Here is a 230,686-nt window from a genome sequence, read left to right as displayed (position 1 = left end):
ACGTTCTATTAATTTTAACACTGGTTTTAATACTTATCTGACAACTGGAAATGAGCCTAATTTAGTAAAAAGGCTACCTATGACATACGATTGGGATTTGGTTGTTGGCAACACTTTTAGTTCTTCAGAAGGTATTCTAGCCATCAAGGCTGCTTCCAACGGCTATGTTGGCATAGGTACAGCCAATCCTACAGAAAAACTAGCCGTAAGTGGAACAATTCGGGCAAAAGAAATCAAGGTCGAAGCGAATCCCTGGCCTGACTATGTCTTCAATGACGATCATCAGCTGATGCCCTTGGATTCACTTGCAAGTTTTGTAAAAGAAAATAAGCATTTACCCAATATAGCTCCTGCAAAATCAGTCGAAGAAAATGGTGTTGCTTTAGGAGAGCTAAACCGCCAGCTACTTCAGAAAATTGAAGAGATGACTTTGTATTTAATTGATCAAAGCAGAGAAATCAAAAGTTTGAAAAATGAAGTTCAGGCTTTAAAAACACAACAACGTTAATTTACATGACAAATAAAAAAGAGCGAATAGAAGAAAATTAGTATTCGCTCTTTCTTTCGATCTAAAAAACAATAGGCATCACTGATCCATCGTAAGTATCCAATTTATAAAAATTCCAAAACCGCACATACAAAAGTATAAATCGATCTATTTATTTTCATTTAGTTTTTTCTCCAACGCTTCTATCCGCTTATCCCTATCAATCATATGAAGAGTCAGTTCCTCTATCTTTTGAAGCAAAATTCTATTCATTTCTCCTAAAGAAAGTCCATTTTCTTCAACCTCCGCTGCTTTCGGTACACCCGGCAGATGCTTATTCTTTTCAATGAATGTAGCTGTTTCTTTGAGTGTTAGCAACTGATAACCATCGGCAAATACATAATCCGGCCAATTGGCTGTTTCCACTTTAATTTCCTGAGCGCGTATCTTTCCTTTAACGGATAATTTTTCAGTAGGAGCATCGGTTCCAATGCCTACATTACCGGCCGTATTTTCCACTAAAAGTTTGCGCCAAACACCCCAACCACTTGCTTGAGTACCGGTGCGATAGTAAATACCTTTTGAATTTGAAAAAGCCATTTCATGAGCAGGACCACCGGAGTCATCCGACCAGCCTCTGAGACCAACAAGCGTGTGATAACTCGCATCAAGTCCTACTGATGTACCCAATTTAAAATCTGACTTTAAGGATCTAACATAATCGCCAGGCGCTGTAGCGAGGCTACGCGTATCTGGAATAACTAAGTAGTTTGATTGGCTCTTCGATACAAATGGGATGCAAATAAACGACAAAGCTGCCCATTTTAATAGATTTGTTCTTTTCATAATTTTCGGTTTAATAGACAAAAAAAATTTACTTTCCTTTTATAAATTGATCAATAATACCTTCCAATTTTTCCAACCGCTTATCTTGTCTTTCAATTTTCTTATCCTTTTCGATCAGATGTAAAGTCAATTCCTCCACCTTCTGCATTAAGATCTTATTCATTTCGCCTAGAGAAAGTCCATTTTCTTCAACCTCAGTAGCTTTAGGCACACCAGGAAGATGCTTGTTCTTCTCGATAAATTCCGCGGTTTCTTTCAAGGTTGGTAATTGATATTCATCGGTAAATACATAATCCGGCCAATTGGCTGTTTCCACCTTGACTTCCTGCGCGCGGATTTTGCCGTTTACAGAAAGTGCTTCTTTGGGAGCTGTCGTACCAATCCCCAATTTGTCGACGACATACATTGTTTTGGCTGTCCAATTCGAAGTCAAATTATTCGCATTAGCGCTTGTATACATGTCCTGCCAGTCTGACCATCCGGCATTATTATAGCTTCCCAAGCGTATCCTTGGTGCTAAACCTCCATAGATATTGGAATATGGTATATACAATTGAAAAGCACTCCCGTCTTGCGCATTCGTATATCCACCTCCTGCTAAAACAGTTCCGTAACTTGGGAATCCCTGTGTACCACTCACAAAACCAATCTGTAATTTACCACTAAACTCCCTGGGAAGCTGCGAAATTTGCCAGCTATAAGCAGGGACTGGCAAAATAGATGTTTGTGCTTTTGCTGCCATAATAGAAAGCAGACATGCGCCAAATAGAAAAATCTGTTTTTTCATAATTAAAATCTGTTTATGAATAATTATTTCAAATCACAATTTATTTATTTTTCCAATTTCACCTTAAACCCCACTTCTCCTTCAATTACTTTACGCTCATTGGCCGATACTCTCCTATTGTCAAACTTCAAGGTTACTGTGCTCAGATATCCCAATGTATTGATTTTTTCTAATTCGGCAACGGATGCGACTATAGATCGATAGTCTCCCTTTAAGGTTAAGCTCTTAAATTTAACAGCAGCACTATCCACCTGCATAGCATTCTTAGGGAGATTATTGAAATAGACCTGAATACGCGGCGAATTAATTGCACGGCTTGCCTCTGAAAGGAAGTTATCGTTCCAGGTTGCCGAGTCACTTTGATAAACTTTACTCAGGCTATCCAGTACTTTACTCTTCCGTGTAAAATCAAACTGTGTACTATTGCTGATATCATTGCCGATCAACCCATTCAGACGCGTGTTTTCACGATAGGCCAGATAGGTCTTTTGGAAGGCCAAAAACCAGGCAAGCACTAGGAGAATCCCGGCACCTACAAACAATAGCTTGTTGCGTTTTTTATAGTCAATTTCCTTCCACTTTATCATTGTAGTTTATCTTTATGGTAAAGGCATCCATCGTTTCATCCTGTTGCTTGTTGCCATATTCCTCGATACTGACCTTTGCGATCCAGGGATTATTCTTGAGTTCACGCAGCCATAGATTGAGCATTTCCAAAGTTGGACTATTCCCTTTGATGATAATCTGGTCAGCCTGTTGGATCACTGTATTTCCCAGTCCTTTTGATTGCGGGTTGACCTGGATCTGTGCCAGGCTGATCTGCGTAAACTGTCGGATGGAGTAACCGATCTGATCCAGCAGCCAGGCTTTGGAAACACCACCATTCCATCCCAGTTCAGCCAATAACTGCTCATTGCTTTTTATTCCCCCTTCTAACTTCCCTAAATCCTGCACCGTGCTCTGTTGACTATTTACCCGGTCTCCCAAGGCCATATTTTCCTGATAATAATGACTAAATAAGAACGTGTTCACTAGCAGTAAAAGAAAAAAAACAGCAACAATAATCAGCAGATTTACCTTGAACTTTTGCTTTTCAAGCCAGCTTTGACGCTGTTCTTCCACTTCGGGAATAAGCAGCCCATACTCCGGGATATAATCGGCCATCAAAGCTGAAAAAGCAATTGCATAAGCGGTCACATACTGCGGTTTAATCGGATGGTCGCCAATCTTTAAGGCAAATCGGCTCTCGAACTCCTGTCCATACCGATATTCTTGCCATTGTTTGTTTTCAGCACCGACTCGTATGGAATGTCCGTCAAGAGTGTAGGCATCACCGTAACTATTGATCTGACCAAGTATTGCGTCGAGCACAAAAGGACCGATAAACACTTTGATAACCTGATATCCGCAGACTGCAAATCTGTCGATCATCTCCACAATATAATCCTTTCGCACAAAAGCCACCCATTTCTTTGATTCCCCTTGCAACTGCCCATGATAAAAACGATCCGCATCATAGCTGGGGAATATAGACTTCAACCGCTCCTCATCCAGATCCACAGGCGCAGTCTCTTTGATAAGAATCTGCCTCGAATCAAGGTGCAGTGCAACAGGTGTATCTTTGTACTTGTTGTTTGTGATAAGTTCCCAGTCGTTTACCTCCCAGGTATCTTCAATTTCAAGTTGGTCTTTTTCCAACTTGACCTTGCAACAACGAATGGAAAGACCGGCAGAATCCTGTCGAAGCGAAACGCCGACGCAAGTATTTAATCGATATTTTTCCTTGATCCTGTTTAACATGGATTAATACAATATCGTTGGTTTAATAAAGACGACCGAGACGACCTTCTGTGTACTTTTCTCCCGGCTGCTAAACAACCATTTCAGGATTGGAATACGGGATAATATCGGAATCCCCCGACCACTATTGCTATTTTCGGTACGCTCAATCCCGCCCAATACAATCATATCTTCATTGCGCGCACGGATAATGGATTCAAACTTACTATTGGATGTCGGAGGTGGTTCATTTTTCGCAACAGTACCAATAAAATCAGAAATATTTACGGAAATTTTCATTGTAATCTGATCGTCACCAGAAACTACGGGTGTAACATCGATTTTGAGATCTGCACTGACATCTTGATATTGCGTCGTAAAAACATTGGTATTCGTTAATCCGGGATAAACATTTTGCGTCTCAATTTTATAATAACGTTTACTTCCTATGCTAAGCGTTGCTTTATGACCATTTAAGGTAGATAGCTTAGGTACAGAACGGAGTTCCACATTTTTATTTTCTTCCAAGGCCTGCAGACGCACATAAAAATTGGGGGTGACACGACCAAGGTTGAATGAATTATTTTTCCCGATCTGAGACAGAAAGCGATTCACTGAACCGGCGCCAAAGGTAAAACCATCCGACAGGCTTCCTCCCGTTTTTGGAATGGAATCTGCTACCCCCATCTTAATACCCGTTTTTAGCGTATTTCCCTTCTGAATATCCAGTAGTGTTACCTCAATCAATACCATCGGCACCAATTTATCCAACTGCTTTACATAAGTTTCAATTTCACGGATCTGTGGTCCCGAGCCTGAAAGCAGCAGCATATTCTGTTCCTTAAATTCTTTGATCTCAACATCTTTCCGCCATTCCATCGGAATCATCATCATGATGGTATCAATGGAACGGTGCTGCAGCTGAATAATCTTGTTATCACGTAGTCCTTCGTTGCGACGATTTCCAATTAAATAGGTATCCTTGTCCATCCGAAAGGTATACGGTGTTCCCTGAAAAATAGAGGTCAGGAACTGGTCGAAAGAAATATCTTTCACATTGGTCGTAATATTTCCGTCAATCTGACTATAGATAAAATAATTGACATTCGCTTCTTCTGAAGCACGCTTGATCAATTCAATAATTGGCGTATTGGTTGCCTGTATCGTGAAACGCTTTCCTCTACCCGCTTCCGTTTTTCCATAAAGGGCATAGTTACCTGGCTGCCCGCCACCCATACCCGGATTCATTCCATTCGCTCCATTTGCAGGATTACTCGCATTGTCCGGTCTAAAACGAACATCCGTCTGCCGGTCGTCATTGATAAACAGTTCCTCTCCGGGGATCAAGGACTCAAATACATACACATTGTCATTGGTCTTGCGGTATTTCAACCCATTTACATAGGCTAACTTTTCCAATGCCGTTTCAAATGGCGCTTCAGCCATAAATCCCGTCACCGTCTTCTGGAGCAAGGGTGTGGGCACGATTAAGTTTTTACCCGAAAGTGAACTGATCCTTTGTGCCACTTTGCCCAAGGGATCATTCTGCAGTTCATAGCCTAGTCCATCGCTTGATGTATTGTACTGTACCTTGATATCCTTCTCGATCTGAACAGGTTGAGGCTCCGGTAATTTTTTGATCGTCATAATCGAACCGATCACGTCGATATCCAGACCATACGTTTTCGCTAGAAATAGAAGTACGTTTTTAGCGGTTTCGCCTGTAAAGTTATTGAAGATGGAAAAACTCAACGTAGGATCCACATTGATATTCAAGTCATTGGACTGCGCAAGAGCCCGTAGAAATTCCTGCGCCGTAACGCCCGAAACGGAAAGTTTCACCTTCTTTTGTAATCCAGGCACTGTTCCTGCCAACGCTTCCAGCCGTTGTTCCACACGCGCATAGTTTTCTGTCGCATTTTGAGCAAAAGTGCTGATGCTAAAAGATAGTAATAGCAAAAAGGTTAAATATAATGTTCTCAAACTCATCATCAATAATTGAATAGTAATGGATAGATTTCCTCTATCGTTGTTTCCCCGGCAGCGAAAAGCTCAAATGCATTTTCACCAAGTGTTTTTATTTTTCGTTCTTTCAGTTGCTCGTCCACCCGCATATTCCCTTTTTTGATCTCGTCCACCAGCCCCTGATCCATCGGAATAATTTCATAGACCGCTTTTCGGCCTTTAAAACCCGTAAAATAACAAGATGCGCAACCCACGGCAACCGCGTGCTTATGCACCGTAAAATAAGGCTTAAATTGTCTTGGATAAAGATCAGCAGTTAGCTCCTCCTCCCGTTTGCAGTTGGGGCAAAGCGTGCGCACCAAACGCTGAGCGACGGAAGTATTTAGGGTATTGGCGATCAAAAAATTGGGAATCCCCATATCGATCAAACGCGATACCGTTCCCCATGCCGAATTCGTGTGGATGGTGGACAATACCAAGTGTCCCGTTAGAGCTGCCCGGATGGCCATATTGGCGGTATCGGGATCACGGATCTCCCCCACCATAATAATATCCGGATCCTGACGCAAGAACGTACGCAGTGCAGCACCGAAGCTCAGCCCAATATTTTCCTTGAGCTGTACCTGGTTGATACCCTCCAGTGTATACTCGATAGGGTCTTCGATGGTCAGAATATTATTTGTGGTTTTATTTAAATGTTTTAATGTAGCATATAAGGTCGTTGTCTTACCCGATCCTGTCGGTCCGCTGATCAGCAAAATACCATTGGGCTTTTTCACACCGTGAAGGTAATTTTCATAATCCTCCGGAGACATCCCCAATTTATCCAGTTGGATATTGGTGGCATTGTTGTTCAGCAGACGCAGCACGACCTTTTCCCCATGGAGTGTAGGAAGTACAGATACCCGGATATCAAATTGATCCTGATTACGTCTGTAGTGTATACGACCATCCTGCGGAAGGCGTTTTTCCGCAATATCCAGATTGGACATGATCTTGATCTTATTGATCAAAGCCGGATAATCCTCTCTTTTCAGCACATAACGCTCTACCATCATTCCATCGATACGCACCCGCACACGGCAGCGGTTTTCATACGTTTCGATATGAATATCACTGCTTTTGAGCTGTTTCGCTTCGTAGATCAAATTATCAAGAAAATCTGCATTAAAGACAAGATTTTTGACAGCTTCATTTCCTTCCGACTGTTTTTCGCCAAAGTAATGCTTATTGAGCCACTCTTCGATCTGGGCCGATGAAGTAATCTCCAGGATAATATGCTCATCAAAGAGAATAGCCAGCTCATTCTCCAGTCCGGAAAGGTCAGTGGACCGATCTGTGTAAAAATGAATTTCCTTATTATTCCGGTCAAATGGAATAATACGGTAGTGCCATGCGATATCCCGGGAGATTGCATGCAGTATTTCTGTTGAAAAATGATAACCTGTCCCCACAATGCTTCTTTGTTAATAATTCGGTATACTTTTCTATGCTATGACATAAACGATTGACCGATCAAATCCCAATCAATCCAATTCATCCGTTCGGCAATAAAATACCCTAAAAAAAGTAAAGCCTGGCAACCAGCCAGTGGAATACCTTTTTGCGGATTCCGCCAATTTTTGTTGACCATAGCAATCAACAATGCGGTGATCAAACTGACGATGTGGAAAAGAAAAAAGTTCAGAAAGGGCATATACAACAATATGCAGAGCAAAAATGCAATATCCCCCCAGCCCAGCTTTCGATCCATGATCCGTCCCCATTGCCCTTTTTTGATTCTGAAATAGACCAGAATGGCACCCATCTGAAAAGTCAAAAACAAGATATTGGCCAAGATATCCGGATAAGAGTCCTCCCAATAATTTTCTGTCAACTTAAGTCCCAAAAGCAGTATGGCTAGTAAAAGAAAGAGAACAATGCTTACGGCGCGTTGTTTAAAATCCTGATAAGCTATACCGATTAAAAGAACAGCAATAGATATGGTCCACCACATGTTAATCTGCGGTAACCTCTTTTAGGTTTTTATCTTGGTCTATTTCCCACACATTGAACTTGCCGTCGCCATTGAAATCCACTACGGCAGTTGCCCTTCCTAGAAAGGTGTTCTGATCGGCGCGCACAATTTCGATGCGGTAGTTGGCTTTTCCGTCTTTCCCGTCGGTACTTAATTTTTCCTGTACAAAACCGATCTCATCCAGATTGCCACTGTATTTGGACTTTTCGAAAAAATAATTTTTCTCCAGAGTCTGCAAATGTTGGAGCTGTACTTTGGCTTCGGTGCTTTTGGCTTTGGTAATCAATGGCATCAGATTAGGTAACGCCAATAACACCAGTATACCGATAATCACCATAACCACAAGGATTTCCGTGAGACTATAGGCCTTTAACCGCTTTTTGTAGAATCTTTTCATAACAATTTCTTTCCCAAGTTAATTTAATCAGCGCTAATATAAATATTTTCGTTTAACTCTGACAGTACTTCTTATCCACTATTGGAAATTCCTCTAAACTTTTAATATTTAAAATGGGCCAAATAGTGTAAATCCAAGAAATTTTGTACTTTATAAATTAACCCTTGTAAAAATAAACTTTCAGGTATATACAAGAAAATTCAATTTAGGTCTCTTATTTATGAATTAAAATCCGTTACCCTGCGTTTTTCACTTGTCATGGACAACTGCTCCTTTCTTACTGGTTTTCTGACTGTTGAGTGGTCCATTTGTAGATTGGACCACTGATGGACTACGGTCCACTGAAAGTGATCTTATTTCTTCTAGTACACCTTCGATCAATGTACGAGTACTGCCTTCCAGATCTTCCATATCCTGCCATTGCTGCACCTTATACTCAAAGCCCTTGTAGCGGTTGCCCTTGACGATACGGATATGGCCCATACGGTCAAGTTCGTTCAGGTAACGTTTTAGGTTGCTCGGATTGATACGCAATGAACTGCGTACATCACGGCTATGGAAGCTGTCCGTATCCAGTTCCTTGAGGTAGGCTTTCAGCTTTTCAAAGAAGCCGCGGCAGGCATCGCTCAGCTCGTCGCTCTTTTTCAGCAGCGTGGTCTCCAGTAATGTAAAGGCGGTTTCAACGTCTTCCGCCGTACCCTCGATGTACAGCTCTCCGGTCACAAGGTCCGTTTTAAGCGGTCGCTGAAACTGGTGGTAATAGGTCACCGTTTCGGTGAACAGTAGCAACAGCAGCATCGTCCTTCTCGGCTTGAACACCGATTCCGGCAGCTGCAGGTAGGTGGCATAGGGATTCCGCACACTGACCGGTCGCAACATCCGCTGTACGTTCTTTACCGTATGCTTGATTTTTTGCTGTGCCGGTTCGTCAACAAGCCCTGCACTCAGCATGCGCTGGTACTCCATGATTTTATTGTCCTGTTCGCTGCTGCCGTCCATGTAGAGCAGTATACAGCGGTTGGCATTGTCCTCGTACAATTTTTCACGGGTCGTACAGCCGCTGACGCACACAGGCCCTTCCACGTTCAGTGTCACCATTTTAAGGTTCCCCTTATTGTCCTTCAATGTCACCGTTTTGGAGATCCGCCATTTGCTCTGGAGTTCACGCAGTGGATACAGTACCGATTCAGCTCCGTCAAGGTCTTCGATCAATAACAGTTTGTGTTTGAGCTCCTCACGGCCAAAGTAATAGAACGCATTGCTGCTCAGCGTCGTGATCTCCAGTTTGTCCTCCTCGGGCATCAGTTCCGACACTTTTTCCTGCAGCCACGTCTTGCCCGTGCCGCTCGCACCAAGGCACATCAGGTGCAAGGGAACATGCCGTTTTCTACTGGTATAGGTCAGGTAGGCGATCAGGGCATTCGTCTCCTCACCGATCACACCGCTCTGTGCGATGGCTTCTTTTGTCCGCTGGATCAGGTTTGCCGATTTCAGGAACTTCAATGCTTCTTTGCGTTCGCTCTCGGTGAGTTCTTTCTTTTCTGCCTGTTTGGGTTTTTCCAGCACCGTGATCAGGTTTGCTATCAATGCCGTCACCTCTGATTCCGTCCTGTCCAATATCTCAGCCGTACGCTCCACCAGTTGCCCGCACTGGATACCGTTGTACAGGTCAAGGTTATGGCGGTAGGTTTTTTCCGTTCTGCCCGTCAGCGTGACCTTCAACGTAACACGCAGGCGGTCAAGCCCCGTAAGCTTGATACCGCCAAGTACCGTGACGTTGAAAGCACCTTCCGTGTACAGCAGCAGTTCGGGGTTGTCCGTGATCAGTTTACCCATTGCCCACAGTGATTACCAATTTGCCCCTGCTGATATCCACATCAAGTTTCTGCTCTCCGATAAAGCCCATTTCTTCCAGCCATACACCCGATAGCCGGAGTTCCGGAACGACCTTGCCGTCCCCATAGCGGTAACGCTTCTGCAACGTTGTCTTTCTCTTCTGTGATGCCATAATATTTTTTTTAAAAAAGTTTTATACGACCTATACCTCACAAATCCAATGTATATAAAGTTTATTAACAAGAAATATTTGATTTTTATCTAACCTATACGTTGCCTATATTTGAACATTATTCAATAATAACTCATAAAACAGAGGTATTTATGGCTTTTGGAGACAGATTAGCGTTTGCACGCAAGCAGAAGAAGATGACACAGGGGGAGCTCGGTAAGAAGGTCGGCACCTCCGGCGATATTATAGGTAAGTATGAAAGAGGCGAGAACATACCCTCCATTGATGTGGCCGCAAAAATGGCCGAGGCATTGGTTGTAACGCTCGACTACCTCGTCAAAGATGGCGAGTATGAACAGATAGACAACGAGATGCTTAAGCTATTAAAAGAGGTACAGGGGCTTGACGAGGAAAACAGGGCGCACATATTCGCTACTATTAACGCATTTATCAAAGCAGCAAAGCTGAAGAGCATTGCCGCTTTGTAGACACTAAAAAGACCAATCCGATGAAAGATTGGGCCTTATATTCGTTCTTTTTAAGTGGTTAATCTAATTCTCATATTCAACTCCCTGTATTTTTTCAAAGATATTTTGAATGAAACCACCATCTTTACTACAGACTAGCCAATAGGATGAATCAACCAGCTCAATTATATATTCACAATTTTCATACATCAACTCATCACTCTCATATCGTCTGATATTTTCAACATTACTATCGCCAATCATCAAAAGTTCAATTGCTTGATCAATTTTCGAGAATAAGTTCAACATCTTACCTAAAGATATTAATTTACCATGCTTTGATTTGTTGATTTCGCCTTCAAATTTAAGAATATCACAATCCTCCTCTTGGGTTATTGTCGCATATACCCATAGTAGCCCCCAAAAAACTTCATTCCCTCTTGTTTCAAAACAGTTTAATATATCTTCAAGCCGCACAGAAAGAACAGAACTATCATCTCCATGAATTATAATTTTTCTCATCTTTATTTGTTTAAGCCATTTATCCAATCTGTATACGTTAGTGGGGCCGGAGTTTTATCTCTTTGAAGCGTACCTCCTGTCTTACTAGGCTTATACACATGTTCATGAGGGTTATGCGGATGTGTACTTGGTCTGCCATGATCCGTAAAGTCAATATCTTTTACAGGATTACCATCCTTGTCAAACTCTCTTACTTGCTTGTAATCCCCATTTCTACCAGCTCGTTTTCCAATTTGAGAATGAGGTCCCGCATCTTGTGCCTCTGGATCCCTCACGGGTAGTCCACTTCTATCACGAGGCAACTCTCTATCAGTTGGATCACTTTTAGTATCTCCACTTTCATCCGTCTTATTATTCGAGTTAACCATCATAGGATTCAATGGAACATTATTTCTTGTCCCATCTCTCCTAACAAAGAAATCTTTCCCAGCGAATTTATCTCGATTAGACACAACAACTGCACCAGCAGTTACAACTACAGCTGTAGTTACTATTTGTCTTACTGTAAGGGCTTCCAATATCGGTATTATGAAACGACAAATAGGACAATTTCCATCTGGATCTGTTAGATTGGTTGGATTATTCCAACTATACGCATAAGGGCTTTTATCAATCTGGTTCATGTGGTCCGCTAATTTGTCCACCACATTCCATCTACCTATTTCTGCATCATAGAACCTGGCCCCGTAATCGTACTGGTTTCCACGACTTTTTCATAGTCCGCCCGATTCTGTGGCAGCTCCAAACCGCTTTTCTCAAAGAACTTTACCTACCCAAAGATAGTTGTTTGTTTGGTTTCTGCAAGTGGTATTTTACGGTTGGTCTGTTCATCTGTTACAGCAAATGTAGCCTCCGAAGTTTAGGCCAGTAAAGGGCTTTCGCGGCATAAATGCTCATTACATTCCGCTTTATTCCACGTTCCCTTGACAGGCCTACCTTCTCCTGCTCTTGGTGGCCTAACAGAAGATCACCCCGAACCCCTGACGACATTGGGCGCCTACAGGACGGCCTTCCGGCGATGGAATGGGCTTTGGCATGCGCGCTGGATTCTGTGCGGCCCGTTCTCTCGCCGGGAGGTTCCCCAGGGGTTTGGGGAGTGGAAGACTCCCCAATATACAATAGCCATGCTGCCGCAGGCACGCACACTGCCTGACCGGAGGGAGGTGTGCAAATGAGCGATCGCCGTGGGGCTATTTAATATAATGGCATTATAGCTGCCTTTAGGTACTATAATGACCCATTATGTTACTTAGCTTCGGGCATCTGGGGCGGTGGAACCGGGATCTAAGACGGCTCTTTGACGCATATAGCGGCAATGTGCCGGCGGGTCGGGTTGTGCAATGTTTCCGCCGCCACGCTGCAGAAGGGTAAGCCGTGCGGTGGGATTATTATTTAAAGATGGATTTACCGGTTATTTAAGGGGATGGTGTTTGTTCAGAGCTTCCCGCAGGTCTTCGAGGTTCGTCGTCAGGTAACGTTCGGTACTGCTGACATAGCGGTGGCCGGCCATATACTGCACCTGCCGCAATCCCTTTTCCTTCAGCCATTCGGTGATCACGCTCTGCCTGATCTGGGTAGCATGCTTTACTTTCGGATTGATTCTTTTAAGGGCATAGCATAGATGCAATAGCGTGTTCTTGAGTTTTTCAAGGTCGTTACGTCCTGTGAACAATCTTTCTGATTGACTTTGTATCCTTGGACGGATTACCAGGATATATTCCTGCAGGTCGAGGATCTGGAAGGGTTTTAGATCAAGGGTACGTCCGGCATTGTTGGTGGTTTCGGGTATGGTGACCTTACCTTCACGTAGTTTGAGATTTTCAGGCCTTAGCTTTTCCAGTTCTTCCAGCGTCAGGGCTTGGTAGACGAGCAGGCCGAGCATTGTTTTATTACGGTAGGTACGGTCGTCTTTTGCGGTATAACTTTCATAGAGATTATCCAGCTCGTTTCGCTCCAGTAACCCTGTAGGCACATTTCTTACCGCTCCTTTTACCTGCAACCCCGAGGCAGGATTGCTGTTTACGATATTCCTTTTGTTCAGGTAACTGAACCAGTAACGAAGTGACAGCAATATCCGGTTCAGCTGGTTGACGCTCCGGCCTTCCGTCTTTTGATGGCCGATAAAGTCCAGTACCTCCCTTTGACTAGTCTGTTGTAAGGTTAAACCCTCTTTATCAGACCATAGCTGAAAGTAGCCCACATACAGCACATGCTGGGCTATGGTGCTTTCTTTCAGCTTTTCACCCTTGAGATATGCTTCAAAGTCCATTGATGATATGCGTATAGATCTGTGTACTTTCTAGACTGCTGTGGCCTAGAAACCGCTGGATATGTTCCAATTGCATACCAGACTGCAAAAGGTGCGTAGCGATACTGTGGCGCAGGGTATGTACACCAATAACCTTGCTGATACCGGCACGGTGACACAGCACCTGCAGTCGGCCAAAGGCATTCGTATAACGGCGTCCCCCCAGTCCCAGAAGAAAGGCTTTTTCGTTTTTTTGTGGATTAAGGAACGGACGGCCATAAAGCAGGTAACCAGATAAGTATCTGATGCTCTGTTTGCTCAGTGGCACATAGCGTGATTTATAACCCTTGCCCTTTCTGACCAGCAGCAGCTCTTTTTCCAGCTGTACATCTTCAACGTTCACCGATAGGCCCTCCTGTTTGCGCAGGCCACAGCCGTAGTACAGCGCCAGCATTGCCCTGTCACGGTAGCCCAGCGGATCGTCCGTGGTATGCTCATAGAGTTCCGCAATTTCAATGGGCAGCAGGATATCCCTGACATTGCTGCTCCTGCCCGTCATCTTGATGTTTACGGCAAAGCTCTCGTGGCCGCTCTCGCCAAGGTAACGGGCGAACCGACGGATCGCCTGCAGCTGTTTGCGGATGTAGTTTTTTGATATTGAGCCGACCCTCAGCCTGTTCGGCCTTTGCTCAAGGTAACCGTAATAATTTTGAAGAAGGGTCTCGGTGATGTTAGCAGGATCGGTAATTTGGTTGTCCTGCATGTAACTCAGGAACTCCGCCACCATTTTGGGCATATCCTTCTGGCTGGTCTTCTCATAGTTCAATATCCGTTGCCATTCACTAAAGCCCGCTACAAGCCTTTTGTACAGTGGATTCAGGCTTTTATAAAAGTCCGTTACCTTGTGTTTTTCACTTGCCATGGACTACTGCTCCTTTCTTACTGGTTTTCTGACTGTTGAGTGGTCCATTTGCAGCTTGGACCACTGATGGACTACGGTCCACTGAAAGCGATCTGATTTCCGTAAGGACTCCCTCGATAAGCGAGCGCGTACTGCCCTCCAGATCTTCCATATCCTGCCATTGCTGCACTTTATATTCAAAGCCTTTATAGCGGTTGCCCTTGACGATACGGATATGACCCATACGGTCCAATTCGTTCAGGTAACGTTTTAGGTTGCTGGGATTGATCCGCAATGAACTGCGTACATCACGGCTGTGGAAGCTGTCCGTATCAAGTTCCTTCAGGTAGGCTTTCAGCTTTTCAAAGAAGCCCCGGCAGGCATCGCTAAGCTCGTCGCTCTTTTTCAGTAGCGTGGTTTCCAGTAATGTAAAAGCAGTTTCCACGTCTTCCGGCGTACTCTCGATATATTGTTCGCCCGTCGATTCATCCGTTTTCAATGGTCGCTGGTACTGGTGATAATAGGTTACCGTCTCGGTGAACAGGAGCAGTAAAAGCATTGTCCTCCTCGGTTTGAACACCGATTCCGGCAATTGCAGGTAGGTGGCGTAGGGATTGCGTACGCTGATCGGTCGCAGCATACGTTGCACGTTCTTGATCGTATGCTTTATTTTGTGTTGGGCAGATTCGTCAACAAGCCCGGCGCTCAATAGGCGCTGGTATTCCATGATTTTACCATCCTGCTCGCTGCTGCCGTCCATATAGAGCAGTATGCAGCGGTTGGCATTGTCCTCATACAATTTTTCACGCGTCGTGCAGCCACTCACGCACACAGGCCCCTCCACGTTCAGCGTCACCGTTTTTAGGTTCCCCTTATTGTCCTTCAATGTTACGGTTTTGCTGATACGCCGCTTGCTCTGTAGTTCACGCAGTGGATACAGTACCGATTCAGCACCGTCGAGGTCTTCGATCAATAGCAGTTTATGCTTGAGCTCCTCGCGCCCGAAGTAGTAGAAGGCATTGCTGCTGAGCGTCGTGATCTCCAGTTTGTCCTCCTCCGGCATCAGTTCGCTCACCTTTTCCTGCAGCCAGGTCTTGCCCGTGCCGCTTGCACCAAGGCACATCAGGTGCAAGGATACGTGGCGTTTTCTACTCGTATAGGTCAGAAAGGCGATCAGCGCGTTCGTTTCCTCGCCGATCACGCCGCTCGCCGCTATCGCTTCTTTGGTACGCTGGATCAGGTTCGCCGATTTCAGGAACTTCAAGGCTTCTTTGCGCTCGCTTTCGGTCAGCTCTTTCTTTTCGGCCTGCTTGGGCTCATTTCTTCCAGACGCTCACTACGGTAGTTTTCCAGTGCCGTGGTCAGGTTTGCTATCAATGCCGTAACCTCTGATTCCGCCCTATCCAATATCTCTGCCGTACGTTCCACCAGTTGGCCGCACTGGATACCGTTGTACAGGTCAAGGTTATGACGGTAGGTTTTCTCCGTCTTGCTGGCCAGTGTGATCTTCAACGTCACGCGCAGGCGGTCGAGCCCTGTCAGCTTGATGTCGCCCAGTACCGTGACATGAAGGCCGGATTCCGTGTACAGCAGCAGTTCGGGGTTGTCCGTGATCAGCTTACCCATTGCCCCTTGTTATGATGAGCCTGTCCCTGCTGACCGTGATATCCACCTTCTGGCCTCCGGTAAAGCCCATTTCTTCCAACCATACACCCGATAGCCGGAGCTCGGGAACGACCCTGCCGCCCCCATAACGGTAACCGCTTTTGCGGTAACGTTTCTGTAATGTCGTTTGTCTTGTCTGTGATGCCATAATATTTTTTTTAAAAAGTTTTATACGACCTATACCTCACAAATCTAACATATACAAAGTTTATTATCAAGAACTATTTGATTTTTATCTAACATATACGTTGGCTATATTTGAATATTATTCAATAATAACTCATAAAAAAGAAGTATTTATGGCTTTTGGAGACAGATTAGCGTTTGCACGCAAACAGAAAAAGATGACACAGGGGGAACTCGGCAAGAAAGTCGGTACCTCCGGAGACATTATAGGAAAGTACGAAAGAGGCGAGAACATACCATCCATTGATGTGGCTGCAAAGATGGCCGAGGCACTGGGTGTAACACTCGACTATCTTGTCAAGAACGGCGAGTATGAGCAGATCGACAACGAGATGCTTAAGCTGTTAAAAGAGGTACAGGGGCTCGATGAGGAGAACAGGGCGCATATTTTCGCAACTATTAACGCTTTTATCAAAGCAGCAAAGCTGAAGAGCATCGCCGCTTTGTAGATACTAAGAAGCCCAATCCTATCGGATTGGGCCGTATTATTTTAAGAAAAAAGATAATCCAGTTCTGTCATTTTTCTCCAAATATCCTTATCACTCTCCCCCCATAGAATAGATCTAGCATTGGCAACCCCCCCCCGCATACATTCTACGTATGGCATTTTTGAAAACCCAAATAATGCAGGCAGATGATAAGAAACTGCACTTTTGGGCCTTTTAACTATACCCCAATGTACTTTTCCATCGTACTTCCATAAAATATAGTCCGATATAAATAATGAAGCATCAGCAGCTAAGGCAAAACCTGAATTTGTCAGATCAAGTTCCCCACCTTCTGTTACCGTCGAAAACTCATTTTCAAACAATAAATCAAACATTTTATTTCCCAATATACCAACATCATGTCTATCAATAGACAAATATTTAAGAAATTCCTCTAACCTCCGTTCTTTAATTGACATAAACCAATTAAAATATTCTTTTGCTTCTTTTAAAGACCATTCAAAATTCTTCGTACCAAAGAATTTTTCTGGAGGTATAAACAAAGGATAACTCATATAACATTGTTAATATTTAAAAATTTTAATACCTGAATCTTTTAATAATTTCTCTAAATTATTAGTAGGTCCCGTTCCCGTCTTTCCTTGAAAAAAGTGCCACTCAACATTCTTCACTCCACTATTAGCATCTTTCAACAAAGCAGCATCTTTCGCGACCTGTGTTTTTATTCGAGAACTTGCGGGTGTTCTTCCAACTTTTGATTCTTGAGCTGTCGTTTTCACGAAATTATCAACAAACCTTCCTCCTTCTGTTGTCGGAAAATATTTTTGAGGCGTACCACCAAATATATCATTTAAAAAGTTCTCCCCAACTTTTCCTGCCGCTTTATTATCTTTTAAAATCTCCGTGGCCGATTTAACTACAGAAGATGCCGTTCCTGGCGTCTTAGCTAAAAGCGCACCATTGCCCCCTCCAACAGGTAAAGAGGCCGCGGCATTTACTAATGATAACGCTGTGGCAACATGCTTATTCCCAGAAACATTGGCAAGAGCACCACTCCTTCCATTCTCAGAATAAGTATATTGAATTTCTTGAACTGGCTGATCCGTAACCAAAGATTGTACGTAAGTAGTTGCAGTTACAGCGGCCGAAGTAATTGCGTCCCGAGCGCCCCAATAAAGATTTTCGACAAATGACATTCCATTGCCAAAAGGATCATTTATGTCAAATGGTGGCGGATCGTCCGGCCACATCCCATCGGGATCAATAAATCGTATCGGATTATTGAACGCATAATTATATGGAGATAACCTTCTTCCTTGTTCTGCTTTCGGATCCACCACGTTCCACCGACCTATTTCAGCGTCGTAGAACCTTGCCCCGTAATCCAGCTGTCCTTCCAATACATAAGAACCTCCCAAAGTATGCGTCCCGCCATTCAAGTCAGTCTGCATCTCCTTGCCATTATAAAGGTACTTATTATTGATACTGGTTGCAATAGATTTCGTCTTTCCGAATGGATAATAATCCTGCTTCTGCATCACTGTGGCAACAGGAGCTGTGGCGGGACCATCTTTCTTGAGTACAACACGCACATTTCCCAGGTGATCTGTCAGATTGTAATAGTAACTATAATTTCCTGAACTATTCAACAGGAAGCCATCTTCTGTTGCAATACGTTCGATCAATGGATTTGCTCCACTAGCTTTGCTGTATTCAATACCACCGATATAGTCCTGCTCAGTTGTGATACCTCCAACTGTAGATTTGCGGTTCAGCTTAGCACCCGATGCATCGTAGGTGTAGGCAATGTTCTTACCTGTGCCCGTCACTGTTTTGGGCAGGTTCAGGTAATTGTAGCTCAGGGTCATTCCTGTACGGTCCTTGGTCGCATTTCCGTTCAGGTCATAAGTGAAAGAGCCTGTTACCCCGCCTGAAAGACTTTCCAGCCTGTTGCTCTTATTGGTATTGTTATAGTTGTACGTAATCGCTGTGCCATTGTCACGGACCAGTGTTTTGATATTGCCCATATCGTCGTATGTCAATACCTCGCTCATCACCGTACCTGTACTCACTCCACTCTTCAACCTGTTGAGCGCATCGTAAGCATAGTTAAATGTGCTGTTTGTTGTAGCAGCATAGCCCCACAGCTGCTGCACGATATTGCCATTATACTGGGCGTTACCCAGCACCGTTGTACCATTCACATTATAGTTCAGCTGCGAGGTGAACTGTGCCGAGCTTGCTTTTGTCTGCCAGCCCCGCTCATTGTAGGCATAGCCGATATTGGTCATAAAGTTGCTGCCGCCGTTCTCACTGTGCAGCGACTTGGTCTTCAGTTGACCGATCTCGTTGTAGGCGAGCCTGCTCTGGATCACTTCATCCTGTCCGTTGACTTTCTTCTTGGTCTGTACCAGTCTGCCCACATGGTCATATTCATTGGTCGTGATAATAGTCACCACCGCTCCCGTGGACGGTGTATGCACATGCGTGCTCCTGACCACCTGACCTGGAAAATTGTATTCATTGGTCACACGGTCTGTTCCGTTCAAATGGTTACGACCAACACTTTGGATCACACGTCCATAGTCATCATAATAACTGATAGTCAACATCGAGTCTGAACGGTCATCCTTCCATACCATCGTACCTGTTAGAAGTCCTTTAATCTTGGTACTCTTGGTAATATTCAGTGGCTGCAGATTGGCTGTATTTCCTCCGGTAAATCCGTAATCATCGTAATAATTCACCGATTGCAGTGACTGCCCCGTCTTGGGATAGGCCTGATTGGTATAAGCTGCTGTACCGACCCGGTCTTCCCAATATTTGCTTACCGTGTTCACATCGGTCTGTGCCGCGGACTGGCTCGCAAAGGTCTTGCTATATAGCCCCGTCTGTACAACACGGCCAAATGCATCGTATTTTGTATAACTCCATTTCCCTAGTCCGCGCTGTACGGCATCCTGCGAAAGTACAACCTGATCATTGGCATTGTACGCTAGCCATTCCCAGCCCTTGCCCGGGATTTTCTTTTCAGCTAGCCTTCGCTTTTCGTCGTACCTGTAAGCATACACCAGCTCATGGAAATCACCACTGGTGGCCTCGGTCAGTGTGGTGGTCGCAGCCGGGAAGCCCGGCGGGATCACATACCGCAGGTCTCCAAAGTCATCATACACATACTGCGTTTCCAGTTTCTTGGTATCTGTTTCCCAGACCCGCTTAAGCACGACATGCCCCTCGAAATCTTTATATTCCTCCACCGTACCGCCCTTTCCGTTTGCCGATACCCAGTTCTCATCTTTGATCACCGTTTTATAGAGTTTGCCAGCAGTATAATACCCTGCTGTGGCTCCGGTGCTGTTGACTGTCCACAGCCGCACATCATTGGTCCCGTTCGTCCCATAATCGCTTACCACCGTACGGCCGGAATCGGTACTGGCGGTTACGTTGTTGCGGTTCGCAACCGGCTGCCAGGGTACACCCGGAGCACCCTGCTGCTGCACACGGTTCAGCGGACTGTTCTCAAAGACCGTGACCGCATAGGGGCTCGCTGTCTTTACCACCGCGGCATCCCAGCCTACACCATCTTTGTAAAAATCCGACTGTGTCGATTTTGCCGAAGCCCGGAAACTACCGTTGCCTGACTTCTCGCCATAGGGCAAATACTTCGTCGACTCACGACTAAACCCGTCATATTCAATATGCTGGACAATATCCTTATACGTTGGACTGGCCATCAGCTGCACCGTTTGGCTAGGCCTGCCCAGCCCGTCGAAGTACTGGATGCTCTGATTTTCCTGACCAATGGTACGCTGGTTGGCCAATTGCGCAAGCTTTACCGTATCCCGAAACGTCCGTGTCAGGACATAATTCTGGGTTGCTGTAGGATTACTGAGAATGTTCTGAAAACCAGCAATACTGATCGTAACAGTTTTACCTGCTGGCTGTACTGGAATATAAAAGCCATTGCTAAGCGTTATGCTCTTCATTGCCTGGATAGTCGTCTGGTTACTATAGGAACTCAGGGTAAGGTTGTCCACAAGGGTCTGTCCATGAATAGATCCCGCGACGAGTACTGATATCAGTGTTAAAAGATTCTTTTTCATAACTTGTAAGCTTAGTTGGGTCTATAGTGGTAATCAGTGGCCTTATTCACAAAATTCAGGTGGTCTAGAATCGCTTGAAGGCGTTGCATACCATCATAGGTGTATGTTTCTTTTATTCCACGTTGATCAGTCTTGCTTGTCATACCTACAAACGGCCGATAGGTATAACTATTGACCATGGCATGCGGTAGATTTGTGCGTAGTTTATCCGCGGCATTGTTGATCAATGTCTCCATCGCTGCTTCCGTTTGACTACTGTTATTTAAATTATCAATAACTGTTTGTGTAAGTACCGTTGCAACTTCTGCATAGGTCGCGTTCTTGATTTCCATCACAGGATATTGACCTCTATAGCCCCAAAGGTAAACAGTAGTAGGATTCTCTAATTTTTTAAGTTCTTGCAGCTTATTAAAAGAATTGTAAGAAAGTATCTTAATTTCATCTGAATATCGAGTATCAGCGCCAAATATAGCCGGGCTTCCCAATGGAGGCTGTGTTCCTAAGGAACGATTACTGAATTTAAACATATTAAGCGGCACAGGATTAATAGAGGATAGGGCCTGTCGAGACTCGATAAGGCCTCTGCCTCCTGGACGATATTTGTTAATTGTTCCCGAAACAATACTTTTTACCGTACCTAAATCTCGATACGTTATACTTTCAATCGGAAGCCCCGTGATATAGTTTGAGGCCATATTGTCAATGAAAGAAGTACCAGGGGCATAATCATTTGGATACAATGTATGGGTAACAAGTCTATTCGATTTGCCATCGAGAATAGTGTGGCGAGACAGTAATGCATTTGTTGGGTTATCATAGAAAAAAGCCTCCACAGTTTCATTAAAATCAACTCCATTAGTTGCATAATCTTTTGTCCGAATGGTATCAGGATAAATCCATCCTTGATTATGATCATAACCCATAAGGTCCAAAGGCTCCCAGTCAGTATTAGGGTTAGTAAAGCTAAGATAACGTTCGTTTACAACATATGCCCTATATGTTCTCAGTACTCTTTCGTCTTGTTTATAAGAAGTCAACACACTCTTTACTGGAATACGTTGTCCATTTAAATATTTAAATACAAGCCGACTCATTTCCAGCCCATTAAAATTAGCATTGCTAGTCCATGGTGCGTTAAATTCCTGTCCTCGAAAAAGCAATGGTCTTGCATTGGGATAATCCATGAACGAATAAATTGTACCACTATTATCCTGACTATTTTCCTCAATTACATCCGAATAATACTGAGGAGCAGAGTCATATAAAGCATACCCAAAAATCGGATTAGATTGCAAGATGTGTTTTTCGTACAGGCCAAAATAAGAAATCTGACCCACGGGGTCTGAAACTTCACAGCGATAAATACCATTCATATGCCACTCATAAATAGGTTCAAAACTTACTGATCCAGTAGATTTCTTATCAGGATCATCCACTTTATGATAACTGTACTTCTTTTCGTATGTATTTCCGTTTTCTTTCGTAATAACTTTTTGAATACGAACCCCACCGCTATTCTGATTTTTGAAGGACCTTACATCGGGTGTGATTTGATAATTAAATTGGACCGAAGCTGAGACGAAATTGCCTTTTCCAGCTTCAACCTTAACCTGATAATTATAACCCGGATCTAAATCCGCTTCAAAACTTGAATTTTGATAAGCTTGAACACTATTGGTTACCTGACCTGCTCCGTTTTTCAATAGTGTTACCCGACCTGTTCCTGGATAGGGGCCATCTGTCGCTGTAATATCGCACGAAATTTGAAATTTTATTCTTTGGCTAAATGGAACAGTAAAAATTCCGGATGTATTTGTCCCGGTACCTAAATTACCTATTCCTTGTGCATCCACTCTGACAGATGTATAATTCCCTGGAATAATATAATCTCTCCATACAGTATTAGCTTCATAAATTAAACTGTCCTGACCTCCTGTTGGATAAATTATTTTTGAAAGCATACCCGCTCCAACATATACTCCATCTGGATCTCGGTTTGCTGTAGCATAGTTAAAATATTGACCCCAAAATTTATTTTTAGGCGGAGGAATCAACGTTGTATTGGATTTTCCATTATTATAACCATAATAATCTTGACTATTGGAAAATCTACTCGGCAAATCATTAAGATTTTGATATACAAACTTATATTTTGAATCAATATTTTCACTTTCATCAATAAATTGCAATTCTGTTAAGAAACTTCTATGCCCAAGATTTGTACGATTCTGAAGATTTTGATTAACTACACTGAAGCGCGCAATCGACGTATGATCTAGATAAATAAAATTTATCTGCTTTAATGGTTTAATAGATTCATTATTATACACTTTAATACGTTGAAGTACTTTTCCATCTGCAGCATTATGATCCATATAACTCAGTGCCACCTTACCACTATTTGAATTAATCTCCGTCAATAGATAGGTCGCTGTAGACATTAAAGAAGCACAATTTGTAGTTGTATTGAGGGGCTCACCCGAATTGCACGGTACAGTTTGAGGAATATTGTCTATTCTATAAGTTTGCGTTTCGTTCACGCCGACTGCGTAAGAATAACGATCACTTTGGTAGGACATATTTATGACTGTTCCGTCAGGATGAGTGATCTTATACAAAAAAAAAGCTGTATTAGTTTGATTTGCGAAAACTTTACCACAACCATTACCCATCTTATAAGTTGTCTCAACAAAATTATTTCCAAATTCATACTTCACTCCATCTGGTGTATAAATTTCAAAAGTTCTTTGCGAGATTCTTTTTATTTTTATTCCATTGTAACTTAGTAATATGACATTTTTATTCTGATCGAATATAAAAGTACCTGAGTAGGTTCCAAAATTAAAGCTATAAATATCAGGCTCACCATCGTAGGAACTTGCATTGATACCATAGCTGATCATACCCCTCACATAATTAAGTGTTTGTTGATCCATACCATAAGGGTTGAAAGTAGCTGGTAGAGGAGTAGTATTCCGTTCATCGTCTTCACCCATAATAGTGCGACGAATCACACCTCCAATATTTGCTTTCCAAGTGGTACCTACGACTCCGCCATTTTCGTTTACGCGTAATCCATTACTGGAGTAGCTTAATTGCAGCGGAACTTGCAGTGAGCCTTGAACAAAATTGTATAGGTCGATAGTTTTATTAGCAGTGCCCGATGCTAAACCAACATTTATACCTCCATATTGTCCTAGACTGCTGGCTGTAGGAGAAGCGAACAGATTATCGAATCCATCTTTTACTCCGCTAATGTTAGGGCTTTGCCCAATCGCTATGAGATGACTTCCAATGATAAATAGGGATAATAAAATCCTATAAGCTACCCTTACACTTTGTTTTCTTCTCATATCTATCAGTTTAATCAGGTTTTAATAATTAATTATATGTCTTTATTTTTGAGCCTTTAAATCTTTAATATCTTTATCCTGTTGCTGAACAGTCTTATTCAATTGAATTACTTGTAGGGTCAACTCCTCTATTTTTTTCAAAAGGATTTTATTCATCTCGCCCAATAAGATACCGTTAGCTTCAACTTCACTTGCTTTAGGAACATCCTGAAGATGACCGTTTTTTTGGATAAATTTTTCAGTTTCTTCCAGAGATGGTAGTTTATAATCTTCTTCAAAGACATAGTCTGCCCATCCCGCAGTTTCCACTTTTATTTCCTGGCTGCGGATCTTTCCGTTGACAGCGAGGTCGTAATCTCCCGGTGTCTGAGTTTTGATACCGACTTTTCCCGAAAAATAAAAATCACCCGCGCCTACCGGATTACCCAAGAGCGCACTTATCGTTGGTTCATTGCCGTTGACTTCTTCCAGCCTTGGCCCATAGAAATACTGTCTGTCGTTGACATTTGGATCATAAAATAGAAAGCTTCTCAGACGAGTTGAAGTTGCTGTCGTCGGAAATTTAAAATCGGTTATCGAAACGACCTTCTTACCTGTAACAGCGTCATAAATTCCACCTGAGCTTACTGTAGAAGCATCTCCTGAACCATGCACGTATCCGACCAATAAATACCATCGGTTCAATTCGGGCAGATCACCATACCAAAAATAAGGATTGTTATTTGCGCTTCCGTCCAGGTTATTTACCCCAGCCTCACAACCTAGATAACTATAACCATCCGTCGAATTTGTTTTCTTGAGCCATATGGTATAACGATAGGCTTTCTGGTTATTAATGGCAGTCGTAGGTGCCACAAAGCCACCATCGCCATTTTGGTCGCCACTCGGTTTGGCAGTCCAAAGCACTACCTGAGTACCCAATGGACCTATTCCCCATTCGCGCTCATTTTCGGAGACAAGCCCATTTAACGAAAAGCCAGTAATGCTTCCGCTGCCGGTTACCCATTCGTTGAGATTTATTAAATTTTGTGCTTTGCTTCCTAAAGCACAAAAACTAAGGAGAAGGAACAGTCCTAATGGTGACTTTTTCATAATTGTTAATAATGGGTAAATAAAGATCAGTTCCCTTTGAACAAGATCTAGGTTAATTACTTTTCATCAATACAGTCTATTTGTTAGCTAAAATCAAGAAAAGGTCTGTTTTCTTAAATTTTAATGAAAATTACAACAAAAAATTATTTAAAAAAAGCGTTCTCAAAAAAAATAGCTTATAAAAAATTTCTAGAAAAACATATTAATTAACAAGTGTAATATATATTATATATTTCCATATCCTTCACTCAATGCATCTTGAAATAAGGACTAGTTGTAAAATATTTTTAAGCTGTAAGTAAGTCCCTTACTCACTAAGGGACTCAAGGGAGCGGGAGCTACAGGTTTATTAAGGAATATTTTTAATCCATTTATCGCTAAAATATTCCCAGTATTTTCGACTGAAGACAATTAAGTAGACTCCATTCACATTTGCTCCCCGCTGCGCATTCAACCAGGTTAATCCTCCATTTGAGGTTGAGACTTCAAAGCCAGCAGGTATAGTACCTTTCAACTGTCGGTCATACTGCCACCATCCCGAGCTATGCCAATAAGGATTGATCAGGTAATAGCCTTGCTCGTTACGTACGATTTCCTTAAAATTATCGAACCCTCTGCCGTTATCTTTATTAGTCCCGACCAAGACGGCAAAAAATCCCAAACTTTCCAGAAAACTCCTTGGTATATAATTACTCAGATCGATATTGGCACCGCCAACAAATGGGATATAAGTCTGAAAGATATCGTCAGCTTTCGGAAATATATTGGATACAAAATATTTCTTCGGCCGATCTTTACCGCAGGTGTACGAATCCACCTTGCTTTCACTTTTACAATCATGGAAACGTAGATATTGATTATCGGATTTAAAATACCGATTGCTATTATTCAAAAACGAGCAGTTATTAAAAAAGTAATCGGCTTCATTGGCCACCCATCCCGAGACCGAATATTGATTGGCGTCTTCACTACCAAAACCATTGAATACACAGCTATCAAAAACAACATTTTTACCATCATAAAATCGCAGGTTGTTTCCATTACTATAAAAATCGACTCCCTGAAATAGTACAATACTTCCAATCTGTGCATTTCGGTTCGGGATGGTCGTCATCTGGCTGATCCGCCCACCGATAAACTTCGTCACGGCGTCGCCTGAACTTTCAATATACGATAGAATCGAAGCTTCCAATTGTTCTAGTCCGTCTACATTCTTTTGTTCAACATCGCAGTTTAAGTAGGTAATATCCGAAATACTGGCTGCATTTGCAGCTAACATATTAAAGTTAAAAAATTTGACATTTTCAAAGGTATTCCGAAAATAACCGGTCTGCTCTGTATGAAAACATTTGGAAAAGTTTGCGATCGTTGAATCCCGGACGATCATGCTTGACTCACGGTTATCATAATTGATCATAAATTCATGAACAATACCACAGCGGGAAAAATTACCGGCAGTTTGCTTACCTACAAAATGACAGCCCTCCAACACATACCTGGCGCCGGATTTTGTCCCCATGATATGCAAAGCATCCCCATAACTATCAGGCAATGTCATTGGAAGATTCTTGTCGCGGCCTCCAAAGTTATTCACAGTGATATTTGAAAGGTTAAGTCGTCGGCTTCCCATTAAGCGAATCGCACTTCCTATGCCGTTATCGATGCGAATATTTGATAGCCTAATCCTTTCTGCAGAGATCTGAAATGCCGAAACAATGTCATTGTTATAAGGAGTAGCAGACGTAACTGCATCATATACCGAGAGATCAAATTCAAGTCCGTCAATCTCGACGCTATGCCCAACGTTGTTATCGAAAATATTGTACAAATTTGATGGATAAGGGTATATTCCATCAGCCCCTAAGCTGAAAACATTGACCTCCCGGTTTTGGGTCACGTTCCAAATGTTCTGACCTTTACTGTACGTAAGCTTTTGATTGGGCTTAATCAAGGCACCATTAGATAAAATGACAAGCCTGACTCTGCTGCCAACTTCAAACGGAACCCGGACATTTTTGCTTATGTTATAATGTGCAGCTGTTTTTGGGATATAAGCAGGAGCTTTATGATATAACGCACTTTTGATGCATCGGATTAGTGCATCCGCATCGTCAGCGATGCCATCTCCTTTGGTACCAAAGTATCTGCTATCAATTTGTTGGGTGAATTTATGTTCCAGCTTTTTACCACCGACTGCAATTACGCTACCGGCATTATCCTGCTCAGCAGTGTTACTGATATAGTAATTGATAGGGCCCGGTGTATCATTTGCCTGGTGGTAGCCTAAAAGTCGCAGTCCGTCATAGGTCCCGTCTGTTAATGCTGTAAGTTCTGCCGCTGATAGAGTCCTTATATCGTCTAGCCTGTTTTTAATAAGAAATTGATTTGCCATTATGTTGTGTTTTTAAATCTTACACAAACTTAGGCTTCATTCAGGGGCTATTGCAGTAAAAGAAGGACTATGTTATCGGTAGGATGAAACTACCGAAAAGTCAATGCTACGGAGATAAAAAATGGAGAACTCTATGAGAGAACTCCATTCACTATTAATGTATTTTAAAAACTTGAATTATCTCGATTTCTTTATTGGCGTATCCGCTGATATTGCAAAGAAATCATCAGGAAGTTCCATCGCTTCTATTTTTTGAGCTACCGACTCCATTTTAAATTGCTTATTTTCAACCACGATTTTCAATGGAACAGACTTTGCTTTTGATAAATAGTAATTCCAGTTTCCATAATTATGGTTCTGAAATTTACTGACATTAATGGGATATCTTGATGAAAAAAAGTAGGTTGTTTGCCCGCTTTTCGTCGTTAGAACTAATGCATCACAATCTTCACCTAGTATTTTCTCCTTATTTTTAATAAGCTCCGAATTAACTACCGAATCTGAATTTACATCCGCATTAAACCAATAAAGTGTGTCCGATCCGCTCGTCTTATTATAAAGTTTATTCATTTCGCCGATATATAACTGAACGGTTATACCAATACCATTTGTGTAAGATTTATAGTTGCTTGATTTAATAAAATATTCTTGTTTCTCGCCTACGAGAGCTTTCATCTGTTCACTAGAAACATTAGGCACTTTGCTCTCGAAGTTATTTTGATAAATAATTTCACCTTCAAAAGCCTCTTGACAATAACCATTAAATGTGGCTAAAAGAAATAAAAATAGTAATTTATACGTGTTCATGACTGATTAATAAGCCTTTTCCAATTCTGTAATAATTAAACTTGGGTCTTCAGTTGCGTATTTCAGCCAAATAGAATCCCCTTCATTAATTCCCTTCGGATTATAATCCCATCCAGTACGACTTTCATATTCAACACCATTAACTATGTATTTAACATGAATGCTATGCCCCTTATAAGAAAATATTTTGGTAACAAGTCCTCGTACATATCCATGGTTTTTATTCACTATTTCAACTCTCTCCATTTTTTCTTTTTCACCAGTGGTGCCAGTCCAATAAAGGCCGCCAGAAATAATTACTATCAATACAACAAAAAATAATATTAATTTTAACCTTTCCATTTATAATTATTTAATATCCAACCATTTTTTTAATTTTTCAGTAAATCCAGCTGTTGCTCCATTTCTCACGGCGGTAGCATGATTTCCGGTAAACAACTTTTGGTTAGATTTTGCTGCCGCACTTGCTCTACTAGCATTTTGAAGTGTTGATTTGGCACTAACCAGTTTCGACGTTGCTGCTAAGGATTTAGCTCCCTCCATTTGTCGTCCACCATTTGTGACTTTGTTGAATTTATTGGAAGCTTGAACAACTGCTTTTACAGCCTTAACTTCTGTTTTAATGCTTTTTGTAACAGCTTTTGAAGCATAAGTAGTCATTTTTTTACCAAGGGCTCCGACAGCTTTTCCGCCAGCATAATCAACAACGCCATCATAAAGAGTTTCTCCTCCAGATTTCGTTCCTGAAAAATAATTTTTCACTCCGTCTTTTTTTGAAACATCTAATGTAGCTTTTGCTACAAGCCCACCCGCTTCGATACCAGCTGCTGCTCCTGCTCCCACGCCAGATCCTAATAATCCTCCTTTTAATGCTTCGACGCCTACATCTGCCCAATCAACCTCATCTAATTTTTTTCCTGAAATTAATTGACTAGCAAGCTCAACACCCCCGCCCACCAATACTCCTATACCGGCTGTAATACAATTTGGGCAATTACCATCAGGGTCTGTTAGATTTACAGGGTTGTTCCACCCATAAGCATAAGGAGATTTATCTAACTGTTCAGGTTCGTCCGCCATTGCATCAGCTACGCTCCACCGTCCAATCTCAGCATCATATAACCTCGCCCCATAATCTAACTGCCCCCCTAAATCCTGCTGTATTTCTTTTCCGTTATAAAGATACTTATTATTCCCGCCACTCAAAATTCCCTTTGTCTTGCCGAAAGGATAATAATCTTGTTTTTGAATAGGCTCAATTTTATTTGTGGTCGGATTTTTATAGATCACCGAACGAATATTGCCCAAATGATCTTTCAAAGCATAATAATAGGAATAATTAGTTCCATTCCTCAATAAATACCCCTCCTCAGTACCGATTCGCTCAATATTGTTTCCGCTATATTCAATTCCGCCAATATAATTTCTATCTCCCTCCTTTGAGGATACTTTTCTCAGCTTATTTCCTCCGGCGTCATATATATAGGAGATCTCAATGGGATCAGTACCGCCTACACGTTTCGCACTTTTAGGTAGATTTAGATAATTATACGTAAGCGTGATTCCAAGGCGGTCGGTAAGTGAGTTTCCATTATCATCACACGTATAATTACCGCCAATTCCTCCGCTTAAACCCGTCAATCGGTTACTCTTATTATCGTTCGCATAATTATAACCAAAAGCTGTCCCATCATCGCGTCTCAGACTTTTTATATTTCCCATGTCATCATACGACAGTTCTTCTTTGATCTTTATACTGTCCAAAGAAACACCCAGTATTAGTCGATCTAGATTATCATAGGTATAATTAAATGTCCTATTCATTGCAAACTTATGGCCCCACTGCTGCTGACTAATATTACCATTATATTGCGCATTATTCAACACAGTGCCCCCGTTGTCTACGTTATAATTTAGCTGATATGAGAAAAATGGCGTTCCCACTTTTCTTTGCCACCCCCTTTCATTGTAAGCAAAGGAAGTAGTATTCCAAAAGGTTACACCATTATCTTCGCTATGAACCGACCGACCGATCAACTGGCCGATTTCATTGTATGCCAACTTAGCCTGAATAACTTCTGGTTGTTCATTTATCCTTTTCTTTGCTTCTAACAATCGGCCGACATGATCGTATTCGTTTTTAGTAGAAATAGTGATCGTACGGCCACTAAGCGGAGTGGAATGTTCTTGGCTCGTTTTGACCAATTGCCCTGAAAAATTATATTCATTAGTAATAATATCATTTCCACCAAGATGATTGGTACGGCTTTGTCTTACGACCTGCGCGTCATCATCGTAATCATTTACTGACCAGATCCACTGTACCGGATTAGAATCGAGCACGCGCGTCTTGGTGGCAATCAGCAATCCTTTCAGCATATTGCTGTAACCTGAATGGTTAGTAAATGGCAGATTGGGTATGTCACTATAGCTATCATAATAATTTACTTTATGAACAATCATACTCCCCAAATTCGTTGGAATCGCATTATTCGTATAACCTTCCAATCCTGAACCAGGCTGCTCCCACAGTACCCCAGTATACGCTGCGAGTGTTTTCTGAAGATTGTCATGATCATCACCACTATGTCCACTCTCTATTCCATTCAATATAACACGACCAAATACATCATATTTGGTAAAACTCCATTCACCTCGTTTTAACTGTTCTGCATCACGGGTGAAGACTACCTGATCGTTATTGTTATAAACAATATACTCCCATCCTTTGCCCGGAATCTTCTTCTTAATTAAACGTTGTCTGCCATCATACTTATAAGCGTACACAAGTTCTTTAAAAGGTTCACTGCTTTCATCAAGAGCAGGCTCGTTGTATCCTGGTGGAATGACATACCGAAGGTTACCAAAATTATCATAAACATAATGGGTATTGAGGGATTTGGTTTTTGAGGCCCATACTCTTTTAAGAATTACACGGCCCTGAGCATCCTTATACTCCTCTGTCGTACCAGCTTTTACACTATCAGCAATCCAGTTTTCATCCTTAGTAATGGTTAGATTAAGCGCACCCTCAGAATAATTTGTTGTTCTATCCGCACTTTTATCGTCCGCTTTTATTTTCCATAAGGGCACGTCAGCAGCGGCATTGATGCTATATTCGGTGACAATAGTATGCCCTTCGGCTGAATTGCGCTTAACTGTCGAACGTGTGGCCACAGGTTGCCATGCAGCGCCTGCCGCGCCCTGTTCCAAAATACGTCCGAGTGGACTATTTTCTAGTAATGCAACAGCGTACGGCTTGCCGGTCTTGACAACAGCGTCCCAAGGATTAGAATAGTAGGCCAACTGGTCTAATTTTATGCTATCCGCTGGCTGGAGACTACCACCTTTGTTCTTATTCTTAACATGTGGTAGATAACTCGTACTTTCTCTCCCAAACCCATCGTATTCTTTGTATTGTAAAATATCTAAATATTTGGGACTGGCCATGACCTGAATAACCTGTGATGGTCTTCCCAAGCCATCAAAATATTGAATGGTCTGATTTTCGTCACCAATGCTACGCGGTTGGTCTATATTGTTTGGGGTGACCCCCGGACTTCTAAACGTCTTGGTTAATACGTAATTCTGTTCTTTACTAATATTGCGTACCAAATATGGAAATGACGCAATAGAGATTGTCACAGTATTACCTGCAGGAATGTGAAAACCACTTTTTAACGTGATACTTTTTAATGCTTTTATATCTGTCTGATTATTATAAACGTTAAAAACAGGGTTTTCTTGCAATTCCTGCCCGTATCCAATCGCACATAACAGTGTTGACAAAAAAATAAAAACAGTTCTTTTAGCTAGATTCATATTACTCTGTCTATTTTTCATGAAAATCATATTAATTGCAGCTTTCTTGCCATGAAGTAGTTACACCATTGATAGTTTGGTCAGTACCAGAACTACCATATCTAAATCCAATAAAAAATGCTTGTGCACAAACGTAATAAGCATAACGTCCTTGGCCGTCAGGTACATAATCATGATCCAATTGATTGGCTGCGACTACTTGATAGGTTAAGGTTGTACAATCCTGATAACGAATGTATAAATTTGGAAGAGCAGCTGGAGGTATCATAATTTTGACTCGACGACAATCAAGACAGGTTCCATTCGTATTAGCATAGTTCTGTCCGTTTGCGTCAATATCATTGCTTGCTTGCAAGTTCGCATCATATTTTGATATTTTTGATGTATACTTTCCTGCCGGAACGGTGTATGTAACCTCAGAGCCTACCAAGCCAGAGCAATTGTTCTTGCGGAATACTTTACTTTTCAAATCGTTGGTATATATTATCTCTCCGCGATAGTTATAACTAAATGATTTAACAATATTCGACGAACGATCAATTATGTGCTGGAATCTCTGCATACCATCATATTGATAGGTTTCGACTTCTCCTCGAGCATCAGTTTTACTCGTTATTCCTACCAACGGTTTATATGTATAACTTGTTATCATCGATCTTGACATTGAATTGTCTGCTCTTAATTTATTCATCGCAGCAACTATTGTTGCGTCAGAAACAGTGGCTTGATCCAGTGCATTTATCGTAGTCTGTCCCAAAACTTTGAATACCTGGTCATAACTGGCATTTTCAATTTCTGCAACCGGATATTGGCCTGCGTAACCATATAAGATACACATAGGTGTGCCCTTTTCCAACTGCTGTTCAATGACATTTCCGTATTTATCGTATAAATTGTATCGAATACGTCCTTCGTAAACACCTGTTGCAGAATTTAGGGACTTAACTGCGCTTAATGCTGGGAAGCCATGAGATGTTTTTGTAAACTCGCTCATTTGTCCTTTGACTCTACCATCCACATCCTCTTTTGAGATAATTGCTGTACTGAGCATATTTTTAGAAAACATCAATTGATATACGCCCAATGGATCAATCAAGCCCTTTATCATATCTTGCGGATATTTAATCTCTTGATTTATTGTCCCCCCTTGACTCCTGCTTGTTAAAATGTTTGTCGGGTAACGGTGGTCATTGTTATTGTATTGATAGGATGTAGCTACAGAAGACGATTTGACTCCATCTGAATATAGCTTTTCTTCTTTTCCCGTCAATTTGGTCCATTTGGCACGTAGCGTACTTTTAACAAATAATCCAGGCTGATAATTAAGGCAAGGATGCATTATTTCCGTTCCATTAGAACTTAACAAGTACATATTTGTGAGAAAGGAGGGAAAGGGTTCATACATATCTGCGTCATCTGTAGTACCGATTACTGGTGTATAATTAAAGCTTTCAGACTTAACTTTAACTCCGGTTATTTCATTACCACTATAGAATTCCCTCGATGTCAAAATTGGTTGAAAAACATAACCTTCCAATGCATCATTGGTAATTGATGGCAAAGGGTCATCATAATTTTCAACAGTCGTACTTTCTTTTCCATTTACGACCTCTTTTATTACAACCTTCTTGTAGTAAAAATTTGATGGCAGATGACTCTTTTTCATTGTCTTTTCAGAAGAATAACTATAGCAGCTAGCCGCTCCAAAATACCCCTGATCAACCGGAAAATCCCGAATAGCATTATCTGGAAAGCTTATCCACAAGCCTTCGGGCGAGGCGTATTCGTACTGCTTTGTATTTACGACAAGACCATCACTATCAAAAAGTTCAATTTTATCTACTCTAAGCCCTGGAGCACAACGTGTTCCCGATTTATTTGCAGAATAATATAGTTTGAGCCCCCCAGAAGTTGGATAATTAATTTGTTTTAAACTACCTTGTCTGGTATAATTATCAGAAACATCTCGATATGCAGTCCAACTGGTACCAGCTATATATAGAAGATGTTTATTATCATACCCGTTATAATATCCGAAACCGTCTTTCGATAACGTCAGTGTTTCCGGAAGACCATATTCTTCATGATATTGAAATGTATAGACCTGCTTCTCCTCACCAACTGTATCCTCAAAAGCCAGTCGAGAAAGTTTCAACTGCGGATTGCCTTTAAACAATTCATAACTGAATTTAATTCTTCTGATAATATCCCCGTTTTTATTTTTCACTTCTATTTTATCCAACTTTTTTTTCCAATTTGAAGCCTTGGCATCATCAGAATAAGTGAATGCAATAGTCAGGTCTTGGGAACTCACCATGCTAATCAATTTATTGCCATTATTCACGGAGGTATAAATAGTGTTACTCCCCTCACGGTCGTCAAAACAATTGCCTGCTTTTTCGGTATTAAGGCCTTTTATACGAAAAAGTGTACTCGAGCTGGGATAGCTATACGAGGTAGAGTAGTCTATATAAGAAAAATTAACTTTCTTATTATGTACAGTTGTAATTTCATTAAGTTTCCAGCCTGTTGCTCCACTCGATGACCAATTACTCGGGTTAGAATATGTACTCGTATACTCTCGTACATTAAAATTAAAGCTATTGCCATTATCATCTTTTACGAGAAAACTATTGAGCGCTTTGGAATCATAAGAAAAACTCAACTTATTATCATTTAGTTGCTTTAACTCCAGTTTATTATTAAAGAAAATACCACCTGCATTATTGAGAAAATTATAGGAATAATTATCTTGATTTATATCAATTCCATTAGTTGCAAATGATTCTAACGTGGACTGCATCTGTTGGGTATTCGCTTTAATGTTATTCGCTAAATAAGCGGATGCAGGGAATGCCTGACCTAAAAATGTTGCACCATTTGTTCCTACAGATTCATCAGGTAATCCATTGATACTCCTATAAACCCCTCCTCCAACATTGAGCGACCATCCAAGCCCAACTGAACCCGAGAGCTGCGTTACTTGAATTCCGGAAGTTTGGTATGACAAGCTTATCGGTATTTTGAGTCCATCTACATCAATTTCATATAGTGGTATCTCAATAGGGACAGTTCCAGTTGCCGAAACAGCTGGTGTGTAATAATAGTTTGCAAATTTAGTTGCCTCGGGTGTCATCTGCCCTATTTTTTTGAGTTGATAGGGGTCATTTGTCTGAGTATATCCTTCAAAAAAGAATAACATCAAAAACACGGTTATCAGGCCCCCCCCTTTATTAAAAATATTCAACAGTTGTAATTTGTAAAGTTTGTCCCCTCTTTCTTTCATAATTAAATAGTTAATTTTATTTATATAAAAAGCAAAATTAAACCTCTAAAAATCTTTTATTTACAAAAAGTTAATTGAAAAGACATGAAAATTCTGCACAGAAAGGATCTATCCATTGTACCACTTGAAGACATTGTATACAATAGCGCTTCAAGCACATTACAGGTTGAAGCACTTAATAGGATTAAAGCCTCAAAAGAAACAAGAATTATAGGTATTCAAATCTTATATAACAGTTTGTCAATAATTAGCAAGCGTTAGGGGCTTAAAATTATCAATGCGCGAATGTAAAAAATGAAAATGGATTAATAAAATATAATTTGAAATTTCATATCTTAAAATGACAAACGAACAAAATAAAACGAAATATTAATTATCATAAAACACTGAAAACCCAAGTATTACACATAAAGAAAATCATTTTATAAAAAATAAATATGATCATTCTCCTTTTAATCTAAAAAAGATATTCTCCAGCGATTTATTCGTAGAGGATCCAGTGGCCCCAAAAAAAGAAGTCGAAATAGACAAAAGCCAGGTCACACAACCCGGCTTTTATAAAATACCGCAACTTAGACTTACAGCAATGAGTGAACATCTTTACTTATTCCTCAATTTATCGATTTCGGCAGCCTGTTTCTTTACGGTTTCGTTCAGCTGAATCAGTTGTAGTGTCATCTCTTCAATTTTCTTTAACAAAATTTTATCCATTTCATTGAGCGAGTACCCCTCCTTTTCCACGACTTCCGCTTTTGGAACATCGGGCAGATGCTTATTTCTTTGAATAAATTCATCAACTTCTTCTAACGAAGGTACCCTGTAGTCTTGCTTAAACACATAATCCGGCCAGTTTACCGTTTCGACCTTAATTTCACGCGCCCGTATACTGCCGTTGACCGAAAGCTTTTGGCCAGGTGATGCCGGCGCACCAATGCCTACATTTCCACTTCCATCGGTCATCAATGTTGGGATGATAGTGAACGATACTTCAGGTAGCGACGGCGGGGATACCTGACTGGTGATCGGTACAAATTTGGAGTCCAGCGTATGCCCATAGGAAAAAGAGCTAACCGCAAACGATGTATAATCGTAAGGATTAGGGACAATATAGAAATCTGTCTTCGTTCCATTTTTATAGGCTTTCAAAGAAATTTTATTGTCGGAATATTGACCTACAATGGTCTGAATCACCTTTAACCCATTTCTATTTGAAATATAAAAGCTTGTCTCTCCGTTGGAATCTGAGAACCAGGATCCTCCCCAAATCTTAATGATAATTTTCTGTGAATTTGACACATCGTTTTCGGCACGTTCGAGGCTACCGACGTAGACGAAGGTATTACCTGGTATTGTTGTAATCTGTACAGGAGTCTGCCCTTTCACGACAAAAGTCAAAAGTACCATCAACAGCGGAAATAATATTCTTTTCATTTTTAAATTATAAAACTTTATCGTTTAAATTACCTACCTCGGGCGTTAACTACTTACTGAAAATATTTGATGACCACTATCTACTTTCCAGCAACTTTATTTTTTCTGATTGTAATTTGACCTGTTCGGTTTGTATTTTTACCTCATGATTCAATTGAATAAGCTGTAAGGTCATCTCCTCAATCTTTTTTAATAGAATTTTGTTCATTTGTCCCAGAGATACTCCTTCAGTTTCTGCTTCTTCTGCTTTTGGAACATCGGGCAAATGGCCATGTTCATTTATATACCGTTCCGTTTCAGCTAAACTTCGCAAATTATAATCTGCTTTAAACACATAATCAGGCCAGTCCGCAGCAGAAGTTGTTACCTTGATCTCTTCGGCCCGGATTTTTCCCTTTACAGCAAGTTTGTCCTGCGGATCCATCGTTCCAATACCGATATTTCCGTTAGGAAGAAATACCATATAGGTCTGGTTCCAGTCTTTACCGATATAGCCATAATTTTGCTTACTTATTCCGTTATTGAAAGTTCCCATTGCTCCGAAATGAATAAAATATTCACTATTGTTGTGGTTTGAAATTCGGTACCCTCTTGCCCATATTCCATTTTGCCAGGCAAAATTAGTTTTTATGTTAATCCCGTAGGCTGGAGATTCCATATTTACCTCGATATTAGGATCAGAGGATTGTGCTATTAAGATCCCCGGTATAATAGCCAGAAATGTTGTTATAAACTTTATTTTCATTTACTTTCTTTCTTTAACTCGTCGATCTGCTTTTGCAGTGAAATAACATGTAAGGTTAGTTCTTCATTATTTTTAAGAAGCTTCTTGATCATTTCGCCCAATTGAATACCGTTTTGTTCCACTTCTTTTGCTGTAGGCATTTCAGGCAGGTGCTTATTGGTCTTGACGAAAGTCTCCAGCTGCTGTAAACTACTCAATTGATAATCTCCCTCAAAGACATAATCTGGCCACTCGGTTGCTGTAGTTGTTACCTTGATTTCCTCTGCTTGGATTTTTCCTTTGACGGAAAGCTTTTGCTGCGGGTTATCGGTGCCAATTCCCAGGTTTCCTTTGGCATTCATGGTCATGTAATTACTTTCATAGCTACCCCACGAGAAAAGTGGCCGATTTACCAGTGGTCCCGCACTCCTACGCGCGTCGAAACGCACCATGGGCATAGTACCTACGTCTGAAGTCTCAGGCACACTTGCTCCTATGCCAAGCGCAAAATCGTCATTATAGGTCCTGGAAGCTTGGATCCAGGGTATAAATCGTCCATTTATGGCCGTACCATTTGCAATTGTCAGGCTTTCATTGGGGGCATCACTAACGGTATATTGCACAATTTTTTCCCATAGGTTATTTTCTGCTGCCTTTCGGACATCAATTTGATAGACCGGGTTTGTCATACCAATTCCAACATTTCCTGTTGCAGGAAATATATTCGTCTGTGCATGACCTTGTGACAGCACAATTCCAGAAATAAATGCTGTCAAAAAAATAGATTTTAAATTCATATGGCTTGTATTAGTTCGACGCGAACACTGTTGCTAAACTCAGCGAGAAGGAAAATTTAACTTTAGTTATAAGCTAGTCTAAAAAAACAACAATGCTTTTATAGGCAATATTTCTACCTCTGTAAGAAAGCAAGCAACAATATTTAAAGGTTAAAACAATTTATTATCCAAATATACAAACACTTTCAATTAATAAAACTCATTATTTTAAAAAGATGATTAATATAGCAGAAGCATAGTCTGCTCCCTGCTATATCATCAATTGAATTGAAGTAAATAGAAGGTTTAGTGCAGTAAATTTTCGCTTTCAAAAATTTATTCTTGCTATCATAATCGAGCCAACTATCATAAAAAAGAAACTCGCGATTAAAGTGAAAAGAGCAATTGCTCTTTTTACATAGACCTGAGATTTACTTAAACTTTTATAGTATTTTTCAAATACTGGATTTCTCACGGTTTGTTCAATGGGTGAACGGCCAATTAAAATGACTACTAGACTATAGATCATAATACCAAATGCCATAAAGATAGGCTCCTTAACCCCTACTAATTTTAAAAATAAAAAGACAAATACTTCCCCTATATAGATTACTTTACTTAAGAATAAATATGCTAGCCCAGGAACTACATTTTCTGTCTTCCTCTTTCCTGCAAACCATTTTGACAGCACAAAATCTAATTGTAATATTTTATTAATCATACCTTTGGTTCCTACAAGCAACTGAATTTATTTTTTCATTTAAATTGGCCCATCTCCGATAATACAATCGATGAATAGGTTTAATAACCAAAGCTCGTCTATCTGCATTGGTCTTGTTACTTTAGTTTCATTCAATGAATTACACCTTCACCTCCGATATTACATCCGAAAATATGCGAATGATCCAATACTTTTAAAACGAACGGCAGTTCACTCGATGAAATATCAATATTCGAATAATACAAGTCGTCTTCCTTAAAATAATTAAAAAGATCCCTGTGCAATTATATTCTTAAGCATTCCTATGGTAAGCTTTTTTCTTCTGGCCCAGGTCCCTTTTCAAACACAAAACTTTAAAAATATCGCCTTGTTTGTTTCTCGTCTACGAGAGCTTTCGTCGGTCCACTATAAACATTAGAAACTTTGCTATCGAAATGTATTCGTGTGAGATTAATAAGCGTTTTCCAATTCACTAATGATTAAACTTGGATCTTCCGCCGAAAACCTGAACCATATTGAGTCACCGTTATAAATATTATTCGGATTAATACTCCAACCTCCAGAGTATTCATAGTCTTTTTTATTGATAGTGTATTTAACTCTAAGACTTCTTCCTTTAAAAGAGTGATAGGAACTAATTATTCCTCTACCATATTTATAATTCTTATTGACGATCGCGATTCTTAATTGATTTTCTTTTTTAACGTTTTCTGAATCCCAATAAATCCCGCCCACAAATACTCCCATTAACAATACAAAAAGTATAATTAATTTAAACTTTTCCATTAATTGTCCATCGTACTCATTAATATTTTTCAATAGTTCAGGCAGATCCTATAAGGAAGTTCCTCTATAGGGCTTTAATAGAAAAGAATCCCAGTTGTTTTCAGAGACAACTTTGCGCAGCAGCTTTTCATCCGTACTTAATAAATCGATATTCAGATGATCCAATACTTTTATCACGAAAGGCAATTCATGATGTGAGATATCAATATTCGAATAGAACCAGCCCTCTTCCTTATACAATCCATAGGGATAAGAGATCAAGTCTTTTGATAGCTCCATCAAAAGATCTTCGCTACAAATCAATGCACCTCTAAAAAATTAGCTTCAACGGGAGTTATACGATCTATCAGCTTATTACCGTAACTTTTCTCAAATTCATTCCACTGCTCTATCGTTTTTCCATTTATGAAATAATCAATACAATTTAATTCTACGTCAATCCGAGTGGTATCGAACATCTTTTTTGTTTTATGGACTTCAATTATTGGAACGCCTTTCCGTTTAACAATGGTATCACCTATATCACAAAAAGGTATAACATGGTAAAACCACCTACCTGGCAGCGATTGTACAGTATCTCTTTTTGTACTAGGATCAACACCAATAAGGATAAAATCCTGATACTTGATCTTAGGTTCTTTTAAAAGAACAACATTAGCCTCGAAACTTTCAGCATATTGTTTAGTTGTTTCACATCTATTGGGATCATTACATCCAATAGTTAGCAAGATGAGTATACTATATATTACTTTCATATTTATTAATCTGTCTGTGATAATGAAATTGTCGTGGTTATTACCATAACCTGCACCAACGCCTTCAACCAGAGTAAACTTATGTGCCCTATCAGGATCTATTTTGCCGTCGGACCTCAGCGGCATTGAATAAGTCCCCATAATTCCGCTCCCAAAAGAGAAGTGCTGAGTTTCGCCAATTAAGTAAACAAAGCCCTTACCCATTATAGATAGGCTTATGAAGATCTATTCTTATTGTGAATGATGCTTTTTATCATAACTTTCCTGAAATTGATTCCATTGATCATAAGACATCCCATTCATTAAATAATCGCCACAAGTTGAAGTAAGATCAAATCGTCTCAAATCATATTTCATTCTTGTTTTATGAAGTTCAATAATAGAAGTCCCCCTACGTTTAACAATAGTATCTCCCAAATCACATAAAGGCTTTAAATGAACAAACCACCTGGATGGAAGAAATTGAACAGTATCTCTGTTTGTACTAGGATCAACTCCAATAAGAATAAAGTCTTCAAACTTTACTTTAGGTTTTTTTAGAAGGATTATATTAGTCTGAAGTCCATTTATATACTCCATATATTTCTCACAACCGTCATTAGAAGACGTTGTGCATCCTGTTAAAGCGATTAATGCGATACTATAAATTATTTTCATTTTAATTTGTTTGAAATAACGAATTAACTCTTACTGTGAATGATACTTATTACTATCATAACTTTCCAGAATTTCTTTCCATCGTCTTATCGTTTTTCCATTTATGAGATAACTGTCGCAAGTTACTTCTATATCAAATCGTGTGGTATCATATTTCATTTTTGTTTTATGAACTTCAATTATGGGAATGCCCTTCCGTTTAACAATGGTATCACCTAAATCACAAAAAGAGGTCACTTGGAAAAACCATCTACCGGGCAGCAACTGTACGGTATCTCTATGGGTAATAGGATCAACACCGATAAGGATAAAATCCTTATACTTGATCTTAGGTTCTTTTAGCAGAATAATATTAGCCTCAGGACTTTCAGCATATTGTTTAACTTCTTCACATCGATTTGGATCATTGCATCCAACAATTAACAATAGTGGTATACTATAAAATGCTTTCATATTTGTTACTTTGTCTGAAAGAATGAAATTGTCGTAGTTTTACCGTAACCTGCACCCACGCCTTCACCCAGGGAAAACTTATGTACACCTGTAATATCTGTATCGCCGTTTTTGAGTATTGGCCTTGAATAGGTTCCCATAATTCAAGTTCCAAAAGAGAAATCCTGAGGTTCACCAGTTAATTAAACAAGCCATCCCCAAAATAGATAAGGGTTTATAAGGATTAGTTCTTACTGTGAATGATGCTTATTATTATAACTTTTCTGAAATTCATTCCATTGATCTAAGGGCTTTCCATTCACAAGATAATCGGTACAAGTTAATTCTATATCAAATCGTGTGGTATCGTATTTCATTTTTGTTTTATGAACTTCAATTATAGGAACGCCTTTCCGTTTAACAACGGTATCACCTAAATCACATAAAGGTTCCACATTGAAAAACCACCTAGCGGGCAGCAGCTGCACAGTATCTCTTTTTGTACTAGGATCAACTCCAATAAGGATACAGTCTTCAAATTTGTTTTTAATTTTTTTTAACAGAATAATATTAGCCTCAGAACTTTCAGCATATTGTTTAGTTTCTTCACATCTATTTGGATTATTACATCCAATAATTAATAAGGCTAGTATACTATAAATTGATTTCATATTTGTTACTTTGTCTGAAATAATTCTTCCCTGTTAATGATACCTCAAAAAAAATGTAGTGGTTTTTTTGGCCTTTTTTTTACTGAAGCAAATTTATAACTTTATTTACTTGGAAACTTTAAAAAATGTAACCATTACTGAAGATCTAGCGCAATTCACCAACAAATAATGATATTCTCTAAATCAATTATTTAACATACCAGATAACCGCATCACCAGATTGGAATATTGATATAGCTAAATTAGCGATAAGCACATGAAAAACTTCGAAAGAAACGGAAACGAGTACAAAATGAAACCCCAATTAGGAACCTATGTTCCTTTGGTTGCTATATTTTCTATTATGACCCTAGTTGGGTTCATCAAAATGCCGGAATCCTCTTTCAAATGGTGGATGCTGGGTATTGTTGTCATCCTAATGATTTCCCTGCTGAGAGCCTATTTTATCATTGATATGGACAGACGGGAAATGCGCGTACGCAAAGGGCTTTTTGGTAAAGAGGTAACCGTTCCGTTGGAAAACCTACAGGGATTTACGATCTACAAGCTCAAACAGTATGGCCTCATCACCGTCAGTGTATCGCTTCTCGCACGTTATCGAAATGAAGACGGTAAAGAAAAAAAAGTGCAGCTCGCACAGAGCTATTTTACAAAGCCAATACAACGAATCTGCAATGAGATCGACGAAATCATCGCAAATGATTGCAGCATCTGAACAACGGAAATAAAAAAGCCACATCTCCCGACGTGGCCTTCACTTAAATAAACATAAACATATGAACCATCACCTAATCTAGCGGTTCCAACTAACTCTTATTTCACATTCACATTAAATGTAAACGTCGCCTGCACGGTTTTCGCTCCTTCGTAGGTATACACCAGTGCCTGCTTAATGGTATATTTCTTTCCGGTGGCCAAAGCCCCTGGATACTGCCCAATAGAAAATGTTATCGTACTTGCGTTAAATTCCGAAAACAAGCCCGCACTGGCGCCCCAGTTGGTGACGGCCCCGGCAGGCGTAAACCAATGCCCGTAACCCGTGGCCGTATTGTTGGGATTTAAACTTCCATTTGGCTCCACGGCATAGAACTTAATTTTTCCACTGCTCATCAAACCCGCCAGGTCTGCCGAAGGTATGGCCAAGGCCTCCCCTAGCTGCGCTGCATTGACGCTTACTTGCGTACCCGAATACCCTGTAGCATCTGCCGGGAAGCTCAAGTCATAATTCAATGCGATATCTTTCGGCTGACTGCTCACCTCATTGTATCCCGTAGCCGTTGTACCCTGAATTTTGATTTCGTAAGGCCATTGCTCATCGTTGCTGTCGTCATCATCCCAGGCATGTGGTTGGTAAACAGATGGAGCACCAGTGACGACAAACCAGAGGTTGCTACAATTGGCCGGAACAGTAAACGCGACCGTATTCTCCGTGCCCTCCGTCCTGTCACCATATACCCGCGTGCCGTCTTTCAATAATGCCACATAACCATAGCGCCATCCGGCACGGCTGGCATCCACCGGGTTGAATCCGGCAGCATTTGGTAGGCCTTTAAAAGCTACCGAGACCTTAGTTCCCGCAGCCGGAACTTCCAGCGGAATCACATTGTAACCCGTAGTGCCCGGACAACGATCATAGGCAACGCGAAGACTCCCGTTGGATTGACGCGTAAATTTGGTCGTCAGCTTACCGATATAATTCTTCCCATACTCCTGGATGCTGTTCAGGTCCCAGGTCACAAAGCGGGTCGCCGCATCATAGATCTCATTGTTGAACTGCTTCACATCGATACCCGTTATACGCATATAGGCCTGCACCGGATCTTCGGGCTTTAAAGCTTCGCGCCAGATGCGGCCAATCATATCGATCCCATGTTTGCTGGTCCAATACCAATGGATGAAATAGCTGGCATAACGATATTTCTCGTGATGAATATGGCGATGATAATTTTCGGTATAGACGGGAAAATCGGCTCCCGAAAATGCCTGTGCGGGATAGGTTTGGTAGGCCTGCCATTGCGCGGTCTGCTCCCAGAATCCGTTACCGCTCGTCCCGCCGTACCCGTAACGAAATCCATGTCCGCCTTTCAGATCGGCAAATACCTGATATTGAAAACTGTGCCCGATCTCGTGGGCAATCACGGCACCTACCGGCTTACAGGTCGCCGGATTAATCCACAGTGCCCCGATTGTATCGTCGTAACCGCCGCCATACGCCATCCATTCTGTCGTATAATGCACAAAAATCATCATTTTGTATTTATCCAGATTGGATCGGTTCACTTTGCGTTCTGCAAACTTCAGCGTGCCGACGTTCAATGCGTAGAACTGTTCGGCCTTGGCCAAAAGATCATCAATATCGACCCGATATTCTTCAGGTACGGTGTTCGCATTGGGATCGTTCTTCCCATAGCTTGCCCCCCAGAACACAATAAAATGCTCCGACTGACGGCTCCGCGAATAGGACCATTTGCTCACTTTATCGTTATAATCCATGCCTTCAAATTCTTTGGGCTTATAAATCTTCAAAGAATCTGTTCCCACAGTAACGGGTGGCGTGGTGATCTCTTCCTCGACAGGAAGCGCTACTTCTTTTTTGCTGCATCCCTGCGAAAGGAAAACAAGTGCTGAAACCAGCGTCAGCAGGACTTTATGCAATACTATACTTTTCATCATTTGAGCGTTTAATAGGTAGAGATCAACTATGTGTAATGGTCAAAAAACGGAAGCGAACGGTATAGGTACCACTTCGGTAGAATTTGATGGTCGATACGGGGTTAAGATTACGTCCCAGCGTAGTCGCCGTACCAACAATACGGTAATAAGAAATAGGATCGCCCGACCAAAATTCTGTACCTACATAAGTACCGTTCATGATAGGATACACCAGACCCGAAACATCTGGATAGCGATACACCAAGCCCGTATCGGTAACTTCCTCCGGATAGTAAGGCGACCAATTTTTGAATGTCGGCCGATCTCCACGCTTGATGACCTCGCCTTTTTTAGGATTGAAGGGCTTGCCGTTTTTATCTTCCCATTGATATACAATTTTGTTTTCTCCTTCCGCCTGATGCTCTACGACGATCTCATAGTCTGTATACGGTAGAAAATTGGATTCGGCCCCGTAGTCCGAACTCGTGCACGACTTAAATAAAATATCTTCCTTCTTAGCACCGATGACATTAAAGTCCAGTATATTCTTAAATTTTTTCTGTCCGGCGACATTGCTCACCTCCACATCGATCGTATACTGTCCCGGGGTCACAAATTGCGTCGCCTGTGTAAAACCCACGCGACCACCGGTCGCATTGAGCATCATCGGTGGATATTTAGCCTTGCCGATCTTGGCATTCAACAGATCCAGGGTGGTATCCCGCCAGGTGATCTCCGCCAGGTAGGTGGATATCTCATGTTCTTTTGAAAATTCTGTTGAGAGCTCGCCGGTTTCCTTGTTCCTTACCGCAAGCAGATTTACGGTCAGCGGGGTTGTGCTTCCATTGGCAACAATGGCATCCGTGTACACCACTGCCCCCTGATTGACTTGCAGATTCTCCACATTATAGCGTATATTTTCACTTAAATAACCTATTTGATCACTCTTGCAGGAATCCAATAGCCCGAGGGATAAACCTGCTAAGCCGATTATAAAACTTCGTTTTTTCATCTGTTTTATTTTTTCATGTGTGACGAAACCATCCGGTTGATTCAGCACAGCAAAGGAATCAACCCTGATAGGTTCATAATTTATTTGATCTTAATGTTGAATACAAAAACAGCATTCAAATCACCCTTTGTTTTCGACTTGTACACGAGGGATTGTCGTACCGTATAGGTACTACCCACCGTTGTTTGCCCTGGATATTGCAGTATATTAAAGGTCATCGTTGAGGTTGCCAGCTCAGATACAATGCGTGCATCGGCACCCCACGAACAGGTCTGCCCTTTGGCATCGAACCAGTGTCCCGGTGCATTTGCCGTACTGTTTGCATTTAAACCGCCATCGGGCTGCACGGCGTAGTAGGTGATGTCCTTGCCTACCAATGCGGATATTGCCCCACTCTCTAGGCCATAAAATCGTGCTAAACGCGGAAGCAATGCGTCTACTGTGGTACCAGTATAACCGGCGGCATCGTATTTAATACTCAGATCGTAGGTAAAAGTCAGCGTAGCACCAGTTTCCACAATTTTAGGTCCCGTGAGGATGCGCGGCACAAAATCGCCGATAAACGTATGTGTATTGGCCAGTACATTCAGCATAGTTCCTGAAGCTGTTTTAATACCAGTAGTCTGACAATATACCCGCATATCGGCCTGATCATCTTCTTTGACCGTAACAATACCGTCGGGACTGATCTGATCGGCCTCGCCACGCACTTTGACGTAATACAGATAATAAACGGGCTGCGAGGACCAGGCCGCTTTGGGCTGCTTTTGCTTATGATAGAAAAATCCACCCACATTGGCCGCATTGCTAATCGTCGTATACGCTGTGCTGGCCGTTTCCAGATCGTAAGGCGCCTCGTTATAGATGTATGCCCTCACAGAATCTACAGGGATCTCGTTGAGAAACTGGTCAAAAGAATACTGTGCATTTTCATCCACATACTTTACCGAGTCCGCCTTCTGTTTATAATAACGGTTGACCGAATAATCCGAAGGCGCCCAAAAGGTTTTCGCCTTGTTGATTTCGTCTTTGAGTTTAAAATGGTCAATCACCAGCAGCAGGGTGTCAAACATCCCATTGGGATGAGCTGCCAGGTAGTCGTAAGTAGACAGATTGACTTCGGCTGTATGGAGGCCATCATCCGTCAGATAAGCCGCTTTCTTGCAACCCACTACTGCCAGTCCAAAAGCCAGCAGCAATGCAAATCGATATAAGGTTTTCATTTTTTTCAGGTTTAGTGGTTTACATATTGACGGTTCCCCAGTATGGTGTCTGATTCAGCATAGGATTGGCAGACAACAACGATGGATCAAATGGCCAAAAGTATTTCTTCGCATTAAATTGCGACTGGTTCATTTTGCCTTCCGGAAATTTATAGACGTTAAAGTGTTTATATAACCGCACGAGATCGTAATAGTGATGGCCTTCCAGAAAAAGCTCGCGCGCTCTTTCACTAAAGATGGCCTCAATGAGCGGTTCCTCGTTTGTGTAGGCAGACAGTCCAGCTTGCGTGCGGATTTCATTTAAGATGGTTTCTGCGGAGCTATTTTTACCCGTTGCGGCCAATCCCTCTGCCATAAGCAGCTTAATATCGGAATAGCGAAAGATGATAATGTTATTTTTAAAAATCGCATTGGCATTTGACGCATTACTCGAAAACTTAACATTTGCATATTTCGTACACAGCGCATAGTTACCGTTATAAACCATATCAAACACACTTTTAAATCGTTTATCGTTACTGTCTTTAAAGAGCGTTTTAATATAATCCTGACTGATTCTTAAAATTGGATCTGTTAAAGTCCGAAAATAAGGTCCGGCTAGTGAGAAGTATCCTATTCCCGAGTTTGTACCTTCGTTTTCCCCATTTTGGGAGATCTCAAAAATACCTTCATTGGATTTTCCCTGATAAATACTGCGGTAATTCAGACTGTCCCTTCCCACAAAAGAATATTCGCCGCTTTCCAATACCGATTTAGCCGCCTCGATGCAGTCCGCATATTCGCCCCGCCAAGCACTCAGGTGCGCCTGAAGGGCAAGTGCTGCTCCAGTATTTGCGCGCAGGGCAAAATCATCTTGGTCGATATTGCTCCATTTCAGTAAAGTCAACGCTTTAGTTAAATCGGCCTGGCTCTGATCCAGCACATCACTCTCTTTACTTGCAGCCAGATTTACAGCATCAATGGGCACCACAGATTCTGTTATAATCGGCACTGTTCCCCATACCCTCGCCATATAGAAATAGGCAAATGCACGCACAAAGTAAGCTTCGCCGATATAGTAATCCCTGGTTGATACATTGTCAAAGACATTTTCGTCCATCTTAGGGAGCCTCTGGATAACGCGGTTGGCCTGGTCTATGGCCTGATAGAAGACATCATAGCGCCGCAGCTGATACGCGGGCCGCCAAGTTTCCGAAGCCGCTACAGCCGTGTTGAGCTGCATATTGACAATCGGACTAAAGTCTGCGTTGGTCGAAGAAGTAATTTCGTCCGTTAGCAAATCGCCATAGGCATAGTAGGCCATACCGTTGGCTTGATTTAGGGCCTTGCGCAGCAGCGCATACATGGCGTTGGTTGCGCTATTGGCATCTTCCTGCGTTTTCCAGAAGTTCTCGTCGGTTGCCGAACTGACAGGCTCAATGTCCAGAAACTTGGAGCAGCCTGAAGCGAGATACATGAAAGCACTCAGCATTAAAAACAATATTTTTCTTTTCATCTCTAAATAATTTTAAGCCACCGTTATCCGATGGAACTGACATGATTAAAAGGTAACATCCAAGCCTATTGTCCATTTCTTCGGGATCGGATATCCGTTACCCGTTGAATAACCATTGGCTTCCACTGCTTCAGGGTCCGGCACAGAAGACCAGGACTTAACAGCCACATTATCCACGACCCCATAAATGCGGAGCATTTTCAACTTAAGTTTCTTAATCATGGCCTGCGGGAATGTGTAGCTCAGCTGAATATTTTTCAGGCGCACAAAACTGGCATTTTCCACGAAAGTACTGTTGGCGATGTGCCAATTGTCTACCGTATTGCGAAACAAAGTCGGGTATCTGGTCTGATCGCCGTCTTTCATCCAGAAGTCGCTGGGCTTAAAATCGCCTGCAATAGCCGAATTTGTTCCCCAAGTCGAATAAAGGGCAGATGAACCGGCATCCTGTAATTTGTCCGACAGGTATCCGTTCCACAAAGAGCGTCCAAAGACAAAGCTCACGAGTGTGGATAAGCTAAAATTCTTGTAGGAAAATTGGTTGATAAAACCGCCTACGAGGTCGGGATTTGGATTTCCCATATCAATTTTGTCGTTGTAATCGATCACATAATCCCCATTGACATCCCTTCTGCGCGGATCGCCAGCCTGATAAAGGACCGACCGATTAAAGTGCGCTATTCTTCTTCCGGTCAATGGATCGACAGGCACGTCAGCATTGGTCGCATATACGCCATCCACATCCCATACCTTGAATGGAAAAATAGGTTGGCCTACATTCAGGGCGCGTTGCATCCAGGGTGGTCCCACTTGTATTTCCTTTCCACCATCCGGCAGGCTGGTGACATAATTTTTATTATAAGCCATATTGAAATTGGTCGTCCACTGGAATGCCGACGAAGGAGCCATATTTCTGGAGATAATCGTCATTTCCACACCACTGTTTCTCACACTGATAAAATTATTGGAGACGGTGCTATATCCCGAAGTAGCGGGCATCGTCAGATCGTAAACTAATTCTTTGGAGTCGCGCACATAAAAATCGGCAGTAACCGTAACTCGGTCGTGCAGCAGGTTCATATCGAATCCGGCATTAAACTGCGGTGAACGCTCCCATCGGATCGTCGGTGATGTTGCCGCCGCCGCATAATTAGGAGATACTGTCGGTTTACCGTTATACGAGAGTACCGAACCGGCAATACCATTTTCCAGCACCGATCCTGCATAAGATGCATCAAAAGTCAGTCCTGTATAGCGTGCGTAGTACGAACCCGGATCGCGCCCCGTAATACCATAGCTACCCCTTATTTTGAAAAAGGATATGGCATTTTTGGCTCCCTGGAAAAAAGGCTCTTCCGAAAGTACCCAGCCGGCAGATATGGACGGGAAAATACCCCAGCGGTTATCCTTACTGTATCGCGACGAGGCATCCATCCGGTAACTTGCAGAAAGCAAGTATTTGTCCTTATAATCATAGCCAAAACGACCGAATACCGAGACGCGTGAGCGCTCGCTGATGGAAGTCGTCGCATAAAGATCCGGCCCGGAAGGGATACCGGTTACGGTTTTCACATAAGTTCCATTGTCGTTATAGCCATACATATAGTTTTCATTGGACGTGTTCCGTTCAATACCACTACCCAAAACAGCCGTAAAATTGTGGATGTTGCGGATGCTCTTGATGTAGTTAAAATAGGTTTCCCATTCCCAGCGCTTGTTTTGATTCACCCAATTTTGTGCATAGTTTCTATTACCGGTCAGCAGTTTGGGACGAAAAAGATCGCGCGTATTATTATTGACATTAAACGAAAACTGCGAGCGCAGGGTCAGGCCATTGATCAGAAATTTCTTGAGTGTCCCAGCGAAGTTTCCATTCAGGCTGAAGGAGTTATCGCGATCCATCAGACCGTCGTAGCGCCCGGTATAGATCTGCTCATCTACATCTGTAATCTGGTAGAAAGAAGAAGGAAATCCCCAGGTACTAAAAGGATATTTGGTATCGTCACCCGAACCATGTTTTGCTTTAGTAAAACCTGCGAACAAGTTGGTCTCAAATTGGAAATTGTCGGTTGGATTGGCCTGTAACATCAGGCGTGGTGTGAGGTTTTCATTTTCAAAGCCCATCATTACACCCTGCTCATAATAACGCTGTGCCGAGAATCGGTATAAAAATTTCTCCATGGTGGCACCGATACTCACATTGACATTGTTGATATTGGCCGACTGCAGAAAAAGACCCTGCCAATCGGTATTGTTGTTAAAGGCCGGATTTAAACTATCTGTCAACATGGGGCTAATGGACCCATTGTTGAACCAGTCATACGATCCACCCTGATAGAGCAAGTTCATTTTCAGCCTGCGCTCTGCGGCTCCTACGGTGATGGGCTTCATGGCCGGACGGCTGGAAACTCCATTGTAAGCCGAGATCCGTATTTCGGGTTTCCCCTGCGCCGGACGTTTGGTTTTGATGATAATGACCCCATTGGCAGCACGGGCGCCATAAATGGCCGATGCCGAAGCGTCTTTCAGGATATCAACCGATTCGATGTCGTTGGGATTAATGGCCTGCAACGGACTTGCATTACCGTAAGCCGACCGGATATCACTCACGTCGTAAATAATATTATCGATCACGTACAAGGGCGCCTGCAGTTGGTTGTCTGCTAGACCCAGGTTGCTCGTCCCGCGGATGTTGACGATGTTATTGGTACCGGGTTCACCCGATGTGCTCAACACGGTCAGACCGGCCACGCGTCCCTGCAGCATGGCATCGAAGGTTGCATAGGGCGTATTTTCAAAATCCTTCCCTTTTACGGTAGCAATAGCTCCCGTCGTCTTCCGGCGCTGTACATCCTGATAGCCCATTACGACCACCTCATCCAGCCCCGTTCCATCTTCCTTCATCGTTATCTGAAGTGTATTTTCGCCGGCACGCAGCTGTTTCTCCTGCCGTACATAACCGACGTAACTGAAAATCAGGGTTGGATTTGCCGATTTAAGCGGTAGACTGAATTTTCCATCCGCATCTGTTTTGGTGGCATTGCGGATGCCTTTCTCTAAAATACTCAGATCAGACAGCGGTGTGCCTTTTTCGTCTTTAACGATCCCCGTGACCGTTCTCTGTTGTTGCGCATACAGCTGTTGACAGACCAACAGCAGCAACATAAAAATACCCGTTAAGCATTTTTTTGGAAGGTTTTCATGCATAGTCATAATTTCGTTAAGCAGGTGTTCATTTTAACATACCGTCGACCACACATCTACCCCTGGGATAAACGCGATTCCTTTCTAAAAAAGGCGGCTACAGTATATTAAAAAATTGATTAGTTGTTCTTTCTGTAACAAAATTAGTGCTTCGAAACAGCGGTTTTCGGTCAGATCTTACCCACTCGTTCTAACATTTTAACAAAAGAAAAAGAGGCCTATTGGCGAGGTATAGGATTGCAGCATAGTGCATAAAACAGCAATTCCGTCTAACCATAGCAGAAGTATTTTTCCTGTTATGATTAGACGGAATTGAATCAGCGCCGAAATCGCGCAGGAAATTGAGCGACCTTCTGCCAGATGGGATCAAAAGGCGTAAAGCGATTAAAAAGTCCGTTAATCGTATAGGTAATTCCGGTAGTTGCGAACGTATATCTTAGGAGATACCCCTAATATATTCCGGAAAACACGGTTAAAATTAGTGATGCTATTAAAGCCAGCATCATAGGCTATTAAAGATATTGAATCGTGCCTTCCTAAACCCAGTAATTTACAGGCTTCGCGGATACGCAGTTCATTCAAATAGGCGATGAATGTCTTTCCCGTACAGTTTTTAAAATAGCGGCAGAAGGCGTGCGGTGTCAGATTTGCTTTTTCAGCGATTTCATCCAAACTGATATTCTCTTTAAAATGCTCCTCCAAAAATTTACATAGCTTTTCAATACGGAAAGGTTTGGAGATTTCCCTTTTGGGCAATTGTACACCCGAAAGGGGTTCCAGTTCAGTAAATACTTTGCTGAGTGATTTTAACAAATAAAAAAAATTGACAAGCTGGTCCAGAAAGTCGGACTTTTGCAGTATTTCAATATAATAGCACACCTGCCCCTGAAGTTTCGGCGGAACCTTAAACCCCCGCTGGCATTTATGCACAAAATCAAGCAGGTTTCGAAGTTCGGGCATGGTAGCCATGGTAGACAGTGCTCCTTTCGCGCTAAAAAATAAGGAGACAGACCGCACACTTTCACCTGCAATGAAACTTTTAAACACATGGGCCTGGTTTGTCCCCAATAGAAAAATGTCACCGGGTTGAAATTCATGCACATTATCGTCAAGGAGGAGCTGGCCAATGCCTTCTTTAATCCAGATTAATTGATATTCCTCATGACGATGCATATGCGGATAAAACTTATCCAGCACGTCTTCTTGAATATAGATCGATTTATCCTGAGGAGCAGGAACTTTGAACTGAACTGGCTTCATAACAATTTAGATTTAAATAAATGTCAATATGACACTAAATATACCATAGCCAATTTAGTATTACAATGCTTAACTAAAAGAGGTTAAAATAAGGTGATATTAGGTTATAATTTGCACATACCTGAATTAAAACCAGATAGATATCATCTTTTTTACATCATTATGAGCTTCGTAAAACCAAAAATCGCACCTATCGGTTTTAAAATTTACACCCCGGACGGGTATAAAAAACATATAAAACGCATTATTTATACCCGATGTAGTATATCCCGTAATTGGCTTGTTGAATTTACTGATTAATATGATTTCTGAACATTTGAATAATTAACTTCTTATAAAAGAAAGCAAATATCAATATTCCAATAATCAAATTGTAAATTCCCGTAATTTTATTGCTAGGGGAAAACCAATAGGTATACAAAACATATTCTATGGTAAAAAATACTAGCATCGAAACAATAAAATAAGTTTATTTCTTATTTGCAGTACAAAGCAAAGAGGAATATTAAAGAATAAAACTAAAAAACACACATAAAGTAAGATATACAATACATAGCCTAAGGACAGTTTTATAAACTCAGACAAGGTATTTGCATTGTTGATGACCGCATTTTGAAATCTGTTTTCGATAAATGCAAGAATAAAAAAGAATACAACGTATTTTAGGAACAAATAGCAGATACTATTTAGAAAGCTAGCTTTAAACATATTTCTACAGCTCATAAAAACCGTCCTCACAGCGCTACCATCCGGCCAACTTGATCTTACCATCGCTATCAAAATCCGAATTGTCCGTCACCCTTTTTAGGTTCAGCTGTTTTAATGACAAGCCTTCCTGCAGAGGCACCCCTGTAGACTTTATCCTAAATAAGGGATAAGATAATGGCTTTTCGCCCCATTCGAGCACAAAATGATAGCCATCTACAATCTTTTGCTGGTCATCCGTCTTGATGATCAAGATATTGTGGAAGGTTTGCTCCGGCTTTGCAGGATCACTATCGGGCAAAATACCCCTTGCTTTATAGGTAGCGACAAATTTATAATAATGGTATTTGCCATTTATGGGATTGAATACCAATTCACGGCTGTTGTTTTCCTTGATCAATTCTGAAAAAGACTGCTCGAAATCATCCAGCATTTTATAATTAAAATCGGTATTGATTTTATTGGCGACTAGTATATAGGTCTTTTCATCTTTACCGGCACTATTTCCCTTCGCTTGGTTTTGTGCAGCGACCGAATAACAAGTGAACCAGCTTAACAATAGGATTATTAAATATCTCATCCTACTAATTTATTAAAATCCAAAGAATATTACCTTAACTGCCCAGCAATCATTTCATTTTTCGATTTTTAGCTGACACAGGCACAAAACTTTTACACTACTCCAATAAACAACTCCTATCGCTTAGCACGGACGAAATATCCCAGGTTAAGGCTATTTCTTATCAAACCAACGTTTAAAGTGAGCAGCATGGTAACGGCTGACCAATATATCATCTCGCTTCTCAAAGGACGGCTTTAGTTCAATTGTTAATATACCATTGTCTAAAGCACGATATCCTTTGATGATACTACGATGAACGATGTAACGTCTGTACATCAGGTAATATTGATCATGGTCGAGTACCTTCATCAATGTCTCGAGGCTATAGTTGTGTGTATACTCTTTACTACTCGTCAAGGTCAGGAGCTTTTTATCATTCGCTGAGCTTTTGATAAAGGCAATGCCGTCAAGCGCGACGTAGTTATCTTCATAACCGTATTTTACTCCAAGACAAGGAGCAAGCTTGATCGCATCAGAAAGGTCCCCTCCCCGCTCATCCTCCAATTTCGTTTGCAGTGCTTCATAGGTTACAATCATTTCCTTGAGGGTAGTCATTTCAATTTCTGCCTCTCAGTATTGATCTTTCACAAATCGGGCAAAGCGAATGACGTATATCACCAAAAATACCAAGTTCAATATCAGAATAAACAAAAATAAAAACCTAAACTCGTTGCGCATATAGGGAATGATAGACCTCAAACCTTTTGCGTTTAAGGGTAAAAATACCAGCATCACAACAACCACTGCGAGCAAGGCCGGCAGTACCACTCCAAAGAGAATCTGTCTGATCAGACGCGTCTTAAAATCCGTCAGCCAGGACAATCTCCCATCCATATAACGATTAAAAATATGTGCCCCGCGAAGCACAATCATAACGATCAGCGAAGAAAGAAACCAATAGAGATAAAATTTGGGCATGTCATATCTCTTATCAAAAACAAGAAACCTGCTGGGCGAATAGAAAAAATTACCCAACAGAACAGCAAAAAACAGCTGGACCCTGAACGGTAAGTAGTTGACCTGAATTTCGGAATGAAAAGTCTCAATAAGTTTTTTCGTTTGCATAAAGTTTAATCGGTTAAAGCAAACTAAAATAAAAATTTTTACAAATAAAAAATTGAAACAATCTGCAAGATGCTTTAGAATCCACTAATAAACACCACCACTCGTGCTATAATTTTATTTTCAAGCGAAAGTAAAAAACTCACTTATTACCCCCTTAAATAAGCTTTTAAGCACAAGACCTCTTACCGTTCATTCGGTTTCAAACAGTTGATCTTGCTTTCAAAGAAACACCTTGTTAATTTTATAACAATACAGTTAATTATTGGATAATCAGCTTCATCTCGACTTCTAACAAGCCATATGACTATAGTCCAATAAAAATAAGGAACAAATCATGTCATATAAAAAATACCGAAGCTCATGGAACATAGCGGATCGTATCAAAAGCTTATCAAGCATTTAGAATCCTACAGGAGGCTCACTGACAGTCAAGAGGATATATTGCGCCAGCTGGTTACTGTCAAATACTGCAGTCCTAAGGAGATCTATCTCGAGCGAGGTGGTATTGCCAAGCATATTTGTTTTATCCATACGGGTTATGCTTTGGGCTACGAGAACATTGATAAAGAGTCGCGACTCTCGCGTATCTGGCAAGAAGATCAGATTATCTTAAAGACGGAGAGCCTATTGGCCTTCCAGCGTAGTGAAATGGATATTATCTTTCCGGAAGGCGGCAATATCATCGAGATCCCTGTTGAACATCTCCTTCAAGCGACAGAACTAACCTCTTTTTTCCATTATCTGCTCCTGCAGGAACTCAAATATTACCAACAACAAGAAAACCTATTTAGATTAAAAAACAGCAGAGAATTGATAGGTTGGTTTCACCATCGGTATGCTGGTATTCGCTTTAAACTCACCGATCTACAGATCGCTCAATTTCTAGGTATCACGCTCAGGTGGTACAATCAGAATAAAAATAACCCAAGCTTGGAATAAAAACACTGGAAATAGGAATAAAAACTCAATACTCAGGAATTAATGTTTGCACAATAGGAATTAATGCTCTAGTAATACCTCATTGATGGATCTACCTTAGCATCATAATCAAAAAAACACGATTATGATGAAAAATAAATTCGCAGTGAAGGCATCACTCTTCACTTTAATCTTGGCACTGCTCGCAATCGGTACGTATGCGGCAGTTGCAGTGATGAAGAAAGACGTGTCATCTGTAGTAAAAGCGTCAACAACATACTACTACAATGGTCCGTCCACCAATTTATCTACGAATGTAATGGACCCCGCAAATTGGAGTCCATCACAAAATTCGAGTTTTACTTGTGGACAACCGACTGAAATCCCTTGTAGTTTAGATGTTCCTTCTGACCAAAGTATCGACGAACATCTTGATGATCTAGGCAGTCTGTCAGCTGTCCAAAGTGCTGCTCCTTCGCGAAGAAGCAAATAACTCAACGTGGGTTTTGAGTAATGCCCGATTGCTCAATCACTTTCTGAGGTATTAAAATGTTCGCACGGGAATCATTCGGTGGCAAAAGATATTCTTTGCCCCGGATGGTTCTTTTTAATGTAATACCTGTCCCCAACTTATTGAGACGCTTTACATCGCCAAACCGTATACCACGCCACAGCAATTCTTTTCTTCGTTCCTGTAAAACCTGATCCAATACCGTAGTCTCAGACACAGAGATCGTTTTGTCAAGTCTATAACTCAAAAACTGTTGCAAGGTATTACTTGCTTCATTGAGTTTTCCTGTTCGGGCAGCACATTCCGCCTGAATGAGGTACATTTCAGCAATCGTGGGCCCACAGAAGGCACCGCCGCCGCCGCCACCATAATCTCCACGGAATAAAAAGGTGTTATCTTTTTTATTAAAGAATAAGGATTTCCTCAAATCTCCCTCCGCATAACTTTGGTACAATAGGCTATCCATACGGCTAACGTCAGTGCTAATGGAATAATATGCCGTTGTCAGAAATCGAGGATAGATGATTTCGGAATTGTCATTGACATTAAAAGGAAATACCTTTCCGCCGTCAACGTGATGATAATCCAACAGTTTAAAATTTAACTGGATGCATTTTTCAGCATATACTTTGGCCTGCTCGTAATTTTGCATATAAAGATATACCCGTGCCAAATAGGCCCATGCAGCAACTTTGCTGGCCCAATAAATATTGTTCTGCTGATCCGACAATAGCGTTGCGGCTTTTTGAAGATCGTCGACAATAAGATCAAATGTTGCCTTTAGCGATGCCCGGACGGTCTTTTCGTTAAAATCATCGGTTACTTTAAGCGGCAGCCCGAGTGTGCTTTCCGCCTGCTTTGGATCAAATCCCGCACACCACACCTGTGCCAGTTCATAAAGATTGATTGCCCTATTGAAATAGCCCTGCCCTTTTACATCAGCTGAACGAGCGCTGATACCATTCTCCTTTTCAAATGCTTCCAGACCATGTATGGCAACATTCGCTCTATATATATTTCCATAGGCTAACGCCCAACCTCCACTCCCATCGCATTCCTGGATCATGGGACTATCTTCCAAGCGGTAAAGGTCACGGTCTGTTTGACAAAACAAAGCATCATATTCATCATCAGGAAGATAATGATCTACCGACATTACTTCACCCTCAGGAACAGCCAAGCTATTATTTATACTGTTCATGAGCGCTCGATAATCTTCCAATGAAGTGGGAACTGCGAGTTTGCTATCTGATCTAACATCCAAAAAAGATGTGCAGCCCGTAGGACCAAGCAACAGCAGAAAAAAAATGAAAACGAGGATAATTGTATTTTTCATGATAAGTTCATTTAGCAATTAAAAATTAATGTGGCATCCAAAGGACCACTGCCGTGGTGGACTGATTGCATTAAAGCGATTTTCGTATTCAGGATCAAAATCCTTCTTTGTGGCTTTCCATAAAAGCCCCACATTTTCGACGTTCAAAAACAAGGTCACATCGATTTTACTCTCCAGTATCTTCTCCAAGTTGTATTGCAGATTGACATATTGCAATCGGATATTCGAAGCCGGTTCGATCAATACAGAAGCATTACGGTAGTAGTTTTCCCTATTACTATTCAAGGGATAGACCATCGCCGGTACGGAGGTTTTGTTTTCATCGCCGGCTTCTTTCCACCGAAACCCATAGTCTGAATGCGTTATATTCTGTGCAAAGAGGGCACTATAATCTACGCTTCGCGAGCGGATATGATGCCCAAATTTATAGAGTAAACGAAAGTCTACGGTCACCTTTCTGAATCGAATGGAACTCCCTGCAGCCCCAAACCAACGCGGCAACGTAGGTCCCACGTAGACCATGTCCTCCAGCTGTGTATTATTATATATTTCTCGGTAGTCTTTGGACTCTACCCCATCTACATAACCAATGGGATTACCATCTGTATCAAGCCCTTTCCAAGGGTAAGCGAAAAGGGAATAGACAGGTTTGCCTACAATACCTGCAATCGTGCGTTCATTGATAAAATTCCGTCCAATGGCATTGTTCAAGTAATACTTTTCCACCTTGTCTGCACTTTTGCTGAGGTTTATCTGAAAGCTTAATCCCCAATCTTTCCACTCCAATGCGTTTAATCCGATGGCAAGATCCAGACCCGAAGCTTTCATTTTTGCCGAATTGCGAACAACTGTAGCACCAATTCCAGCGGTAGGATCCATTTCATCCAATCCATAGAGATCACTTCCTTTTTTTGTGTACCAATCGAAGGTCAGATTGAGCTTATTTTTCCAAAGTACAAGATCAGTCCCCAGATTTAAGGTCGCTATGCTTTCCCATTTCAATTCGGGATTAGCATAAGAAGCAAATGTGGCAATCGGAAAATTGTTCAGCACATTGGTCCCTATATACTGTATCGTATTGACCGAGGACATAGACGGATCGACATTACCACTGAAACCATAGGTAGTGCGCATGGTTAACTTATCGATCTGACCTTTATTTTCCAACGCTTTCCAGCTTCCTCCTACAGACCATAGCAGGTTCCATTTATCATTGGTCCGAAGCCCAAAAAGATTTGTGGCGTCACGCCTTACACTGCCTAATAGATTAACCTTGTTTTTGTAAGAATAGACTGCATTTGCAAAGACTGAAAGATAGCGGATTTCTCGCTGCGAAAGTGATTGACCATTCGGAATAGCATTCAGCCCTCCGGTCGCCAAATCGGGAAAACGGGAGGTATAATCAACATTTGCAAAGGAGAGTGTCGCCGGATTATAGCCATAGAAGCGCGAGGACTCTCCGTTCCCCTTACTCATTCGCCCCTCAAAACCCAAGATACCCGAGATTCCATGCACATTTATGGTACGGTTAAAATTGAGCTGCAGCCTCGCGTTATGGGCAGTTTGGCGTGCTACAGACTGATCAAGAACTCCCCCTTTAGGTACGTTGTAAGTTACCAGATCCGTGGAACGGTCAATTTCCGAAAAAGAATTGACCAGATTACGGCTAAAATAACTATCCTGATCATGTAGATTTTTACCGTCTGTACGATCCAACATCAGGTTATATTTAAGATCAATGTTTAATGATCGAGAGACATCGTATTTAAGACCTGTATTCCAATTCACAATCCATTGTTGACTTCGGTTATCTAGATGACGGTAATCAGTCAATGGATAATAGTTCCAATCAAGGATATAACCTTCTTGCATCATCCGATCTACATAATCGTTGTTACGCTGTGCTATGCGAAGAGGAGTTCCATTATCGTCAGCGAAAGTAGCGTAAGGATAAAGCTCATAAGTTGACATCTTAACATCACCATAAGCAGGCATACCCGTTGACGTATTGAAATGGATAAGGTTAAAGTCCATCGATAACAACAGATCCTTACGGATCTTCAATGAATTGCTGAGTCTATATGTCAACCTTTCACTTTTATTTTTCGTCGATCCGACCTCCTTATCATATCCCAGCGAGGACATCCATGCGAATTGACTGTTACCTCCATTTCCTTGTAAGTGATATTGCTGAAAGAGTGAATTGTTATAAAAATGCTTTCGATATTCGTCCCGTAAATCTAAGCCGACGAGACCTGTTTTCAGGTTATCATATTCCTCTTGTGTCATCTTCTGCTTTTTCAACCGGTCCAAAGCTTCCACGATTGGGGTCAAAGGCAGCATAGCCGTACTTGTGATCCGACTATTGTAATAGCCCTTATTGAACAGAAACTCTTCCATCCCGATAAAGTCCGAAGTCGACATCAGATCTAATCTATTTAAGTCCGGGGGAGCCCCCATTTTTATCGCTGTAGAAAAGCGAAAGCTTTGACGCCGGTTAAATTGCCCTTTCTTGGTCGTTACCACAATCACCCCATTTCCGGCGCGCACACCCCAGATCGCTGATGCAGCAGCATCTTTAAGTACTGTGACATTTTCAATATCCAGCGGATTGATGTCATCAAGATTCCCTTCATAGGGAAAGTTGTCGACGATAACCAAAGGACTCTTTTCAGCTTTGATCGTGCTTAAGCTTCGCACCATTAATCTGTTGGCGGAAGTACTATTGTTGTCCAGCATTACGCCATTCGCTAATGAAGGCAACATTCCAGTAATACCACGTCCGATTTGTTGTTCAAGTTGCTGTTTGCTCACGCTGGAAAAGGACCCAGTCAAACGATCTTTCGGAATACTTTGATAACCAGTATTGACCACCACTTCACCGATCATACCATGCTTTAAGGAAAGCGATAATGTTAACTCAGCATGTTGCCTATCCGCTTGGAGGAAAATACTCGTATCCTGATAAGCAATATGCCGAAAAGTCACGTTATCGCCACTTATCTTTTCGGTTATTGAAAATCGTCCCCATTTATCCGTTTTTGCCTTAGCGGCATTATTTATTATGATGTTTACATCCGTTATAGGTAATCCAGTCTCCTTATCCAATACAGTACCTCTTAATTGAGCTTTTGCTGTTACAACAACCAAAAGCATCACAAAAAGCCAGATCGTTCTATTTTTTGCCATCTTTTGGATTGATTAAGTTCAACATGTCTTTAATATGTCCTTCTGTTACACTTAGGGCAAGCGTTAATCCGATCAAGTCGCCACGTGGCCCTATCCATACATACCGGGGATAGATATGGTTGGGAAACAATTGCTGAAGGTAATCCTCTTCGATGATGGACTGGAATTTTCCTGACAGCGAGCGTTCGGCAAGTCGATCCTGGATCTTGACAACATTGGTATACGTGTCTTTTGTTTGTGTTGGATTGACATAGATAAGCTTTGCTTCAGCGGGAAAACGGCTGAACAATTCGTCTTTTTCTTTCATCTGTCCCAGACATATCGCGCACCATGTTGCCCAAAAATCCAACACCAATAATTTTCCACGGTAAGCTTCCAGCGTCTGCCTTGTGGTATCGCCATTGTTATAGACGAGGTATTCCCTTTTCCAAAATTCTTCGGGCAGTTTCTGACCGATAAGCAATGGATCCACTTTAATAAGCCCATTGGCCCCGCTGTCCTTGCGGGGCGTCTGAGCTGATAAACTAAACATAGAAACTACTGCGATGCATGTTAAGAAACACAGCACAATTGTTCGACTCCGCTTCGGCAGCCCGTCAGCTCCCTTTCGACTCGGCGTCGGGACCGCTTCGAGACTTCTTCGGGTCATGCTCGGGTGTGCTTCGGCTCGGCTTCGGCTGCGCTTCGGGTACGCTTCGGCAAATTGCCGAAGAAAAGCCGACCAATAGCCAAAGCTGTTCCGACCACGGTACAACCCTGGCTCGAAGCTGACTGGAGGAAAGCTAGAACCAGAGCCGGACAATATTTGGCCGATAACTGCTAGATCTGTATTTAAGTAGTACTTAATGAGTACTTGAACTATATGAGTTATATATAGCCTTACAAAGGCTAGTAATTGTAGGGTATTCATAATTTATTTGTTAGTGGTTTTGAGACAGCTGATAAAAAAAATCATAGACCTCCTTGCTACTTTCGAGTTCACAAGCGATGAATCTGTTGCTTCGGAGAAATGAAATTTCCACCTCTGTCAGATTAATCTTTTTATAATGAACAAGAAAATAAGCCATCAACATTCGGAATAATGCCACGGAGAAGTTTTGTACGTCCGCTGTACTGATAGTAGGATTAACACCCCTTTCTCTGTCAAAATAAATCGTCAGGAGTTCAACTAGATGATTACGACAACTATCCATGTCATAGCGATTCCAGAATTCCTTAATACATGCTACAGGGTCGTACTCCAAATGATGGATTTCGTACATCGCCAGGTCAAAGGCGACCAATTTTTTTAAAAGCTCTTTCATTTTTTTGGCTTTTGAGGGCGTACTGGTGCATGGATTCTTTGAAAAAAAATAGGATAAAACAATCTCCTATCGAGCCCAAAGTCTCAACGCAGTATACACTGTTAAAAATTAATTAACTGAACCTCAGATGCCGTTTTACTCTTTTCGCCAATGGTTATATAATATGTTCGTCACGGACATCCACAATGATTGGAAGGACCGACCCTTTTGTTGTGTTACAACAATAATTTAGATAGGGATTTGTCAACAATGAAAAGTTTCACTAATTTTATAGTGCAAACAATTAATTAGTAAAAGCCATCTTCATTGCCTTTTTATTCTCTATTTAAATATTGATAAGGGTCGGTGGCAGACACGCTTAAGGGAAGTATCGCTATTCTTTTTGATAAGCATTACTGAGCCAATTTTATTGACTCCTCTCTTCTTACGTGCTGTGTATGGTTAAATGATTAATCCGGCGCGCGGATTAAATTTTTGAAATTCTGTTTAGTGGAATACCGAGTATTTCGATCCTTGATCTGGTACTGGTGAATTAGAATTATAACTGGTGTAGTTCTCATAATTTGGTTTTTATTATCAATGAGACATCAACACTAGGCGTACAAAAAGGCAAAGCCTTACTGTACTAACTCCTAGTGCTTGAACGACCACCACTAAAAGGTTTCCAGTAAGGCATGCCCCTCCCTTAAGGAAGAATACAAATATAGCATTTTCCTGTGAAAGGGCAGTTCTTACCGTCCCGAAGGTGGTCGTTAGTCAAGCTTCGAGTCTCGTAATATAATTAGCCGCGAAATCGATCGCGTAAATATTGTTTAACTATTGAATACAAATATAGAAAATAGTTTCCTTATTACAAAATATTTAATCAAAGAAACCGAAAAATGAATCATAAAATCGACAATTATATAAAGGAAAAACTACAGAAATTAGGTTGGGAAGATAAAAATCTTGTAGAGAAAACAGGCTTGTCAAAAGGTCAAATAAGTAAACTCAAAAATGGACACGTGGAGCGGTTAACTGCTGAAGTATTTTACAAAATATATAAAGCTTTCGGTGATTCATGTGAAAAAGCGACAAAAGTCGTTTATCCCGATTTGAATCTTAAGCTCGATAAATATGTACCAAGAGCACGTAACGAATTTGGGCAGTTTATGAGTCAATTTGAGACAGTCAAAAATTCTCCAGAGGAAATAGCGATAAAAGCTAGACTTGACGAAAATAGATTGAAAGATCTATATTTCCGGAAAGCTGCTCTTGAAGCATATGAATTTCTTTTAATTGAAAAGGCAATAGGTAAAAAGCAGGGAGAATTGTATGAGGAGTTTTTTGGGAGTTAAATACCACTAGTGATCAAGAAACAACATTAACCAATTTCAACTATAGAAAAAAAGACTTATGCAAGCTTCATCAACTTATTGGCACATTTTGTTGTGTCATTTTGAAAAACAAGGATATTTTCATAATGGACTAACACTACCATTTATTATAGGGTCGCGTTCTATTTTGGAGCCTAATGAACCTTTAGAGTCTATAAAAGATTTTTTCGAAAATGTAAAATTAACTGGAATCTATTTAAATGTTATAAAGTGTGATGGAATTGGAGAATATGTATTCAGAATAGGAGATATTGATGATATGAATATTTATGATACTAAAGGATTACTTATTATACCAGATAACATATTTGAAACCTGTATTGAAGTTGATGAAATAATTAATCAATTAGATAATGAATACAGCTCCTATATAGAACAAGGCACATTTTCAAAAAATGGTGGTAGTTGGGAAAATTATAGTAAAAAAGAATTAAAGGAAATATTAGAGGTAGTAGGGATAGAAAATATTTAATTTAATGAATTTTCAAGCCCGTCAACCGCAAGAGCTTTTATACTCGGGTATTTCGTTAGTGATAGTATAGCATGGAAAGATAAAAATGGAGTTACGATTACGGAGAATGAAGAGTAAAAAATTGGTTGGTAATAGAAACACTGAATAATAAAAATTAATATGTCCATAAATTACAGCAAATATTGTATTGATATTTATAAACACTTTTTTAAGCTATAAATGAAAATAACAGGAAGACTTATTATTATCGCTTTTACAATTATAGCATGTGTACTTTGTTATATTAATTTCAAAAAAAATGATATAACAACATTAGTAGCTGCCATATCTACCATTGTTGCTCTAGCATCCTTTTGGATTGCATTTGAAGTTTTTCAAAGACAGGAAGCCCTAAATAATCCCCAATTAGTCATTGATTTTGATGTTAAAAGCAGGCCCAGAATCTTACAATTGATACTCTCAAACTATGGAAACAGCCCCGCATTCAATGTTTCAATAGACTGGGATATTATATTAATTCAAAGAGATGATTCCCCTTTCAATGTTTTGACGGATCAACAAAATCAGATTCCTGTTATTAATAAAAATCAAACACTTAACTTCTTTATAGATAGCACAGTCGATTTCTATGCTAAAAAAAGAGATTTGACATATTCTGGTATTATAAATTATTCACTAGATAGGAACGGAAAATATTATAGAAAAGAGAAATTCACCATTTCATTAATAGGATACAAAAAAACAATGCTCTATCAAACAGAGTTATCAGAGACTTTAAAACAACTTCGCAAAATTCCTGATGCTTTGAATGAAATAAGGTCAGAAATTCAAAATAAAAGTCTATAGCAAAATTATTAACCAACCGCTATATCCCACTCGTTGCAAATAGAAATTTACACATCAAACCAAGTTTTAATGGCACATGAACCTAAATTAGAAGTATATAAAATTTATACAAAACCATTTCCTACAACGGAACATCCGTCTTTCGGAAATTTCTTACTTGACAATTTCTCAACCAATGAAGAATCTCTTACTTATGCTGAAGGATTTAAAAAACTTTTGCAGACACTTATCACTTCCATAGATACCAACTTTGTATTAAATAACACAAACAAAAAGGGCTTAAGAATAGATGAGTCAACAAACCCTATCGAAAAGTCGATCAAAATAGCATCCACTAAGCAAATTATTCACGGTACCATAAAAGGAGGACGATACGGTCAAAACAGATCAATTGGATATACGAACAATCCGAAAAAGAAATATACCAAAGTTGCCCAAACAGATATAGTGATGGATACCTTCTACTTTCTTTTGTATACTCCATTTAAGAGTAATAAAGGTATATTGATGATCCAAAGCTACACAGACGATCAAATCAATGACGTTTTTTTAAATTGGTTAAAAGATAATCTGAGTGGTAAAGGCTATTTCAAGCCAACTATAGATACTTATTGTCCAACCAAACTTCAAGATGAATTTAAAGAATCAAGCGCAGTAAAGGAATTGAAGTTTACAAAAGATATCTTAATATCAGATATCGAAACTGAGGACGGGATCTCAACCGAAGAATTTTCTATTAATATTTCAGTTAGAACCAAAGACGAAGGGAAAAAAATTTCCAAACTGAATGCTCTTGTGAATACAGTTCGCGAACTCGCATTTGGTAAAAGGGATAATCCATTGTCTTTAGAAGATTTTAATAGGCAGATAGGTGTATTGTATAATGGTAGCCACCAGAGCTCATTTGAGCTTGACAGTGACATTAATATTAAGCCTACTATATATTTAAAAGACAGAATCAAGCTCCAAGATGATGAAACACCAGATTGGAAAAGTTTGCATGATTATTGTCTAAACTTACTTGAAGAAATAAAAGTAGAAGTCTATCCTGAAAACAATGAGCTATCTTAAAATAACAAATTATTTAAGAGTACTTTTGAAGGAAGGACGTAAGTGGGAGTTTAGCGACTTACTAAACCAAAATTCACCAGCGACAGATAAGCAAATTGGAAACTACTCTTGGATCAAAAGATCGATACTTTTAACACCAACTATTTTGATTTGTCTTTTTCTCAAAAAAGGAATCGATAAAGATGCCGTTGGTTATGCTATTGCTGCATTATCAATATTTATTGGCCTATTCTCATCGCTAATAATTACTATTTATGGCAGATTTCTAGCAATACCAAAGCTTGGCGAAAAAGCTATGCAATCACAAGAAATAGAAGATAAAAAAATTAAAAATTTTATCCGTCAATTTACTTTTATAACAGGAAAAAACCTTCTAGTATCAACGGTATTGATCGCTCTAATGTTATTGATACTGGTATTTCCTGATTACATGTCTCTAGATATATCTTCGCTTAAATTCGCTGGCTCAATCCAACAGATTGACTTTAAATCAAGCTTTCTTGCACTTAACGCTATAGTAGCCATAACTTTAAGAATATTTATAATTTACCTAGGTTTTGCATTCTTTCTTTCATTGCTCTATTCATTGGGGGCATTATTTGCTTTTCTGAAACGAGAGTATAAATAAACTAAATTTTAGTGGTCTTTAAACTCGAAGATATAAAATCAAGCTCTGTTTTACTCTCCCAATGGTCATAAAATAATACTATAGCATTTTTATCTGTATCTTTTTGTAAGTGTCCAAAAAAATCCAACAGCTTAAAACTGGACATAAATGTTTAGATTTAAGTAATAACACGTTTTACAGAAACACAGATTGTTCGAGCACTCAAAGAGAGCGAAGAAGGCCGAAAGACCGAAGAGATCTGCCGTGAGCTGGAAATTAGCAGGGCCACATTTTATAATTGGAAGAGCCGCTACGGAGGCATGGAAGCCTCTGATGTCAAACGCCTAAAGGAACTTGAGGAAGAAAATGCACACTTGAAAAAGATGTTTGCCGAACTGAGTATGAACCATGATATCCTAAAAGAAGTCATCACAAAAAAAGGTTGGGGCTCCGGCAGCAAAAACAGTTACCCCAGGAGATTGTCCTAGATCACGGTTTGAGTGTCACCGGAGCCTGCAAATTGACGGGTATGTGCCGTTCACAATATTACTATGTTAGTAAGAAAAATGACAGTGCTGTCATCTCTGCATTAGATGATCGTTCCACCAAACATCCTGTATATGGATTCCGAAAACTTTACGCTTATCTGCACAGAGCGGGGAAGCCCTGGAATCATAAAAAAGTTTATCGGGTATATAAGCTACTAAATATGAACAAGAAAAGGCGTGGCAAACGTCGTCTACCTGTTCGGAAGAAACAGCCTTTGGAACAACAGGTCAGCATTAATCAAAAATGGAGCATGGACTTTATGTATAATAACAACAGACCCCATGAAGGGCAGGGGAATCTCACACCAACGGAATTATCAAAAAATATTAGACACAAACAACAAATAAATCAATTAGTAACGTAAATTAGAAAAGCCCAATCTTAGCTGTCGGAAAAATGGGGTACTTACAAAGTGCCACAGTTCGCTTTACATTCCCTTTCCATCAAGACGTCTTTATTTCAAGATAATTTCCAATAAGCTTACTCCTAATTCTCTCCCCTTATCCGGAGTATTATATTTTTCAGCGACATCCCTTATCTTCTTGTAAAGACTGCTAGAACGAATAACTGAAAAAACAAGAATTATCCAAATGAAAAGGTAAGCTAGCGAGATAAATCCAAATATATATAACTGCCAATAGCTAATTTCTGCTTTATATATCCTTGTAGAATTTCCCTTTATACTCGATAGTTGCTCCCTGGGGTATTTTGCAACTATATTATTATCTATATCTAACAGTTTTACGATATTTTCATTTTCTGCGATAAATTTTACAAAAGTATTTTTCTGATGTAAATTAACCTCCGTTAACAATTCAAATTTTGGAAAAAGTAATTGTCCAAAGGAATAATATGAAAATAGACAAACAACAAAAAAAAGAACAACAGACATAAAAAATAAACTTACCAAGTTAATAGGTTTTGGAAAAGTACTTTCCTTCTTAATGTCTTTTAAATTTGTTATTCTATGGTTTACTTTAAAATCATTAAAAATTTCCTTTTTTATATCGTGCAATTGTAAATTATCATTCTCAAATTTCTGCTCTACAAGGCAATCAAATGTAAAATATTCTCCATCTTTCAATAGATCCCACTGAAATACAACCTTATTATCAATCAAATTACATGAGATTTCCAATCCATTTGAAGAATCTATTATTTTACACATCACCCAATTGTAATTCTCGGGCAATACAAGCTCCAAAGGTTTATGAATTATAGATTTTTCAATATCAACATTTCCAAGGTTAAAAAAGGTACCCTTAAATAGCACCAAATTTTCATCAACTTTTCTTCCTAGATATTTTATTTCAATATCATCTATGTTTTTCACAATTGTTTCAAACAATGAAATACTTGCATTTTTTAAAAAGATTATCTCGGTCTTATTACGGAATCTAAAAGTATATTTTATTCCTAGATATCCTAATAAACCTGAAAGCGCAATTCCTACTATTGCTAATATGGTATCCAAACTTACATTCATTCTAATATTATTATATTTAAAATTTACCCAGTATATATGAAAATATCATAGGAAATATCTTTAAAACCATCATCTATATTTATTCATATACAAACTTATTACCTTTAGTAAGTATTAAAAAATAAAAATATAAAAACCTAACTATAAAGAAATTACCCCCTGCCTATCGGCAATTTAGAAATTTATTATCATGTTAAATCCATTGATATTTACACTCTTAGGTTTCAGATATTCTTGACAATTAAGCTATTTTCCGGTTTTCATTACATAACGCTCCAAATAAGCCTTGAAATTAGGGTTACTAGTATAGAGATAAACCCCATTGATAGCCCTAAATATCATAGTCTTGTAAATATTTTTCACATAAAAATCCAAGGTACTATCATCGGTACTATTTTTACCGTTCGCATCTTGGTATTTATCACGAATAATAAAAATCTTATCTTGAACGGGATCATAATCGATCTCCTCTCCAAACACAATAGCAATGTAATTAAGATCAGCACCAAAGACGGTATGGATACTTCCGACTTCATCAATCGCCTTTTTAGAATTGATCCAGTCTTTTCCGGTTGAGTTCCAACGCAAATTGACTCCCTCAATCTCCATATCATATAGATTCCGATTCTTCTTGGCTCTGGTTTTATATTTCCAGCTAAAGCCAGCAACTAGTCGGGCCAGCCCCATCTCTTTATTTTTCTCCCGAATCTGATTTCTCATCTCAACAAAGCTGTCAAAGAGCTTGAATTCAAATTCGTCAGATTCAAAAGTCTCCCCCTCTGCCAGCTCTAGAGCAAAAAGCCTATTCACAAAATCAGTAAATAGATTCCCTCCTTTTGAACGGATTTGGGTATGCAATTGAAAATTCCGGTACTGGTTAGATTTCTCTAATGCTTCAAAACGTGAATCTGCAACATCTGATAGCTTGATCGATTGATTTCTGTCATAGAAAAAAATCTGATGTTCAGATTGGTGCATAACCCAATCCAATTCTGTGCCTTCAAACTTTTCCAACCCAAGACGTGCATTGCTTTTGTCAAAATCACCGTACCCAGATAGATTTTTACGCTGCTTTAATCGATGAGCTTCATCGACTAGAACAATTCTATATTTCCGCTTAGAAATATCAGTTGGTGAAATAACCATCTTTGGATTCAACTGATCTATATGTCCAAAAACAGTACGAATAGTCCCCCGCAAAGAAGTCATTGAAATAACGAGAGCAATCTCATCTTTCAACTTTTCCTCATTGCTTTCATCGATTCCATTTTGAAGACGAAATTGTTTCAGTAGATTGTATGCATGTTCAGAGAATTCATCCTCCATCTCAAATTGTTCGAAATATCGAATTGGAGTAACCAATAGCTTAATAACGTAACTAGCAATCACCGTCTTACCAGTCCCCGCATTTCCTTGGATAAGTATCCCTTTTTTATCTGATGTCAGACTTTCGAGTATTGCTATGACCGCAGCTTGTTGGTCTCTATTTAAGCTCTTATAGGGAGAATACTTGAATATATTACTGTTGATGATCTCTTCAAAAGATGTCTTGGCAATCTTAAGCTCTTCAAGTTTGGCCCAAATAGCAGGAAATAACTCTTCGTAAGCTTGCTTATCATAATAAGAATGCCCAGAGTTGTGTAAATTTATATTGAGCAGTTTTAACGGTTTAACAGCCGAAAATAGATTAATCAAAAATGACTCTAAATGTAAGGTCACGGACTTATTGAAAAAGTTTGAATGGATAACATGTTTATTTAACAACATCTTCTTAATCTCGTGACCGTTATGATTTGCAAAACGATTCAGCACATTCACAGTTTCTCCGATATAAATAGACTTTTTATCATTGAGGATATACACCAATGCGCTGTTGTAGAAATCAAGATCGCTATTATCCAAATGGTTGAACTTACCGTTTCTATCGACTTTCAATATCTCGATGTCTTCTAATTTAATTGGATTCATAAATAATGGATCTAATGCTACAGTTCGTTATATTTCTTTGCGGTTCCCTTGGCTTTTTCGACGGGGTATTTTTCGTTGTTAAGTTTCATCTTGTCCTCAACGATCTGCTTAATATCAAGTCCGTGCTTATCGGCAAGTAATAATGCATACATGAGCACATCGGCAAGCTCGTTCTTTAACTTTTCAGGATTAGCATCCTCATTCCCTTTCCAAAGGAAAAGCTCCAGGAGCTCGGAAGCTTCAATGCTCAATGCCACCGCAAGATCCTTGGAATTGTGAAACTGCTCCCAATCTCTTGCATCTCTAAATGCTCTGATCTGTGCTATTAACTGATGAATATCTGACATGATAAAATCTTTTAACTAAAAACTGGCCTTTGTCCAAATATCCGAAATATTGTTTGGGAATGAAAGGACGATTATTTAAGGTTATTGCCGAAAGTAAAAAGAAATAGTTCTATTTGATCCTCCTTAACTTGCATCTGCTTCGCAAGTTCATGTATCTTTTGAATATAATTTAAGTAGTAGCGATACCCGTTTTCGACCGAAATCTTATTGAAGCTATTAAACTCTTCAAATTTTTGACTTCTGAAAATGCGAATAATTCTTTCGTCCAAAATTAGTGCGGAACCTCCATCAACCAATGATACTCCCAGAAAATATAAGAGTTTCGAATAGGTTGACAAACCCAGACTTCTAATTTTTCCAAGTTCTTTGTGAGCTTCTTCAAAAGTCTCGGGTGAACATGAACTTTCAATACTCCTTAATATAGAACATATCGACTCCATCTGATCTTTATATATGTTAAAGAAATGTTTCCCTCTCATACCGGCCGAATATCCCCATAAAATTGTCTTAAGAACGACTAAGTAAATTTCAGTTGTCTCTTTAATATCTCGTCTACTCAACGTTATAGAAAGATTATCTCCGAACAATTGTATAAAATCGTGATCCTCCAATTGTTTTACCCAATTGCTTGCCTTAACATCGAAGGCTTGTTCATTAACAGGAAGACAGGCTATCAGATCACGATATCTAAAAATAGATTTACGCTCCATAAACATTAAAATATATTATCGGTTAAATTAGAGTTTGGAAAAAGGTCATTTAGTCCAAAAACAGGCTTAATATTACCAATATAACTAAAACAAATATTTAGTCATAGAGTTAATTGAAGTAATTTTCAAAAACATTAATAATCCATTCAATAGAAATGGGGTGCGGATTAAATTTTTCTTGATATGCTCCTACACAAAAATGTCCTACGGTTTACCGAAGTAATCAATGCAACTGCAAATCTGCTTAACATAAATTCAAGCTATGTAGAAAAAGACTATTGGCAAATATTCGCAATACATGTACTCCAACAAAATAAATTGAGTGATGATATCATATTAAAAGGTGGGACTGCACTGTCGAAATGTTTTGAGCTCGTTAAAAGAGCTCCTGACGACATTGATTTTGTTGTTGCGAGAAAGGACGGTGAAACAGACAGTAAGTTAAAGTCGAAATTAAAAAAAATAAATAGTATCCTTTCAAAGGATCTTCCCGAAATTGCAATAGATGGGCTAACAAGAAAAATGGGAATGAACCGTAAAACTGCACATTCTTATTGGAAGCCTAGTGACAGTAAATACTGCCCAAAGAATAATCTTGTCGTTATCGACTATAGCTGGTTGGGTGAATTCAAACCATACAGCAAACGTTCATGTAATTCGATTATTGGTAATGCTTTAAAAAATAACGGACAAAATGCCCTCGTGGAACAATTTCTGCTATTTCCAATTGACATAAATGTACTAGATCCGTTCAGAACATTCTGCGAAAAAATTATGAGTCTTGTCCGTTGTTCCTATTCGGACGTTCCTATCCCCAATCTAGTTAAAAAGATCAAACATACTTATGACCTCCATCAATTACTCCAATATGAGGAATTTAAGTTTTTCCTTCAATCAGATGAGTTTTTAAAAATGATGATGAACGTCGCCATCAGAGATTCAAAAAGCCTGAGAAATAATAATATATGGCTCAAGCATCATCCTATAGAAAGTTTATTCTTTGATAAATTGCCAGGTAACTGGATAATTCACTTTAGTCAAGTTTACAATACCGAATTTAGCGCTGTTGTACATGGTGATCTTCCTTCCGATATCCAGATTTTAGAGACATTAGTTTTGATCAAAAACAGATTAAAAGGAATGTTTTGGAATATAGAGATTTCTTAGACTGACTTAAATCGGATAGTGCTAATGCTATATTACAACAATAGCATTAGCAATGATCTTATTTTCTTGGCGACATAACACTAATATCCGACAGAGAGATTGATTAAGTAGCTACTATCCCCGCGGATCGAAGCTTGTTTTTCAAATCTCTGAGTTCCGTTAGAATAGCTTGAACTTCTGATTGTGTATACACAGCACTTAACTCTGTAGCAATATCTAAAGACTTAAATGATTGATTTAATAAGCCTTTTAATGTGATACTTCCAGATCTAAACGGAGTCGCAGAGGAGTTACCCATTTGAACAATGTTATCTTGTATTATATTGCTCGCGATACTAATAATGTTTCCGTCAACAGGATTATTAATACCGTAAAAATTATTTCCAATAATTGAAATTCTTGGAGAGCTTGTCGATGTCTCTAGTCTCAGTCCCACCGTCGATAATTTTGTATTTCTAGAATCACTTACTATATTATTTGATACAACGATATTATTACTGGCACCAGCAATATAAATTGCTATTCCAGTGGCATCTGTAATATTGTTATTATTTAAAATTACATTCTCGCATCCAGTAATCCCAATACCAGTAGCCTGAATACCAACAGTTTTACAATCAGCTATATTAATATTTTTTGAATTATTTAGCTGAAAACCCCTTACTATCAATTTGGGTTGTTGAACGAGTATATCTTTAAAAGTGGAATTGATAGTATTACTACAGCTTATTCCTGTACTAACGGCTCCTATTATTTTTATGCCAGTCAATGTAAGGTTTTTGCAAGGAACGGTTTCTGTCCCTTCTATTGAAATGCCCATGCCTCCTTGGGATGATGTTATATTATTAATTATAACATTGCTAATATTAACATCTTCTACGGACTGACCAGAATCTACAGTCATTCGTATTCCCGTTCCTCCTGAATCCGACAATGTCACATTGCTCAAATTAATAGATTTTCCACCTCTAAAACGTATACATCCTACTTGATTGTCTCCCTTAGATACTCTAATCCCTATAACATTTGATATATTTATATTCTCCATTGTACCAGCGGAGACTGAATTATAAATAAGTGAAATAATACTTCTTTTACAATCTTGAGCTATTACATTTACGATATTAATATTTCTAAGATATTTTGACAGATTTGAAGTTTCTATATTTATCGACATATAATTATTATTCGTCGAATACAGACCATTTACTTGCCAATTTTCTCCCTCAAATATTCCTAAATCAGATTGGCCTATTTTATCAAAATAGACATTATTAATAGAAACATTATCGGCACCTCCATACCAGGATACCAAGCCGAAACCACCGTAAGATAAAGTATCAAATGCATTTCTAAAAAAAACATCGCTTATCTTAATGTCATTACAAGACTCTCTGAGTTCCAGAATAGAATTTCTAAAAATATTGACTTGATTGAAACCATTGGCGTCTAGATTTATATTTTCAATCGTAAAATGAGAAATAGCTATTGCTCTTAATAAATAGTTCTCATCAGTTGTTTGACCAGGTGAAACAGAATTGTCTTTCCACATTATTGTAGAAGAATGTTTATCTTCTCCCAAAATACTACTATTACTCTTTAAAAAAAGGCTATCTGAAACTGCCAATCTTCCCTTGGGGATATAAATAATAGCCTGCTTATTGAGACAATTTTGAAATTGCACCAAATTATCAGTTACACCATCTAATATGCAACCGTAATATCTAACATCTATATAACTTCCAAATTTGTGTTCCAATTTAATCCCACCTGTTTCGATAACGCTCCCCCCATCATCGGGTTCTGTTGCCGAAGATAAATAGTAATAGATTGGAGCAGGCGTATCTCCTGCCTGATAATAGCCTAAAAGCTGTACACTTGAATAGGTTCCGTTTGTCAATCCCGTAATTTCAGCTGCAGATAGCGCACGCATATCTTCCATCGTATTTTTAATAAGAAGTTGATTTACCATAATGTTATTTCTTTAAATCTTACACAAACTTAGGCTTCATTCAAGGGCTATTTAAGTGAAAAGCTCCCAATGTAAGCGGTAGAATACGACTACCGAAAAGTCTAGACGAAAGGCACGCCTAAAAAGCAAAAAGCCACATCTCCCGACATGGCCATAAATAAACAGATGATTCACTAGTGGTTTGTCTTTTATTACTGGCAAACCACTAATTATTTAAATTCTATTTACTATTTATACGAATTGATCGATTTGTATACTTTCCAGTCATTACCCACACGCTCCAAGGTAACTAAATCTGTTTTGGTGAAGTTCTCAAATTTCAACGTCACTTTAGCCACCATATAGTCTGCCGATTCTTCAAGGATATCAGTGCTTACTGTACAGTTCAGCTTTTCGCCTTTTTGCTTTTTCAATAGTTTAACTACCGCACTACGGCTGTTAGACCGTGCATTGGCAGCTTGGATCTTTTGTTTAAAATCAGCTGCAAATAACTGCTCCACTCCTGCTGATTCGCCCTCTGTTGTGACCGCAACATAATGATCCAAAGCCAAGTCTGCTGTAGAAAGGTTAACGTTTGCTTTTGTTGCTTTTGCTCCTGGTCCTTCAGCTGCCATAGCTAAAGTAGATACTGCGATTAAGGCTGCTGCTGCGAATGTTTTTACTAGCGTTTTCATAATGTCTTTTTTTATAGTATTAGTTTTTTAGTTCTTATTTGTTGACTCAAAACTACAACACAATACGCTTCTAGCCTATCGGCTTTAGACTAACGATCAGGAAAACTCGGTGAATGACGGGAATAGGTAGGTAAGTCTGCTTCGTATCAGATTCGTACCACGTTCGGATCATCAATAGATATTGTACAGACACCCAACAGACCTTGTCCAGTCTCTGTACAGGGAAAAACTGTTCAGATACTGGTCAACAATAGAACCCTCCCCGACCTAATCCGAAGGCTGTACGAAGCAAGTACGAACAAGACTCCTATAAAAGTTATTTAAACTCATCCGAATAACAGATTTTCATAATTGCTAAAATCAGAATTTTATATTTTACAACATGGACAAACAGAAACTGCTAACCATAATAGCTCAGGCCGAACCATAGTGATCGATCGATGTTGAACAAATGGAACTAGCATCCCCTTTTCAAAAGTGCAGGTCTAAATAAAATCACTAATTGTTGGGGAATCAAATTATAAGCTTTAGCCATAGCTGAGTTATAGAAAACTAGCCGTTTTCAATCATCCTGACTTTCAATCAAATCTCTAATGCTATTTGACCGGTCAATTATTTTTAGCCAATTCTCTTTTGCAAATTCCTCTTTCATGGTAAATATCCTGTTGTAAAAAAATTCTTTTGTTTGAGAAAACGTCCATCGGGCTCCGGAATCTTTGAAGTGGATTTTGTACTTTGACCTTAAGCCAGTTCGAGATAAAAAATCCGTACTTCTAGTTTTATGGGTCGCTATATAAATTATGCCATCGGAGCTTACGAATCTTTTATTTAGAATGTATTTATCAAAAAAATCATCATCACTTGAATGATAGTAACCATCAAACATCAAAAGCTCCGTGATCAACTCTAAATTCCACTCAATAAAATCTATTTGTATAATAGGGAATTCCATCATTAGCTTCCCCGGTATCTCTATATTCGATTAAAGTTATCAAAAAAATCACTCCAATAAAACTATTTCAAATCTACAGCTGTTCTTACTATACAAAACGGCTACAAGCTACCTTTCGAAAGAAAGGTTCAACATAAAAATTGGCGTCGTACAGTGAAAATCCAATAGTCTTTAAAAACATTGGATGACGAAACAAAAAAGAGGAAACGATAGGAAACATAAAAATTACTGTACAGATAAGCGCTAAGAGAAAGGGTCTGATGAGAATCAGGCCCTTTTGACGTAAAAAAGCCAGATTTCAAAATCCGGCTTCTAAACTAAACTTAAACATATGATTCACTAGTGCTCTACCTATAGCTTCGCAGAGCACTAGTTCTTGAGATTTATTTATATGAATTAATTGATTTGGATACTTTCCAGTCATTAGCCACACGCTCCAAGGTAACTAAGTCCGTTTTGGTGAAGTTCTCAAATTTCAAGGTTACTTTAGCGACCATATAATCTGCAGATTCTTCTAAAATATCAGTGCTAACTGTGCAGTTCAGCTTCTCTCCTTTTTGCTTTTTCAATAGTTTAACTACGGCACTACGGCTGTTAGACTGCGCATTGGTAGCTTGGATCTTTTGATTAAAATCAGCTGCGAATAACTGCTCTACTCCTGCTGATTCTCCTTCAGTCGTTACCGCAACATAGTGCTCTAAAGCGAAATCTGCAGTGGAAAGGTTAATGTTAACTTTTATTGCTTTTGCTCCAGGTCCTTCAGCTGCCATAGCGAAAGTTGATACGGCGATTAAAGCTGCTGCTGTGAATGTTTTTACTAGCGTTTTCATAATGTCTTTTTTATTGTGTTAGTTCTGTTGTTCTTATTTGTTGACTCAAAACTACAACACAATACGCCCCTAGCCTATTGGCTTTAGACCAACGATCAGTAAAACTCGGTGAATGGACAAAAGTAACAGGTAAATAAAAAATGTGAAGTTCTTTTTGAACTTCACATCACAATTCTTACAATGAAATATTCTAGCTTTGAAAATCCATCTGGTGATATCTAACTCTAGTTTATGTTAATCCAAGTTGTACCATTCCAAAATACAATCTTTTGATCCGTCTTGTTGAACCACAATAGTGTTCCAGTAGTTATTGTTGGTCTATTGGGCCAGGTAGATGCGCGCATCAAATTGCCTCCGATCAATTGCCATCCTTCTTTTGTAGCTAACAATTTGATGCTCTGATCTTGCTCAGTCAGGACCAAATAGTTTGTTTTTGCGCCATCAATTAGCATAGAATCCCCATTTTGGCAACTTATATTCGTAGAATTAGCAATATTTTGTTTGAACTCCAAAATGCTTCCTATCCAGTTAGAAGAAAGTGGAATTTGCTGAGTACCTGCTGTATTTATAATTACCCTACCACCAAATGTTTTACAAACATTTTCTAAGCTTAGTAAAGATGAAATGGAGTACTCAGGCTGTTTCACAAAAGCTATATTCCCCGTAGTTGTGCCATTATAGGAGAATAAATCATAAGCTGAAGTTCTTCTATTATCGGTATCAATACGGATATTTAGATTTTTTATCGCTTTAACATCGTTGGCTAGATAAACACCCGTATAATGCAATGGGGTTGTCCGTGTATCTCGTATTTTTGCATTTATATTGAAGTTGCCGATATCAAATGTCGCATCATAGCTTGCAAAAATAACAATCGGACTTCGTTGTAAATCTTGCGCAGCCCCCGAACCTACCACTCCATTTCCGGCATCTTCAATATATACGTCGATGTCTAAAGGGGGCGCTTTATCAATATCCCAAGCCGAAAGGGATAGACCTACATTCTTCGATTTAATAATCGATCCCTGATATTTGATATAACCCGTTAATTTATTTATCCAAGGATTAGCCGAGCCAAAGCCATTGATATAGGTACCAACATCATCCTTTATGGACTGGTGACCTGTAATGATAATGTCCATTGATTTTGCGGCTTGTTTAGTAAATGTACCCATAGTGAATAATAAACCTACAGCATTATTTTCTGTTACAGGGTCTATTATCCTCAATCCAGAAATCTTTTCTATATCCTTTTCATTGGCTTCTATATCGATACCGGCCATCGGAGCTGTTCCTCTAACGTCTCTGCAAATGGGTCTTATAATCCTTACGTTATGACCATTGATAAAACCAATACCGTTTCTTCTACTTCTAGTAGCCTTAATATCAGTTAAAGTGATATTTGTTGGCAGCTGATCTGCGATATCATTCCCTATATACCAACCGTCACCGCCTCCACCTATACATTCTATGCCAGAGATATTGACATCAATACAGTTCAATAACGTAACAACATGTCTGAACTGGTTATCATAGTCTTCGGGGGATACAAACTTTGCACCGTATCCCTCAATATTTATATTGCTGGCACCTCCAGTAATTTTTAAAGATCGATCTTGACTGTTTGTATAACTTGGCTTAAAAATAAGATAACTCCCTGCTGTTACTTTAATATTCAGGTTGCTGTTAGTGATTTCGAATGAGCTTGAAAAATATTTACCGTTTATGGTAAGATGTCCTTTAACCTTTGAAATATAAGATAAAGCATTGAGTATTTTTAGCTTATTATCCGTGCCTGAATAGTTAATTTCATCTCCGTCAGCAATTGCTCCAAAATGGCTCAGATCAATACTCTCTTTTGACGTTTGTAATTTAATTGAACCCACCGCAATTACACTCCCTCCATCATCGGGATCTGTTGTTGATGACAGATAGTAATTAATCGGACATGGCGTATCTCCAGCTTGATAATAGCCTAGAAGCTGTACACCTGAATAGGTTCCATTTGTTAATGCTGTAATTTCAGCTGCAGATAATGCTCGCATATCTGCCATAGTGTTTTTGATAAGAAATTGATTTGCCATAATGTTGTTGTTTTTAAATCTTACAAACTTAGACCTCATTCAAGTGCTATTTGAGTGAAAAGTATCCAATGTAAGCGGTAGAATACAACTACCGAAAAGTTGTGCGGATGGGCGACCATAAAACACAAAAAAGCCACGTCTCCCGATATGGCTTTACAACATATATATATTTATTTGAAATCGCTCTTATTTATATGAATTGATCGATTTGGATACTTTCCAGTCATTACCCACACGCTCCAAAGTAACTAAATCTGTTTTGGTGAAGTTTTCAAATTTCAACGTCACTTTAGCGACCATATAGTCTGCCGATTCCTCGATGATATCTGTGCTTACTGTACAGTTTAGCTTTTCACCTTTTTGTTTTTTCAAGGATTTAACAACTTCGCTACGGCTGTTACTTTGTGCATTGGTAGCTTGGATCTTTTGATTAAAATCAGCTGCAAATAACTGCTCTAAGCCTGCTGATTCGCCCTCCGTAGTTACCGCAACATAGTGCTCTAAAGCAAAGTCTGCTGTAGAAAGGTTAACGTTTGCTTTTGTTGCTTTTGCTCCAGGTCCTTCAGCTGCCATAGCGAAAGTAGATACTGCGATTAGGGCTGCTGCTGTGAATGTTTTTACTAGAGTTTTCATAATGTCTTTATTTTATTGTGTTAGTTCTGTTGTTCTTATTTGTTGACTCAAAACTACAACACAATAGGCCCTTAGCCTACGGGCTTTAGACCAACGCTCAGGAAAACTCGGTGAATAGTGGGAATGGGTAGGTGAAAATAAAAGTAATAAGGCCATAATTGTGATATGACCTTATTCCCTTCAGGCTAACTAGCTTGTTGACCGCTATTTCGATCTGCTTGCAACTTAGCATTTAATATTGTTTTTAAATCGTTAGCCAAAGCAATCACAGAATTGAGGTCTGTAGCAGCCGATAATATACTATTTGGTACAGCAGAAGACTCTTTCACAGAGCCGTAAATTGACGTCTCTGCTTTCGGCCGTTCCATAATCCAATCGGTTCCTTTAACATTTGAAGTGCCATTAGTTATTCTTACCCAATCGCTATTCACCGGATTAATAGCTATAACTTTATCTCCAATTAGCCAGGATCGGGATGAAGTAGTTGGCACATCTGCTAATCTACAAGCAATATTGTTTATGTTAATCGGATAGAGTACTAGACCAGAGCCCTGATTGTTAATTGCAATTTCACGTTTATCGATAAAAACATTATCATAAATATAGCTATCAGCTAGCTGTTCAGCACCTAAAGTAATGTTGCTTGACGTGCTTTTATTCTTGATTATATTATCATTAATCTTCAGATCCTTCGTATTCTTAAAGATATATATTGGCGCCCCTAAACTCGTTTCCAGACTATTACCCTGAATATCAAAATTGCTTTCAAAATTTCCATTTTGTTGAAAAATACAAAAGTTAACGGAGGTGATTTGGTTATTTGAAATCTTTATATTTTTGCATGGAAGCTCTTGATTCATCGAGTTTTTAAGCAGATAAATACCTCTTAGATGATTGCTGATAATATTGTCTGCGATATTTACGTTCTGCATCACAATATCTGAGTATATACCAAAACTCGTTCCCTCTTTAGCATCTATAACGTTATTAGCAATATTGCAATTAATAACTCGGCCAAGATCGATATCTGCTCTTCCACATTCACAATCTGATATCGTATTTGTTATAATATCCAAATTCCGGGTTTTGGTAAAAGGACCATGAGAGCCAATAGCAGCACCGTAGCCTGCATTTCCTTTTCTTAAACCTCTTATAGTGTTTCCTGTAATATTTATCGTATCACAATCTATTACTAAGGTATCTGTTCCATCATTAGGCGAAAAAGAAGTAATCCAAAAGCCTCCCACTCCACCTTCAAGAACATTTCCTGTACAGGTAACATTTTTGGCAGCCATTATTTTAACACTATACTCAAATCCCGTAGAATATTCGGTTTTGTTTTGCATACGGAATACATTATTTGATAGCACATGGTTTTCTCCACCCTTAGTCGAAAGTCCCGTATTAATGGCGTAGTAAATATGATGACGTTCTACTGTCTCATCAAAATAATTTTCTGTTGTTAAAGTATCATAGCTTTCCTGAAAAACAATACCATAACCTCCTGCATTGACTGTTGGTACATAAATCATATTATAAAAGGAATTGAGTGTAAACGTCCAACGTCTATTTTTATAATTTAGCAATATCCCACCTGTCCATCCATCCATTCGAATCCCCTCTACCCTTCCGTTAGACGCAACATCTCCTATGGCAATGGCATAACCAACCCTCGTCGAATTCATATTACCAAGAATAGTACCTTGTCCCACAATTACAACACCTGTTGTTGCATTGGCCACTTCAATTCCATTTCCATTAGCCAAACTCGTTTTTTGTAAAACACACCTTGAAGTTAGTTCTAGCTTAAAATCGCTTTTATTGATTATTAATGCAGTTGTAAAGCTATATTGATCGTCAATGACCAAGTGATTTGTTACCAATTTTGCTTTGTCAAATACAGCGTTAATATTAGCTGCAACTTGTGCCCCAAAGTATCGCACGTCTAAAGGTCCAGTAAATTTATGTTCAAGCTTAATACTTCCAGTAGCGACAACACTCCCGCCGTCGTCTGAACCCGTTGTCTCTGATAAACTGTAAACAATAGGACCAGGTGTATCACCTGCTTGATAATAACCCAGAAGTTGCACGCCTAGATAAGTACCATCCTGTAATTCGGCAATTTCACATGCACATAAGTTGCGCAAATCTGCCATTGTCTTTTTGATTAGAAATTGTTTTGCCATAATGTTGTTGTTTTTAATTCCTACACAAACTTAGGCTTCATTCAAGGGCTATTTGAGTGAAAAGCATCCAATGTAAGCGGTAGAATACAACTACCGAAAAGTGAGCCGATGGACAACCATAAAGCGTAAAAAAGCCACATCTTCCGACGTGGCTTCACAACTTATATATTTGTTAGGGATGGCTCTTATTTATACAGATTGATCGATTTGGATACTTTCCAGTCATTGCCTACACGCTCCAAAGTAACTAAATCTGTTTTGGTGAAGTTTTCAAATTTCAAAGTGACTTTAGCCAACATATAGTCTGCTGACTCTTCAAGGACATCGGTGCTCACTCTACAGTTCAACTTCTCTCCTTTTTGTTTTTTCAAGGATTTAATCACTTCGCTACGGGGGTTAGACTGCGCATTGGTAGCTTGGATCTTTTGATTAAAATCAGCTGCAAATAACTGCTCTACGCCTGCTGATTCTCCCTCCGTAGTTACCGCAACATAGTGTTCTAAAGCGAAATCTGCTGTGGAAAGGCTAACGTTTGCTTTTGACGATTTTGCTCCAGGTCCTTCAGCTGCCATAGCAAATGTAGATACTGCGATTAAAGCTGCTGCTGCGAATGTTTTTACTAGCATTTTCATAATGTCTTTATTTTATTGTGTTAGTTCTGTTGTTCTTATTTGTTGACTCAAAACTACAACACAATAGGCCCCTAGCCTATTGACTTTAGACCAACGTTCGGGAAAACTCGGTGAATAGCGGGAATAGGGAGGTTAAAATAAAAGTAATAAGGCCATAATTGCGATACGGCCTTCTTTCCTTCAGGCTAAATAGCTTGTTGACCGCTATTTCGATCTGCTTGCAACTTAGCATTTAATATTGTTTTTAAATCATTCGTCAAAGCAATCACAGAATTGAGGTCTGTAGCATTGGGTAGTAGACTATTTGTAACGGAAGTTGACTGAGAAACCAAGCCCTTCGCTGCTGTTGTAGCGTTTTGAAAAATACTTATCCAACCTGTATTTCCGCCCCCTGTTCTTTTTATCCAAATGGATGATACGCCAGCCTCATTAATTTCATTGTATCTGGACCCCTGCCTCGCTACAACTACCCCCTCTGGGCTACCAACGCCAGCATATTCACCCAAAAATCCAAATGGTATAAAATTACGCCCATCGGGAGCATTATTGTACCAGCCGTAGGTATATTTGAGCTGGGGATCCGAGTGCTGTACCACAGCATTAACATTTTTGAGAACATCGCCCACTTGCCATGTCCCTGAAACTGTTGCCAGTCCATTAATTGTTTGGGTTTGCCATGCGTTTGAACCTATTTCCTGATTACGCCTTGCACTGTTCGCTACAGAGATTTGAGTATTGATATTATTAAAGCATCTATTGTTCATCGATTTGACATTCGTTACCGAGGGAGCATTGGCAATAATCCCGTTAGTCTGTGTTCGATCTCCACCAATACGGCTATCATAACAGATGTTATCAACAACATCGATATTGTCACTCGTAAACGTTCCAGTAGGGATCACGCTAATTCCGTCACCGACTGAGTCAACAATTGTATTACCTATAAATTGACAATTATTACCATTCAAAAGCCTGATCCCAGTATTGCCAGCATTATTGATCATATTATTTTTAACCAAGGTGTTGCTTCCATTCACCGTAATACCTTGTAATACTGACTTTATAATTCGGTTATCCAAAATCGTATTAAACCCCAAATTGGATCCCACCTCAATACCAGTCCGTTGTGGTTCAATGATCTTATTATTTGATACCGTACAATTTGAACCGTTGCTTGAGATCAAAATACCATGACCCTGTGGTTTTACAATGATATTATCGGATGCAATACAATTATCGCCGGCCAATCTAATGCCATAGAAAATAATGAAAAAATTAGTGGTATTCATCGCAGTATCTAAATAGAGATTCTTGATGGTATTGTTCGAGAAAATAATACGGCGTGAATAATTTATTCCATCTGGAAAAGTAGGGCTTACAGGAACAACATGGCTCTCACATTTGAATCCCCCTCCAGCTCCGTCAACCGTATTATTAGACACAACGATATCTATACATCCCCCCGAACAGTCAACAGCCAGCCCACTACCGTACTGATTTGTCGGTTCGGGAATCACTCGGCCTACATTCACAAAATTATTGTTGGATACCGTAGCGTTCGCTACTTCATTAAACCCAACTCCGTGATTACCTGTTTCGGTAAAATAGCAATCTGTAATACGAACATTTGTAGTCAATGGATGCGGGTAAGGTTCTGCCGCTCTACCATAACTTTGGATACCGGAGCTCCATGAACGTTTAATACAACAATTGGTAATGTTGATATTATCCACCGCGCCGTCATAAATGGGTTTGAAATAAATTAAAAACTCTGCGCCGTCTACATCCCACTCTCCGATAGGATTTTCAGGTAAAATGGGAAACCGGTTCGTTGTAGCACCTCCGTCCAATTGTAAATTATGAAATGAGATGTTCTTGTGATCGGATAGTTTAAACATCCATTTTACGGTCTTCGAAATTGAAAATCGCTCATGCTTAAATTCAAGATGACTTCCATTTCCATCACCATATATCAAACATGCTGTTGGCGGAATTAAAGTATCAGTGATGAGGTAGTGACCTGTAGGAAAATAAACGGATGATACATGAGCTTTATTGGCATAAGTTAACGTCTTCTGTATTGCCTGGGTATCGTCTAGAATAAAATTACCTCTTGTGCCAAAATATTGAACATTCACCTCTCCAACAAAATCATGTTGAAGCTTTATAGTGCTTAACTCGATCACACTCCCTCCATCATCGGGATCTGTTGTGAACGAGATATAATAATCGATCGGACCGGGAGTGTCCCCTGCCTGATAATACCCTAGGAGTTGTACACCTGAATAGGTTCCATTTGTTAATGCTGTAATTTCGGCTGCAGATAATGCCCGCATATCTGCCATGGTGTTTTTGATAAGAAGTTGATTTGCCATAATGTTTTTGTTTTAAATTCTTACACAAACTTAGGCTTCATTCAAGGGTTATTTGAGTGAAAAGCATCCAATGTAAGCGGTAGAATACATCTACCGAAAAGTTGAGCCGATGCGCAACCATAAAACACAAAAAGCCATATCTTTCGACATGGCTTCTAAACTAAACTTAAACATATGATTCACTAGTGGTTTGTCTTTTATTTCTGGCAAACCACCAGTTATTGGATACTACTTATACGAATTAATTGATTTAGATACTTTCCAATCATTGCCTTCGCGCTCCAAAGTAACTAGATCTGTTTTGGTAAAGTTTTCAAATTTCAAAGTGACTTTAGCCAACATATAGTCTGCTGATTCCTCGATGATATCAGTGCTTACTGTACAGTTCAGTTTTTCTCCTTTTTGCTTTTTCAATAATTTAACTACCGCACTACGGCTGTTAGATTGTGCATTGGAAGATTGGATCTTTTGATTGAAATCAGTTGCGAATAACTGGTCTACCCCTGCTGATTCTCCCTCCGTAGTGACCGCAACATAGTGCTCTAAAGCGAAATCTGCTGTGGAAAGGTTAACGTTTGCTTTTGTTGCATTTGCTCCAGGTCCATCAGCTGCCATAGCGAAAGTTGATAATGCGATTAAAGCTGCTGCTGCGAATGTTTTTACTAAGGTTTTCATAATGTCTTTTTTATAGTGTTAGTTTTTAGTTCTTATTTATTGGCTCAAAACTACGACACAATAGGCCCCTAGCCTATGGCCTTTAGACCAACGATCAGGAAAACTCGGTAAATGGTGGGAATAGGGAGGTGAAAGTTATCATTCGAATTAACGATTCAATGAAGCTATAGACTCCGGGATAGATAATTTATTCTAAAATTTCGTTATATTAGCGCATGTGGCCACCGATATCAATTGACAAAATAGAACTTCTTATTTTGCAAGCAGAACTGACAATGGATTATAAAGCTTTAAACCTTTGGAATCTCATCAAAGTAACTCCTCATAAGTGGCAAGAAAAATCATTTGTGGATGACAGTGGGGGCTTTTGGGTGGTTGCTTTATTTGGAAATCAAATAATTTACTATAATGACATCGAAGAAGGCTTTAATATATCATCGTTTGAAATCTACGGCGTTATTGATCAATACGATTGTAACCAATCTGAATTGACCGCCCCCATTAATTATTTAGTTTCACAGTTGAGTCAAATCCCTGACGAGATTATTTAGGCTAATAAACCGAACTATATAAAAATAGATAAATCATAAAAAAGCCACATCTCTAGACGTGGCCTTCATAAACATATGATTCACTAGTGGTTTGTCATTTATTTGCGGCAAACCACCAGTTGTAAAATTTTATTTATACGAATTGATCGATTTGGATACTTTCCAGTCATTGCCAATACGCTCCAAGGTAACTAAATCTGTTTTGCTGAAGTTTTCAAATTTCAAGGTTACTTTAGCAATCATATAGTCTGCCGATTCCTCGATGATATCAGTGCTTACTGTACAGTTCAGCTTTTCGCCTTTTTGCTTTTTCAATAGTTTAACTACGGCACTACGGCTGTTAGACTGTGCATTGGTAGCTTGGATCTTTTGGCTGAAATCGTCGGCGAATAACTGCTCTACCCCTGCTGATTCTCCCTCTGTAGTTACCGCAACGTAGTGATCGAGTGCCAAGTCTGCTGTGGAAAGGTTAACGTTTGCTTTTGCCGATTTTGTTCCCGGTCCTTCAGCTGCCATTGCGAAAGTTGATACTGCGATTAGGGCTGCTGCTGCGAATGTTTTTACTAATGAGTTCATAATGTCTTTATTTTATATTGTTAGTTTATCTGTTCTTATTTGTTGACTCAAAACTACAACACAGTAGGCCCCTAGCCTATGATCTTTAGACCAACGCTCTGGAAAACTCGGTGAATGGCGGGAATGGGGAGGTGAAAAGGCTTAGAATAATGCACTGAATTTTCGATAATCAGACTCTAACTGCTATCTTTAATAGCAAAAGCTACAAGCCCAAATGATTGAAATTTCCCATCAACACTATAAAGTATTCATCTATACCGATCAGCAATATACACTTGAGTCTGCCGATAATCTCAGACAATACAAACTGATTGAAGAAGTTTTTGAGACATGAGATAATCTTTAACAAATGAAGTTAACAAAGGCAAAATTAGTCGCTAAAGTCAAAGCTCCTTTAGCAACATCAGGATACCTCTATTTTAAAAACTCCATACCCAGCGCACAAGGATTTTTTTCAAAAAAGTTAGAAAACGGTTTTTACTTGTCATTAGGGCTAACAATTAGCAGGTATATGGAAAGCGAATTTACCGGATCTTTTTATTACTCCAAAACAGCCCGATGGGCTTCTGTTTGGGGTGATATTCCAACAGAAAGTTATGTAAGACCAGGCTCCTTAATGTCAACAGAAGAACGGAGGGTTTATTTTAATACTGAAAATGAACAATTACGTGATTATTGGTGGGATGGTTTTGATGATTCATCGATCGCTTCTTTTATTGAAGTCATCAAACTCACCGAATCGAGATTGTATGAGGACCGATTATTGACAAAAAGGATTGAAGATAGCCTCAGCGTGTCACAACTCAAAAATTACGCCGATGAAGTAAAGAAATTGGTCTCCGACATCGAAAAACTGAATTTCACTTATTTTTATTTACCAGAGAAAGAAATAGATGGAATACCTCCGCAGTGGTTTAAAGCTAGTGAGTATGTCTTAAAAAAACAGAATGGTATACTCAATAAGAATACGGTTAAAAATTTGGCGTCTGATGCTTTTATTCAAAGTACGATCGACAATCTGTCAGCGATAGGAATCCGCTAGTTACTGTATATAAAATAAATAGCTCCACCTCCATCACTTGAACTATAAAGCGGTCTATTTAAAACAATAAATTAGTTGCGGAATATGGGCGAACAAGAATGACACTACAATAAACAAGATGTTCATACAGTTTAAATAAGTCGATCCAATTTATAAAAAAAATCACTTCGATAAAACTATTTGGAAATGGCAATTGTTCTTATAATACAAAGCGGCTCCAAGCTATCTTTCGAAGGAAAGGTTCAACATAAAAATTGGCGTCGTACAGTGAAAATCCAATAGTCTTTAAAAACATTGGATGACGAAACAAAAAAGAGGAAACGATCAGAAACATAAAAATTACTGTACAAATAAACGCTAAGAGAAAGGGTCTGATGAGAATCAGGCCCTTTTGACGTAAAGAAGCCAGATTTCAGGATCTGGCTTCTAAACTAAACTGAAAAAGTACTGCCCCTAGTTTTCGGGATCCTTTATTTGCTCCAATAAACATATCATCCGCTAATAATCAGCCTTTGTTATAAGCATCCATCTCATTATATTGAAAATGAAAAATAATGCAAGCCAAGCAAAAGAAAACATATCCGGGTATTGTAGGACAGCATGTAGGCTATAAAGACCTGCTATCCCTATAACTATCGAAAATATCCTATCTAATGTAGTTCCCAGTCTTCTTTTTACTATATATAACGAATGCAGTAAAACTGTTGTACAGATTAGAATATAAATAGCCGCCAGTAGAGCTTGAACAACTAAGTCCCACATGTTGATGAAATCAACATAATTCAGGCAAGTAAAAAATTGAAATAGAGCAAGAAATAACACCATAAAAAAAAGGAGCGTAAACTTTTCACCAGGCAGAGGTAAAAGCAACAAAAGCAATATTGTAATGATATTAATAAACGCTTTATATTTTACTAGTCTTTCCATTAAGAAATTATGCTTTTTCATAATTGATTATTTAATATCCCAAAGCTACCCTTCTTTTAAGATCAAAAATTTGATAAAAGGCAAAAAAGAAGACATATCTCTTTACCATGCATGGTGTCTATACGACAAAACAATAAAAAGCCACATCTTCCGATATGGCTCTACAACATATATATTTATTTGAGATGGCTTCTACTTATACGAATTGATCGATTTGGAAACTTTCCAGTCATTGCCCACACGCTCCAAGGTAACTAAATCTGTTTTGCTGAAGTTTTCAAATTTCAAGGTTACTTTAGCAACCATATAGTCTGCCGATTCCTCAATGATATCAGTGCTTACTGTACAGTTCAGCTTTTCGCCTTTTTGCTTTTTCAATAGTTTAACTACGGCACTACGGCTGTTAGACTGTGCATTGGTAGCTTGGATCTTTTGATTAAAATCAGCTGCGAATAACTGCTCTACTCCTGCTGATTCTCCCTCTGTCGTGACCGCCACATAATGATCCAAAGCCAAGTCTGCTGTGGAAAGGTTAACGTTTGATTTTGTTGTTTTTGCTCCAGGTCCTTCAGCTGCCATAGCGAAAGTTGATACGGCGATTAGGGCTGCTGCTGCGAATGTTTTTACTAGCGTTTTCATAATGTCTTTATTTTATATTGTTAGTTTATCTGTTCTTATTTGTTGACTCAAAACTACAACACAATAGGCCCCTAGCCTATGATCTTTAGACTAACGCTCAGGAAAACTCGGTGAATGGCGGGAATGGGGAGGTGAATTTTAATTTTGTGATGTAGGTCACGGTAAATTACCATACAAAATCAAGAAATTTGTTCCAACAAGAAGAAAATCAAAGCAATATGAAAGCAAAACAACTCTTTAGGCAAATAGGAATATTTTCGGCTTTATTAATCCTAATAGCAACGCATTGCTATGCAACAAACCGAAAACCAAAAATTCTATTTGTAGTGACTAGTCACGATACAAAAGGCAATACAGGCGAAAAAACAGGTTATTATCTCGGTGAAGTCTCGCATCCATGGGAGGTTTTAACAGCTGCCGGATATGAGATTGATTTTGTTAGCCCACAGGGCGGAAATCCACCTGTGGATGGATTTGACCTAAATGATCCCGTTAACAAAAAATTCTGGGAGGACAAATACTACCACAGTAAAATTACCCATTCACTCAAACCTTCTCAGGTCAAACCTGAAGAATATAAAGCTATCTTTTATGCCGGAGGACATGGTGCGATGTGGGATCTTCCTTTCGACTCATCAATCGCAAAGATTGCCAGCAAAATATACGAGGCAAATGGGGTCATTGCAGCTGTATGTCATGGACCTGCAGGCTTAACCAACATCAAACTGAGCACCGGCGAATATTTGATAAAGGGGAAAAAAGTTAATGGCTTTAGCAACGAAGAAGAAGAGCTTGTAAAGCTCAGCAATGTCGTCCCCTTTTTACTAGAGGATAGGCTAAAGGCAATAGGTGGGATTTATGAAAAATCCGATCCTTGGCAGTCCCATGTCACTATTGACGGCAGATTAATCACTGGACAAAATCCACAATCAGCTAAAGCTGTAGGCATGGCTATAGTCAAGGCATTAGGTGAATAAGGTATCCCCCAGCATAACAACATTGGTTTTTTGAAAACCATGGGTCTGTTTAATAATTGCTAAACAAGAAAATATTAAGTGAAAGGGTCTGATGAGAATCAGGCCCTTTTGACGTAATAGCCACATCTCCCGTGTAGCTTTAATGAATATATGATTCACTAGTGGTTTGTCGGCTGCCCGAGCTGACAGACCACTAGTTCGTCTATATGTATTTTACTTTATAAACTTGAATTTTATTATTCAAAGTTAAATCCCCTTTGCTTTCAAAAATTCAATCGCTTTATTGATAAATACTGATTTGTTCTCTAATGTAAATCGATAGCGTTCTTTAAAATTTCGGATGTTCTCAGGATATTCAAAATCAACGGTGATATCAGGACTTATACCTTCACCAACATGATAAGATTTTCCTTTCCGGTCATGCAACAACGCTGTCATCAAATTAACGGAATAACCCTTATCCACATAATAGAGTTCATTACTCGAAGTTAACCCATTTGTCATTGCTCCGATTAAAGTGACATTCTTTTGTCCTAAGAAGTGACTCGCTGTAATTTCGCCAGAACTTGCAGTGATATTTGAGACCAAGACAATAATGGGTATATGATTATTTTTAAGGGGTTGAGCTTGTACGGTATCGAATTTACAATATTTAGCTTCGATACTATCGTCAATATATAATCCATTTTGGGGAATCTGAAATTTATCTATTAAAACCTCCTTGCCATCTTTATCTAAGGTTCCATCAAAATAAGAAAAAGTTTGACTTGTATCAATCAAGCTATGAAATGGGGTAATCATTGGTACAGAAGCGCCACCATCATTTTCTGTTAAATCAATAATCCAGGCTTTCGGATGCTTTCCATCCAGTTCACGCAACTGTTTTTGTAAAGTATCAATGTAGCGTCTATGCTCTAAAAGTACACCAGGAACATTGATATATGCATATTTATCTTCAATTAAACGATGTTGAAAATTGAGCGGAGGCATTCCTTCTTTCTCATAGGTCGTACTTGCGATCATTTTAATGAATGCCAGATTATCAGTTGTATCTTTAACGCGACTAACACTGGAATGATGATCCTTTAATCCGGAAACTATTTCTTTAAACGTCGACAACAATGAGTCTGTCTTATTCACATTCTTAACCTTTGCAGTGGTCTCCATACGTAATCGATCAAAGTCGATTTTGCTTCGCATAAAAGAATGGACTTCCAACGTATCGATAAATTGATTCGCTAATTTGATTACCTCTCTATTTTGAGCATGGCAAATATTTAAAATGGAAAAACAAGCTATGAATAAAAAGACTTTGTACATAAATTAAAAATTAATAATATATCAAAAATAAAAAAAAGAACAGCAATTCTATTAAACGTCTGTAGAAATAATATACTTAAAAAGCCACATCTCTCGACGTGGCTTCTAAACTAAATTTAAACATATGATTCACTAGTGGTTTGTCATTTATTTGCGGCAAACCACCAGTTGTAAAATTCTATTTATACGAATTGATTGATTTGGAAACTTTCCAGTCATTGCCTACACGCTCCAAGGTAACTAGATCTGTTTTAGTGAAATTCTCAAATTTCAACGTCACTTTAGCCACCATATAGTCTGCGGATTCTTCTAAGATGTCTGTGCTTACTGTACAGTTCAGCTTCTCTCCTTTTTGCTTTTTCAAGGATTTAACCACTTCGCTACGGCTGTTAGACTGCGCATTGGTAGCTTGGATCTTTTGATTGAAATCAGCTGCAAACAACTGCTCTACTCCTGCTGATTCTCCCTCGGTCGTTACCGCAACATAGTGATCTAAAGTCAAGTCCGCTGTGGAAAGGTTAACGTTTGCTTTTGCCGATTTTGTTCCCGGTCCTTCAGCTGCCATAGCGAAAGTGGATACTGTGATTAAGGCTGCCGCTGCGAATGTTTTTACTAATGAGTTCATAATGTCTTTATTTTATATTGTTAGTTTATCTGTTCTTATTTGTTGACTCAAAACTACAACACAATAGGCCCCTAGCCTATGGCCTTTAGACTAACAGACCGGAAAACTCGGTAAATAGCGGAAATGGGGAGGTGAATTTTAATTTTGTGATGTAGGTCACGGTAAATTACCATACAAAATCAAGAAATTTGTTCCAAAAAGAAGAAAATCAAAGCAATATGAAAGCAAAACAACTTTTTAGACAAATAGGAATATTTTCGGCTTTATTAATCCTAATAGTAACGCATTGCTATGCAACAAACCGAAAACCAAAAATTCTATTTGTAGTGACTAGCCACGATACAAAAGGCAATACAGGCGAAAAAACAGGTTATTATCTCGGGGAAGTCTCGCATCCATGGGAGGTTTTAACAGCTGCCGGATATGAGATTGATTTTGTTAGCCCACAGGGCGGAAATCCACCTGTGGATGGATTTGACCTAAATGATCCCGTTAACAAAAAATTCTGGGAGGATAAATACTACTACAGTAAAATCACCCATTCACTCAAACCTACCCAGGTAAAACCTGAAGAATATAAAGCTATCTTTTATGCCGGAGGACATGGTGCGATGTGGGATCTTCCTTTCGATTCATCAATCGCAAAGATTGCCAGCAAGATATACGAGGCAAATGGGGTCATTGCAGCCGTGTGTCATGGACCTGCAGGCTTAACCAACATCAAACTGAGCACCGGCGAATATTTGATAAAAGGGAAAAAAGTTAATGGCTTTAGCAACGAAGAAGAAGAGCTTGTCAAGCTTAGCAATGTCGTCCCCTTTTTACTAGAGGATAGGCTAAAGGCAATAGGTGGGATCTATGAAAAATCCGATCCTTGGCAGTCCCATGTTACCGTTGACGGCAGATTAATCACTGGCCAAAATCCACAATCAGCCAAGGCTGTAGGCATGGCTATCGTCAAGGCATTAGGTGAATAAGGTATCCTCAAAAAAAAAGCAACTTCTCCCGATCCGACCTTAAAAAATAGGATTTATCGGCCGCTTTCCCTCAAAAATCTTCAATGGAAGAACAGCTACCAATTAGTCGTTTGATAGCTGTTTCTGACAATCTCTGGTTAATTCTATTGGACCTGTACCTCCAATAGTTTTAACCATCCGGTATTGGTCATATCACCATTGACGGCAAGTTTTATTCCCGGCTTATTTTCATTTGTCGTATCTACGATGGCGACGGCCCACGTATAGTTTCCTGCAGCCACATCGACGTTGGCTTTAAATTCATACGTTATTGGGTTATTCTTAAGCCAGGTAGAAGGCTCTCCTTTGTCGTCAACAAAAACTTTTTTAACCTTATTTTCTTCATCCAGCAGTGCAAAGGCTACCTTATATTTATAGTTCCACTGAGGAATATTGTTCGGAAAATAGCCCCAGCCCATATTCCGCCAGCGGTGGTTAATCGTCGCTTCTGTACCTGCATTCACTTTTTCCGGTAAATAGACCCGATCGGGATATAAACGATAACCACCTTCAGAAATAAAACGCTGACATAATGTAAAGGACTTGGTAAACCAGCTTTCAATTTCACCGATACGGAAATCCATCATGTTTACAGCGGCTTCCAAGGAGCTGTCAAATTCGCCCTGCCGAACATCTTCGGGATGGTCTTGCCTATATTTACCGCTTGGATCAGTCCAGTAACGATGTGTACCAGTCGTAATCCAACCACCTTCCATAATAATCGGACGTTTAAAATTCCAAACCTTAGCAAAATTTTTCTCCCAGCTTTGATAATAATCGGTCATTCCAAAGGCATCCTGACGCAGGCTGTATCCTTTGCTGATCATCTTATTCAACAACTTCTCCGAATTCGGATTTGGAGCTCCATTGCCCGCTGGGTCGCCAACTACGCGATGATAATTGATTAGCAAGGGGACCTTTGTAAAATTCTTTGAATAAACATCCGAAATCCAATCGACGACTTCTTCTTTGATGGCCTCAATATTTTGACCAGAGGGGTTATTGGGATCTTCATATATTACACTGTGCCCCTCGCCCCACAATCCGAGTCCATAGGCATCTACAAAGGATGTTTTATTTAAATCATTAAAATCCTTAGCTAATTCTTCGATCAGCTTGCTATAATATTTCCGAAAAACAGGGTCTTGCAGCACCGGCGTTTTTCTGTCCGGAAAAGATGCATTGGCCACATAATACTTGGCGCCTGCATCAAAAACAAACTGCGGCGTATTTGCTCCTTGATCGCGACCGTCGACCACGATACGAAAGGCGATTGGCAATCCTTTATCTTGTGCCCCTTTGATCATTTTATAGATTGCGGTGCTGGGATCCCTCCAGGCATATACGCCATCTACAGGATTAAAAGTTCGCCAGCTGGTACGGATATAACAGGCAGATGCATAGTCAATTGCTTTGACCGTTTTACCTAAGTCAGGTACATAGAATTGGGTGTCCCAATAAGAGGGATTGCCCGAAGCTGAGGCATACATGACCCAACCATTTAAAGGGTTACGAAACATGGCACTCCTGTTGTAACTGGGCTTCACCAAGGTGCCCGACAGTGCTCTTTCAGTATCGGCGCCTTCTTTCTTACATGACACTGCTAGAAAGCAAAGCATAACAGTAAATGCTTTGAAACAGGCTTTTTTATAATTTATATTTTTCACTTTCAAAAATGTTAAAGTTAATTTATGCGGTTGGATACGGTTGCTTACCGTTTTAACGCCAGAATTGTCATGTTTCTTAAATCAAAAATCAGCACATTGGTCGTCGCCGGGATAGTGAAATAAGAATTGCGATTTGCACTCGAATTGCCCCCGCCCAGTTCAGTTACTTTTCCCAGAGTGAGCGTCAAGGTCTGGGCCACCCCCGCAGACGTGAGCGGAGCACTAAATGCGTAAGCCAGGTTTTTGTTATTACTGTTATCTCCAGTCACGATAAACTTCGTAGTCCCTACTTTACCACCGGTATAAACCAAAACTTGCGGATCGGCCAAACTTACTTGGCAATCCATTTTAACCGGAGTTCCCCAGCCATTGACACTTCCGTGCATCCATAAATCTGTCACCGTTGTCGTATAAGGTTGATCACCTGTCCAGGTCACGGTCTTTGCTGCAAGCATTTTTGTCGGTGAATAGATTGTTGCTGTGGCCTTTTGCATGTTGACCACGACACGGTATTCTCCAGCAGTTTCTATTTTCCAGGAGAACACACGTTCCCTCATCTTAATACCAACAGCATTCCCATCGCTTAATGAGGTGCTTCCATCGGAAGTAACGACGTAATTGGTCTCACCGTTAAATTCTACCGGAATTTCGAGTTCGCCCGGCTGCAAATTCAAGACATAGGCATACTGATCCAAATTTTCCAGTGTTTTTGGCATCTCCACCTTGTTTCCGCCAACGGCACTTCCGCTCAAGAACACTTTATCGGCATCAAAAACAACCGCCTTGATCGGATTTACTGTAATTCTTACGGTACGTACTTCGGGTGCCTCAAAAGTAGCACCGCCCTCCCATTGGGCGACCACTCTAAACTCCAGCGTAAAGCTCTTATTTGCGGGTATGCCCCACTTTTCGTTTGCCCAATTTTGCAATTGCTCGGAAGTAAAGCTTCTGCTGAATACATTATCGTCTTCATAATTGAATATGGCTGTACCAGTCCCAAAATTATTTCCCACAACATCCAACATGGTACTGTAGCTGACCAAATGATCATCTGACTGCGCCCTGGCGGGCTTCCAGTTAAATGTGACGATATCTTTGGTCAAATTGACCTCGTCCAACGTAATGTTTTCCGACGAAGGCTGAAGGGCCATCGTTTCATTGACTTTGGGTATATCCTGAATTTCCTGTTTGCAGGATAACTGGCAAAGTACCATGCTTAAGAAAAATAAGGTTTTGTATAAATAATTGATGATTTTCATTGATTTATATTTTTGCTAACGTTTGGATAGAATCATGCGCCTAACTGGCGTCGCTGCTGTTTGTTATCGGGTTGGGAAGCTGCCGAAAATTCAAATGCTATTCGTACAGCTTCCCGCTACCATTAATTATAACCTGGGTTCTGCGGGAACGGCGCCCCTGTATTGGCATCCCTGATCACCTGTGGAATAGGCCATAAGATATTGTTGTCCGTAATTTTATCCTTTATCGCATTATTATACTTTTTGACACGCTCTACCAAGGTATTGGTGCGCACCAAGGTAAACCTTCTGCTTTCTTCGCCAACTAATTCGCGGATACGCTCATCGAGCAGGAAATCCATATTCATCTGCGCGCCCGTGATTTCGGATGCTCCGGCTCTTTTCCGCACCTCATTGACGGCTTGCGCGGCTTTATCTGGCATATTTTGTCCCAAATAGGCTTCAGCAAGCAACAGATAGGTTTCAGCCAAACGGAATTTCATACGATCTTTATAACTACCGGTCAAACTTAAATTTTCAGTACGTCCGTAAAAGAATTTTGTAATCGCTGGAAATAAGCTTTTTGTCGTAAACCAGGTCTGCTCGGTAATATTGGCTTTTTTACCGTATAGCGAGGCCTCATTCGCGTTGTTGTAGTACCAGTTGCGTTTAATGTTATAACCTGAATTACGGATATCATTTGCTTCGAAAATACCAGCGACATTGCCTGTAGCATTGGTACCTGTAGTACCTACCCACCACTTCATAGGCACTAATTGTGCGATACCACGACCGCCCAAGGTGTCAGCCAAAACAAATCCCGTAATGGTCGAGTAATTGGGTATCCAAGCCCGGCGGGTCCAGTCATCTGAATTGGTACCACCGCCGATCGTGTTAAACTGAAACTGCAATACCCAGATACTTTCTTTATTGCCGCTTTTCCTATTTTGATTATTTTCCAGAAATAAATCGCTGAATACATCGCCTGGTTTGCTGCTATTCACGCCGTATCTGTTTTTCATCAGGTTATAATACCCACTATTGATGACCGCCAATGCGGCCTTCTCTGCTTCGGCATGATTGCCCTGCAATAGGTAGATTTCGCTCAGCAAATGACTTGCGGCCCATTTAGTCAGCTTTCCTTCTTTTACGTCGTCCGGATTGGTAGGCAGGTTATCCACGGCAAACTTCAGGTCGTCTACCATGTGGCCGATGACTTCGGCTTTTGGTGTACGAGTAAAATTAAGCTGAAAATCATACAGGATAGTTTCCACATAGGGTACATCGCCATAGAGATAAACCAAGGTGCGGTAAGCATAAGCCCGAAAGAAGCGGGCTTCAGCCTGAAAACGTGCCTTATCCGCGGGCGTATCCCAATTGGTATTTTTTTCGGAATAAACCATCATCAGGTTTGCCGATGAAATGAGGTTGTAAGCCCAATTCCAGTAAGTACCCACAAACCGTTCTGAGGCAGTAAGTGTAAGGTTTGCAAAAGCCGTCAAAGAGCCATCGCTATTAATGGCATCGGCGATATCTGTAGATACCTGTAAAGCTTCATATGGGCAGGCACCATTATGGATGAAGGCGCCACCTTCGCCATAGGTATTGTATTCTGAACGTGTGAGTGTATACAAACCAGCACTCCCCACTTCGAAACCGTAGGTGCTGGTATAGGTATTGGATGGCGCCAGTTCAGTTTTCAGTTCTTCCTCCAGAAACTTCTTACAGCCTCCTAAGGTGAACAATAAGATAAGTCCCAAACTTGTTGTGATAATATTTTTCATTTTCATGTCCTATTCGATTAGAAGTTTACATTTAAGCCAAACATGTACGATCGTGCTGTTGGATAAGAGGCCATCCAGCTGTTGTCGTAATTGAGTACCTCCCTGATATTAGAAATCGTATTGAGATTGTTGACGCTGACATTTACATCAATACCATTTACACCTACCTTTTTAGCAATTTTGTGTGGCAACTTATAGCCAAAGGTGATGTTCTTCACCTGTACGTAGCTCACCTTTTTATAATAGCCGTGTCCCAATGGATTGAGATAGCCCGGCGAAACGATCGTCGCATTAGGATTCTCGGGCGTCCAATAATTGGCATCGTGTACATAGTTGGTAATTCCAAAAGTCCAAGCACCTAGATTGGCCATGTGATCATCGCGCCATACATCAAAAACACCGGTCACTAAAGCTGATGCATAAAAATTTTTGTAAGCAAACCGGTTGGCTAAAGAAGCAGTGTAGCGTGGGTTTTTAGACCCGATAACTACCCGATCACTGGCTTCTATTTTTCCATTGCCATCGCGATCGTACAATTTAGCGGCTCCGGGAGCTGCCCCATCAACAGTAATGGCTTCACCATTCTGCCATACACCGATCATTTTATAATCGTAGAATACTCTCAATGGCTGACCAATAAACCAGTTATTGGCAATATCATCGATACCATCCCCTCTCAACTCGACAATTTTATCGCGGTTTAAGGAAAACACTGCGGTCGTATTCCATTGAAAATTTTCTCCTTTAACGTTCGTCGAGTTTAAGGTGACCTCAATACCTTTATTTTGGGTAGCGCCGATATTGTCCCAAATTCGGTTATACCCATTCATGATAGGTACAGTACGGGTCATCAGTAAATCTTTCGTTTTAGAGATATAAGCATCAATAGTACCGCCCAATCTATTATTAAACAACTGAAAGTCAAGCCCCAGGTTGGTCGAATAGGTGGTTTCCCATTTCAGATTAGGGTTCCCCACACCATCACCGGCCAAATAGGCTGTCGTAACGGCAGTACCATCATCGCCCCAGATATATTTTACATTGGAATATAGGCGGTCTAAGGTGCGGTAGGGTGTAATCGCCTGGTTACCGTTGGCACCGTAAGAAATACGGATTTTCAGCATGTCCAGCCATTTGACATTATCTTTCAGAAAACGCTCTTCTCCAATTTGCCATGCTGCCGCCGCCACAGGGAAGAATGCGTATTTATTGTTGATACCAAATACCGAGGCTCCGTCTGTACGTCCTGTCAAGGTTAATAGATATTTACCTTTGTAGGCATAATTTATCCTGCCCATATACGACAGCATAGCTGATTCTGACAACGAAGCACTATTGGAAACTAGACGGCTGGCCGAACCGATCATAAAGTATTCGGTGTCATCGGTTACAAAACCAGCTCCGCTCTGGGCTGTTGACCAGCTTTTCGTTTTTTGCATACTGAATAAACCCGTCACATCAAAACGATGATCGCCAATCTGCCGCTCGTATTTGAGCAGATTTTCCCAGGTATAATCGTTATAGTTGGAATTGTTAATGGAAGCACTACCTCCGGCTTGCGTACCTTGATCCCGGCCCTCAAAGGTGTTGCGCCCGTAATAGGTTCCTGTAAATCCGTTCCGATAATTATAACCAAAATTTGATCGTAAGGAAAGGCCCTCCACCGGCAGCAAAATATTGGCATAGCCCGAAAGAAAGAAGTTGTTATTATACCTATCCTGAATCGCATTAACGTTGCGCATCGGATTGACGATCAATGAATACTCCATGGGCTCGGGCACATACTTCCCCGATTCGTCTTTATAGCTTCCATAAGGACTTTGTTTTATGGCATGTTCCAAATTTGGCGTAATACCACCGTCGCTTTTTCGGGTATATTGCAGGCCAACACCAGTGGTTAACCATTTATTAAAAGTCTGGTCCACATTGGTGGTTATATTTAAACGGGACAACTTAGAATTGTATACCACACCCTCTTGATCCAAAGCTGCAAGGGCAGCCATATATTTTGTATTCTCTGTACCACCTGAAATGCTCAGCTGATGATCCATGGTCATGGCTTTTCGAAAGACGTAATCCTGCCAATTGTTCGTAATGCCTTTCGCATAATTACCGCGCTCTGTTACGCTAATAATATCCCCGGCGATAGGATCCAATAGCGCCCCAGTATAGCCTTGCCTAATTCGGGCAATATCTTGTTGAAAGCGGATATATTCATTTGGCCCCATGACATTGATGCGTTGCATAGGCTCGGCCATGCCGATCAAACCTTTATAGTTTACCTGAGCTCTACCCAACGCCCCCCGTTTTGTTTGTATCAGAATAACCCCATTGGCCGCACGCGAACCGTAGATAGCCGAAGCGGAGGCATCTTTTAAGATCGAAAGGTTTTCGACGTTGTTAGGATCGATATCTGCCAGGGATCCGCTGTAGGGAATACCATCTAAAATAATCAATGGACTATTGTTGGCCGATATCGAATTTTCACCCCGTATCAACAGGGTCTGTGACGCTCCCGGTGCAGCTTCTCCAGTCGTAATGGAGAAACCGGCCACCTGCCCCACCAAGCGATCCATCAGATTTGAGGTAGATACCATGCTTAACTGCTCTTTTCCTACCACGGCCAAACCTCCCGTCAAATCTTTCTTCTTGGCTGTACCGTACCCTACGACCACAACCTGATCCAGGACATTATTTCCTGACATCTTCACATTGATGATTCCTGATGGATTGACCTCTAATTCCTGGCTATTGAAACCGATGTAGGTAAAAAGTAGCGTAGCCGTGCGTGGCGCCAGAATGGTATAACGGCCATTTGCATCTGTCTGAACACCGGTTTTCGCCCCTTTAATCATGACCGAAACACCTTTAAGGCCTTCTCCTGCATCATTGGTGACCTGACCTTTGACATTTATTTGATCTGTTGCTTGTGAATAAGCATAATTAGTCGCCACCACCGATAGGGTAGCACTCATTATCCAGCTCCTGAGCCAGATATGTATCTTTTGTATCATTGATTTATAATGGTTAGTTTAAAATTTACTTGCGTTCTTTACTTTCCCTTTCTCGTAAAGAATATGAGTTTAAACTAGGTCAGTTCGGATTACCCTGCGTGAGCCTAATCACGTGGTCGGGAGGAATTTTCATACACATATTTTGCTTTTTTAAAATTGGTTAAGACAAAACTATTATCATCACCAATTCGTAGGGTTCGTTTTTGTACGAAAATGGTTTGATTTTGTACAAAAGGCAAAAACATGTGTTTTTCGCTGTAAAATGGAGGTTAGAAGCGCTTTATTATTCGTTTTTTATACACATTAGATGATCTAGGATAACGGTATCGCTTGGTTGCACATCGATAGCTTCACCCTGACCTTTATATATGATATCGCGGAAACTGGCCTGCGAGATACCTTTGGCTTTTATCGGTTGATGACTGATTAAATTTCTTACAAATAAGCCCTGCACATGCTCGCCATACTCGACCACCAAACCTTGTTTTGCTAGCGGACTGATGACCATATTCTCGATAAAAACATGACTTATACGAAGTTTACCCACAGGCATAATCCGTATGGATCGGTGTGAAATTGAATAGAAGTCCTGCCAGTTCTGAAGATAAATAGTTGAAATGTTGTCGATTTCGCCCCGATATATCGAACCACTGACCACATTGACATTTTCTTCGCCTGCTCCCACTCCGGTGTCTGTTAATCCTATATTAATAAAGTCGTCACCACTTTTACCTTTGCAATTTGCAATAAGAATATTTTTACAGCCAAAACGTACGCCCATGCCGTCTTGATTCAAAATCTGTTTGTCTACTCCATCAACAGTGACGGCCTGCCTTACGTTAAAAGTAATATCGCTTACCTTACCGTTTGTACAGCGTTCCAATACCAGTCCATGCCCATGATAATCCTTTAATGTAATGCCGCTAACCTCAAATACATCAGTGTGAGCCAATATAATGGCGTGGTTCCGCCATCCACCTTTTTGGTTCTCTCCGGGCTTACCTGCATCTGTACCATAAGATTGTCCAAATCCGCTGGGATTTAAGGACAAGATTTTATTATGGTCACCGGTAGCTCTGGGATGATCAGCTCCTTCTAAAAGAACATTTCCTTTTCCGATAATCTTGATATTCTTTGTGGGTGCTATATCTTTAATTGCCAACCCTGCATTTGCCGAACGAATAAAATTATCCCGGCATTTATCCGATAGCTTAATGGTACAGTTATTCAATTCAAGTTCAAAATCGCCCGGAAGCAAAATGGCCTGATCGATGAGCCAGACACTTTTTTTCGTTACCGCATCGTATTTAGGGATCACTACTTTCCTAGTCGACTTTTTTGCTTCATTTATGGCTTTTTGTATACGTTCTGACTGGGAACCACTTTTGTATCTATTGGGGCTGATCGAAGTCTCATCTACCTTTTGGGCGACAGCCGCTGTCAGATACATTACGTTAAACAAGCAAAAGCAATATGTAAGCAGAAACGTTTTTCTAAAAATTGTCATTTTCATGATCGTTAGGATTTCAAAAATATAGAATTGCCTTCCTCCTATCTGAAAGGGTAAATCGGTAAACTATTGGCTGTATTTTTATTTCTTTCCACTGGAAACCTTTTTCTTAAACTCTGAAGGGCTCAGTTCAAACTGTTTTTTGAAACAGACGCTAAAGTATTTGGCATTGTTAAACCCGGTTTGGTAAGCAACTTCAGCTATCGTCAAATCCGATTTTTCTAACAGATAAGCACTTCTTTTCAGTCGCATATTCAAAATAAATTCTTTGATAGACATTCCCACAATATCATGTATTTTTTGATAGAGAATGGTTCTGCCTACGTTCATATCAGCCACAAAATCTTCTACGGAATAACTGGCATTGTCAATATTTTCTTCAATGACCTGAATGGCCTTAATCAGCAGTTCCTCGTCCATGGAGGTAACGGTTACATTGGAGGGATCTACCTGAACGTGTTTGCTGTATTTTTCTTTTAGTTCCCGCTGATTTCTTAGAATGGTTTCCGTCTGTTGCAACAGATAGTCGACATGAAACGGTTTATCAATAAACACATTGGCGCCATATTCCAATGCTTTTATTTTATGCTGGTTGTCATCTCCCGTACCTGAAATCATAATAATAGGAATATGGCTAGTCTTAAAATTTTGTCTAAGGCTACGGCATACTTCCAAGCCATTGCGATTTGGCATGATCAAATCGGTAATAATAAGTTGCGGATAAATTTTTTCGGCTTTAATTAAGCCTTCTTCGCCGTCACTTGCTGTATATACATTATATTTTTCGGCCAGACGCTGCTCCAGATAGACACGCAGCTGTTGGTCATCTTCAATGAGCAGGATATTATCTGTCTTTTTTATAGGGATCGATCTTGTTTCTGGGGCTGCAGTATCCTGCGTAATAATATCGTCGATTTCAGAAACCGTATAATCATAAACGTTAGGCTGCATATCGCCTGCCCCGGCCTGTTTTCTTAACGGTAGTGAAATGGTAAATGAAATTTTATCGGTCTTATTGACCATCCATATTTTACCCTCCAGCACATCTACCAGTTCTTTCACAATGGCAAGTCCAAGTCCTGAACTTTCTTCAAAAGTTGGCCGATGAGAAGATAAGCGGTTGAAAGAAGTGTAAAGCGTCGCGATCTGTTCTTCAGAAAAACAATCGCCGGTATTTATAACTTCAATGGAGATGTATTCGATTTCCGTCGGATTTAACGAAGGAAACCGTTCTTTTTCTTCTGCCGTTGCACTATAGATACGTACGCCCACATACCCATTATCTGGTGTATATTTTAGGGCATTGGAAAACAGATTAGTCAATATTTTTTCGATAACATCATAGTCAAAGGCCACATATAAATTGTCCTTGTACGCAGAAATATTGGTTTCAACACCTTTTTTATTGGCATAGAGTTCAAAAAGGCTAAATATATCCCTTACAAAATTGATAAAATCACCAACCTGCGGATTGAGTGTAATTTTTTGGCTTTCTATTTCGCGAAAGCACAGTAATTGGCTAATCATCCGCTGTATTCTAGATACATTTTTCTCTATTAAATCCATGTAGACCAAAGCAGTATCGTTGGCCACAATCGTATCTTTAAGTTGCTTAAGCGGCTGTAAAACCAGGGTTAGCGGTGTTTTTAAATCATGGGAGATATTGGTAAAGAAGTCGATACGCGCCTGGTTCAGCTCTTGCATATTCTGTTCTTTTAAACGCTCGAGTGCTAATCGCTCTTTAAACACTCTTTTATTGCTGTAATATCTCATTATGAAAAAGAGCAGAGCAGAAACAAGTGCTGCATAGAAGCAATAAGCCCACCACGACAAGAAAAATGGTGGATCGACATGAATATATAATCGTGAAATTTGATCGCCCCATAGCCCATCATTGTTGGAAGCCTTGATTTCAAAGGTATAATCTCCGCCTGGAAGATTGAGAAACTGTACAGATTTCTGATTGGCATGACTGATTTGCCAGTCTTCACCAAGCCCCAACATCCGGTAAGCGAACTGGTTCTTCTCTGCGGATAGATAACTATTTGCCGAAAACTTAATTTCTACATTAGACTGGCTACTGGAGAGCCTTATCTTGTCTTCTTTTCGATTGGAAAGACTACCAATGTCTTTCGTTAAAACTGATGAGCCATCCGCTGGTTTCACGAGTTTATTGTTGACCAGAAATCCTGTAAAAAACACTTTCGGTTTTTGAAGATTTTTATTGAGGTACGCCGGATCGAAAAGTAGAAATCCATTGGTACCACCAAACAGCATTTCACCCCTGGAAGTTTTGTAAGCGGCATGAATATAAAATGAACCAATGTTATTTTCCTGATAAAATCTCGCTTTCTCAAATTTACTGGACTTCCAGTTGAAACAAAAAAGACCATCACTGGTACTTAACCAGATATTTTTCGTGGCAACATCTTCTAATATGCCAAATACCATTTTCGCCGGGAATCCGTTACTTACACTATAGTTGACATATGTCCCATCTCTTTTCAGTACATTTACGCCTTTACCCAATGTCCCCAACCATACTTCGCCATTTGAAGTCACTGTATAACTACACAGGTAATTTGCTGAATAGGAAGCATCTTTGAGCGCGTAGTGTTTCAATACCTTTAACGTATGGGGATTTACAACAAAAAATCCTTGATGGCTAATTAAACAGAGCTGATCTTCGTTATTCACATATAATGCTTCGACTTCGAGTTTCATTTTTTTGCCCTGCGCATCAAGGACGCTCACCATCTCTATAGGATCTAGCGGCTTCTTTCGATATAAAAATGATTTATCGGGATCTGTCATCCACCAGGTGCCTTCCTTATCGTTTACAAAATCATAAACGGTGAGCGGTTGCTGGCTCTCCGGAGAGCGGAAATTGAAATTGCTGAAATGCTGATTGTCCATATCATAACTGCCAATACCGCCGTTATAGGCTGAAATCAACAGTTTTTTGCTCGTTCGGTCAAATTTCAGGCGTTTAATCATATGGGGACTCGACGAACTACCCTGCGATTTTTCTAGAGGGTTAAACTGATCCTTTTTTCTATTCCAGTAATTCAGGCTCCCCCCCTCGGTACCGATCCATATATTTCCCAGATGATCTTCCTGAAAACTACTGACTATGGGGTGATTGAGTCCCCCTGGGCTGGGCTTGAAGTAACGCACTCGGGAATCGTAAAGCGAGCAATAAGCTATTTTACCACCGTAAGTACCTATCCAGGCCCCTTGGTCCGGGTCTGGATAAATCGTCCATATCGAGTTATTAGGTAATGAATAGGCATCGTTCAGGTTCATCCGTAAGGCACTGCTACTTTCAGTCGCGGGATCATAAAAAAATAATCCGGCCTGTGTAGCCACCCAGATTATGCCGGTTTGGTCCAGATAAAGTTTTTTGGTTAAAACAGATGAATTTCCCGCTACGCTTACCGGGATCTTCTGTTTTAAGGTACCTGTCAAATCCGTTACATGGATTCCCCCTCGTTGTGTTAAAAAGTAATATAAGCCCCCGTACGCAACCGCATCGTTCACCTGATTTGTCGTACTACCAAAATCCGCAAACTGGATTAAGCGTTTTTTCGTCATTTCAACTTGATACACAACAGCACCTTGGCTTAGAAACACGTGACCTTTAGCACTCAATATATTTTGGAAAGACTTGTTTTTGGGCAATAAAAAGCTTTCTGTCTGTTTCTTTTGCGGATTATAGCGTAGTATGCTATTGTCTGACAGCATGTAAACCTGACCATCGCTATGTACACAAAGTGAACGGATCATTCCGGGAACCACGACATGAAAAGAAAACCGTTCGTAATCGAATTTTAATAAACCTTGCCCAGAAGCTAGAAACAGATTTCCCTTTTTATCCCGAATTAAAGAACCATAACCCCATTTTTGTGCTGGTTTGATCGCAGAGACGATATCATTTAACTGATAAAAACTGTTGCCATCGTACATGAAGAGCGCATCGGGTCCCGTGTACCAAATACGCCCTAAACTATCTTTTGCGATGCTCTGTATACCGCCATAATAGGAAGTTTCGGGCATCAAATGAAATCTATACCTCGAAAGATCGATACCGAGAACACATTGCCCCCAAAAAATGAGGAAACAAATTATCAGACTGTATTTATTCATTTACCGATGCTATTAAAGCTGTTTAAATTTCAATCCAAGATTTACGCGTGCCAGTTCCAATCAAAATACCTGAAGCTAATTGTTGATCAGTGGTTCTATAAACTTCGATTATCATACTATTAGGCAAAGAGCTTCGTCGAAATTCTGGCCTTAGCTCTTTTTCAGCTGTTCAGCTCCATGCGAAGCCCACAGTACCAATTTACTTAAAAACAGGCGTTGGGGACAAACTTATCTTCTTTTGCTGATTATTTTTGAGTTCGAAGATTACAAGTTCATTTTTTCCGGGTATTAAATCCGCCGAAGGAATTAATATCGACTGCTGTTTTTCTTCCTCCCAGTAAGATCCCAAATATTTTTGATTTAACCAGACCTCGCCCATTCCCCATCCTGTCATATTAAGATACTTGTTTCCGGACAGATTGTGTTCGAACTGACCTTTGTAAAAACCGGGGCTGTCATTAGCTGGTCTTTGTTCAAAAACCAAATCCCTCAGTGGATAATTACGAACCGTTAAGGGGATCATTTTCCAGTCTTGAAGGTCGTTTCCATCTAAAGTAATGGTGCCAAATAGCCCTTTTGAATTATCTGTAATTTCTGGTCCGTAAGTGATCCGACCAATATTCTCGACATAAAGTTGAAGCAAGTGTTTGCCTGGATTTGCTTTGATGGCTAGTTTTTTACTCTTATCTGTCAGGCTACCCTGTATCTTACCGTCGACATAGACCACGGCATAATCGCGTACGTTTTCCAATTCCAGCTCTTCGCTTTCGGCATCAGAGTTTATCTCGGTCTGATAAAGTACATAGCCCGATTCGATGTCCAAATCATTAAAAGATAATGCATTTCCCGCCTCGACAGTCTTATTATAGACCTGGTTTACGGATGCTTTCTCTTCTAACATAATTTCCTGTGCTATGAGGATCTGACCCCAAAGAAAAGTCATCATAGACAATATCATTGTTCTTATCATCGTTTAATCCTTTTTATTTCTCTAAAAATGACTGAATAAAGGTCTCTTCTACGGCCACTTGCGGCGAGAATTTCTCACTTTTTACATAATTATCGATACTGTACAACAATTGTTGGGTAGCGGGACGGTTATCCATATCATTTTTGGTATCCAATGCCAATACTAGCAGTTTCCCGCCGTTCATTTTGGCTTCGAAACCAATACCCAATTTCTGGTTGTTGTCGTAACTGTCGATGACCTGTATAAAGGGACGCAGTTGTTGTGGTGCATGTTGCATTTCGATTACTTTTGCATGGTTTAGGATATCCCACCATTGCCAATCGGTATGGTATGAAGTAAGAAAATCCTTAAACATGGCCTGTTTATGATGGACCAGGTTGCCGATGGTCATCGGTGCCCATGCAAACATAATAGGATTCCAAAAATGATTGTGAAACAGTGATTTTCGACCTTTTACCTGGTCTGGCGAAGGATAAAGAACCACGGTTTTGCCCTGGGCCAACTGCCTTTTTGCAACATCATCGTAGACATCGGTGTACAACACATTTGCTGTAGATTGCATCAGATGTTGATGCTTTGGATATACCCAAATGTCCCAGCTATTCTTAATGCTATCGTTCACCGCAAGATGAACCGTAACTTTTTGGGTGCCGATGTTTTTCAGGGAAATCTCAAATTCACCTACCGGCGATACATTTTCTTTGGCAATGGTTTGCTTTTTCAGCGTTCCCTTTTTCAATACGTTACCAGCGGTATCGGTTAACCACCATTTAATTTTCGCATTTTCAAGTGCAGAATTGCTAAAGTTATATACCTCGGCTTTACCCTTAAATGTTTCTGTGTTGAAAAAACTGCTTTTGTTATAGCGTAGTAGAGCGACTGTTGGCGCGCAAAACTCCCTGAATTTTTCTGCTGTAACCAATCCTTTCGAATCCCAAAAAGGATCGAATATCCCCACGGGTGCGTAACCTTGTCCCGGAAAGTCGTTCATCGACAAAAGCTGAAATCCGGCAGATTTACCCGATCGTAACAGGGCTTCAATCACGGCTTTGTACTCCAGCACGGTCAGCGCACCAGATGCTCTGAAGAAATCCTTTGCCTGGTCCAGCATGCCATTTTTTTGCAATAAATCGCTAAATACTTCAAAATTACGGGCCTCTACGGGGCTGTTGGCATATTTCTTTATTTCATCAAAATTTGGATAGATACAACGTTGTCCCGACTCATGTGAAATGACGGGCACATCTACATCAGACTCCGCATTCTTGTCCCAATCAGTACCCGGTTGACCTTCGTAAACCTTTACAGCCCCTTTGTTGGTTTGCTGGGACACGTAATATTGATCTGATTTAACTCTTGTCCGTGCAGTAGAACCGCTATAAAGATGACGAGGATCAGCTTTTCTGCCTTCGGCGGTAAGTTCCTCAATAAAGTCGAAGTTCCCTGTAATTTCATTGCCGTTGCAGTACAGAACAAACGAAGGATGGTTGCCGTATTCTTTCAAAATAGCTTTAATTTCACGGCGGAAGAAGTTATATCTGGCCTCATCGGGTTCGGCGTCTTTCCCCCACATAGGCATTTCCACTTCAAAATATATCCCATGTTTGTCTGCCATGCGAAAGGCCGCCGCCGGGGGGCACCAAGAATGGAAACGTAAATGGTTCATGCCGTAGTCCTTCATCAGTATCATAATGCGTTCCCAAGAGGCATCATCGAGCGGAGCATGCCCTGTTTTTGGGAACACTGCATTTTCAACATTGCCTCTTAAATGGATCGGATGATTATTGAGCAGGACATGGTTTTTTCCTTGTTTTACTTCACGCATACCAAAGGTGGTCGCTTTTTCATGCTGGTAGCTATTTTTACCGTCGGAAGTATTCAGCTGGCAGTTAATCCGATAAATATTTGGGTTAAACTCATCCCACAGTTTAATCTGTTTACCTAAGGGAATTTTTGTCTCTATATACGTGACCGAATCGGTACTTAACAAAGCAATTTCATTTTTAAGACTGTAGTTTGTTCCGTCGATAGCAAAGGAAACCTTTCCCTTTACCTTTTTTTTTGTTACATTATTGATCCGTAATTTTACTTTTATGGACTGATCGGTGATATTTGGGTATACCTGAAGGTCTTCCACATAAACCGGATCTATGGCCAGCAGTTTCATTTCTCCCAAGATACCGTTCCAGTTAATCTGCGTAAATTCAGTATGTGCATGGTTCCATTTATGTGTATTGTACTGAAATCGGTTATCGATACAAATGGTAATACGATGCTTTTTTCCGGGTTTTAAGGAAGTACTCAGATCGTGATTGTGAGGCACACTCACATAATCGATGCTGCTAACTTCCTTGGTATCTACGAAAATTGAACTTAACCAGTGGGTGCGCTCAAAATATAGGAATATTTTTTTCCCCTTCCAGTCAGCAGGAATATCGATATCGCGTTGGTACCATGCCGGCCCCATGTATTCGTATTTTCGGGTCAGACGGTCAATATATTTATAAGGATTTTGATATCCTATCTGATAATCGTCGGTAATACCCGGAAGTTTAATTGTTCCTTGTAAACCGTGATTATAGCGGGGAGACAGGGAGCCCCTTCGAAAATCCATCACGTCAGTTTGGAAGCCCCAAGTACCCGATAAATCGATGACATCTTGCGCCTTTAACAAGGCTGCCTGCAGGAGAAGCCCCAGTAGGCATATTATTTTAACGTATTTGTATATACTTATCTTGTATTCATCCATTTTGTATTTCGATTATTTATGTACTTTCATTCTCTTCACCAACCTACTCTTTACGCGCCAGGCCAAATAGCCTTTGTCAGTGTGAAATTGTCTTTAAGGGCTGTTTTCGAAGCGCTAAGATTGAAGTTCTATTTATTCTCATAATAATTCTTCATTAGATACCAGGCTTTTTTGCGATAGCCTTGATCCGACACCAGTCCTTTTCGGTTCCAGCCATCTTGATTGGTCGGATGAAAACGGAACGGCGAACGGAAATCAAATAGCAGCCAAGGTGAAGTTCCGCGCAGGTTTGGGATATGCTTAAACATTTCGAGGTTGTTTTTGTATAAAGTCTCTTGGTAATCTTCACTCCATGAACTGACGACATCCTTTTCGCCCTTTTTGCCATACAACGCCTCGCCTCCAAATTCAGAAATAATTAAAGGCTGGCCTCTTGCAACATCCCATACTGCTTTATCAGGAGAAACTGGCCAGGAATGGTACCAGCCTAAATATTTGTTGACAGCTACGACGTCCAATTCTTTCGTAAAAGGATCATCCATAACAAAGGTTTCCTTCTCCTTATTGAAACGAACAAGATCAAAAGCAGCGGTTATAAGCCTGGTCGTGTCAACGGCTCTGCATGTAGCAATCAAATGCCTGATAAAAGCATTTCTAGGCTCGGACGGTTGGGTTTCATTGGCTACCCCCCAAAAAGCGAGTGCGCAACGATTTTTGTCTCGAGCAACCATTTCCCGCATCATTTTACCGGCTTTATCTTTGGTCGATTCATTTTCAAAATCGATGCCCTGCCAAATGGGAATTTCTTCCCACAACAAGAAACCCATTTTTTCGGCCGTTCTCACGATATATTCATTTTGTGGATAATGTGCCAAACGAATCATATTACAGCCTAAAGCTTTCGCTTCTGAAAGCAGCATCACTGCATCTGCCTGTGAAAAAGCACGACCTTTGCGCTGAGGTATTTCCTCATGAAATGAAATGGACTTGAGAAAAATAGCTTCGCCATTCAGGAAGATATCTTCCCCTTTTACCCAAATATTGCGAAAACCTATTTCCTCTTCTATTTGATCATCGCGCGTTGAAATCTTCACGTTATACAGTTTAGGTGCAGTAGGCGACCAACGTTTGATTTCTCTCGATAGGAATGAAGTTTTCACTTCTCCCTGAGCATCTGTTTTAAGCGTTTGTTTTAGTTGTAGTTCCGGTATTTCGATAGTTACCGAGGAATTGGCTATCTTTTCCGAAAGTTTGACCTTCGCAGTGATTTTATCGGCTTTGGTTTTGTCCAATTGAACAAAATAATCATCGATAAAAACTTTTGGCGTGCTTACCAAAAAGACATCTCGGGTGATACCGCCATAGTTCCACCAATCAAAGGCCATTGCCGGAATGGCATCAACCTGCCGGTTATTATTTACCTCAACTGCCAAAAAATTATCGTTTTCTTTAGCTGCATCCGTTATTTCAATCTGAAAGGGAGTAAAACCACCTTCATGTTGTGCAATCTCTTGTCCATTGAGATAGATGCGACAACGGTAATTTACAGCAGCAAAATATAAGAACAGCCTTTCGTTACTTTCTTTCAATACATCGAACTTGCGGCCATACCAGATGGTACCTTCGTAATATTTAAGTTCAGGCATTTGACTGTTCCAATCCGAAGGTACATTTAAACGGAGACCATTCTCGAAAGCGTATTCATAAAAATCAGTCTTATTTTCGGCCTTTTTATTCAGATAGATTTGGTTTTTTCTTCCCTGGTCGTATAAGTCTACAATAGCGTCCCACTTTCCATTTAATGATTGAGTTCGCCTACCATACACATTGGCCATATTCTGCTGAGCAACAAGGTTGGAGGTTATCAGGCTAAAAAAAAGGGACAATATAAAAGATAGATTGATCAGCTTTATCATAATAGGTGTTAATTGTTTATAAAATTTTCTATTTTACCTGCAATGCCGAAAGCTTTGTCCAACCCTGAGCCGTCAAATCTCCAGCAAGGGCAAGTTGAATTGCCGGCTTATTTTCCTTGGTTGTATCAACAATGGCGACTGCCCAGCTATATATTCCTGCAGGTAGATCTACTTTTGCATTTATTTTATAACTTGCAGCAGCACCTTTCAACCAAGCAGACGGTTCACTCTGAAGATCTACAAAAATCTTTCTAACATTCCCTTTGGCATCTAACAGTGCAAAAGCAACTTTATATTTGTAGTTCCATTGTGGAATATTATTAGGAAAATAGCCCCAGCCCATATTCTGCCAACGATGGGAGATTTGCGCTATCTTTCCCGACTTGATATCTTGAGGGAGATTGATTTGGTCTGGATATACACGGTACCCCCCTTCTGTAATAAACCGTTGAACCAGATCAAAGGACTTAAACCAGGATTCAGTTTCTCCCCCCGCTCTAAAGTCCATCATATTGACATGGGCTTCGGCCGACAGGTCGAACTCTCCTTTTCTAACATCCTCATCATGACCTTCTCTATATTTTCCACTCGGGTCTATCCAATAACGGTGCTTACCTGGAGCAATAATCCAGCCCCCTTCCATAATGATAGGACGCTTAAAATTCCATTTCCTGGCAAAATCCTTCTCCCAATTCTGGTAATAGCCAGTCATGCCAAAAGCATCTTGGCGCAAGCTATAACCTTTATCAATAGCTTTATCCAACAAGCGTTCACTGTTCGGGTTGACTGCTCCCCAACTTTCGGGATGACCTACAAGACGATGGTAGTTGATAACCAAAGGAACTTTTGTGAATGTGTTGGCATATAAACTGGTCACCCAGTCCAAGGTTTCTTCCTTTATTTTTTCAGTACTTTCGGGCGTTGCCATTTTGGGATCTTCATAGACAACATAATGTGCTTCACCCCATTTTCCTAAGCCATAGGCATCAATAAAAGAGGTCTTTTCAGGATCATTAAATTCCTTGGCCAAAGCTGTGATAAATTTGGTGTAGTATTTTCTAAATACCGTATCCTGAGGATAAGGGGTTTGTCTATCGGGATGATTTTTATTTTCCAAATAATATTTGGCTCCAAGGTCGAACACAAATTTGGGTGTATTTTGTCCCTGGTCGCGGCCATCTACCACTATACGGAGCGCTATGGGCAACCCTCTCTTTTGCGCCCCTTTTAAGAGCTTTCCTATTCTGGAATTTGGATCATCCCAGGCATAAACGCCTTCACTGGGATTCAGAGAAGACCAGCTCGTGCGTACATAGCATGCCGAAGCATAATCGATGACCTTTACCTTTTTACCCAATGCTGGCACAAAATATTCGATATCCCAATACGAATCGTCGGCATTACGGGGAGCATACATTACCCAACCATTTAAAGGGTTGCGCAAGACTGAATGTCCATCGTATTTTGGCTTTAATAAGATATACCCCGAGTTGCCGGCACCGCCTTGGGCTTTATTTTTTTGAGAGAAGCCAAGCGACGCGCAAGTACAAAATAAGAGGATAAAAACACTTTTAATTATCCTATTTGATATTATCTGTCTGTTTATTATTTCGTTTCTGAACATATTTTTTAAGTCTATTGCTTGTTAGTTTTTGGATTTCCGTTTTGTCAGCCCCCTTCTTATAGTTTATAATTTATTGGTGTGTTCAAATCAAATTGATTTATTGGGATGCATTACAAAAATAGCTATGGCAGGTTACTGCTATGGTATTGATTTGTTCAGAAATGGTTCGTTTTTGTACAAAAATTGGATGCCGATGTCTTTCTTCATTTGTGATAGAGCTTTCCTGAGCGCTTCAATTTTTGCACAGGATAATATCTACTTTCTGCTTAATTTCAAACTATAGCACAATATGCCTTACGGCTGAAGCTTTTCCAAAAAAAATCCAATCCAAAACCTATGGACTTTAGACTAACGTTCAGGAAAACTCGGTGAATGACGGGAATGGGGGGAGGAAAGGGTTTAGAATAAAGCACTGAATTTTCGATAATCAGACTCTAACTGCTATCTTTAATAGCAAAAGCTTCCACAAGTCCAAATGATTGAAATTTACCATCAACACTATAAAATATTATTCTATACCGATCACCAATATACAGCTGAGTCTGCCGATAATCTCAGACGCTACAAACAGGTATATGTTGATGATTCTTGTGATCGATATAGCAACGTATCTAACATTGCCATTTTAGTAAATCATGGTCAAGATGAAGTGGCTAGTGCCATTCTTTGTGATACAGGGGTTTTCACAGGATTGAGCGAATCCTCCTTTATAATCGAGGAAAGTGTGCTTTATATTTGGGGGAATAAACTGTACTATTTAAATATACCAGACTTAACGCTCAAATGGACAGGACAAGTAGATCATATAACGAATTTCAGTGTTCAGAGATTAGAAGATGATCTGCTCGTTCATGGTGAACTCGAAATCACAAGAATAACAAAACTCGGAGAAATAAAATGGCAATTTGGAGGACACGATATCTGGGTAAATAATAATGGCCATCAAGAAGTGACAGTATTACCGAAAAGTATACAACTGGTCGACTTCCAATCAAATTTTTATGCTATCGGATTTGATGGAAATACTATTTCTAAAAAAGCAGCGGATTATACAACGGCTATCATCTATTCATATGATAAAATCATAGGGTCAGCACAACTAGAAGCTGGGGATTTTTCTATGGGAGGCCTATATGGATACTTTAACCCCAATCAAACATATTTCGCACAGATTCAGCAGCACACCCAGGAATTTCTGAATACAAATGGTCAGAATTTAAAAGAATGGCTGGCCTTAAGATTAAGTATTCAACTCGAAAATGGACTGTTTTTATTTCCCACAGGAGGTATAATGATAGAAGATAGTGAGGAATTGCCAGAAGAACCTAAAAGAATCCACCTAGCGGGAGTTGACACTAAAATAATTGAAGATTTTATTATCGAAAATCCTACAACAGCCTTTGTAGAATATCCTTGGGAAGCAATATCAATTGAGAAAAAATTAGCTTTCGAAGATATGCTGTATAGAGAAATCGATTCATCAGGATCTATAGTCGATTATTTACGGAGCCATTCTACGAACACTATTTTAAAAGGAGCCACAGTATCAGCTTTTTGCATAAACGATTATTCATCTCAGATTCTATTTGAAATACAAAGTAAAAAGATCGATCAACGCTTTGCATTAATAGCATTCAAGCAATCCGATCGAGATGGAACTCGTTTGTTAAAAGGTATTAAATTATTTAATGATTTTGACGAATTCAAAGATCTCAAGATGTATCCAGACAGAAACGAATGGGAGAAATAAATTGAAATGAAAAAGGAAGGCAAGATCTTCATACAGTATAAATAAGCCAATACAATTTATCAAAAAAATTTATTCCAATAAAACTATTTTCAAATAGCCGTTGTTCTTATAATACAAAACGGCTACAAGCTGCCTTTCGAAAGAAAGGTTCAACATAAAAATTGGCGTCGTACAGTGAAAGTCCAATAGTCTTTAAAAACATTGGATGACGAAACAAAAAAGAGGAAACGATAGGAAACATAAAAATTACTGTACAAATAAACGCTAAGAGAAAGGGTCTGATGAGAATCAGGCCCTTTTGAGGTAAAAAATCAGATTTATTTTTGTAGTAACGCCGAGGATATGGCATTTTAACGACTGATAGGTATTACTCTTGGACAAAGACTGATAACATTGAAAAAGGCTAAGAAGCTCTCGCAGGACGATCTGGGCAAGAAAGTGGGAACTTCCGGCGATATCACCGGCCGGTATGAAAGGGACGAGGTTATCCCCTCTGTGGAAGTGGCCTCTAAACTGGCAGATGTACTTGATGTGTCGCTGGACTATCTTTCAGAAAAGACCGATACGCTGCTGGATTCAGCTACGCTCGGCAGGATCATGGAGATATCCGTGATGCCCGAAAGCGACCAGAAACAGGTATTTCTTGTGCTTGATGCACTTATAAGAGACTACAAGGGCTAGAAAAGCCTATGCGCAATAAAAAAGCACCTGTAAAACAGATGCTTTTTTATTGCGCAGGCTGATATAGCTAAGGATTATATTGTTTTAGCACTTTTACCCTCATATCAGTATCCTCAGCTGGCCAAATAACAATACGATAATAGTCGTCGCCCTCATCTCCAACCACTGTATCCAGTCCTTTCGAGTATACTCGAACACTATACAAACCAGGCTTAACTATAACCTCTTCTTCGACAGCTGAATTTGGACAATCCTGAACCTGCAAAACACCTGTTGGAAGATCTAGCTTTCCTTCCACAACATGATCATATACGCTAAAGTCTTCATCTTTGCCTTTTTTTTCCAAAATGTCCAGCTCTCCTTTTATCGGCCCATAACTTTGCGTAGACACAGCAATTAGACCCTTGTCCATACTCAACCTTTCATTCATTGTCGTCGAAGACCAAAGTTCCTTATCGGAATCGACATGTTCAGAATCCGCCAAGTAAAACTGATTATATGATGTATAAAAATCTAATTGTATAATATTTTTCTTTTCCATTCCAAAATGAACATTAAAGAGTATCAATAAAAATAACATAACTAACCCTCATTATCTTGCTGTAGACCATTATTAATATTGTAAGTTGGTGGTAACGAGATCGGTACCATAAAATTGCATTATCCGATTAAACACAGGCGCCAATATACCTGTTGGAACACGTGGTGCTCCTTTTAATGCCGGGACAATAGGAAACACAGGAACAGGACTAGGTTGAGGTACAGGCTCTGGTTCCCTATCAATTGGAATCGGCAGAACCAAGAATGCGTCACCACTATTCATATTTTTATATAACTTTTTCAAGTCCTGTCCTTGTTTATTATTCTCAAACCATGGCACTAAGGCAACGAGGGCACCTTTCCCTCCTTCAAATTTGGAAGCATAAGGATATTCATCTCTATAATAACCCGACATGGTTTCAATACCATATGTAGCATCATACCTTTTCTTAATCTGTCTTTGCTTATCACTATCGTAATGCAATACTTCCGGTTTTCCTTGTGTCTTGTCCTGAAATAGCTTTACACTAGGTCTAATACGGTTCTTACTTTACAGTTTTGGTAGGTGAATTGATATTATGAATTTAATTGTTTTTTTGTAAACTTTTGTATTTTTTCCTACAGTTTTTCCAACGCTTGATTAATGGTACATCTGTTACATGTGCTACCGCAGGTGTTAGAAAATCACAACTCATATGCGGACGCAAATGATTATATGATTCTATACTTTTAGTCACTTCCAGCAAGGCTTCACTTCTTGAAGAAAATACCCTTTTGAGTTTAAATTCTGTTTTTAATATGCCATTAATTCTTTCTGCAATAGGGTTTTCATAGGCCTCTCCGTTTTCTGTCATGCTGATTTTTACACCCGCTTTTTTCAACCTTACTATATAGTCGAAGGAACAGTACTGCACACCTCGGTACGAATGATGAATCAGAGTATTGGGAGCCGGTTTTTCCTTCAGTGCCATTTGCAGAGCTTTAATTGCCCCTTGAGCAGTCAGCTGGGGATGAAGGCAATAGCCCATAATTTTTCTAGAGTATGCATCAGTTATGAGAGAAAGATAATTGAAATCATAGCCCACTGAAATATATGTAATATCTGAAACCCATAATTCATTACTACGCGTAGGTGCTAACTCTTTGATTAGGTTGGGATATTTCAGATAGGAATGATTAGAATTCGTAGTTCCTGGTGCACGCTTCTTTTTCCTGTCTATCAATAATCTATGTTTCTTGAGTACCTTGTATAACTTGTCTCTACCAATATTTATTCCATTACTTCGGAAAGGAGTATATAGACATTTATAAAGCTTGTGACCACCTAACCCAGGTAGTTCACGGCGAACAAGGCGAACCATGTCTACAGCCAGATTTTCCTGATCAGTATGGTCGTGAAGATGCCATATATGATCGTAATAAGCTTGTCGGCTTTTACCAAACAATTTACAAAGTGGACCGACCCCCATCCTTGTCACATGCTTTTCTTTGATTAGCTTTATTGTTTGGTACCACGCTTTTTTCGGATTGCAATTTTATTCTACTTTTCAGCATGGTCAATCATAAAGTTAAGACCGTAAATTAGCACATTGGCTTTTTCTAAAGCTTTCTCCAGATCCTTGATCCGTTTTTTTAAAGCGGTAACGTCTTTTGTTCCTGGCTTTTCCATAGGTACTAAAGTTACGGCTCCCTTTTCTAATTTGCGTTTATAATTGTTAATCCAATTGATTAAGATCGTCGTATTGGGTAGTCCATACTTTCTTGCAGTTTGTTCTGCTGACACATTTTTATAAAGCACCAGCTCTACTAATTTCTCTTTAAATTCTTCTTCGAATTCAAATCGAGACAAAACTTGTTCTTTCATGTTTCCTTTACGTTTTTAACCAAAACTGTAAAGCTATACACGTATAATACCAACTGGTGAATATTCCGACAAAAGTACACCAAAAATTCCGGACGAAAGTACACCAGATTTAGTGACCAATAACCCGTGCTATTTTACAACTTGATTGTATTAACTTTTCAAACTTAATGATTTTTTTTCTTTCTCAAAGACTTGCCCTGTAGCGAGAGTCTGTGTGCGGAAGCTGTCAATTTGTCCATTATCGCGTCCGCAAGTGTTGGCTCATCAATAAAGTTGTACCATGCTTCAATCGGTAGCTGAGAAGTTATGACAACAGAGCTATTTCCATACCTGTCCTCCAATATATCTAGCAGTGCAAGCCGAGTGTCGGCATCTATAGATTTTAGTCCGAAGTCATCCAATATGAGTAACTTTTGGTTTGCAATTCCCTTTATCCATTCCTCCAACAGTATCTACTCTAATAAAAAAGGGATTTCGCTCATTTGAAATATTATTAGGGAGTAAAGGAACTGCTATTCACGATCTCATAATCAAAATAGTTGCGATTGCTTAAATTTGGTCTAAAGCTATCTTCAACCAATACATTTCCAGCAACAAATCTACTGGAAAAGGATGTACCCATGATAAAAATAATTAAAAACTAACAAACCCAACTTTAGGGATTGGGCTTGTTAGTTTTTGTTCTATCAGATAGTAAAAAATGAACGTATTTTTTTAAATGAATCAACACCCAAAATAATAGATCTATTTAAAAATTAACTTCAGGAGGCTTCGCCCTAGAAATAAAATTGTCCATAGAATTATGCTTCCGACGAAAACAACTATTGGATGGGTAATCAAGGAAATTAAGGCTCCAGAAATGCCTTGAAAATTTTCTCCATTAAGCTCCGCAGGCTTTTGCCCAGTATACGCTACTATTGAAACGATTAACGTAAAAGGCAACAGACCGAAAAATAATTGCCAAAAAAGAATCGAAAATTTAATATTAGTTTTACTTGAGTTTTGGAAATAAGCTTTCATTTAAATTTAATTTTGAATCAAAATACTCTGTTATTAACTTGGCACCATTTTGAATTACTTCACTTACTCCTTCAGTAAGCTCTCCTAGATTTACACTTGTTTGTAAGGTCACTGCACTTATATTTATATCCACTCCCAATTTTGTTGAGTTGTCATAATTCATTTGAAATCCTTCTTTCCCTAGAGTAGCCTTACCCTCTCTTTTTATTGTTTCACCTTCAAAACCAACTTTTAGATTCTTATGTTTTACAGAAAGATTCCCTTCTGCCGCTGAAACGTTACCCTCAGCTTTTATTGAAGCGAAACCAATTGTCCCTTCTAGATTAGCGAATTTACCCGTTGCAGTCGTTTTCTCTTTATTCGTTGACACGCTACCTTCTAAAACACTTCCTCCAACTTTAGCTTTGAGAGGACCAGCTTGTACTCCCCCTTTAAAAGAATATACGGAGCCTTTTAAACTAGGTTCAAAATTAAAGGAATTAATTATTTTATCAAGACCTTTCGAGGTCGCATTCAAAGTTGATGCTGAAAATGGTAATTTTTGATTTCTTGGTGGGCACCCTGCACACTGCGGAGCTCTTCCATCCGGATCTATAAATCTGATAGGATTATCAAAAGCATAGTTATAAGGCGAATGCCGCCTCATCTGTTCAGCCATTGGATCTACAACATTCCAACGCCCTATCTCAGCATCATAGAACCTCGCCCCGTAATCGAGCTGTCCTTCCAGTACATAAGAACCTCCCAAGGTATGCGTCCCGCCATTTAGGTCCGTCTGCATCTCCTTGCCATTATAAAGATACTTATTATTGATACTCGTTGCAATCGATTTCGTCTTACCGAATGGATAGTAATCCTGCTTCTGCATCACTGTGGCAACCGGTGCTGTAGTCGTACCATCTTTCTTGAGTACCACCCGCACATTGCCCAGATGATCCGTCAGATTGTAATAGTAACTATAGTTTCCTGAACTGTTCAATAGAAAGCCATCCTCTGTAGCGATACGTTCGATCAATGGAGTAGCTCCACTAGCTTTGCTGTATTCAATCCCACCGATATAGTCCTGCTCAGTAGTAATACCGCCAACAGTAGACTTGCGGTTGAGCTTAGCACCCGACGCATCATAGGTGTAGGCAATGCTCTTACCTGTGCCCGTCACTGTTTTGGGTAGGTTGAGGTAATTGTAGCTCAGGGTCATCCCCGTACGGTCCTTCGTCGCATTCCCGTTAAGGTCATACGTGAATGAGCCTGTTACCCCACCCGATAGACTGGCCAGCCTATTACTCTTATTGGTATTGTTATAGTTGTAGGAAATCGCCGTACCATTATCACGGATAAGGGTTCTGATATTGCCCATATCATCGTAGGTCAGTGCCTCACTCATCACCGTTCCGGTACTCACTCCGCTCTTCAACCGGTTCAGCGCATCGTAAACATAGGTGAATGTGCTGTTCGTGGTAGCGGCGTAACCCCACAGCTGCTGCGCGATATTGCCATTGTACTGGGCATTAGAAAGCACCGTGGTACCATTGACATTATAGTTCAGCTGGGAGGTGAACTGCGCCGAGCTTGCCTTAGTCTGCCAACCCCGTTCGTTGTAGGCATAACCAATACTCGTCATAAAGTTGCTGCCACCGTTCTCACTGTGCAGCGACTTGGTCTTCAGTTGACCGATCTCATTGTAGGCGAGCCTGCTCTGGATCACCTCATCCTGCCCGTTGACTTTCTTCTTGGTCTGTACCAGCCTGCCCACATGGTCATATTCATTGGTCGTGATAATAGTCACCACCGCTCCGGTGGAAGGCGTATGAACTCTGGTGCTCTTGACTACCTGTCCTGGAAAATTGTATTCGTTGGTCACATAGTCCGTTCCACCAAGGTGGTTCTTGGAAGCAGACTGGATCACACGTCCATAATCATCGTAATAATTCACTGTCAGCAGGGGTGCCGTACCGTCTTCTTTATAAACAAGCACACCCGTCAGCAGCGATTTGGTCTTTGTGCTCACCGTGATATTCTTTGATGGAAGCTGCCCCGCATTTTCAAAGCTGTAGTCATCGTAATAGTTCACCGTACGCGCCGTAAAGTTCTCACGGGGATAAGACACATTGCTGTAGCTGGCCTGGCCCGCTAAGCGGGTCTCCCAGAGCGCGGTTTCGTTGTTGATGTAATCCTGCTCTACCTGCCTCGGATTGCTGCCCTGATGGATACCCGTCACCACCACACGTCCAAAAGCATCATATTTGGTCACACGCCATTTATTGGTCTGCCGCAGCTCGGCATCCTGTTCCTGCAGCAGCTGGTCATTTTTGTTATAAACAAGGTGATCCCAGCCCCTTCCGGGAATCTTCTTCTCGATCAGTCTCCGCTTTCCATCATACCGGTAGGCATACACCAGCTCATGGAAATCACCGCTGGTGGCCTCTGTCAATGTAGTAGTCGTGGAAGGGAATCCCGGTGGGATCACATACCGCAGGTCTCCAAAGTCGTCGTACACATACTGCGTTTCCAGTTTCTTGCTGTCCGTTTCCCACACCCGCTTGAGTACAACACGCCCCTCGAAATCCTTATATTCCTCCACGGTACCGCCCTTGCCATTTGCCGACACCCAGTTCTCATCCTTGATCACCGTCTTATAGAGTTTCCCGGCAGTATAATACCCTGCTGTGGCACCATTATCCGTACTGTTGATGGTCCACAACCGCACATCATTGGTACCGTTGGTACCATAATCGGTCACCACCGTACGGCCCGCGTTGGTGCCCGCAGTTACATTATCGCGGTTGGCTGCCGGTTGCCAGGGTACACCCGGGGCGCCCTGCTGCTGCACACGGTTCAGCGGGCTGTTCTCAAAAACAGTAACTGCATAGGGACTCGCGGTCTTTGTCACAGCACCATCCCAGGTATTGGATGTAGCATAGTAAGCCTGTTGGTCAGACTTCGCCGTCGTCTTAAAGCTACCGTCTCCTGATACATTCTTCACGTGGGGAAGATATTTGACGCTCTCCCTTCCAAATCCATCATACTCAATATGCTGTACAATGTCTTTATAGGTTGGACTGGCCATTAGCTGGACGCTCTGGCTCGGCCTGCCCAGCCCGTCAAAGTACTGGATGCTCTGATTCTCATCACCGATCGTACGTTGAGCATTTAGCGTAGCCAGCGTAACCCCAGGACTCCGGAAAGTCCGCGTCAGGATATAGTTCTGATCGGCCGTGGGCATGCTCACAATATTCTGAAACCCTGCGATGCTGATCGTAATGGTCTTCCCTGCCGCCGGGGCAGGGATATAAAAGCCATTGGTAAGGGTGATGCTCTTTAGGGCCTGAATATTCGTCTGATTGCTATAGGAACTCAGGGTAAGGTTGTCCACGAGGGTCTGCCCTTGTACCGCCCCTGCCCCGAGTAATGATAGTAGTATTAAAAAGTTATTTTTCATAATTGACTGGGCTTAATTGGAACGATAATGGTAATCAAAGGATCTGTTTACATTGTTGAGGTGGTCCAGGATCGCTTGCAGACGCTGCATGCCGTCGTATTTATAATACTCTGTAATCCCACGGGCATCCGTCTTACTCGTCATACCAACCAATGGCTTATAGGTATAAGTCGTCACCATCGCCTTAGCTAATCTTGAATCACTGCGGAGCTTATCTGATACAGTCTTGATCAGGGTCTCCATACTGGCCTCGGTCTGACTGCTGTTAAGGTTATCGATCGCCGCTTGGGTGAGTACCGTAGCCACTTCTGCGTAGGTTGCATTCCTGATTTCAGCAATAGGATACTGACCATTGTAGCCCCATATGAAAGTTGATGGAATGGAGTTCAATTTTTGAATATGTACAACTTTAGCATTCTTAATATTATAATCATATGTAAATTGATTCACAATATTGGCTCCCTTATAATTAATTTCAGTAAGAGGTAAGATGAATTTAGTATGGAATAGACTATAGTCAAAAGTAGTTTTTGAGATCTCTTTACCCGAATTATAAATTGTCGTTACCAAAGGAGTTTGAATCATATTTTTTTCAATCATCGAATTCACATAGCTCATACCAACAGATTCGGGGTCACCTGGAAAAATATATTTCGTAGTTTGGTCTTTTCCATCAGAGCCTTTCAACGTATAACTTTCGAGATTATAATTTACTCCCCTATATTTCCATGTTTCTTCCTTTTGAATATTGGATGAAGCAAAGTCGATGCTTGTTTTTTTCAACATTGGATTGGTCATGTCATAAACGACATAGGGTTGATAGGTTAGTAAAACCGATTTAATAGATACTGGAATCGGATTACAGGTGTATGTTTCATGTGTATACGACCGTAATCTTCCACCATTTAATACAACCTTTGAAAGATTATAATTTTCACTTTCGTAAGAATGGTTGGTTTGGCTCAATCGTGCATTTTGATTGCTAAAAACAGTGGCTGATTTTAACTTCCCATTGATATGATAATAGCTTTTAATAGGGTAGTAATTATACCATAACTGAAATGGATCCTGCTCTACATTTGCAAAAGGGTGGTTATAGCTACCAGCAGTATTTTTTTCATACTCATTTTTAATATTAAAAAACACATAATTTGTATATCCATTAGTGAGATTATCTGACGCAATTATAGTTTCTCTAACATTAGAATAGCCTACAATGGGCTGTTCATTAGGCACATATACGGTAGGATCAGAACTGAAAACAACATTTTTCATTAATGAACTTACTGGTGTACATACCAACCTCTCGCCAATTTCTACTCGTTCTATAATTTCATCCTTATAATTTATGTAAGGATGTGAAAGCTTTCCTGACGATTGATTCTTATCAAAGAACGTATAATCGTATTTTTTTTCTATTTTTTTTGAGGCCTGATCATAATAGGTAAGAGATTTAACTCTTAAACCACCAATATCAATATTTAACCAACCATTATTCAAATCCAATTTACTTGTCTCGATAGTTATCTTAGCAGCGAAATAGTATATCTTATTATCATCAGGAGAACCTGGAAATGATATCACATTCCAAGGTTCGTGCAATGATCTAAATCTGATAAAATAATTTCCTTTTGGCAAGGTATTAATGCCAGTGATTTGCGTATCATTATGGATAAAAGACTTGACGACAGCTCCCGTAGTAGCGTTGACTACCTCCATAGCAAGTGATTGAAGGTCATTAAAACTGATTTCACATTTGTAGTGAGACTCACCGTTAGGCTTGTTAAAGTCGCCACCACAGATTCTTTGATATTTGATAATTGGATTCGATGTAGAAGCTGGATCAATATGAAAAACATCGGTCTGGGTTGGAGTAGATTCATATAGAGCGACAAATTCTTTTACTTCATTGCTATCAAAATCATACCCACTATTGATCGTATCACTTCTATTATAAAGAATATTATTCAATTCATAATCAAATACCGTCCTCTGGCCTTTATTATTAATAACCTCGATTAATGAACCTATCTTTCCGGCATCTAAAACCGGCTTACGATCACCAAAAATATTATTCGGGCCCGCTATTTCCTTTATAATTTTAATATCTTTATAACAGTTGTTGCAAAATACATCTTCTCCGCAAAAATAACGAACTGAATTATTTGGAATTCTTCCATGATTTCTTTTTCCATTGTTAAACCCATAATAATCTATCGAATTCGACAGTTTATCTTGCAATGAATCCGGTTTATAATAGTTAAAAGTGAACTTCTCGTCACCCACAAATAACTTGTCTAATTTTAATCTTAGGAATTGGGATTTAGTGATATCATTTGAAGTATTCAATTTGCTTTGATTAAAATAACTGTATTGAAGCTCCACAGTATGGACTGTAGCACCGTTAGCATCTTTAAGAAAGATCTTATCTAGCTTTTGATCATTTAAAGCCGCGGTAGTGGGGTGATAATGATATCGGGAGTAAAAATTTGTTTGATAAGGATATCCACCTGCAATTGGTAAGTCTATTCTATCCGAATATTGAAACTGTATAGTTCCCAATGGAAATTCAATCTTGTCTAACTGATGCACCTCCCTTTCTGTGAGAAAGGTGCTAAAACTTTGGGATGTGTTCCGAAAATTTTGATTAGTAGCACCAATAAAACATGCGTTCCTACTGTAGCTCGAACTTATATAGGGCGTTTCACTTGAATGCGTGAATTTATAGAAGAATTTTATCTCTTCATTATTGCTTTTCTTAACAATACTAACATGCCAATTTGTCAAAACTGGATTCTGATAATTTGTTTTGATCCAAAAAGTATTATCTGCAGCGTCATATTTGGGAGCAATTTCAGAGCTTGCTGAATTACTAATAGCATAGTCCTGTACATCAAAAACATACTCATTTCCTTTATCATCGAATACGTTAAAAGTTTTTTTTGCCCAATCAAACAAAATCTTTACTCTATCTTCTTTATTGATAAGCTTGGCTTCGAAATTGTTTCTACCCCATCTTTGTGGTAAAACAAATTTTACTGCTTTATCGCCTAAGTTTAAAGTAAATATATCTGGTTCGGTATCCCAATTTGAAACCCCCAAACTCCTTAAATCAGTAAATAACTCAAACCGATTATCCCAAAATGCCCGTTGGAGTGAATCTGTGAAGAAGGAATTGTACGTGGGCAACGCAATATTCGTATTTGTATAACCATTATAGGTTGATCCAACCAAGGCATCAAGATCACTTAGTCCTTTTATTTCTCTCGAAATAGTTGGATGATTATAAATATTCCATCCTAAACCGACCTTCCCTGATTCCTCCATTACACGGATTCCGCCTCCATTATAGGAGAGTAGAACTTTCAACAGAGGATCATTTCCGAATGAATTTAAAAGATTATAAGATAATTTTAGACGACCAGAATACAAATCTACTCCATCTTGTTGAAGCACCGGAAAGTTGGTATACTTCGAATTGACAGTTGTATATTCGTTAATTGTATTAACGGCATACTGGCCTTTTACAGATAAAAAAAATGAAAGAAATAAAAAGATAAAAATCCTACTCATAACAACAGGTGAAAAACATTTAACCACAATAATTTATTAATAAAAACAACAAACAAAAAGTTGAATTATACTAGAAGGGCTACTACTTAGTAACAGAGATTCTATTAAACGTGGTATTTTCTCCTCATTTAACTTTCACAAAACAATAACCAATATTCAAATTAAAATGAATTAATGATAGAAAATAACATAGAAATAATAAGTGCTGTGCAATATTTACAGATACTTTTCGTAAAACGCTTTTTTTCGCTAGTCCAAGACAAATATAACTTTTTTTTACCTCAACAGAAAATTACACATTAAATATCTATTAAAATTAACTTCAAACTACAGTTTAACAACAGGTATTATCAAAGAAAATATCAATATACTTTTGGTTTTAATAGCTTTTCAATAAATAGACCGAAAATAACAAAAAAAATAAAGCAAAATTAATTTGTAGTCCCATTATTGAGCTTTCAGATAGCGAGAGTTTCAGTTTCACCATGATGAATCTCATAACATACTATTAAAGCCTCTCTTTGGAACTTTCACTCAGTATTTTAATTCGTTTTTCTTTACCGTATGTATTTTTGATTTACTTTTGCGATAGATTATGGGTTAAGCTACTACCTTAAAAAAATGGATTAACATAAAAATTACTGTACAAATAAACGCTAAGAGAAAGGGTCTGATGAGAATCAGGCCCTTTTGACGTAAAAAAGCCATATCTTGCGACATGGCTTCGAACTAAATTTAAATATATGATTCATTAGTGCTCTACTTGTAACTTGGTTTCGCAACGCACTAGTTTTTAGATACTATTTATAAGAATTGATCGATTTGGATACTTTCCAATCGTTGCCCACACGCTCCAAGGTAACTAAATCTGTTTTAGTGAAGTTTTCAAATTTCAAGGTTACTTTAGAAACCATATAGTCTGCTGACACTTCCAGGATATCGGTGCTCACTATACAGTTCAGCTTCTCTCCTTTTTGCTTTTTCAAGGATTTAACCACTTCACTCCTACTGTGGTTTTGTACATTGGATGATTGGATCTTTTGATTGAAATCTTCGGCGAATAACTGCTCTACTCCTGCAGATTCGCCCTCTGTCGTCACCGCAACATAGTGGTCGAGCGCCAAGTCTGCTGTAGAAAGGTTAATGTTAGCTTTCTCTGATTTCGAACCTGGTCCTTCAGCTGCCATAGCGAATGTTGATACGACGATTAAGGCTGCTGCTGCGAATGTTTTTACTAGGGTTTTCATAATATCTTTTTTATAGTGTTAGTTCTATTGTTCTTATTTGTTGACTCAAAACTACAACACAATAGGTCCCCGGCCTATGAGCTTTAGATCAACGACCAGCAAAACTCGGTGAATGGCCGGAATCGGGAGGTGAAAATATGTATGGATATTCAGTCTAATTTTTGAGCGGCGTCTAATTTACTGGATAAACTAAATATCAACCAAGTAAGAGCGAATATTAGATCAACTCTCACGAATACGAATCGCTCATCCTAGTCAAATATCTTGTGATTACTTTTAGTATTAGATAATTAAAACATGCCCAAAAAGGCATACATTATTTAACAAATAAAACTTAAAAACAATGAAAAAGTTATTGATGAGTTTGCTAGCGGTAGCTGCGCTATCGACAGCAGCTTTTGCAGGCACTGGAGCAAAAGCCGCCAAAGAAAATGTAGATGTAAAAACAACCGCCAACATCCCGACCAAAACTATCGCCGAGGCTAAGGCTACCGGAGAGACAAAGGCAACAAATGCGAAATTGATTAGATGTGTTTACGTATTGAATGTTTACAACAGTAGCGGCGAAGTGGTAGCTACCCACACGTCGGAAACCTATGTACAAAACTCCTGCTCAGGATTCTTCGGAAGCTGCAAAATTATGTATAGGCATATGCTTGCCAATGGCGATCTGTAATTTGGGGATCACCGTTTTCTTAGATTTAAATATGCAATAATAAGCGAGGCTAAGCCTCGCTTATGTTTGTAGTCGAATAAAACTATTCACATAGGTTGCTATTCCTATTATACAAATTGGAACCTTATCGAAATTTCAAATAACGAAACAAAAAGACATAAATCCGAAAAAGCCACATCGCTCGACCTGGCTTCACAACATATGTATTCATAAGCAATGACTCTTATTGATAGGAATGAATTGACCTGGACACCTTCCAATCGCCATTCTCGTAAACCAATGTTACGAGGTCTGTCATGCTAAAGTTGTCAAATTTCAGTGCGATTTTTGCAATCATATAATCTCCTGATTTTTCGACGATTTTGATATTCACCTTGCAATTCAGCTTTTCTCCATTTTGATTTTTCAACGAATTAATCACAGCACTGCGACTATACGTCAATCTACTGTTAGCCTGTATCTTTTGGTTGAAATCGTCCGTAAACAACTGCTGCACGCCTGCCGATTCCCCCTTGGTGGTGACTGCAAGATAGTAATCCAGCGCTAAGCCTGCCGTGGAAAGATTAATGTTTGTCTTTTCTGATTTGTCTCCCACTCTTTCAGCTGCCATGGTGAATGTGGACAAGGCAATTAAAGCTACTGCAGTGCAATTTCTTACGAATGATTTCATGATATCTTAATTTTATTGTGTTAGTTATCGTGTTTCTACTTGTGGGTCCAAAACTTTTGTTTAATATGCATTTACCCCATGGTCTTTAGACCAGTGATCGAAGAAACTCGGTGAATTGTCATTTACCTACAAGAGATTTCGATCCGGAAGCATGCCGAAGAAATTTAGGACACATTTCGACAACCACATGCCAAACACTATACCAGTCGGCCCAAAGTGTATATTTGTGCTTTCTGCTCCTTAAAATGGCCTTTTAGTAATCTTCCTTCAAAAAGTAAATGTGCGCTTGCGAACAGTTTAGAAACGTATTGTCCGCATCCGTACAATGGATAAAGCGTTAAATCGAGACCGTATCATTTGTGCAAACACGGCATTTACAGAAGCAAAAAAATGAGACGAAAAGGATAGCGAAAATAAAAAAGCCCGATAACAATCGGGCTTTTCCAAACGGCAAGTGCTACAATGCCATCGCTATTCGGTATAAATGGACAAACATCCTCAAATCTGTCTTACGGACAAACTCTACAACGTTTTACTTCAGTTTCTGTAAGCGCTCTTTCGCCGCGGGCACAATATCATCGTTTTTATCATAATTGTCAATCACACTTTTCAAGGTACTCTTCGCTTGGAAGGTATTGCCCTTACGCGCATAGGCATCAGCAAGCAATAGGAAGCTCTTGGCCACCCAGTATTCCTGTGCTTCCCTATTGTTGATCACATCAAAGGCTGTTTCCAGCGCTTTATCATATTCTTTGTTATCATACTGCATTAGTGCCACGCGATAGCGCGCCTCTGCGCCGACTGCCGACTGGCTCTTCAGCGCAGCCAGGTTAAATTCTTTCATGGCAGCCGCTACATTCTTATCTTTTAGCAAGGCTTTCCCACTGTACAGATGCGCTTTCGCAATTTCTTCCTCGGTTGCGCCGTTGTAATTCTTAATCAGACTTACGTACTTGGCCATTTGCTCCATATCGCCGAGTTCGAAGTAACACACCATCAGGTTCGTTACTGCGTAGCCATAGTTCTTTTTATATTCTTCGTTGAGCTCCAATTTTTTGAGGTGCACAATGGCCTCGTTGTATTCCTTGAGGTCCAGGTACAGCGCAGCCACCGTCAGCAAGGTATTTTCTGAATACTTGCTCGTCCAGTCGTTCAGGATGATATTCAGATCATGCAGTGCTTCCTGTGGATGCCCAGTACGGTACGAACTCACCCCACGGATGTAACGGGCGAATTTTTCTTGTTTGGGTTTTGGAAATTTATCGAAATACGCATTGATCGCCTCCACAGCGGCTCCGTATTCTCCCCTGGCGAATAGAGACTGTGCGGCCTGAAAAGCCATATTATCCAATTCCGCAGGACTCAGATTGCTGACATTGGTACCCACGGCATAACGGATATAGCTTGAAGCATCCCCCTGATCGAGGTAGATGTTTTCAATGAAACGCATGGCCTGCTCTGCCTCAGCAGTTCGGGTATATTTCTCCACCACCTTCTCGAAAGTCGCTTTCGCCGCTTCGGGCTCATCGTTATTGTACTGCACGAGCCCTATGGTCATTAAGGCGCGGGGAATATAACTGCTACGGGGATACTTTTCGACCATTGCTTGCAGCCCTTCGATAGCGCGGCCATAATCACCCATCGTGAAATAAGTGTAAGGAATTTCAAAGGCCGCATCATCTGCATAGTTGGAAGATGGAAATTGTTTCAGCACTGACCGCAACGTACTAAGCTTGGTTTCGTTGTTGCCTTGCAGACCAAATAAGATACCGCGCTGGAATAAGGCATAATCCTGGTTGGGTGCTTTGCTGTTGATGAGCTGATCGTAGTACTTGTTTGCCCGACCGTAGTCGCGCAGACACAAATACGAATCACCTAGACGTGCAATAACATCATAGCGTATATTTTGATCCACCGTATTTCCTCCAGCAGCCAGAAAGCGTTCAAAATATTTGGCTGCCAACTCAAAACGGTTGTTTCGGTATGCCGCATACGCCAGCCCATAGTTGGCATAATTATAGACATCAGTATTCCGAGCGACGGGCAGGCTTAGAAACTCGGAGAAGTTTTCTACAGCTTCACCAAATTTGCGCACTTCATACATGGCTTCTGCTTTCCAATAGGTCGCAAGAGCTGCCATTTCAGCATTGACCGGAAACTTTTCAGATCGCATAAACATGGATATGCTATTTTCGAAAGCACGCTCATTATAAAACTCCAATCCTCGGTAGTAGGTTACCTTTTGATAGATCGCATTGACTTCCCGACCGCGCTCTTTTAACGATTCCAGCATACTGACACCAGCGTGGAAATTGGTCGTCCCCCGAAGAATTTCAGCGGATAATGTTTCCGCACTTTCCTTTCTTTTTGAACCCGGATCGATAGGTTTCACTTCCTGGGCGATATATTTCTCGAGGACTTTTTGCGCAGCTTGGGTGGAGTCCATTGCAAACAAGATTTTAGCATAGTTAAACAGCGCATCGGCCTTCACTTGCCGGTCCAAATCCAGCTTTGTTGCTTTGACAAAAGCATTACGTGCAGCTTGCTTGTCGCCCGTCTCCAGTGCGATATGACCTAAGGTCATGATGGCCCCCTGATAAAAGGCATCCGAAGGTTTTATGGCCTCCAACATACCGCTCGCTCTTTTGTATTCGCCGGCCCCGTAAGCTAGGTAGCTGATGCGATAATTATCGATATTGCTTTGTGACGCGTCCGAATGCCGTTGCATCAATTCGTGGTAATAGGCCTGTTTATATTTTTGCTGTGCTAAATAGGTGGCAGTGGCAATCTGGCGCAGTTCGGTCTCAATAGCATCACGGTTGATAAGCGTCATATCCGGGCTGCGGCGTACCTTAACGGCATCAGCCAGCATGGGCCGGTAATCACGTACGACATCAATGGAATCCATGGTTTGAACTTCACCAGCGCCACTTTGCACACTTTGCTGCTGTGGTTTCTCTTTCTTATCTTTCTGCTGTTTACCCACTTCCTGCGCATAGCCTGTAACCAGCAAAGCCGAAAGTGTTCCTGTAAAAAGGTATTTAAGATAGTTGTAGCTCATTCTTTTTTTCAATATCATTTTTCGTCCGTATTTCTGCGTTTTTCCAAACGTTCTTATGCCAAGGAGGCCGTGGTGTAATCTTAACCTAAACAAATAGCCAAAACTAAAGAATTCCAGCCACATTCGGTAAATCATCAGCCTGAAAACAGATGTAATATGTAATTTTACCCATACCTCTGTTTGATTTTTACGATTTAGAATAACATAAGCTATTCCAATGCTTTCTCGACAACCGAGTTGATTACAATAATGAAGCCACTTTCTATAAATCCAAGAGATAATCGCATGGGCCCTCAACGGCCAATACTGCCCGCATCTGGGCCTAGATATCCATTTTTTATACTTTTAAAAGATAGCTCTTTGATCGGAATAAAGATCTGAGGCAGGGAAAAAATTGAGAACATTGATGAGATGTAGATGCACGAAGAAAAGAAACTTCAAGGGTTTGCACCTGGGATATCCATTTTACATCACGATGAAACACCTCACTAAGATCTCCGACATTATTATTGGCATAAGCTTCAAAAAAACGACGCCTTTGCGTAGATGTACGGATGCAAACAGTTTATATCAATAGCGTTCACATGCGTACACTATATTAAATGCTGGCTCCTGCGCTTTGAGGAGACGTATACTACAAATGAGTATACATCTTATCCTGATACGGTGAATTTGCTATCAATTTGTACATTTTACTCGTCACCGGCATCACCATATTTTAAATTGGTTGTACACTATTTCAATAGAGACACTTACTTTGGTGCCGCTCTCTTTTTGCTTTGTGAAAGCAAAAATTGGTCGTAAAACAGCTTTTTTTAAATAAACGTAAAATATACACTTATTTAAAAAACAATCGTATCTTTAACCTTATTATCTTCAAATTGACTTTTTCCGATCGCAAAAGTCCTTTGCAAGATAATTACCTATGCTAAAGAAAAATCGATAAGTTATCTGATATCGGAAATACCATACTAACATAGCTGCTAACATGCCTAGTTTGAACAGACTCCTATCTTCTCGTCAGGCCTTGATCCTGATATTCATTCTCATCCTTGTTCACACAAGCACGTTGACCGACGCGCAATTCCCCAAGGAAATGAATAAAGGTTTATCGAATAGTTCAGTAAAATCTATATTTCAGGATAGTCAGGGCTTTATGTGGTTTGGCACCTACGACGGACTAAACAGGTTCGACGGCTATGATATAAAAACCTATAGAAATCAGCTAAATAACGAAAACAGCATTCCACATAATTATATCTATTGCATAGCAGAAGACCATAATAAAAAATTATGGATAGGAACTGGTCAAGGAATTGGAATATACGACCGAAATTTTGATACCTTCACCCGTTTAAATTATATAGACCAAAAAACAAAACGGTCATACCATCTCAATGCCGACACGAAATCCATTCAAATCGACAGTGACAATAATATTTATATCGGCACAAACGGCTGGGGGCTATTTTACAAAAGTCATCAAGAAGCACATGCCATTCAAATTGCTTTTAAAGATTATAAATCGAACCTATCCACCTTATACTACCATGTATCGGCCACACATATTGACGCGACCGGCCGAATATGGGTCTTTATAGAGGGAAATGGCTTATATGTGTTCGACAAAAAAACTCAGCAGTTGAATCTTGTATCGAAGGCTATTACGAGTGCAACCTGTATGGCTAGCACAAACAGCGGTGAACTCTTTATTGGTAATTACGAGGGGCTATTTGTTTGGAAAATCAAAGACCATATGTTTTCGGCCTTGTATCCGCAGGAGCTTAAATCGAGCCAGATCAACATGCTGACGCTGGAGGGGCAAAACAAACTTTGGTTAGCCACCCAAAACAATGGGATTTTTATACTTAACCTATCTCATGGAAAAGCAGCAAACAAAAATGATCTACAGCCCGTACAATTTTCACTGAATAGCAAAACCATTTATACGATTTACATAGACTCCCAACGTAAAATATGGATTGGCACCGGAAAGGGCGGCATTGAGACCATTGATAACAATGGCTATAAATTTAACTATTTACAGCAGAAACATTATGCAGGATTTAACTTAGCACACAAATTTGTACGTTCTTTTGTTGAGTATGATAACAAGATCTGGATTGGTACCGAAGGTGATGGCCTTTATGTATGGGATAACAAGACTAATCAGGTTCAGTCTTTTCAAAAAGAACCACAGCAATTGCCAGACAATACGGTAAACCATCTTTTGACCGGAACTAACGGAGACCTATGGATCGCAACCGAAAGAGGCATAACGAGTTACGCAAAAGGCTCGGGTTTTAAATATTATATTTGCAGGACGCCAAATGGGGTCGTAAATAACAGTGTACAGCTGCTTTTTAAGGATCAGGATGAGAAAATCTGGGCAGCGACATTTTCTGAAGGAAGAGTATATACATATAATCCGACAAGCGACCAATTTGAAGTCTTCAGCGAAGACATCTATGATATCAATTGCATGATTGATGATAAACAAGGGAATATCTGGATGGGGAATTACAATGAGATCATACAGCTAAACAAGAAGACACGAAAAAGCGCCAGATATTTAATCGGAAAACCTGTTCGTGCCATTCAGCTCGGAAAAAATAACAGACTTTGGTTAGGAACAGAAGGTAAAGGGCTCTTGGCATTTGATAGCAAATCAAAAAAGATTGTCGAAAATTATTCCACAAATGAAGGTTTGAGTAACAATGCCGTACTTAATATTTTGGAAGATAAAACCGGAAAACTATGGTTAAGCACCTTTAATGGCCTTTCGAAGTTCGATCCTTCCACTAGAAAAATTGTACGATACGAGGAAACGGATGGGCTTCAAAGTAACGAGTTTTCCTATGGGGCAGCGCTTAAGCTCAAAGATGGCCATCTTCTTTTCGGAGGAAACAACGGTTTTAACATCTTTGATGCAGATAGTATCAAACTGAAAATTTATGACCCTGCATTAGCAATCACCAGCCTTAAAATTAACAATAAAAAGATGACAGAACAGAGTGACCGGGTCGATATTGGAAAAGATAATGCGATACACAAACTGACCCTCCCCTACAATCAATCCACGTTTTCGCTGGAGTTTGCCGCTTTGGAGTTTGATTCGCCACAAAAGATAAAATATAGATACCGCTTGGAAGGTTTAGACAAGCAATGGAACGATGCCGGTTCTACCCGATCGATAAATTACAATGGTCTACATGAAGGAAATTATACCCTGCTTATTCAATCGACCGACTCGGAAGGCAAATGGACGAATAAGCAGATTAAGCTCGATATTCAAATTCTCCCGCCTTGGTATAGAAGCTGGTGGGCCTACTTGCTTTACACGCTGGCTATTATCTATATGGGGCTATGGTATCTGCGCTACCGGAGGAGGCAAATCGCTTTAAATTATGAAATACAGCTTTCAAAATTCACCATCCAAAAGGAAAGAGAACTCAATGAAAAGAGGCACGCATTTTTTACCAATATATCGCATGAATTTAGAACACCGTTGACTTTAATTATAAATCCGATTAAAGATCTGCTGAAGACCAATAAAGAGTCTGAAGACAGGGCTTCCCTTCAGGTTGTACACAGGAACGCCAAAAGGCTGCTGAGCTTGGTGGACCAGCTGCTTGTATTTAGAAAAACAGAGGATGGTGCCGAACAGCTCAAAACCAGCATTTTCGACTGCCAAAGCTTTATGAAAGAAATATTTCTATATTTCGCGGCCCAGGCAAAATTACAAAAGATAGATTATCAGTTCCAGGAAGATTCCGGTCCGGTCTTTGTCAATGCGGACAAAGAAAAAATTGAGATCATCTTATGCAATCTCATATCAAATGCTTTTAAATTTACGCCTTCCGATGGCGCTATTCATATTGCTCTATCGCAACAGGGTCAGGAATTAACCATTCAGATCAAGGACTCGGGAAAGGGTATCCCCGAACATCTTGGCGATAGAATATTCGACAAATATTTTTCGGATCCATTGAATGGCCCCAAAAAACAAACGGGATTCGGGATCGGCATGTACCTGGTCAAAACTTTTGTTGAAATGCACACCGGAAAAATAAGTTATACCAGTTCAGCAACAGCGGGAACAACATTCAACCTCGTTTTGCCTATCGTAGCACAACGAATGCCGGCCGAAGAACCATTGGCAGATGTAGCGCCCCACAACGAGTCGGGAATTCAAATGCTATACGATGCACAAGTGGTGACGGAAACCGCTCCCACATTTCCAACGGCTATATCAAGCAAAAAATTTAGTATTTTATTGGTTGACGACGACGATGCGATCCGCAGCTATCTTGCCGACATTTTTAAGGCAGAATATACAATCTATAGTGCCCATAATGGCGTTCAGGCATTAGCTATGATTAAGGGAAAACAACCTGATCTGGTCATAAGTGATATTATTATGGAAGAGATGGATGGATTGTCACTCTGCAAAGCCGTAAAATCTAATGCTACGCTCAATCATATTCAAATCATCCTGCTTACCTCAAGTACCTCTGACAGTACGAAGTTAGCCGGAATTCAATATGGTGCCGATGATTATATCCACAAGCCATTTGATTCGGAGATATTGTCGCTTCGGGTCAAAACATTACTGCAGAACAAAAAGAACCTTCAGGACTTTTTCCTTAACGCGATTACATTACAGTCCAATGAGCTAAAAATACCAATCACAGACAAGCTATTCATAGAACGGTGCATTGAAATTATTGAAGAGAACCTACTGGAAGAATTGACCGTTATAAGCCTTGCCGAAAAAACGGGAATGAGTCATTCTTCACTCTATAAAAAAATTAAAACGATTTCAGGCAAATCGATCAATGAATTTATCAGGTCGGTACGACTCAAAAAGGCTGCAGAAATGCTTATATTGACAGATTCGAAAATTAATGAAGTAGCTAACTTAACAGGTTTTTACGATCAGCGCTACTTTAGACAGCAGTTCAGCAAATTGTTTGGCCATACACCATCCGACTATGTCAAAAAGTACCGAAAAGCATTTCAGAATGAATTCCATGTCGATCGGCACTAGGCTGCATTGCCAACAAATAAAATAAGCCCTGTACAACAACTACAAACGCTTTCGCTGTACAGGACGCTATAATTATTCGACTGGTTTTATGACAAAAGAGAATGAATAATCTCTGTACGGCAATGTATATTCGTGAAGCGGCCATGCTCCCCAGCTATTGATTCCCCCCACGCCCATTTGTCTGAGGTCAATATTAACTTGCGTTTGTTTCCTTTTGACAAGGTCAGCTGCATGGCGTTGTTGTCGCTTGGGACCATCGTCCAAATCCTTGTCAAAATAATGCAAAGCACTTATACTGAAAGTGGAATCTGCCGTAAAAAACAATCCCTGACCTTGCTTATTTCTTACTTCCATCCACCTGACATCGGTCTTATTACCTGTCTCCTGTGGCATTACATAAGGAAAATACTGTTGATCGACGGTCTGTTTATAAATTCCGACATGCGATGCAAAATTACGGTCGATGTAGTTCTCCTGTGGTCCCCTACCGTAGTAATTAATGGTCTCAAAGCCAGCAGGCATGATCCATTGCATGCCGAAACGTGGCAGAACAGCAACCTTTTTTGTGGTGTCAGCCGTGAATGATTGAGAAATGCGCATTTCACCCCGTTGATTAATGCAGTATTCCATTGCTAACTGTCCATATACCTGAGGCATTTTGTAGGCCGCATAAACATAGACCAGGCTATCGATTAATTCGGATCTAATTTCAAGTAATTCAATAGAATCCGTAACCTGTTTCCAAGATTTCAGTTTTTCAGGCGTATTTGCACCGAAATCGTTATCATTCGGCGCACGCCAATAATTAGTCTTAAATAAAGCATGCTCATCCATTAAATCCCGTCCTTTGTAATGATATCTGGTCAGCCATCCTGATTTAAGGTCAAACTCCATCTGCAGCTGCTTTGCCGAGATAATCAGATTTCCATCTTTTCGCTCAGTCTTGATTTTCCCCTGCGCCACAATGGTTGTCTTAGGTTGAAAAACACCGCCTAAAGACAACTGTTCGGTTGCAATAATATGGCCCATAGGAAGTAGGGGTTCGGCTTTTTTTAATCGATAAGTCAGATTCAGAAATTTCTCCCCACGTGCATCTGTTTGATAAGGGATAGACAGCACACCAGATTGTTGCGGCAACACATTCAAGTGACTGATTAAACCGGATTGGGCTTTCTTTCCGTCAACAATAAGCTCCCATTGAAGTTCAACATTGTCAAGTCCAGTAAAAAAACGTTCATTGTAAACCTGTATCTTTTTCTCGTTCATTAGGCTGCTATGGATATCTTGGTATACTTTCTTCATTTCCCAGGCATGCGGATAGGGTGTCCTATTAGCATAAAAAATGCCTTTGGAAGCATAATTCCAGTCCGTTATGGCTTCCTTAGGCTCATAGTCTCCGCCATAGGTATAAACCGTATCGCCTTTAGCGTTGATTTTAATAAAACATTGGTCCACAAAATCCCAGATATATCCACCTTGGAATATTCCTTTATTTGCCCGAATGATGTCCCAATAATCCTTAAAGTTTCCCAATGAATTTCCCATGGCATGGGCATACTCACATTGAATAAAGGGCCTTTCGGGCTTAGGGTTGCGCGCTGCATAATTTTTCATCGCAGATGGACTTGCATACATGGGAACAATGAGATCAGTATTCCAGTCAAATCGTAATTCGCCATAATTATTCACAGCCCTTTCGTATTGTGCAGGGCGACTTTTATCGAGCTCTTTCATCCGGAGGTAGGCCCGATAGAAATTGTAGCCATTTCCGGCTTCGTTGCCCATGCTCCAAATAATTACACTGGGATGATTTCGGTCGCGCTGAATAAGGCGTTCAACACGGGCAACATGTGCCTTTTCCCAGGTCGGCCTATTGGCCATCGTATAAGACAGATCATAGCCCATGCCATGAGATTCGATATTAGCCTCATCAATCACATACAATCCATATTGATCACAGAGTTGCAACCAATATTCGGCATTGGGATAGTGGCTGGTACGGACAGCATTGATATTGAATTTTTTCATGAGCTGTACATCACGCAACATATTTTCTTTGGAGATCACATGCCCTGTTACAGGATCTGTTTCGTGCCTGTTTATTCCCTTGATAAGTATAGGCTGTCCATTCACGTTCAACTGACCTTCTTTGATCTCAACTCGACGGAAGCCCACTTGCTGGGGAACGATCTCGCTGAGTTTGCCCTCGCGGTCTATTAGCTTAACAGTCACCCGGTATAAATTTGGCATTTCGGCCGACCATAGTGCAGGACGCTCAATGGTCTGTGCAATATCCATCTCTTGTCCCGAGACTTTAACAGTTTTAACCGACACAAGCCGACCATTTCTATGTAATGAAACCTCTGCTTCTAACTCCTCTTGGCTGCTCTGGTTAAAAATCAGCTTAGTATTTAACTGTCCTTCATCAAAAGAATCGTTGAGGGTGGGCGACAACTGAATATCACGTAGATATATCGGTTGCCGTACCAGCAGATAACAGTCTCGTGTGATTCCACTGAGGCGCCACATGTCCTGATCCTCCAAATAATTTGCGACTCCCCAACGCATGACGCGCATTACGATTAAATTTTTTCCTTTTCTCAAATATCTTGTTACATCAAACTCGGAAGGTAATTTGCTATCCTCCCCATACCCCACATATTGACCATTTACCCAAACAGATAGATTTGATTTGGCAGCCCCAATATGGAGGATAATAGGTTTGCCCTGCCAATCCTCAGGAATGACTACCTCTCGGCGGTACACCGCCGTGGGGTTGAACTCCATCGGTACAATCGGTGGATTCGGTTTTCCGATCAAATAAGTGAATTCAAATCCTGAGGTCGTATACATCGGAAAACCATATCCATGGAGTTCCCAGTTTGCAGGCACCTGAAAATTAGCCCAAAGATGATCATCATAAGTCAACGATTCAAAATTGGCCGGTAATTTTGACGGACTATCTGCCCATTTAAATCTCCAGGGACCATTCAAACTTAAATAAGCGGAAGATTCACGCCAATCGCTATTGACGATCTGAGACGTATTCGGAAAGGTCACAAAATCGGTATGCATGGGCAGCCGGTTTTCTTCGGTTATCGTTTCATCCAACCAAGGGATTCCTTTTCGGACAAGAGTATCTAGCTGTTGCATTTTACGCGGTCCATGTGTCAAGGTAACACTGGACTGCGCATGTCCAAAAGTGAATATCAAACTATAGAGTAGAATAAGCACTAATTTATTCACAAACTGCATGTTTTATTATTTAGCGATTAATAAATCAATTCAAAAAAGAGTGATTTGTTTCATAGATCTAGGTTAAATACGGCCATACGGCCGCCCTAGTAAAATACACTTAAATCCCACTGATCCTTCCAATTTATCTGTACTTTTTCATTTTGGAGATCTACCGGTAGCCAGATATATCTGCTATCCATAAGATCTTTGGGGTTCCAGCGGTCGGCCATAAAGATAAAGGCATCTGTTTTTCCTGCGACAGGGAGAATAAATGTGGATTGACCGCCATAAGTCAAAGCCGAATTTGGCCCTTGCATTGGATCACCAAGGGATTTCCAGGGGCCAAAAAGACTCTTAGCGACATGGAGCTCTGCACGATTTGGAGCCCAGCCGGTGCATCCGCTGGTGATCAGATAATACTGATCTTTATGCTTGAATAAAGCTGGGGCTTCCCGATGATTCCGGAAGAGTAAGGAATCTTTCGCTGTTACATGCAGGTAATCATCGGTTAATTGAACCAGGCGTAAGGCATAGTTTTCGTCCGATGAATAGATTTGGTAAGCCTTGCCATCGGTGTCTACAAATAAACCCATATCGCGTGACATATTGTTATTTGGCCGGAAGCTGTGGACAAACTGAAAAGGCCCAAATGGAGAGTCACTGGTAGCAACGGCGGCCCTAGCTGCTGCATAACCCTGTCCCTTCAACTCGAGGTGGAACCACATGACATATTTCTTCAGCTGCTCATGATAGATAACCTTTGGCCGTTCCATAATACAGCCCCAGGCAATATCGCTTGTAGGATCTGCGCTAGGTGTGAGGGCCAACCCTTCAAACTTCCAGTTATACAAATCATTGGATGAGTACACATTGACGCCCTGTGATGCCGTTCCGCCACGTTTCTCACCGTACCAATAATATTTCCCATTTTGATGAAGTACGCCGCCGCCATGGGCATTGATCACATGACCGGATTGGTCTTTCCATATTTCCCCTGGCGTAAAACTATTCATTTCAGCACGTTCTATTTTTTGATAGACCCGGACATAATCAATTTCATATTTAGCGGGAAGTAATTTATCAGCTATCGTGCCACCGTTTGTTCCACCGAGGGCCAAATTTAACAGGAGATAATGTGGTTGGGTAAATGGATTGAATCCTGTACCGTCCCGATTGACCAATTGATCCATAGGGACGTGGAGCATTTCGATATCATCCACATAAAGCGTAATGGCATCTTCATCCCAAACCATGCGCCAGATATGGAATTGATCTGCCCAAGCCTTTCCGCCAAGATCTTTGACTGCTTTTGTCTTACCGAACCAATGTGCTTTCCACCGTTGGTCAGTGCCAGTTGCGATATTGGCTAATATATTGCCGCGATAATATTCCATGATATCTATTTCACCATTGGATGGCCATTCCTTGCTCGTGCCTAAAGTCCAGAATGCGGGCCAAAGGCCCTCTCCAACAGGGATCCGCGCGCGGATTTCAAAAATCCCGTATTTCCAGTGCTGCTTTCCTAAAGTATTTATCGAAGCAGAAGTATAGGTTATCTTTTTACGGCTGGCAATCCAATCAGAGCTGCCCTGAATAAAACTGGGATGATTACGTTGTTCTTTTTTTGCTTCAATAACCAACAGGCCGTCACGACAGGAAGCATTTTCCTTTTGATACCATTGTTCCTCCCGGTTACGCTTGAAACCTTCTTCGAAACGCCATTTAGTGGTGTCGGGCGCACCATTATAATCAAATTCATCCGACCAGACCAATTTATACTGCGGTGGGATGGGCGGTTGACTATAGGCGATAAAACAACTTGACAGCAAACTAAGACAGACAGATAAAAGTTTTTTCATGATTTAGTTTAAGTTTCTCTGAGCTAACAGCTCGTGATGATCAGTAAACAAAAATATCCCCCTTTTCCTACGTAGTCAAGGGGGATATTGAGTCAAAAAGAGGGATATATTCGTATTTGTGTAATAATGAGATGACACATATCCCTTTTTATATTTCTACAAACCGGTTGGGGCAGTTCCACTGATCAGTGACCATCCTGGATTCTGATAAATAACAGAATTTTCTGCTGTACCATCATCCGAAGCCAACTGGAAATGCTCGATGGCAATAGGTGCAAGATAATGCGCCATGGCAAATTTCACCCCAGTATAAGACAGGGCATTGCTTCGGACCTCCAATGGTCTTAGGTATTCACTCCGTGCAGGATCTGAAACGACAGATTTATCATTGGTAGCGCCATAAATCAGCTGTTCGGGTTTGTACCAATCTTTCATCGGCCCCCAGAGTTTAAAACCTTCAAAATGGTCTGCTGTTGTAGTCAGCTGGTCCATTGCACGCCAGCGCTTGAGATCCATCCAACGCAGGCCTTCCGCCATGAGTTCGCTTCTGCGTTCGCGACGTATATTGTACAGTGTAGGTGATACAAACTGTCCCGCAGAATACGCGCCCCAATCTTTCTTCTCTTTATCCATTTGTGTTGCAGCGATGGTTGCATTGAAATCTTGATCGACCTTAGCACGCGCACGCAATGCACGCCAATAGGCCTGTGCCTTCGTATCTAAATTTTGATTCTTTTCGTAACAGGCCTCCATATAATTGAGGTAAGCTTCGGTAGCTCGGAAGGTAATACTGCCCGTAAATCCCTGTCCGTTTAGCGTTTGTAAACCGTCGTATGAAATACCTTTACGTATGGTATACCCCGTTGTATAACGTCTTTCCCAATCGGTATCGTAAACAGTCGGTGTGGGCTCAATAAGGGTATAGTGTGTACCTTGTCCGATATTGACCAATACATTCTTTTGCCCGGGTTCTTTTAAAAACAATTGTAAACGACCATCGCGATTTTTCCGGACATCTGCGATGTAATCATCACCAGCATAACCGCTGCCCGCAGCGTAAATAGGCAGTCCATTGGACATCAGGAAACTTTCCACAAGACTGCGCGTCAATCCAACAGCATAATTGCCACGCTGTGCATATACCGGCACATTGTGTGTCACCAAGCTCTGGTTGTATTGTCGCCACAAAAGCACTTCGCCATAGCTGGACATATCCACGGCACCAAACATACTAAAGTAAGGGTTCTCATTGTTGGCAGATTCAATTATTCCGGTATTGCTCACCAGCGGCACATTGTCAGCAACCGCAGCTGCCGATTCCATGGCCTGCGTTAAAAAGTAGTCGATCTCTCCGGCAATACTTCCCGTCGGAAATGCATAATTGCTATTGTATGATTTTGCCGCCCCAGGCCATCCTGGTCCTTTAGGGACGAATGCTGTTCCACTGAAGTATGTGAGCCAGGTGCCTTCGTACAAGGCCACGCGGGACTTGAACAGCTGGGCGACATTTTTTGAGATCCGCTGCTTCTTGCCGTCGGGAGAATTTTGGTTCAGCAAGGTAATGGCCGAATCCAAGTCTGAAAGTATAAAACGAGCAACTTCATTTCTTGGTGAACGCTTGCTCGCTTCCACTAAAATATTCTTGTCTTTATCCGACATCACATTGCGAATAATAGGAAAATCGCCCAAGGCCTGCAATTTCCCGAAGTAAACATAAGCCCGTAAAAAATAGGCTTCACCGATATAATGTGCTATGTTATTGGTATTTCCGAGAACACGATTTTCCTTCCATTTGGGAACCACCGTATTGATAAAATAATTCATCTGATAAATACTTGAAAAATCCCAGTCACCGCCGTTCGATCCGACGCGCCATTGGCCTGGAATAAACTTGTTATCGAGTGTTGGAATAGCCATATTGTCTGTATTTCCGTCGATGCCGAACGTGCCAAAGGACCAATTGCCATGCGAAGGAAATAGTCCCGCATATTGATTTACGGTATAAGCAGCAAGTTGTGACTCCTCATCCAGATAAGCTTCAGGTATGATGGACGAAGGGGGTGCAATATCCAAATATTTATTGCAGGAAGCTAGGCCTACCAAAGCGACAAGGCCCAATTGCATCAATCTAAAAATAGTAGTATTGAATTTCATAATGAATAGACTTAAAATGTAACACTTAAACCTGCAGACCAGACTTTAGTCAATGGATAAACCGTTCCATTGCTTCCGCCATCAATAGTTTCGGGATCAAACATTCCCGCTACACTTGAGCCGGTCCAGATATTTTCTCCGGAAACGTATACGCGTAGACGCTCCACACCAAAACGTTTGGTTGTTTCTTTCGGTAAGGTATAGCCTAGCTGAATATTTTTTATGCGGATATAGGCTGCATTTTGCAAAAAGCGCGTCTGCGTCTGTTGATTTTTAGCAGTACCAAAAACGGGACGTGCGTAATATGCTTCCAGATTTTCGCCCAATGGATTGTCTGCGGTACGGAAATAATCAAGATGATCGACCAAGCCCGTTGACCACCATTTTGAAGTCGCTCCCCAAAAATAATAGCCACCTTGCCAATAGTCGCGTTTCATGACACCTTGCATGAAAATACTAAAGTCAAAATTTTTGTAATCCGCATTCAGATTCAATCCAAAGGAGTAACGCGGCGTACTGTTTCCAATCACACGACGATCACCAGGATCGGCCTGCGTATTGCTTCCTCCATCTATTTTTCCGTCGCCATTCAAATCCGCATACATGATATCGCCTGCCCCCCATTGTGTTCCTAATGCATTTTGTCCACCATTGGGCAAGCTCGCCAGATGTTGACTCATCTGTTCCTCTGTCTTTGCGATACCAAGGGTTTGATATCCCCATATTTCACCCAACTTTTGGCCTTCCCGATAGTTTGATAATGACCCTATTGCGTTTGGATAGCGTGTTACTGTTGTGGTATAATCCGACAGGAGAAACTTTGCTCCATATGCAAAACCATTGGCTGTACGGTCATTCCAGCCCAGTGTAGCTTCAAACCCTCTTGTTTTTAAGTCGGTATTATTTGTTTGAGGAACTGTCGTCCCTAATGTATTAGGCAACTGTGGCGCTGGCCCCACCATATTAAATGTCTTTCGTTCGAAGACCTCAAAAGAACCAGAAAGTCTGCTATTTAAAAAGGCAAAATCGACGCCTAAGTTTTTGGTATTGATGGATTCCCAGGTCAATAAGGCACTTACTAAGCCTGGAGCCGAAGCAGAATTTGGTCGAGCATTATTAATTAGCCAAGCGCCATTGGCTGTACCCGTTGGTTGCGTGACATAAGTCGGATACCAGACATCGGTATTTTGATTGCCCAGCTCTCCGTAGGAAGCTCTTAATTTCAGCATATTAATAAATGGTGCCGAATCTTTAAGGAAGTTTTCTTTGGCGATGTTCCATCCTGCAGAAACTGAAGGAAACCAGCCCCAGCGGCTGTCGCTGCGGAAGCGTGATGAACCGTCATAACGCAAATTAGCTTCCAATAGATATTTTTCTGCATAATTGTAATTCAATCGGCCGAAGAAACCCGCTGTTGCCCATTTTTGATATTCACCAGATACAGAAGGCACTACTGCTTTTCCATTGATGTCGGTGCCGGAGGTCAGATTTAATACCGGTTGATCCGGGATAATGATTCCGTCGCGTTGCACACCAAGATTGCGATAGGCCGTATGTTCAATCTGACCACCAACCATAACTTTAACATGATGATCACCCCAGCTCTTATCGTAATCGGAAAAGATGTTAATGTTATAGTAGTTTTCCTTTAAACCAAATTCGTAGACATTGGATGAGTTTTTATACAAATACGGATCACCATTCACGTCATGGTTGTAAAGGCGCTGCGAGTCCCAATGACGAAATTGAGTTGTGGTCCTATAGTTAAAATTACCAGTTGTACGCCATCCTTTAATGGGTTCGAGGATGAGTTGTAACTGTTGGTAAATGTAGTCCTTACTTGATTTATCCTGTCCGCCTTCTTTCATGGCAAGTGCAGGTGAGGGCGAACTGAACAGGTAGCCATTTGGATCATACAGAGGTAGCGTTGGCCAACCCTGTCTGCCTAAATCGTCATAAAAACTATTGGTCAATGCAGCAGGACGGTCGTAGTCTTCACGCACCAATCGCGCATTGTAATTTACTTGAAAGATGTCAGATACTTTAGAATTGATTTTAGCAGCGACAGCGTAACGGTCGTAATGGTCCGTATTGAAGGCCATCAACCCTTGTTGTTTCATGATATTGCCTGAAAGGTAATAAGTTGTTTTTTCGGTTCCACCATTGAGGCTTAGGTTGTGCTCCTGAGCAAAAGCCTGATCCCGATACATGACATCGAACCAATCGTTGTTGTCGTTACCATAGGCATATCCTTCAGCCCAGTACAATTTATTGTTTGGATCGATTATAGTCGAATTTTTCAGGTTTCCGTTTTGATAATCCAAAATACGCTGCAGATGCTCTGCGGAGAAATGTGGTGAACCACCTGCGTTGACTTCGGCCTGATTAAAGTATTGTGCAAACGTATAAGAATCCATCATCTTGGGCATTAATGTTGGAGCATTCATACGAAAGCTATTATTATAATTTACCGAAGTTCTTCCGGCTTTTCCAGCTTTTGTGGTGACCAAGATAACCCCAAAAGCCGCTCGAGAGCCATAGATCGAAGCAGCACCAGCATCTTTCAAGACGGAAACACTTTCGATATCTTGTGGATTTAATGCCGCCAAAGATCCTTCAGAACCATCGATTAAAATCAGTGGTGCCGAAGAAGAGGTTCCGATGGTGCCCGTCCCCCGGATATTAATGGATGGATTGGTTTCCATCGTTCCCGAGTTTTGGGAAATATTTAGGCCTGGTGCCAGTCCTTGCAGTGCCTGGATCGCATTTCTTACCGGCCTATTTTCCAGTTGCTTGGCATCCACCACCGCAACCGAACCGGTCAGGTTTGTTTTTTTCTGCGAACCGAAACCAACCACCACCACTTCATCCAAAACATCTCCTTCGGAAGCATCAAGTTGCACGTTAAGCTCGTAGTTTCCTTGGCCGATCTGTTTGAGCTGGCTAAATTCAAAGCGCTGCTTCGCATAGCCTAGGAAAGTAAATTCTACTGCTGTAACTGAGGGTGCACTTAGCGTATATTTCCCCTGTGTATCTGTCTGGGCCTGTATTGTGGAACCGATATTTTTAACGGTCACTCCAGCCAGTGGCCTATTATTTTCGGTAACCTGGCCCCGTACAGTTATTGACTGCGCATAAGTCTGCTGTAAGCTTAAAAGTAAAAAGCAGATACAACAAAGCCAGCACGGTGTGAATACTATTTTTCTTTTCATAAGTAAAACTGTTTAGTAATTAAAATATTTTGATGAAGCGTAATATGGCAATATGAAGTAGCATTATTGCGTTTCATTGGGAAGTCAAGGATCAAACAATCCACTTTTGATTGGTAAATTCATCATAATTAAACTTGGTTATTTAGCTGTTTTTGAGTTTTAGCCAGCTGACTTTCCCTACACCTATTTTTTATATGATTTGGAGCGGGTATTCATCTAATCAGGCAAACACTCTTGGTTATTTAACATTGTCAACACTATAAAATGTCGTATTGACACTTGCAATATTATCAAAAACGTTACAACGGAAGGGGGGTAAAATCTTCTTATTTTAAGGGGCAAATTCGTCAAATCATGCTTTTTGACCAAAAAAAAGCCGCATCTCCCGACGCGGCTAAACAACCTATATATTTAGTTACAATGATTTCTATTTATAGGAATTGATGGATTTGGAGACTTTCCAATCTTTACCTTCACGCACCAGGGTAACAAGATCGGTCTTGGTAAAATTTTCAAATTTCATCGTTACCCTGGCCACCATATAATCTGTAGCCTGTTCAAGTACATCTGTGCTAACCGTACAATTCAGCTGGATATTCTTTTGTTTTTTCAAGGATTTAACCACTTCATAGCGGCTATATGACTTCAAAGTACCAGTTTGGACCTTTAGATTAAAGTCTTCAGCAAACAACTGTTCTACTCCAGCTGATTCACCTGCAGTGATTACGGCGACATAGTGCTCCAGAGCAAAGTCTGCGGTAGATAGGTTAATGCTGACTGGGCTCGATTTTGAACCCGGTCCTTCAGCTGCCATAGCAAATGTTGACACTGCTAGTAGAGCTGCTACTGTGAATGTTTTTACGAGAGTTTTCATACTATCTTTTTTATCGTGTTATTTTTTCCCTTACTTATCTATTGACTTAAAAATACGGATCCAGCTGCTCACGGACTTTAAAATCAACAATCCGTGAATGACTGAAATGAAAATTGAACTTCAAAATGCATAAAGAACATAAGATCAATTTTATTAGCTCCGTGCCAAATAGTATACCAGTTGGGCCAAAAATTCATTTATGCCTCCTGCGGCCCCAATATGGCCGATTTAAGATCTGCTTCAAAAAATGAAATGTACGTATGCGAACAGTTATTAACCGAATTGTTCACATACGTACAGCACCTTAAGATGTAATAGAAGTTTAATTTTAGATGCATTTTGAAGTGAATGACGATATACAGTAAAAAAGAAACATACTTATTTGCCTGATCAGAAAGATCAGGTACCAATTTTTTTCGGGGGGGGGGGGGACAAACAGGCTAGTAAAACGTACAAGCTCGCTAAACATAGGTTTAACTTGTCATCTTTGATGGAATATATCCGAACTACAAACTCATTCCCAAGGTAAACGCGACGCCTTTAGATTCCAGATCCACATTTCCGTAGCCTATCCCTGTCAATGGCATTTTTACAAAAGGTTTTACACCGATGTTAATTTTATCGTTGATTTTCTTCTCAATGGAGATCGAAAAATCAGCAACACCAAAGATATGCTGGTTCTCTCCATTCACTTCATAGACGGCACTTTTCTGAGATCCACCGTAGCTACCTCCGCTCTCATAATCAAACGTGTATTTTTCCTTTAGCATAAAATAGCTTGAAAGTCCCGCACTGACATTAAACTTCACTTTTTTACTTTTCAATACCGTATAACTCGCTGTGAGTGGTACATCAAGAACATCACATACAGCGCTCACATTGCTCGGCAATTGGGTCATCTCTGGCGGATTTGATGGCGTATAAAATTTATAAGCTGCTTTATAATTCTTTTTAGCATAGGTCGCTCCCACAGACACACGCAATCCTTTTGTCAAAGGATAGGAATAGGCCAAACCGATGTTCTCACTAAGGGAGGATTCGCCGGCCCCTCGCACGCTTGTTAGATCTGGCCCTGCCAAGAAACTAACAACCGACCGCTCTCTTTCCTGTGCCATGGATGCTGGACTTTCTTTAGGCTGATAGATTGTAGCCAGACGTTCCCCTAGCCCTTCGACGGGTTCTTCTTTTAAGTTGAAACGAGGCAATCTCCGCGTGTTATATTCCATGTGTGGAATCGTAAATGCGGTATTCAGCCTTCCGTCTTGTATCCCTATTGTATTTTTATCCGCTATCTTACTCAAAAGCATATCCTGCAGTATAATAGCTTCATTTGGTAGCTGTAGCACACTATTGGTGCGTTTGATTGGTTGAAATGGAATCCACCTTTGATCCCGTTTGGTTTCGTCTGGCGAATACTCCTTAGGTTGAACAGTTTTGTTCTCCGGAACCTCCTTTTCAGGCGAAATACCGGCTGTATTTATTTCACCTGGTAAATTATTGGTTTTAAATAACGCGCTATTCCAAACAAAAAAGATCGTTAAAACTGCTGCAAGTGTAGCGGCCAAGCTCGTTAAGACGACGATCTTTCGTCTCTTTACACGCCTTTCATTGTCCAATCGCGATTCTATATCTTGCCAATGTGATTCATCAAAGTCAAAGTTAGCATCACTTAAGCCCGACTTAAATAGCTCATCAATCTTATTCTTATCCTTTTCCATCATCTTTTCTCCTCCGTTTTACCAAATTTTACCCCTTGAACTTCCACCATTTCCGCCAGTCTACCACGTGCTTTATGCAGATTAGATTTTGATGTTCCAATGGCAATTCCCAGCATGCCACTAATTTCTTCGTGTCCATAACCATCGATCGCATAGAGATTGAACACTGTCCTGTAGGCAGGTGGAAGCTGCTGTACCATCGCCAATAAATCTTCATAGTTTAACTTTTGACTGATGCTATCATCCTCAATAATGGTATGCTCATACATGGATACATCTACCAAGATGCCCTGTTTAATCTTTGCCCGATAAAAATCAATTGCAGTATTTGTCATGATTTTTTTGATCCATATGGAAAAAGGCTTCTGAAAATCATATTTGTTGATGTTTTTAAAAACCTTGAAAAAGCCTTCATTTAAAATACTGATAGCATCTTCCCTGTTATTAGCGTAGCGCAGACATATCCCTAAAGACATAGCGTAGTAGATGGTGTAAAGATCTTTCTGGGCCCTGCGGTCCTCATCAATACATCCTTTAATAATATGGATAGATTTTTCGTCAACTTCTGTTATCGCCACTCGATATTGCTTCTTTCTTTTGATAAATATAGTATTAAGTCTAATACGAATGGATAATCCGAAAGGTTGCCTCCAAAAAATATATTTTTTCAAGCCAATTTTAAAGCAACCTTTTCTCCTGCCTGACCGTAATATCAATACATTATTTTAAAACATACCATTATGAAATCAAACCAAAAACAAGTCAAATTAACTTTTATAGGTGGCCTATTGACCTTAGCGATATTTTCTGGATGTTCAAAAAGCGATAGTGAGCCTGGCAATGTCGAACATAAAAACAAGGGTTTGCAATTGTCTGCCCATGCCCAATTCGGCACCATTCTGACCGATGCTGACGGCAAAACACTCTATTTCTTTTCGAATGATACAAAAGGAACTTCGACCTGCAGCGGCAACTGTTTAGCAACCTGGCCAGTTTATTATAGCAGCGAAACAAGCACAGACCTGAAAATTGACAAAAGCCTGCTCGGTGAAATAACACGTGAAGATGGCTCCAAACAAAGTACATTTAAAGGCTGGCCACTTTACTACTATGCAGGCGATAGTCAATCTGGTCAGGTGAAAGGAGATGCTGTCAATAAAATATGGTACGTGGCCAAACCAGATTATTTACTCATGGTTGCCAATGCGCAACTTATCGGACACGATACTAAAAACTATTTGGGCGACTATACCGAAGGAACCGGAAAAACAATTTACCTGACCGATGATAAGGGCAGAACGTTGTATGCCTTTAAACCCGACAAATTCAACAAAAACAATTATACTGCTGCAGATTTCAGTAATGATGCGATCTGGCCTATCTTTCAAAAAGAGACTGGAGCTCTGCCTTCGCTTGTCCGTACGGCTGACATCGCTGTCATTACCGTCTATGGAAAGAAACAATTAACGTTCAAAGGATGGCCCTTATATTACTTCGGCCAGGATATACAGCGTGGAGATAATAAAGGGATAAGTTTCCCACGCGTTGGCGTTTGGCCAATCGTAAACGACAACTCTGCCGTGGCCCCTGCTAACTAAACCAAACTAACTATTCTAACTTATGGCACAAAATCTAAAAACGGTAAATCCTTGCCTCAGAGCAGATCGTTACTTAGTCATTTTATTCTTTACCTTAACGGTTCTCTCCTTCTCCGCCTGTACCAAAAAGCAGGCGCAAGAACTTACGAACAATCCGGATAACGGCACTGAAACTGTGACGGTCCAAAATGTGTCCTACACAAATTTTTCTAAAGCACTCTTTGAAACGAAATGTAGTTCGTGCCACGCGACAGGACGTTCGGCAAGTGGACGATGGACGTTCAGTGGTTATATCTCCGTCAAAGACAATATTGCAAAGATTAATAATGCGGTACTGGTGACCAAATCCATGCCACTAGGCAGCTCACTCTCCGCAAAAGAAATAGAACTGCTGGATGCATGGATCAAAAGGAATTCACCTGAAAACTAATGTTAGGCATATGAAAAAAATCAACATGTACATAGCGCTCTTCATGATGCTCATCGCTATGACGACATTTGCGCAGCAAAAGGCTTCTTTTGTTTCAAAAGAGACCAGCATCACCTTTTTTAGTAATGCGCCATTGGAAGACATCGAAGCCAAAAGTACCTTAGGCGCTTCAGCGATGAACCTTCAAACCGGAGATATCATCTTTCGGGTAAAAAATACATCTTTTCAATTTGACAAAAAGCTCATGCAGGAGCATTTCAATGAAAATTACATGGAAAGTGATCAATACCCCCTATCAGAATTTAAAGGCAAAGTCGACAACGCGGACAAATTAACAAAAGATGGCAGCTATACGCTGAACGTAAGAGGCACACTTCTGATCCATGGGGTTACTAAACCTTACAGTACAAAGGCAACATTTACTGTTACAGATGGCACGATAAAGGCGGCAGCAAATTTTCAGGTCAGACTTGCGGATCATAAAATTTCTATTCCTTCCATCGTTGGAAAAAAAATCGCCGAAGTAGTCAAAATCACCGTTGATGCGACCTACAAACCATAATACGAATTCATTACAAATGAGAAAAATACTACTTATACTCCTGTGCTTTCCTTTCGCAAAGTCATTTGCGCAGGAAGATCTCGATAAATTAATCCATATCGATGCACCCAAAAATGAAAAAGTCACGGCGACCTTTAAATCCGGCAATTTGATCAATCTCAAGACCACAGAAACAATTCATCGTAATGAAATGGACTTTAGAGTAGATCACCGCTTTGGCGATATCGCGGGCAGCGCGGGTGGAGGTAAAAATTTCTTTGGCCTCGATAATTCGACCGACATCCGAATAGGTTTTGATTATGGTTTATTCGATAACCTGAACATTGGAATCGCCCGCGCGAAGGGCGCAACGGCTGTTCGGCAGCTATTTGAGGGTAATGTGAAATACCGATTTATCGAACAAACCGTCGACAATAGCATACCTGTTTCCGTAGCTTTTTTTGGAAGCACTACCCTATCCGCGATGGAAGCTAGTACGGATAAGTCTTCAGCAGCAAGCTTTGAGAACTTCAATGACCGATTGAGTTATGTAACGCAGCTCATCATCGCCCGAAAATTCAGTTCAGATCTTTCGCTCGTTGTAGTTCCTTCTTATCTTCACCGAAATTACACGGCTTTTAATGATCAGAATGATGTATTCGCTATCGGTATCGGTGGGCGGGCTAAGGTTAGCAATCGAATTGCGCTAGTCGCAGACTATACATTGCCTTTCCGAAAAGCATCGAACAAGAAGTACCGTGAAGAAGTGAGTGGTCAACGTTACTATAATGCTTTGGGTGTCGGTCTAGAAATGGATACCGGAGGCCATATCTTCCACCTCAATTTTACCAATGCGACTGCAATACAAGAATCTCAGTTTATCAGCGAAACAAATAGCTCATGGGGCAAAGGGCAATTTCGCTGGGGATTTAGCATCGCGCGACGATTCAATTTTAACAAAAAATAAAAGGTATTGCGCTGTTGGGGATTTGTAACGAAAATAATCCGTCCAAGGCAATAGGGATTCAACAGGTATCATTGGGCAAATAAATTAAAAAAGCGGATAACAATACTGTTATCCGCTTTTTATCACACAATACTAAACCTACAAATCGTTCAACCACTTATTTACCTCATCTTGTGTTTTACCGGTCTTCTTTTGAAGTTTACCTACCAATTCGTCTTCTTTGCCCTCAGCATACAATAGATCATCGTCGGTAAGGTCTGCATATTGTTGTTTTACCTTACCTTTGATTTCGTTCCAACGGCCTTTCCATGTTAATTCGCTCATAATTATTTTCGTTTTATTGTTTGTTAATAGAACAGTATCGCTCCGCAAATCGTTTAGAAAATAATGTTATAAAATGTTAAATTCACAACATTCACCTGGAAAACAGGCGATTTCTATTTTTCGCAGGACTATTTCCGGTTACAATTGGCCGTCCATGCCTTGCCGTCTTTTGTATAACCAATTGTCAATTTACCGGCATCAATACGGATAAATCCCGTCCCTGCTGAGCCGATATTAACTAAGACGTTATCCTTTTTTTCAAAATCTACTCCATTGAGATTAGGAATGCCATTTCCAAAAGCAAAATTATAGGTATCGCCAACTTTTGTTACAGTAACCGTTCCTTCTCCCGAGGCAACATCGTTATCGTTGTTGTTCATGTCGTCAAAGCCAATAGTGCCTTCATATTTTCCAACAAAAAGATCGTTATCAGCTGGATCATCATCTTTGCTACATGATGTAAAGCCTACTAATACTGTTAAAATAAGCATACCTAGTCCCAGTGTTTGAATTAATTTTTTCATACGTCGATGTGTTAATGTGAATAATTTATGTATTACAGCAGGGTAAAATTCAAACTTTGTGCCAGTCCAAATACAAGATTCGAAACATACGTATCAAAACGCCCAAGAAGAGGTATAAATACAGTCTAAGGGTATTAATACATCCGACCAAAACGCAATGCCCAATTGAGAGTCTATAACCGTACATCGAGCATCATTCAGAGAACAAATCTCACTCATCAAGAACGGAGGCAAAATATTTTTTAAAAAACTTGGAGCGAAAGCGCATTATCGCTAAATTCATTTATTCCAAGCCTACACTATGGAAATCAATTATGCGTTTATTGTCCGAAGATTTGAGGAATACTTTGACCTATGGAGTTCCAAAGTATACCAATATGCGCTCAACAAAACCAAATCTTCTTATCTAGCCGAAGAAACTGTGCAGCGTGTATTTATCAAACTCTGGAAAAATATGCGTGACAAAAATATTGATTCCAGCATAGAATCCCAGATTTTCTGTATCACCCGAACAGTAGTGATTGATTTGGTCAAAGCAGAGTATAATCGAAAGAAACTTTTGGATCACGATCAGACAGTTGTCTTGCGGCATAGTCCTCATGATGATTTTTATGCCAAACAACTTTCATCCACACTTCATGAAATTGTCGATAAATTACCAAAGAAACGCAGGGAGATCTTTATGCTAAGCCGGTTTTCCAATCTTTCGCACCAAGAAATTGCTAAAAAGCTAGCCATATCGACGAAAACCGTAGAAAACCAGCTAACGCTAGCACTAAAAACCATTCGCAAGGCTTTATTGTTCAGTATACTGGTGCAAATTATTTTTTAATTTCTTTGGGGGCTACCTCATTTTCGATCGTAATCTTATTAGATGAAGATTACAAAAGAATTGATCGACAATTACCTAAGCGGTAAAGCCAATGCGGAAGAAATTGCGGCCATAGAAAACGCGCTAGCTAATAACGAGTTTTATTGGGAGGATCTTATGCCAGAGACGGAATGGCAAGAATATGAGGTGGATTCGGATTTTAAAAACCAAAAAGAAATAAAAGCGCATATTTTCAAACAAATAGGGCAAAAAAACAAGGATCGATTTAACTGGTTAAAATATGCTGCCATTATTATCTTCATTGGAATCGGAGCTTGGCTGGGGTTAAATCAGGTCTATTTACCTAAACATAACACCACACATCGCAACATCAATAAAGTCCATGCAGCACCGCAGGAGGAACCAAGTAATTTATATTACATCAATTCAGGTAATACCATTCAACAAATTGCAGTACCAGACGGATCTACGATCGAACTATACCCAAATTCTGAGGTAAAATTCAGTTCAGATTTCACACGGATTAGCTCGCGAGAAATTCTATTAAAAGGCAAAGCCAAATTTACTGTGGCAAAGGATAAGACCAGGCCCTTCCGAGTTCATTCGGCAGGTTTGACAACAACGGCACTTGGCACCGTTTTCAGCGTCGACGAAGAGGGTACCGCGATTACGAAGATAAAACTATATGAAGGTCGTATTGAAGTCAAAAGCGATACGAGTTACCGAAATGAACAATCCTTAAATCTGCAGTTTTTACCCAATGAGGAAATCAGCATTGACCGGAAACAGCAACAGATTGTTGCTGAGACCCGAATCAATGCTTCTCAATCCAGTAAACGGGGATCTTATCTAAAAACATCGGAACAATTGATCTTTAAAAACCTCCCCTTACAAGATGTGCTTCATATCATCAGCCATAATTATGCAGTGCGCCTGAGTTTTGATCCCAAAGATATTCAAGATAAATATTATAGTGGAACGTATAAAAATACAGCATCAGCCTACATCAGCATGTTGACTGATATCCAAGCACTTCATAGCATAACCATCCATGTACAAACCGAATAAAATTCACTTAATCAACCCACAAATTATGCACAATTATTTACCTTCCAAGCATAGTATCCTGACTATGCTACTGTTGAGATCCAACATTAGAGCCGACGTAAACTGGGCACTGCGTCTTGGACTCATGGGGCTTTTGTCAACAAGCTATCTTCTTGCTGACGCCCAACAAAATGCTTCTATTAATGGAGTAATCAAAGATGAAACTGGGAAGCCCATTCCTTCGGCAACGGTTACCTTACGTAACGCAATAAGCGGATTAAAAAAAACAACGACAAGCAGACCTGATGGGACTTTTTCGCTCGATCAGGTTCCAGCCGGACAGGGCTACCAGATCAGCGTATCATCCATCGGTTTTAAGACCAGAGAACTTTCGGATTATACCATTACCGACAGAGACAAACTGGCCATCAACATCAGTTTGGAATCGAGTGCGCAGAATCTACAGGAAGTTGTCGTTACAGCACTTGGTATCAAACGTGAAAAAAAAGCGCTCGGATATACGGTTGCTGAACTCAAAGGCGACGAGCTGACACAGGGTAAGGAAACGAATGTGGCCAATGCCCTGTCAGGAAAAGTTGCTGGTGTACAGGTGAGCCGCGCGGCGTCTGGTGCTGGAGGTTCATCCAAAGTCGTCATCCGAGGCAACAACTCTCTTATTGGTAATAGCCAGCCGCTCTATGTGGTTGACGGTGTGCCGATAGACAATCAAAATATTTCGTCCCCAAATCAGTCGGGGGGAACAGATTATGGTGACGGAATCGGAAACATCAATCCCGAAGACATCGAAACCATGTCGGTATTAAAAGGCCCAAACGCTGCAGCCCTCTATGGTCAGCGAGGAAGTAACGGCGTTATCTTGATAACCACCAAATCCGGTAAAGCAGGTAAAACGCGCTTTAACTACGGTACAGATTTTTCGTTGGGCAATGGCTTGGTTTTACCTGATTTTCAGAATGTCTATGGCCAAGGATTGAATGGTACATTTACACACTTTAGAAAAGATGACGGCACAATTGTCTCCATGAGTGAGGCACTGAAAAATGGCTACAGTGGTATGCCTAAAATGAGTGCTGGACGTGACCGCACAACACGGGCTAGCTGGGGTGCAAAAATGGAAGGTCAGACTTATGAAGACGCGTATGGCAACATTTTACAGTTAACACCAAAGCCAGATACCTACTCGTCGTTTTTTCAAACAGAGAAACAGTTTGTCAACAATCTTAGTATCGATGGCGGAACAGACAAAGTAAACTACCGTTTTTCATTTGCCAATACAGATGTAAAAGGTTATATTCCAACCAATACATTAAAGAGAAACAATTTCGGTTTACGTACCCAAGCCAAAATAACCGATAAATTTCATATCGACATTAAGGCCAACTATATCGCCCAAAAGGGGCAGAACCGGCCTACATTGGCCGATGCAGCAGACAACCCGGCTTACCTATTCATCAGCCAGCCGCGAAGCTTGGGCAACGACATCATGGCCCAGTATAAATGGACCGCGCAGGAGATCAGCAGACAGCTCGGATTTTCGGGATTGACGGAAGGATTAGAGAAAACATATGCCACCAATAGTTCCACAGCCAACCCCTTTTGGACCATTCATGAAAACCACAATGAAGATCGTCGGGACCGCATCATAGGGTTACTCCGTCTAAGTTACGACGTCGCTCCTTGGCTTAAGGTTACAGCGACTGGAGGGACCGACTTCTATACCGATCAACGGTTCCGCTACCGCCCTATTAATACCTACCAGAGTCTAAACCGAAAAGGCGACATCCGAGAAGAGGTCATCCGTGCCCGCGAAGACAATTTTGACGTTCTCGCTAGCTCCAACTTTAAATTGACCGACGATATCAAACTCAGTGCCAACTTAGGGGCCAGCCATCAAAGCAGGTATTTGCGTATGACCGGCAACTCGGGCAATCAATTTATTGTTCCCAATCTCTTTGTAATCAATAACACCACGACAAATAGTTACATATTTGACCTGATCGAGTCCAAGATTAATTCGGCTTATCTATCGGGTCAATTCAGTTACAAAGACTATTGGTTTGTGGATTTCTCCGCCCGTAACGACTGGTCTTCGACTCTTTCAAAGGAAAATAATTCGTTCTTTTATCCTTCGGTAAGCTCCAGCTTGGTCTTATCGGATGCTTTCAAATGGCAGTCTGAAGCCCTGTCATTTGCAAAAATAAGGGCCTCTTGGGCACAAGCTGGGAGTTCAGGAAACCCCTATCAGCTGACAGGAGCCTATAGTCTCAACCAGTACACCCACGGTGGTGTACCGATGGCTTCGTATACAGAAATTATTCCTGATCCGAATTTGAAAAACGAGTTGACCACATCGATCGAAGCTGGGGCAGATCTGCGATTTCTGAAAAACAGACTTTCGTTCTCTTTTACCTACTATCAGGCCAAGACAAAGAATCAGATTTTGGATGTACCCATTGCCCCTTCTAGTCTCTATGTGAAAAACAGGATCAACGCTGGAGAAATTAGCAACAGAGGTATTGAATTTGTCTTGGGCGCAACACCGATCAAAACTGAATCGGGCTTTGAATGGAATACCACCTTCAATTACAACCGCAACCGGAATAAAGTAGAATCACTCTATCCAGGGGTAGAAAGCTTCTTGCTTGCTACAGACCGCGGCATAAATGTTGTTGCGGAAGTTGGAAAACCATTTGGCCAGCTCATTGGGACACAGTTTGCCTGGATCAAAGATGAGCAGGGAAATAGATTGATCGATCCTACGACTGGGCTGCCTTTGCGCACAGCTGGGCGTGTAGAAACCGATCTTGGCAATGCGCAACCCGACTGGCTGGGAGGTTTTGCCAATACCTTTAAATATAAAGGTTTCAATCTATATGCGCTTGTCGACATCCGCCAGGGCGGCGTGATCTTCTCCCAATCGAACCGTGAACAAATCATTTACGGGACTTCTAAAAAGACCTTAGAAGGCCGTGATGGCAGCTACATTGCTGAGGGGATCGTGGGACAAAAAGATGGATCAGGCAATTGGACAAGCACAGGAACAAAAAATAGTAAGCAGGTCGCCGCACAAGATTATTGGAACATGGTTGCGAGTGACAAAGAGGTCATGGTATCCGAAGAAATGATCAATGATATGAGCTATATTGCCATGCGCGAAATCAGTCTTTCGTATTCTTTCCCGAAGAAACTGATGCCGCATAAACTCGTCAGCTCGCTAAAATTGGGCGTGTATGGACGTAACCTTTTTTACTTTCAACGGAAAACGGATGGATTTTCACCAGAAGCTTCTGCTTTCAACGTAAACAATAGCTCCATCGGTATAGAATCAACGTCCCTTCCAATGATGCGCACATTCGGTATTAACCTCACTGTTGGCCTGTAAACCTATTATCATGAAAAAGAAACTATTTAAAAATACATTCATCGTCGGACTTATTTCTGTGGCTGGACTAGGTTCCTGTACCAAAGATTTCGAACGAATCAACACGCCCCCAACATCTGTCACCACTGTAGATCCTTCCTTACTGATAGCCCGCGTTCTACGTGATGGTACTTTTCAGGAGTCTGGAGAACTACCCAACAACAAGTTCGGCTCTTGGATCCAACATTGGGCGGGGGGGCCGGTAGTACCTGTATCTCGATATTTTGAAGGACCCGAAAATCTTATTTGGTCACAGCATTACACCTTGCTCCGCAATATCGTTCAGATTAAACAAGAATTGAGCGGTAAGGAAGACAATGCAGAAGGCAGGAGCAAACTGGCTATTGCCGAACTTTATGAGGCCTATCTCTATCAACGCCTTACAGACTTGTTTGGGGATATCCCCTACTCCGAGATCACAAAATCCAATAAGGAAATTAACCGTACACCCAAATTTGACAAGCAAGAAGATATCTATCCGGCACTCATTCAAAAAGTCGATGCAGCTATAGCAAGGCTTACGAGCGGAGACCTGTCTTACGGCTCCTCAGATTTCTTTTACAAAGGCAGCATTGATAAATGGAAAAAATTTGGCAATTCACTCAAACTAAAGCTAGGCATGCGCATGCGCTATGCCAACCCCGCTTTAGCGCAGAAAACGGTTACCGAAGCCATGACCTCCACAGTAGGTCTATTCAGCAGCAACAGTGACAACGCGGCTGTGCCAACTTACAACGATGCTCAAGCTGAAAACCAAAACCCTATCCTGCGTCAAATGACAACAGGAAGTGCCGATCTACGTTATCTTGCCAATACATTAGTCGATAAACTAAAAGAATACAACGACCCTAGGCTTCCACTACTTGCCGAACCAGTCATTAGCAATGGGGTTTCAACCTATCAAGGTATTGGGGTCTCGCTGACCGATAATCAACTATCCCAATTGATTCGAGCCAATTATTCAACAGCGAATAAATCAACTTGGTTTAGTCTTAGCTTTGCTCCAATTCCGAGTTATGCTTTTACTTATTCGGATATCTGTTTCTACAAAGCCGAAGCGGCTCTATTAGGCTGGGGAGCTACAAGTGCCAATGCCCAAACATTCTTTACAGAAGGGGTGAAAGCTGCGTTGGCACTTCCGCCCTACAATATGGCGGCAATTCCAACTTCCTACGAACCTATATTAAGTTTAAACAGTCTGACTGACGAACAGAAGATGGAGAAAATAGCGACACAAAAGTGGATTCACCTATTTGGCCGGGATATGGAAGCATTTGCTGAGTGGCGACGTACGGGATATCCTCGATTAACCCCCGGTCCTAACCCAGGTTCCACCAACGGACAAATACCACGTCGGGCGATTTATTCCAGTGAAGAGGCTGAGCTGAACGCTTCGAATCTCAAGGAAGCTGCGGCACGAATGACAAATGGCGACTCCTTCCTATCGAAAGTTTGGTGGGACAAGAAATAAACGTACCTCTGTAATCGGGATTATAAACAAAAGGAGCTGTTTACGATTATTCCGAGAATTACGAATACATAGAGAGCTGATGTTACTATCGGCTCCCTATTTATTTCGTCTAATCTCAAATTCGTCAGGTTGTCAACGTTGACCGAATAACCTATAAATTAAAGGTGCTATCGGATCCTTTTAAATAATTTTCACAGCGCAGAATAGGCGAATGGATGATAAAAACTAGGTCAATTGCAGATCGTCAAGGCTAATATTCTCCTTCTTTAATGCGATGATTTCATCTTCCAATTTCTTTAAATTTTCATTGATCAGCGCTACACTACCTTTTGGAAGAACCGTCTCCCGATCATTGGATTTGATGGATTGTGTTGTCACAATCAATTCCAAATCGTAGTCTGCCAGGTTGATTCCTTTGACGGGATAGTTAGCGAAGTTCCAAAGTTTAGGATACTCTTTTTTTTGCTGATTAAAAACGATCGTGTTGACCCGGGATTCACCTGGCTGGAGTACACTGTCAGATTCGCCAAAAACAGATTGCTCGTCGCTGATAATAGCTTGTGAAGACCGTTTTTTCAGTACATACGAAAAACCTTGACTTCCTGTTAGCGGCTGTTTGCCTATATACTTCATACTTACAATGATTCTTGGGACAGACTCGCCAAAAAAATCTTCGAGATCCAATTCAATAGGTTCCAATTGAAAGACGGCCAGGTCTTTTTTTACCCGTTCAATTTCAGATTTCTGCTTTTGCAAACTATCTATTTCTTGTTGAAGATGCACTATTTTCCGTTCCTGCTGCTTTTTAAGGATATCATCGGCCAGGTCCAATACAGCACCGTAAGATTTGCCATCGATCAGACCTAACGATATATGGTTTATTGATTCTTCATGATATTTTTCAGGTTCATTCATTTTGAGCCACATTGCTTCAGATAGCGCTACCCGCAAGGCTTTTTCCAAGTTCGCTTTTTCTTTATCATTCAGCTTTGCTTCTACTTTTTTACGAGAACTATCAAAGGACGATTGATCCTTTCCACTTAGTTTCTCGCTACAAGAGCTTAAAGACAATGTCAAGAATAGTCCTATAAATACGATTTTTATGCATTGTTTCATATTAAATAGATTTAGTATATAAAATATCGGCAAAGTTTGTATAGAGCTAATGTTTGGGTAATGCTGTTCTTGGAATATATCTTTATCCAAATAAATAAGCTTGTTTTCTTAGGTATTAGCGATAACTTATTTTACGTGTGATAATATGATCTATCTTATTTCGACTTTTACTTTTTCTTGTGATTTTTACCCAATTCCCTTTGTTATCATATTTATAACTGAATTTATACGTGTCATCATCCACAACATCACCATATTTGTTGTACGTATATTTTGGATTCTTAGCCGTAAAATCAATAAGGGATTTACTCGAACTCAATATCTCATTGTTGACATCCAAAACTGTGCAATAAACCCTGTTATTGGGATAATCATACCGCGCCACCTCACTTCCGTATTTACCTCCATCGATAACCAGTTTGATCGGATTGCCCCGTTCATCATTTGTAAATTCTATTTCTTTGTAAATATTGGTCGATCCTTTTGTTTTGATTTGTTTAATCAAAAAGTCATGTTGGTCATACTGGTATTCAACAATAGACTCATCCTGCTGGTTATAAGGTCCTGTGCTAAAGGTAGTCTTTTTAATTAACAAGCTATCATCCTTATACTCATTTTGAAAGGAGCTACGAGCTCCGGTCTCCACGGTATAAGTTTGGCCGTTCAGGACTTTTTGTTGTGCATTAAAATAATACCTCTCTCTTCTTGTTGTGGCGTTACCTGAAAGACTATATAAAATCGATTCTATTTCTACATGGCCAACACTGTACTTCGCATTAAAAAGAAGATCCCTGTCTTGGGATAATTTAGAAAATATACTCTGTCCGTGAACACCGGATAAAAACAAAACTGATAGGATGCAATAGATTATATTAGTATACATGAATCTAATCATATTTTTTTATATATCAATTGAAAAGCCTCTTATCGCATATTCCATAACTTAATTAGAGTTAAGCATAAAAAACAGAATTTAGAGTCATTTCCTAATGAGCTTATAAAATTATATAAAAAACTTTATCTTAAAAATTAATTTAACCTAAAGAATCAAATTTCGTAAGGTAGCTTTCAAGGGATATGGGATACAAAATTGTGCTCGCCAGGATGAGCGATCCTATCACCTATCTCATTTTCAGGTAAACCTGCCCTTTCGATATTATCTATCCAAATGAAAAAGACAGTTAACCACTATTATTCCTTTAAGAATGAGAATTATGGATTGTCCTTAGCTACTTGCCCAATGTAAAATATTTCACTACATTTATACATCGAACTAAATAATACTAATATTTAATTTTTGACCATGAATTTGAAAGATATTTTCAAAAGCCTAAAAAAATGGGACAACCTAATCCATGACAATACAAAAGATTTTAAAAAACTCAAAGATCTACTTTTGGATGTAGATTATTTTAAATTTAGAATCCCATACACAAAAGCCTCGAAGTTTATCCATGCATACCCGGGTATCTACAAGGGCAAACTCACTATATTTATCATAGCCGACATATACGATACACGTAAATACAAAGGAGAATTGAGCAAATACCTGCAAATGGCAGAAGTTGTGAAATATTCGAAACCACAGTTATCCGATGAGATTTCTCGCGACGAAGCATTAACAAGGATCTCCACTTGGAAAAAAGATTGCCAATGCTGGATCCCGAAACAGGCCGGATGTAAGACGGGGTTTCTAAAATGTTATCTTATTCCTACCAAAGATATCATGCCAGATGATGAAATGGGAACAATAGCTTACTTTGCGCTTAAAAACAGTGAAAATGGAACCGCCTTTGAAGCAGATTTAATTCTCAAAAAAGATGATGGAACTGCTGTAGAGAGCAGTTCGGCATACTATGACACTGTAAAACTTGTTCCTCCTTTTTCACCAACAGAGGAAATGTATCTCCTTTCGGAGGCTGCAAATTATGTTGTGGATTAAATTTGTCGAATACCTGACCCTCCTTGTCCCCCTAGAATTAATGGGCGGTATTATTTTGCTCAGTCGGAAAAAACAATTTTATCAGGGATATAACAACTGGTTGATGACCTACCTGATTATATCCCTAATAACAGATCTTTCGGCACGTTGGATCGGAAAGTACTATGCTAATAATCTCCTATTGGTGCCTATCTATGCATTTTTTGAAATGCTAATTTTTACAGGATTATATTTTCGCTATATTTTTACCTTCAGGCATCCTTTATTACTAATATTGACGGCGGTCACAGCCTTATACATCACAACGGAAATCTTCATGCTGGCCTCTCTATCGACCATGGAATTTCAATCGTATGCTCGTACTTTGTCTGCTTTCCTTTTAACTATTTTTTCCACCACATATTTAATCGAGCAAATGAAAACAAAAAACTCGGCAGGGTTAATGATGCGATTAAATTGCAGTATACTTTTCTATTTCGCTTTCAGTTTCTTTATATACCTGCCCATCAACTTTTTTATTAATGCACCTACCCAAACAAAGTATTATTTGTGGATAGTAAACCTTTTTATTGTATGCCTCTTTTATCTGTCTATTATAGCGACTATTTGGCAATCTGGCAAAGCCAAGACACCATAACCTTATGGATTTTAATAGCCATTCTTTTTGTGGGCTTCATCTTGTTTGTCCTTATTAAAATATATTATCTGCATATAAAGCAGCAGTATGAAAATAAACTAGCGAACTACAATCTACAGCGTATGCATGAGCTTCAGCTACAACGTGCCACGATAGAGTCTATTGAAAATGAGCGCAAACGACTCGGCGCGGACCTACATGACGCGCTTCTTTCCCAGCTTACAATTTTAAGACTGAAGCTTCAGCTAGGAGCTCCTTCCTCTACACTCGACCCGATACTAGAACATTGTATTCAAGACGGCCGACGTATCTCACACGATTTATTTCCACCCATGCTTGAAAATAAATCTATTGAGGACCTAATTATGGACATTTTAAGCCCTTGGAAAAAAATATTCCACGTCCCCATCATTACCGATATCCGACAGGTCAAACATTTCTCAAATGAGGTGAAGCTCCATCTTATCCGTGCTGTCCAAGAGATCTGTACGAATATTTCCAAGCATGCTAATGCTAACACGATCGAGGTACATATCCGCTTGTCAGCACGATACAATGTGCTTTACATCGCTGATAATGGGATTGGATTTACCCCCTCCGATAAACCTGGCATAGGCATGCAGAATATACACAACCGAATTGCGCTGATCCATGGAAAATATAAAGTACAGCAGCGACCAGGCACTCGATTTATCATTGTATTTTAAAAATTATGGAAGCAATAAGAATAGGAATTGTAGACGATGACCAACTTATCGTCGAACTCCTGCAGGACTATTTAAATATGCAGCAGGATCTGAAGGTTGTACTTGCCGCAACCAGTGGGCAGGAGTGTTTGGACAACTTACAAAATATATCAGCAGAGATCGACCTCTTACTGGTCGACTTAAAAATGGCACAAATGAATGGTATCGAGCTTATAAAGCATTTGCGTGACAGGCATCCTGAGATCAAGATTATTGTGGTCTCTTCGCACTATCAGGATTCTTCGTTAGGATTTATGCTCAAAAATGGAACGGCTGCTTTTATACCAAAAGGTATCGCTCCTGCGGCGTTGCTTTCGATCCTATATGAGGTGCACCAAAAGGGGTTTTTCTTCTATAAACAACAACTGGAAATACTTCGTGAGCAAATTTCCTCGCGGGTATCAGCTCCAAGTTGTGGCTTTGAAATACTGACCGATCGCGAAATAATGGTACTGAAACTCATTGCCCAACAAAAAACAGCAAAAGAAATAGCGGAATTGCTATTTATAACTTCACGTACTGTGGAAGGGCACAAAAACAATATGTTTGTCAAAACAGGAACCAAAAATATCGCTGGACTGGTCATTTATGCTATTCAAAACGCTATCATTGACCCGAGCAAACTCATATTATAGCCTATTATCCTACGAGCTGTAGATATTACCTGTTTTGATCAAATAGGTAATATCTACCTAAAATGTAAGGGATTTTAATTGAAAATTTGTTTAAAGCTTTTCATCATGCGCATTGTTGAAACAAAATAAACAATTATAAAAATTAAAATCATGGCAATAGACACCACACCATCGACGGTAGCAACGAATGCTTTACAAGCGCTACCTTTCTCATCATTAATTGGCGGCCCCCTAGATGCAGCCATTAAAGCCCAGGCAATGGCAGCAAAGACCAGTTGGGAATTTATCCAACAGGTCGGGCTTAACGAAAACCCACAAACGGGAAAAAAAGAGGCTATCAATGTCACTTTCTTTTACAACAAAAATGGACAGATGACCAAGTTGATCGTACCATTGTTGACAATAGTTCCTATTCCTTACATTGCGATCGATACCATCGACATTAATTTTACAGCCAATATCTCTGCAGCATCCTCCAGTGTAAGTGAAACCAGTGAATCTACAGCCTTTGATGCAGGTGGTTCGGCTAAGGCGAGCTTCGGAATAGGCCCTTTTAGTGTAAGTGCAGAATTCAAAGCCAACTATTCAAGTAAAAAAGATTCAAAAGCTTCTCAAGATTCTAAATATTCAGTAGAATACACCATGAATGTCGCTGTACATGCAGGACAATCCGACATGCCTGCTGGATTAGCCACAGTCCTCAACATCTTACAATCAAGTATTACAGATGCCAATGATAAGGGAACTTTTGTCATTACTCCTGTGCCACAAATTGATATTTCCAAGTATAAAAATGGCGAAAGTATCAGCATCCCTATCTCTGCTACAATCAAAAATGCGGATGGCCTTCTTTTGGCAAATGAGGTTGTCAACTTGAGTCTCGTTGACCCAGTGACGGGCATCGAGTTTACCGATCCGGGAGCTGGAAAGTCTATCCAAGCAACAACAAATGAGCAGGGACAAGCCGTTTGGGAAATTAAAGCCACAATTAAACAAGCTACAGAAATCAAGGGCGTATCCAAATTTATATTGAAAGATGACAAACAAGGACTTAGTGCCGACGGCATCTTACGGTTTGAAGGTACACCTGCAACTTAACACTTAAAGAGATGACTGTAAATAAAGTTTTTACAGATTTTCTTGAGGACATGGTACAGGCACAATTCAATTCATACCTGTATTCTCAAAAACTCGGTGAGCAGGACAACATCCTGCTCCCGATACCTTTTGCAGAAATCAAGGAAATCACACTGGATCTTCATTATGCTTATGATACCAGTAGCCCACAGACTAACCGGTTTCAGTATGATGTTCATTATCTCAAAGCCCAGATCCAATCTCAACTGGCGGTGAGATTGAAAAAATTAATTAAACAGCTTATCGACGAGATTGAGGAAAACGACAGGGCAGATGATGGACAATGGCCTGTTGTAAAAAAGGGAATACAATCCGAAACATTTCGTGATTATATTAAGAAATTGTATGATAACTGTTTTCAAAAATATCTATTACCGCTTATCGTAAACAGCGATGAGACACAGACGGATCTGAGTACAAAAACATGGACATCCTTACTCTACCTATTTGAAAAAGAGCAAATTGAAAAAGAAGTTCTCGGCCACAATGAAGTTAAAAATTGGGTTACTCACAGAATGCAACAGGATGCATTGGCGACCCTTTATACTTTGCAAACAGAACAGGAAGATCATTGGGATATACTTTTTCAAAACGCAAAGAAAACAGTGCCAAGCGCAATTAACGTTATCATCGATTCAGAACAATTAAAAAGCTTGCCCGCTTCAGCGATCCAGCAAGCAAAAATTGTGATGCACATGAAAAATTTAACTCTTGAAACATGATGAACTTGCAACCACCAAATAACAGTACCCATCAATTGAAAGATCTTTTCAAAGCACCGATGGATGCCGTTGTTGAAGCCGATATGGAGTTGAGTGAAAAAATCACAAAATTCATTATCAATTATGGCTTTGAGGCACCTGGAGATGGAGATATAAAAAAGATCCATGCGCTCAAGATGGTGCACTTTAGCTATACGATGAACGATAAAACTGTGGAATTTAGTATACCAGTGTTGACACTCATCCAACTTCCCTTATTACGAATCAAAACTGCCGACTTTGACATGAAAGTCAAACTGTTTACGGTTAATGCTTCTAAAGAAAAAGAAAAGCCGTCATTTCTAAAGACTGAAACTAAGAAAGAAGGAAATAGTGCAACGCGATTAAAAGCTTACTTAGCTCCCGAGACAAATGATTCGTATGAAAAAACGAAAGCCAATATGAATGTCAAACTAAGTATGGTAGACGGTGATATGCCTGCAGGAGTGATCCAATTACTGGGTTTGCTTAGCGAATTAAATAAAGTAAATAAAGAGAAATAATATGTCAAACACTAGCAATAACACGGGGCTTCAATGCCCAAACTGTACGGGTAAAATTAAACTCTCATTTGAAGATTTACTCTTCAAAAACAAGATTACCTGTCCATTCTGCGCGCTGCAAATGGAAATGACCGTACCAACCAACATGAAACATCACCTGCAAGAGATCATGATGGCAGAAAAGATGGTATCTAAAACTAAAACATTTAACCGTTAAACATAAATTATTATGAACAATTTAAATTTTTTTATTCCCATCGACGGTAACGTACCGACTCATATCGATGACACAACAATTTATCCATATAATCTAGTTGGAATGTTGTCTTTCAATATTGCTGGAAACGCATACATAGGCACGGCTACACTTATAAGATTTGGCAAAGAAAAAGAAAGCGACCTTCTGTTGACATGTGCTCATAACTTATACGATAGCGCCGAAGGTGAAGCCAGCGACGTTATGTTTACACCAGGGTTTAATGATCCTCAACAACCTTACGAACCCATATCTGCAAAAGCATTTCGTTACCCCAATGGTTTTAAACAAGTCGCCGTATCTCTCCTGACCAAACCCGAGGAGGCCACTGTAGAACAACTAAAAGAACATGCGCGCTATGATTATGCGCTCATCAAACTTGCCAAACCAATAGAAATACAGAATATTTTTAAATTCGCCGTTGTTCCTGACCAACATCTTACAGACCTCGCAGTTAAAATGGCAGGCTATGGATATTATGATCAGGAAATGGCACATGCCGTAGGAAAAATTGCAGAATATGAAGAAGACAGAATATATCACAATATGTCTACCCGCGCTGGAGCAAGTGGGTCAGCTATAGTTGACAGTACCGCCAGCAGAATCATCGGTATACACACCCATGGTGACTCCGCTAAAAAGCTTAATTATGGTGTACGAATCACCGATGTTGTTTATGATAACTTAAGACAATGGCGCGATGAGATGAATAACGATTCGATGTAATCGCCTACCCAGCTCCACTCAAGTGCCAAGAAGCGAACAACAGAGTGTCCTGTCGACAGATTATGCAGGACACTCTGTTACAGAGTGAAAAAGTATATAGTTAACTTTTACATTTTTTTGCTCAGCTGTGGGCATCCTCTTTTTCGATCAAATATTACGCAATCGTGTGCATGCAAACAAAAGCTGAATAGATTTGCTCAACTATGCATTGTTTACTAATATTGTCCATTGATCATGTACAATAAGCAAAAAATAGAAGAAAGGGATCTGCTGCAAGAGCTAAAGAATGGGAACTCTCTTGCCTTTCAGAAGCTCTATAACACTTATTTTGCCTTATTATATCTTCACGCAACCAATAAGTTGCAAGATCGCGAAGCCGCTAAGGATATCGTCCATGACTTATTTGCTTCGATTTGGCAAAACAGGTATACGTTGGCTATCCAGGGAGAAATATCTGCCTACCTTCACAGTGCCATACGCTACCGTGTAATAGATCACATCGCCAAAGAACAATCAAAAACTAAGTATTTGGCCTCCTTACCTCCTATTACAACACATCATACTGGAGGTACTGACCATTCCCTAAGGGAAAAATTGCTTCAGGAACAAATAGATCGTGTGCTTAATAAGCTTTCCCCACGCGTAAGAGAGGTCTTTGAACTGAGTAGGGAGCACTATCTCAGTCACAAGGATATCGCAAAAAAGCTTAATCTATCAGAACATAGCGTTCGCAGTTATATGAAAGAAGCCCTACGTCTGCTTCGCAGTAAATTAGGAAGCCTGCTTTGGGTAAGCTTACTGTTTTTTTGTAAAATTTTCTAATCGCCCCCCCTCTCCCCCCTTCTCATCCGTCATATAGAAGTAACCAACTATATTATCATGATGAACCAAGAGCATGGAAATGGCCCGTCCTTACTTAAGAAATATCTAGAAGGGAAATGTACAACACAAGAACAAGCGCTTGTTGAAGAATGGTATCTTAATCTAGGTGAAGACCAAATTCCATCTGACAAGGAGCTAATTTCGGATGTAATCGAACTACAAAAAAGATTAAAGGGAATCTCTAAAAAGCAGCCTTATAATAATAAAGGGTACATTATAGCAATTGCTGCAATTCTCCTCGCTTTTTTTACAATTGGAACAATACTATATCTACAACGGAATAATAATCAAGAAAGCAAACATGAATTGTTTGTTGATGACATTGCGCCTGGCAAAAACAAAGCGTTATTATCAATAGATGGGCAACCAGCAATTGCTCTAGACGGAAAAAATAGCAGCATTATCTCAAAAGAAGGCTCATTGGGATACAATAATGGAACGACGATCATTGAAACGGAGAATGTAAAAACAATCCGGCTTTCAACACCGGCTGCCGGTCAATTTGAAGTCGTGCTGCCTGATGGTACCAAAGCATGGTTGAATGCCTTATCCTCTATCACTTATCCAGCGGCCTTTATTGGTAAAGAAAGACAAATCCAGCTGACAGGTGAAGTTTACCTGGAAGTTACCAAAAATATACACAAACCATTTGTCATACAAACAGCACAACAGCGTATTGAAGTGCTGGGGACAAGTTTCAACGTCAATACCTATAATGACAATGGCCGTTCATACACGACACTTGTCAGTGGCAGTCTGCGCATTACGGACACAAAGACTAAACATCAGGCCCTCTTAAGTCCGGGGCAACAGGCAATTGTCAATGGAAAAGATGCTATTGAAATAACAACCAGCGGTATTGAAGATAGTTATGCATGGAAGGACGGTCTTTATGTACTGCATGAGGAGCCTTTGAGCCAATATGCACGCAAGATCGAACGTTGGTATGACGTTGAAGTCGACATGGGCCCCTATGGCGATCGTAAGTTTTCAGCCATTATCCCAAGGGACGCCAAATTATCTGAAGTGTTGCAGGCTATTGAGTTGAAGTCAAACGTAAAATTCACACGAGAAGGAAGGAGGATTGTAGCTATGCGATAACCTGACAAGAAAAGCTTTTTCATCGACATTCGAGAAGAGATCCGAAACCAATTATTGTGTTAGTTCCTCAGAAACCTGGAACGAAAACCTATAACCGCCAATGTAAATCTGACTCATATGGTCTCCGCAACCAAGGACTGTATAGATGTCAACCTGCATTGTTTATTAAACTTAAAAAATATGAAAAAAGATCATCCAAGGTATTATTACCAATACCTGAAATCTTACAAGACACACCTGTCTATGAAACTAACCTTTGTTCTATTATTGGCTTCCATTATGGCGGCTATGGGAAATGTTCGCGCACAGCGCATTAACCTCAACCAGCATAAAGCACAACTGAAAAATATATTGATTGAGATCAGTAGACAGTCTGGTTACACGTTCATTTATGACGAGAACGACCTGAAAAATATTAAACCGATCACGATCAGTGCTAACAATAAATCGATCAGCTCTCTATTGGATGAACTCTTAGTCGATAAATCGTTAGATTATCAAATAAAGGGACGCTCTATCGCTATAGGGCGTAAATTGGCGCCAAAGCTTATTGCTAAAAACGTCAATGACAATATTCAAAAACGGACAATCACAGGGCGAGTGACAAACGAAAATGGGCAAGCTCTTCCTGGTATAAATGTTCTTTTAAAAGGTAGTACCATCGGCACAAGTACCAATGCCCAAGGGGAGTTTTCCCTTACTGTACCGGAATCAAACAGCCTATTGATTATTAGCTCCGTTGGATATGCAACAGCAGAAATACCCACGCAGGGGAAAAACGAAATAAATGTTGTTCTAAAGGCGGCAAACAGTAACCTCGAGGAAGTCGTCGTTGTCGGATTCGGTACCCAAAAGAAAGAGAATCTGACCGGAGCAGTCGCAACTGTAAGTGCCAAACGTCTAGCTGATCGTCCAATTGCGAATTTAGGTCAAGGACTACAAGGTTTGGTTCCAAACCTAAACATCACTTCGGCCAATGGCAAACCTGGCACTGGTTCTCAATTCAATATCCGCGGTACAGGTTCGATCAATGGCGGTACCGCAGGTCCACTGATTTTAGTAGACGGGGTACAACGTGACCCCAATTCTATTGATCCTTCGGATGTGGAAAATGTAACCGTTTTAAAAGATGCTGCTGCGGCAGCTATATATGGCGGTAGAGCGGCCTATGGCGTCATCTTGATTCAGACAAAGAATCCGAAAAGCCAAAATCCACAAATCAATTATACAGGAGAATACACCATTTCCAGGCCTACCAAAATGGCCAAATACATCAATTCGATCGATTACATTAGGATGCACCGCCAGGCAAATCGAAACGGACAAGACGGCGGAACCACGGCGACAGAGTCTTTTACAGAACAAGATTCTATTCTTGCAAATGCCTACTTTAACGATCCTGTCAACAACCTTCCGGTGTATGTAGACCCTTCCAATCCAGCCAAGTATCGTTATGTAGGAAATACAGACTGGATTAAGGAACAATATCCAGGTTGGGCGCCGATGCAAAGACACAATCTATCATTACAGGGTGGCCGTGGTGCAACTTCGGTCATCACTTCTTTAGGATATCTACAACAAAAGGGGCTTTTTAAAGAGGCTGGCCAAAAGTATCAACGCTTGAATCCATCGATGAAAGTAAACTCTGAGATTACAGATTGGTTAACCTTAACAGGAAATTTCGCCCTCACACATATAGACGATAAAGAAACCGCCGGAGTCGTTACGGGGGGAACATCATCTGGATGGATCTCTGGAGACTTGAGACCGACTATGCCAATTCGACATCCTGACGGTAACTTTTCAGGACAAGGAAGTTTTACCAACCCATTCGCTGTAGCTGCCAACAACGGAAAAAGAAAACGATATTCTAATGATTTATGGCTAACCGGAGGAGTGAAAATCAAACCTATCGAACATGTGTCAGTCGTCGCTGATTATACCTGGAATGCCTACAACAACTTTTTACAAAGCCATCAGATTCCTTTTAAGGAATATGGTGTGAATGGGATTCTGCTCGGAACATTTCCTTGGACAAACCCTTCATCTGTATCAGAAACAACAGATAACCATAATTACTTTGCTTTAAATGCTTTTGCAACATACGAAAACACCTTCGCCGAAAAACATTATTTTAAAGCAATGGTGGGTATTAATCGAGAAAGCAGCCGCTACAAACGATTAGGCATATTCGCAAATAATCTTGTCGACCCCACCAAACCGGCGATTAATCTAAATAATGATCCAAGACCAAGTGTAACCGGGGCCGAAAATGAGTGGGCACTCTTTGGGACAGTTTTCAGATTGAACTATATTTTCGATAAGAAATACCTATTGGAAATTAATGGTCGTTACGATGGATCTTCTCGTTTTTCTGCTGATAAACGATATGTCTTCACCCCTTCCGTTTCTGCAGGTTGGAGAATCTCGGAAGAAAGCTTTATGGAAGGCATTAAGGATGTTGTCAATGATTTAAAATTGAGAGGATCATACGGTGAATTGCCTAACCAAGGCTTTAACAGTAATGATCTGTATTCTGCGACTAATTTCTATCCTTACCTACCAACAATGCCCGTAAACAATAGTGTAGGTTATATTTTTGGTAATCAAACCGGTGTAAGTGTCGGGGCTCCAGGGCTTGTAAGCACAAACTTTACCTGGGAAAAATCGGCCACGACCAATTTCGGTCTAGATTTCGCCTTACTTAAAAATCGTCTTACCGGTAGCTTTGACGTTTACGAAAGACGTACACGCGATATGCTTGTTGCAGGGGTTCCACTGCCATCCGTACTGGGAACAGCCGCACCGAGCCAAAATGCAGGTACATTGGTTACCAAGGGATGGGAACTTAGTGTTGGTTGGAATGACCACATAGGCGACGAGCTTTCCTATGACTTGATGCTTTCGCTATCGGACAATCATGCCAAGCTCACTAAATATCCATTGAATACAACCAAAATATTCAATAACTGGTATGAAGGTAAATTAGACGGCGAAATATGGGGATTTGAAACACAGGGTTACTTTCAAAGTCAGGAAGAAATCGATTCGGCCCCAAAACAGACCCAAGTATGGGGTGGTACCTGGCGGCCTGGCGATATCCGCTATGCAGATTTAAATAATGATGGAAAGATCGACTTCGGCAACAATACGGTCGGTAACCCTGGGGACCGGAAAATCATCGGAAATTCCACCCCTCGTTATTCGTTTGGCCTTAACATGGGGTTAAATTACAAGAACTTCGATTTCTCCGCTTTCTTACAAGGTATAGGCAAACGAGATACCTGGATCAGCAATAGTGCTTTCTGGGGATTTACGAGCGAATGGAATGTCCCTTTTGTCTATGCAACAGATTATTGGACACCAGAAAACAGAGATGCTTATTTTCCGAGGCTACGATTTGGTAATGGTGGCAACTCGCAACAGCAGACAAAATACCTTCAAAACGCGGCCTATCTTCGGGTGAAACAACTTACATTGGGTTATTCATTACCTAAAAAATGGATTGAAAAGGCCAAACTCGGTCGTGCCCGTGTGTACATTTCGGGACAGAATCTCCTAACGTTTACCAACCTGTTTGATGCCTTCGATCCCGAAGTCCTCAATTTTCAAGATGCTCCACAGAGTAAATCGGTGGCATTTGGACTACAACTCGGATTTTAATTGACAAGATTTAGCTTTTAGTTTATGAAAACATTAAAAACACTACTCATACTTGGTTCATTGGCATTTATTGCTTCTTGTAAAAAAGATAGCTATCTGGACAGGCTACCTTTGTCCTCTATAACCGAACCAACGTTCTTTAAGAACGAAAATGACCTGATGCTCTACGCCAATCAGTTTTATACTGCCCTGCCTACCCAAAATTTTATCCAAGACAATCAGTCGGATGACAAAGTTCCAAGCAGTATAAACACCTTTCTAGCCGGTCAATATGTTGTTCCCAATACAGATGCCAGTTATAACTGGACAAATATCCGGAATGTCAATTATTTCTTACAGCGATACAATAATGCTGAAGCAAGCCCGACGATTAAAAATCAATATGCCGGTGAGGTTCGGTTCTTCCGGGCTCTTTTTTATTGGGGACTATCCAAACGTTATGGAGACGTTGCCTGGTACAGCAAGGATCTTACGGAAAAAAGTGAAGAGCTCTATGCGCCGAGAACGCCGCGAAATATCGTGATGGATTCGGTCCTGGCCGACCTAAATTTTGCTCTTAATAATATTCCAGCCGACAACGTTTCTGCGGGTCGCTTGCATAAGTATGCCGCTGCTGCGCTCAAAGCCCGGATATGCTTATGGGAAGGAACCCGAAGGAAATATTTCGGCGTCGAAGGGAGCGAAAAATATCTTCGCGAAGCGCTCAGTGCTGCGGAACTTATTATGGGATCAAATAAATATTCTCTATACTCCACCGGGAACCCGACAACGGATTATTATAATCTCTTTATCCAGCAAGAACTCAATGGCAATACCGAGTCTATCCTTGGAAGGCGCTACCTCCAAAGCATCCTAATGAATGGTATCAGCAGGACTTTGGGCGAGACAGGAACCGGTTATAGCAAGGATTTCGTCCAAAATTATCTTTGCTCAGATGGATTGCCTACTGCACTTAGTACAAAATATAAAGGAGACAACACGCCTGAGGATGAATTTGCCGATCGTGATCCACGGGCTAAACAGACGATTGCAACCAAAGGCTTTGTCTTACTACAAAACAGCGATGGATCGAAAGACATTATCGATCTACCAAGAATTGGAACAAACACTGCAAATACAGGCTATCAACTGATCAAGGGAAGGAGTGCTGACCCCGCTATGTGGCAGGCCAATCAATCCACGCTAGACTTCTTTATCTTCCGATATGCTGAGATATTGTTGATTTATGCCGAAGCTAAAGCGGAACTGGGTGATATCAAACAAACGGATATTGACAAAAGTATCAATCTGCTACGAAGACGTGTCGGTATGCCGGAGATGATTATTGCTTCGTTAAAAAGAGATCCCAATTCGGCATTTCCAGAGGTTCCGGTTTTGATAGACGAAATTAGACGGGAACGCAGAGTCGAACTCGCTGACGAAGGTTTTAGGTTTGACGATCTGTTACGCTGGAAAGCAGGAAAAAGAATCGAACGTCCTGAAACTATATTAGGGATGAAACTTACTCCAGCTTTAAGAGCCAAATACCCAGCTGCACAAGTCAATGGTATAACCGTCAATGGCGATTTTTATATTCGGATCTACACCGCACTAGAAAAAAGATCATGGAATGACAAAATGTATTTATTTCCAATACCGTTAGAGGAAATAAGTTTAAATCCTACTTTGGGACAGAATGCAGGATGGCAATAGTACAAATAAAAATGAAGAACTATATTTTAATGATCCACTTCCTTTTGTTGCGCTTACTTTGTTACGCCCAACAAAAGGAAGTGTTCCCTTCTCCTGCCCATGTAGCATGGGCTGAAGCGGAGATCGGGGTGATTTTTCACTTCGATGTTGTAAATTATGTACCCGACTATAAATGGCAACAATGGGGCTCGCATCCTCCAGCCTCGGTCTTTAACCCGAGTAAATTGGACACCGATCAATGGATCAGGGCTGCCAAAGCCGCAGGTGCAAAATATGCCGTACTCGTTGCAAAGCATTGCTCGGGATTCAGCTTATGGCCTACCAAAGCACATGACTATAATATCAGCAAATCACCTTGGAAAGCAGGAAAAGGCGATATCGTAAAGGATTTTATCCAATCCTGTCAAAAATATGGCATCAGACCTGGCATCTATGCCAGTGCTTCCGCCAATGGATATTTGCATGTGAATAATCCAGGTAAAGTTCAATCAGGAGGCCCACTTACGCAGCAACAATACAATGATGTTGTGAAAACGCAGCTTTCCGAATTATGGTCAAATTATGGTAAGCTGTTTGAAATTTGGTTTGATGGTGGGGTACTGCCCATAAAAGATGGCGGACCAGATATTGCTCCGTTACTAAAAAAACTGCAACCTGATGCTGTGGTTTTTCAAGGTCCAAGTGATGCCAAAAATTTAATACGATGGATAGGAAATGAAGAAGGAAGAGCACCGTATCCCAATTGGAGCCGTTCGGATTTTACGACATCAGCTACCGGAACAATTGTTATCGATGGTTTGAACGGCAATCCAAATGGATCACTATGGTGCCCCGGAGAAGCCGATTTCCCTATGCGCACCGGTTGGCAAGGTGGATGGTTTTGGAAAGAAAATGGACAGAAGCTCCTTTCGGTGGATCAGCTAGTAGATTCCTACTATACCAGTGTAGGCAGAAATTCCAACATGTTACTGGGCATTGTAGTCGATACGAGCGGCCTAGTTCCTAAGGAGGATGTTGATCGACTAGCGGAGTTTGGCAGAGCATTGACCACTGTCATATCCCATCCCGTAGCAATCGTTAAAAACAAAGCAGCAAAAGACTTTACCCTAGACCTGAAAACGCCTAAAACTGTAAATCAGATCATCTTTGGTGAGGTAATACAGCGTGGCGAGCGTATTCGAAAATACACCATAGCCGCCTGGATCGATAATAATTGGGTAAACGTTGCTTCTGGTGAATCAGTTGGCAACAAAAGGATACATAAGTTTGACAAGATCAAAACATCTAAAATTCGCTTTCATGTCATCGAAGCGACAGAAACGCCACAAATCAAAAGCTTTGCAGTTTATGACATTTGAGCCTCAAGAAATAATTGCCCAAGGAGCAGCGATAAAGGAGTCCTTCTTTAAGCTGCTTTAATACGTTAAATTTCAAATGAGAATTAGAAAAAAATAACTCCATATAAAAGGGGAATCACAACGACAAGAAGAAACAAAGAATTTCATCTTCAAAAAGTAAGGGGCTGATTTATGTCAGACCCTTTTCTATACATGTAAACTCAGTTGAGCATGTAATGGGAAAATTTATGTTCATTAAAAGTTTACACAGCATAAAATCTAGTAGTAAAACAACTACAGCTTTATAAAAATTAACCGCAACAAAACTTAACTATAAGATTTTTGGTTTACTTTTGCGATAGATATATAATATTATGAAACAGAAATTTTACCTGCCACTTCTAGCATTGACATTGACCGCAATTATTAGCTGTAACAAAAACAATGATAACATTGATGATCCTAAAAATCAATCTGTTGTTATTGACAATAATGCAAGTCAACTGAATGCACGTTTAGATCATCAAAATGCTGGTTTATTGCCGTTATCTAATCTTTTAGCATCCGGTAAGCGAGCAACCAGTGGTTCGACAGTCACTGCTACTCAAAACCCAGACTTCTCGTTAGCATTGGTCGCACAAGTCGCTCCTCCGGATTATGAAGGCAATAAGCTTCGTGCAACCCATGTTGCTGTTTCGGGGAACTACGCTTATGTAAGTTACAATACCGAAGGCGATCGATATCTTGGTGGTGTCGATGTCATCGACATTTCAGATATTAACAACCCACGTCTTATCGTAAATGCCAAATTGCCGAATATCGACATAAGCTCATTAGCGGTTGATGGCAATAGCCTACTCTTAGCTGGAGCAGCAGATGAAGGTGTATTGGCAAAAATGACCTCCCCTGCAGTTCTTATTGTTTTACCGCTTCAGAATGGCTTACCTACCGATGCTTATCGTTATACAGGTCTACCAAGTTATGTGGCAACAGATGTTACTTTTAACAACGAAAGCCAGTATGCTGTTTCAGGTAATGCTGGTGCTATTTCTAAAATCAATAAATCTTCGGGTGCTATCGAAAAATCGGTAACTATTGCGGATCTCCTATCTGTAAGAACATACCAGAATCAAGTGTATGTGCTTTCAGGAACACAGGGGATAAAAGTTGTATCCAATAATCTTGATCCGGTTAAAACAATCAATGTGGGTCAAAATCCAAGTTCAGCAAAGCGTACTATTGATTTTTACAGCAGTTATCTTTTAGCTTCTGAAGGCGCTCAGGGCTTGGGTATTTATAATATAAATACAGGAGCTTTGGATAAACGCATTAGTATTCCAGTAAGTCCTGATGACAGCAACATGGATCCGGAAGATATCGTGACCAATGCTGTATCCACAAACGACAAACGTGTGTTTGTTGCCAACGGTGGCGCTGGTATCGCAGCTTATCAATTTGACACACAAAACAACTTTAACTATATTGGTAGTGCAAGTTTCAATGCGATTGACAATAGTTCAAGTAATTTTGTCATCAGTAGAGATAACTATGTTTTTGTCGCAACCGGAAAAGGTGGCTTAAAAATTCTTAAACTCATCGATCTGAAACCAACAACTCCGAGCTGTAATGGTACTTATCCTGCTTTCACAGGCAGTACACAAGGAGACCTGAATGTTAATAGTGAAGCGAGCTACTCGGATACAAAAACATTTGCTTCAAACGTAAATATCAACAGGAATTTTAACTGGTGTGGAACACTTAATATCAATGGAAATTCTGTTAACATCAACAGCGGCGTATTCAACATGTATGGTTCAATAGCTTTGAAGCAAAACATTAACGTCAATTCAACGATGAATTTGGTAGGTTCAGGCGTTATTGGTGGAACCTTTACCGTGAACGGGAGTGGCATATTGAGCGTAACAGGTTCACTTTCTCAGGGAACTGTCGGATCAAAATCCACTTCATTTATCAATGGTAAAATGGTTATTGACGGTGAAGTTGTCGTATACGGTAACTTGACTATTAATGGTAGTGGAAAGGTAGAATTTGCCAACAGCAAGTCTAAATTAATTGTTTATGGAAGTCTTACAAATTGGGGAAGCGTTACTAACGGAGCAATTACACAAGTCAAATAAGACATTGTATAGCTATTAAGCAGATCATAAAAAAGCCACATCATCTGATGTGGCTTTTTTATGATCTAGTTAAAACCTCAGGCTGAGCTGCACAGCAAAATTACGTGGCATCTGAGCCACGATTACCCCCTGTCCTGCAAAATATTCGCTATTGTTCAAATTATTCATACGCACTGCAAATCGATATTTATCTCTTTCCAGAAAAAGAGATGTATTGACCAGCGTGTATGCCGGAAAGGTGAACCGCCCTGTCGCTTCTTGATCTACAGTAATCTGCTCACCGACACGGTTAACACCAAGTCCGATTCCAAATCCATGAAGGGTTCTATTCTGAAATACGTAGCTAAGCCAAGAGTTAAAGACATTTGCCGGTCCTGCAGATGCAGGTCTTCGCCCTTCAACTGAAGCATCAGCTTTCTGAAATTTACTATCGTTGTAAGTATATCCGGCCATAATATTTAATCCTCTCACCGGGTTAGTGATCAGTTCAAATTCAACACCTTTACTACGTTGTTCTCCATCCTGGATCGTGACAATAGCAGATTGTCCATCCTGGGTAACTTCAATATCCCTGCTCATATTATTCACCGTGATATCATAATAAGATGCAGTCATGTTGAAGCGATTTTTCCAAAGATTAGCCTTTAATCCCGCCTCCCATTGTCCAGCCATTTGCGGCTTTAAAATATTACTATAGCCTACAATTCCTTTATTGTCAACAGGTGCAACATTACTAAAGCCATTCATGTAATTCGCATAAGCTGAAAGCTGCTCCTTTACCAACTGATAGACCATACCAAATTTGGGGGATAAAGCTGTTTGTTTATATTCTCCATCACGAACGTTCGTATTCAGATTGAGCTGTCCTCTGGAATCAAAATGGTCTAAACGCAGACTTAAAAGGGTAGTCCAGCGATCTGTCAGGTAGACAACATCGGAGATATAAGCGCCATAAACATTGTTAGATGCGTAGGTTCTGATCATATTGCCTTTTGATTTCTGAATACTTGCCGTTGCCAGTTCCCGGGAAATAAAACCATAGCCACTTGTCAGATTTTGGGCATTTACGGTATCGTACTTCACGATAGGTGAATGGTTATTACGTAAGGACTGATTGAGATAATCAATTCCAATTAGCAGTTTATTTTTAATGCTTCCCAACTGGAATGTACCATTGAGATTGTGTTGTATGCTTGTTGAAGCAGCCTCAGAATTGTTCCATTGCACGTTGCGCTCAAGCAAAGCATCACTGGTATTCCCGCGGATGAACTGATACTGATAAAGGCCTTCCGTTTTACGAAAATTTCTGGAGATAATGGTTTGGGAAGTCCAGGTATCTGATATCCGATAATTGATCTCACCTTTGATATTAATTGCCGGAGCTTTCAATGTCATATCGTTATTAGAATAGGATCTTGTCCAGTCAAAACCTAATTCTTTCGGTGTTCTGGCAAAAAATTGGCGGTTTCTGCTCAAGAAGATAATCGGCGTATTAGTACCTTCGTAATTATAGATTTGTGCTCCAAGGTTAAATGTCAAACGTTCACTGACCTGATAACTGAACGTTGGCGCGACAAAGAATGATTTTCTGAATTCGGAATCCCTAAATCCATTCTGATATTGATAAGCACTATTCAATCGAAATAGTGTTTTTCTATTGCGATCTACAGGACCATAGACATCGGCAGTCAGTCGATTGAGATTAAAACTTCCAAATGTATAGGCTACTTCGCCACCAAAATAGTCACGGGGCTTCTTTGTCGTCACATTAATCAATCCGCCAAAAGAAGTCACGGCACCACCATACAAGGTTCCTGCTGGTCCTTTGATTACTTCTATACGTTCTATATCTGCTGGATCAATCTCCCCATTTGTCGTAGCGGGAACGCCATCCACCATAGAAACCTTCGTTGGAAATCCCCGCAAACTGTAATAGAAGCTACCGTCGCCACTACCTCGACCAGGACTACCCTGCATCTTAATCATACCAGGTACATTACGCAATGCATCAGAAACGTCAGTAGTCAATTGCTCCTTCATGATCGTTTGGTTGATGCTGGTATATGCCTGCGGATTTTCCATATAAGATAGTGGTATCTTGGCAATCATTGTTGTATCCTGATCCAAGAATTTGTTTCTTTTATATCCATACACGGTTACCCCATCTAAATTGTTCATTTTTTTGATCACATAAATGACAGGAAGGTTGTCTGCATTTTCGTTAATACTGATATTTTCACGGATAATCTCCACGTCATTGACAGAGGCCTGAAGAATGTATTTTCCCGGAGGTACATCATTAAAATAGAATTCACCAGCGGCATTGGTCCTAGTCTGGTAGGCCGTATTCAGGAGTCTCAATAGTGCATCTTTTGCCGGAATGCTTTCGGATATCATAATCTTTCCTTTGACTTTGTCCTGCGTTTGCGCCGTGGCAGCAAAGGATAATATGCAACATAAGAAAATTGATAAAACTGATTTCATAACTGAAAAAATAAAAAAACATGAATAATATATATACAACAATAAATATTTACACTAAACGAAAACACTAGTCAATAACATTCCCATTGCTGTTAGCAAACAGCATTTCAATTATTCGACAAATATTTTATCGTTATCTGATACGGGCGATATAGATACCACTTCCGCCAAGAGCCTCTATTCTAGTTTTGAAAATTTGGCCATCATCCTGTTCAAGAAAATGATAGGTACCATCTTGCGCTCCGAAATTGGAAAAATATTGTTTACCATCCACCTCACCCACTGGATAAATGGTTCCATATTTATCTAAAAGAGGTTGATCCTTATAGGTCATTTTATGCAAATCAACCACCGCCAATTTGGTCGGGCAGTTAAACCAGGCCCCGGGATCTTCTGGAACTCTCCATCCCTTTTCAATATACTGCACCAGCACATCTTTACCTTTGATATAAATAACCGACACGATACGATGCGCATCAAGTACTTTCTGAAGATCGACAAAGAAGTCCGTATCAAAGTTCCCATCTTTCTGAACTTTCAACAATCCTCCTGTTGGCGGTGAATCTACTACAGGTGAATAATCCTGTGCTCGAGCAATATACTTAGAAGGTCTGTAATACAGGTCGCCATTCAAAATATCCACAGCAAAATTATTATACCCTAACGACATACGTGAATCACTTGAATACTGTATTTTCTTTCCCTTGTAATTGAAAACAGCAACCTGGGCATTGGTCGGAAATTTAGCAAAGCTATTGGGATTTGTTCCTATAGGCAATAGTACGGTATGATCGTCCGTTACAAAGGAATAATAGGTGTTTGTATTGACCTCTGTAGCTTTTCCCTTCGGAAGTGGTTGTACGTTTAAAGATGCAGCAACATGCATTGTAGTTGGATTGAACTGGATAATCTTTCCGTCGGCAAGAAAGAATGCATAAGCCTCTTGCTCGGAAATAAAGGCTAACGAACCAAATGATTCACTGTTAACTAAGCTTTTGAAATGAATAGAGTCAGTCGCCGTTATCTTCATCTGTTTATCTACATGATACTTCCTCAGCATAGCAGAGATACCATCCCAAATGTAAGGATGCTCGCCATAGGAATATATCGCATTTTCGCGCCCCAAGAGCAACATATCTTTGGGATCAACTTTTTGGGGTATATCCCGATAGGCTCCCAAATAGAACATCCGCCCTTTGGGGGTATTCACACGCGTTCCGATCACAATCAATCCATTATCGTTATTCATCTTACTATTTGACGGACTGTTGCAAGCAGTCAGAAAGAGAGCTAGCAGACAGATCGTTAAAATAGCGTAATTTGTGATTCGAAATCTGTAAATTTTATACATTGTTTTTAGCTTTTCCCGCATATATTTTCACATCACCGCGGATGAAACGCGAACAATTATCTTCTGGTGAAAGATTGCTTTCTTGTACAATAGAATGTTTGCCATCGATGGTTTCCAGATAATAGGTCTCGCCCGGTGCCAAGGTGTATTTCTCGCCGTTGCTACATTCAATTGATTTAACTTTAGATGAACGGTTGAAGACCTGAAGGTATCCCGAAAATTGTAATCTGCAGTGGTCGTCCAAAATCTCAACATCACCCTGGGCAGAAGTAATGACAATAGCATCGGAGTAGCGCTGATCGTGTGAAGTCCATTGTTGGCAGATTAAACCTATTAGTAACAGTAATCCAAGAGCCGCTGTTAACGGAAGGTAGTCACTTTTTTTCCGTGTACGCACAAGCTTGACTACATTTGTTCCTATTATATTTTCGTGAACACGATCCCATACAGATGCTTTCATGGCATACAATTCATTCGTTGGGATAATACTAGTTTCAACTGAATGATCATCGAGCCATTCTTCAACTGCTTTGCGTTCGGCTTCACTGGCCGTATGCTCATTATATCGTTTTAAAATATCTGGGTTAATTTCCAAAATACAACTCTTGTGTAATACGTATTGTTGTTATATCAATTTTTCAAAGGAAACGGCAATTATCTAATTATAGCCCCTTTATTAGTATAGTTGGCCAAAGTACCTAATACCCTTAGTCTGTTTTGATTTTTTTTATATTTTTCGATCGATACTATTTTTGATCGCTTTCAAAGCTTTGGTCAGATGTGCTTCAACAGTCTTTTCAGCGATTGATAAACGTTGCGAAATCGTACGGGTATTAAGCCCCTGTTCTCTGCTCATAACAAAAACTGTTCTGCACTTGGGAGGTAACTGATCGGTTATTGCATGGATCCTCTTCTTTAAATCCCTGAAAAAGACAGTTTTCTCAGTGACATTATCGCTCTCTTCCTGCTCAATATAAAGCTGCTTAAGATGTATGTTCCGACGATTATTGGTTTTGAGGTAATCTAAAGCTGCGAGTTTAGCAGCACGATTCAAATAATGTTGTATAGGGATGGATAGTTGGATTTCAAACCTTCTTTCCCAAAGTCTGAGATAAATATTCTGTACAAGTTCTTCTGTGATCGCGTGGTCTCTTACTTGTTTAAAAATAATATTGAATAACTGCTCGGAAGTATTCCTATAAAGGACCTCAAAATCATTAGGAGTCTTAAAATCAACAATTATGGTATTTTCGCTCTTCACAGTTATTTAGAATAAATCTAATTTAATGCAATTATAAGAAAAGATAGCGATGTAATCCTAATTTTTTCTCAATTCAAACCATTTGTCAATCATCTACCCGCTATAGGTAGGCAGATTTATATATTTGTCAAGTTCTAGGATTTACGGTTTATACGATGTTAGGTAGATATCTATTCTCCAATCTCGGTTCTTTATTGATAAATTACCTTCTGTTGAAGTTATTTGTTGAGCAATTTCTTTGATATCCTACTCCATCACAAATTTTCTGCACTTTTATTGTTACTATTTATAGCTTTTTAATGCAAAAGAAGTTTACTTTTAGTCTCTCGTTAAAAGAACCAAACTAACGGCGAATTTCAAGGTATTCTACAAAACAGAAAAACATGCACTACACGCCTCATGAAAGTAAATGCCTACATCGCTAGTTCAATAGAATAAATAATCTTATTGCAAAATAGTCCGTGGGGTCAGCGGAACTTTTTGCTTCCAGATACCCATCACTTGGAATTCGTGCCCGGATGTTTTATTCTTGATGGTGAAGATATAATTGCAAGTTCTTTCGAGGTATTTGAATTCACCTCTCACGGTCATCTGGGCATTAGGTTTGAGCAGCAATTCTTGTTTATCTCCAGATTTAATATAATTTTCAAAAGTTTTGCCTCTGCTGTAAGGAACTTTACCTTGCCAGCGAACTCCACCATTTACCATTAATTCATCCATGAAAATCGTAGAATCTGTTTTATTGAGCCAGTCAAAAGCACCGTAGCTGTCACTTATGAATTCGGAACTATATTTTACGTCCTTAAAAATGGCAGTGATATCGACTTTTCGCTCTCGATTTGAGCTATTTACCAGATTCATCGCAGTACAGCCTTCGGTACTGACATAGATTTTCCGGCTTTCTTTCACTTCTTTGATTTCTTTTTTGACCAGCTCATATCCATCAGCCCTAGTTTGAATAAAATTCACTTCATCCATTTTATCCGCTGACAATATGCCAATGGCAAAACTCCTGGGCTGATCACTAAAATTTTCCAATAAGGTCAATTTAAGCTCGTTGTTAATTGTTTTTTCCAACTGTAGCCACCCACCGTCAACTCCAATCGAGCCCGTAAGCTCCAATTTGAGCTTTTTTCCAGTGGAATCTTTCAATATTTCTCCTGTAAGGACATCTTTGACATAGGACACATACCATAAATCCGCTTTGATCGGAATCACATTTTCCTTGATTCCGGTTTGTAAGTTGACAGCTTTAAAACCGGGATCTATTAGACCTCCTTGTGAATTAAGTCCTTCTTTAGAACAAGATGTTAGTATAAGCAGACAAAACGGCCATACCAGATAGGAAAAGGAAAACGTTCGCTTCAACGGATTTTTCATGAAATCGATTATTTGTACAACACAATTGACCAAACAAAATCTATCTTGTAAGTTAAAAAAAATAATAGACCTTTTCCCATCAATCCTACAAAAAATACGCTTAAGCCAGAAATCTTGACAAACAAATAGAAATCTTGACAGGCTAATCATTCCTATAATAACCTTCGTCACTCCAAAAATGCCGTTCGTCAAACTCTTTTTGCCAAGGAATTGATCCTTTGTTCTTTTGGACAAATTAAAACAATATAAAATGAATAAAAACGCAATTTTATCATGCATCGTATTATTTGCCATGATGTTTAGCAAAAAACTGTTTGCTCAGGAGCAACCTTTCATTCAATTGGGTATTAAAGGGGGAAGTAGTCTCAACAAACTCAATACCGAATTAGCAGACTTAGACGACAAATATGCCATAGGATTACACGTAGGGGGTATGGCAAGAGTTAATCTTGGAAGAGCTTATATCCAGGGTGAAGCTCTTTTCAATAAACGCAAAGCAGCCCTTAAACCGCAAGGGCAAACCGAAAGCAAACTCAAATGGAATGCGATTGATATCCCCGTCGTTGCAGGCTACAAAATCTACCAAAATCAGGACATCAATTTCCGAGTATTAGCTGGTGCAATTTACAGCTATACGCTAAACGACAATTTGCCGCCTCTAAAAGCAATACAACAGGGAATGAAACATTTTGATAAATCAAACTTACAAGTTACCGGCGGTCTGGGAGTCGATATTCAGCGATTTACACTCGATGTTCGTTATGAACGCGGTTTTTCTGACCTTAATAAATCTTTTAAATCCAAACCACAGGCATTTTCCATTGGATTGGGTTACTTTATCTTCTAAAACAATGAATAAGTTTTACCTTTGGAGCTACCTAGGAATCAGGCTCCAAAGGTATTTTTTTTTAATCGTCATATGTTCAAAAAAAACTATTTAAATAAACATCTTTTTCTCATTTCTTTTTGGTTCGTTCTTGGGTTTGCTGTATGGATTCAAATAAAAGGCGAGTTCGATTCGCTCCAGGCGTTACTGCACACCTCGCTAATCATGACTTCTTCGATTATTGTATCGCAGTGGCTGAGTGACCGGGTTCTACCACGAGCGATCAAGGCTCAACAAATGAAACCTTTTGTACTAAAAGCAGTGCTTTTTGTAGTTATTTTAGCTATTTTAATTGGAAGTATAGATTTCTATTTCATTCTCACCAAAGAAGGAATAGCTAACCATGAACGGACAGAGCTAATACTCACTCATTTCTATCAAGCAATTCCATCTTCCCTACTGATCAATGGTACGGCCTGCGGAATTAGATTTTATCAGGAACATGCAGATATTCAACGTATCCATGGTCAATTGCAGCAGAATTTTCTTGAAAGTCAGGTAAAATTTTTGCAGGATCAGGTCAATCCTCATTTTATGTTTAATGTCTTGAACCATATTCATATCCTCATGAAAAAGAATGTGGAAATGGCCGATTATTTGCTTCTGAAATTTTCGGACATTCTGAGGTATCAGCTCTATGAGTGCAACCAACCGCTCGTACTTTTAACACGCGAACTGCAATATTTACAGGATTTTATAGCCATAGAAAAAATGCGGTGGGGTAACGAACTGGATGTAAGCTGTTCATGGAATCAATCTTCAAAGGATTTATATATTGCACCATTGATGCTTATCTGTTTTGTCGAAAACGCATTTAAACACGTAAACCGCCTTCCAAATCAAAAAGGAAGCATAGAGCTATCCTGTGTTGAGGAAGAAGGAAAACTTCAATTCAACATCAATAATAGTTATCAGGACTATCCGCAATTAGCTTCGACAGGACACTCGGGCATAGGGCTGGAAAATGTAAAAAAAAGACTGGAACTGCAATATGAAAACAACTATTCGTTAACAATCCATAAACTTGACAACAGTTTTACTATACAACTGACCATCGATCTTAACAGCTAACTATTGACAATGGAAGAAATTAAAATGAAATGTATCATCGTCGACGATGAACCTATGCTGCGGCAACATATTGCCGAAATGACCGAGCAGATCGATTTTTTGGATTTAGTGGAAACATTTCCTTCAGCACTAGCTGCAACTTCGAGGTTACAGCAGGGCGATATAGATCTTATTTTTTTAGATATTAATATGCCCTATCTCAATGGTATAGACTTTTTAGACTCCCTTGAAAACCCGCCTTTATGCATCTTCATCACAGCTTATTCAGAATATGCTTTGGAAGGATTCAGACTTCAAGCTGTTGATTACCTGCTCAAACCTATAATTTTCCAGCGTTTCTATCAGGCCAGCACCAAAGCTTATCAGCTTTTTGTACAGCGGAACAAACCCTTACAGGAAAGTAGTCCGAATGACAATATGTTATTTGTAAGACAGGGGGATGCTTTTGTTAAAATCTCCTGGACAGATATTCTGTACGCGGAAAGTATGCAAAATTATACAAAACTTCACTTTAAAGAACGTACAATTACAATCCATCAAACCATGTTAGCTTTGGAAGAGGCATTACCCGGCAACCATTTTTTTCGTATTCACAAATCCTACCTAGTCAATGTAAACCACATTGATATCATTACTGGAGGGAGAGTATATATACAGGAACAAGAATTACCGATATCGCGTACAAAAAGAGAGGAGCTTCTCCAAAATGTTGTTTTTAAGAAGCTCCTCAGCCGATGATTAAGGCATATTCCATTTAAGTGCTACGGAAGTATAGAAGGTTGGAGAAAACCGAGGATCCGCCTGACTTTTGTTCTTGAATAAACTTTTCAGCGACCTATCATTTTCTACATACAATCTAGCGAGTGTGCTTCCGCCGGTCAGCTGGAGCTTAAGGCTCTTGCCCAAATTGAACTGAGGCTGAAGCCCAGCTGTCAATAACATAAAACCGGCCAAAGTAGATTTCCCATTCTTTTCTCGCTCTGCAGTCATACCATCTAAATTAACGACAGCACGAAGATCAACCAATTCATTGAGGTTATAGGATGCGGAAAGACCCTGTGGGAAATTCACATTGAACTTCACTTTTCCATTTGTTTTCCAATCAAAATACAAGCCAGGTAAGATCATTGGCACGCCAAAACTATTGCTCAACACAGGGCCAAAACCAAAAGCTAAATTCGGTCTAAATTTTTTGATAAAAAGCACTCCCCCCTGCCCCAGTACATCCTTACCATTTACTTTGACGAGGTCTGAATAAATCCCAACGGAGGCGAAAGTCAATAGAGACCAATTTTTCCTTAATGAGGTCAGGTATTGAAGTCCCATTTCCGCATTGAGCATTTCAGTCGGGAATAAGGGTTCTTCATACCCTCTATTTTCCATCTTTGCATAAGCTGCCCCTATCTTCCAGGACCAGCGTTTTATATTGCCAAAAGAGTCTATTTTGGTGGATAGTGGAACTTCCAGGTTAAACTGTATCCGCCTAAAATCGCTCTTTGAACCTGTCTTAACACTATCTTCAGGGCGTATATAATTTGATAGTGGGACATAATCCACAGTAACCTGTCCCGATACTGCATTTTGAGCATGTGCAGCCAGCGTAGTAAAACCGCTGAGTATAACTGCACATAATACTTGTTTCCTCATGTTTTTTCAACAAAGGAAGCTTTTGGACGGCTCAAGCACCAATCTTTTTGATATAGTGCATGTATACGTTGACCAAATGCAAATTTATCGCGATGTCAAAAAATTTATAACGGCAAGAAGAGCATATCAAAAGCAAAGTTATAGATTAAAATCACACATTGCCGGCATATTAATTTCCTTTACACAGCTTGCCGCCGAAGTAGAGATAATAAATCGTAATGCCTGAATTACATCTTGCAGTGGAATATATGTCTTGACACCTGTTTTCAATATCTCTACTGTTTTGTTATGCTCGGATGCCATTTTTTTCTTAGTTTTAAATAACCACTAAGATAAGATTTATTTTATAGCCTCCACTTTGAATCCCTTTTCTCCGAGTAAGGTAATCAGCCCCTGATCACCGGCCAAATGCCCTGCGCCAACGGCAATAAAACAGGATTCTTCATTAATCATAGGGGGTATCAGGTTACTCCAATTCAAATTTCTCCCAATTAACAATTTTTCTTTTTGTTCTTTCGTCATCCAGGCTGGATCTTGGAGCAATTTTGTCAACTCTTCCAAATTCTCTGATTTATAAGCTTGAACCATCTTGACTGTCAATGCAGGGTATTCGTCCAACTGAAAAACAGATTCCATGAACAATTTGGGTGTAATAAGATCCTTCAGCAAATTAAATTGAAAATCAGGTGTCTCCAATTCTCCTATTACCTTTCCTTGGCTGGTCGCAAGTGCTGAAAGCTCAACCTCATAAGACTTCATCTTTGTCGGATCCGGGCAATTAAATCCTTTCATCGAGAACAAGGATATAACAGCAACAGGTGATACATAATCCAACAATTTGATTGAAAGCTGCTGTGCGATCAACACGCTGTCCATCTTTTTGATATCGTCTTCAGAAAATGACTTTATAAAACTCGGATCCGAAACAGTAAATGCCTATAGAGATTTTGCATTTTCTGGTTTGGAAAGATCAACTTCAAAAACTACCTTTTTACTAGCATTTAGTGCATCTAAATTCTTCTGTTTGATGACAAAGTCGTCTGGACACAACATATGGATCGTACCGAACAAATAAGAATCTTGTTTTAGACCATTACCGGAAATTTTCCATAACATCGAACTTTCTTGGGCAAAGCTATTAATGGTCATACAAATCAGCAGCGCCAATAGAAGTAATGTCTTTTTCATAAGATCGTATAAATTGATTTTTTATATAAAAAAATATAATTTTTGGCTTTTCACCAAAATATTATCTACTGTTTATGGTATTAAATGCTAGTCCTCAAAAATTCTCGCTGCTGTTTTTCGCTTTTAATATCTTCAATGTTTTTTTCAGTCAACCAGGCTCTAAAATGCTCCGGATCTTGTGGTGTAAAATGGATTACTTTACCACATTTTAAAAGTAGGGAAAAGATTCCGCTAGCGGCAGCGAATTTTATGATTTCGTTAGAATGGTATCCAAGTTGGGAAAAATACTCCATTGTTCTTATTCAATTCTAGAAATAAATGCTTTCCACACCAATGCAGATCCATATGGCCATTGATATTTCAGAAAGCATATTAATTTTTATTTCTTCACAGTTTTATAATTCATTCAAATATCGTAAATTATTTCAATTATTTCATCAAACAGATTATTAATTTAATTGTTATTTTCATAAATTAATCAAACAATTAACAAAGCTTCTACCAGAAATTATAGCTATTCTAGTTTCAATGAATTCAGATCCAATCAATTCTTTCCACAGCGGAGAGGTTTTATTTCGACCGCATCAATCTACATAACATCAGGAGTAAATCTGAAGATGAGCTGGGATCTAATGGATATATGATAGACAGCTTAGAATCAAGCCTATGGTACTTTTGGGAGGAAAGAAAAATTATAGAGGCACTGCTTTAGGGATTATTAATCTCGGAGGAGAGACAGATACTGGAGCCCCCCAAGGGCAGGCTCACAGTTATATATTATTATGATAAAAAATCCATTCCGGAAGCTTGGTTGTCACATCCAACCCACTATGAAGATAGTAATACCTTAACAGAAGCTATATTTGCTAGCAAGGATCAATTCGAAAAAGGCTGCCCTTTACCTGTTTCAATATATGCTTCTAAACTTTTCACAAATTGTCGCCATCCATCTGTACAAATATCATAGCATTCGATTTCAGGGGATAAGCCAATATGTTCAAGTTGCAACACAATCCCGTTTTCTTTTTCTGTGATGTCCCAAACGATCGTTGTGCCAATCCATTCTTTTTGATTATTCAATCCGGGAAGGGCTATCAATGAATCTTCGACATGCCAAACAACTTTTGCATTTTCATGTAAGTCTTCCACTTGCATTACTTTGTAAATAAGATCTCCAAAGCGAATTGTAAATCTATCGTCCTTCTTATTGGAAGAGCCCTCAAACATGATTGTCCACCAAAATGGTATTTCATCGGTTAGTGCTTTAAATACCCGATCCTTTGTTACACCCAACTGGATAGTTTGACTATAATTTTCCATTGCCAATTTTTATTTTTTGAATATTAAATACGGCCTCGATTTTCCGTTATTATTAACGAATTTATAGATAGATTTTCCAATCGACCTTAGCATAAGACAAGTTTTTCTTTAGTTTCAGGATAGTACATGACGCTTTTATAAAATTTATTGCGGATAATAGCTATATTACTTTTATACTCCAAACAACACGTTACTAATCAAATATAAAACCGTCTATGAAGATTATGCTTCAAAAATTAGGAATATTAGGATTTCTGATCGTACTAAATCTCTCCACATAAAAGCCACGTCTCACGACGTGGCCTTAAACTAAACATATGAAACAATTGAATTTTCTGTATAGCGCTGATCATAGCGCAAAATATACTCTTTCGGTGTGCAGCCGATAATCTGTTTAAATACGCGGTTAAAATTTGTAATGCTATTGAAGCCGCAGTTGTAAGCAATAAATGAGATATTTTCCAAATGTAAATGATCTTTTCCCAATTGACTACAAACCTCATTAATTCGTATCCGGTTTAGATAACCAACTAAGGTGATTCCACAGTGTTTTTTGAAATAACGGCAGAATGCCTGTGGCGACAAATGTGCTCTTTCTGCTACACTTTCTAAAGTAAGCCCATGTTTAAAATGTGTATTGATATAATGACAAACCTTCTCTATGCGGTTATTTTTTCCAGTGGAACCGACTACAGTCTCCATCGGTTCGGGACAGAGCGCATCTGTTCTCTTTGAAATTTGGGCTAGTGTCCGGAGCAAATAGAAGAAATGCATCATTTTATCGATCTTTTCCGATTGTTTTAATAACAGCATACGCTTAGATACCATGTCGAAATCCACCTCCGGAATCTTAAATCCCCTGGAATCCTGACTTAAAAATTGCTCCAAGGATTCAAATTCACCCAACATAAAAAGTTGTTTCAACCTCCCTTCCGGATCAAAAAAAATCGAAATGGATCTAGCGGCATCACCAGCCTTATCCTCGGATACAGATTTAAATACATGTGCTTGGTGAGCAGCGATGAAAAATATATCGTTTTCCTTAAAGGGATGGAGGGTTTCATCCACAAGCAACACACCTTTTCCTTTCGTAATCCACATTAACTGGGCTTCTTGATGACGATGCAAATGTGGATAGAACGATTCCGAGATATCCTCCTGGACAGTGATGCTTTGTCCTTTAATTACAGGAATATTAAATTGTAACGTTTTCATAGCATGTTAGTATTAGGTTACTCAACATTGGTTTTACTAAATATAGACAACAAGCGTAACATATTGAGAAATGTCAATCTCACATCTAATAAAATGTTAAAATTTGCTCATAATTGGTTAATTTTCGCACTGTGAGCATCTAAGTTTAATATAGATCTGGGTTTAATAAAGTGTGGGGAACTTACTATGCTCCCCTAATCTTTATTGTGTAATACGCGTTACCGTTGGCAGTTTTACCTGAACCTCATAAGTACCTTCCATCAATAGCTGGAATCCAAAAACAGGGTTGACATTATTAGCACTTAAGCCGTCGATTTGGGCATACTTCATGGGGATGCGATAGTAATTGAGAAAACCCCAATCTGTTCCATCTTTTCCAATTAATTTAGCAAGCGGAAAAGGTGCAACCTCAAAATCACAGATCAACGAATTATCTGTCACTTGGACTGGATTAAACTTCACATGAGATTCAAACATCGGTCGATCCCCCCGTTTGATCACTTCTCCATTTTTAGGATTGAATGCATTTCCATTTTTATCGACGATCTTTAGGATAACACGAGCGCCATCGTTTGAAATTTTTGTACAAGTCACTTTTGGGGCTGTAATTCCGGTAAAAACTTCTGCAGCGCTCGATCCACTTGCCGCTTGATAGGTTACTTTAAACATATCATCAATCGTAGGTTCTACAATCTCGATGGTTGCCAATTTAGGGAATACACGCTCTCCTCTAGGGTTGGTCATTTTGACATCAAAATTAAAACGCCCTAAAGGTAGATTGGCAGAAGCTCGATTAAAAACCAGCTGTCCACTGACTGTATTAAATTCCATCGGGGCTTTCTTTACTGTTTCTCTCTTTTTATTGAGTAGTTCGACCGTGGTATCTGTCTCGGCATTGAACACTAAACCAGGCTTAAAGGTTAGAATGTCAAATTCTTTAAAAAAGACATCCGGTGCGGGCTGACCTGTTGCTTCATCGTTTAAGTTTAACAATTCGAATGTATAGGGGGGCGTAGAACCATCTGTATTAATACGGTCAGACATCGTTAGGGACATTCCACGTTTGCAAAAAATGGTATTATCTTTATATCGTATACCTTCGCTCAAAAAGCCGTTTTCAATTTTCTTGCAGCCAGAAGTTAGCGCAAAAGCAAACAGCAAGCTATATAAAATTTTTAAATTCGTTTTCATATCAGTTTCTAATCAGCCATTTTTCCGGCGTTAAAAAATAAACGATGTGTGTTTTGCAATACATGCAATACACCTGTCGTCGTCCTAATTCCCGAGGTTTGACAATCATAGGATTTATCAAGTTGATCTTTTGGAATCGCATTATAATCGGGTTCCTCAGCATCAAGAGTACCGATCACCTTTGTGAAATTGAGATAATCTACATAATCCAGATAATCGCTGTAGTCACGTGTTCTGCGCAATTTGATATTGAACCTGACATTGGGAATTGCACCAAGCTTGCTTACAAAATATTTGTTGTCAGGGCTGAGATTTTCTCGTGTGATCTTTCCATCGAATAGGTAGATCATCATCGAATCACGTAATTCTTTGACTGGGATATTATTGATCCCGAACTGAATATTTTCGTTTCCCACCTCAATGATCCTTTGTTGTTTTTTGGCGGCTACATAATCCCGTACGCCATAATCGCTCGTTGCAAAGAACGTGACATCTGAATTCACAATATCTTTAATACCGGCACGGTCTATAATCTTAACCAACGAATCAAAGCTACCATGCTGCTTCAAAAAATCATAAGTTGTCTGGTTCACGTTGGCATCGCTCTTTCCACCATCGACTTTATAATTATCCTTCTTACATGCGAAAAGAAAAATTAATATTGACGCAAACAATCCTGTTATCTTTTTCATAATTCTTTTTTTAGTGCTTACACCTTTCCTCTCCAGTATGAGGTCTGTGTCAACTTGTTATTATTTTTGAATAGGGCTGGATTAATTGGCCAATAGAATCCTTCCTGACGGAAGCGGGACTCCGAGAGCCATGGAACAAAATTGCTGTATTGCCTTGTTCGCAATAGATCATAAAAAATATGCCCTTCGAGATAAAGTTCTTTTCCTCTTTCAATAATATATTCGTACATGACATCGTCTTTACTCAATGTATTATCCACGAATGCAGATTCATCGGCGCCATTCCTTTTTCTAAATTCATTGATGATGTCTATTGCTTTGGAAACTTGATTTCTATAAAGTGCAATTTCGGCTTTCAACAAGCGCATATCCGCTAACCTAAAGACAATCAGATTATTGCTAACATAAGCATCTTGCTTTTGTGAGGGATTACGGTAGACAACACTTTGATATTTTACGCAAGTCGGTTTATCACTGTTTAGATCGGTAAAATTACGTCTACAACGAATATCACTATCGTCGAAGACCTGTGAAGGCATCGCCTTCCACTCCCACTGCTGCAAACTTGTATTCCAATACCAGTCCCAAACCTGGTCTATTTTATAAAAATGATTTGTCAGATAATCTGCATTGACATAACACCTCGAATTTGTTCCAGAAGTTGCCAGCTGCGCAGTTCTCAAAAACATATTGGCAATATGTTGATTGGTTCCTTCGCGTGTATTTTCACTCATTGCAATTTCAAAAATACCTTCACTCGAAAGTCCTTCGAAAGTCTTATAATAATTAGATGTGTCGGTCAATGAATACATACCATTATTTAAGATTTCATCGATGGCTTTATCTGCTTTGTCTACCGTTTCGAGATCAGGTTGGTTTGAATTGACATCACTCATTGTTGCCTTCCAAAGGTAGAAATGAGCTAACAATGCATTCACCGCGCCTTTATTGGCTGTGACTTTGGCGTTCCCAACAAGTGAATATTGCCAAGGCAACAATTCATGTGCCTGCAGTGCATCCTTCTCGATCTGCGCCATAACCTCTTTTTTGGTACTTCGTGCTAATTCTGGAGCAGAAATAGGGTCGTCGTATTCTTCCGTTACCACGGGCACGTCTCCCCACACGCGTAGCATCATAAAATAAGTGAACGCCCGTAAAAAATAAGCCTCTCCAAGCATCTCATTTTTGAACTTCGTTGGATTGGTCACATCGGTCAGTAAATCGTCCGCCACCTTGGGAACTCGATTAATAATGATATTACTCATCGTAATCGCTTTATAGTACTTGGTCCAATCTCCAAAATTCTCTACATTGTATTGAAATGTAAAATCTCCATTTTGGATCCCTTCGAGTCCATCACCATTATATTGGATTGTAAAATAATTCTTGGCAATTGCATCGCCATACATAAAGTATCGTGGACTCGGATTCCAGTTACCCGAATTCATCACATCCCGTACCAAAGCATAGTTACCTGCCATAGCACTCCGTAAATCCCCTGAGCTTTTCCAATATGCGCCCGCGAAAGTCGAATTGACGGGTTCTTCCACCAAAAACTTTTTACATGACCCTAGCAAGAAAACCAGCATCAATAGCACCGCTAGTCTATAGTTTAAAAAAAATCTTTTCATCGTCTTAAAAAGTTAGTTCAAATCCTAATGTATATTTTCTTGGAATCGGATAACCACCACCGTTATACTCTCCATATGGGTTTACAGCCTCGGCATCAGGTAATTTTTTTGATTTTTGCCAACGGGCTACATTATCCACTATGCCAAAGAATCTCACTTTGGAAATACTCCATTTCTTGCTGATTCGTTCAGGGAGGTTGTAAGAAAAAATCAGATTCTTAAATCGCATATAGGAACCATTTTCTAAAAAGAAAGTCTGCGCAGAGGTGTAATAGTAACGATAGGTGCCGATATCATATTTTGCGTATTCGGCCTTGTCGCCGGGCTGTTTCCAGATATTGAGTTTGTCCAGATCCCGTATCGAATAGTAAGCAAAATTTGAAGTCGCATCGCCCGAAGTTGAGTTACTGAATTGATCTGATTCAAAAAGATTCAGTACATCCCTCCCAAAACCGTAGGTAAAAAACAAAGTAAGCGAAAAGTCTTTATAACTAAAGACGTTATTCCAGCCTCCGGTCCACTTAAAATTAGGATCTCCAATCGCCCTTTTATCTGGATTAATACCACTATTAAATACGTCTACAAAATAATCGCCATCTATATCTTCAAAATAAAAATCTCCGGGATTGAATGTCCCATTGGAATTTCGATAGCGTTCGCCTGTATATGGATTGACCGGAATATCGTCCAGGGTCGAGAAAACCCCCAGAGTTTTATAGAGATAAAATGCATTGATCGGGCTGCCCACCGAGAGGATATGAGATTTATCAAATCGATCACCATCCATGACCATATCGCGGCCGCCATTTGGCAGATTCATGATCCGATTCTTGACATAGGAAATATTTAAATTGGACCGCCAGCTCAATGTGGAGCTACGTGGGAACATATCAGCAGACAATTGAATATCGACACCTGAATTGCGGATTCCTACCGAATTTGTTTTGGCGTAATCGTATCCGGACGTGACGGGAAGCATGACGTCAAATAGCCCATCATAGTTTTCCTTATTAAATACATCTACCATAGCTGTAAAACGTCCCTTGTACAATTCCATATCGACACCTAAATTCCATTGCCTATTGCGCTCCCAGCTGAGATTTTTTTGGGCAACGCCATTATTAAAGTTTGGTGTAATAGCCACTTGGCCATTATAGGAAGTTGCTCCGGAATTACCCTGATACCCCCCATTATTGACATTATAGAGATTATACTGCAAATAGTTACTTTTAGGGAGAGATCCGGTCAATCCATAACTTCCTCTAATTTTAAGTAAGGTGAATATAGGATTGTTTTTCAGAAAATCTTCTTCAGTTAAAATCCAGCCGACAGATGCGGACGGAAAATATCCCCATTTGTTGTTTTCTCCAAATCGGGACGATCCATCCGCACGGACAGCCCCTGAAAACAAGTATTTACTATCAAAATCATAGGAAAAGCGACCGAGATAGGACAGCTGTGACCACTTTTGCAAATCGGAGTTGGCACCGATGTTATTTTGCAGAAATCCAGTAACCACTTGGATCTGATCCGATACCCCCTGACTACCCCATGCGGATACATTTTGCATTTTATTTTTTTCCGCTTCCTGGCCCAGTAGTACATTTAAAGAGTGTTTTCCAAACTGTTTGATATAAGTTAAAAAGTTCGATATCCTGACTTGGCTATTCTCATAAGAATAAGCTGACGAATAATTACCGGCACCGCTCATCAAAGCTGATGGCCTATTATAAGCTCTATTGGCCATATCTTTGATATAGGCGGATTGGGAAGTAAAAGTTAATCCTGGTGCAATATTGAAAATCAGATTTAGATTGGTATTCAGATTAGAAGATTCATTGTTATCAAGACTACTATTATAGGTACCCAAAAGGTAAGTTTTTTTTGCATCTGAAAGATTAAAAAGTGATGATGGCATACTACCGGCACTCAAGGCAATTGGGCTCACGTCACTCCCGCTTCCTCGCGCTCGCTTATTATACGAATAGGCCACAATGGGATTGATCGTTAAACGTTCATTGATTGCCTTACTGGACAAATTGAGCCTTCCAGTATAGCGTTTAAATCCGGTTGCTTTAATGATTCCCGCCTCATCGTAATAGTTCCCACTAAAACGATATGAACTAATCGCTGACCCGCCGCTAACAGAAAGATCTGCACTCTTAATCTTTCCTTTTTGGTAGAATAGATCCTGCCAATCTGTATTCCCATTGAATGCAGGGTTCAACGAATCGGTAAGCATAAAGGGCAGATTTCTGAAATCGTTGGAAGAAAGCTGATTCTTTAGTATCCTCATCTTCTGCTCACGCTCGGTTCTTCCGAGTGTCACTTCACGGAGTTCGGGCCGTTGCGTTAGACCACCATATCCGGTTAACATAAAACGCGGATCTCCGTTACGCCCTTTTTTCGTCGTGATCATGATCACCCCATTTGCTGCCCTAGAACCATAAATTGCGGCGGCAGAAGCATCTCGGAGCACATCCACAGATTCGATATCATTCGGATTCAGACCTGCTAGATAATTTGTTCCTGTTCCTGTATTCGGGCCTACGAATTGTTCCGTTGGCTGCGGAACTCCGTCAATAACATAGAGTGGATTACTAATGACATTGTAATAATCGTCATTGGAGTAATTCAGGCTAACGGCCGATGTACCACGAACAGCCAATGTTGGCGATGCACCCGGAGCGCCAGAAAAATTCTGAACGTTGACGCCGGCCAATCTTCCCTGAAGCAACATGTCAAAACTGGCTGCCGGAAGATTTTCCAGATCTTTACCCGAAATACTTGAAATCGCAGCGGTCGCTTTTTTGCGGGAGGTACTCTGGTAACCGATCACTACGGCTTCATCTAGAATACTCAATGTTTCGACCAGGGTAAAGGTCATTTTGCCTGCCTCGGGAATGGGTTGACGAGCCCGCTCGTATCCGATAAAACTTGTCTCTAAGATATCTCCGGATTTACCTGAAATCTTAAAATTCCCCTGATCATCGGTCTGTGTACTGTTGGAAGTACTCGTGTTTCTCAAAGTTACTCCGGCCAATTGTTTACCATTTTTATCACGTACGGTTCCCGTGATCTGCTGGCCCAGTGCAATTAGTGAAGTTAGAAACACAGATAAAAATAAAACTATCTTTTTCATTTGTGTTTGATTAGGTGCTCTTACTTAGGTTATTCCAAATATAAGTGCCAAACACAGGTCACATTTTCTTAATTATTACCTGTTTACAGCACTTTTTTAGCAAAAAACAAAACGAGACATCTTTTAGTCTAGCAAGACTGTTACATTTCAATCCATAGCTTGTTCACACAATTTTATATCTTTAGCGCAAGAAAAAACCGATTTAGGTTCCAAAATCAATTATAGACCCAGGTACTACAATGACTAAACTAAAATGCATCATCCTATTGTTGTTCTTCAATTGTTTTATGGCAGTTGGTCAGGATGCGATCAGAATAAATCACTTACCTTTCATTCAAGGATTAACAGAGCAATCTGTTTCCATTATTTGGACGACAGACAAGCCTGCTACTGGCTGGGTTGAGCTGGCCCCAGATGACTCCAGTCACTTTTACTTTAAGGAAAGACCAAAATATTATGCGGCTGCCTATGGCTTCAAAAAAGTAGGTACGTTGCATCAAGTTACATTGAACAACCTAAAACCTGGAACACGCTATAGATATCGTGTGTATAGTCAAGAAGTCCTCAAACATGTTGGCGTCAATGTACAATATGGAAAAGTAGTAGCCAGTGATGTTTATCAAAAGGCACCCTTATTTTTCCAAACCTTTGGCCATGCCAGCTCCACCCATTTTACAGTTGTCAATGATATTCATGAGCGCAATGAGGTACTCGATAAGCTACTGGATATCGGCAATCTAAAGACAAGTGACTTTGTGGTATTCAACGGTGATATGGCTAGTAATCTACTCAGTGAAACACAGCTGTATGAGGGGTTCATGGATACCGCCATTAAAAAATTCGCCAGTGAAAAACCAATGTTTTATGCAAGAGGCAATCATGAAACACGTGGACCTTTTGCCATTGAATATCCCAAATATTTCCCAACACCAACAGGTAAACTATATTACCAATTTAAGCATGGGAATACCGGTTTTATCGTCTTAGATTGCGGTGAAGACAAGCCCGATACCGACATTGAATATAGCGGTATTGTAGACATGGATAACTATAGAAGCGAACAAGCGGCCTGGTTAGCTCAAGCAGTTGAGAACCCGTCATTTAAAGATGCTAAATATAAGATCGTAATCTGCCATATGCCCCCTTTTGGTGGCTGGCACGGGGAACAGGAGATTTTGGAGAAATTTGTTCCTATCCTCAACAAAGCAGGAACACAGATCATGTTATCAGGACATTTACATAGACACATTATCAAAAATGCGACAAATACAGTACAATTTCCGATCATTGTAAATTCCAACAACAATGTGCTCCGCGTAGATTTAGACGACGAAAAAGGAATCTTCAAAATTCTCGATCAGCAGGGGAAAATGGTCGATCAAGTAATCATTAAGCCGTTAAAATAAAGCGGTAAATTCGCGTATGAAATAACGAGCACCATTTTTATGAAACGATGATCGATTTAAAGCTACTCTCACTCGAAGATGTCTCTCCATTTTATGAATGGATCAATGATGAGATGTCTATAAAGTACTCCCTTTCTCTTTTTCAGTCGCTAAACACAAGGGATCAAATCGACAATTGGTTTCTCTCCGTTGTCAACGATTCTAAAAATTTTAATCGTGGAATTTTCCTAAACGACTCTAATAAACTGATTGGTTATACAGGCATTTGTAATATTTCCAAAGCAAACAGATCTGGAGAGTATTTTATTTTTATAGGTGATCGCGAAGAATGGGGGAAGGGAATAGGCACTCAAGTTACCAAATTAATCTTAGCTATCGGATTTGGAAAACTAGAGCTCAACAGAATTATGCTGACGGTATCTGAGCCAAACTATACAGCCATAAAAGCATATGAAAACGCCGGTTTTAAATTGGAGGGAAGAATGCGTAAAGCCTGTTTTAGAGATAATCAATTTCACGACAAGCTATTGATGTCAATCCTGGAAGATGAGTGGCGTGATCGCACAAAACTAACTATAAAATAAAACTAATCTCAGAATAGACATATTGCTACTTTGAATAGACCGTTTTTGGATACAACTTCTTAAAAGCGTTGTAGACCGCTTGATGTATTACAGTCGAATGCAATTCATCGGGCATGTAATCAAATACAAAATGAATCTTCTTGTTTCGTTTAAGAATCTCCGATAACGCTATAGCCTCATCATACATTCTTATGTCTTCTTCCTTGTTGGGGATACCGAGATAAACCTTTATATTTTTTTTCAAATTAGTTTGCAGAAACTTCTCCCCATGCGTCAATAAAGACTCTTCTCCCCACCATAAGCTTGGACTTATAATAATATAATCATCAAATAATTCGGGTTGTTTAAATAATATTTCTGATGAAAAAAGTCCTGCCAATGATTCTCCAATTAAAGTCTGTTTTCCGTTCGATTTAAAATTGTCATTTATATAAGGGATCAATTCATTTTTCAGGAATATCCGGTATTTCTCTGAACCACCATACGAGGGAAAGCTCGCTTTTTGAAAACCTTCCTTTTCTATAAAATCTGTGTTTTCAACAGGGAAGGTAAAATCTCTCCTTCGTGTGTTTCCACCGATTCCAACAACGATACTCTGCGGGAATCTATCGATCCAGGGTTGTGTACTGAAACGGACAATACCGGCTATATGAAAAAAATCTTCATCCATACTACCATCAAGAACATAAACAATTGGATAGCGAACAGAATCATTGGCGGTATAATTGTCGGGAAGATGAATGTTGATCATTCTGTCTTCAGCCAAAACTTTTGAATGCAATATCTCTGATGTGCCTATCGTTAACGGTGTTCCATTTTGTGCAAAACAGTCTGTATTAAGAATAAAGAGCATTAAAAAATGAGCATGCTATTGCCTATCATATCCGATATATTACGCTTACCAACAATGTTTTTTTGAGTAATCTTATATTGAAATACTTGACTATTAGACATAACATCCTTAGGGACTGCCAACAGTTTTGTTCAACAAATTACCAGCGCAATTTACAACGAAAATTAATATAATAGTTAGCTTTTTATTTTTTATGAATGATTAAATGATTCTTTCGCAACGATAACCCCACTCAAACATCTTTCTAACAATGCTGTTGGTCTCAATTTCCAATTGCGAAGATTCAATTCTTAGAATACGTTCTTCATCTTCAAGATCGAAGTTAATTTTATAAGATGAAAACAGGCTGACAAGAGTTGCAACAATTTGCTGTGCATCTTTCATTCGATAAACATTGGTTTTAAATATTTCGACTCGTTTCATTAGATCTGATTAAGTTCCATTCAAGAAATACGGTATTAGTCCTATTCCGTTTACTCATTCTAAACTACAATACGGGGCGTGCAACAGCTACAAAATTTAGATAAAGACAGTAAAAAACTCGGTAAATATGGGAAATTAAACGGTGAACATCGAGTTGCTATTTAATAACTGAATTGTAACCGTTCATAAATCCCTGAATAAGTTCTGGTAGATTCAATAATAGAAATACGCAAATGACAATAGCAATAATGGCATAAAAAAACCACGACGAACTTTTCTTTTTCATAACAAGCTATTTAAGAATAATCAATTTAAAAATATAGGCTTCCCAAAGCTAGAAATTACGCTAGAGCTCTACACAAATGAACAGATGCCGTAACATACCCTTTGGACTTTTCACTATAACTCAATATACGAAATTAATCTATATAACAAAAAAGTAATTTAAAAATTATATTTTTCAAAAAATAAAAACAGTAGCTTCAAATAAGAAAGTTCATGTTATAAAATGGAATCTTTGCAGTCGGTATATAAATGAATCTTATCTTGCCGCATACTGTGTAAGGTATTGGGCTTTACAGTGCCATTGATTGAAGATTTATATTCTACCATCGTGTCTCCAATATTGGCCTGGGAATCTTTAGTTTTCACATTGGTAGAGAGGCTTACCAATCCTACTATAGTTAAAATTGCCAATGAATTAAAGAAGTGTATCATAAATAAAGATTGAATAGTTTATCCGCCCAATTTCAAAAAACAAACTGTAAAACACCATAATTTTTCGGTGAAAAAACAATTTTCATCGGTAAACAACAGAGTTTTACCTATTAACCGATCACCCCTTGTTATAAACGATTACAAAAAGTATTCCGTGCAAAATTTTCTGATCAGTCCTATATTACAGATTTTCAGAGGCCCTTGACCATACTAAAAAACAGCGCGTTATCACCTACACTAAGTTCGCGGTCCAATATTAAGTTTTCTTTAATTTTGAAGTTTCCTATTTAGTCTGACTACTCAATTTCGTAAATATGTCCCATGAAAAGAATAGAAACATTTATTTTGACAACGTGTATGTTTGCAACCTCACAACTCACATTCAGTCAAAACAATATACAAAATAGGATTAGTTCAATTTTGGAAAGCAATAAAGTTGGACTACCAAATGGCTGGACACTAACCCCTGTTGGAAAACAGATAGAGCTCGGAGATTTACCGCTGAACTTAGTTATCAGTCATCATAAAAAGCTTGCAGCTGTCAGCAACAATGGACAAAGTACACAAACAATAGATCTTATCGATCTCGCTTCACAACGAAAAATCGATAGTATTGCTATACCAAAATCTTGGTATGGATTGGCTTTTTCGAGCGATGATAATACACTGTATGCTTCTGGGGGACATGATAACATGATCAGGATCTATAAAATCAACGTTGGAAAAATTGCATCCAAAGATTCTATTGTTCTTGGCAAGCCATGGCCCAATAAAATAGGAATAGCCGGATTGGCTGTAGATGATAAAAACAAACAACAATTATATACTGTCACCAGAGAAGATAAAAAACTATATGTCATCGACTTAAAAACCAAAGCAACGAAAGCAACTTATAATTTGGGAGCTGAGGGGTATACCTGCCAGCTAACACCTGATGCAAAACAACTCTATATCAGCGTCTGGGGCGGAGAAAAGATTTTAGTATGGGATGTTACACAAAATAAGATAACCAAAGAGATCCCTGTGGGTAGCCACCCAAATGAAATTACGTTTAGTAAAAATGGTAAATGGCTTTTTGTCGCCAACGCAAATGACAACTCGGTATCCATAATCGATACTAAAACAGGAGCAATCGTAGAAACATTGAATGCAGCATTGTATCCTAATGCTCCAAGTGGATCGACCAGCAATGGTGTTGCTTTGTCCACAGATGGTAAAATCCTTTACATAGCCAATGCAGACAACAATTGTTTAGCAGTATTCGACGTAAGTAAGCCTGGGAGATCTATTTCGAAAGGATTTATTCCAGTGGGCTGGTATCCAACGAATGTAAAAGTAGTCGATAAAACAATTCTGGTTACAAATGGTAAAGGCTTATCATCCAAAGCTAATCCACAAGGTCCCAATCCGACAGACCAAAAGGAAAAAGTCGATCGTCATGCAGGCGACCTCAACAAACCAAAAGAGATACAATATATTGCTGGTCTTTTTAGGGGAACGTTAAGCTTTATACCTGATCCTAAACCAGAAGAACTCGCCCTATATTCTCGTGCGGTATATCGGAATACGCCCTATTCGAAAGAAAAAGAGCTGCAAACAGAGGGTGAAGCCGGCAACCCTATTCCAATGAAAGTTGGAGCCCCCTCTCCGATCAAATACGTATTTTATGTCATCAAAGAAAATCGTACCCACGATCAAGTTCTAGGTGATGTTAAACAAGGAAATGGAGACGCTTCACTTTGTTTATTCGGCGAAAAAATCACGCCTAATCAACACAAAATTGTCAATGAATTTGCACTTCTAGACAATTTCTATGTCGATGCGGAAGTTAGTGCGGATGGGCACAATTGGAGTATGGGTGCTTATGCCACCGACTATCTGGAGAAAACCTGGCCATCAAGCTATGGCGGTCGCGGCGGCACTTATGGAGGAGAAGGGGAACGAGAAATAGCCAACAATAAAGGCGGATTTATTTGGGATAATGCCAAGCGACATCAGGTATCTTATCGCACCTATGGTGAATTCGCAGATAAAGGAAAACCCAACGTAAAATCTTTGGAAGGGCATGTTGCCACTGGATATACAAGTTATGACCTGAGTGTTGCCGACACCACACGTATAAGACAATGGAAAGCTGATTTTGATCAACTCATCCAAAAAGGAGAAATGCCCCAATTGACAACCATTCGAATCAGCAACGACCATACGGAAGGGATGCGTGCCGGCAAAAAGTCCCCTTATGCTCATGTAGCGGACAATGACCTCGCTGTTGGGATGTTTGTTGACCATATCAGCAAGAGTCCAATCTGGAAAGAATCTGCGATCTTTATACTGGAAGATGATGCCCAGAATGGTCCTGACCATGTGGATGCACACCGTAGTCCTGCCTATTTGATTAGCCCTTATGTAAAAAGAAGATCTGTAGATCACACCATGTATTCAACCTCAGGGATGATTAGAACGATAGAGCTGATTTTAGGGATGAAACCAATGACGCAATACGACGCTGCTGCAACACCCATGTGGCGATCGTTTAGCAATAACCCCGATTATACTCCATTTGATCATGTCGACGCAAATGTAGATCTCAATGAGCGCAATCCAAGTAAAGGGAAACTGGCTGTATGGAGTGACAAATATGATTGGTCGAAAGAAGACGCGGTACCTGATTTGGTATTCAATGAAATTCTATGGCAGGGACTTAAAGGTGAATCTGCTCCAGCTCCAAAAAGAGCCGCCTTCCTAAAGGTAAGCGAACAAAAAGAGGATGATGACGATTAATGTATATTTATAAAACCACAATGGTCAGCAATAGTATCGGGATTACTGCTGGCCATTGATGAGTATCCTCCCTACTCTCCTTTTTTCAGAATCCCCCGAGCAACTCCAGCATCGATCAAATTTTCGGCATATTCCCAGAGTACCGTCGAACCATCCTTAATGACAGATTTTTTTGCATAAACCTGTTTATAATTTACACCAGGTTCATTCCAGGTTCCACCATTATTGGAACTATTCTGTAAAAGTGGTTCCAATCGATCCATTGCCCGTGCAAACTGTGCTTCTGGCGTTTGACCGGCTTCAAATTCTTCCCAAATCGCAATAAGTTCTTCTCCTTGCTTCTTAGGTAAAATGCCAAAAATCCGTTGGGCAGCTAAACGTTCTGCTTCAGTATTGGAATGATTTTTCTCAGTATCATAGATAAAGGTATCACCAGCATCAATTTCTACAATATCATGTATCAATACCATCTTGACCACTTTTAACAAATCTACGGGTTCATTTGCGTATTCTGAAAGTACAATGGCCATAAGAGCGAGATGCCAACTGTGTTCAGCATCATTTTCGGGACGGTCACTATTGAAAAGTTTTGTTTTGCGCTGGACATACTTAATCTTATCGATTTCTTTGATAAACTCAATCTGCTTTAATAATTTGTCGGACAACGTCATTCTGAATCATCTATATAGTTGAATAATAGACAAAATTACGCTTTTTAAGCCTCAGCTTACTTGTCATTTGACAAATTCAAACCAGCTATTATTGACACGCATCGGACAATCACTACCATCAAAGTTACCGCAACATTTATTAAATTTGATAAACATCAAATCACTTTTTGATTTATGAAAAAAATAGGTTTTTTATCTTTTGGCCATTGGTCCAAACATCCAGCATACAGTACGCAGACGGCAAGTGACACTTTATTGCAATCCATTGATCTGGCAGTAGCTGCTGAAGAAATAGGCATAGATGGTGCCTATTTCCGGGTACATCATTTTGCGAATCAGTTAGCATCTCCTTTTCCTTTATTGTCAGCCATTGGAGCCAAAACCTCAAAAATTGAGATCGGCACAGGGGTCATCGATATGCGCTATGAAAATCCCCTTTATATGGTGGAAGACGCAGGGGCTGCAGATCTAATCTCTAGGGGCAGGTTGCAGCTCGGCATCAGTAGAGGATCCCCTGAACAAGTAATAGATGGTTGGCGTTACTTTGGTTACGATCTCGCCGAAGGTGAAACAGATGCTGATATGGGAAGGCAAAAAGCATTGGAATTTTTAGAAAAGCTTACAGGCACGGGCTTCGCTGAACCAAATCCCTATCCAATGTTTCCAAACCCGCCTGGCTTACTGAGGCTTGAACCCCATTCGGAAGGGCTACGCGATCGTATCTGGTGGGGAGCAGCTTCAAATGCCACCGCGGTATGGGCTGCTCAAAACAGGATGCACCTGCAAAGTTCCACTTTGAAATATGATGAAAATGGCAAACCTTTTCATATTCAGCAGGCCGAACAAATACGTTTATACAAAGAGGCCTGGAAAGCAGCAGGGCACCCTGGTGAACCCCGCGTTTCGGTCAGTCGATCCATATTCGCTCTGGTCGATGATTTAGATCGTTATTACTTCGGGCAAGAGGCTGACAAAACAGATAAAATTGGGATAATCGAATCGGACAAGCGGACGATTTTTGGGCGAAGTTATGCCGCAGAACCAGATCAACTCGTGAAGGAATTAGCGCAAGATGAAGCAATACAAGAAGCCGACACGCTATTATTGACCATTCCAAATACGCTAGGGGTCGACTACAATGTCCACATTCTTTCAGCCATTTTGGAACACGTAGCTCCCGAACTTGGTTGGCGTTAACTCCTCTTTCGTATGATAAAGAACATTCGCTACAAAACAAAAATTGCAGTCATTGGTGCGGGTCAGGCTGGACTTTCTGCTGCTTATCATTTGAAGAAGCTCGGACTTAAAATCGGGCCGGATTTTATCATCCTGGATGAAGCCTCTGCACCAGGAGGAGCCTGGCAATTTCGCTGGGACTCCCTTACCTTAAGTACAGTCAATAAAATACACGATTTGCCCGGCATGTCGTTTGAGGAGACTTTATCAACAAAAGGGGCGGAAGTTCAAGCCAACACCGCTGTTCCCCATTATTTTAAACTTTATGAAGAAAAATTTGGACTTCAAGTATATCGACCAGCTAAAGTAGAAAAAGTCTACATGTACCAAGATCGCTTTCATATCGATACGGCAGAAACTCTTTTCTCAGCACTCGGTATTATCAACGCCACTGGAACATGGGAAAACCCCTATATTCCTACCTATCCAGGTGCAGAATTATTTCGGGGCGAGCAACTTCACACAAAGGATTTTAAAACTGCAGAGTATTTTCGTGGCAAACATGTTATTGTTGTTGGAGCCGGTATTTCTGCCATTCAGCTATTGGATCAAATTTCCCAGGTTACAACGACAACCTGGGTAACACGACGACCGCCTTTATTCAGAGAGGGGCCATTTGATGACATGGCCGGGCATAATGCGGTTGCTATGGTAGAGGAACGTGTACGATTGGGGCTTTCACCTTTGTCTGTCGTTTCCGTTACGGGCCTCCCCTATTCTACAGAAATCCAGGAGATGGAAAAACGGGGTGTCCTTCAACGTTTTCCAATGTTTCAAGAAATAACACAAAAGGGGATCAAATGGGCCAATGGAACAGAACAACAAGCAGATGTTATACTTTGGAATACAGGCTTTAAAAGTTCATTGAGCCATCTAGACGCAGTGCTACCAAAAGAAAAACAGGGTGGCATTCAAATGGCAGGCAGACTAGCGACCATGGTCGCTAAAGAACCAAGAATTCACCTCGTGGGTTATGGTCCATCAGCATCGACAATCGGTGCAAACCGTGCAGGTAGCGCCGCAGCTAGAGAACTTCTAAAAACGCTTTCAGCTGCCGACCTGAACACAAATAAATTTAGTGAGCGCCAACTATAATGGTAGTTTCAATTTTGAGTACAATAATAAAAAGTCAATTTATTTTGTACGCTATTTAACAACAATACAAATCATAATATTAAAACCATTATTGTCAAAGTTCACTGAACAAAAGTATTTCAGACGATCAATAATATGCACCGGCACAGCTTAATTGATATGAGACATTTCAAACAGCCATTCCGTACAAAAATAATAAACCAGAGCTGGAAATTGTTGCTGGGAATATGCGCTGTTGCATTCTTTAGTTGTAACTCGCACAACAAGCATGTGCAATTACCGGATTCCTTTCTAGTCTACCAGGAAATCGATAGCCTAAAAACTTCGAATTACAACCTGATAGAACAAGATTGTTCTTTTATAGCAAATAAGCGTTATAGATTTTCCGTCTTTAAGAACGACTCAGCGTGTTTCTTTCAGGTCGAAAAGCTGCAAAATAATCAATGGCACCTCATTATGCGAGATATGGATTATGGGACCAATAATTCAGGATTATCGTTTACCGATCAAAACAAAGACGGTTTTGAAGATATTGTATGGAACAAGAAGTGGCAAGAACATACCTATTTGTTTAATCCAAAGGTTGAAAATTTTATTGAGATAGGTGAATACCACAACAGCAAACCACTTAAAATCAAAGGGAAAACCATGCTTTATAAGCATAGTTTTCCTATTCAGTATTTCTGGAACGAAGAGAAATCCAGGAACTCAATTTGCGGAGAAATCATCGAAACACATTCAGAACTCTTTGCGATTGATGAAAATTATCAGAAAATCAGCATTGCAACATTGGATAATTTCGACAGTTATGATTATCCCTCGGTTGACAGTTGCGTGCAGGCTATTAAATGTTATACCCCTCCCTACAGGGGACGTTACAGCAAAATAAGCATTTGGAATGTTGGAACAGCAGTGGATTCAGTCGTTTTAAAAAGTGACCTGAGTCATTACAACCCTTCATTGGATTCAAATTGGATTGCCAATTATTGGCAAAATAATTATGTTAAATTACTGGAACATGCACAATTATTTCAGGTGAGAAGAAAAAAACCGCTCTACTATTTCAAATAAGTTGAATCAACGACATATACTTTAAACACTACGGGTCACAGTAAATCCACTAATCGAAATCCAACGATTATCCATATATTCTTATTTCATATTTCTGTATATTTAAAATTATAAAAAGTCGTAAAGCAAAGCCAAACAATTTATAAATGAAGCCTCAGATTATCAGTCCAGATACATCCATTGCATTATTCGTAAAGGCGATCCTAGTGTTTGAAAGTCAGACGAATGATTGCGTAAACTTACCTTTTTATGCTGATGGTTACCCTGGTTTATTGTTTCAACGATGCTATGGTGATTTTACAATCAAGCCTCATGATAAAAAAATGTCAAAGATTTTCCTCTATGGTCAGACAATAAAACCGATTTCAATCGATGTAAAAGGCCCTTTTCAGATTATCGTTTTTCAATTTTACCCATTTGTATTACGGACATTTTGGGGCATCTCGCCCGAAAGCATAAACGACGACTGTTATGATCTAGATACTCCTTCAAATACAACCTTCCACCAACTTACCGGCACATTATCCTCATCTTCAAGCATTGAAAACAGCATCCAACTATTGATACAATCTCTTCTCAGCTTTTTCGATAGCAAGAAAAATAAACTTGATTTTTCGATTCAGCGAGCAATCCTTGAAATCATCGAAAACCAGGGCCAAATCATTATTAAAGAAATTGCAAAAAGAGAAGCATTGAACATCCGAACTTTTGAAAGAAGGTTTCTCAAGGAAACTGGGATATCCGCTAAACAATTCGCTAAAATGGTACAATTTCAGGCCGCTTTTAAACAGCTCAATAGCAAAGACTTCCGAAAGATAACGGAAATTGTTTATGAAAATGGATTTTCCGACCAATCGCATTTTATTCGTGTCTTTAAGACTTTCACAGGCACAACTCCAGCGTCATTTAACAAAAAATAGATTACTGTCGTTTTTATTCTATATTGACTCCCTGATTATCACAACTTTTGTATTGTCTAAGGTCGAGTGCAACGAAAGTGTGTATTTTTTTAGCCTCAACTCCTTCGAAAAATTTACAATAAGAAAACAATGCTTTGATAAATCAGAACGCTTAGACAATGAGTTCAGCAAAACATGATACATCAAAAAAATATAGACATGAAATTACAAGACATCATTTTAGCGCTGGCAACAATATTTTCGGCTATCATATCAGGCTTATTTTTTTCGTATACCTTTTCGGTCAATTTGGGACTCCATAAACTCAACGATAAAGCCTATCTGACCGCCATGCAAAATATTAATAAAGAAATACTAAACTCAGCTTTTTACTGCTGTTTTCTGGGCGCCCCAATTTTATTATTGATGGCTACAATATTATTTTTTGATCTATCGTCACCAAAATTTTATCTAATACTAGTAGCATGCCTAAGCTATATCATTGGTGTATTTGTAGTCACAGGCACACAAAATGTCCCCTTGAACAATCAATTGGCCTCGATCGACCTATCGATATCTTCAGAAAAATCTTTAAGACTTGCACGGGATGCCTTTGAAAAACCCTGGGTATTTTGGAATAACATCCGAACTTGCTGTTCTTTACTTACGCTCACTTGTTTAATTATTAACTTGGTCTTTTTTAAATCAAGAAATTGATCATAATATGAGGTAATAGTTTAGGATCAATTTCCATATAGCCCGTTTACTGGCATTTCCACCGAAAAAACTTGAGTTGATCATCTACCGACCTCTTTTAGACGAAAAAAAGTCCAATGTATGCGAATTTAAATCCATTCCCCCCGAATTTAAATCAAGTGCTAAAACCTCTTCCTCAATACCTTACTTTTATAAAAATTGATCATCGGATGTTATTGAATGTGAGTATAAATCAGCATGAAGGTGTGTCTATTGAAGATTCCAAAAAATCTTCGATAGATTACCAAAACATAAATAAGCAGAAGTTGTCTATCAATAAAAATAGTCTTTACAATTAATGAAATTTTTCCCATGAAAACTAAACACTTAATTTCAACATCATTATTAGTATCTTCAGCCATAGGGTTGTTCTCATCTTGCAATGGTAGTTCTGTCAATACGGTAAAAGCGATCGAATCAAACTATGACAACCAAAACAAAACCATTACGTTAACAGGTGAATTTGATGCGCCTTCTTTTACATTCTCTTCAGGAAAATCAAAAACTATGGCCATGAATTTCGTAGTTAAATCCCATGCGTTTAGTTCTGAAAAGTTCACTGCATTCAGCGTTATATTACCTGTAGGGACAGAAAAGAACAATGTTTTATTTGAAATTCCTGCAGATCAGAAAAATTATACGCTTAAGAACTTTTATGTATTTGACGATAAGGGAGAAAAAATCAACCTAGATTCTCATACAACATTCAAGATGACAGGAACAGTACACTACAATGAGATGGAAAAACCTGTAAATGAACGGGAAAAAGATAATTTTTCCTATAAAATAACCGATGTAAGCTTTGTCAAAGATTAAAACTAACAACAATTGATAGCATAAGAAATAAAAAAGCCAGATTTCGAAACCTGGCTTTAAAAATAAACATATGATGATTAGTAAATGGCAAGTCCATAGGTACAGCTTAGTAGATAGTTCAATTATTCGAAAATTCCTCCACCCCGCGTTGATAACCTACGCACATGTACCTATTATTTCAATTGAACGCTACGAACATGCCTGAATAATGAGCAACCAATATTCTCGTCACGTTATCAGTCTTCTTAACGTTAAATATATACTAGGAGCGCCAAGATAGGACGCAACAACATGTCCGCATACGTTCAATTTATAGCCAAATATAGAAATAAAAACTAATTATATTAGTTTTTATTTCTATATTTTTTAGCAACACCATACAAACTTGGTACGGATAACTTTCAATTAACAGTGCGCGATTGGGTTAATTTATCGCATATATAGCTGAAGCAAAAAGGTCCATCTATTAACTTTGGTATGAAAAGATGAACCGTCAAACCGAAAATAATCGGAGCTAGGCTATTCCTAAAGCGAACGGCTGATATCTACAACATTAAAAATTTGGTCAACATCATCCAAACTTACTGCAAAATCTGGGTACCTTGTTTTATCAGCGTTTAGCGAACGAAGGGTAAGAATTCCGTTATTGACATCATGATGAGCAATTTCTTTAATAATAACTCCTTCATATTTATGTACAACAACCCAATACCGATATTTGTGGGTATGAAATTTTGATTGCCATAACTCTCTTTTAATCAAACGTCCAGTCACAATATCACCGTCCAATACACTTGCGTCTGTTCCATCGGTCATACTATCACCACTAACTTCAAAAGAACGATAGGCACCTTTATGAAACTCAGTGACTGTAATAAAATGTGCCGGTAAATCGTCCATATATTCAGCATCAGAAAAGCCAGAAAGATACCCGGCTTTAGCTTTCTCTGTGACAAGTTTTGTCTGCATCAAATATCGTCCTGGGGAAACTTCAAAAAATATATTATTCTTATTTTCGTCAATAAACTTGACGTCCTCCGAAAAATATCCTATTGACTTACCATTACCAATACTAAGCATGGCTATCGTGTCGGGTTGCACTAAAGGAGCTACCTCCATTCTTTCACCTTTTCCATACAGCAACCAGTCATACTGAACATGAGGAAAAGCCGCTTGAATACGTGTTTTCATCGTAAGTCCAATAGGATACTCTCCTTTTTTAATACGCGAGTACACCTGCTCGCGTACCCCTAGTAAAGACGCGAATTCACGGTTAGTAACGCGCATCTCCAAGCGTAAAACTTCAAAGTTATTATTTGGATAAGTTTCCATAGTCGATCGGGTATTTAACAAATGTTACACAAATATATAACAATCTGACACTAAGTTACACAACTTATTAAACCTAAACAAATAGACAATCAAAATAAAACAATAAAATTCTAACTACCAACGCATTACAGTTAAACAAATAAGTTTACTATTTCATATAAAAAGTAAAAATTAGGTTTTAATAAACTTGCAAGATTAACAAATTTGTTTAACTTTGTTAAACAATAAAAAAATATAGACCCCTAGAATAGATAAGCCGGGTAGTAAGCAGATCAGCTATTCGTAGGATTTGCAATTTGCGAGACGAAAATCAATTCATACTTAAAGATAAAAGAAAATGGAACAGCTCATGTCACAACATCTCAGACAGCCCATTGTATACACAGTGGATTATTATCAACTACAAAAAACCAGCAATATTTTACGAAAAGAGGAAAGCAGTATAGTAACCGACAAAAATCGTTCACAACGTATGAACACATTATATTATTCATTCATCATGAGTTTCTTAAAAGAAAATCATCCCGAGATACTAAAATCCATCGATAAGATCTATGAATCTGATCTTTCCAAAATCAGCCAAGTAATTGACTGTTATTGTCAATTTGTGGGCATTCCTTCTCAGCAGATTATGGGAGAATATATCAATTACAAGGACATACAGCATCGTTACAAAGCTATCGCCGTTGTTCTACGTATCTTTCAGCCGGAAAAATTAAATAATCTGAAAACAAAAGTAAAAAGTAGCATATACAAGGAACTTGGTCCTTACTTAAAAATAAACAATGACACATTACAGAAATCTATCATCTGTGCTTGCAATCAATTTGACCTCTATCGTGATTTCAAAAAAGAGATTAAACAGATTGCCAATTATTACCTTATTGACCGACATCTCGATGGGGATTAATATTATTTTATACAATCAAAGCAGCTCTGCTCATTCAGCAACTGTATCCAGCTCTAGAAAATAGTCCTTGAATTTTATACTCAAGGACTATTTCGTGTTATTTACTGAATTTTATTAAAATATAATGATAACGATCTTTTTAATGGGTAACTACCATATTCTAATCAACTTACGTTTATTTATCCACCAAATAATCAAGCCGACCAATATACTGCACCCCATTAAAAAATAAAGAAGACTTGACACTGCTGGTTTTGCAACCTCTTTTGATTGTTCTTTAGTTAGCTCCGTTTTCGTTTCAATTTGCTGACTACTTTTTGCTTTGTGATCTTTCCAATTGGTATTTAACCTTCTTTCAAGCTGCAGCTTTTCAGAATAATGTTCCTTTTTCGCATAGACTTTCCCCTTATGTAGCTGAACAACGCCATCCTGCATAATCTGAATCCCCTCACCTTCAATTTGCATCACATATTCATCTGTTACCACAGCCTCTTTAGCTAATCCAACAACTTGTATATGTCCTGTCTTCTGTGCTATAGTAGCAGACTCGGTATTTTTTTCTTTGATGCCAAACTCTTGTGATGCCTTGGTTTTCTCAACCTTTTTAAACAAACCGCAGCTGCTAACCAGTAGCAGCATTGCGATTATCTGTAGTGTATTTCTCATTTTTAACGCGCTTTAATTCAATCTGTAGCCTATTATAAAGTTTCATTAGATCATCATATTTTACCTGCAAATCCGCTAAAGTCTTAGCACAAGATATACGTTCGTCATTTGCCAAATGCAACCCTTCATTAAGATCTTCAATGATCGTCCGTAAATGCTCAATATCTTTTTCTAGCCTATTGGCATAGCCTTCCCATTTTTCAATTACCTTTCCGGCATTCTCAACATTTGTCGCCTCCACCTCGGCTTGCTGCTTAGGCCTTCCAACAAGATACCCCCCTACAGCTGTCGCTACAGGGATAATCAATTTCTCTAAAATCTCAAGTAATTCCATTATAATTTCCTTTTGTTAACGGTTTAAATTTTTCCCAGGGAAATTGTACCCCTGGATCCTCCTTTCTTTCAGGTGCAATATCCGAATGCCCTAAAATCTCTCGAATCGGATAAGTACGGATAATTGCTTTACATACTGCTATTGCCACATTGATCTGCTTTTCAGTGTAACTCTCCATCCCTTTATTTTGCAATTCGATTCCAATGCTACAGTTATTCAAATCTTTTTGACCGGCCCAAGTACTAAGGCCTGCATGCCAACATTTTGTATTAAAAAGCGCCAATTGCGTTATGATACCATCACGACTAATATGAAGATGAGCGGAAACCTTGCTCCGGGAATCGGTCATCCAATCAATTGCACTTGTAGCATTGGACGCACCGTCGTAATGCATAATAATATAAACGGGTTTAATAATCCCACCTTTGTTTGGTGTTTCTCTATAAGAAATACCGATAAGTTTGTTTTCTTTAATTTCCATATCACGATTTTTTTTATGAATTAATCTGTTCTTACACTAAAAAACTTGTATTGAGAGAAGGGAAACACACTTTATTACGAGTTATTTAGCTTCTATTTTATACAAAGTTAAGCGTGATCCTGCGCAGTGAAGCGCACTATTAGCTGGATGTAAGCGGTAGGTTACAGATACCGAATATTGTGCAAAATTTTCATCGATGTACATATACACCAAAAGCGAGCTTAACAGGACTTGCTCTTATAGCACTCTCAAAAGCAGAGAATAACACAACAAAATACTACTATAATTTATGGTAATATGTTGCCAAGACCGTAATACCATTGTCAAGCCATATCACAACAGACCTACCATCCTTGAAGAGACATCAAACATTTCCTGTATTCCTTTGTTATTTGTTTGTTATAGCATAGGATGAGTTATACCGTGAAGGCTAGGAAGTTGGTTCGCCTAGCCTTTTTTGACGAATAAAACCAACATATTTGACTGATCCGTCCATCGCAATGACGTAGCCATTTTTTACAGAAGTTTCAATTTACATCACATTGTTTCCATGCGGTATATAATGAGATTAAGAACCCTTTCGTCGCTGTGGTCATGTACAAAATCCTTCGATTTTTTATTAAATTCGTAAGGAAGAAATCTAAATTCAATCGATTAATTGTTATATCCAAAGATGCGATCGATTGACATCTTCATTTAACTTTACAGACGTAAATCTTGATTTATATACAATGAACAAGTTCGCTTTATTAGTCGGGAACGACATTAATAATATTTCACCAGGGATAAGCTGGAGTGATTTGCTACACAACATCAAAGAAAAGTATAAGGTTAGCTCATTGGAAAATGGACAAAAACCGTTCCCTATGTTGTATGAGGAAATATTCCTTAATGCAATTCGAGAAAAGCATATTAATGAAAGAGAACTTAAAAGCTACATATCGGATTGTGTCTCTCAAATCAATCAAAATGAAATCCACCAATTAATTCGGGATCTCTCGATCGAAAATATCATCACAACTAACTATGAATTCAGTTTAGAAGGAGAAACCGCAACAGCAAATGCTGGCCTTATCCGTGAAACGACCTACAGTGTATTTCGTAAACACCAAATCGGCAACACGAACTATTGGCACATCCACGGCGATTGCCTAAATCCCTCTTCCATTAACCTCGGTTATGAACATTACTGTGGTCAATTGCAAAAAATGAGGGATTATGTCGTTAATGGGACAAATTATAATTCGCAAACAGTCTACAAGGCTGCATTAATTAAAAGATTAAGTCGAAAAAAAGATACTAAACTCCAATCCTGGATTGACTTATTTTTCACGCAGGATATCCATATCCTAGGTCTATCGCTTGATTTTGTAGAAATAGACCTTTGGTGGTTGCTAACCTACCGCGCCAGAAATAAGTTTTATAGACGAAGTACCTTTATTAAAAATAAACTCTTCTATTATACAACAAAAAAATGGTACGCACTCTCCAAAGATAAAATGCAATTACTTCAAGCAAACGATGTTGAAATTGTTGTTATCGACGAAACCGATAAAGCGAAATACTACAAGAAAGTCCTCGCCAGCATCAAAAAAAAATATAGGTTATCCAGCAAAATATTAAGCTGAACCTCAAAGCAATTTATAGATTTCTAGCTTGTTATCATGTCACTAATAGAAAAAAATTTCGCGTTTCCAAACAAAACAAATTTATATTAAGCATTGAAAGTTTGCTGAATCGTCCAAAATCTGAACAGCAAATTCCTTAGGCACATCATCCATTAGTTTATTTCATCAACACAAGTCAAAAAGACACTTATAAATCAGAAAACCAAATATTTATAACATATAAAAGTATTTTATTAAATCGATTTTGAGAAATAAAAAAAATAAATCATTTTTGCTATCATTTAGCTAAGATTAACAGGAAAAGTCAGACCGTAAGGGATTATCATTTATATTTTATTTTTTATTGATCTATATGTCATTTAAGAGAATTACCTATTTCTTTTTAGGTTTTTTGTTATTTATTGGTTGTAAAAGAGATATTCATCCAGGGATTGTACCGCCGGATCCAGAAGTCATTGAAAAAGATAAATTACCCATACCTACAGGTTTCACAAGTGACCTCGGTTCAATAAAAATTAATACAACTGCCAATGCAAACCAACCTGGCGAAGAGTTGCCAGGCTGGATACGCGATATCTCTGGCAATAGTGCGAGTTATTGCCACCCAGATGTTGAATATTTCCCTGCCGGTTTCAAAGGATACAAATATTGGATGGTATTTACGCCATATTTTGGCATAATCGGGTCAGACCGTACTGCCTCACTCTATGAAAATCCGACTGTGGTAGTTTCTAATGATGGAAAAGAATGGATTACTCCAGCAGGATTAATAAATCCTATTCAACGACGTCCTGCACTAGAGGATTCTTTCATCCAAAAGGACGGTAGCCCTAATCAAGGTTATTGGTCCGATGTAGACTGGAATTTCAACGGCGAAGAATTCGAACTATATTATAGAGGCTGCTTTTTCTCAAGCAAAATTTTAAAAAAATGGGGTGCCAAAAGCGCAAACAACAATAAAAAATTAAATGAAGAAGCTGAACGTGTTATTGTAAGGCAAACATCAAAAAATGGGATTGACTGGACACCGCTGGAACTCGTGTATAATAGTAATGAACCAACATCTTTCCAAGATAACCATATCCTTTCACCAACATTTGTGAGAAATTCGAAAAACCTGACGACGAGTTACGAAGTGGATTTCATGCCAAGCTACAAAGCACCAATTATGACCAATATCCTATCGCGTATTTCTACAAATGGCTTAGATTTTACCGTTTATCGCGACAGTAAGAAAGTTGAATTTATGAACAAACCTTGGCTAGAATTCAGCAAGGGGTATTCGACTTGGCATCTGCAAGGTTCCTATATTGATGGATATTATTTTTTATGTCTGGCAATTGGAAACGTAGACCGATTTACCTCCGATATGAATTATCTAGCCTATTCAAAAGATGGTCTACACTTTCGCGTCTTCGAAAAACCTTTAGCTGCGGCCAATGTGTACCGCTCTTCTGTATTCCCAAAGACCTCTTCCTCAAAAAGCATTGAATTTGGTGCTGTAATTGGTTATAAGTCTGGAGCCTTTGGCTATCGTGAATTCACCATCAACAAACAGGTACTGGAAGATGGTTTAAAATAAAACACCTATATTTAGGTTCAAAATCATTTCGATGGAGTTATTTCCGACAATAGATCTTCAAGAATTTAGAAAAGACCAGCTTGCGGGTAATCAAGGATATTTATACTCGGAATTACATGGTGAACATCATATATCGCGTCCACACCAGCATCATTTTTTTTTATTGGTACTTTTTGACCAGGCAGAAGGTATTCATACGATTGATTTTAAAGATTACCATATTGATCGTCATCAAATCCATATCCTGTTTCCAAAGCAAGTTCATAGTTGGAAATTAGGGGCCAATACAACTGGTTTCCAATTGATGGTCGATAGGGAACACTTCGAGAAATTTTCGCCCAATTTCCATTTTTCATTTGCTTACTATCAACGTACTCCTGTTATCTCACTCTCTAGCGAAACATTTGCTCTGCTTTATTATGAATTTAATGCAATAAGAAAAGAACTTGAGGATCACAATTGCGTGCCTGCAATTATCTACTCTCGCACAGCTGTCGTCGCATCTATATTAAGCAAAGAGGTACAGAAAATAGTACAAAATGAACAAAATAATGACTCCAATCCACGTCTCTTAAAGTTACAGGAGTTAATTGACATCCATTTTCAGCATGAGAAGTCGGTATCTTTCTATGCGAAACAACTTAATATATCCACTCCGCACCTTACTAAAATCTGTCGTCAAAAGCTCGAAGTATCTCCAAGTCAGCTCATTCAACAACGAACTATCTTGGAAGCAAAACGATTGTTAAAAGCAACCGACTTATCTATCAAAGAAATTTCGTTCAAACTTGGTTTCGTCGACTCTCCTTACTTCTCTAATTTCTTCAAACAACACACAGGTCTGAATCCAAAACAATTTAGAACGGACTGAGGTTCATCAATACTTCGTATAAATTCATCAAAGCTTCTCTTAGTTTTTCCTGCTTAGTTTGGATTGCAATTCTTATTTTTATCTTTTGACTTTAACGCGCTAAAAATGGCAATAAAAGATATTAAAATTGTAAAAACTGAAATTCTATCAGACAACTGGTACACGTTAAAAAAAGTGACTTATCAATACAGCAAACCCGATGGGACGGTACAGCAACAAAGTCGAGAAGCTTATGATCGTGGCAATGGAGCCGTCATTTTACTCTATAATACCAGTGCTCAAACAGTCATATTAACAAGGCAATTTCGAATACCAACTTACATCAACGGGAATGAGTCAGGCATGCTTATCGAAGCTTGTGCAGGTCTACTTGATCAAGATTCTCCCCACGACTGTATACGAAGGGAAACAGAAGAAGAAACAGGCTATCAGATCAAGGAAGCAAAAAAGATCTTTGAAGCTTATATGTCTCCAGGTTCTGTAACTGAAATTCTACATTTTTTTATAGCAGAATACACCAATAACATGAAAGTTGGCGATGGCGGTGGTTTAGAAGAAGAGGAAGAGCATATTGAAATTCTAGAAATCAATATCGAAGAAGCACTACATATGATTGATACAGGTGAAATCAAAGATGGAAAAACCATTATGCTACTACAATATATTCGATTAAAAAATATACTGTAGACGCCTAATTTAGATGATAAGAGGCTAGTGATTAACTTTCTCAAAGATAAACTTTGGGTCTTGGAAATTGATGGTTGAAGGTCTCACCTCCAGGTCTATAAAAGAACAATTTACCATGAAAACGGCTCTCAAAAAGATTAAGATCCAAACGGGCACTGTCACGTTCACTATGAGCCATATAACTCAATACTTTAGGATCTCGCCTCCCCTCTTCACAGCTTATCAACAGCAGAGTCGAAAAAATAAAATAAACAGCAATCGAATATAAACGCATTTTTCTTTTGATCTACGATAATTAATCCCGTCTCAAGATAAACACAAAATTCAACAATATACAAGGAATTTGACATAAGATTCTTTTTCCAAATTTGATTTACTTAGATTCTCTATATAATCAAACTTAATGCGAACTACACTTTATCAAATCTTTTATTTTCTTCCTTCCATTCAACGTAGTTCGCTTTTAAGCAGTGCCCACAAGGGCGATATTGATGTTTTAGCGCTTCTTGCTCAGTGGAAAAAAAGACCCTGTTCTCCCGCTTCATCCGTTTTCCCGAAATACAGCAAAGCAATCCATAAATTTTTAGCTTTTCATTGCCACCAAAGTGAATTTCTCCCGCTCGAATCTTGGCGCGCAATGAAGCATCTGTTATATTTTTATGCCATTCCATTGTGTGGGATTTATTTCTCGGCATCATGAAAAATAATACCCAACGCATGGCGTTCACCGGCAGTGACTTCGCTCACCCCATGTTTCATATTAACCCTAAAATAACCCGTTCGTCCTTTCTCAGGCCTAAAATTTGTTGCGAATAAAACGAGATCACCTTTTTTAGGTTTCAAAACAATTGCCTTTGATTGAGCCCTCGGAACTTGTTGTGTTAATACAAATTCTCCACCCATAAAATCGAATCCTGGCTCATTTAACATCAAAACCACCTGCATCGGAAAGTAAACCGCTCCATACAAGTCTTGATGTAGCGTATTGAAACCTCCTTGACCATATTTCAAAATCAATACTGTTGCTTTTTCTTGTCCTTTCAAACGGCAATCCGTCAAAAGGTCTTCATGTTTCAATGAAAATGATATATCGATTTTCAGCGCACGAAACCAGGCATTAGCAATGACGGCAAGATAGGGATAAAGTTGAGATCGAATCGTTTGAATCAACTCAGGTAGTGGGTAGTCAAAATATTTATACTCCCCTAATCCGAATCGATGCCTTTCCATAACGACAGTTTTACGGTAGAGCGTCGAATCGCTATACCCTTTTTTTAATAGATCGCATTGTAAAGCTGTCAATAGGTTTGGTATAACTACATAACCATGCTTATGCATCTCTTCTGTAATCAAAGGCCAATTTAGATCTTCTATCTTTTGAATGATATTTTCCATACCACGAATCTCCACATTACAGTCCTATGAAAAAATCCGAAATATGCTAATATGATGTATAATAAAAGGAACGCGAACATGTATTGCTCAAAACAATCCATAGCACAAAAAAAAGGATTAAATACAGGCAGGTGTATTTAATCCTTTTTTGATTTCATATCGTATAAAAACTAGCTATTCCCAACATTATTCACGATTTTTTCCGCCAAAGCTTTAAGCTGAACCATATCAGTATAGTCGAGCTTAAGGGCTTCAAAAATCTGCATGGGAATACAGCTCGCCTTTTCTTTCAATTGCAATCCTTGTGCTGTAAGCTGTATCTTCACGACGCGTTCATCTTCTTTGCTTCGTGTTCGTGTAAGCAAAACTTTAGCCTCCAAGCGCTTCAATAGTGGTGTAAGCGTTCCATTATCTAGAAATAACTTAGCCCCCAATTGATTTACTGTCTGCTCATCATTCTCCCATAAAGCCATCATCGTGATATACTGTGGATAGGTCAAGTCAATCTCTTCAAGAATAGTTCGATATTGCTGCATAATTTCTCTATGTAGCACATACACGGAAAAACAGAGTTGTTTGTCTAATTTTAATAAATCATCCATCTTGCAAATATATTGAGTTTCTGAGGGATTGGAAAAGTTGTTTGCGGTTTATTTGAATTCAACAACAAACTCTTCCTTAGGAACCCGAACCTTCTTCATCGTCGAAATCCAATCTCTCGAAGAGTCCGCCACACCAACATACATCAATGAAACGCTTTTTAGTCCATGCTTTTCTAATTGCAGAACCTCATCCACGACTTGGTTATCAAAACCCTCGGCGGGTGTGGAATCGACACGAAGTTCAGCTGCCTGAGCCAACGCCAAACCTAAAGCAATGTAAGTTTGTCTTGCAGTATGTGCAAAATTTCTTTCGGCAGCTTCGCTCAAATAAATAGATTTCAACTTGTCCGTATAAGAGCCAAAGCGTCCCCTTGGCAAATCCCGTTCATCCGTTGTAAAATCATAAACTTTATCAATACGTTCTTCCGTATAACGATCCCATGCAGCGAAAACAAGCACATGTGAACATTCACGCATACAGTCTGGATTTAGTGCTCCTTTTGCCAATTCTTCTTTCAATGCCTGATTTTCAACAATCAATATCTTAAATGGCTGTAAACCCGAAGAAGTAGGTGCAAAGCGTGCAGCCTCAACGATTTTATCTACATTTTCCTGACTAACTTTTTTTGTCGGGTCGTATGCTTTCACAGCATGACGCCATTGTAAATCTTCTATTAATGACATATAATTATAGTTTTATTTTAAGAGAATAACGGATAACAACGCCAACAATGCAGGAACTCCTTGTACAAAAAATATCTTTTTGCTCGCTGTAATTCCGCCAAAAACACCGGCAACAAGGACACATCCTAAAAAGAACAGGCGTATATTGTAACTCCAGATGGAGTCATTGATTAAAAAAGACCAGGCTAAACCTGCAACCAGAAAGCCATTGTAGAGCCCTTGATTTGCAGCAAGCCCCTTCGTTGGCTTAAATAATTCTGCCGGAAGAGCCTTTCCAAAACTACGTTTTCCTGCAGTTTCCCAAGCAAACATTTCCATCCATACAATGTATACATGTTCTAAAAGTACGAGTGCTGTAAGCACGTTGGCAATATAATTCATATATTATTCGTTAGTTGATACCGTCAATTTGACATCCATATTACCCCTTGTTGCATTTGAGTAGGGACAAACTTGATGTGCTTTTTCAATCAATTGTTGCGCTAATTCCAAGCTTACACCAGGTATATTTGCATGTAATTCTGCAGCCAAACCAAAACCACCATTATCCAATTGTCCGATACTCACATGGGCTGTTACCGAAGTTTCGCCAGCTTTTACTTTTTCTGATCTAATCACTAAATTCAAGGCACTATCAAAACATGCCGCATAACCAGCCGCAAAAAGCATCTCTGGATTGGCATAATCATCATTGGCACCTCCTAGACCTTTTGGCATACGAACAGCTAAATCCAATACACCATTTTCGCTTTTTACCTGACCATTTCGTCCTCCCTTGGCTGTCGCGCCGATGTTATATAACGTTTTCATATTTTAATTTGTTTTGTTTGTACAAATGTATGCCAAGGATTTATATTGTGCAAAATATAATTTTGCAATTTACATTAAAATGAGAATAGCAAAATCTCAAAAAAGTACAGTGTTACCGAATGTAATCTAAAAGCACTACATTTGATTATTGCAAATAGGGCTTAAATGAAAACAACTTCCATCGAACAATTTTATCGGGAGATCAATGCGAGTATCCCGGAAGAGATCGCAAGAGAGATTGGTCATTTTAATGTGTTCAGTTATGAGGAACTTGCCGCTAAGTTGAAAGATAAACCGATCATGCCCTACAATAAGCGAACGTATTATAAAATCAGTTTAATCACAGGAAAAAACACGGCCGAATATGCCGACAAAGTAATCGAAATCGATGAATCGGCACTTGTATTTGCTACTCCTAAGGTTCCTTACCATTGGATACCGAAAGATGAGCATCAAAAAGGTTATTTTTGCGTTTTCACCGATGAATTTCTGGCAAGGAATAAAAGTGGTGTGATCATAGATGATTTGCCGATCTTTCAACCAGGCGGCCTTCCGATTTTCCAACTATCAGAAGAACAACGCATTGAAATAGAGGGAATCTTCCTAAAAATGAATAAAGAGCTATCTTCAGATTACGTTTTTAAATACGATCTGTTGCGAAATTATGTGCTTGAAATCGTCCATTATGGCCAAAAGCTGCAACCCAAAAGTATAACAAATCCTACACATAACGCCTCCAATAGGATTACTTCATTATTTGTAGAATTGCTAGAAAGACAATTTCCACTTGAATCTCCGATGCAACGCTTACAACTACGAACAGCTAATGATTTTGCGGAACGACTGGCCATACATGTCAACCACCTGAATAAAATTTTAAAGGAAAATACTGGAAAAACAACCAGCCATGTCATCGCAGCCAGAGTCACACAGGAAGCAAAAATTTTACTGCGACAAACCGATTGGAATATATCTGAGATTGCTTATTCACTTGGCTTTGAGGAGATCGCCCATTTTTCCAATTTTTTCAAAAAGCAAACCAGCTTTGCCCCAAACATTTTTCGTTCCCAACCGTTATAATTTGAATTTCGCAAACATCCATTTGCATTTCGCAAGGAAAGGCTCAACTTTTCAGCGGATCTTTGTGCTATTGAATCTTTAAAACAAATTAAAATGGCTACAAACAAAATAGCATTGGTAACAGGCGGAAGCCGTGGTTTAGGTAGAAACATGGCTGTTAGCCTTGCAAAAAAAGGAATCGATATCATTTTAACCTACAATAGCAATCAGGAGGAAGCGGATCATGTGGTTGCTACGATACAATCTTTAGGGCAACATGCAGCTGCATTCCAATTGGATGCAGGAAATGTGCAGTCCTTTAATGGCTTTATTGAACGGGTTACGCAACATTTGCTACAACAAACGGGAAAGTCTAATTTTGATTTTTTGATCAATAATGCGGGCACTGCCTTATATGCACCCTTTATAGAAACCACAGAAGAACAATTTGATACAGTTTATAATATCCATTATAAAGGGGTATTTTTTCTCACGCAGAAAGCTCTACCCTATTTGAATGATGGCGGACGTATTATCAATATTTCCTCTGGCCTCGCCCGTTTTGCATTTCCGGGATCATCTGCCTATGGCTCGATGAAAGGGGCAATCGAGGTACTAACGAGGTATCTTGCCAAAGAACTCGGTCCTCGAGGTATTGCAGCAAACGTCGTTGCTCCTGGCGCAATCGAGACTGATTTTGGTGGCGGGCATGTGCGGGATAACAAAGAAACAAATGCGCATATTGCAGCTGTTACAGCTTTAGGACGTGCTGGTGTACCCGATGATATCGGTGGAGTGGTGGCCTTCCTTTGTACAGAAGATGCAAGATGGATCAACGGACAACGCATTGAAGTATCGGGCGGGATGAATCTTTAGTAACGTATCACTTAAATAAGCACATATCTGAGGCTATTCGATATGTGCTTATTTAACAGTATTTCTTCACCAATCCCGCCCAGTTCCTCCTCTTTTAGAATAAAAATTATAACGCTATTATCATTTTCTTCTTTACCTCTTAAATTGTACGTTGACTGACTATCCGAATGATTATGTTTGTAGCATAAGAATATGATACAACTTGCCATAATAAGTGACATTCATGCCAATTTAATTGCATTGGATGCGGTATTAACAGATATCAAAAATAAAGGATTAACACAAATTTACTGCTTAGGTGATCTTGTTGATTTCGCTCCCTGGGGCAATGAAGTCATTGACAGAATACAAGAAAAAAACATTCCATGTCTACTGGGAAACCATGACCAAAGAATTGCTTTTGACGAAGCCATTATCCCTTTACCACACCATGATGTAATAGAGACTTCAAATCGAGAAATCGCCATCAAGCTAAGTAAGAAGGAGATATCGGCCCCTCATAAAAAATGGCTAGCAACATTACCCTACACCATTGAACTAACCTTCAAACTTGGAACGAGTTTTAGGAAAATACTTCTTGTCCATGCCAGCCTCCAAAGCAATGACGAATACATCCATGAATCAACCCAAAAATGTGCTCTATCAACTCAATTAAAGCAAAAAGCAATCGATATTCTGGTGATGGGACATACACACCATTCTTATATTCAACAGGATGGAGATGTCTTGTTTATCAATTGTGGTTCCGTCGGACGTAGTAAAGAAAAGGACAGAAAAGCAACTTACACAATAATAACCTTATCTGAAAAAGAAATTAATGCCGAGATCGTTAAAGTAAACTACCCACTAACAGCTGTCGCAAATGCAATTTACGACAGCAATATCCCCGATTTCTACGGAGACTTTTTACTTGCGAATAATACACTTTAATCATTGTCAATTTGCTACAATAGCTAAATCCCCGACACATACTCTGCATTATTTTCAAAGAGAGGGTC

193 protein-coding genes and 2 pseudogenes (1 of these 195 only partly in view) are annotated in these 230,686 nt (G+C 39.8%); 65 read left to right on the top strand and 130 right to left on the bottom strand.

Features of this window, described 5'->3' with window-relative positions; translation table 11 throughout:
• On the top strand, nucleotides 1-508 hold the 3' portion of the coding sequence (locus tag AAH582_RS06670; RefSeq protein ID WP_343321619.1) for a hypothetical protein. 413 nt of this gene lie to the left of the window's left edge; the window shows 508 of its 921 coding nt (coding positions 414-921); the start codon falls outside the window, past its left edge; its stop codon occupies nucleotides 506-508.
• 147 nt (nucleotides 509-655) lie between these two features.
• Here AAH582_RS06670 and AAH582_RS06665 read toward each other — a convergent pair whose 3' ends face one another.
• The 10 genes from AAH582_RS06665 to AAH582_RS06620 all read right to left on the bottom strand — a co-directional run bounded on the left by AAH582_RS06665 (nucleotide 656) and on the right by AAH582_RS06620 (nucleotide 10,286).
• Nucleotides 656-1,333, bottom strand: a complete 678-nt coding sequence (locus AAH582_RS06665) for a hypothetical protein (RefSeq protein ID WP_343321618.1) — start codon at nucleotides 1,331-1,333, stop codon at nucleotides 656-658.
• Nucleotides 1,334-1,361: 28 nt separating this feature from the next.
• On the bottom strand, nucleotides 1,362-2,120 hold the full coding sequence (locus AAH582_RS06660; RefSeq protein WP_343321617.1) for a hypothetical protein: 759 nt from the start codon (nucleotides 2,118-2,120) through the stop codon (nucleotides 1,362-1,364).
• A 44-nt stretch (nucleotides 2,121-2,164) separates the two neighbouring features.
• Entirely contained in the window at nucleotides 2,165-2,707 is a 543-nt protein-coding gene (locus tag AAH582_RS06655; RefSeq protein ID WP_343321616.1) for a hypothetical protein, read from the bottom strand.
• Nucleotides 2,685-3,920, bottom strand: a complete 1,236-nt coding sequence (locus AAH582_RS06650) for a hypothetical protein (RefSeq protein ID WP_343321615.1) — start codon at nucleotides 3,918-3,920, stop codon at nucleotides 2,685-2,687. Before AAH582_RS06650 ends, AAH582_RS06655 begins: the two co-directional genes overlap by 23 nt.
• Nucleotides 3,921-3,923: 3 nt before the next feature.
• Nucleotides 3,924-5,858 carry a secretin and TonB N-terminal domain-containing protein gene (locus AAH582_RS06645; protein ID WP_343321614.1) on the bottom strand — a complete coding sequence of 645 codons (1,935 nt, stop codon included), beginning with the start codon at nucleotides 5,856-5,858 and terminating at the stop codon, nucleotides 3,924-3,926.
• A gap of 32 nt (nucleotides 5,859-5,890) precedes the next feature.
• Complete coding sequence (locus AAH582_RS06640) at nucleotides 5,891-7,318, bottom strand: GspE/PulE family protein (RefSeq protein WP_343321613.1); 1,428 nt, start codon at nucleotides 7,316-7,318, stop codon at nucleotides 5,891-5,893.
• 38 nt (nucleotides 7,319-7,356) lie between these two features.
• Complete coding sequence (locus AAH582_RS06635; protein ID WP_343321612.1) at nucleotides 7,357-7,860, bottom strand: hypothetical protein; 504 nt, start codon at nucleotides 7,858-7,860, stop codon at nucleotides 7,357-7,359.
• Between the two features lies 1 nt (nucleotide 7,861).
• Nucleotides 7,862-8,278 carry a type IV pilin protein gene (locus tag AAH582_RS06630; RefSeq protein WP_112375240.1) on the bottom strand — a complete coding sequence of 139 codons (417 nt, stop codon included), beginning with the start codon at nucleotides 8,276-8,278 and terminating at the stop codon, nucleotides 7,862-7,864.
• A 249-nt stretch (nucleotides 8,279-8,527) separates the two neighbouring features.
• Nucleotides 8,528-10,114 (bottom strand): hypothetical protein, encoded by a 1,587-nt coding sequence (locus tag AAH582_RS06625; RefSeq protein ID WP_343321611.1) that lies wholly within the window; start codon nucleotides 10,112-10,114, stop codon nucleotides 8,528-8,530.
• The gene (locus AAH582_RS06620) at nucleotides 10,107-10,286 is read right to left on the bottom strand and encodes a SymE family type I addiction module toxin (protein ID WP_343321610.1); all 180 of its coding nucleotides are present in this window, start codon (nucleotides 10,284-10,286) and stop codon (nucleotides 10,107-10,109) included. Before AAH582_RS06620 ends, AAH582_RS06625 begins: the two co-directional genes overlap by 8 nt.
• A gap of 152 nt (nucleotides 10,287-10,438) precedes the next feature.
• Here AAH582_RS06620 and AAH582_RS06615 point away from each other — a divergent pair, with 152 nt between their 5' ends.
• Nucleotides 10,439-10,774: a helix-turn-helix domain-containing protein gene (locus AAH582_RS06615; protein WP_343321609.1), complete on the top strand. Its 336-nt coding sequence runs from the start codon at nucleotides 10,439-10,441 to the stop codon at nucleotides 10,772-10,774.
• Between the two features lie 63 nt (nucleotides 10,775-10,837).
• On the opposite strand, the gene AAH582_RS06610 is transcribed toward AAH582_RS06615, so the two are convergent.
• Nucleotides 10,838-11,275, bottom strand: a complete 438-nt coding sequence (locus AAH582_RS06610) for a hypothetical protein (RefSeq protein ID WP_343321608.1) — start codon at nucleotides 11,273-11,275, stop codon at nucleotides 10,838-10,840.
• Nucleotides 11,276-11,277: 2 nt separating this feature from the next.
• Nucleotides 11,278-11,961 (bottom strand): annotated as a pseudogene (locus tag AAH582_RS06605) (RHS repeat-associated core domain-containing protein); the annotation flags it as partial.
• 203 nt (nucleotides 11,962-12,164) lie between these two features.
• Here AAH582_RS06605 and AAH582_RS06600 point away from each other — a divergent pair.
• The gene (locus AAH582_RS06600) at nucleotides 12,165-12,428 is read left to right on the top strand and encodes a hypothetical protein (protein ID WP_343321607.1); all 264 of its coding nucleotides are present in this window, start codon (nucleotides 12,165-12,167) and stop codon (nucleotides 12,426-12,428) included.
• A 258-nt stretch (nucleotides 12,429-12,686) separates the two neighbouring features.
• Here AAH582_RS06600 and AAH582_RS06595 read toward each other — a convergent pair whose 3' ends face one another.
• Genes AAH582_RS06595 through AAH582_RS06575 form a run of 5 tightly spaced genes read right to left on the bottom strand, consistent with a single transcriptional unit; the run spans nucleotide 12,687 to nucleotide 16,237 of the window.
• Nucleotides 12,687-13,544, bottom strand: coding sequence for a tyrosine-type recombinase/integrase (locus AAH582_RS06595; RefSeq protein ID WP_343321606.1), 858 nt, complete (start codon nucleotides 13,542-13,544; stop codon nucleotides 12,687-12,689).
• Nucleotides 13,534-14,445: a tyrosine-type recombinase/integrase gene (locus tag AAH582_RS06590; protein WP_343321605.1), complete on the bottom strand. Its 912-nt coding sequence runs from the start codon at nucleotides 14,443-14,445 to the stop codon at nucleotides 13,534-13,536. The genes AAH582_RS06595 and AAH582_RS06590 overlap by 11 nt, the downstream gene beginning before the upstream one ends.
• Nucleotides 14,435-15,688, bottom strand: a complete 1,254-nt coding sequence (locus AAH582_RS06585) for a hypothetical protein (RefSeq protein WP_343321604.1) — start codon at nucleotides 15,686-15,688, stop codon at nucleotides 14,435-14,437. The genes AAH582_RS06590 and AAH582_RS06585 overlap by 11 nt, the downstream gene beginning before the upstream one ends.
• A 23-nt stretch (nucleotides 15,689-15,711) precedes the next feature.
• Nucleotides 15,712-16,050 (bottom strand): hypothetical protein, encoded by a 339-nt coding sequence (locus tag AAH582_RS06580; RefSeq protein ID WP_343321603.1) that lies wholly within the window; start codon nucleotides 16,048-16,050, stop codon nucleotides 15,712-15,714.
• Complete coding sequence (locus tag AAH582_RS06575; protein ID WP_343321602.1) at nucleotides 16,043-16,237, bottom strand: SymE family type I addiction module toxin; 195 nt, start codon at nucleotides 16,235-16,237, stop codon at nucleotides 16,043-16,045. Before AAH582_RS06575 ends, AAH582_RS06580 begins: the two co-directional genes overlap by 8 nt.
• Before the next feature lie 151 nt (nucleotides 16,238-16,388).
• Between AAH582_RS06575 and AAH582_RS06570 the strand changes: the two genes are divergently transcribed.
• On the top strand, nucleotides 16,389-16,724 hold the full coding sequence (locus AAH582_RS06570; protein ID WP_343321601.1) for a helix-turn-helix domain-containing protein: 336 nt from the start codon (nucleotides 16,389-16,391) through the stop codon (nucleotides 16,722-16,724).
• A 41-nt stretch (nucleotides 16,725-16,765) separates the two neighbouring features.
• Here AAH582_RS06570 and AAH582_RS06565 read toward each other — a convergent pair whose 3' ends face one another.
• From AAH582_RS06565 to AAH582_RS06470, 20 genes are all read right to left on the bottom strand, one after another.
• The gene (locus AAH582_RS06565) at nucleotides 16,766-17,278 is read right to left on the bottom strand and encodes a hypothetical protein (protein ID WP_343321600.1); all 513 of its coding nucleotides are present in this window, start codon (nucleotides 17,276-17,278) and stop codon (nucleotides 16,766-16,768) included.
• A 9-nt stretch (nucleotides 17,279-17,287) separates the two neighbouring features.
• Nucleotides 17,288-20,827, bottom strand: a complete 3,540-nt coding sequence (locus AAH582_RS06560) for a DUF6443 domain-containing protein (RefSeq protein ID WP_343321599.1) — start codon at nucleotides 20,825-20,827, stop codon at nucleotides 17,288-17,290.
• Nucleotides 20,828-20,838: 11 nt separating this feature from the next.
• Entirely contained in the window at nucleotides 20,839-24,180 is a 3,342-nt protein-coding gene (locus AAH582_RS06555) for a hypothetical protein (protein ID WP_343321598.1), read from the bottom strand.
• A gap of 42 nt (nucleotides 24,181-24,222) precedes the next feature.
• Entirely contained in the window at nucleotides 24,223-25,272 is a 1,050-nt protein-coding gene (locus AAH582_RS06550) for a hypothetical protein (RefSeq protein ID WP_343321597.1), read from the bottom strand.
• 349 nt (nucleotides 25,273-25,621) lie between these two features.
• Nucleotides 25,622-27,664: a hypothetical protein gene (locus tag AAH582_RS06545; protein ID WP_343321596.1), complete on the bottom strand. Its 2,043-nt coding sequence runs from the start codon at nucleotides 27,662-27,664 to the stop codon at nucleotides 25,622-25,624.
• Between the two features lie 177 nt (nucleotides 27,665-27,841).
• The gene (locus AAH582_RS06540) at nucleotides 27,842-28,471 is read right to left on the bottom strand and encodes a hypothetical protein (protein ID WP_343321595.1); all 630 of its coding nucleotides are present in this window, start codon (nucleotides 28,469-28,471) and stop codon (nucleotides 27,842-27,844) included.
• 6 nt (nucleotides 28,472-28,477) lie between these two features.
• Nucleotides 28,478-28,813 (bottom strand): hypothetical protein, encoded by a 336-nt coding sequence (locus AAH582_RS06535; RefSeq protein WP_343321594.1) that lies wholly within the window; start codon nucleotides 28,811-28,813, stop codon nucleotides 28,478-28,480.
• A 6-nt stretch (nucleotides 28,814-28,819) separates the two neighbouring features.
• A complete protein-coding gene (locus tag AAH582_RS06530; RefSeq protein WP_343321593.1) occupies nucleotides 28,820-32,314 on the bottom strand; it encodes a DUF6443 domain-containing protein in 3,495 nt (1,164 codons plus the stop codon).
• A 10-nt stretch (nucleotides 32,315-32,324) separates the two neighbouring features.
• A complete protein-coding gene (locus tag AAH582_RS06525) occupies nucleotides 32,325-35,579 on the bottom strand; it encodes a DUF5977 domain-containing protein (RefSeq protein WP_343321592.1) in 3,255 nt (1,084 codons plus the stop codon).
• Between the two features lie 600 nt (nucleotides 35,580-36,179).
• Nucleotides 36,180-37,010: a hypothetical protein gene (locus AAH582_RS06520; RefSeq protein WP_343321591.1), complete on the bottom strand. Its 831-nt coding sequence runs from the start codon at nucleotides 37,008-37,010 to the stop codon at nucleotides 36,180-36,182.
• Between the two features lie 76 nt (nucleotides 37,011-37,086).
• On the bottom strand, nucleotides 37,087-37,755 hold the full coding sequence (locus AAH582_RS06515) for a hypothetical protein (protein WP_343321590.1): 669 nt from the start codon (nucleotides 37,753-37,755) through the stop codon (nucleotides 37,087-37,089).
• Nucleotides 37,752-38,531, bottom strand: coding sequence for a hypothetical protein (locus AAH582_RS06510; RefSeq protein ID WP_343321589.1), 780 nt, complete (start codon nucleotides 38,529-38,531; stop codon nucleotides 37,752-37,754). The genes AAH582_RS06515 and AAH582_RS06510 overlap by 4 nt, the downstream gene beginning before the upstream one ends.
• A gap of 307 nt (nucleotides 38,532-38,838) precedes the next feature.
• Nucleotides 38,839-39,231 carry a hypothetical protein gene (locus AAH582_RS06505; RefSeq protein ID WP_343321588.1) on the bottom strand — a complete coding sequence of 131 codons (393 nt, stop codon included), beginning with the start codon at nucleotides 39,229-39,231 and terminating at the stop codon, nucleotides 38,839-38,841.
• 450 nt (nucleotides 39,232-39,681) lie between these two features.
• Nucleotides 39,682-40,050, bottom strand: a complete 369-nt coding sequence (locus AAH582_RS06500; protein ID WP_343321587.1) for a hypothetical protein — start codon at nucleotides 40,048-40,050, stop codon at nucleotides 39,682-39,684.
• A 15-nt stretch (nucleotides 40,051-40,065) separates the two neighbouring features.
• Nucleotides 40,066-40,299, bottom strand: a complete 234-nt coding sequence (locus AAH582_RS06495) for a hypothetical protein (protein WP_343321586.1) — start codon at nucleotides 40,297-40,299, stop codon at nucleotides 40,066-40,068.
• A 17-nt stretch (nucleotides 40,300-40,316) separates the two neighbouring features.
• On the bottom strand, nucleotides 40,317-40,976 hold the full coding sequence (locus AAH582_RS06490) for a hypothetical protein (protein WP_343321585.1): 660 nt from the start codon (nucleotides 40,974-40,976) through the stop codon (nucleotides 40,317-40,319).
• 27 nt (nucleotides 40,977-41,003) lie between these two features.
• On the bottom strand, nucleotides 41,004-41,429 hold the full coding sequence (locus tag AAH582_RS06485) for a hypothetical protein (RefSeq protein WP_343321584.1): 426 nt from the start codon (nucleotides 41,427-41,429) through the stop codon (nucleotides 41,004-41,006).
• A gap of 30 nt (nucleotides 41,430-41,459) precedes the next feature.
• A complete protein-coding gene (locus AAH582_RS06480) occupies nucleotides 41,460-41,882 on the bottom strand; it encodes a hypothetical protein (protein WP_343321583.1) in 423 nt (140 codons plus the stop codon).
• A gap of 5 nt (nucleotides 41,883-41,887) precedes the next feature.
• Nucleotides 41,888-42,022: a hypothetical protein gene (locus AAH582_RS06475; protein WP_343321582.1), complete on the bottom strand. Its 135-nt coding sequence runs from the start codon at nucleotides 42,020-42,022 to the stop codon at nucleotides 41,888-41,890.
• A 90-nt stretch (nucleotides 42,023-42,112) separates the two neighbouring features.
• The gene (locus AAH582_RS06470; RefSeq protein ID WP_343321581.1) at nucleotides 42,113-42,532 is read right to left on the bottom strand and encodes a hypothetical protein; all 420 of its coding nucleotides are present in this window, start codon (nucleotides 42,530-42,532) and stop codon (nucleotides 42,113-42,115) included.
• Between the two features lie 256 nt (nucleotides 42,533-42,788).
• On the opposite strand from AAH582_RS06470, the gene AAH582_RS06465 reads away from it, so the two are divergent.
• Nucleotides 42,789-43,247, top strand: a complete 459-nt coding sequence (locus tag AAH582_RS06465) for a hypothetical protein (protein WP_343321580.1) — start codon at nucleotides 42,789-42,791, stop codon at nucleotides 43,245-43,247.
• Between the two features lie 98 nt (nucleotides 43,248-43,345).
• Here AAH582_RS06465 and AAH582_RS06460 read toward each other — a convergent pair whose 3' ends face one another.
• The 9 genes from AAH582_RS06460 to AAH582_RS06420 all read right to left on the bottom strand — a co-directional run bounded on the left by AAH582_RS06460 (nucleotide 43,346) and on the right by AAH582_RS06420 (nucleotide 55,770).
• Entirely contained in the window at nucleotides 43,346-45,205 is a 1,860-nt protein-coding gene (locus AAH582_RS06460; RefSeq protein ID WP_343321579.1) for a DUF4859 domain-containing protein, read from the bottom strand.
• Between the two features lie 22 nt (nucleotides 45,206-45,227).
• Nucleotides 45,228-46,196, bottom strand: a complete 969-nt coding sequence (locus AAH582_RS06455; RefSeq protein ID WP_145329239.1) for a hypothetical protein — start codon at nucleotides 46,194-46,196, stop codon at nucleotides 45,228-45,230.
• Between the two features lie 80 nt (nucleotides 46,197-46,276).
• Nucleotides 46,277-47,419, bottom strand: coding sequence for a DUF4859 domain-containing protein (locus tag AAH582_RS06450; protein WP_343321578.1), 1,143 nt, complete (start codon nucleotides 47,417-47,419; stop codon nucleotides 46,277-46,279).
• Between the two features lie 19 nt (nucleotides 47,420-47,438).
• Nucleotides 47,439-48,914, bottom strand: coding sequence for a RagB/SusD family nutrient uptake outer membrane protein (locus tag AAH582_RS06445; RefSeq protein ID WP_343321577.1), 1,476 nt, complete (start codon nucleotides 48,912-48,914; stop codon nucleotides 47,439-47,441).
• A 45-nt stretch (nucleotides 48,915-48,959) separates the two neighbouring features.
• Nucleotides 48,960-52,127: a SusC/RagA family TonB-linked outer membrane protein gene (locus AAH582_RS06440; RefSeq protein WP_343321576.1), complete on the bottom strand. Its 3,168-nt coding sequence runs from the start codon at nucleotides 52,125-52,127 to the stop codon at nucleotides 48,960-48,962.
• A gap of 387 nt (nucleotides 52,128-52,514) precedes the next feature.
• Complete coding sequence (locus AAH582_RS06435; protein ID WP_286727924.1) at nucleotides 52,515-53,378, bottom strand: AraC family transcriptional regulator; 864 nt, start codon at nucleotides 53,376-53,378, stop codon at nucleotides 52,515-52,517.
• A gap of 742 nt (nucleotides 53,379-54,120) precedes the next feature.
• Nucleotides 54,121-54,663, bottom strand: a complete 543-nt coding sequence (locus AAH582_RS06430; protein ID WP_343321575.1) for a hypothetical protein — start codon at nucleotides 54,661-54,663, stop codon at nucleotides 54,121-54,123.
• A gap of 153 nt (nucleotides 54,664-54,816) precedes the next feature.
• Nucleotides 54,817-55,260: a LytTR family transcriptional regulator DNA-binding domain-containing protein gene (locus AAH582_RS06425; RefSeq protein ID WP_343321574.1), complete on the bottom strand. Its 444-nt coding sequence runs from the start codon at nucleotides 55,258-55,260 to the stop codon at nucleotides 54,817-54,819.
• A gap of 15 nt (nucleotides 55,261-55,275) precedes the next feature.
• Nucleotides 55,276-55,770, bottom strand: coding sequence for a hypothetical protein (locus AAH582_RS06420; RefSeq protein WP_343321573.1), 495 nt, complete (start codon nucleotides 55,768-55,770; stop codon nucleotides 55,276-55,278).
• Between the two features lie 360 nt (nucleotides 55,771-56,130).
• Between AAH582_RS06420 and AAH582_RS06415 the strand changes: the two genes are divergently transcribed.
• Together AAH582_RS06415 and AAH582_RS06410 are read left to right on the top strand one after the other, a co-directional pair.
• Complete coding sequence (locus tag AAH582_RS06415) at nucleotides 56,131-56,709, top strand: hypothetical protein (RefSeq protein WP_343321572.1); 579 nt, start codon at nucleotides 56,131-56,133, stop codon at nucleotides 56,707-56,709.
• Between the two features lie 145 nt (nucleotides 56,710-56,854).
• The gene (locus AAH582_RS06410; RefSeq protein ID WP_343321571.1) at nucleotides 56,855-57,181 is read left to right on the top strand and encodes a hypothetical protein; all 327 of its coding nucleotides are present in this window, start codon (nucleotides 56,855-56,857) and stop codon (nucleotides 57,179-57,181) included.
• Between the two features lies 1 nt (nucleotide 57,182).
• Here the strand turns inward: AAH582_RS06410 and AAH582_RS06405 are convergent, their stop codons facing one another.
• The 4 genes from AAH582_RS06405 to AAH582_RS06390 are packed head-to-tail and all read right to left on the bottom strand — an operon-like array spanning nucleotide 57,183 to nucleotide 63,028.
• Entirely contained in the window at nucleotides 57,183-58,535 is a 1,353-nt protein-coding gene (locus tag AAH582_RS06405) for a RagB/SusD family nutrient uptake outer membrane protein (protein WP_343321570.1), read from the bottom strand.
• Between the two features lie 18 nt (nucleotides 58,536-58,553).
• Nucleotides 58,554-61,724, bottom strand: a complete 3,171-nt coding sequence (locus AAH582_RS06400) for a SusC/RagA family TonB-linked outer membrane protein (RefSeq protein WP_343321569.1) — start codon at nucleotides 61,722-61,724, stop codon at nucleotides 58,554-58,556.
• The gene (locus AAH582_RS06395) at nucleotides 61,711-62,634 is read right to left on the bottom strand and encodes a TlpA family protein disulfide reductase (protein ID WP_343321568.1); all 924 of its coding nucleotides are present in this window, start codon (nucleotides 62,632-62,634) and stop codon (nucleotides 61,711-61,713) included. The genes AAH582_RS06400 and AAH582_RS06395 overlap by 14 nt, the downstream gene beginning before the upstream one ends.
• Before the next feature lie 10 nt (nucleotides 62,635-62,644).
• On the bottom strand, nucleotides 62,645-63,028 hold the full coding sequence (locus AAH582_RS06390) for a hypothetical protein (RefSeq protein WP_343321567.1): 384 nt from the start codon (nucleotides 63,026-63,028) through the stop codon (nucleotides 62,645-62,647).
• Between the two features lie 881 nt (nucleotides 63,029-63,909).
• Between AAH582_RS06390 and AAH582_RS06385 the strand changes: the two genes are divergently transcribed.
• The 7 genes from AAH582_RS06385 to AAH582_RS06355 all read left to right on the top strand — a co-directional run bounded on the left by AAH582_RS06385 (nucleotide 63,910) and on the right by AAH582_RS06355 (nucleotide 68,313).
• Entirely contained in the window at nucleotides 63,910-64,365 is a 456-nt protein-coding gene (locus AAH582_RS06385; protein WP_343321566.1) for a helix-turn-helix domain-containing protein, read from the top strand.
• A 58-nt stretch (nucleotides 64,366-64,423) separates the two neighbouring features.
• Complete coding sequence (locus AAH582_RS06380) at nucleotides 64,424-64,876, top strand: hypothetical protein (RefSeq protein ID WP_343321565.1); 453 nt, start codon at nucleotides 64,424-64,426, stop codon at nucleotides 64,874-64,876.
• A 219-nt stretch (nucleotides 64,877-65,095) separates the two neighbouring features.
• The gene (locus AAH582_RS06375; RefSeq protein WP_343321564.1) at nucleotides 65,096-65,722 is read left to right on the top strand and encodes a hypothetical protein; all 627 of its coding nucleotides are present in this window, start codon (nucleotides 65,096-65,098) and stop codon (nucleotides 65,720-65,722) included.
• Between the two features lie 69 nt (nucleotides 65,723-65,791).
• Nucleotides 65,792-66,793, top strand: coding sequence for a hypothetical protein (locus tag AAH582_RS06370; protein WP_343321563.1), 1,002 nt, complete (start codon nucleotides 65,792-65,794; stop codon nucleotides 66,791-66,793).
• A complete protein-coding gene (locus AAH582_RS06365) occupies nucleotides 66,780-67,421 on the top strand; it encodes a hypothetical protein (protein WP_343321562.1) in 642 nt (213 codons plus the stop codon). Before AAH582_RS06370 ends, AAH582_RS06365 begins: the two co-directional genes overlap by 14 nt.
• 164 nt (nucleotides 67,422-67,585) lie before the next feature.
• On the top strand, nucleotides 67,586-67,888 hold the full coding sequence (locus AAH582_RS06360) for a transposase (RefSeq protein WP_343322350.1): 303 nt from the start codon (nucleotides 67,586-67,588) through the stop codon (nucleotides 67,886-67,888).
• A 41-nt stretch (nucleotides 67,889-67,929) separates the two neighbouring features.
• Nucleotides 67,930-68,313, top strand: a complete 384-nt coding sequence (locus tag AAH582_RS06355; RefSeq protein ID WP_343322349.1) for an IS3 family transposase — start codon at nucleotides 67,930-67,932, stop codon at nucleotides 68,311-68,313.
• Nucleotides 68,314-68,403: 90 nt separating this feature from the next.
• Here the strand turns inward: AAH582_RS06355 and AAH582_RS06350 are convergent, their stop codons facing one another.
• From AAH582_RS06350 to AAH582_RS06335, 4 genes are all read right to left on the bottom strand, one after another.
• Complete coding sequence (locus tag AAH582_RS06350; RefSeq protein WP_343321561.1) at nucleotides 68,404-69,435, bottom strand: hypothetical protein; 1,032 nt, start codon at nucleotides 69,433-69,435, stop codon at nucleotides 68,404-68,406.
• A gap of 246 nt (nucleotides 69,436-69,681) precedes the next feature.
• Nucleotides 69,682-71,403 carry a DNA/RNA helicase domain-containing protein gene (locus AAH582_RS06345; protein WP_343321560.1) on the bottom strand — a complete coding sequence of 574 codons (1,722 nt, stop codon included), beginning with the start codon at nucleotides 71,401-71,403 and terminating at the stop codon, nucleotides 69,682-69,684.
• A gap of 17 nt (nucleotides 71,404-71,420) precedes the next feature.
• Nucleotides 71,421-71,750: a nucleotide pyrophosphohydrolase gene (locus tag AAH582_RS06340; RefSeq protein ID WP_343321559.1), complete on the bottom strand. Its 330-nt coding sequence runs from the start codon at nucleotides 71,748-71,750 to the stop codon at nucleotides 71,421-71,423.
• A gap of 71 nt (nucleotides 71,751-71,821) precedes the next feature.
• Nucleotides 71,822-72,460: a hypothetical protein gene (locus tag AAH582_RS06335; protein ID WP_343321558.1), complete on the bottom strand. Its 639-nt coding sequence runs from the start codon at nucleotides 72,458-72,460 to the stop codon at nucleotides 71,822-71,824.
• A gap of 183 nt (nucleotides 72,461-72,643) precedes the next feature.
• Here AAH582_RS06335 and AAH582_RS06330 point away from each other — a divergent pair, with 183 nt between their 5' ends.
• Nucleotides 72,644-73,627: a nucleotidyl transferase AbiEii/AbiGii toxin family protein gene (locus AAH582_RS06330; protein WP_343321557.1), complete on the top strand. Its 984-nt coding sequence runs from the start codon at nucleotides 72,644-72,646 to the stop codon at nucleotides 73,625-73,627.
• A 103-nt stretch (nucleotides 73,628-73,730) separates the two neighbouring features.
• On the opposite strand, the gene AAH582_RS06325 is transcribed toward AAH582_RS06330, so the two are convergent.
• The 10 genes from AAH582_RS06325 to AAH582_RS06280 form a co-directional block, all read right to left on the bottom strand.
• Nucleotides 73,731-75,599 carry a right-handed parallel beta-helix repeat-containing protein gene (locus AAH582_RS06325; RefSeq protein WP_343321556.1) on the bottom strand — a complete coding sequence of 623 codons (1,869 nt, stop codon included), beginning with the start codon at nucleotides 75,597-75,599 and terminating at the stop codon, nucleotides 73,731-73,733.
• Between the two features lie 227 nt (nucleotides 75,600-75,826).
• Entirely contained in the window at nucleotides 75,827-76,273 is a 447-nt protein-coding gene (locus tag AAH582_RS06320) for a nuclear transport factor 2 family protein (RefSeq protein ID WP_343321555.1), read from the bottom strand.
• A 562-nt stretch (nucleotides 76,274-76,835) separates the two neighbouring features.
• A complete protein-coding gene (locus AAH582_RS06315; RefSeq protein ID WP_343321554.1) occupies nucleotides 76,836-77,228 on the bottom strand; it encodes a hypothetical protein in 393 nt (130 codons plus the stop codon).
• Nucleotides 77,229-77,608: 380 nt separating this feature from the next.
• Nucleotides 77,609-78,055, bottom strand: a complete 447-nt coding sequence (locus tag AAH582_RS06310) for a nuclear transport factor 2 family protein (protein WP_343321553.1) — start codon at nucleotides 78,053-78,055, stop codon at nucleotides 77,609-77,611.
• A 224-nt stretch (nucleotides 78,056-78,279) separates the two neighbouring features.
• A complete protein-coding gene (locus AAH582_RS06305) occupies nucleotides 78,280-80,139 on the bottom strand; it encodes a hypothetical protein (RefSeq protein WP_343321552.1) in 1,860 nt (619 codons plus the stop codon).
• Nucleotides 80,140-80,325: 186 nt separating this feature from the next.
• Entirely contained in the window at nucleotides 80,326-80,772 is a 447-nt protein-coding gene (locus tag AAH582_RS06300) for a nuclear transport factor 2 family protein (protein WP_343321551.1), read from the bottom strand.
• A 185-nt stretch (nucleotides 80,773-80,957) separates the two neighbouring features.
• Nucleotides 80,958-82,958, bottom strand: a complete 2,001-nt coding sequence (locus AAH582_RS06295; protein WP_343321550.1) for a hypothetical protein — start codon at nucleotides 82,956-82,958, stop codon at nucleotides 80,958-80,960.
• Nucleotides 82,959-83,143: 185 nt separating this feature from the next.
• Complete coding sequence (locus AAH582_RS06290) at nucleotides 83,144-83,590, bottom strand: nuclear transport factor 2 family protein (protein WP_343321549.1); 447 nt, start codon at nucleotides 83,588-83,590, stop codon at nucleotides 83,144-83,146.
• 185 nt (nucleotides 83,591-83,775) lie between these two features.
• Entirely contained in the window at nucleotides 83,776-85,965 is a 2,190-nt protein-coding gene (locus tag AAH582_RS06285) for a right-handed parallel beta-helix repeat-containing protein (RefSeq protein WP_343321548.1), read from the bottom strand.
• 228 nt (nucleotides 85,966-86,193) lie between these two features.
• Nucleotides 86,194-86,640 carry a nuclear transport factor 2 family protein gene (locus AAH582_RS06280; protein WP_343321547.1) on the bottom strand — a complete coding sequence of 149 codons (447 nt, stop codon included), beginning with the start codon at nucleotides 86,638-86,640 and terminating at the stop codon, nucleotides 86,194-86,196.
• 215 nt (nucleotides 86,641-86,855) lie between these two features.
• Here AAH582_RS06280 and AAH582_RS06275 point away from each other — a divergent pair, with 215 nt between their 5' ends.
• The gene (locus AAH582_RS06275; RefSeq protein ID WP_343321546.1) at nucleotides 86,856-87,191 is read left to right on the top strand and encodes a hypothetical protein; all 336 of its coding nucleotides are present in this window, start codon (nucleotides 86,856-86,858) and stop codon (nucleotides 87,189-87,191) included.
• Between the two features lie 129 nt (nucleotides 87,192-87,320).
• On the opposite strand, the gene AAH582_RS06270 is transcribed toward AAH582_RS06275, so the two are convergent.
• Nucleotides 87,321-87,767 (bottom strand): nuclear transport factor 2 family protein, encoded by a 447-nt coding sequence (locus tag AAH582_RS06270; protein WP_343321545.1) that lies wholly within the window; start codon nucleotides 87,765-87,767, stop codon nucleotides 87,321-87,323.
• Between the two features lie 349 nt (nucleotides 87,768-88,116).
• Between AAH582_RS06270 and AAH582_RS06265 the strand changes: the two genes are divergently transcribed.
• On the top strand, nucleotides 88,117-88,809 hold the full coding sequence (locus AAH582_RS06265) for a hypothetical protein (RefSeq protein WP_343321544.1): 693 nt from the start codon (nucleotides 88,117-88,119) through the stop codon (nucleotides 88,807-88,809).
• Nucleotides 88,810-89,307: 498 nt separating this feature from the next.
• Here AAH582_RS06265 and AAH582_RS06260 read toward each other — a convergent pair whose 3' ends face one another.
• Both AAH582_RS06260 and AAH582_RS06255 read right to left on the bottom strand, forming a co-directional pair.
• Nucleotides 89,308-89,757, bottom strand: coding sequence for a hypothetical protein (locus AAH582_RS06260; RefSeq protein ID WP_343321543.1), 450 nt, complete (start codon nucleotides 89,755-89,757; stop codon nucleotides 89,308-89,310).
• 171 nt (nucleotides 89,758-89,928) lie between these two features.
• Complete coding sequence (locus tag AAH582_RS06255) at nucleotides 89,929-90,375, bottom strand: nuclear transport factor 2 family protein (RefSeq protein WP_343321542.1); 447 nt, start codon at nucleotides 90,373-90,375, stop codon at nucleotides 89,929-89,931.
• Between the two features lie 218 nt (nucleotides 90,376-90,593).
• Between AAH582_RS06255 and AAH582_RS06250 the strand changes: the two genes are divergently transcribed.
• Nucleotides 90,594-91,352, top strand: a complete 759-nt coding sequence (locus AAH582_RS06250) for a type 1 glutamine amidotransferase domain-containing protein (protein WP_343321541.1) — start codon at nucleotides 90,594-90,596, stop codon at nucleotides 91,350-91,352.
• Between the two features lie 246 nt (nucleotides 91,353-91,598).
• Here the strand turns inward: AAH582_RS06250 and AAH582_RS06245 are convergent, their stop codons facing one another.
• Nucleotides 91,599-92,672 (bottom strand): S41 family peptidase, encoded by a 1,074-nt coding sequence (locus AAH582_RS06245; protein ID WP_343321540.1) that lies wholly within the window; start codon nucleotides 92,670-92,672, stop codon nucleotides 91,599-91,601.
• Nucleotides 92,673-92,850: 178 nt separating this feature from the next.
• Entirely contained in the window at nucleotides 92,851-93,297 is a 447-nt protein-coding gene (locus AAH582_RS06240; RefSeq protein ID WP_343321539.1) for a nuclear transport factor 2 family protein, read from the bottom strand.
• Nucleotides 93,298-93,515: 218 nt separating this feature from the next.
• Here AAH582_RS06240 and AAH582_RS06235 point away from each other — a divergent pair, with 218 nt between their 5' ends.
• Nucleotides 93,516-94,274 (top strand): type 1 glutamine amidotransferase domain-containing protein, encoded by a 759-nt coding sequence (locus tag AAH582_RS06235; protein ID WP_343321538.1) that lies wholly within the window; start codon nucleotides 93,516-93,518, stop codon nucleotides 94,272-94,274.
• Between the two features lie 143 nt (nucleotides 94,275-94,417).
• Here the strand turns inward: AAH582_RS06235 and AAH582_RS06230 are convergent, their stop codons facing one another.
• From AAH582_RS06230 to AAH582_RS06185, 10 genes are all read right to left on the bottom strand, one after another.
• Nucleotides 94,418-95,980, bottom strand: a complete 1,563-nt coding sequence (locus AAH582_RS06230; protein WP_343321537.1) for a DUF4832 domain-containing protein — start codon at nucleotides 95,978-95,980, stop codon at nucleotides 94,418-94,420.
• Between the two features lie 44 nt (nucleotides 95,981-96,024).
• Entirely contained in the window at nucleotides 96,025-97,239 is a 1,215-nt protein-coding gene (locus AAH582_RS06225) for a SusE domain-containing protein (RefSeq protein ID WP_343321536.1), read from the bottom strand.
• 122 nt (nucleotides 97,240-97,361) lie between these two features.
• The gene (locus AAH582_RS06220; protein WP_343321535.1) at nucleotides 97,362-99,002 is read right to left on the bottom strand and encodes a RagB/SusD family nutrient uptake outer membrane protein; all 1,641 of its coding nucleotides are present in this window, start codon (nucleotides 99,000-99,002) and stop codon (nucleotides 97,362-97,364) included.
• 17 nt (nucleotides 99,003-99,019) lie between these two features.
• A complete protein-coding gene (locus tag AAH582_RS06215) occupies nucleotides 99,020-102,016 on the bottom strand; it encodes a SusC/RagA family TonB-linked outer membrane protein (RefSeq protein ID WP_343321534.1) in 2,997 nt (998 codons plus the stop codon).
• Nucleotides 102,017-102,299: 283 nt separating this feature from the next.
• Entirely contained in the window at nucleotides 102,300-103,466 is a 1,167-nt protein-coding gene (locus AAH582_RS06210; RefSeq protein WP_343321533.1) for a glycosyl hydrolase family 28 protein, read from the bottom strand.
• Nucleotides 103,467-103,607: 141 nt separating this feature from the next.
• Nucleotides 103,608-107,672 (bottom strand): response regulator, encoded by a 4,065-nt coding sequence (locus AAH582_RS06205; RefSeq protein ID WP_343321532.1) that lies wholly within the window; start codon nucleotides 107,670-107,672, stop codon nucleotides 103,608-103,610.
• A 199-nt stretch (nucleotides 107,673-107,871) separates the two neighbouring features.
• Complete coding sequence (locus AAH582_RS06200; protein WP_343321531.1) at nucleotides 107,872-108,642, bottom strand: hypothetical protein; 771 nt, start codon at nucleotides 108,640-108,642, stop codon at nucleotides 107,872-107,874.
• Nucleotides 108,643-108,655: 13 nt separating this feature from the next.
• Nucleotides 108,656-111,391 carry a sugar-binding domain-containing protein gene (locus AAH582_RS06195; protein ID WP_343321530.1) on the bottom strand — a complete coding sequence of 912 codons (2,736 nt, stop codon included), beginning with the start codon at nucleotides 111,389-111,391 and terminating at the stop codon, nucleotides 108,656-108,658.
• A 128-nt stretch (nucleotides 111,392-111,519) separates the two neighbouring features.
• Nucleotides 111,520-113,307, bottom strand: coding sequence for a glycoside hydrolase family 2 protein (locus tag AAH582_RS06190; RefSeq protein ID WP_343321529.1), 1,788 nt, complete (start codon nucleotides 113,305-113,307; stop codon nucleotides 111,520-111,522).
• A 28-nt stretch (nucleotides 113,308-113,335) separates the two neighbouring features.
• Nucleotides 113,336-114,724 carry a DUF4832 domain-containing protein gene (locus AAH582_RS06185; RefSeq protein WP_343321528.1) on the bottom strand — a complete coding sequence of 463 codons (1,389 nt, stop codon included), beginning with the start codon at nucleotides 114,722-114,724 and terminating at the stop codon, nucleotides 113,336-113,338.
• A gap of 682 nt (nucleotides 114,725-115,406) precedes the next feature.
• Between AAH582_RS06185 and AAH582_RS06180 the strand changes: the two genes are divergently transcribed.
• Both AAH582_RS06180 and AAH582_RS06175 read left to right on the top strand, forming a co-directional pair.
• The gene (locus tag AAH582_RS06180) at nucleotides 115,407-116,681 is read left to right on the top strand and encodes a hypothetical protein (RefSeq protein ID WP_343321527.1); all 1,275 of its coding nucleotides are present in this window, start codon (nucleotides 115,407-115,409) and stop codon (nucleotides 116,679-116,681) included.
• A 357-nt stretch (nucleotides 116,682-117,038) separates the two neighbouring features.
• On the top strand, nucleotides 117,039-117,362 hold the full coding sequence (locus AAH582_RS06175) for a helix-turn-helix domain-containing protein (RefSeq protein WP_343322348.1): 324 nt from the start codon (nucleotides 117,039-117,041) through the stop codon (nucleotides 117,360-117,362).
• A 67-nt stretch (nucleotides 117,363-117,429) separates the two neighbouring features.
• Here the strand turns inward: AAH582_RS06175 and AAH582_RS06170 are convergent, their stop codons facing one another.
• From AAH582_RS06170 to AAH582_RS06130, 9 genes are all read right to left on the bottom strand, one after another.
• On the bottom strand, nucleotides 117,430-117,903 hold the full coding sequence (locus AAH582_RS06170) for a hypothetical protein (RefSeq protein ID WP_343321526.1): 474 nt from the start codon (nucleotides 117,901-117,903) through the stop codon (nucleotides 117,430-117,432).
• A gap of 72 nt (nucleotides 117,904-117,975) precedes the next feature.
• Nucleotides 117,976-118,440 carry a NucA/NucB deoxyribonuclease domain-containing protein gene (locus AAH582_RS06165; RefSeq protein WP_343322347.1) on the bottom strand — a complete coding sequence of 155 codons (465 nt, stop codon included), beginning with the start codon at nucleotides 118,438-118,440 and terminating at the stop codon, nucleotides 117,976-117,978.
• A gap of 46 nt (nucleotides 118,441-118,486) precedes the next feature.
• Nucleotides 118,487-119,395: an IS3 family transposase gene (locus tag AAH582_RS06160; protein ID WP_343322346.1), complete on the bottom strand. Its 909-nt coding sequence runs from the start codon at nucleotides 119,393-119,395 to the stop codon at nucleotides 118,487-118,489.
• A gap of 47 nt (nucleotides 119,396-119,442) precedes the next feature.
• On the bottom strand, nucleotides 119,443-119,766 hold the full coding sequence (locus tag AAH582_RS06155; RefSeq protein ID WP_343321525.1) for a transposase: 324 nt from the start codon (nucleotides 119,764-119,766) through the stop codon (nucleotides 119,443-119,445).
• 164 nt (nucleotides 119,767-119,930) lie between these two features.
• On the bottom strand, nucleotides 119,931-120,212 hold the full coding sequence (locus AAH582_RS06150; protein WP_343321524.1) for an ATP-binding protein: 282 nt from the start codon (nucleotides 120,210-120,212) through the stop codon (nucleotides 119,931-119,933).
• Nucleotides 120,213-120,259: 47 nt separating this feature from the next.
• Nucleotides 120,260-120,388, bottom strand: coding sequence for a hypothetical protein (locus tag AAH582_RS06145; protein ID WP_343321523.1), 129 nt, complete (start codon nucleotides 120,386-120,388; stop codon nucleotides 120,260-120,262).
• A 369-nt stretch (nucleotides 120,389-120,757) separates the two neighbouring features.
• The gene (locus AAH582_RS06140; protein WP_343321522.1) at nucleotides 120,758-124,225 is read right to left on the bottom strand and encodes a DUF6443 domain-containing protein; all 3,468 of its coding nucleotides are present in this window, start codon (nucleotides 124,223-124,225) and stop codon (nucleotides 120,758-120,760) included.
• A gap of 12 nt (nucleotides 124,226-124,237) precedes the next feature.
• Nucleotides 124,238-127,798: a hypothetical protein gene (locus AAH582_RS06135; protein ID WP_343321521.1), complete on the bottom strand. Its 3,561-nt coding sequence runs from the start codon at nucleotides 127,796-127,798 to the stop codon at nucleotides 124,238-124,240.
• 800 nt (nucleotides 127,799-128,598) lie between these two features.
• The gene (locus tag AAH582_RS06130) at nucleotides 128,599-129,045 is read right to left on the bottom strand and encodes a nuclear transport factor 2 family protein (RefSeq protein WP_343321520.1); all 447 of its coding nucleotides are present in this window, start codon (nucleotides 129,043-129,045) and stop codon (nucleotides 128,599-128,601) included.
• A gap of 343 nt (nucleotides 129,046-129,388) precedes the next feature.
• Here AAH582_RS06130 and AAH582_RS06125 point away from each other — a divergent pair, with 343 nt between their 5' ends.
• Entirely contained in the window at nucleotides 129,389-129,721 is a 333-nt protein-coding gene (locus AAH582_RS06125) for a hypothetical protein (protein ID WP_343321519.1), read from the top strand.
• Nucleotides 129,722-129,944: 223 nt separating this feature from the next.
• Here AAH582_RS06125 and AAH582_RS06120 read toward each other — a convergent pair whose 3' ends face one another.
• Nucleotides 129,945-130,391, bottom strand: coding sequence for a nuclear transport factor 2 family protein (locus AAH582_RS06120; protein ID WP_343321518.1), 447 nt, complete (start codon nucleotides 130,389-130,391; stop codon nucleotides 129,945-129,947).
• Nucleotides 130,392-130,923: 532 nt separating this feature from the next.
• Nucleotides 130,924-133,452, bottom strand: a complete 2,529-nt coding sequence (locus tag AAH582_RS06115) for a tetratricopeptide repeat protein (protein WP_343321517.1) — start codon at nucleotides 133,450-133,452, stop codon at nucleotides 130,924-130,926.
• A 997-nt stretch (nucleotides 133,453-134,449) separates the two neighbouring features.
• Here AAH582_RS06115 and AAH582_RS06110 point away from each other — a divergent pair.
• On the top strand, nucleotides 134,450-138,502 hold the full coding sequence (locus AAH582_RS06110) for a two-component regulator propeller domain-containing protein (protein WP_343321516.1): 4,053 nt from the start codon (nucleotides 134,450-134,452) through the stop codon (nucleotides 138,500-138,502).
• 72 nt (nucleotides 138,503-138,574) lie between these two features.
• On the opposite strand, the gene AAH582_RS06105 is transcribed toward AAH582_RS06110, so the two are convergent.
• The 7 genes from AAH582_RS06105 to AAH582_RS06075 form a co-directional block, all read right to left on the bottom strand.
• Complete coding sequence (locus AAH582_RS06105; protein ID WP_343321515.1) at nucleotides 138,575-141,748, bottom strand: glycoside hydrolase family 2 TIM barrel-domain containing protein; 3,174 nt, start codon at nucleotides 141,746-141,748, stop codon at nucleotides 138,575-138,577.
• 95 nt (nucleotides 141,749-141,843) lie between these two features.
• The gene (locus AAH582_RS06100) at nucleotides 141,844-143,598 is read right to left on the bottom strand and encodes a family 43 glycosylhydrolase (protein ID WP_343321514.1); all 1,755 of its coding nucleotides are present in this window, start codon (nucleotides 143,596-143,598) and stop codon (nucleotides 141,844-141,846) included.
• Between the two features lie 156 nt (nucleotides 143,599-143,754).
• On the bottom strand, nucleotides 143,755-145,752 hold the full coding sequence (locus tag AAH582_RS06095) for a RagB/SusD family nutrient uptake outer membrane protein (protein ID WP_343321513.1): 1,998 nt from the start codon (nucleotides 145,750-145,752) through the stop codon (nucleotides 143,755-143,757).
• An 11-nt stretch (nucleotides 145,753-145,763) separates the two neighbouring features.
• The gene (locus AAH582_RS06090) at nucleotides 145,764-148,964 is read right to left on the bottom strand and encodes a SusC/RagA family TonB-linked outer membrane protein (protein ID WP_343321512.1); all 3,201 of its coding nucleotides are present in this window, start codon (nucleotides 148,962-148,964) and stop codon (nucleotides 145,764-145,766) included.
• 427 nt (nucleotides 148,965-149,391) lie between these two features.
• Nucleotides 149,392-149,838 (bottom strand): nuclear transport factor 2 family protein, encoded by a 447-nt coding sequence (locus AAH582_RS06085; protein WP_343321511.1) that lies wholly within the window; start codon nucleotides 149,836-149,838, stop codon nucleotides 149,392-149,394.
• Between the two features lie 506 nt (nucleotides 149,839-150,344).
• Nucleotides 150,345-151,559 carry an outer membrane beta-barrel protein gene (locus AAH582_RS06080; RefSeq protein WP_343321510.1) on the bottom strand — a complete coding sequence of 405 codons (1,215 nt, stop codon included), beginning with the start codon at nucleotides 151,557-151,559 and terminating at the stop codon, nucleotides 150,345-150,347.
• Nucleotides 151,556-152,134 (bottom strand): RNA polymerase sigma factor, encoded by a 579-nt coding sequence (locus AAH582_RS06075; RefSeq protein ID WP_236586116.1) that lies wholly within the window; start codon nucleotides 152,132-152,134, stop codon nucleotides 151,556-151,558. Before AAH582_RS06075 ends, AAH582_RS06080 begins: the two co-directional genes overlap by 4 nt.
• Before the next feature lie 162 nt (nucleotides 152,135-152,296).
• Here AAH582_RS06075 and AAH582_RS06070 point away from each other — a divergent pair, with 162 nt between their 5' ends.
• The 4 genes from AAH582_RS06070 to AAH582_RS06055 are packed head-to-tail and all read left to right on the top strand — an operon-like array spanning nucleotide 152,297 to nucleotide 155,092.
• Nucleotides 152,297-153,154 (top strand): hypothetical protein, encoded by an 858-nt coding sequence (locus tag AAH582_RS06070; RefSeq protein ID WP_343321509.1) that lies wholly within the window; start codon nucleotides 152,297-152,299, stop codon nucleotides 153,152-153,154.
• Nucleotides 153,155-153,176: 22 nt separating this feature from the next.
• Nucleotides 153,177-153,584 carry a c-type cytochrome gene (locus tag AAH582_RS06065; protein WP_046672088.1) on the top strand — a complete coding sequence of 136 codons (408 nt, stop codon included), beginning with the start codon at nucleotides 153,177-153,179 and terminating at the stop codon, nucleotides 153,582-153,584.
• Nucleotides 153,585-153,594: 10 nt separating this feature from the next.
• Complete coding sequence (locus AAH582_RS06060) at nucleotides 153,595-154,146, top strand: YceI family protein (protein WP_343321508.1); 552 nt, start codon at nucleotides 153,595-153,597, stop codon at nucleotides 154,144-154,146.
• Nucleotides 154,147-154,162: 16 nt separating this feature from the next.
• Complete coding sequence (locus AAH582_RS06055) at nucleotides 154,163-155,092, top strand: DUF5777 family beta-barrel protein (RefSeq protein ID WP_343321507.1); 930 nt, start codon at nucleotides 154,163-154,165, stop codon at nucleotides 155,090-155,092.
• Nucleotides 155,093-155,230: 138 nt separating this feature from the next.
• Here AAH582_RS06055 and AAH582_RS06050 read toward each other — a convergent pair whose 3' ends face one another.
• Nucleotides 155,231-155,416 carry a CsbD family protein gene (locus AAH582_RS06050; protein WP_046672091.1) on the bottom strand — a complete coding sequence of 62 codons (186 nt, stop codon included), beginning with the start codon at nucleotides 155,414-155,416 and terminating at the stop codon, nucleotides 155,231-155,233.
• 128 nt (nucleotides 155,417-155,544) lie between these two features.
• Entirely contained in the window at nucleotides 155,545-155,940 is a 396-nt protein-coding gene (locus tag AAH582_RS06045) for a hypothetical protein (RefSeq protein ID WP_070565238.1), read from the bottom strand.
• A gap of 301 nt (nucleotides 155,941-156,241) precedes the next feature.
• On the opposite strand from AAH582_RS06045, the gene AAH582_RS06040 reads away from it, so the two are divergent.
• The 4 genes from AAH582_RS06040 to AAH582_RS06025 are packed head-to-tail and all read left to right on the top strand — an operon-like array spanning nucleotide 156,242 to nucleotide 162,732.
• Entirely contained in the window at nucleotides 156,242-156,772 is a 531-nt protein-coding gene (locus tag AAH582_RS06040; RefSeq protein ID WP_046672093.1) for a sigma-70 family RNA polymerase sigma factor, read from the top strand.
• 42 nt (nucleotides 156,773-156,814) lie between these two features.
• A complete protein-coding gene (locus AAH582_RS06035; RefSeq protein WP_343321506.1) occupies nucleotides 156,815-157,840 on the top strand; it encodes a FecR family protein in 1,026 nt (341 codons plus the stop codon).
• Between the two features lie 25 nt (nucleotides 157,841-157,865).
• Nucleotides 157,866-161,222 carry a SusC/RagA family TonB-linked outer membrane protein gene (locus AAH582_RS06030; protein ID WP_343321505.1) on the top strand — a complete coding sequence of 1,119 codons (3,357 nt, stop codon included), beginning with the start codon at nucleotides 157,866-157,868 and terminating at the stop codon, nucleotides 161,220-161,222.
• Between the two features lie 10 nt (nucleotides 161,223-161,232).
• The gene (locus AAH582_RS06025; RefSeq protein WP_343321504.1) at nucleotides 161,233-162,732 is read left to right on the top strand and encodes a SusD/RagB family nutrient-binding outer membrane lipoprotein; all 1,500 of its coding nucleotides are present in this window, start codon (nucleotides 161,233-161,235) and stop codon (nucleotides 162,730-162,732) included.
• A gap of 225 nt (nucleotides 162,733-162,957) precedes the next feature.
• Here AAH582_RS06025 and AAH582_RS06020 read toward each other — a convergent pair whose 3' ends face one another.
• Both AAH582_RS06020 and AAH582_RS06015 read right to left on the bottom strand, forming a co-directional pair.
• The gene (locus tag AAH582_RS06020) at nucleotides 162,958-163,848 is read right to left on the bottom strand and encodes a DUF6694 family lipoprotein (RefSeq protein ID WP_343321503.1); all 891 of its coding nucleotides are present in this window, start codon (nucleotides 163,846-163,848) and stop codon (nucleotides 162,958-162,960) included.
• Nucleotides 163,849-163,963: 115 nt separating this feature from the next.
• Complete coding sequence (locus tag AAH582_RS06015; protein WP_343321502.1) at nucleotides 163,964-164,731, bottom strand: hypothetical protein; 768 nt, start codon at nucleotides 164,729-164,731, stop codon at nucleotides 163,964-163,966.
• Nucleotides 164,732-165,151: 420 nt separating this feature from the next.
• On the opposite strand from AAH582_RS06015, the gene AAH582_RS06010 reads away from it, so the two are divergent.
• From AAH582_RS06010 to AAH582_RS05945, 14 genes are all read left to right on the top strand, one after another.
• Nucleotides 165,152-165,790: a hypothetical protein gene (locus AAH582_RS06010; RefSeq protein ID WP_333888458.1), complete on the top strand. Its 639-nt coding sequence runs from the start codon at nucleotides 165,152-165,154 to the stop codon at nucleotides 165,788-165,790.
• Between the two features lie 573 nt (nucleotides 165,791-166,363).
• Complete coding sequence (locus AAH582_RS06005) at nucleotides 166,364-167,134, top strand: sensor histidine kinase (RefSeq protein WP_343321501.1); 771 nt, start codon at nucleotides 166,364-166,366, stop codon at nucleotides 167,132-167,134.
• Between the two features lie 5 nt (nucleotides 167,135-167,139).
• Complete coding sequence (locus AAH582_RS06000; protein WP_343321500.1) at nucleotides 167,140-167,808, top strand: response regulator transcription factor; 669 nt, start codon at nucleotides 167,140-167,142, stop codon at nucleotides 167,806-167,808.
• A 150-nt stretch (nucleotides 167,809-167,958) separates the two neighbouring features.
• The gene (locus tag AAH582_RS05995) at nucleotides 167,959-168,906 is read left to right on the top strand and encodes a DUF2589 domain-containing protein (protein ID WP_201670331.1); all 948 of its coding nucleotides are present in this window, start codon (nucleotides 167,959-167,961) and stop codon (nucleotides 168,904-168,906) included.
• 11 nt (nucleotides 168,907-168,917) lie between these two features.
• Nucleotides 168,918-169,667 carry a hypothetical protein gene (locus AAH582_RS05990; protein WP_343321499.1) on the top strand — a complete coding sequence of 250 codons (750 nt, stop codon included), beginning with the start codon at nucleotides 168,918-168,920 and terminating at the stop codon, nucleotides 169,665-169,667.
• Nucleotides 169,664-170,209, top strand: a complete 546-nt coding sequence (locus tag AAH582_RS05985; RefSeq protein WP_343321498.1) for a DUF2589 domain-containing protein — start codon at nucleotides 169,664-169,666, stop codon at nucleotides 170,207-170,209. The genes AAH582_RS05990 and AAH582_RS05985 overlap by 4 nt, the downstream gene beginning before the upstream one ends.
• Before the next feature lies 1 nt (nucleotide 170,210).
• Entirely contained in the window at nucleotides 170,211-170,426 is a 216-nt protein-coding gene (locus tag AAH582_RS05980; RefSeq protein ID WP_201670328.1) for a hypothetical protein, read from the top strand.
• A 12-nt stretch (nucleotides 170,427-170,438) separates the two neighbouring features.
• Nucleotides 170,439-171,191, top strand: coding sequence for a trypsin-like serine peptidase (locus tag AAH582_RS05975; protein ID WP_343321497.1), 753 nt, complete (start codon nucleotides 170,439-170,441; stop codon nucleotides 171,189-171,191).
• 234 nt (nucleotides 171,192-171,425) lie between these two features.
• Nucleotides 171,426-172,013: an RNA polymerase sigma factor gene (locus AAH582_RS05970; protein ID WP_046672100.1), complete on the top strand. Its 588-nt coding sequence runs from the start codon at nucleotides 171,426-171,428 to the stop codon at nucleotides 172,011-172,013.
• A gap of 57 nt (nucleotides 172,014-172,070) precedes the next feature.
• Nucleotides 172,071-173,174 (top strand): FecR family protein, encoded by a 1,104-nt coding sequence (locus AAH582_RS05965; protein ID WP_343321496.1) that lies wholly within the window; start codon nucleotides 172,071-172,073, stop codon nucleotides 173,172-173,174.
• 180 nt (nucleotides 173,175-173,354) lie between these two features.
• The gene (locus tag AAH582_RS05960) at nucleotides 173,355-176,837 is read left to right on the top strand and encodes a TonB-dependent receptor (protein WP_343321495.1); all 3,483 of its coding nucleotides are present in this window, start codon (nucleotides 173,355-173,357) and stop codon (nucleotides 176,835-176,837) included.
• Between the two features lie 24 nt (nucleotides 176,838-176,861).
• Nucleotides 176,862-178,529 (top strand): RagB/SusD family nutrient uptake outer membrane protein, encoded by a 1,668-nt coding sequence (locus AAH582_RS05955; protein WP_343321494.1) that lies wholly within the window; start codon nucleotides 176,862-176,864, stop codon nucleotides 178,527-178,529.
• A gap of 11 nt (nucleotides 178,530-178,540) precedes the next feature.
• Entirely contained in the window at nucleotides 178,541-179,887 is a 1,347-nt protein-coding gene (locus AAH582_RS05950; protein ID WP_343321493.1) for an alpha-L-fucosidase, read from the top strand.
• Between the two features lie 353 nt (nucleotides 179,888-180,240).
• Nucleotides 180,241-182,004, top strand: a complete 1,764-nt coding sequence (locus AAH582_RS05945; protein WP_046672103.1) for a hypothetical protein — start codon at nucleotides 180,241-180,243, stop codon at nucleotides 182,002-182,004.
• Between the two features lie 69 nt (nucleotides 182,005-182,073).
• Here the strand turns inward: AAH582_RS05945 and AAH582_RS05940 are convergent, their stop codons facing one another.
• The 5 genes from AAH582_RS05940 to AAH582_RS05920 all read right to left on the bottom strand — a co-directional run bounded on the left by AAH582_RS05940 (nucleotide 182,074) and on the right by AAH582_RS05920 (nucleotide 188,480).
• Entirely contained in the window at nucleotides 182,074-184,488 is a 2,415-nt protein-coding gene (locus AAH582_RS05940) for a TonB-dependent receptor (RefSeq protein WP_343321492.1), read from the bottom strand.
• 133 nt (nucleotides 184,489-184,621) lie between these two features.
• Nucleotides 184,622-185,737 carry a hypothetical protein gene (locus AAH582_RS05935; protein WP_343321491.1) on the bottom strand — a complete coding sequence of 372 codons (1,116 nt, stop codon included), beginning with the start codon at nucleotides 185,735-185,737 and terminating at the stop codon, nucleotides 184,622-184,624.
• A gap of 94 nt (nucleotides 185,738-185,831) precedes the next feature.
• Nucleotides 185,832-186,434, bottom strand: coding sequence for a hypothetical protein (locus AAH582_RS05930; protein WP_343321490.1), 603 nt, complete (start codon nucleotides 186,432-186,434; stop codon nucleotides 185,832-185,834).
• A 132-nt stretch (nucleotides 186,435-186,566) separates the two neighbouring features.
• Nucleotides 186,567-187,100: a sigma-70 family RNA polymerase sigma factor gene (locus AAH582_RS05925; protein ID WP_159729715.1), complete on the bottom strand. Its 534-nt coding sequence runs from the start codon at nucleotides 187,098-187,100 to the stop codon at nucleotides 186,567-186,569.
• Nucleotides 187,101-187,544: 444 nt separating this feature from the next.
• Nucleotides 187,545-188,480 (bottom strand): hypothetical protein, encoded by a 936-nt coding sequence (locus AAH582_RS05920; protein ID WP_343321489.1) that lies wholly within the window; start codon nucleotides 188,478-188,480, stop codon nucleotides 187,545-187,547.
• Nucleotides 188,481-188,730: 250 nt separating this feature from the next.
• Between AAH582_RS05920 and AAH582_RS05915 the strand changes: the two genes are divergently transcribed.
• The 3 genes from AAH582_RS05915 to AAH582_RS05905 all read left to right on the top strand — a co-directional run bounded on the left by AAH582_RS05915 (nucleotide 188,731) and on the right by AAH582_RS05905 (nucleotide 191,175).
• Complete coding sequence (locus AAH582_RS05915; protein ID WP_046671688.1) at nucleotides 188,731-189,327, top strand: porin family protein; 597 nt, start codon at nucleotides 188,731-188,733, stop codon at nucleotides 189,325-189,327.
• A gap of 204 nt (nucleotides 189,328-189,531) precedes the next feature.
• The gene (locus AAH582_RS05910; protein ID WP_343321488.1) at nucleotides 189,532-190,437 is read left to right on the top strand and encodes a sensor histidine kinase; all 906 of its coding nucleotides are present in this window, start codon (nucleotides 189,532-189,534) and stop codon (nucleotides 190,435-190,437) included.
• Nucleotides 190,438-190,446: 9 nt separating this feature from the next.
• A complete protein-coding gene (locus AAH582_RS05905) occupies nucleotides 190,447-191,175 on the top strand; it encodes a LytR/AlgR family response regulator transcription factor (protein WP_075991393.1) in 729 nt (242 codons plus the stop codon).
• Here the strand turns inward: AAH582_RS05905 and AAH582_RS05900 are convergent, their stop codons facing one another.
• From AAH582_RS05900 to AAH582_RS05860, 9 genes and pseudogenes are all read right to left on the bottom strand, one after another.
• Nucleotides 191,176-192,084, bottom strand: coding sequence for a DUF6268 family outer membrane beta-barrel protein (locus tag AAH582_RS05900; RefSeq protein ID WP_343321487.1), 909 nt, complete (start codon nucleotides 192,082-192,084; stop codon nucleotides 191,176-191,178).
• Nucleotides 192,085-192,222: 138 nt separating this feature from the next.
• Entirely contained in the window at nucleotides 192,223-192,387 is a 165-nt protein-coding gene (locus AAH582_RS05895; protein ID WP_197083948.1) for a hypothetical protein, read from the bottom strand.
• Nucleotides 192,388-192,423: 36 nt separating this feature from the next.
• Nucleotides 192,424-193,200: pseudogene (locus AAH582_RS05890) on the bottom strand (TraB/GumN family protein).
• 948 nt (nucleotides 193,201-194,148) lie between these two features.
• Entirely contained in the window at nucleotides 194,149-194,592 is a 444-nt protein-coding gene (locus tag AAH582_RS05885) for an SRPBCC family protein (RefSeq protein WP_286752517.1), read from the bottom strand.
• Nucleotides 194,593-194,901: 309 nt separating this feature from the next.
• On the bottom strand, nucleotides 194,902-195,807 hold the full coding sequence (locus tag AAH582_RS05880) for an AraC family transcriptional regulator (RefSeq protein WP_343321486.1): 906 nt from the start codon (nucleotides 195,805-195,807) through the stop codon (nucleotides 194,902-194,904).
• 201 nt (nucleotides 195,808-196,008) lie between these two features.
• Complete coding sequence (locus AAH582_RS05875; protein WP_070565228.1) at nucleotides 196,009-196,998, bottom strand: DUF5007 domain-containing protein; 990 nt, start codon at nucleotides 196,996-196,998, stop codon at nucleotides 196,009-196,011.
• Nucleotides 196,999-197,006: 8 nt separating this feature from the next.
• Nucleotides 197,007-197,690, bottom strand: a complete 684-nt coding sequence (locus tag AAH582_RS05870) for a hypothetical protein (RefSeq protein WP_070565225.1) — start codon at nucleotides 197,688-197,690, stop codon at nucleotides 197,007-197,009.
• Nucleotides 197,691-197,707: 17 nt separating this feature from the next.
• Nucleotides 197,708-199,321 (bottom strand): RagB/SusD family nutrient uptake outer membrane protein, encoded by a 1,614-nt coding sequence (locus tag AAH582_RS05865; RefSeq protein ID WP_343321485.1) that lies wholly within the window; start codon nucleotides 199,319-199,321, stop codon nucleotides 197,708-197,710.
• A 4-nt stretch (nucleotides 199,322-199,325) separates the two neighbouring features.
• Nucleotides 199,326-202,463, bottom strand: coding sequence for a SusC/RagA family TonB-linked outer membrane protein (locus tag AAH582_RS05860; RefSeq protein WP_046671675.1), 3,138 nt, complete (start codon nucleotides 202,461-202,463; stop codon nucleotides 199,326-199,328).
• Between the two features lie 239 nt (nucleotides 202,464-202,702).
• Here AAH582_RS05860 and AAH582_RS05855 point away from each other — a divergent pair, with 239 nt between their 5' ends.
• Together AAH582_RS05855 and AAH582_RS05850 are read left to right on the top strand one after the other, a co-directional pair.
• Entirely contained in the window at nucleotides 202,703-203,869 is a 1,167-nt protein-coding gene (locus AAH582_RS05855) for an FN3 domain-containing metallophosphoesterase family protein (RefSeq protein WP_343321484.1), read from the top strand.
• A gap of 47 nt (nucleotides 203,870-203,916) precedes the next feature.
• Nucleotides 203,917-204,453, top strand: a complete 537-nt coding sequence (locus AAH582_RS05850) for a GNAT family N-acetyltransferase (protein WP_343321483.1) — start codon at nucleotides 203,917-203,919, stop codon at nucleotides 204,451-204,453.
• A 25-nt stretch (nucleotides 204,454-204,478) separates the two neighbouring features.
• Here AAH582_RS05850 and AAH582_RS05845 read toward each other — a convergent pair whose 3' ends face one another.
• The 4 genes from AAH582_RS05845 to AAH582_RS05830 all read right to left on the bottom strand — a co-directional run bounded on the left by AAH582_RS05845 (nucleotide 204,479) and on the right by AAH582_RS05830 (nucleotide 206,446).
• Entirely contained in the window at nucleotides 204,479-205,306 is an 828-nt protein-coding gene (locus AAH582_RS05845; RefSeq protein WP_343321482.1) for an alpha/beta hydrolase, read from the bottom strand.
• Nucleotides 205,307-205,507: 201 nt separating this feature from the next.
• Nucleotides 205,508-205,729: a methyltransferase type 11 gene (locus tag AAH582_RS05840; RefSeq protein ID WP_070565219.1), complete on the bottom strand. Its 222-nt coding sequence runs from the start codon at nucleotides 205,727-205,729 to the stop codon at nucleotides 205,508-205,510.
• A gap of 157 nt (nucleotides 205,730-205,886) precedes the next feature.
• A complete protein-coding gene (locus tag AAH582_RS05835) occupies nucleotides 205,887-206,015 on the bottom strand; it encodes a hypothetical protein (protein ID WP_256602545.1) in 129 nt (42 codons plus the stop codon).
• 215 nt (nucleotides 206,016-206,230) lie between these two features.
• Entirely contained in the window at nucleotides 206,231-206,446 is a 216-nt protein-coding gene (locus AAH582_RS05830) for a hypothetical protein (protein ID WP_070565216.1), read from the bottom strand.
• 321 nt (nucleotides 206,447-206,767) lie between these two features.
• Here AAH582_RS05830 and AAH582_RS05825 point away from each other — a divergent pair, with 321 nt between their 5' ends.
• Nucleotides 206,768-209,227 carry a bifunctional YncE family protein/alkaline phosphatase family protein gene (locus AAH582_RS05825; RefSeq protein WP_343321481.1) on the top strand — a complete coding sequence of 820 codons (2,460 nt, stop codon included), beginning with the start codon at nucleotides 206,768-206,770 and terminating at the stop codon, nucleotides 209,225-209,227.
• Nucleotides 209,228-209,298: 71 nt separating this feature from the next.
• On the opposite strand, the gene AAH582_RS05820 is transcribed toward AAH582_RS05825, so the two are convergent.
• The gene (locus AAH582_RS05820) at nucleotides 209,299-209,898 is read right to left on the bottom strand and encodes an HD domain-containing protein (RefSeq protein ID WP_343321480.1); all 600 of its coding nucleotides are present in this window, start codon (nucleotides 209,896-209,898) and stop codon (nucleotides 209,299-209,301) included.
• 174 nt (nucleotides 209,899-210,072) lie between these two features.
• Here AAH582_RS05820 and AAH582_RS05815 point away from each other — a divergent pair, with 174 nt between their 5' ends.
• The 6 genes from AAH582_RS05815 to AAH582_RS05795 all read left to right on the top strand — a co-directional run bounded on the left by AAH582_RS05815 (nucleotide 210,073) and on the right by AAH582_RS05795 (nucleotide 215,771).
• The gene (locus AAH582_RS05815; RefSeq protein WP_046671668.1) at nucleotides 210,073-211,095 is read left to right on the top strand and encodes an LLM class flavin-dependent oxidoreductase; all 1,023 of its coding nucleotides are present in this window, start codon (nucleotides 210,073-210,075) and stop codon (nucleotides 211,093-211,095) included.
• Nucleotides 211,096-211,107: 12 nt separating this feature from the next.
• Nucleotides 211,108-212,229 (top strand): NAD(P)-binding domain-containing protein, encoded by a 1,122-nt coding sequence (locus tag AAH582_RS05810; protein WP_343321479.1) that lies wholly within the window; start codon nucleotides 211,108-211,110, stop codon nucleotides 212,227-212,229.
• Between the two features lie 159 nt (nucleotides 212,230-212,388).
• A complete protein-coding gene (locus tag AAH582_RS05805) occupies nucleotides 212,389-213,300 on the top strand; it encodes a hypothetical protein (protein ID WP_046671666.1) in 912 nt (303 codons plus the stop codon).
• A 146-nt stretch (nucleotides 213,301-213,446) separates the two neighbouring features.
• Nucleotides 213,447-214,220: an AraC family transcriptional regulator gene (locus AAH582_RS05800; RefSeq protein WP_343321478.1), complete on the top strand. Its 774-nt coding sequence runs from the start codon at nucleotides 213,447-213,449 to the stop codon at nucleotides 214,218-214,220.
• A gap of 174 nt (nucleotides 214,221-214,394) precedes the next feature.
• Nucleotides 214,395-214,916, top strand: a complete 522-nt coding sequence (locus AAH582_RS24840; protein ID WP_430459031.1) for a DUF1772 domain-containing protein — start codon at nucleotides 214,395-214,397, stop codon at nucleotides 214,914-214,916.
• Between the two features lie 351 nt (nucleotides 214,917-215,267).
• The gene (locus tag AAH582_RS05795; protein WP_343321477.1) at nucleotides 215,268-215,771 is read left to right on the top strand and encodes a hypothetical protein; all 504 of its coding nucleotides are present in this window, start codon (nucleotides 215,268-215,270) and stop codon (nucleotides 215,769-215,771) included.
• Between the two features lie 525 nt (nucleotides 215,772-216,296).
• On the opposite strand, the gene AAH582_RS05790 is transcribed toward AAH582_RS05795, so the two are convergent.
• A complete protein-coding gene (locus tag AAH582_RS05790; protein WP_053003475.1) occupies nucleotides 216,297-217,103 on the bottom strand; it encodes a hypothetical protein in 807 nt (268 codons plus the stop codon).
• A 337-nt stretch (nucleotides 217,104-217,440) separates the two neighbouring features.
• On the opposite strand from AAH582_RS05790, the gene AAH582_RS05785 reads away from it, so the two are divergent.
• Nucleotides 217,441-218,013: a hypothetical protein gene (locus AAH582_RS05785; RefSeq protein ID WP_343321476.1), complete on the top strand. Its 573-nt coding sequence runs from the start codon at nucleotides 217,441-217,443 to the stop codon at nucleotides 218,011-218,013.
• A gap of 150 nt (nucleotides 218,014-218,163) precedes the next feature.
• Here AAH582_RS05785 and AAH582_RS05780 read toward each other — a convergent pair whose 3' ends face one another.
• Genes AAH582_RS05780 through AAH582_RS05770 form a run of 3 tightly spaced genes read right to left on the bottom strand, consistent with a single transcriptional unit; the run spans nucleotide 218,164 to nucleotide 219,494 of the window.
• Nucleotides 218,164-218,679, bottom strand: coding sequence for a hypothetical protein (locus AAH582_RS05780; protein ID WP_343321475.1), 516 nt, complete (start codon nucleotides 218,677-218,679; stop codon nucleotides 218,164-218,166).
• Nucleotides 218,636-219,013 carry a hypothetical protein gene (locus AAH582_RS05775; protein ID WP_343321474.1) on the bottom strand — a complete coding sequence of 126 codons (378 nt, stop codon included), beginning with the start codon at nucleotides 219,011-219,013 and terminating at the stop codon, nucleotides 218,636-218,638. The genes AAH582_RS05780 and AAH582_RS05775 overlap by 44 nt, the downstream gene beginning before the upstream one ends.
• Nucleotides 219,000-219,494, bottom strand: coding sequence for an N-acetylmuramoyl-L-alanine amidase (locus tag AAH582_RS05770; protein WP_343321473.1), 495 nt, complete (start codon nucleotides 219,492-219,494; stop codon nucleotides 219,000-219,002). The genes AAH582_RS05775 and AAH582_RS05770 overlap by 14 nt, the downstream gene beginning before the upstream one ends.
• Nucleotides 219,495-220,225: 731 nt before the next feature.
• Between AAH582_RS05770 and AAH582_RS05765 the strand changes: the two genes are divergently transcribed.
• From AAH582_RS05765 to nudK, 4 genes are all read left to right on the top strand, one after another.
• Nucleotides 220,226-221,122 carry an SIR2 family protein gene (locus tag AAH582_RS05765; protein ID WP_343321472.1) on the top strand — a complete coding sequence of 299 codons (897 nt, stop codon included), beginning with the start codon at nucleotides 220,226-220,228 and terminating at the stop codon, nucleotides 221,120-221,122.
• A 352-nt stretch (nucleotides 221,123-221,474) separates the two neighbouring features.
• Nucleotides 221,475-222,704, top strand: coding sequence for a hypothetical protein (locus tag AAH582_RS05760; RefSeq protein WP_046671701.1), 1,230 nt, complete (start codon nucleotides 221,475-221,477; stop codon nucleotides 222,702-222,704).
• 31 nt (nucleotides 222,705-222,735) lie between these two features.
• Complete coding sequence (locus AAH582_RS05755; RefSeq protein ID WP_053003477.1) at nucleotides 222,736-223,575, top strand: helix-turn-helix domain-containing protein; 840 nt, start codon at nucleotides 222,736-222,738, stop codon at nucleotides 223,573-223,575.
• Between the two features lie 105 nt (nucleotides 223,576-223,680).
• Entirely contained in the window at nucleotides 223,681-224,262 is a 582-nt protein-coding gene (gene nudK / locus AAH582_RS05750; protein WP_046671704.1) for a GDP-mannose pyrophosphatase NudK, read from the top strand.
• A gap of 410 nt (nucleotides 224,263-224,672) precedes the next feature.
• Here nudK and AAH582_RS05745 read toward each other — a convergent pair whose 3' ends face one another.
• The 6 genes from AAH582_RS05745 to AAH582_RS05720 all read right to left on the bottom strand — a co-directional run bounded on the left by AAH582_RS05745 (nucleotide 224,673) and on the right by AAH582_RS05720 (nucleotide 227,753).
• Nucleotides 224,673-224,933 carry an Ada metal-binding domain-containing protein gene (locus AAH582_RS05745; RefSeq protein WP_112373595.1) on the bottom strand — a complete coding sequence of 87 codons (261 nt, stop codon included), beginning with the start codon at nucleotides 224,931-224,933 and terminating at the stop codon, nucleotides 224,673-224,675.
• A gap of 10 nt (nucleotides 224,934-224,943) precedes the next feature.
• Complete coding sequence (locus tag AAH582_RS05740) at nucleotides 224,944-225,657, bottom strand: 2OG-Fe(II) oxygenase (protein WP_343321471.1); 714 nt, start codon at nucleotides 225,655-225,657, stop codon at nucleotides 224,944-224,946.
• A 170-nt stretch (nucleotides 225,658-225,827) separates the two neighbouring features.
• A complete protein-coding gene (locus AAH582_RS05735) occupies nucleotides 225,828-226,259 on the bottom strand; it encodes a MarR family winged helix-turn-helix transcriptional regulator (RefSeq protein WP_046671707.1) in 432 nt (143 codons plus the stop codon).
• Nucleotides 226,260-226,307: 48 nt separating this feature from the next.
• A complete protein-coding gene (locus AAH582_RS05730) occupies nucleotides 226,308-226,943 on the bottom strand; it encodes a nitroreductase family protein (protein WP_046671708.1) in 636 nt (211 codons plus the stop codon).
• Nucleotides 226,944-226,955: 12 nt separating this feature from the next.
• Nucleotides 226,956-227,324 carry a DUF1304 domain-containing protein gene (locus AAH582_RS05725; protein WP_343321470.1) on the bottom strand — a complete coding sequence of 123 codons (369 nt, stop codon included), beginning with the start codon at nucleotides 227,322-227,324 and terminating at the stop codon, nucleotides 226,956-226,958.
• Nucleotides 227,325-227,327: 3 nt separating this feature from the next.
• A complete protein-coding gene (locus AAH582_RS05720; protein WP_046671710.1) occupies nucleotides 227,328-227,753 on the bottom strand; it encodes an organic hydroperoxide resistance protein in 426 nt (141 codons plus the stop codon).
• A 165-nt stretch (nucleotides 227,754-227,918) separates the two neighbouring features.
• Between AAH582_RS05720 and AAH582_RS05715 the strand changes: the two genes are divergently transcribed.
• The 3 genes from AAH582_RS05715 to AAH582_RS05705 all read left to right on the top strand — a co-directional run bounded on the left by AAH582_RS05715 (nucleotide 227,919) and on the right by AAH582_RS05705 (nucleotide 230,618).
• The gene (locus AAH582_RS05715; protein ID WP_343321469.1) at nucleotides 227,919-228,833 is read left to right on the top strand and encodes a helix-turn-helix domain-containing protein; all 915 of its coding nucleotides are present in this window, start codon (nucleotides 227,919-227,921) and stop codon (nucleotides 228,831-228,833) included.
• 93 nt (nucleotides 228,834-228,926) lie between these two features.
• Nucleotides 228,927-229,688: an SDR family NAD(P)-dependent oxidoreductase gene (locus AAH582_RS05710; protein ID WP_046671712.1), complete on the top strand. Its 762-nt coding sequence runs from the start codon at nucleotides 228,927-228,929 to the stop codon at nucleotides 229,686-229,688.
• Between the two features lie 192 nt (nucleotides 229,689-229,880).
• Nucleotides 229,881-230,618, top strand: coding sequence for a metallophosphoesterase family protein (locus tag AAH582_RS05705; RefSeq protein WP_343321468.1), 738 nt, complete (start codon nucleotides 229,881-229,883; stop codon nucleotides 230,616-230,618).
• Nucleotides 230,619-230,686: the final 68 nt, after the last annotated feature.

It is taken from the genome of Sphingobacterium multivorum, from assembly GCF_039511225.1.
In the GTDB taxonomy this organism is placed as follows: Bacteria; Bacteroidota; Bacteroidia; order Sphingobacteriales; family Sphingobacteriaceae; genus Sphingobacterium.
This window is presented reverse-complemented; position numbering and strand designations above follow the sequence as displayed.

Excerpts from the sequence above, each read along its gene's own strand:
- AAH582_RS05775 (WP_343321474.1), bottom strand. The coding sequence starts at position 219,013 with ATGGAATTACTTGAGATTTTAGAGAAATTGATTATCCCTGTAGCGACA.
- AAH582_RS05745 (WP_112373595.1), bottom strand. The coding sequence starts at position 224,933 with ATGGAATGGCATAAAAATATAACAGATGCTTCATTGCGCGCCAAGATT.
- AAH582_RS05895 (WP_197083948.1), bottom strand. The coding sequence starts at position 192,387 with ATGGCATCCGAGCATAACAAAACAGTAGAGATATTGAAAACAGGTGTC.
- AAH582_RS06535 (WP_343321594.1), bottom strand. The coding sequence starts at position 28,813 with ATGGAAAGGTTAAAATTAATATTATTTTTTGTTGTATTGATAGTAATT.
- AAH582_RS06050 (WP_046672091.1), bottom strand. The coding sequence starts at position 155,416 with ATGAGCGAATTAACATGGAAAGGCCGTTGGAACGAAATCAAAGGTAAG.
- AAH582_RS05785 (WP_343321476.1), top strand. The coding sequence starts at position 217,441 with ATGGAACAGCTCATGTCACAACATCTCAGACAGCCCATTGTATACACA.
- AAH582_RS05965 (WP_343321496.1), top strand. The coding sequence starts at position 172,071 with ATGATGAACCAAGAGCATGGAAATGGCCCGTCCTTACTTAAGAAATAT.
- AAH582_RS06335 (WP_343321558.1), bottom strand. The coding sequence starts at position 72,460 with ATGGAGCGTAAATCTATTTTTAGATATCGTGATCTGATAGCCTGTCTT.
- AAH582_RS06005 (WP_343321501.1), top strand. The coding sequence starts at position 166,364 with ATGCCTCTTTTATCTGTCTATTATAGCGACTATTTGGCAATCTGGCAA.
- AAH582_RS06205 (WP_343321532.1), bottom strand. The coding sequence starts at position 107,672 with ATGAATAAATACAGTCTGATAATTTGTTTCCTCATTTTTTGGGGGCAA.
- AAH582_RS06580 (WP_343321603.1), bottom strand. The coding sequence starts at position 16,050 with ATGGGTAAGCTGATCACGGACAACCCCGAACTGCTGCTGTACACGGAA.
- AAH582_RS05850 (WP_343321483.1), top strand. The coding sequence starts at position 203,917 with ATGATCGATTTAAAGCTACTCTCACTCGAAGATGTCTCTCCATTTTAT.
- AAH582_RS06200 (WP_343321531.1), bottom strand. The coding sequence starts at position 108,642 with ATGATAAGAACAATGATATTGTCTATGATGACTTTTCTTTGGGGTCAG.
- AAH582_RS06260 (WP_343321543.1), bottom strand. The coding sequence starts at position 89,757 with ATGAAAAAGCATAATTTCTTAATGGAAAGACTAGTAAAATATAAAGCG.
- AAH582_RS06090 (WP_343321512.1), bottom strand. The coding sequence starts at position 148,964 with ATGAAAAGAAAAATAGTATTCACACCGTGCTGGCTTTGTTGTATCTGC.
- AAH582_RS05720 (WP_046671710.1), bottom strand. The coding sequence starts at position 227,753 with ATGAAAACGTTATATAACATCGGCGCGACAGCCAAGGGAGGACGAAAT.
- AAH582_RS05940 (WP_343321492.1), bottom strand. The coding sequence starts at position 184,488 with ATGAAATCAGTTTTATCAATTTTCTTATGTTGCATATTATCCTTTGCT.
- AAH582_RS05945 (WP_046672103.1), top strand. The coding sequence starts at position 180,241 with ATGAAACAGAAATTTTACCTGCCACTTCTAGCATTGACATTGACCGCA.
- AAH582_RS06295 (WP_343321550.1), bottom strand. The coding sequence starts at position 82,958 with ATGGCAAAACAATTTCTAATCAAAAAGACAATGGCAGATTTGCGCAAC.
- AAH582_RS06125 (WP_343321519.1), top strand. The coding sequence starts at position 129,389 with ATGAAAAAGTTATTGATGAGTTTGCTAGCGGTAGCTGCGCTATCGACA.
- AAH582_RS06225 (WP_343321536.1), bottom strand. The coding sequence starts at position 97,239 with ATGAAAATCATCAATTATTTATACAAAACCTTATTTTTCTTAAGCATG.
- AAH582_RS05730 (WP_046671708.1), bottom strand. The coding sequence starts at position 226,943 with ATGTCATTAATAGAAGATTTACAATGGCGTCATGCTGTGAAAGCATAC.
- AAH582_RS06305 (WP_343321552.1), bottom strand. The coding sequence starts at position 80,139 with ATGGCAAATCAATTTCTTATCAAAAACACTATGGCAGATATGCGAGCA.
- AAH582_RS05950 (WP_343321493.1), top strand. The coding sequence starts at position 178,541 with ATGAAGAACTATATTTTAATGATCCACTTCCTTTTGTTGCGCTTACTT.
- AAH582_RS06120 (WP_343321518.1), bottom strand. The coding sequence starts at position 130,391 with ATGAAATCATTCGTAAGAAATTGCACTGCAGTAGCTTTAATTGCCTTG.
- AAH582_RS05855 (WP_343321484.1), top strand. The coding sequence starts at position 202,703 with ATGACTAAACTAAAATGCATCATCCTATTGTTGTTCTTCAATTGTTTT.
- AAH582_RS06180 (WP_343321527.1), top strand. The coding sequence starts at position 115,407 with ATGATTGAAATTTACCATCAACACTATAAAATATTATTCTATACCGAT.
- AAH582_RS06550 (WP_343321597.1), bottom strand. The coding sequence starts at position 25,272 with ATGAAAAAGTCACCATTAGGACTGTTCCTTCTCCTTAGTTTTTGTGCT.
- AAH582_RS05980 (WP_201670328.1), top strand. The coding sequence starts at position 170,211 with ATGTCAAACACTAGCAATAACACGGGGCTTCAATGCCCAAACTGTACG.
- AAH582_RS05875 (WP_070565228.1), bottom strand. The coding sequence starts at position 196,998 with ATGAAAACGAATTTAAAAATTTTATATAGCTTGCTGTTTGCTTTTGCG.
- AAH582_RS06340 (WP_343321559.1), bottom strand. The coding sequence starts at position 71,750 with ATGTCAGATATTCATCAGTTAATAGCACAGATCAGAGCATTTAGAGAT.
- AAH582_RS06430 (WP_343321575.1), bottom strand. The coding sequence starts at position 54,663 with ATGAGATATTTAATAATCCTATTGTTAAGCTGGTTCACTTGTTATTCG.
- AAH582_RS06015 (WP_343321502.1), bottom strand. The coding sequence starts at position 164,731 with ATGTATACTAATATAATCTATTGCATCCTATCAGTTTTGTTTTTATCC.
- AAH582_RS06265 (WP_343321544.1), top strand. The coding sequence starts at position 88,117 with ATGAAGTTAACAAAGGCAAAATTAGTCGCTAAAGTCAAAGCTCCTTTA.
- AAH582_RS06385 (WP_343321566.1), top strand. The coding sequence starts at position 63,910 with ATGAATCATAAAATCGACAATTATATAAAGGAAAAACTACAGAAATTA.
- AAH582_RS06210 (WP_343321533.1), bottom strand. The coding sequence starts at position 103,466 with ATGTATCTGACAGCGGCTGTCGCCCAAAAGGTAGATGAGACTTCGATC.
- AAH582_RS06065 (WP_046672088.1), top strand. The coding sequence starts at position 153,177 with ATGGCACAAAATCTAAAAACGGTAAATCCTTGCCTCAGAGCAGATCGT.
- AAH582_RS05710 (WP_046671712.1), top strand. The coding sequence starts at position 228,927 with ATGGCTACAAACAAAATAGCATTGGTAACAGGCGGAAGCCGTGGTTTA.
- AAH582_RS06450 (WP_343321578.1), bottom strand. The coding sequence starts at position 47,419 with ATGAAAACCTTATATCGATTTGCATTGCTGCTGGCTTTTGGACTGGCA.
- AAH582_RS05760 (WP_046671701.1), top strand. The coding sequence starts at position 221,475 with ATGTCATTTAAGAGAATTACCTATTTCTTTTTAGGTTTTTTGTTATTT.
- AAH582_RS06635 (WP_343321612.1), bottom strand. The coding sequence starts at position 7,860 with ATGTGGTGGACCATATCTATTGCTGTTCTTTTAATCGGTATAGCTTAT.
- AAH582_RS05905 (WP_075991393.1), top strand. The coding sequence starts at position 190,447 with ATGGAAGAAATTAAAATGAAATGTATCATCGTCGACGATGAACCTATG.
- AAH582_RS06100 (WP_343321514.1), bottom strand. The coding sequence starts at position 143,598 with ATGAAAAAACTTTTATCTGTCTGTCTTAGTTTGCTGTCAAGTTGTTTT.
- AAH582_RS06325 (WP_343321556.1), bottom strand. The coding sequence starts at position 75,599 with ATGGTAAATCAACTTCTTATTAAAAATACGATGGAAGATATGCGTGCG.
- AAH582_RS05725 (WP_343321470.1), bottom strand. The coding sequence starts at position 227,324 with ATGAATTATATTGCCAACGTGCTTACAGCACTCGTACTTTTAGAACAT.
- AAH582_RS05915 (WP_046671688.1), top strand. The coding sequence starts at position 188,731 with ATGAATAAAAACGCAATTTTATCATGCATCGTATTATTTGCCATGATG.
- AAH582_RS06255 (WP_343321542.1), bottom strand. The coding sequence starts at position 90,375 with ATGAAAACGCTAGTAAAAACATTCGCAGCAGCAGCCCTAATCGCCGTA.
- AAH582_RS06420 (WP_343321573.1), bottom strand. The coding sequence starts at position 55,770 with ATGCAAACGAAAAAACTTATTGAGACTTTTCATTCCGAAATTCAGGTC.
- AAH582_RS05885 (WP_286752517.1), bottom strand. The coding sequence starts at position 194,592 with ATGGAAAATTATAGTCAAACTATCCAGTTGGGTGTAACAAAGGATCGG.
- AAH582_RS05900 (WP_343321487.1), bottom strand. The coding sequence starts at position 192,084 with ATGAGGAAACAAGTATTATGTGCAGTTATACTCAGCGGTTTTACTACG.
- AAH582_RS06520 (WP_343321591.1), bottom strand. The coding sequence starts at position 37,010 with ATGAAAAGAATATTATTTCCGCTGTTGATGGTACTTTTGACTTTTGTC.
- AAH582_RS05935 (WP_343321491.1), bottom strand. The coding sequence starts at position 185,737 with ATGAATAACGATAATGGATTGATTGTGATCGGAACGCGTGTGAATACC.
- AAH582_RS06615 (WP_343321609.1), top strand. The coding sequence starts at position 10,439 with ATGGCTTTTGGAGACAGATTAGCGTTTGCACGCAAGCAGAAGAAGATG.
- AAH582_RS06300 (WP_343321551.1), bottom strand. The coding sequence starts at position 80,772 with ATGAAAACTCTAGTAAAAACATTCACAGCAGCAGCCCTAATCGCAGTA.
- AAH582_RS06345 (WP_343321560.1), bottom strand. The coding sequence starts at position 71,403 with ATGAATCCAATTAAATTAGAAGACATCGAGATATTGAAAGTCGATAGA.
- AAH582_RS06270 (WP_343321545.1), bottom strand. The coding sequence starts at position 87,767 with ATGAACTCATTAGTAAAAACATTCGCAGCAGCAGCCCTAATCGCAGTA.
- AAH582_RS05955 (WP_343321494.1), top strand. The coding sequence starts at position 176,862 with ATGAAAACATTAAAAACACTACTCATACTTGGTTCATTGGCATTTATT.
- AAH582_RS06600 (WP_343321607.1), top strand. The coding sequence starts at position 12,165 with ATGCTCATTACATTCCGCTTTATTCCACGTTCCCTTGACAGGCCTACC.
- AAH582_RS06465 (WP_343321580.1), top strand. The coding sequence starts at position 42,789 with ATGAAAAACTTCGAAAGAAACGGAAACGAGTACAAAATGAAACCCCAA.
- AAH582_RS06395 (WP_343321568.1), bottom strand. The coding sequence starts at position 62,634 with ATGAATACCCTACAATTACTAGCCTTTGTAAGGCTATATATAACTCAT.
- AAH582_RS06440 (WP_343321576.1), bottom strand. The coding sequence starts at position 52,127 with ATGACTATGCATGAAAACCTTCCAAAAAAATGCTTAACGGGTATTTTT.
- AAH582_RS06630 (WP_112375240.1), bottom strand. The coding sequence starts at position 8,278 with ATGAAAAGATTCTACAAAAAGCGGTTAAAGGCCTATAGTCTCACGGAA.
- AAH582_RS06445 (WP_343321577.1), bottom strand. The coding sequence starts at position 48,914 with ATGAAAAGAAAAATATTGTTTTTAATGCTGAGTGCTTTCATGTATCTC.
- AAH582_RS06290 (WP_343321549.1), bottom strand. The coding sequence starts at position 83,590 with ATGAAAATGCTAGTAAAAACATTCGCAGCAGCAGCTTTAATCGCAGTA.
- AAH582_RS06490 (WP_343321585.1), bottom strand. The coding sequence starts at position 40,976 with ATGGGTAAGGGCTTTGTTTACTTAATTGGCGAAACTCAGCACTTCTCT.
- AAH582_RS06350 (WP_343321561.1), bottom strand. The coding sequence starts at position 69,435 with ATGAATGTAAGTTTGGATACCATATTAGCAATAGTAGGAATTGCGCTT.
- AAH582_RS05860 (WP_046671675.1), bottom strand. The coding sequence starts at position 202,463 with ATGAAAAAGATAGTTTTATTTTTATCTGTGTTTCTAACTTCACTAATT.
- AAH582_RS06040 (WP_046672093.1), top strand. The coding sequence starts at position 156,242 with ATGGAAATCAATTATGCGTTTATTGTCCGAAGATTTGAGGAATACTTT.
- AAH582_RS05765 (WP_343321472.1), top strand. The coding sequence starts at position 220,226 with ATGAACAAGTTCGCTTTATTAGTCGGGAACGACATTAATAATATTTCA.
- AAH582_RS06355 (WP_343322349.1), top strand. The coding sequence starts at position 67,930 with ATGTGCCGTTCACAATATTACTATGTTAGTAAGAAAAATGACAGTGCT.
- AAH582_RS06245 (WP_343321540.1), bottom strand. The coding sequence starts at position 92,672 with ATGTACAAAGTCTTTTTATTCATAGCTTGTTTTTCCATTTTAAATATT.
- AAH582_RS05810 (WP_343321479.1), top strand. The coding sequence starts at position 211,108 with ATGATAAAGAACATTCGCTACAAAACAAAAATTGCAGTCATTGGTGCG.
- AAH582_RS05985 (WP_343321498.1), top strand. The coding sequence starts at position 169,664 with ATGATGAACTTGCAACCACCAAATAACAGTACCCATCAATTGAAAGAT.
- AAH582_RS06505 (WP_343321588.1), bottom strand. The coding sequence starts at position 39,231 with ATGATTAATAAAATATTACAATTAGATTTTGTGCTGTCAAAATGGTTT.
- AAH582_RS06400 (WP_343321569.1), bottom strand. The coding sequence starts at position 61,724 with ATGGCAAAAAATAGAACGATCTGGCTTTTTGTGATGCTTTTGGTTGTT.
- AAH582_RS06330 (WP_343321557.1), top strand. The coding sequence starts at position 72,644 with ATGCTCCTACACAAAAATGTCCTACGGTTTACCGAAGTAATCAATGCA.
- AAH582_RS06115 (WP_343321517.1), bottom strand. The coding sequence starts at position 133,452 with ATGAGCTACAACTATCTTAAATACCTTTTTACAGGAACACTTTCGGCT.
- AAH582_RS06135 (WP_343321521.1), bottom strand. The coding sequence starts at position 127,798 with ATGAGTAGGATTTTTATCTTTTTATTTCTTTCATTTTTTTTATCTGTA.
- AAH582_RS05740 (WP_343321471.1), bottom strand. The coding sequence starts at position 225,657 with ATGGAAAATATCATTCAAAAGATAGAAGATCTAAATTGGCCTTTGATT.
- AAH582_RS06390 (WP_343321567.1), bottom strand. The coding sequence starts at position 63,028 with ATGAAAGAGCTTTTAAAAAAATTGGTCGCCTTTGACCTGGCGATGTAC.
- AAH582_RS05995 (WP_201670331.1), top strand. The coding sequence starts at position 167,959 with ATGGCAATAGACACCACACCATCGACGGTAGCAACGAATGCTTTACAA.
- AAH582_RS06610 (WP_343321608.1), bottom strand. The coding sequence starts at position 11,275 with ATGAGAAAAATTATAATTCATGGAGATGATAGTTCTGTTCTTTCTGTG.
- AAH582_RS06375 (WP_343321564.1), top strand. The coding sequence starts at position 65,096 with ATGAAAATAACAGGAAGACTTATTATTATCGCTTTTACAATTATAGCA.
- AAH582_RS05865 (WP_343321485.1), bottom strand. The coding sequence starts at position 199,321 with ATGAAAAGATTTTTTTTAAACTATAGACTAGCGGTGCTATTGATGCTG.
- AAH582_RS06575 (WP_343321602.1), bottom strand. The coding sequence starts at position 16,237 with ATGGCATCACAGACAAGACAAACGACATTACAGAAACGTTACCGCAAA.
- AAH582_RS06485 (WP_343321584.1), bottom strand. The coding sequence starts at position 41,429 with ATGAAAATAATTTATAGTATCGCATTAATCGCTTTAACAGGATGCACA.
- AAH582_RS05815 (WP_046671668.1), top strand. The coding sequence starts at position 210,073 with ATGAAAAAAATAGGTTTTTTATCTTTTGGCCATTGGTCCAAACATCCA.
- AAH582_RS06405 (WP_343321570.1), bottom strand. The coding sequence starts at position 58,535 with ATGAAAAATACAATTATCCTCGTTTTCATTTTTTTTCTGCTGTTGCTT.
- AAH582_RS06220 (WP_343321535.1), bottom strand. The coding sequence starts at position 99,002 with ATGAAAAATATTATCACAACAAGTTTGGGACTTATCTTATTGTTCACC.
- AAH582_RS05960 (WP_343321495.1), top strand. The coding sequence starts at position 173,355 with ATGAAAAAAGATCATCCAAGGTATTATTACCAATACCTGAAATCTTAC.
- AAH582_RS06250 (WP_343321541.1), top strand. The coding sequence starts at position 90,594 with ATGAAAGCAAAACAACTCTTTAGGCAAATAGGAATATTTTCGGCTTTA.
- AAH582_RS05845 (WP_343321482.1), bottom strand. The coding sequence starts at position 205,306 with ATGCTCTTTATTCTTAATACAGACTGTTTTGCACAAAATGGAACACCG.
- AAH582_RS05790 (WP_053003475.1), bottom strand. The coding sequence starts at position 217,103 with ATGGAAACTTATCCAAATAATAACTTTGAAGTTTTACGCTTGGAGATG.
- AAH582_RS06380 (WP_343321565.1), top strand. The coding sequence starts at position 64,424 with ATGCAAGCTTCATCAACTTATTGGCACATTTTGTTGTGTCATTTTGAA.
- AAH582_RS05835 (WP_256602545.1), bottom strand. The coding sequence starts at position 206,015 with ATGAAAAAGAAAAGTTCGTCGTGGTTTTTTTATGCCATTATTGCTATT.
- AAH582_RS05975 (WP_343321497.1), top strand. The coding sequence starts at position 170,439 with ATGAACAATTTAAATTTTTTTATTCCCATCGACGGTAACGTACCGACT.
- AAH582_RS06545 (WP_343321596.1), bottom strand. The coding sequence starts at position 27,664 with ATGGCAAATCAATTTCTTATTAAAAACAGGCTAGACGATATAAGGACT.
- AAH582_RS05735 (WP_046671707.1), bottom strand. The coding sequence starts at position 226,259 with ATGGATGATTTATTAAAATTAGACAAACAACTCTGTTTTTCCGTGTAT.
- AAH582_RS06070 (WP_343321509.1), top strand. The coding sequence starts at position 152,297 with ATGAAATCAAACCAAAAACAAGTCAAATTAACTTTTATAGGTGGCCTA.
- AAH582_RS06425 (WP_343321574.1), bottom strand. The coding sequence starts at position 55,260 with ATGACTACCCTCAAGGAAATGATTGTAACCTATGAAGCACTGCAAACG.
- AAH582_RS06590 (WP_343321605.1), bottom strand. The coding sequence starts at position 14,445 with ATGGCAAGTGAAAAACACAAGGTAACGGACTTTTATAAAAGCCTGAAT.
- AAH582_RS06045 (WP_070565238.1), bottom strand. The coding sequence starts at position 155,940 with ATGAAAAAATTAATTCAAACACTGGGACTAGGTATGCTTATTTTAACA.
- AAH582_RS06025 (WP_343321504.1), top strand. The coding sequence starts at position 161,233 with ATGAAAAAGAAACTATTTAAAAATACATTCATCGTCGGACTTATTTCT.
- AAH582_RS06415 (WP_343321572.1), top strand. The coding sequence starts at position 56,131 with ATGGAACATAGCGGATCGTATCAAAAGCTTATCAAGCATTTAGAATCC.
- AAH582_RS06030 (WP_343321505.1), top strand. The coding sequence starts at position 157,866 with ATGCACAATTATTTACCTTCCAAGCATAGTATCCTGACTATGCTACTG.
- AAH582_RS06140 (WP_343321522.1), bottom strand. The coding sequence starts at position 124,225 with ATGAAAAATAACTTTTTAATACTACTATCATTACTCGGGGCAGGGGCG.
- AAH582_RS06370 (WP_343321563.1), top strand. The coding sequence starts at position 65,792 with ATGGCACATGAACCTAAATTAGAAGTATATAAAATTTATACAAAACCA.
- AAH582_RS06240 (WP_343321539.1), bottom strand. The coding sequence starts at position 93,297 with ATGAACTCATTAGTAAAAACATTCGCAGCGGCAGCCTTAATCACAGTA.
- AAH582_RS06365 (WP_343321562.1), top strand. The coding sequence starts at position 66,780 with ATGAGCTATCTTAAAATAACAAATTATTTAAGAGTACTTTTGAAGGAA.
- AAH582_RS05820 (WP_343321480.1), bottom strand. The coding sequence starts at position 209,898 with ATGACGTTGTCCGACAAATTATTAAAGCAGATTGAGTTTATCAAAGAA.
- AAH582_RS06285 (WP_343321548.1), bottom strand. The coding sequence starts at position 85,965 with ATGGCAAATCAACTTCTTATCAAAAACACCATGGCAGATATGCGGGCA.
- AAH582_RS06170 (WP_343321526.1), bottom strand. The coding sequence starts at position 117,903 with ATGGAAAAGAAAAATATTATACAATTAGATTTTTATACATCATATAAT.
- AAH582_RS06310 (WP_343321553.1), bottom strand. The coding sequence starts at position 78,055 with ATGAAAACGCTAGTAAAAACATTCACAGCAGCAGCTTTAATCGCCGTA.
- AAH582_RS05880 (WP_343321486.1), bottom strand. The coding sequence starts at position 195,807 with ATGAAAACGTTACAATTTAATATTCCTGTAATTAAAGGACAAAGCATC.
- AAH582_RS06515 (WP_343321590.1), bottom strand. The coding sequence starts at position 37,755 with ATGAAAATAAAGTTTATAACAACATTTCTGGCTATTATACCGGGGATC.
- AAH582_RS06480 (WP_343321583.1), bottom strand. The coding sequence starts at position 41,882 with ATGAAAGCATTTTATAGTATACCACTATTGTTAATTGTTGGATGCAAT.
- AAH582_RS06020 (WP_343321503.1), bottom strand. The coding sequence starts at position 163,848 with ATGAAACAATGCATAAAAATCGTATTTATAGGACTATTCTTGACATTG.
- AAH582_RS05990 (WP_343321499.1), top strand. The coding sequence starts at position 168,918 with ATGACTGTAAATAAAGTTTTTACAGATTTTCTTGAGGACATGGTACAG.
- AAH582_RS06435 (WP_286727924.1), bottom strand. The coding sequence starts at position 53,378 with ATGAAGCCAGTTCAGTTCAAAGTTCCTGCTCCTCAGGATAAATCGATC.
- AAH582_RS06145 (WP_343321523.1), bottom strand. The coding sequence starts at position 120,388 with ATGGGTACATCCTTTTCCAGTAGATTTGTTGCTGGAAATGTATTGGTT.
- AAH582_RS06625 (WP_343321611.1), bottom strand. The coding sequence starts at position 10,114 with ATGGGTAAACTGATCACGGACAACCCCGAACTGCTGCTGTACACGGAA.
- AAH582_RS06620 (WP_343321610.1), bottom strand. The coding sequence starts at position 10,286 with ATGGCATCACAGAAGAGAAAGACAACGTTGCAGAAGCGTTACCGCTAT.
- AAH582_RS06570 (WP_343321601.1), top strand. The coding sequence starts at position 16,389 with ATGGCTTTTGGAGACAGATTAGCGTTTGCACGCAAACAGAAAAAGATG.
- AAH582_RS06215 (WP_343321534.1), bottom strand. The coding sequence starts at position 102,016 with ATGATACAAAAGATACATATCTGGCTCAGGAGCTGGATAATGAGTGCT.
- AAH582_RS06565 (WP_343321600.1), bottom strand. The coding sequence starts at position 17,278 with ATGAGTTATCCTTTGTTTATACCTCCAGAAAAATTCTTTGGTACGAAG.
- AAH582_RS06275 (WP_343321546.1), top strand. The coding sequence starts at position 86,856 with ATGTGGCCACCGATATCAATTGACAAAATAGAACTTCTTATTTTGCAA.
- AAH582_RS05825 (WP_343321481.1), top strand. The coding sequence starts at position 206,768 with ATGAAAAGAATAGAAACATTTATTTTGACAACGTGTATGTTTGCAACC.
- AAH582_RS06530 (WP_343321593.1), bottom strand. The coding sequence starts at position 32,314 with ATGAAAAATAGACAGAGTAATATGAATCTAGCTAAAAGAACTGTTTTT.
- AAH582_RS06455 (WP_145329239.1), bottom strand. The coding sequence starts at position 46,196 with ATGAAAAAACGAAGTTTTATAATCGGCTTAGCAGGTTTATCCCTCGGG.
- AAH582_RS24840 (WP_430459031.1), top strand. The coding sequence starts at position 214,395 with ATGATACATCAAAAAAATATAGACATGAAATTACAAGACATCATTTTA.
- AAH582_RS06155 (WP_343321525.1), bottom strand. The coding sequence starts at position 119,766 with ATGAAAGAACAAGTTTTGTCTCGATTTGAATTCGAAGAAGAATTTAAA.
- AAH582_RS05715 (WP_343321469.1), top strand. The coding sequence starts at position 227,919 with ATGAAAACAACTTCCATCGAACAATTTTATCGGGAGATCAATGCGAGT.
- AAH582_RS05805 (WP_046671666.1), top strand. The coding sequence starts at position 212,389 with ATGAGACATTTCAAACAGCCATTCCGTACAAAAATAATAAACCAGAGC.
- AAH582_RS06000 (WP_343321500.1), top strand. The coding sequence starts at position 167,140 with ATGGAAGCAATAAGAATAGGAATTGTAGACGATGACCAACTTATCGTC.
- AAH582_RS05755 (WP_053003477.1), top strand. The coding sequence starts at position 222,736 with ATGGAGTTATTTCCGACAATAGATCTTCAAGAATTTAGAAAAGACCAG.
- AAH582_RS06540 (WP_343321595.1), bottom strand. The coding sequence starts at position 28,471 with ATGAACACGTATAAATTACTATTTTTATTTCTTTTAGCCACATTTAAT.
- nudK (WP_046671704.1), top strand. The coding sequence starts at position 223,681 with ATGGCAATAAAAGATATTAAAATTGTAAAAACTGAAATTCTATCAGAC.
- AAH582_RS05970 (WP_046672100.1), top strand. The coding sequence starts at position 171,426 with ATGTACAATAAGCAAAAAATAGAAGAAAGGGATCTGCTGCAAGAGCTA.
- AAH582_RS06315 (WP_343321554.1), bottom strand. The coding sequence starts at position 77,228 with ATGATGGAATTCCCTATTATACAAATAGATTTTATTGAGTGGAATTTA.
- AAH582_RS05910 (WP_343321488.1), top strand. The coding sequence starts at position 189,532 with ATGACTTCTTCGATTATTGTATCGCAGTGGCTGAGTGACCGGGTTCTA.
- AAH582_RS05870 (WP_070565225.1), bottom strand. The coding sequence starts at position 197,690 with ATGAAAAAGATAACAGGATTGTTTGCGTCAATATTAATTTTTCTTTTC.
- AAH582_RS06080 (WP_343321510.1), bottom strand. The coding sequence starts at position 151,559 with ATGATGGAAAAGGATAAGAATAAGATTGATGAGCTATTTAAGTCGGGC.
- AAH582_RS06655 (WP_343321616.1), bottom strand. The coding sequence starts at position 2,707 with ATGATAAAGTGGAAGGAAATTGACTATAAAAAACGCAACAAGCTATTG.
- AAH582_RS06460 (WP_343321579.1), bottom strand. The coding sequence starts at position 45,205 with ATGATGAAAAGTATAGTATTGCATAAAGTCCTGCTGACGCTGGTTTCA.
- AAH582_RS05800 (WP_343321478.1), top strand. The coding sequence starts at position 213,447 with ATGAAGCCTCAGATTATCAGTCCAGATACATCCATTGCATTATTCGTA.
- AAH582_RS06320 (WP_343321555.1), bottom strand. The coding sequence starts at position 76,273 with ATGAAAACGCTAGTAAAAACATTCGCAGCAGCAGCCTTAATCGCAGTA.
- AAH582_RS05705 (WP_343321468.1), top strand. The coding sequence starts at position 229,881 with ATGATACAACTTGCCATAATAAGTGACATTCATGCCAATTTAATTGCA.
- AAH582_RS06060 (WP_343321508.1), top strand. The coding sequence starts at position 153,595 with ATGAAAAAAATCAACATGTACATAGCGCTCTTCATGATGCTCATCGCT.
- AAH582_RS06010 (WP_333888458.1), top strand. The coding sequence starts at position 165,152 with ATGAATTTGAAAGATATTTTCAAAAGCCTAAAAAAATGGGACAACCTA.
- AAH582_RS05830 (WP_070565216.1), bottom strand. The coding sequence starts at position 206,446 with ATGATACACTTCTTTAATTCATTGGCAATTTTAACTATAGTAGGATTG.
- AAH582_RS06665 (WP_343321618.1), bottom strand. The coding sequence starts at position 1,333 with ATGAAAAGAACAAATCTATTAAAATGGGCAGCTTTGTCGTTTATTTGC.
- AAH582_RS06190 (WP_343321529.1), bottom strand. The coding sequence starts at position 113,307 with ATGATAAAGCTGATCAATCTATCTTTTATATTGTCCCTTTTTTTTAGC.
- AAH582_RS05920 (WP_343321489.1), bottom strand. The coding sequence starts at position 188,480 with ATGAAAAATCCGTTGAAGCGAACGTTTTCCTTTTCCTATCTGGTATGG.
- AAH582_RS06470 (WP_343321581.1), bottom strand. The coding sequence starts at position 42,532 with ATGAAATCAATTTATAGTATACTAGCCTTATTAATTATTGGATGTAAT.
- AAH582_RS06595 (WP_343321606.1), bottom strand. The coding sequence starts at position 13,544 with ATGGACTTTGAAGCATATCTCAAGGGTGAAAAGCTGAAAGAAAGCACC.
- AAH582_RS06085 (WP_343321511.1), bottom strand. The coding sequence starts at position 149,838 with ATGAAAACTCTCGTAAAAACATTCACAGTAGCAGCTCTACTAGCAGTG.
- AAH582_RS06095 (WP_343321513.1), bottom strand. The coding sequence starts at position 145,752 with ATGAAATTCAATACTACTATTTTTAGATTGATGCAATTGGGCCTTGTC.
- AAH582_RS06235 (WP_343321538.1), top strand. The coding sequence starts at position 93,516 with ATGAAAGCAAAACAACTTTTTAGACAAATAGGAATATTTTCGGCTTTA.
- AAH582_RS05840 (WP_070565219.1), bottom strand. The coding sequence starts at position 205,729 with ATGAAACGAGTCGAAATATTTAAAACCAATGTTTATCGAATGAAAGAT.
- AAH582_RS06195 (WP_343321530.1), bottom strand. The coding sequence starts at position 111,391 with ATGGATGAATACAAGATAAGTATATACAAATACGTTAAAATAATATGC.
- AAH582_RS06130 (WP_343321520.1), bottom strand. The coding sequence starts at position 129,045 with ATGAAAACCCTAGTAAAAACATTCGCAGCAGCAGCCTTAATCGTCGTA.
- AAH582_RS06185 (WP_343321528.1), bottom strand. The coding sequence starts at position 114,724 with ATGTATGCTCCCCGTAATGCCGACGATTCGTATTGGGATATCGAATAT.
- AAH582_RS05795 (WP_343321477.1), top strand. The coding sequence starts at position 215,268 with ATGAAAACTAAACACTTAATTTCAACATCATTATTAGTATCTTCAGCC.
- AAH582_RS06035 (WP_343321506.1), top strand. The coding sequence starts at position 156,815 with ATGAAGATTACAAAAGAATTGATCGACAATTACCTAAGCGGTAAAGCC.
- AAH582_RS05780 (WP_343321475.1), bottom strand. The coding sequence starts at position 218,679 with ATGAGAAATACACTACAGATAATCGCAATGCTGCTACTGGTTAGCAGC.
- AAH582_RS06650 (WP_343321615.1), bottom strand. The coding sequence starts at position 3,920 with ATGTTAAACAGGATCAAGGAAAAATATCGATTAAATACTTGCGTCGGC.
- AAH582_RS06475 (WP_343321582.1), bottom strand. The coding sequence starts at position 42,022 with ATGGGAACCTATTCAAGGCCAATACTCAAAAACGGCGATACAGATATT.
- AAH582_RS05770 (WP_343321473.1), bottom strand. The coding sequence starts at position 219,494 with ATGGAAATTAAAGAAAACAAACTTATCGGTATTTCTTATAGAGAAACA.
- AAH582_RS06525 (WP_343321592.1), bottom strand. The coding sequence starts at position 35,579 with ATGAAAGAAAGAGGGGACAAACTTTACAAATTACAACTGTTGAATATT.
- AAH582_RS06660 (WP_343321617.1), bottom strand. The coding sequence starts at position 2,120 with ATGAAAAAACAGATTTTTCTATTTGGCGCATGTCTGCTTTCTATTATG.
- AAH582_RS06560 (WP_343321599.1), bottom strand. The coding sequence starts at position 20,827 with ATGAAAAAGAATCTTTTAACACTGATATCAGTACTCGTCGCGGGATCT.
- AAH582_RS06280 (WP_343321547.1), bottom strand. The coding sequence starts at position 86,640 with ATGAAAACCTTAGTAAAAACATTCGCAGCAGCAGCTTTAATCGCATTA.
- AAH582_RS06555 (WP_343321598.1), bottom strand. The coding sequence starts at position 24,180 with ATGAGAAGAAAACAAAGTGTAAGGGTAGCTTATAGGATTTTATTATCC.
- AAH582_RS06055 (WP_343321507.1), top strand. The coding sequence starts at position 154,163 with ATGAGAAAAATACTACTTATACTCCTGTGCTTTCCTTTCGCAAAGTCA.
- AAH582_RS06510 (WP_343321589.1), bottom strand. The coding sequence starts at position 38,531 with ATGAATTTAAAATCTATTTTTTTGACAGCATTTATTTCTGGAATTGTG.